Consider the following 187,686-nt stretch of genomic DNA (forward strand, 5'->3'; position numbering starts at 1 on the left):
CGATTAGCAGGTTTGATTATTTTATGCTCGGCTAAAAGCAGTACGGTCGAGAGTGTTAATCCCACTAGGTAAACCAAGCCCAAATTTTGATAGAAAAATAGGAATAACAGCAATAGAATCATGATGAAATGTAGACCTCGTGCGATCCACAGTGCTGTTTGCAGTCCAAAATAGCTTGGGATAGACCAGAGCCCTTCCTTGCGGTCAAATTCAATATCCTGCGTAGCGTAAATGATGTCAAAGCCAGCAATCCATAGCATCACGATAGTACCCAGTACAAACGGTACAAATGCAATCTCACCGGTTACTGCAAACCAAGCCCCAATGGGAGCAGACGCGATGGTAAAGCCTAGGTATAAGTGGCTCAGCCACGTAAAGCGCTTCGTGTAAGAATAAGAAGAGATCAATAAAATGGCTACGGGCGACAATAGCAGACACAACGGATTTAACATAAAAGAAGCAAAAATAAAGACTGCATAGTTTATGATAATAAAGGTGATCACCTCTTTTTCGTGTAACAAGCGTCGTGGCAGATGGCGATGGCTTGTGCGCGGGTTTTTGCCATCAAATTCCCGATCCACGAGACGGTTAAAGGCATTAGCTCCGTTTCGCGCCGCTACCAATGCCACCAATGACCAAATCAATACCTGAACGGGAGCAAGACCCTCGGCTGCCCAAACCATTGCAATAATGGCAAAGGGGAGCGAGAATAATGTGTGGGAGAACATTACGAGCTCTCCGAACATGCGGGTTTTATGAAGGATCGTTTTCAAAACCATACCCCCTCCATTTCGCATCGACCATGCTCTTTACTTCGTCAGACATCTCTATATCATCGGGCCATTCACGTGTATGACCTTCACTTGGCCATTTCTTAGTAGCGTCGATACCAAGGCGGTGGCCATAGTAAGCTGTTGGAGAAGAGTGATCGAGAGCATCCAGAGGGCCTTCCGTTATTACAAGGTCTCTTTTTGGATCGATATTGTTAAACACTTTCCACATTACTTTGGAAACATCGTGAGGGTCTATATTTTCATCTACTATAATAATCATTTTGGTGTACATCATCTGCCCCATGCCCCACAAGCCGTACATGACTTTTTGAGCGTGTTTCGGGAATGCCTTTTTGATGGACACAATAGCGCAGTTATGAAACACTCCCTCAAATGGTAAATGCATATCCACGATTTCTGGTAGCATCAATTTCATTAATGGCAAAAATACACGCTCTGTAGCCTTTCCTATATAGCAGTCCTCCATAGGCGGTTGACCCACAATTGTCGTGGGGTAGATCGGCGATGTGCGGCGTGTTACCTTCTCCACATGAAAGACTGGATACATGTCCGCTAATGAATAATAGCCCGTGTGATCACCAAAAGGGCCTTCCAAGCGCCTTTCATCTAATTCCACATAGCCCTCCAAAATAAATTCGGCTTCAGCAGGAACATATAACTCATTTGTTATGCATTTCACAACCTCGATCGGTTTCTTGCGCAGATAACCAGCAAATAGCATTTCATCAATCATCTTTGGCAAAGGAGCGGTAGCCGAGTAGATTAACGACGGGTCACCACCGAGCGCGACTGATACAGGCATACGTTTATACCCCAACCTGCGATATTTCTCGTAGATTTCCTTGCCGTCCTTATGTAAATGCCAATGCATGCCTGTCGTGTTTTTATCATAAACCTGAAGACGGTACATCCCCATGTTTTGTTGTCCTGTTTCAGGGTCCTTCGTAATTACCAATGGTAGAGTAACGAATCGACCTGCGTCCTTTGGCCAACAATGAAGAACGGGAAGCTGTGTCAGGTCAGGGTCCTCTATTACCTCCTGACAAGGAGCAGATGCTACTTTTTTAGGAAAAATTTTGGAGAGCTTATATAGATCAGGGGCCATTTTGAGCTGATTCCATAAACCCTTGTAATTAGCCAAATCCATGAAATTTTGCATTTCTTCTGCGACCTGATCATAATTCTGTACGCCTAAAGCCATGCTCATGCGTTTATCCGTCCCCATGCTGTTAATTAACACGGGGTAAGGAGAATTTTTGACGTTGGTGAACAATAAAGCCTTGCCATACTGTTTGGAAATACGGTCAGTAATCTCTGTAATTTCTAAATAACTATCCACTTCCGTATCAATCGTGTGAAGCTCACCCTGATCCTGTAGGTCTTTTATAAATGCTCGTAAATTATCGTATGCCACAGTATGCTCCTCCAGTAAGTTCAGATATTAGAGTAATTGCTTGAGGGTGTCTGCTAATGCCTCCAGCATGTTTGCTATATCTTGTTCAGTGATGACTAGGGGGGGCTGGAAGGCGATTACGTTGCGATTTACACCATTCTTTCCAATGATAAAGCCACGATCTTTCATTTCCTCTAAAATGGTATCAACAAGAGGAGCGGCTTTCTCAGGTTCATCTGCATATAGCTCCATACCGATCATCAGGCCAAGACCGCGGACATCCGTAATAGTTCGATAAGCGGCCTGAATGAAATGCAAACCTTCTTTTAACTGCTTACCTAGCTGTTCGGCACGAGCTGTCAGTTGTTCGTTCTCAATATAGGAGAGGACAGCGAGAGCCGTCATAGACGAAACGGGATTGCCTCCAAGCGTAGAAGCAGAAGGGCGGTTATAATGAGCCGCAATTTCGTCAGTTGTAGCAAAAGCGGCAATTGGCACGCCATTCCCCAACGCTTTTGCCATAGTTAAGATATCCGGAACAATGCCGTAATGATCAATGGCAAACATTTTGCCTGTACGGCCAAACCCAGTTTGTATTTCGTCTGCGATCAATAGGACATGATGATCCTCTAATAGCTTCTTTGCCGCTTTGAAGTAACTGAGCGGAGCAGGAACAATACCGCCATTTCCTTGCATAGGTTCTACAATCATGGCAGCGATGCGATCCCCTTTTTCCTCCAGCACCTTCCGCAGAGCCGATAAGGAGCGTTCAACTGCTTCTTGTTCATTCAGATTAGGATCATAAGGGCGAGGAATAAAACTGACTCCTTCCTCTAAATAGTTGTCAGAACGCCACATAGGAATGCCTGTTACGCTCATGGTTAAGAACGTCCGGCCATGTAAGCCATATTCAAATGCAATAAATTCCTTTTTGCCAGTAGCGAGCCGGGCTAGCGTTAAAGCAGCTTCATTTGCTTCCGAACCGCTGTTTACAAAGAAGGTTCGCTTGATATTTCCAGGCAGTACGCTAGCCATTTTTTCAGCCAACGCTACATTTGGTTCCGTTAAATAGATGGTGCATGTATGCTGTAAGGTTTCCAGCTGCTTGATCGTTTCCGCTGTAATTGCTGGATTGCAATGACCGCATGCGACTACGGACACGCCGGAGAAAAAGTCTGTATATGCTTTGCCGGTGCTGTCGTATAAATATTGCATGTCACCTCGTACCAGCTGTGGGGGTCTGTCATAGAAATGAGCAGTGCACGGATAGAAATACTCTTTGCGCTTATCTAAAATGCCAGTTGGGCCTAGGTAAGTAGTCATATCTTTTTGCTCCTTTTATAAATTGTTTAGTCAAAGGATAGGGTGCCAAGCGTATATCCTGCATGGACAGGAATTGCTCTCTCAAAGAGTTCCATAGATCGTTGCGGCTGCTGCAAAGCCTCCTGATACATGCGGATAATGGTTCGTAATTGCTCAAGCGTATAGCTAGCTCCCTCAATGCGGAAATGACTAACACCAACAGCCAGTAAGTCTTTTACTAATGGCAGGAGACAAAGCTCCTTTGCTGTGGTCAAATGATTTCGTCCAAATTGATCGCAATACACAGGATTTTCGCCTTTATCTGTTAATAAAACGAGATATTTGTTATCCACGTTTTTGTTGTCCTCTTTGGCGATTGGCTCCAGCACACGGGTGTTTTCATATAGATCGTGCTCGAGGTACATCACAACAGGAGTGCCATGCACTAATACTTCAACAGGCAAAGGTGAATGCAAAACGAGCTCGGCTAGATTTTTCTGCTTCAGCTCAATGGAAGCAAATGCACGCGTCAATCCGAATTGTTGATAAAGCTCAATTGCTTTATGGTTATACAGGTTAAGCGATAAGTCGCCAATCATTGGCAGATTATATGACTTAAATTTATACATAGCTCCAATATTCGTAGCTACCAGCCCGTCTATTTCTACGTCCAATGTAGATAAGAAATGATTGTATTGATCAAATTGCAGGCCAAACATCATGCGTGGCATACCCAAGTAAATCTTGCTGTCGCCTTTTATGGCTACAAGGTGTTTGATCTGCTCTTTCGTAAAGGGCAGATCAGGCAAGAAAACATCTCCAGCTAAATAGATGTGCTCCACTCCCTCAGCGATCGCCAGTTCCGCCTGCTCTTGATTGTTTACCCGAACACATAATTCTCCCTTTGCTTTTGCGGAGGAGGTCGCATGCTGATGTTCTTGGAATGCGTTTTGCAAGGCTTCTATGCGTTGATCCCGAATTTCGCGTTCTTCTGTTGGTGTACTGAAGACTTTTCCCGTGCTATAAAATTTACCCGTGCCCTCGTAGCGGCGATTAATGTAAGCAAGTCCAGGCGTACCAAAGGCATATCCTGTACTAAAGTCTCGCTTACGATTTTCAAATAAGCCTTGTTTATCTTTACAACGATCAAACCCGATTGGATCTTGGATGTAACGGTCAATGGCATCGCCGTAGCTGTTGATTAGCGTAACTAAAAATTCCTCGTCTCGCATCCGGCCTTCAATTTTAAATGAAGTAATGCCGGACTCAATTAACTCTGGTATATGCTCGTACATATACATATCCTTAGCCGCCAGGGGATATTCTGTCGGGAAAACATAGCCATCCTTCTTCACGCGGTAGTCCCACCGGCAAGGCTTCATACACCGTCCGCGGTTGCTGCTGTTACCAAATAGCATCGAGCTGTATAAGCAGTTCGCACCATGAACCGTGCACATGTCACCATGCACAAAGTATTCAAATTCCATTTTGGTCAAGGCTTGTAGCTGTTTTGCTGTTTGCAAATCCATTTCACGGGACGCCACGATACGTGTTACACCCAATGTTTGTAAGGCTTCGATCATTTCTGAATTGTGCACGTTCATCATGACAGAGGAGTGGAGAGGGACTGTTAGCTTTTGCTCCCGAATCAATGGGAAAATGGCCATGTCCTGAACAATGAGGGCATCTGGACGAATGCTGTCGAGAAAGCGCAGATATGTCTTCGCTTCTTCCAGATCAGCCTCGTCAAATAAATTATTTACCGTAATATATATGCGCTTGCCCTTTTCGTGAGCGATTTTGACAGCCTGCTCCAATTCCTCATGAGTCAGGTTATAGCCTTTACGCATCATTCGCATATTAAGAACGGGTCCACCGCAGTAGATCGCATCGCAATTGGCTTCTACAATTGTTGTAAAAATCTCAAATGTTCCAGCAGGTGCTAATAATTCAATTTCTTTACCATTAAAATAACGAGCCATAGGTAAGACCTCCACAATCATTTAAAATGAATCCGACAAGGATATTTATTGCCAGCAACAAACCTAAAAAGACAGAATCATTGCGCTTCCACTTCAACATTTCATACGGGATTCGGGGAGCGCCTAGCACATACCCGCGAGCTTCCATCGAATAGACCAGGTCTTCTGCCCGGCGAAATGAGCTTACGGTAACGGGCACCAACAGCGATAGGAGCATTTTGCCTTTTTCGCGCCAAGGCAAGTCAGTTACATCGGCACCGCGGGAAGCCTGAGCTTTCATGATTTTCTGTGTTTCTTCAAAAATGGTTGGGATGAAACGCAGAGAAATGCTGATCATGAAACCTAGTTTTTCAGGTGAGATGCCAGTAAAGCGAAATGGCTGTAAAATTCCTTCCACCCCTTTTGCTAACGAGAAAGGTTTGGTTGTAAAGGTTAATAAAGAGGTGAATGAGAGTAATAAGATCATGCGCCAAGCTGTCATGCAGGCAAGGCGTACTCCTTCTGCATACAAAGAAAATGGACCGATGGATAGCAAAAAGCGCCCTTCATTTATAAAGAAAAGCTGGAACAGAAACATGAATATAATTAGGAACCGTAAAGGTTTGACAGCTTTTGCGAAAAAGCCAAAAGGTATTCGACTACTTGCCATAATGCCTATAGCGAATAGAAAAACAGCTATGCATGCCAGTAAGGAATGTGTGATCATAATTAAAAGGACAAACAGAAACATCCCAAGTAACTTGGAACGCGGGTCCAAGCGATGCAGCCAGCTATTTGTGTCAATGTAGCGTCCAAACATCACTTTGTTTAACATGGTTGATCACCCGCTTGTTGTTTCTTATCTTCCCTAAGATGCATCTTACGTTCTCCGAGATACCTGGCCCAGCCCTGTACAGATTGGTCTGTAGGCAACGGGAGGTCAGGAAATCTTTGGCGAAAAGCATGCTGAAAACGAAGCTGAGCGGGAATCGTAATCCCGAGTGTAGTCAAAATATCTGTTTGTTCACTTAACTCATGTGTATCACCTTGAAAGGCGACCTTCCCCTCCTGCATAATGACCAACCGCTCGCAGTAAGGCATGACTTCCTCTAATCGATGAGTTACCATGATAACGGTCTTGTGCTCCTGTTTGCATAAATGATGTAAAAGCTGTAGAAGCTCATGCCGACTTTTACAATCCAAGGTAGCGGTTGGCTCATCTAATACAAGGATGTCCGGGTTCATAGCGAGTATAGAGGCGATTGCGACTTTGCGCATTTGGCCACCGCTTAATTGAAAAGGATTTTTATCTAAAAGCTCTGTACCTAAATTCACTAGATGTAGAGCCTGAATTGCTAATGCTCTTGCTTGTGAGGGGGAAGCCCCGTAGTTTTTGGGACCAAACACAATTTCCTTTTCTACCGAATCAGCAAACATTTGATGCTCTGGAAATTGAAAAATAAGTCCAACGCGTTGCCGAAGCCGGCGAATCCCTTTTTTGGAATGGTGCGGGGTAATTACGTGATCAAGAATCTGAACGTGCCCCTGCGTGGGTAATAAAATGCCATTCATATGCTGCAATAAAGTTGATTTTCCACAGCCGCTAGGCCCGATAATGGCTGTAAACGAGCCTTTAGGAAACCCTACATGGATATTGTCCAAAGCAGTTTCCCGGAACAAATTCCCAAGTTGATACGAGTAGGTTACTTCATGAAAGTGAATCGCCATAAGTCCTCCATCAAAGCTTGTTCGTCTGAATGAACAGGTATTTCTGGATGTAAATCATGAATCATCTGACTTACTGCCAAAGTAAAAGGCAAATCGAGATGGCAAGCAGCAATCCAGTCTGGTTGGGAAAATAATTCAAGGGGAGTAGTGTCAGCCAGTAATTTCCCCCCAGCTAGAGCTATTACTCGATCAGCCGCTAAGATTTCTTCTGCATCATGGGTGATGGACAAGCTTGTGTAAGCGCCTTCCGAATGTATTTCATCGATGAGTTTTCCTATCTGATTTTTCGCTGTTTCATCAAGCATTGAGGTAGCCTCGTCAAAAATGATGATGCTTGGCTGCATGGCAAGTATGGAAGCGATCGCCACTCGCTGTTTTTGTCCACCAGATAGCTCATCCGGATGTTTATGTAAAAAATGCGTAATATGTAATTTTTCAGCGTAGTGGGTTAATCTATCGTGCATAACAGAGCGTTCCAAACACATATTTTCCAGACCAAACAGAATATCATCAGCAACAGTTGTTCCAACAAATTGATTTTCAGGATTTTGAAAGACCATGCCAATCTGCCGGCGAATGCTCGGCAAGCTTTCATCCGATAAAACTTGCCCTCCCACTCTGATTTCTCCTTGCGTATGTCGAAACAGACCATTAAGCAATTTAACTAAAGTGGATTTTCCGCACCCGTTATGCCCTACGATGGCGACGCGTTCCCCTTGCTTGATTTGCAAAGAAATATCTGTGAGAAGAGGGGGCTGATTTGGAAAGTGAAACGAAACCGATTCAAGCTGAATCAATGGTTGCTGGGACAACGCCTTCACCTGCTTTCAGATATACTTGATTCTTAGTCAACTGGAACGTAAGGGTGAAATAAAGACATCTTGGATAAAGAACGAATTAAATAACGGACAGCAATGCCAATAAATACTCCGGTAAGAACTCCTGTTACCAGTAAGGCAGGCAGATAATAAAATATTTTGCTTGTCTGAAAAATAAGCACAGCCGCAGTTAACTGCCCGATATTATGCGCGACCCCGCCTAGAATACTAATCCCGATCAAGCTAAAGGATTTTCCGGTTAGCATCATTAATCCGAACATAACGATGAAGCTAAATACAGCACCAAAAAAACTAAATAAAAAACTGGAGAACGTACCTAAAATCATGGCTGTTAACAATGTTTTTAAGATGATCAGGGTAAAGGCGTCCTTACCAGAAAAAAAATACAGGCAGGCAAGCACCATGATGTTAGCTAGTCCGAGCTTGGCCCCGGGTAATTGTAAGTTAATAGGGAGAGTTGATTCGACCAATCCAAGCACGACAGATACTGCAGCGAAGATGGCGATAATCACTGCTTTTTTTAATACCTGAGATTGTGTATTAAACTGCGAAGAATTATTTGGCAAGGCCATCTATGTCAGCTCCTTCATCTGAAACGATTTCCACCAATACGCGATGAGGCAAGCAAACGATGGTTTGACTAGGATCAGTGATAAACCCAAAGGATAGGCAAACCTTATCATCACAATCAGCATCAACCATTTCTATGCCATAGTCATGTATCTTCAGGATATTTTGGCCGTGCTCGGTATCAACCATGATGGTTTGTTCTTCTTTGGTTAGTTCAATAGCTTTGTATAATTGGTTATTTACGGTAATTTTTGCTACTTTATGGACATTGTGCATTTTTTCACTTGAATCTGCGCGAAAGGAACGAGGCACAAGAAAAGCCAGAGCCACGACGAGCACAATGCCAATTAAAATAAAATCTGCTCGTTTCATGTTTTTTCTCCTGTTATCATTTTTTCTCATTTAGTAATCATGCAATGTCAATACGTATTATACAGGGATATAAAATATGGAGGTGTGACGCTCTTCCTTTCCAAAATATTATTCTAGTGGTATAATGCGCCACGTTCACTTTTGTCCGAAAGTCTACGTTTGCAAGAGTGATTCTTTGGATAAGAGCGGGTAAAACTCCCGTAGTGACCTTACTTTTGGCTCGAGACGGGAAAAGACAGCGGAGGACTGGCAACATGAAACACAAATTTGCGCTTCTGTTTTTTTTACTATTCAGTCTCATAGTAAATGGCTGTGTCTCTAAACCTGATGAAGAAATTGTGAAAAATGCAATCCAACCACGTTCTGAAAGCTTCTTTATTTATGACACGATTGTGACTGTACGTGTATATGATGACCAAGTGACAGACAAGCATTTTAAAGACCTGGAAGCCCGGATGAAAGAAATCGAATCCCATTTAAGCCGCACCTTGGAAGGCAGTGAGGTTTATCGAATCAATGAACAAGCGGGAAAACAAGCAGTCCCCGTATCCGAGGAGACGTATGGAGTCATCAAAAAAGCAGTAAAATTTGCAGAGGTATCAGAAGGGAAGTTTGATCCAGCGATCGGCCCATTAGTGAGTTTATGGAATATTGGGCAGGATAATGCTAAGGTGCCTTCCGAGGAGAAGCTTAAAGAGGCATTACAGGTGATTGATTACCATCAAATCCTCTTGGACGATGCTAAAAGAACGGTGTTTTTAAAGCAGCCGGGCATGGCGATTGATCTAGGTGGAATAGGCAAAGGATATGCTGCTGACCAAATTGCTGCCTATTTAACAGAAAAAGGCTTTAACAGTGCCATTATTGATTTAGGTGGAAATATAGTAGCATTAGGAAAGAAACCGGATGGAAAGGATTGGATAATTGGTATTCAAGATCCTGATCGCAACCGTGGCAATCAATTAGGAAAGTTAAAGGTTATAAATAAGACAGTGGTTACCTCGGGAATTTATGAACGTTATTTTGAAGAAAATGGTAAGCATTATCATCATATATTAAATCCAGCTACAGGATTTCCTGTGGACAATAATTTGTTTAGCGTTAGCATTATAACGAATGAATCTGCCGATGCAGACGCATTGTCAACAACCGGTTTTGCATTAGGGCTGGAAAAAGGCATGTCATTTATGGAAAGCTTGCCCCATGTAGAGGCGATTTTTATTACAAAAGACAAAACTGTCTACATTACCAGCGGATTAAAAGGTAATTGGGAATTAACAAATAAACAGTATAAAATGGCTAATTAAATAAAGCCTGAGATTTTCACGAGTCACAAAAATAGAAAATTTGCAGTTTGCTAGCACCCTTTTTACCCGATAAAACCGTCAGATGAACGTAGCGTTCGTTTGATGGTTTTTCCAATGGTTTAAAAGTATATCGCCAAGGCTTGGGCATATACTGATTGTATAAACGGGTGGGGGGTGAACCACGTGCAAACAGTATCCGTATTCCTACAAACAACAAATCAACACTATATTGAGAGGTTCTGCCATATTCTCCAGAGCATGCAGGAGAAAATAGATACATCCCCTGTTCGCATCGAATGTCGAGTGGAGGAGCATGGATGTCATACGCAGTTTCGCTTTGTGAGTTGGTCACGGGAAGAGTATACCTGTGAGACCTTAGAATATATGGCTTCCTTTGTTGCTTTACTGGTTACTGAATGGACTGTGCAGGTTATAGAAGTAGAATTGTTGCGCACCTTTTTAAAACGAAAAGCAAAAGGAGCGCTTATTCATAAGTTTGATGAAATTTATCCTTATATTCAATTTGTATTCCATGAGTTGGACGAAGTACGGGAAAATATGAACCGGTCTACACGCAAAGCAGCCATTTATGAACAGGTATTCCGCTATCTGGATGAAGAACAGTACCTATATTTGGAAGGTTTTGTGAAATTTCGCTTGAAAAATTATCGTATCCTGTTGGACAAGGCCTTTGAAATGGGATTGCAGCAATATCAGCAGGATAAGGAATATCAGGAGTTTGTTGAATTACTGCGCTTCTTTGTATCGAAACAGGAGCATCGTTATCCGCTCGTTCATGTCGTGCTGCGGGAAACGCAAGAATTCGTTATGTACGATCAAGACGATGCTAAAATAGACCTAAGCCAATTAGATACAATTTTAGGTTTTAGACCGGATCGGCAAGAGGATCATATCGTGAGTGCATTAATTGCGCTTGCACCGGAGAAGATCGTTATACACGGGGTGGAAGATAGCAACGTTTTGATGCAAACGATGCGGGCTGTATTTGGAGAACGTGTATTTGCGTGTGTGAGTTGTGCTCATTGTTTAACGACTCCTGGAAATCTTGACTTCCAATTCTCCAGTCACTATAATACATAAGTAATAAGAGTCAAATACAGTGAGAAGGACAAGAATCTTGTTTTAGCGTTATAGAGAGGAGAGCCCTGGCTGAAAGCTCACCACGCAGCGAACAATGATTTACCACCTTCGAGTAGCAACTGGGAACGGCATTTTGCCTAGTATCGGTTAGCCGGTGCGAAGCCGTTATCGTTTACGTAGAGGGATTTATCCATGCTTTAGAGGATAAGTCTGAACTAGGGTGGTACCACGAGAAATAGCGCTCGTCCCTTTTGGGATTGAGCGTTTTTTTATTTTTTCAAGCCCGAGATGACTCGGGTAAATGATACACATACGGAAGGGAAGTTATGAAAATGGCGCAAGTAAAAGTAACTCTGCCAGACGGCTCTATTCGTGAATACGAAGCGGGCGTAACAATTGAAGATATTGCAGGGTCCATTAGCACCAGCTTGAAGAAAAAAGCGGTAGCAGGAAAAGTAAATGGAAAAGTTGTAGATTTAACTACACCTATTCATGAAGATACAAACGTGGAAATTGTGACGCTGGATACTAAGGACGGCCTAGAGGTATACCGCCACAGTACAGCCCATTTGCTGGCTCAGGCAGTAAAGCGTGTATTTGGAAACGATGTGAAATTGGGAATTGGTCCTGTTATTGAAGATGGTTTTTACTACGATATGGATATTCCTGTTAGCTTAACCCCTGAGGATTTAATCAAATTGGAAGCTGAAATGAACAAGATCATCAAGGAAAACTTAAAAATCGAGCGTAAAGAAGTAAGTCGCGAAGAAGCATTACGCATCTTTGGTGAATTAAATGACCATTTGAAGCTAGAATTGATTCGTGATTTACCAGAGGGTTCCGTCATTACAATGTATCATCAGGGTGAATTTTTTGACCTATGCCGTGGACCGCATTTGCCTTCCACTGGGGTAATCAAAGCGTTCAAATTGATGAGCGTAGCAGGTGCTTACTGGCGCGGTAACTCTGATAACCAAGTATTACAACGCGTATACGGCACAGCGTTCCCGAAAAAGGCAGAACTAGATGAACACTTGCACTTCTTAGAAGAAGCGAAGAAACGTGATCATCGTAAATTGGGAAAAGAACTAAGCTTGTACATGTTCTCTGAAGAAGCACCAGGTATGCCTTTCTATTTGCCAAATGGTATGACGATCCGCAACGAGCTAGAGCAATTCTCGCGCCGTTTGCAGGACCTGGCTTTATACGAGGAAGTTCGTACGCCATTCATGATGAACCAACGCTTATGGGAGCAATCTGGTCACTGGGATCACTACCATGAGAATATGTATTTCTCTGAAGTAGACAACACAACTTTTGCCCTTAAACCGATGAACTGTCCAGGGCACATGCTGATTTATAAAAACGAGATGCATTCTTATCGCGATCTACCGATTCGTTATTCCGAATTCGGACAGGTGCACCGTCATGAGTTCTCTGGGGCACTAAATGGTATGTTGCGCGTTCGGACGTTCTGTCAGGATGATGCACACGTATTCGTGCGTCCTGATCAAATCGAAGCAGAAATCAAAGGCATGATCCAACTTATCGATAGAATCTACAGTGTATTTGGCTTTAAATACAGTGTAGAGCTATCTACTCGTCCAGAGGATTCCATGGGTTCTGATGAGCTATGGGAAATTGCAGAGAACTCTTTGAAAAACGTATTAGATGAGCTAGGAATGGAATACGAAATCAATGAAGGCGATGGAGCATTCTATGGTCCTAAAATTGACTTCCAAATTACAGATGCTCTGAAACGTAGTCACCAATGCGGAACAATTCAGCTAGACTTCCAATTACCTGAGAAATTCGACCTAAGCTATATTGGTCAGGATAACGAAAAGCATCGTCCAGTTGTCCTGCACCGTGCTATGTATGGTTCACTAGACCGCTTTATCGGTATCCTAGTGGAGCACTATGGCGGAGCGTTCCCAACTTGGCTTGCACCAATCCAAGCTCGTTTGATGACAATTAATGAAGTGCATGTTCCTTATGCAGAGGAAGTACGCAAGCAATTACTGCAAGCAGGTATTCGTGTTGAACTGGATTCTCGTAATGAAAAAATTGGTTACAAAATCCGCGAAGCTCAAATGCAAAAAATCCCGTACATGCTGGTTATCGGGGAAAAAGAGATGGAAGAGGGAGCTCTGTCCGTACGCAAACGTGGAGAAGGCGATCTAGGCAGCAAGCCAGTTGCTGAGGTGTTGGCTCATCTTCAAAACGAGATTTTAGAGAGAAAATAAGGTGCAAAGCTTGACAAACACCTAGGTATTATGTAAAATTACTGGGTGTGATAACTTCACATTTCGAGATTGAAGCAGAAGCGCCCAGCTTCTCACCTGAATCGACGTCTAGCTGGACAGTTGACGGGTCTAACGTATGCAAAGCCTCCGATTGATTCGTTGTTTTGCTAAAGGTGAGATTAAATGCGGGCGCTATAGCGTCCGCATTTTTATGTATGTGGCGGTTGATGATCATTGATCGCCACATGCTTATGAAAAGCTTTCAACTGTGCAAGACCAGCTTTTCTATTATCCGTTTTTGCTCTCGAAAGACTATGGAGGTGGCAAATCATTAGCAAGGATCAAATGTTGGTAAATGAGGCGATTCGTGCTCGAGAAGTACGCTTAATTGGTGCTAACGGTGACCAACTAGGTGTAGTACCACTAAGAGAAGCATTACGTATTGCACAAGAATCTGATTTAGATCTTGTAAACGTAGCTCCTACAGCAAAACCTCCCGTTTGCCGTATCATGGACTTTGGTAAGTTCAAGTATGAGCAATCGAAAAAGGAGAAAGAAGCTCGCAAGAATCAAAAAATTGTTGAGCTGAAGGAAGTTCGTTTTTCCTCTAACATTGAGGAGCACGATTTCCAAACGAAACTTCGCAATGTGCTAAAGTTTCTGGGTGAAGAACACAAAGTGAAATGTACAATTCGTTTCCGCGGTCGTGAAATTACCCACTCTGAAATCGGACAACAGGTGCTGGAACGTGTAGCAGCCGCTTGTGAGCAAGTAGCAACGGTTGAACGCAAACCTAAAATTGAAGGTCGTAGCATGATTATGATCTTAGCTCCAACTCCGAAATCGGAAAAATAGGATACGAGACAGGAGGATTTCCCAATGCCTAAAATGAAAACTCACAGTGGAGCAGCAAAACGCTTCAAAAAGACTGGTAGCGGTCGCTTGAAACGTGATTCTGCTTACACGAGCCATTTGTTTGCTAACAAGAGCACTAAAGCGAAGCGTCATCTTCGCAAAGGTGGAATGGTTTCTAAAGGAGACCAAAAACGCATTGAGCAAATGATCACTTACTTGTAAGATTCATTTCTGCTCATTTTCCGCAACGAAAAATTTTCTAGCATGAGCCCCATAAGCGTCTATATAGAGACCGCCATGCTACAGATCAGGAGGAATTGATTATGCCAAGAGTAAAAGGTGGCATTGTGACACGTCGTCGTCATAAGAAAATCTTGAAATTAGCCAAAGGTTACTTTGGTTCTAAACACCGTCTGTTTAAATCCGCTAATGCACAAGTAATGAAGTCCCTGATGTACGCTTATCGTGACCGTCGTCAGAAAAAACGCGACTTCCGCAAATTGTGGATCACTCGTATCAATGCACAAGCTCGCATGAATGGTCTTTCTTACAGCCGTTTAATGCACGGTTTGAAACTAGCTGGCGTTGAAGTAAACCGCAAAATGTTGGCTGATCTAGCTGTTAACGATAAAGCAGCTTTCAACGACATTGCAGCAGTTGCTAAAAGCAAATTGAACGCGTAATACCGTTCTTTTAGAAAAAAGGCTGTCGAATTTACTCGGCAGCCTTTTTTGATTGATGCGAAAGAAAATCACTTGACATCGTTTAAAGTGTCTGATAATTTTAGAATCAACACAAATTGAATAGCATGACTTCTTATCCAGAGAGGCGGAGGGACTGGCCCGTTGATGCCCGGCAACCACTTGTTTATTGCAAGATGGTGCTAATTCCTGCAGGACACTTTTGTTCTGAAAGATGAGAAGGTTTGCTTACGGATTTCTTTGCGTAGCCAAAGCCTTCTTTCATCGAAAGAGGGCTTTTTTGTTTGGAAATAAGGCGAGATAGAGGAGTGGAATCAGGATGCATATTGACACACGTTTGGCACAAATCGGGGTAGGGAAAGACAAAACAACAGGATCGCTCAGTTTTCCGATCTATCATGCAACAGCTTACCGACATCCAGCATTGGGGGAAAGCACAGGATTTGATTATACACGGACGGCTAACCCGACACGAGCGGTACTTGAGGAAGCAATCGCTAATTTGGAGGGAGGAGACGGCGGCTTTGCCTGCTCTTCCGGAATGGCAGCGATACAAACAATTTTAGGCTTATTCTCCTGCGGCGACCATTTAGTTGTTTCGCTTGATCTGTATGGCGGCACATATCGATTATTCGAGCAAATCATGAAACGATACGGCATAACCTGCACGTATGTTGATATGCGTCAGCCAGAGCTAGTGGAGGCTGCTATTACGAGTCAGACACGCGCTTTGTTCATAGAAACCCCTACCAATCCCCTGATGCAAATTACAGATTTGAGAGGCATGATTGATATTGCCAAACGCTATCAATTGCTATCCATTGTTGACAATACATTTATGACCCCCTACTATCAGCGGCCGCTGGAGTTAGGAGCAGATATCGTCTTTCACAGTGCTACGAAGTATTTAGCTGGACATAATGATGTGCTGTCTGGCTTGATCGTGACGAAGGGTGCTGATCTGACCGAAAAGATCGGTTTCTTGCATAATTCTATAGGAGCAGTGCTTGGCCCGCAGGATTGCTGGTTGGTGATACGTGGATTAAAAACATTGGCATTGCGCATGGAACGTCATCAATCAAATGCTTTTGCTGTGGCTGCCTTTTTGCAAACTCACCCAGCGGTGTCAGACGTCTTTTACCCTGGATTACCTACTCATCCGGGATATGATAGCCAGACTAAACAAGCAAGTGGCTACAGTGGAATGGTTTCCTTTCGCATTAAGGAACAATCTATGGTTGCTATCTTTTTAGAGCAATTACGAGTGATTTCATTTGCAGAAAGTCTAGGCGGTGTAGAATCCTTATGCACCTATCCCGCAACACAGACACATTCAGATATACCAGCAGAAGTACGGGAGCATGTAGGAGTCTGCAACCGATTGTTGCGTCTGTCAGTAGGAGTTGAACATCCAAAAGATTTGATTGCTGACCTAACATTTGCTTTGGAGAAATGTTTACAAATAGAGGAGTGTATCCGATGAACTTTGCAACCAAAATTCTTCATGGTGCGTGTGGCATGGATCGTGTAACGGGAGCATCAAGCATCCCAATCTACCAAGCCTCTACTTTTCATCAAAAAGATATTGATCAGCCTGGCACCTACGATTATGCAAGATCAGGGAACCCTACGCGGCAGGCGTTAGAAGAAACCATTGCAGCGTTAGAGGGGGGAGAGCGGGGATTTGCTTTTTCATCTGGAATGGCTGCTATTTCCAGCGTATTTCTTTTATTTTCGAGCGGCGATCATTTGATAGTAGCCGAGGATGTCTATGGCGGGACGTTCCGCTTTTTAACAACCGTGCTCGAACGGATGCAAATTGAAGTCACCTTTGTGGATACAACACAACTGTCTTTAGTGGAGGCAGCAATTCAATCCAACACGAGGGCCGTATTTTTAGAAACACCCTCCAATCCGACATTAAAGGTGACTGATTTACGAGGTGTCATCGCAATTGCGAAACAATACGGACTTTTGACAATCGTGGACAATACTTTCTTGACTCCCTACTACCAGCGACCGCTGGAGTTAGGAGCTGATATTGTGTTGCATAGTGCGACCAAGTTTATCGGTGGTCACAGTGATGTGGTTGCAGGTCTGGCAGTGACAAAAACAAAGGAGCTTGGACAAAAACTATATGCGATTCAAAATGGATTTGGCGCTATCCTTGGTGTTCAGGATAGCTGGCTAGTGATGCGGGGCTTAAAAACCTTAAAGGCACGTTTGGATATTTCAACCCGAAATGCTGCCATTGTAGCAGATCATTTAGCAGAGCATCCTTTGGTCAAAAATGTGTATTATACGGGTTTGCCCACTCATGCTGGGCACAAAATTCAAGCGAACCAAGCAAATGGGCACGGGGCAGTCCTTTCGTTTGACTTGGGGAGTCGAGCGCGGGTGAAGGTTTTATTTGAAAATGTGCAATATGCTCTCGTAGGAGTTAGCCTTGGCGGGGTGGAGAGTATTTTATCCTATCCAGCGCAGATGTCACATGCGGCGATGCCGAAAGCCGAGCGAGAAAAGCGTGGCATTACAGATGGATTAGTAAGGCTATCGCTTGGAGTTGAGGATGTAACGGACGTATTGGCAGACCTGGAGCGTGGCTTGAAGGCGGGGGAGAACATAGAGGAGCAGGTGAATGTGTAGGGACGATTAAACGTAGTAAAAAGTTTTGGCTTTATCGCAGTAATAACCATTCTGCTTACGAAAAAAGGTAAATCATAGATTAAAAAAGCAATGAGAGCAAAAAGAAATCCAGCCTCTTTCTGGCTTCCGATCAGATTTGGCTGGATTTCTTTTTGTGTTAGGAAATAGTGAAAACGTATCCTTTCCCTTTTTCTATATATTTTTTTTCAAGCAATGTACTAGTTTTTATAGTGGGAGTCGGGTGAATTTGGCGCTTGGTAAGAGCATGAGCGGTGTGAAAGGCTGCTTCCTCCGTTTCCGCTATAACGGCAGCTACCAGATTTTTTTCCTCAGTTGTTACAATCTCGACATGATATAGATACATGGTATTCCCCTCTTTTCATACTTGCTGGGTTCAAATGAGCGTTCTGACAATAGCCGCATTAGATGGCTCTAGCTAATCAATCAGTATTCTCTACACCTTCACACTTGCGATAATCTGTGTAAAATGCTCCTGAATGTTAGCGACCCCGAACCTACGAGCGAACTGGTGAAACTTTTCTCCCGATTCCCGGTTGTTTTTAAACAATTCTACTAGCTGAGCGATGACAGGAGCTACTCGATCAGCGACAACACGCCCTTTTAAACGGCTGTTAAATTGGGCATCTGGACCAAGACTGCCTCCGACGAAAAAATCATAGGCGTCCACTGTGCCTTCTGCCGTTTTAACTAAAGAACCCTGTAATCCAATATCGGCGATCTGTTGCTGACCGCACGAATTGGGGCATCCGATCATGTGAATTCTTATGGGGGTATCGATTTTTACATGTTCATCTAGCCAGTGAGCGATAGAAGCCATCCGCGCTTTTGTCTCAACGATTGCCAGATTGCAAAATTCATTGCCCGTACAGGAGACGGCGTGCCCAATAAATGTTCGTGGCGTCGGGGAATAACGTGTGAGTAAGGCTTCTGCAAGCAAGGAATCCAGATGTTCATCGGGAATGTTTGGCAGGATGATATTTTGGGAATTGGTAGTCCGTATTGAACCGTTTCCATAACGATCAGCTAAATCAGCCAGCTCGGCTAAATCCTCAGCAGTGAGTCGTCCCACAGGCAACAGTAATCCCACATAATGTAAACCGGGCTGTTTTTGTTTATGAACACCAGTAAAGTAGCCAGCATTCCAGCCAACTGTCCGATCGTCTCCACGCTCTTCTAGTGGCCCGGTCAGTTCGAGTAATTTCTCAGTAAATTTTTCAGGACCCCAATCTGCCATTAAAAATTTAAGACGAGCCTGATGTCTCTTTTCACGATAACCATAATCTCGAAAAATACGCGTCACAGCATCTGCTACCTTTACAACCTCTGTGGGCAAAACAAAGATAGGGAGCTGCTTTGCTAGATAAGGCTTGGCTGACAAACCGCCTCCTACCCAGACATGAAAGCCGATCTGTTCCTGACCGTGTATGATTTTAGAGGCCGGAGTGAAAGCGAGATCATTTATCTCTGCATGTCCGGTATTATAGATATTTGCTGAAATGGATAATTTATATTTGCGTGGGAGGTTTGAGAATTCAGGATTTAATAAAAAATGTTCTTCCAGTTGTTGTACTAGAGGTTCGGTATCCATGAGTTCGTGAGGGTCAATACCTGAGAGTGGATTTCCGACAATTGTACGCGGAACATCTCCGCAAGCCTCATAAGAGAATAAACCTACATGCTCTAAGCGATCAAATATATCAGGGAGATCAGGTGTTGTCAGCCAATGAAACTGCACCGCCTGTCGGGTTGTGATATCTACTAAATTTCGCCCGTATTCCCGACTGATATCTGCGAGAGCTCTTGCTTGATCTGCCCGTAAAATCCCTCCTGGAATTCGTACCCTCATCATAAAAAAACCGTTGCCTTTAGGTTTTTGCTCGTAGATTCCTGCCCATTTAAAAAAGGCGAGATCGTCAGCGGAAAACGCTTGATAGCCCTTTGAACCTAGTTGTCGAATCTTCTCGATAATATCCAAGCCATCCCGTTCTAATTTTGTTAGTTCAAATGCATTTAATTTACTCTTATCTGCTTCCCAAGGGCGAGATTGTTGATTGCTCATTTTCAATGATCCTCCCTTAATTCATATTAATTTTGTCGGAATACTTTGAACTGAGTATAACCGCTGGAAACAACGAGGTCAACGCAAAAAACGAAATAGTTTGAATTGACACAACAAAAATAAATGACTATTATGTAGGGCAAAAGCTTATAAATCCTACTTTTTAGCTTGGTTTTAAGTCTCAGGAGCTTATCTATTCTCTGATAAGTGTGTGAGCAATCCCGGTAGGCAAGTATCCCCGGGGGAACGTGCTACATAAGATGAGTAGGTGATAGCTGAGGAGGAGAGATAGAAGAATGAACAAATTAACGTTACCCGAGATTGAATTGCTAGCCAATCGGTTCGAGCATGCAAAAGCAGAGGAATTGTTGACTTGGGCAACAAAAACCTATGGTGCCGGCATTGTACTTGCATCTAGCTTCGGGGCCGAGGATGTGGTGCTAATTGATATGCTACAAAAAATTGCGCCAAAAACGCCTGTGTTTTATCTGGATACAAATAAACATTTTAAAGAGACGTATGAAACGCGTGACCGGCTTGAGAAGCATTATGCCACCTCTTTTATTAGGGTGTCACCGTTACTGACCCTAGAAGAACAGCGTATCCAGTATGGAGATGAGCTGTGGAAAAACGATCCTACAGCCTGTTGTAACATTCGCAAGGTAGAGCCGCTAAAACGTATATTGAACAACTATGAGGCTTGGATTACAGGAATTCGCCGCGATCAGGCGCCAACGCGTGCCAACAGCAAAAAGATAGAGTGGGACGAGAAATTTGGTCTGGTAAAATGCAATCCATTAGCAGCATGGACGAGTGAGGATGTATGGACGTATATCCGCAAGCATGATGTTATTTACAATCCGCTGCACGATCAAAATTATCCGAGCATCGGCTGTTCCGTCTGTACCCGTGTGGTGCTCCCCGGAGAAGATCCCCGTGCCGGACGTTGGTCAGGTTTTGAAAAAACGGAGTGTGGTTTACACAAATAAATTCCCTGCATAAAGACGACAGTGAGGAATGTTTAGAAAGGAATGAGAATAATCGTGGCAGAACACTATCTGGCTCATGGCGGGGATCTGGTAAATCGTTTGTTGTCCCCTGTATTTGTAGAAGAGAATAACCAACGCTTACTTCCCTATCGTTTCGTTACTGTGGATGAATGGACTTTGTCTGATATTGATTGCATAGGGATTGGAGCCTTTTCTCCGCTAAAGGGTTTTCTAACAGAAGAAGAGTATGATTCAGTGGTAGAGCACATGCGCTTACCTGATGGAACGGTTTGGTCGGTACCGATCACATTGGCAGTACCGGAAGAGTTTAGCGATTTAGCAGTTGGTGAGAAGCTGGTATTACGCGGAGGGGATGGTAAGAATTATGCTGTCCTTACGGTTCAGGATGTCTACCGGCCGGATAAAAAGAGAGAAGCCCTTCAAGTATATAAAACGCCTGATCTAGCTCACCCTGGAGTAGCTAAGCTATATCAACGCCCTGCTTTTTGCGTAGGCGGGAGTATACAGGTAATTCAACGTCCACAACCGGAGCTGTTTGCCAATTATTATTATACCCCAAGTGAAACGAGAGATTTTTTTAGAAAGCTTGGTTGGAAAAGTATCGTGGGCTTTCAAACAAGAAATCCAGTACATCGCGCACATGAATATATTCAGAAAGCGGCTTTAGAAATTGTAGATGGGCTATTTTTAAATCCGCTGGTAGGTCAAACAAAATCCGATGATATACCCGCCTCTGTAAGAATGAAGAGTTATTTTGTTTTGCTCGAAAAGTATTATCCGAAAAATCGTGTTTTTTTAGGAGCCTTTCCTGCGGCAATGCGTTATGCCGGGCCAAGAGAAGCTGTTTTTCATGCCCTGGTAAGAAAGAATTATGGATGCACGCACTTTATCGTGGGACGAGATCATGCAGGCGTCGGCGATTATTATGGCACATATGATGCGCAACATATTTTTTCAGAATTTACCCCAGAGGAGCTGGGAATTACGCTCTTGTTTTTTGAGCATAGCTTTTTCTGTCAAGCATGCCAAGGAATGGCTACGACGAAAACATGCCCACATGACAAATCGCATCACGTTGCATTATCAGGGACTAAAGTACGGGAATTGCTCCGAAACGGCATTACTCCTCCACCAGAATTTTCACGTCCAGAAGTGGCGCAGGTGTTAATTCAAGGTCTTCGAGAACGAGAAAACATGCAAGGGTAATCATCTGAACACACAGAAGTGAAAGAATACGAATTGAGAGGAAAAAGTGGATAAATACAGTGAAAAATAGACATGCGCAGAGAAATAACAGTTTCTCTGCGTTTTTTTATGCATTTCTATACATAGGGCCTATGGGGAGTAAAACAGCAGAGAGCTAGGTCGAATATGAATGAATAGGTAGTTAATAAATGACGAACGTTATATGCTTATATGGTGTTGAATATTAGTGATTTGTTCGGTTCTGTTTTTAAGGAAAATTCGTGTGGGACAAATCCTTCAAAGAGAATTCTTTTTTAAAAAAACAGGTATGTGAACAAAAAAACTTGTATGCGCTTTCAGTTGCGACTCATAAGAGCCTGATTAATTCTAGTGAGCAATCGTTCGGGAAAAAGTTTAATAAAAAGAATTTGATTTGATTGACACATATTTTGGGGCTGGCTATAATCAGTCATAACAATTATTTTCAGACAATTCACATGACACTTTGAACAGAAAATTATTTTGATTTGAGAGAATATTTCGATGGCTTTGATGAGGACATGATTGATTACCCATTCTTTCACAGAGAGTCCGGGATGCTGAGAACCGGATAGGAACGTAATGAATTGCTCGCCTCTGAGCTGTTAGCTGAACGATTTAGGTCTAGTAGGTGTAACCGCTTAGCGCCCGTTATCGCGCTGACAGTCAGAGTTATCACTGACCTGTCCAAGGCTGATCTTCCGCGAGGAATCAGCAAATTTGGGTGGTACCGCGAATCCCTTCGCCCCAATCAGACATCTTTCGTATGTCGGGGTGATGGGATTTTTTTACGCTAAAAAGATTTTTGCCTGCTAAAAGAGATAGGGAGGAGAGAAGATGATCGAGACCGCAGAACAGACGCGGATGTTACCTGAAATGAGATTTGGCGAAGAATTGACAGGGGCAGAAACCCTGTTACGTTGCCTATTGCTAGAAGGCGTTGAGCATATTTTTGGTTATCCTGGAGGAGCCGTTCTGCCAATTTACGACTCACTCTATGGCAGTCGTTTAAAGCATATTTTGGCAAGGCACGAGCAGGGGGCTGTTCACGCAGCTGATGGATATGCAAGAGCGAGTGGAAAAGCCGGGGTAGTAGTGGCTACATCAGGGCCAGGGGCTACCAATTTAGTCACAGGAATTGCCACGGCACAAATGGACTCCGTACCGCTCGTTTGCATTACCGGAAACGTTGCCCAAAACATGATTGGAACAGATGCCTTTCAGGAAGCAAACATTACGGGAATTACCATGCCGATTACGAAGCATAACTATTTTATTCGTGACATCCGCGATATTCCACGCATCATAAAAGAGGCCTTTTATATTGCAACGACAGGTCGTCCAGGTCCAGTGCTGATTGATATTCCCAAGGATGTTTGCAATAGCGTGGCGCCATTCCAACCGCTTGAGAGTATTAGCGTTCGCGGATATTCACCTACTTTGATACCCTCGGATGGTGAGATGGAGCAATTTATTACAGCGATCAATAAGTCTACACGCCCAGTCATTTTGGCTGGAGGGGGTATTTTAGCTGCTAACGCTAATCAGGAATTACTTGCTTTTGCAGAACTGACCCGCATCCCTGTTATCAGCACATTTATGGGACTAGGAAATTTTCCTGGCACACATGAATTATCACTTGGTATGCCGGGCATGCACGGGAATTATACCGCTAATCAAGCTTTAATTAATGCGGACTGTGTGATTGGGTTAGGAGCGCGTTTCGATGACCGCATTACGATGGGGCGCACGAAGGAATTCGCACCAAACGCCACCATTATCCATGTGGATATCGATCCCGCTGAATTGGGCAAAAATGTTAAAACTGCAGTCTGTGTAGCAGGAGACATAAAAAGTACGTTAGAAAAAGCATTATTGCTAGCTAAACCGCTCGAAACCAGCGCATGGCTGAAACAATTGCATGGATGGCAGAAGGCGCACCCGTACAGCTATAAAAAAGATGGTCAGCTTAAACCGCAGGAAGTAATCGAAATGCTTTATGAAACAACAAATGGTGAAGCAATTGTGACAACCGATGTTGGGCAGCATCAGATGTGGAGTGCCCAATATTACAAGGTCAAAAATCCGCGCTCATTTATTTCATCTGGTGGTCTTGGAACGATGGGCTTTGGTTTTCCAGCAGCGATTGGAGCACAGATTGCTTATCCTGACCGTACTGTAATCAGCATCGTAGGAGATGGAGGATTCCAGATGACCAATCAGGAGTTAGCGATTTTAGCCCAACACAAGCTTCCTGTCAAAGTGGTTATCATAAATAATCAATGTCTGGGCATGGTTCGGCAATGGCAAGAGATATTCTACGATCAGCGTTATAGTTCGATTGATTTAACATGTAGCCCTGATTTTGTGAAATTAGCAGAAGCTTACGGTATCAGAGGAATGCGAGCTACTGCCTCAGCAGAAGCTCGGTCTGTCTGGAAGGAAGCATTGGAATTTAATGGACCTGTGGTAATTGATTTTAGAGTAGCAGCTGGAGAAAACGTGTACCCAATGGTGGCAGCGGGATGCACGCTAGATCAAATGATGCTGGGGGATGAGTAACATGCAGCGACATACATTAGCCCTTTTGGTAAACGACCATCCCGGTGTTCTGACTCGAGTAGCCATACTGTTTGGCCAACGCAATTTTAATATCGACAGTATTACTGTAGGCTCAACAGAAGAAGCAGGTTTGTCCCGAATGATTATTACTACGAACGGAGATGAGCATCAGCTTGATCAATTGATGAAACAATTGTGTAAGCTTATTGATGTTATCTCTGTAACCCATCTGAGTAAGGACCCGATGGTAGCAAGAGAAATTGCTTTAATCCGAGTTCATGCCGAAGCTGGTCAGCGGACGGAGCTCACTGGGATTGTGGAACCGTTTCGAGCCTCTATTGTTGATATCGGACCCACATCTATTATTATTCAGGCAACCGGCGATAGTGAAAAAATCGATGCCCTGCTAGCTTTGCTATGTCCTTATGGAATCGAAGAATTAACACGAACAGGAAGCGTAGCAATGGCTCGCGGGCTAAGTCTTGAATTAATGCAAGTTTAATCAGTTAATTTAATAAAAATTGAATTTTTAAAATTTACCAATAAAAACAACCCAAAAACTAGGAGGAATTTATCTATGATGAAAATCTATTATGAACAAGATGCTAATCAAGCTGCTCTATACGGAAAAACTATCGCAATCGTTGGATACGGTAGTCAAGGTCATGCACAAGCCCAAAACCTTCGTGACAGCGGATATCGAGTTATCATTGGTCTCCGCCCGGGAAAATCGTGGAAACAAGCTGAAAACGATGGGTTTGAAGTGTACACAGTAGCAGAGGCTACCAGTCAGGCAGATGTTATTCAAATTTTGCTTCCGGATGAGCATCAGGGCCGTGTTTATAAAGAAGAGATTCAACCGAATTTAAAAGCAGGAGCAACCCTTTCTTTCTCACACGGATTCAATATTCATTTCGGTCAAATTGTAGCGCCTGACAATGTAGACGTCATTATGGTCGCGCCAAAGAGTCCGGGTCACCTTGTTCGCCGTGTATATGTAGAAGGCTTTGGTGTGCCTAGCCTGGTAGCTATTCATCAGGATCATAGCGGAAAAGCATTAGAAACAGCTCTGGCTTATGCAAGCGGAATTGGCAGCACCAAGGCAGGGGTTATTGAAACCACGTTCCGTGAAGAGACAGAAACAGATCTGTTTGGTGAGCAGGCTGTATTGTGCGGTGGCGTATCTGAGCTAGTAAAAGCAGGATTTGATACGTTAGTAGATGCAGGCTATCAGCCGGAAATCGCCTACTTCGAGTGTTTGCACGAGTTGAAGCTGATCGTTGATTTGATGTATGAAGGTGGCTTAGCCCGTATGCGCTACTCTATCAGTGATACAGCAGAGTACGGTGACTACAGTACAGGGCGTCGCATCGTAACAGATGAAACACGTCAAGAGATGAAAAAAGTGCTTGCTGAAATCCAAGATGGCACATTCGCGCGTAATTGGATTCTCGAAAATCAAGCGAACCGCCCGGGTTTCAATGCTCGCCGCCGCCTGGAAAGTGAGCATGGCATTGAGCAAGTGGGTGAAAAATTACGCAATATGATGGCTTGGATTCAAAAAGAAAAGAAAGAGGAGCAAGCCCCAGTAAAAGCCTAAGATTTCTGATTGCGTCAAAAAGCACTCGCTATATATTTAGTGAGTTATAAAAAAATGGAGAGCTGGGAGGAGGAAGTGTAATGCGTACTATCGAGATTTTTGATACCACATTGCGTGATGGAGAACAATCTCCGGGAGTGAATTTGAGCATGAATGAAAAGGTGGAGATTGCCCTCCAACTCGAACGTTTGGGTGTTTCTCGAATGGAGGCTGGTTTTGCCGCTGCCTCCCCCGGTGATCTTCGGTCGGTTGCTGAAGTCGCTAAACGAGTAAAAAATGCAACAGTTGTCAGTCTGGCCAGATCTGTATCAGGAGATATTGATAAGGCTTACGAGGCGCTACGTGATGCCCAAAATCCGTGCATTCATGTTTTTCTGGCTACCTCTCCGATTCATCGCGAGCATAAATTAAACATGTCAAAGGAGCAAGTGATTGAGCGAGCGGTAGCGGCGATCAAACATGCGAAAAAGTACGTATCTAACGTGCAGTTTTCCGCTGAAGATGCTGGTCGTACGGAGCTTCCATATTTGGCAGAGGTCGTGAGGGCTGCTATTGCGGCTGGAGCCAATGTTATTAATCTGCCTGACACAGTGGGCTATTTAACACCGCAGGAATACGGAAATATTTTTCGCGAAATGGTTATTCGTGTCCCTGAAACAGCGAATATTAAGCTGAGCTGTCATTGTCATGATGATTTAGGCATGGCGGTTGCTAATAGCTTGGCCGCGATTGAAGCAGGAGTAACGCAAGTGGAAGGCACGATCAATGGAATCGGTGAGCGAGCAGGTAATACGTCGCTAGAAGAAGTTGTGATGGCGCTGGAAACAAGAAAGAGCTTCTATCAGGTTGAAACGAAATGGCAGTTGAAAGAAATCGCCCGTACCAGCCAATTGGTCAGCCGTCTAACGGGGATGATTGTACCTGGTAACAAGGCCATTGTAGGTGCAAATGCGTACGCGCATGAATCGGGGATCCATCAAGACGGCGTATTAAAAAATTCGGAAACCTACGAAATTATCCGTCCAGAAACGGTAGGGTACAAGTCTAATCTATTGGTACTAGGCAAGCATTCAGGGCGACATGCCTTTAAGGATAAGCTTGCAGAGCTGGGCTATCATTTGGAGACAGAGCAGATTGATACGGCTTTCCAGGCATTTAAAGTGCTATGTGACAAAAAGAAAGAAATTAGTGACGACGATATTTTAGCATTAATTGATGCGAAAATGGCTGATAGTGAAGAAATGTATCGGCTTGATTCCATTCAGCTTTCCTATGGCAATCAAAGCACCCCCACAGCCAGTGTCCGCATCCTTCGCTCAGATGGTGAGATTTATGAAGAAGCTGCTTGTGGAAATGGTTCGGTCGATTCCATCTACAAAGCAATTGATAGGGCGATTGGTGAAGATGTCACATTAATTGATTATAAGATTATCTCGGTTACACATGGGAAAGATGCTCTTGGAGAAGTGTATGTTCGCCTTCAGCAAGAAGATGAGATTTCTCAAGGAAGAGGGCTAAGCACCGATGTTATGGAAGCGAGTGCGATTGCCTATGTACGAGCAATTAACAAGCTGATTCAAGCACGCGGAGAGGTACTTGACGCACAGCCAGTCTAATGACCAGTTTACAGCCATAAGTCCAACGATTCGGGATAGAGAGAAAATATAGAGAGAATTTCAAATGACCGGGAGTACCAGTTAGTTAAGAAGCGAAAGAGAGAGATCGTTATATGACAAAAACCTTTAATGTGGCCGTTCTTCCAGGGGATGGAATTGGGGCTGAAATTGTTGCCGAAGCGGTTAAAGTATTAGAAGTAGTTGCTGAGCAAACAGGTCATTCCTTTCAGTTTACTTATGGAAAAATCGGCGGTTGTGCGATTGATGAAGAGGGGACGCCGTTACCTGAGGAGACAATCCGCATATGTAAAGAGGCGGATGCTGTATTGCTTGGTGCAGTTGGTGGTCCAAAATGGGATCAGAATCCGGGACATTTACGCCCGGAAACAGGTCTTCTGGGGATTCGCAAAGCCTTAGGCCTGTTTGCTAATTTGCGGCCTGCAACCATGCATGAAAGTCTCATAGAAGCATCCTCTTTAAAACCAGAAGTAGTGGCAGGCGTTGATTTAATGGTTGTACGTGAATTGACTGGTGGCATCTACTTCGGTGACAAGAAGCGCTATATTGGAGAGGATGGTCAGGACACAGCAGAGGATTTGTTACTATACCGTGAGGAAGAAGTGGAGCGTATCATACGAACCGCTTTTGACATAGCTCGAAAACGGCAAAAGAAGCTCGTCTCCGTGGATAAGGCAAATGTGTTGGAAAGCTCACGTCTATGGCGAAAGGTTGCTGATCGGGTTGCTGCCGATTACCCTGATGTAGAACTTTCACATATGCTGGTTGACTCTTGCGCCATGCAGCTAGTGCGTGCACCGAAGCAATTTGATGTAATTGTAACGGAGAATATGTTTGGGGATATTTTAAGTGATGAAGCTGCCATGCTGACTGGCTCCATCGGCATGCTGGCTTCTGCTAGCCTTGCTTCAGGCAGCTTTGGCTTGTATGAGCCGGTACATGGTTCAGCTCCCGATATAGCCGGGAAGAGCATTGCTAATCCGTTAGCTACGATCTTGTCTGCAGCGATGCTATTGCGTTACTCACTGCATTTAGATGAAGCCGCAGACCGAGTCGAGCAAGCGGTATGGTCTGTATTGGAAGCGGGTCATCGTACAGGTGATTTGGCAGTTAATAAAGCAGAAGCGCTTAGTACGATAGAAATGGGGCAGTTGGTCGTTGCTGAATTAAGGAAGACAGTCATTGCTAAATAAAATTGGAGAAAAGACCACTACAGAAACAAGTTTTTCTGAGTGGTCTTTTTGTGTTTTTAGCATTACCCGATCATAATTTTTCCTTTTGGATAGCGGAAGTATTCCTTTCGGTTTCGCTGAGCTAATGCAAAGGCGATAGTTAATGGTCCTACACGTCCAGCAAACATAGTCAAGGAGATGACAATTTTTCCGATATCAGATAAATCAGGGGTCAGTCCCATTGATAAACCAACCGTTGCAAAGGCAGAGACACTCTCAAAGAGAATCATTAAAAAATCTTTGCCTGGCTCAGTAATTGTCAAAATCATACTTACTATAATGACGATAAATAAGGCAGTCATTGTTACGGTTAGGGATTTGTAAATCATATGCGGCAGAATACGTTGACGGTAGAAAATAACATCTTCTCTGCCTTTTATTTGCGCCCATACCGCTCCTAATAGAGTGGCAAAGGTGGTAGTCTTAATACCGCCGCCTGTAGATCCAGGTGAAGCTCCAATAAACATTAACACAATCATAAAGAACAAGCTCGACTGATGCATATCCCCAATGCTTATCGTATTAGAGCCAGCCGTTCTAGCCGTAACGGATTGATAGAGCGCTCCAAAAAATTTACCAACAGGAGATAATGGCTGCAGCGTTTTGGGATTCGTAAACTCTAGGATAAAAATGGCTAGCGTGCCTAGAACAATCAAAATGGCTGTGGTAGTTAGAACTACCTTTGTATGTAATGATAATCGTTTCGTATCTCGATACCCGTATACTTCTGCCATCACAATAAATCCAATCCCGCCTAAAATAATCAGCGAACAGACTGTTAGATTAACGATAGGATCACTCACATACTTGGTTAAGCTACTGAATTCGCCCATGAGATCGAATCCGGCATTGTTAAAGTTAGATATGGAATGAAAAATACCGTAATACAAAGCTTTCGCAAACGGCATATCAAAGGCAAAGCGTAGAGTAAGCAAAATTCCCCCAGTCAATTCGATCAAGCCTGTAAAGATGAGAAGCATCTTGGCAAGCCTGACTACTCCTTCAATAGAAATCTGATTGAGAGACTCTTGCAACAAGAGACGTTGTCGTAAGGAGATTTTTTTCCCCATGAGAAGAGCAAAAAAAGTAGCTAGGGTCATGAATCCTAAACCGCCTACTTGAATAAGTGCTAAAATCACTAGTTGCCCAAACAGTGTAAAAGTTGTCCCAGTATCCGTCACTACTAGTCCTGTTACGCAGGTAGCAGACGTAGAGGTAAATACGGCGTTGATCAAAGAAAGCCCTTGGCCGTCGTTCGTTGCAATAGGAAGAGTTAATAAGATGGCACCAATTGCAATGATAAGCGCAAAGCCTAAGACGAGCACCTTGGGTGGGCTTAAATGAAAATTTTTAATTAATTTTACTAACATCGCAACCTCTTCCTTTGCCAGACATTACCTTTTAAGGAAATACAACATTGTTGTTAGTATAACCAGTAAAAGTAAGGTCTTACTTTGGTTTGTAGTGGAAACTGCTCACAAGCGTAGCAGAAAATCGATTGTTCATCAATAAGAAAAAATACCGAAATTCCAATAAATGTAACACTCTAAAAAGAGCCGAGCACAACTAGTAGAAGATCAAATAAATAGGAAGAAGGAGCCCGGTAATTTGTTCTATAGACAGCTCAAAACAAAAAAAGGCCCAGTCAAGGCCTAAAGAGAGTTCCTTTTCGTGCAAGGTGGCCATTGAATTTGGGCTTGAGGATAATGCTCATGTAAACGGCTTTCCATTAGATCATAGTCTATAGGCAATAGTTCTTCCGTAGTAGGCTTGGTTAAGGTTAACACGATCCAGTTTACATGGGAAGGTTTACCTGGTTCCGAGTATTTTTCTCCTTCATATACCGCTTTTTTATACGTTAAAAGCAGATTTTGTCTGATATTAGTTGGCGTATCTAATAAATGAAACGTACCCTTTCGTCTAGCTTGCCTAAATGCACGTAAGGGATGAAATAATCGACTCATAAAATACCAACAAAGAAAGAAGCAACCAATGGGTAAAAGTATTTTTAGTAATAAAGCCATAAGGAAGGGGGTGCCTCCTTTTCTTGATATTTTCTTGATCTATATGAATAGGGAGCAGTGTTTTTGCATGAAAAAATAATCGACATAAAACTTCGATTTATTCTGTATACGGAAATAGCAGATATAAGTTTCAAAAAGGGACGCTATTCATTTTGTTTTTTAAAAATAATGGTTAGTTACTTTACAAAAGTTAGTTACTTTGGTATGATGGAAACAAGAATATATCGTTACGATACTTACAAACTAAAGCTATGAGGTGAGCTAATATGATAAAAATTTTTCCATCAGATTCCCGTTTCCAAGCTAATCATGGCTGGTTGAAATCACAATTTAGTTTTTCCTTTGCAGAATATTATGATCCAGAAAATATGAACTTTGGTCCTATGAGAGTGCTAAATGACGATACCATCCAAGCTGGATATGGTTTTGGAACCCATCCGCACAAGGAGATGGAGATTGTTACGATCATGCTAGAGGGTGTTCTGCGTCATAAAGACAGTACAGGAAATGAAGAGGAGCTTAAGCCAGGCGAGGTCCAACGAATGTCTGCTGGTACAGGTATTCTGCATTCTGAGTATAATGGCTCCACTACTGAGGAGGCGAAGCTGCTTCAATTATGGTTTGAACCGAAGCAGTATGGCTTAACGCCGTCATACGAACAGTTTGCTTATGATCAAAAGGCAATGGTAAACGCCTTATTGCCTGTCGTATCAGCTAATCAACATGAGCATCGCGTTGCACATATCCATCAAGATATGACCATTTATTTGTCTCGTTTAGAAGCAGGAAAGAGCATCTCGTTCCCTCAGCAGACGAATAGACGGACGTTCCTATTTATCATGGAGGGACAAGTAGAGGTCAACGGACAAGTATTGGAAAGACGTGATTCAGCGCGGATTACCGATTTGGATAAGCTGGAGCTAGTAGCAGGACAAGACTCCTATTTTATGCTGATTGATTTGCCATAAGTGCTTTTCATTTATGTATGAATACAAGGCAAGAGTTATGTAAGTAAGTTATCATCCCTTAGCCCGAACTTTGTGGTCTAGAGTGCCGCAGAAGTGTCGGGCTTTTGCGCTTGGTAAAAGAAGGGTATGATAGGAGTTACAATCTAGTTTTTTCGTTGCTTGTCTCTATAATCTGGCTTATGATCGAGTAAAACGGGACTGCAGTGTTTGAAAAAGAGGTATCTGAGGAGGAATAATGAATGAGCACAACTGAACATAAAGCAACTGCACCTAAAAATGTGGGGGTAATGGTTGTCACCGTATCTGATACAAGGAACGAAGAAACAGATAAAAGTGGAAAGCTAATGAAAAATCTTTTGGAAGAAGCGGGTCATAACACTCTTCTTTATTATATTGTAAAAGATGAACCAGCGCAGATACAGGCTGTAATTGAGCATGGTACAGAGCACGCAGAAGTAGATGTAATTTTGCTTAACGGAGGAACTGGTATTGCTCCTCGTGACCATACATATGAGTCGGTGAAAGGATTGCTTGATAAAGAGATGCCCGGGTTTGGCGAGATTTTCCGCATGCTTAGTTATACCGAGGATATTGGTTCCGCATCCATACTATCTAGAGCCATAGCGGGCATCTATAAGGGGAAAGCGATCTTTTCCACACCCGGTTCCACAGGAGCGGTTAAACTAGCAATGGTCAAATTAATACTGCCCGAATTAGGACATGTTGTCAGAGAATTGCGCAGAACAGTATAATGAAGGGCGTAGAAAAAGGAGTGACCATATATAATGAAAATCTTACTTGCAACCCTTAACGCCAAATATATTCATTCTTCTTTGGCTTTACGATATTTGCGTAGCTATGCCAAGCCCCATTATCCAAATATCGAACTGGTAGAATACACCATTAATGATGTTTTGATAAATATTGTTGGGGATATTCATAAACGTCAGCCTGATATTATTGCATTTTCCTGTTATATCTGGAATATTCGTGAGACGCTGGACGTAATTAATAATGTAAAAAAGATTTGTCCAAATGTGCCGATTATTCTAGGAGGTCCAGAAGTCTCGTACGATACAGACGAGTGGATGAAAAATTATCCTGCTATTGATGTAATCGTGATGGGGGAGGGTGAAGAGACATTTCTGGAATTATGTCAGGCTTATGACCGGGCAAAACAAACCGGTGACGCTCCGCTATTAAAAGAAGTACCAGGTATTGCCTATCGAGATGGAGAACGTGTCCGTTTTTCGATGCAACGTATGCAAACGAAGGATTTAAACCATTTACCATCCCCCTATGAAGAGGATTTAGATGAATTAAATAACCGTGTCGTTTATTTTGAAGCGTCCCGCGGTTGCCCTTTTCGCTGTCAGTACTGTTTGTCCTCCATTGAAAACGGAGTTCGCTATTTTGATCTAGATCGAGTGAAGCGCGATTTGAAGCGTTTAATAGATCATGGAGTGAAAACCATTAAATTTGTGGATCGGACATTTAATATTAATAAGCAGTATGCTATGGAGATCTTTCAATTTTTAATTGATAACCATAATGGAACCATTTTTCAATTTGAGATAACAGCCGACATCCTGAAGCCGGATGTAGTGGACTTTTTAGCTGAGAATGCGCCGCCAGGTATTTTCCGCTTTGAAATTGGAGTTCAATCAACCAATGACGAAACGAATCGTCTTGTACAACGCCGACAAAATTTTGAAAAATTAAGTTATACCGTGCTGAAAATCAAAGAATCTGGTAAAATTGATCAGCACTTAGACTTAATCGCGGGATTACCAGAGGAAGATTATGCATCTTTCCGCAAGACGTTTAACGATGTATTTGCATTGCGTCCGGAAGAGTTGCAATTAGGCTTTTTAAAAATGCTGCGAGGTACAGGTGTGAGGGCACGTGCTGCAGAACATGGGTATATATATATGGATCAATCACCTTATGAAATCCTTGGAAATAACGTGCTTTCCTTTAATGACATGCAGCGAATTAAGCGTACGGAAGATATTTTAGAGAAATATTGGAATGCTCATAGAATGGACAAGGCGTTTGAATGGATTTTGGCTCATCATTTTGAGACGCCATTTGATTTCTTCCAAGAGTTTGGGGATTATTGGGAAGAGCAAGGCTGGGGGCGCTTTGGGCACCAGCTGGAAGATTTGTTTATTCGTCTCCAACGTTTTCTTGAAAGGAAAGCTCCTAATAAAACAAGTCATTCATTAAGTATGTTAAAATTTGATTACTTATTAAATCAAAAATATCGGCCGCGTAAAATCTGGTGGGAAGATACGGTTAACAAATCAGAATTACAAGCGATTTATCAAAATGTAGCAAGTAAACGTAAAGATTTACGTGCAGATTTTGCTCTGCACGCTGAAACGGAAAAGGAGTATGCCAAGCATACTACAGTAGCGCATGTCTCATTTAATGTAGAACACTATATAAAAACGGGTGAAATGGTTGAAGGTAATTTTGCTTTGGTGATGTATTATCCGTTTGTGGAAGGGTCCTCCAATACATTCGTCTGTGTTCCCGTACCACAAACAGTTGCCTAGACGATACCCAGAAGGAAACGGACAGTAGTATAAAGTGACCTAGGTACGCGATCCGCACTGCTATTTTTACGCCATGCCCAAAGTAGTTCTTACACATGAGGAAAACCTTTATAGCCTAAACTTTTCTTTGCGAATTCAATGAGGAATGTAACGAAAATGATAAGTAAATCGTAATACCAACGACAAAGACGTTTGGATCTCAGATAAGACAAAAGGGGAGCTTCTTTGGACATGAGTGTGGATGTGTTACTTCAATTTATTGAACAATATGGATATCTGGCCATCTTTTTTCTCTTATGGCTGGGCATTGTGGGTCTGCCTGTTCCTGATGAGCTGGTAGTAGCAACAGGTGGACTAGTGGCTGCTCTTGGTTACTTGAATCCGTACTATGCTTTTCTGGCTGGCTACCTGGGAGTGGTTTCAGGTCTGTCTATCGGCTTTTTTTTAGGACGTTGGGTAGGTCCACCTATACTTACTCGGTTAGCTAAGAAAAAGAAATTCGGATCTTATATAGATCGATCGACCGGACTCATCCAAAAATATGGTACGTTTTCACTGTTTATCAGCTATTTGCTGCCAGTTGTACGTCATTTAGTGCCATATGTTGTAGCAGTCGGAGGTATGACTTTTCGTAAATATGCGCTATATTCCTACACCACTGGTCTGATTTGGGCGTTAGCCTTCTATTTTTTAGGTTATTTTTTTGGTAACCATGTCGATCATATTATCGCTGTGAGCCGTCATTATGGGTTTATCACATTGTGGGTGATACTAGCCCTAATAATAGGCTTGATTCTTTATCGCTATTGCTGCTTAAAAAAACGTTCGAATAAAACACCAGAGGGGGATCGAAAGTGATCCCGAAAAAATTACAGGCTCATAAGCGACAGAGAAATAGTATTTTTCTAGTAACATTGGTTATGCTGTTATTTGGAGTTGTATTACATCAGCTTCTGCTTATTTCAGTAGCAATTGTGTTCATCAATCTTTATGCGCTGTGTGCAATGGGATGGGATAAACGTCTTGCTCGCAAGCATAACTCTTGGAGAATACCCGAGGCTACGTTTTTTTTGCTGGCTGCGCTTGGAGGTGCTGCAGGCGTAGGTTTAGGGATGCTCTTATGGCGTCATAAAACCAAGCATCCGTCTTTTTGTGTTCTGATACCACTTTGTTTATTATGGAATGGTGGGGTTTTGTATGTCATGTGGTATTATGTGATACCATATTTCGTATGATACAACACGCAACGCAGAAAGGAATGAAAGATATGGATCAAAAGACTGAACAAATGCTACGTGATCTAACAGAGGCTCATGGTGTACCCGGTTTTGAACAGGAAGCTCGTCAGGTTATGAAATCATACATAGAACCGTACGCAGATGAAATTACTTATGATAATTTAGGGAGCTTGATTGCTAGAAAAACAGGCGATGATAACGGGCCTAAAGTGCTGATCGCAGGACATTTGGACGAAGTTGGCTTCATGGTAACGCGGATTACAGATGAAGGTTTTCTGAAATTTCAACCGCTGGGTGGATGGTGGCCGCAAGTTATGCTGGCACAGCGAGTACATATTCAAACCAAGGATGGCTTCCTAGATGGAGTAATAGGCTCTATTCCGCCTCATGTTATGCCAATGGAAAAGCGCCGTAAAGTGGTTGAGATCAAAGATATGTTTGTGGATATTGGAGCTTCCAGTAAAAAAGAAGCAGAGGAATTCGGGGTTCGTTTGGGTGATCCGATTATTCCGGTGTGTCCATTTACTGTATTAAAAAATCCAAAAATGTTAATGGCGAAAGCATGGGATAATCGCATGGGTTGTGCTGCTGCTATTGACTTAATGAAGGGCCTTCAGGGCGTGGAGCACCCTAACACCTTGTATGCAGCAGGAACTGTAATGGAGGAAGTTGGTACTCGCGGAGCTTTCACCGTAGCTAATGTGGTAAAACCGGATATTGGTATCGCCGTAGATGTGGGTATCGCTGGTGACACGCCAGGCGTCAGCAAAAATGATGCACCATCCAAAGCAGGTGCCGGGGTTGAAATCGGGCTGTATGACGCTCGCATGATTGCGCCGCAAAAATTACGTGATTTTGTTATTGAGACGGCTGAAATGGAAAATATACCGTATCAATTAACTTCCATTCCAGGTGGAGCTACAGACGCGGCGGCATTTACGCTTACGGGTAGTGGGGTACCATCCATTGCGCTTTCTGTAGCAACGCGCTACATCCATAGTCATGCTTCTGTGCTTCATTATGATGATTATGAGAATCTGGTAAAATTATTGATTGCTTTGGTGAGACGCTTAGATAAAGAAAAAGTAGCAGAATTGACTTCTTTTGAATAAGCAATAACAAGGTGGGCTTTGGTTGTAAACCAAGGCTCGCCTTTTTCTATGCAAAAAAGACAACGGTAACTTAACTTGCAAGTCCCCATTGTCTTTTGGTAAAAAAGAAGTAGCAAAGTAAAGAGATATCTTGCGTTATACAGGAGAGGCTGTATTCGCTGGAATATGCTCGGAAATGGTAGTGACCATTTGCTGTTGCAGATCGGAACTGCTGTTTTGCCATAGCACCTCAAATAATACGCCAAGTCCTGGTAAGGTTTTTTCCATACGGCTTTGAATCGCATCATTGATCGTTTCTTCCACGGAGGCAGGACTGGAACCCTGCATTTTATACATGATAGCTTGACGAAGATTTAACGCATTAATATTCACCTGTATAACACTCCTTTTTACATCAAAAATAAAGATGATCCTCGTTAGTATTCGTTGAACGCTACATTTACATTCCTTTTGTACTGTTTCAGCGCTATGTTATAATCTAGTAGGACAAATGGGAGGTTGAATCATGTCAAAACAATTTGCCGTTATCGGAATGGGACGCTTTGGTTCCAGTGTGGCTCATGCTTTATACGAAATGGGCTATGAAGTGATGGGAATCGATGAAGACGAAGAGCGTATTAATGAAAATATCCAAAATGTAACACATTCGGTTGCTGCCGATTCTACTGATGAAATGGCATTGCGAGAAATTGGAATTCGTAACTTTGACGTTGTAGTTGTATCCATTGGTGCTGATATTCAAGCCAGTATCTTGACTGTACTGATTCTAAAAGAAATGGGCGTTAAAAAAATTGTAGCAAAAGCACAAAACGAGCGTCATGGGCAGGTTCTTTATAAGGTCGGGGCTGATCGAGTGGTTTTCCCCGAGCGTGATATGGGAATACGTGTGGCTCATAATTTAATATCAGCTAATGTACTGGATTTTATCGAGCTTGCTGAAGATTATAGCGTGGCTGAGGTTGTCGTATCTCATTCGATGGTTGGACAGTCTCTACGCGACATTGACGTTCGTGCTAAGTATGGGGTAAACGTTATTGCTATTAAGAGTAACCAATCGTTTAACATTTCCCCGGGCCCGGACATTGTTTTGCAGCATGATGATGTATTGGTTGTTATTGGTCATAATATGGATTTGAAAGAATTCGAGGAGAAGGCATAAATACATGAAAGTAGAACATATACAATCCTTGCAAAATCCTTTAGTAAAGCGTTTGAAGGAATTGCAAACCAAAAAGGGCCGAGAAGCAGCAGGGCGTTTCCTCATAGAGGGAGAGCATTTAGTGGAGGAAGCTCTATTGTCTAATATGGAAGTAGTTACGCTCTTATTTGACGAGGGCAGAGGATTGCCTGCTACGGTAATGAGAGCGCTTGAAGCATTCTCTTATCCTGTCAAATGCATATCTACAACGGATGTCGTGTTAAGTAAATTATCTGAAACGAAGACACCGCAAGGAATCGTAGCAGAAGTGAAAATGCGGTCCAATGATTGGGATACGGAATGGAATAATTTGCGAAAATACGATTTTCTCATACTTATTCTTGATGAATTACAAGACCCTGGTAACGTAGGCACGATTATGCGAACAGCAGAAGCGGCTGGTGTAGATGCTGTTTTGATGGGACGAGGCAGTGTCGACCTTTACAATGGTAAGGTATTGCGTTCAACGATGGGCTCGTTCTTCCGGATGCCCGTATTCATTTGTGATGTTAAAACTGTATCGGAACAAATAAAAATGGCAGGCGGACGTATACTGGTGACAGCTCTTGGACAACAAAGTCGAGAGTATGATGAACCGGTATATGGCGGAAAAGTTGCCATAGTGATTGGGAATGAAGCACGAGGTGTGTCTGATTCCGTTCTGTCTCAAGCAGACGAGCTGATTCACATACCAATCTATGGACGGACAGAATCGTTAAACGCCGCTGTTGCCACAGGGGTAATGTTGTATGAGGCAGTACGTCAGCGCAAAGCTGATTGTGGTTGCGACTAAGATTTTTGGGATATTATCTGGTTTTCTTTTGCAAGTGACCCCATTGTGAGGTATAATTAATCGCAAATTCTAAAATAATTGTCATAAATGCTAGGATTGAGACTAGTACATAGAACAGATGACGTGTTCAGGGAAAAGGTGCCGCTTGCGAGCGACTGGAAGCACTTTTGCGTGATCTCTATGGAATTCACTCATGAGCAGACCTCTGAAGAACTCAAGATTGAAAAGCTGTGATCAAATGCTTGGAGTTTAACTGGCTAAGATCAAAGTAACAATCGGACTTTAAGTAGGAGGAACCGGTTCATCCACGTTACGGATGCGAAGGTGAGACATCATGAGATGTCTAACTAGGGTGGTACCGCGGAAATTAAACTTCGTCCCTGTTTTAGGGAGGAAGTTTTTTTGTTGTATTTTTATTTGTAAACAAAGGAGAGATTGTTGTGCAAACGCGTTTACAACAGTTAAAAGAAAATGCACTTGATCTATTGAAGCAAGTGGGCGAAGGACAGGAGCTTCAGGAGCTTCGTGTTAAATACTTAGGTAAAAAAGGCGAATTAACAGAAATTTTACGTGGTATGGGGGGATTGTCTGCTGAAGAGCGCCCAAAAATTGGCCAGCTAGTGAATGAAGTTCGTCAAGTGATTGAAGAAGCGATTCTTTCCAAACAGCAGGAATTTGAAGCACGTGTATTAGAAGCGAAGCTAAATAAGCAAACCATTGATGTGACACTGCCAGGCCGTCCTGTACCGACGGGAACAATGCATCCTTTGTCCCGTATTATTGAAGAATTGGAAGATATCTTTATTGGACTTGGCTATGAAGTAGCAGAGGGACCTGAAGTGGAGCTGGATCATTTCAACTTTGAAATGCTTAATTTGCCAAAAGGACATCCAGCACGTGATATGCAGGATTCCTTCTACATCACAGAAGAGCTGTTATTGCGTACGCATACTTCGCCTGTACAGGCTCGTACCATGTTAAAAAAAGAAGGAAAAACGCCAGTTAAAATTATTTGCCCTGGAAAAGTGTATCGCCGCGATGATGATGACGCGACACATTCCCACCAATTTACTCAAATTGAGGGTCTTGTGGTTGGAAAAGGCATCAGCATGAGTGATTTGAAAGGAACGTTGCTCACGTTTGCTAAGCAAATGTTTGGAGAAGACCAGCAAATTCGTCTTCGTCCTAGCTTTTTCCCATTCACGGAACCAAGCGTTGAGGTGGATATTCAGTGCGTAATCTGTCATGGAGAGGGTTGCCGTATTTGTAAACAAACGGGATGGATTGAGATTTTGGGTGCTGGAATGGTTCATCCTCGCGTTCTTGAAATGGCAGGCTATAATCCGCAGGAAGTTAGCGGTTTTGCATTTGGTATGGGAGTAGAGCGCATTGCAATGCTGAAGTATGGTATTGAGGATATTCGTAATTTCTATACAAATGATGTGCGTTTCCTACGTCAATTTAACCGCTCCTAGTCGGTTCGCCAAAGAAAGGGGATTATGTAAGCAATGAAAGTATCATATCAATGGTTAAAAGAATATGTTGATCTAACGGATATAACACCGCAGGAATTAGCGGAAAAAATGACTCGCAGTGGAATTGAGGTTGAGGGTATTGAATCCCTTAATAAAGGTGTAACAGGTGTTGTTATCGGTTATGTTCAGGAACGTGAAAAACATCCAGATGCAGACCGTCTAAGCGTTCTAAAGGTAGATGTAGGTCAAGGGGAGCTATTACAAATTGTCTGTGGGGCTCAAAATGTGGCACAAGGACAAAAAGTTCCAGTAGCGATGATCGGTGCAGTGTTACCTGAGAACTTTAAAATTAAAAAATCAAAGCTTCGCGGTGTGGAATCTCAAGGGATGATTTGCTCGGCAAAAGAACTAGGATTAAACGATAAATTGCTTCCGAAGGACCAACAGGAAGGTATTCTCGTTTTGCCAGAAGAGGCTGAGCTGGGTGCAGATGCCATTGAGTATTTAGGATTGAATGATTACGTGTTGGAATTGGGTTTGACCCCGAATCGTTCTGACTGTTTAAGCATGCTAGGAGTAGCTTATGAAGTAGCAGCGCTTTATGGACGTGAGGTTACATTGCCAGATACATCAGTAACAGAGGATGGAGAAGCAAATCCTGTTACGGTTGCAATTGAAGCTAGCGAGCATTGCTATGAATACGTGGGCAGACACTTCACTGACGCAGTGATTGCAAGTGCCCCGCAATGGATGAAGAATCGTCTAATGGCAGCAGGGACTCGTCCAATCAATAATGTAGTGGATATTACCAACTACGTATTACTGGAATACGGACAGCCATTGCATGCGTTCGATGCCAAAGAAGTATCCGATCAACAAATTATTGTTCGCTTGGCACAAGAAAATGAAAAGCTAACCACGCTAGATGATCAAGAACGTACTCTTGATTCAGAAGCATTAGTTATTGCTGACAAAGAAAAAGGCTTGGGTATCGCCGGCGTAATGGGAGGAGCAAACTCCGAGATCGTCGACAATACAAAGGAGATTATTTTAGAATCAGCCTACTTCACGCCAGCTTCTATCCGCCGTACGTCTAAAATGCTGAATCTGCGTACAGAAGGCTGTGTTCGTTGGGAGAAGGGCGTTGATCAATCGCGTGTTTCTGTTGCATCCGATCGCGCTGCACATTTAATTCAAAAGCTAGCCCATGCCAAGGTATCGAAAGGGGCAGCTAAACAAACCATCACGGTAAACCAACCTGTTGTGGTTTCTGTCTCCCTTGCAAAAATTAATCAGCATCTAGGCACAAGTATTACAAGGGAACAAGTGGCAGATATCTTTACTCGTTTACAGTTTACATTTGACCAGACAGAGCAAGAAGATGGAGCATTGTTCACTGTAACGGTTCCTACACGCCGTGGCGACATTACGCTGCCTGAGGACTTAATTGAAGAAGTTGCACGCCTTTATGGATATGATCAAATTCCAGTAACATTGCCAACTGGGGAATCAATTCAAGGCAGGTTAACCAAGGAACAACAATTGCGTCGCATTACACGTCATCACTTAATTGGTACTGGACTGTCTGAGACAATCTCTTATGCATTATTGCATCCTGATAAACTGGCACAATTTAGCGGATTGCAGGACGAACGTAATCTACATCCTGTGCCACTAGCCATGCCAATTAGCGAAGAGCATAGCGTATTACGTACCAATTTGCTGGCAAGCCTTGTAGAAACGGCAACGTATAACAAGAATAGACAAAATCAAGATTTAGCTTTCTTTGAATTAGGCCATGTCTTCTTATCCGAACAAGAACAATTAACAGAACAACCTGAGCAGCGGTTGTATCTGGGTGGCCTTGTAACAGGTCAGTGGGTGCCAGTAAATTGGATGGGGGTAAAAGCTCCTGTTGATTTTTACACGGTGAAAGGACTGGTTGAATCCTTGTTTAGCCGTTTAGGAGTTAATCCTCTTGCTGTAACATATTCCGCGAATAAAAATCGCAAAGGAATGCATCCCGGACGTACAGCCGATGTCATCTTTGAAGGCGAAGTGATCGGTTATATGGGACAGCTTCATCCTAAGACGGAGAAGGATCATGATTTGGATGAAACCTATGTATTCCAATTTGATTTACAAAAACTGTTCAGCTTTGCGACAGATCTTACTGATTACAAACCACTGCCGAAGTTCCCTGCTATTACTCGTGATTTAGCGTTAGTGGTAGAACGTAGCTTACCAGTGGCACAATTAGAAGCAATCATTCGTGAAGAGTCAGGTGAATTGCTTGAGTCAGTTACTTTGTTTGATATTTATACAGGAGAGCGCATCGCTTCAGACAAAAAGAGCGTAGCTTACTCTATTGTGTATCGTCATCCAGAGAGAACCTTGCAGGATGAAGAAGTGCAAGAGATCACCGGAAAAGTGATTGAAGCATTGACCAAGGTAGGAGCAGAATTACGTTCCTAGTAAATACCTCCATCAAATTCCTTGACGAATACAGTCATTTTCAGTAACCTAGTAGTAATGAGCGTATAGTCGGGCTATTCAAGGAGGAAGACTCCGTGCAGGAAGATGGGAAAAATCGTTTATCAGTCGAAATCTATGGTCAGCAGTATCGCCTGAGCGGGAAGGCTAGTAGCAGCCACATGCGGATGGTAGCCAGATATGTTGACGATAAAATGAAAGAAATCGCGCAGGGGAACTTTCGGCTAGATACGGCTAAAATTGCTGTATTAAGCTCAGTAAACATTGCTGATGAGTATTTCCGGTTGCGACAGGAGTATGAGGAGTTGCTCAGACTGCTGCAGGAAGATGCCAGTAAATTGCCTTCAAATGATAAACATACAACATAGACCGTATGAAGTTACAGGGCTGTTGAGATAATTTCTCAACAGCCCTTTCATATACAGCAGGCGGTGCGAGCATCAGCATGCAAAAAGACCGCCATGGGCAGTCTCTTTTGCTAATACATACGAGTGTATGTTGTTTTCCTAACAGGCATTGCTTTACATTAGGCTTCATTAGTCCCCGTTGCGCATATCCATCTTATTTTTAATTGGGATAAACAAGTCAATAATCCCGATGACCAAAGCAGCAAGCAAGGCGCCAAGCACAGTAACGCGGAAACCCGGTACCAAAAATTGTGTTAGGTAAATGACGATAGCACTTACGATGAAACCGACAATCCCACGATTATAGGGAGAGATTTTATCACCAAAAATGCTTTCGACACCCCAACCAATGAGGGCAATAACAACTGCTGCAAGCAAGGCAGTCCAAAAACCGTTTACGGCAAAGCCCGGTACCAGGAAGCCGACGAACATCAGAACAATTGCGGCAACGATAAAGCGAATAACGTGACGCATAAAACTCATAAACGAGTCCTCCTTGTAGTAGGGTTGGTGTACGTTTTCATTTTGGCTTACTAGGAAATAAAGTATGTACAACAAATAGCATGTAATTATTTCAATGGGCAACCTATCCAGATAGAAATTGGATTTTTCATGAAATGGTTTTTTGTAAATTTAATAGCACGGCATGGTATAATAAAATGATTAGATAAGAAGGGGGCAGCATACGTGGAGCGAAGGATTTTACGAACGCTGGAATTTAACAAAATCATCGCCATGCTGATGGAGAAAACCACATCAGAGCTCGGACGAGAACTGGCTGAGTCACTTGAGCCTTTTAATCATATAGATGTTGTTCGTCATGCACAAAGACAAACAGAGGAAGCAAGCACGGTGCTACGTGTTAAAGGAAGCGTGCCTTTGGGCGGTATTCGCAATATCCGTGGACCGATCCAGCGTGCTCGATTGAACTCGATCTTAGCACCTCTGGAACTTCTTGATATTGCTACTACTTTGCATGCAGGACGCCGTCTTAAACAGTTTATTAATGATATTTCCGAGGAGCATGAGCTTTCCATTTTGCAAGGCCTGGTAGAGAGAATTGAGGGCCTGCGCGACCTGGAAACAGAAATAAAACGCTGTATTGATGATAACGGTGAAGTAGTCGATAGCGCCAGTCTTGAATTGCGTCAGATTCGTCAGGAGATTAGAAGCTCTGAAGCGCGAATTCGCGAAAAGCTTGACCAAATGACTCGTTCCTCATCTACACAAAAAATGCTGATGGAAAACATTGTCACCATTCGTGGAGATCGCTTTGTTATTCCAGTCAAACAGGAGTATCGTTCGCATTTTGGCGGTATTGTACACGATCAATCTGCGTCAGGGGCTACATTATTCATTGAACCTGAAGTAATTGTGTCGATGAATAACAAGCTGCGCGAGGCTAGATTAAAAGAAGAGCATGAAGTGGAACGCATTCTTTATACGTTAACCGTACTAGTAGCAGATCATGTGGATATGTTATTGGAGAATCTTTCCGTGTTAGCTGAGCTTGATTTTATTTTTGCAAAGGCGCAGTTAGCATACAGCATGAAAGCCATCAGTCCAAAATTAAATGAAGAAGGCTATATTTTGCTTAAAAAGGGACGTCATCCGCTGATTGATCCAAAGGTGGTCGTTCCACTAGATGTAGAATTGGGTAAAGAGTATACAGGCATTGTAGTCACAGGCCCTAATACTGGCGGTAAGACTGTATCCATCAAAACATTGGGCTTGTTGTCCTTAATGACAATGGCGGGCCTTCATATACCAGCACAAGAAGAAACCGAGATGGCAGTATTCTCATCTATTTTTGCAGATATAGGAGATGAGCAGTCCATTGAGCAGAGTTTATCTACATTCTCTAGTCATTTAACTAACATCATCCGCATATTAGATCAAATGGATGAAAAAAGCCTTGTGCTGTTTGACGAATTAGGAGCAGGAACAGACCCTACAGAGGGCGCTGCGCTTGCAATGTCCATTTTGGATCATGTGTTAGCCAAAGGGGCTAGGCTAGTAGCTACAACGCATTATAGTGAGTTAAAAGCCTACGCATATGATACTCCAGAGGTAGTGAATGCCAGTGTAGAGTTCGATGTACAGACGCTGCGCCCAACCTACCGATTATTGGTCGGGGTTCCGGGGCGTTCGAATGCATTTGCGATTGCATCACGTCTTGGCCTAAACGAGCAGATCATTGATAAAGCTCGCCGCTCTGTGTCTAAAGAGGAAAATCAGGTTGAGAAAATGATTGCCTCTCTGGAATCTAATAAGAAAACGGCAGAAAAAGAACGTGAAGACGCTGAAAATATTCGCAAGCAAGCAGAAGAATTACGTCAGCAATTAGAAGAGGAGCGTCGTCAATTCGCTGAGACAAAAAATCGCTTGCTAGAAAAAGCGGAGGAAGAAGCGCGTATCGCCGTCCAACTAGCCCGTGAAGAAGCGGAAGAAATTATTCGTGAGTTGCGTCAAATGCGCAAAGAGGGCGTTGATTTTAAAGAACACCGTCTCATTGATGCTAAAAAGCGGCTAGGAAATGCAGTGCTGGAGCTGGAAAAAGAAAAGGTGAAAAAACCAGCCAAAGCAGTTCGCGCCACTCAAATCAAGATTGGTGACGAGGTGATGGTAGATAGCTTCGGACAAAAGGGAACCGTTTTGGATAAGGTATCCAGCAGTGAATATTTAGTTCAGCTTGGAATCATTAAAATGAAAGTCAAAAAAGATGATATGCATGTGGTGAAGGAATCAGTACAGCCGAAAAAGCCAATACAGTACACGACCATTAAGAGAGAAGCTAATAGCGTTAAATTAGATCTGGATCTACGCGGTTACAATGTAGAGGATAGCATTCAAGAAATAGATCGTTATCTGGATGATGCGGTATTGTCAGGTTTCCACAAGGTATCCATTATTCATGGGAATGGTACAGGAGTTTTGCGCAAAGGTGTTCATGAATTTTTGCGCCGTCACCGCAGTGTGAAATCGTTCCGCTTAGGTGGTCAAGGTGAAGGCGGCGTGGGCGCTACCATTGTAGAATTGAAATAGCGGGGAGGAGAGCCTTTTATGGCGATCTTATTTCAAAATACGTATCTGGCCACAGCTACCTATTTTGCTGTGACAGGTCTTGCAATGATCCTGTTTATCTCTATTTTTGAATTGGTTACAAAGTATCGGGTCTGGGTCGAATTAAAAAAGGGAAATCTTGCTGTAGCCATGGCAACAGGTGGGAAGATATTTGGGATTGCTAATATTTTCCGGTTTTCCATTCAGCAGCATGAGAAGCTAGGGGCATCCCTTCTACATGCTAGCTACGGATTTTTATTGATGTTACTTGCCTACTTTATCTTTGAATTCATGACGCCAAGTCTAAAAATCGATCATGAAATTGAGCAAGATAACCGCGCAATCGGGCTGATTTCCATGTTTCTATCCATCGGTTTTTCATACATCATCGGAGCTAGCTTGGTGGTGTAGGTGCAATTCTTGCTGATAAATCTGGACATGTAAGAATTCATGAAGATTATTCAAAGCGTGATCAGGACGGCAATTTTTGTGAATGGCTGTCCTTTTTACGTTAGGCAGGGTATAATATGGCTTTGAGAAGGGTAGAAAGAATCTCTCATAGTGAGGGGGCAGCAATTTGGATAAACTGTACAAAGCGTTGTTTATTTGCGGCCTTGTTTTTCTGGGGTTAGGAATTTACTATCTATCGTAGTTACTACATACGTAGCATATATACGTGGAGAAACAAAGGAAAGAGGAGATTATTATGACACATCCTATTCGTGTCGCGGTTGTAGGCCTTGGTTTTGTAGGTTTGCCACTTGCGCTAACCTACGCGATGAAAGGTGCAAAGGTAGTCGGAATCGATGTTTCCGAACAGCTTGTAAAGGAAACAAACGAAGGAAAATCTCACCATCTGGAAGCATATAAAGGCAAGACATTGCCAGAAATTTTACAAGAACAGGTGGAGGCAGGTCGTTTTCATGCCACCACTTCCTATGAGGAAGCTAAACAACAGGTTGACCACTATATCGTAACAGTAGGCATCCCGGTTAAAAATGGTGATCCTGAGTTGCAATATTTAAAAAGTGCTGCTCAATCATTAGGAAGCCAACTCAAAAAGGGCGATCATGTCATGATCCGCAGTACCGTGATTCCGGGAACAACGGAAGAAGTTGTGAAGCCATTACTTGAAGAGGCGAGCGGCATGAAGGCAGGCGAGGATTTCTATCTAAGCTATTGCTCCGAACGTATTGCAGAAGGACGGGCTTTTGAGGAGTTTATTCACATGCCTCTAGCATTAGGCGGTATTAATGAGGCGAGTGCTGCCAAAGGAAAAGAATTACTTTCCTTTATTAGTGAGACAGAGATTACTGTTACAGATATTCGCGTAGTAGAAGCCTCCAAGGTTATTGAGAACATTCAGCGAGACGTAAATATTGCGATGGTTCAAGAGTTTGCAAGATTTGCAGAAGCAGCAGATATTGATGTTTTTGAATTAATTAAGGTTGCTAATACCCATACTCGCGTCAATTTATTAACGCCAGGTCCCGGTGTAGGTGGTTACTGTTTGCCGAATGCCCTTTATTATTTGGCTCCAAAAGCAAAGGAACTGCATGTTGACCTACCGCTTTTGACTACTGCACGTAAAATTAACGATGGCATTCCTTCTGTGCTGGTAGACATGCTGGAGCAAACACTACAATCGGTGGGCAAACGTTTGGCTGACAGTAAGGTAGCTGTGTTTGGTTTAGCTATGAAGGATTTTTCCAATGATGACCGCATTAGTCCTGTGCACGATTTTATTGAGCTATTGCTGGCGAAAGGGGTAGAGGTTACGTCTTATGATCCTGCTGTTCATACGCCGTATGCTCATAAAAAAGACAGCCTAGAAGTTGCTGTATCTGGCGCTGATGCGTTGGTGCTAGCTGCGATGCAGCAAGAGTTCACCGAGCTTGATTGGGCTGAGGTAACTGGGAAAATGGCGTTAACCCCTGTGGTTTTAGATTTGAAAAATAGAATTCCGCGTACGCTTGATGAGCAAGTGAAAGTGAAGCGAATTTAGATGTAGATAAAGTTTTGCCGAGGAAAAGCATACAGAAAACGTCCTGTCCCAGTCAAAGCTGATGAAGGGGGCAGGACGTTTTTTATCTTGAGGAGCTAAGCGGGATGCTAACAGAACGGGACTGTACTAGCTAAGTTCATCATCGCACGCATGGTTTTATACATATCAGACTGATTTTTTGCGTAGTAGGTAACTTCCGTGGTGTTCGGAATGATTACTGTTTCTGGAACAATTGCGGCCATCTCAGCCTGGCCGTAATGAGAGAACTCTATTTTTAATTCAAGTGGCAGCTCAGTAGCAAGTGGTACTATTTCCTTACAACGCTGCAAAGCTAGGCTTGCTTGCTCTTGCAGAATTTCACGGCTTTCTTGTAGCGAAAGGCAGATTGCGGAAGTGCGGGATGTTGCATATTTAACGATAGCGGTCTGGATGTCAGGAATGAGCTCTAGGGCTTCCTCCGCGATGAGATTGTCGCCAGATACCAAACAGACTGGTACGCCGCATAAACCGGCATAGATGGCATTAAAACCAAATTCGCCAACAACTCGACCGTTTATATACATGTTTTTAATGACGCGTGACATCGTATGACTAAGAACTCCTGGAACGCCTTGACGGGTGTGATAGCCGATTAAAAAAACGGCATCATAGGTCTCATCTAGGCCATGCATCATAGAGTGATCGCGTGGGGTTCCGCGTAGCAGGCGGGCTTTTGGATGCAAATCCTCCAAATGAATGTTATTAAGATTTTCATGGCTATCTGCTACCAAAATTTCAGTAGCGCCAGCGGCTATGGCTCCTTCAATCACAGCATTCACATCGTGAGTCATATAGGCACGGCCTCTTTGATAATTGCTGCCTGTATCGGGATTAATATAAGTAGGATCGGTAATGCCCGAGATTCCTTCCATATCGCAGGATATAAATACTTTCACGATTACGCACAACCTTTCTATGTAGTTCCACTTCTATTGTACAAGGATTCAGACAATGAAACAAAGAAAAAACGACTTTGTTCCCTTAGCTGGAGGGGAAGAAGTCGTTTTTGCAAATGAATTATGGGTATAAGCATGAATGCTTAGGTTATTTTCATGTTATCATAGATTCTTTGTCGATTATGGCTTTCGTTTTTGCTCGTAAAGGTGAATGGTTTGTTCCGCCATTTGCTCAATTGTAAATTCACGGTCAATCATTTCAGTGCTGTTTTTAACTAAGCGTAGCTGAAGCTCATGATCCTGCCAAAGTCTGAGCATGGCCTGTGCTAAAACGCCCGCTTCAGCTGGAGGAACTAACAGTCCAGTTTCTTCTGAAATGACAAATTCACCCACACCTCCAACATCTGTAGCTATTACAGGTAAAGATGCAGCCATTCCTTCAGCGATCGTATAACCTAGTCCTTCGTACAACGCAGCGTGCACATACATATCCAATGCTTGAAGACAACGAGGGACATCGGTACGGAAGCCAACGAAGCGAACTCGCTCGGCAATTCCAAGCTGACGTGCTTGATCTTCAAGAGCTGGACGGTCTACACCATCCCCGATTATTGCTAAATAAAGTTTAGGATGGTTTTGCGTGCTAGCTAACACCTGAGCAAAAGCTTCAAGTAAATAAGGAAGTCCCTTGATCTGCACGATACGCCCGACGTTTCCAAACACAAAAGCATCGGCAGGGATTTCCCACTCTTTGCGTAGTGCGTCACGCACTTCTGCTTTATTTTCGATGCGGAACGGGGTAATATCCATTCCATTAAAGATTACACTTGTTTTTTCTTGAGGAATGCCATCTTCTATTAAAACTGTTTGGAGTGCCTTACTTACCGTTATAAAGTGATCCGTCCAGCGGCGTGTTTGTTTTTCCATAAGGGTTGCGCCAAAAGAAGCCAGTGGACTTACGTAATCATATTTTAAATTACTATGGACTGTGGTAAATGTTGTGCAGTCCATTGAACGAGTCGCCAACCTTCCCAAAAAGTTAGCTTTAACTCCGTGCGTATGCACAATGTCTGGATTCATAGCGATAATTTCCTGCTTTAATCCCTGCAAAATACGGAAATCGAAGCGTCCATATGTATGTAATGTTGTCACTTTGATACCAGCTTCACGCAATTTTCTCGCAAATAACGCATCGTAAAAGCATACGACGGCTGCCTCTACTTGCTTCTTAGAAAAAGAAGTAAGCAGATTGAGAATATGCTGTTCAGCTCCACCAAATTCTCCACCGCCGATTACGTGGAGGACACGTAGTTTGCTTGTCATGTAATCCACCCGAACCTTTCCAACAGACCATTTCAAATATACCAGATGAAGCAGTGATTCGCAATATGACCGTACTTATGGTATGGTTAACGTGACATTTTTTTATAGACTTGTTTTAGCTTTAACAAGTGAATAACTGGTAGAAACGTGAATAAGGATGAGGAAAATAGATATGGACAAGCGACATAATGTATTAATACTCTCGTATATATTTCCACCAATTGGAGGCGGTGGCGTTCCGCGTCCGCTTAAAATGGCTAAATATCTAGGGGAATTCGGCTGGGGTGTACATGTGCTTACTGCTGATCCGAGCTATCATGCTACCCTTGATCCTAGTTTGCTGGCAGATGTTCCTGCAGATGTGCACATCCATCGAGCAAAGGAGCTGACTGCGAAATTCCGTAAACCAGCAAAAAATACGCAAGCATCGTCTGGCAAGCAAGGTGATACTAAGCAGGCCTCCAGTAATCCTACGGCAAGAAATAATGGATCCGATTCGAATTCTGATCGTGTAAAAGAAAAAGGGGAAGCCGACAGCAAGGGAACAGTCACAAAAGCAGAACATGTAGCAACAGCTTCAAGACAACAGACTGAGGGAAGCGATCAGCCTTCCTTGATTGCACGGCTTAAGAGCACATTATTACAAACAGCCAAAAAAATAAAGCCGTACCTGCTTATCCCGGATGATCAAATATTATGGTATCCTGAGGCATTGAAGGTGGGGCGTGAGATCATGCGCAACCACCGCATTGATGTTATCTTCTCTACATCTGGTCCAGTAACAAACCACCTTGTTGCTCGTAAGCTAGCAGCAGAGTTCGGCTGTAAATGGATTGCAGACTTCCGAGATCCTTGGACTCAAAATATGCATCGGTCAGGTATAGCTTGGCGTGAGCGCCTGGAAGAGCGGATGGAAGCGAAGGTCATGAAGCAAGCTGATGTTATTACAACAGTGACTGCTACATTTGCTGAAAATTTCCAAACGAAATATCCAGCTACCGCAAACCGAATGGAGCTAATTTATAATGGATTTGACAAAGCCGATTTTGCAAAGCTGACTCCTGCACATACGGTGCCTGATCGGTTTCATGCCGCTTATGCAGGTATTTTATATCAGAAACGCAATCCGCGATTATTGCTGGGGGCGATCAAGGAATTGATTGATGAAGGCCTAGTTGATCAACAGGAGATATGCTTATCCTTTGCAGGTGTCTTTGACTATCCGGGCTATACAGACAATCGAGATTGCGTAGAGCAGCTTGGTTTGCAGAAAGTAGTGAGAGTGCTGGGCAATCTGCCTCATAAAGAAGCACTAGGCCTGATGAGTGGTGCAGATGCTCTATTGATGATTGGCGACGTGACTCCTGATGCAGGAGCCTATATCCCTGGTAAGCTTTATGAATACATGGGGGTTGGAAAGCCTATTTTAGCATTAAATATGCCAGGAGAGGCGACGGAGATCATTCAGCGCTTTGGTTTAGGGGAGGTAGCCAATCCTACTGATAAGGAAGCAATGAAGCAAGCGTATCTACATCTGTATCAGAAGTGGAAACAGCAAAAGGAGAACGGGGCTGGTCCACAACGCGATGAGAGCTTCTATGAACGTGTTAAGCGCTACGAACGACGTGAACAGGCTGGCCAACTGGCACAGGTTATGAATAAGCTAGTTGGCGATACTAGAGAAGCTCAGAAAGCAGACCCTGGGCAACAATAAACTAACAGCAGAAGCGTGTTTGAGTGTCACACACTCGCACGCTTTTTGTAATGGTTCAGAACAAATACAAAAAAACTCTCTATCGGTCAGTAACTGACAAGCAATAGAGAGTTTTTTATTTGTAAAGCTGATCCTATAAATTAATCAAGTAAATATTTTTTCACTTCTTCTGGATCTTTCATTTTAATGTTTTCCCCATATTTAAAGAAAGTGAACTTAACTTCCTGATCCATGTAGCCACCACCTGGGATCGGCAGGATAATCCAGGTTTGATAGCTATGAATCAATCCATCATCCTTCCCAATTCCTACGGTCATCTTAATGGTGGTGTTAGCCAGAATCTCGTTGATATCCGGACGATCCTGTAATTGCTCCTTAAAGGCTGCAAAAAGATCGCTATCAGCCTTCTCTACCCATTCCTTACCCGTAATTTTGATCTGATACGGAATAGTCTCTGTGCTAATCACCTTTTCATCAGGCATCTGCACTGCTTTGTCTAAGAAAGGTAACCAGGCTTCATAACCGCGAAATACATCGATAGGAATCGGTTCCTCGCGTGCTGTGATCCAGTTGCCGCCTTTGAAAATATAGCGTTCGTCACCCTTACGGTAGTAAACAAATTCCTGACGAGCGATACGACCAGTCACCTGATAAGCATCTGGTCCTTCCACGATACCATCAAACATACTTGTAGTCTCACGTGACATCATCCGATTTTTCACGTAGCCGCTGAACCAGTATTTACTAGGATCGACCTTAGTTTTGACACCATTTTTCATCATCTCAAAGGAAGACTTTCCCTTTTCCAAAGCAGCACGTAAAACGGCAGCAGGATTTTCAGCAGGGGTAATGCCGGCAGGAGCCGTATCCTCAAGCTTTACAAACTCCTTTGGAGCAGATTCATACGTACAACCGGAGAGGAGAGTGAGCGCAGTTATGCTCGCCAGCAACCATTTTCCCTTATTTCGAAGCATAATGAACCCTCCTCACGATACCAAAAGCAAACAGTGCTATGGTGATGCCGACAGCGATTGGGAAGACAGGGATCTGATGGCGTTTGAATACTAGAATACGATGATTATCGTACATCGTAGCAACCAGCTCGTTCTCTTGGTCTCCGTCAATGTCTCCAACTTGGATTTTAATTAATGGTAAATAAATCTTCCAATTTTGCTTCAGCCCATCCTGTGTATAGTCAAAGCCGGAGAGATAACGACGGTCAAAGCTACTCACCCAGCTTTTTGCTTGAGCAATCAGCTCTGGATGTTCGTTCTTACCAATGCTTGCATAATTGGATAAGCGGAAGCTTGTGTCTTTTTCACTACTTGCAAATAACATATCCCATTTACCGTCCGCGGTTGGGCGTAGGATATACGAAGGAACGCCGCCAATCAACAGCTCGTCCTGATTATCATGGTCGATGTCTGCTACCATAATATCGCTCATTGCAAGTCCACCCTTTAGGGATTTACGATTTAAGCGGTAGCTTTCTTCCACAGTAGCATCAGGTTTAACGGTAATGACAGCTAGGTCTTCGTCCAATACCAGAAGTCCTTCTTCTCCACCAGGAAGGCGCATCGTGTCTAAAATCTTAGTACCACGAGTCTTGTACTGGAAGGAGATTTGACCATAGGAGCCAGTTAAAAATCCATTTTTAATCTCCACATCATGGAATTTGGTTGGCTTATTAAATTGATTGGTTTTATACGTATAACCATCTTGGTCAGTCAATTTTTTATCTACCTGTGCCAAATCCAGCAATAAAGCGCGGAATGGCGCTGTACCGGACTGCATCATGGCTTCTGTGTAGCTTTGACGCTGTACGGTAGGCACTAATTGCTTCTCCGTCTGCGCGTAATATGGGAACCCAGGGTAGTCCGTTGGCATTTGTGCCAAAGCGTTTTTCCACTGCTGTGGCGTAAACTGATCTTGCTTTAACCGCACAAGCTTGCCGTCTTTCCATTTTAAAACATAAAGCGAAATAGGCTCATCTTTTAAATAGAGAAGTTTTTCAGCAGTTGCCTTTTTTTCTTCCGGTGTTTCTGGAATTTTATCTTCTTCTACATCTGCAACTTCATCTGCGTTGCCATACGTCAGAATTTCCATTGTTCCATCACCGTCAATGTCATACAGGGTGATTGGGAAGTAGTCGACCCATTCCCCTTTATACAGACGGTCTGTTTCTGCTTTTAAAACAAAATGATTAATCGCTGCCAGATTATCACGCGCATAGGTGAAATTAGTCAAGCAAGCTACTGCAACAAGTGCAAATACAGCGTTCCATTTCACTTTACCGTAAAACTTAACCAGTAAAGCAATTGCAATAATTGCTCCAAACGCGCCTATTACATATTTGACCAAGATACGATCATCTAATGTGGTCAATGCTTTATCTAACAGCAAAAAACCAATTGTAAAAATAATCACCTGACGCCGTTCCTTTTTATGAATGAGGAAGTACGTCCCAATAAGCAGTGGCACAAAGATCACGAGTGCAATCCATGACAGATCAATAAAAGCGACCTTGACCACCAAGTTATAAGCGATAAACAGGGCAAAGGCATAAACTGCCCAGTATAAGGTTTGCAGCCTAAACAGCTGTCGCATACAATTCACCTTTTTCTCGTTTAAGATCTGGAGCCAATTTTGCGGTTGGCGTACCGGAAGTCAAGAGTGGCTAGTGCCGCTACCATTCCGCCTAAGAGCCAGAAGAAGGTAGACATAAACGGCACTTCAAAGATGTTTTCCACAAAATTGTGAAAGAACACTGCCAGAAAACCGCAGAATAATCCTAAGCCTGTATAGAAATACGGCGTGTTTTTCCAGCGCAGGGTCGCCTGAGCCGCATACTTAACAATGGCAAGCATCATGGTAACCAATAGAGTCAAGCCAATGATCCCTGTTTCAGCCAACGTTTTAAAAATATAGCTGTCAGTATAGATGGTTCCAAAATAACGGGAACCCACGGCTCCGCCCCAATGACCAGGTCCAGCACCAAATAATGGTTCTAGTCGCATCCGGTGGTAAGCATTCGTCCAACGCGCGACTCGGCCGCTTTGGCTGCTCTTTTCCCAATAGTCCTCAGTAAACAGAGTAGTAATGCGGTTTTGTACCTTACCGATGACAGGAGTTGTCTCTGGTACAGCCAATAAAACAACACCGCCAATTATGGCTACGGCTACAATGGATAAGAAAACTTTCCGGTTCACAAATACAGAGCCAATGACTAATACAGCAAGCAGAGCGAACCAAGCTCCGCGCGAGCCTGTTGCAATAAGGCAAACTAGCATGATCAGGGATGTCAGCCCCCAGATAAGCTTTTGCTTTTTCGTTATCCCTTGCAAAAATAGGCCGGCTGCAATTGGAATGGTAAGGATCATGTAGCTACCCAAAACGTTCGGGCTTGTTACAATGGAGAATGCACGTCTCTTCATTGATTCGTTTTCTCCTGTCCAGGAGCTGTTTACTTCCACCCCAAGTACAACCTGCATTACGCCAATCAAGGCTACGAATAGACCAACTAAGGTGAAGGCTTTCAAGAAACTCTGCATTTGTTCTTTCGACTCAATGAGATAGAAGCCGATTAATAATGCAACCATATATTGGAATATAGCTCGAAAACCTTCCACGCTAGCATTAAAATTAGTCATATCCATAAACATAAGTCCCAGGCCAAATATCAAAAAGGCAAGGAACGCATGTTTAATGCCAGGCATGGTACGGTGGCCTTTTGCATACGCAATAAAGGTAAACAGAAGGAGGACAGTAAGTACGCCTTCATCCCACAAAGAAACAATAAATCCAATCGGGATAAATTTACGCATTGCGTAATCAATGATAGGATAGGTGAGTAATAAGTAAATCCAGTTGGTAGGATTCATAACCAACTTTTTTAGATTCGTTTTCAAGCGAAGTCCCCCTACACATATGTTCGACCCTACCATTATAATGAATCATAAGATAGGGTAGCAAGGAAAAGAAATCTAGCGTTGTTAACTGACAGATAAGTAGCGCGCAAGAATTAGGAGATTACGAGCTGTGAATTTACTAAAAACTGCATCCATGATAGTAGTAATAACATTAATAGGACGCTTGCTAGGCTTTGTTCGCACACTCTATGTTTCACATTTGTATGGAACAGGAATGGAGGCGGATGCCTACTTTCTTGCCTTAACGATTCCCATGACCTTGTTCATGATCATTCCGGGAGCGATCAATGCAGTGATGATCCCCACTATGCGAGGAATACTAGAAGATAATCAGACACAGAAGGCTTCTGTTCTCTACCATAAAATGCTGGCGCTCATAATCTTTAGCTTTTTTGCCCTGACTGTGGCCGGCTATTTCCTCTCTCCCCAGATTGCTCTGATGTATGGAGTGAGCGGTGAGAAAGCGGCACTTACCATCCGGCAATTACAGTTGATGTGGCCATCTGTTTTCTTTATTGGTCTAGCTGGATTATGGGCAAGCGTCTTAAATGCGCATCATCATTTCTTTACATCTACATTAGGCACGGTAGCGAACAGTGTTATTGTTATCCTTGCCATGGTTGCTCTGGTACCAATCGTTGGAGTAGATGGTTTATCAATAGCGACCACTCTTGGTTATGTAGCTGCTTTAGTCGTGATGTGGCCAGCCATGCGTAAATATGGCTATAGTCAACGGTTTAACCTGCAATATCGTCAGGACGCTGAATTGCGTAGCATGGGTGAACGGGTTGTGCCAATCCTCATTGGTTCCGTTATCTCGCAAACCACCACCTTTCTGGAACGTGGATTAACTACGGGGCTTGGGGATGGAAAGGTTGCGGCACTTTCTTATGCTAATCAGATTGCTCAGCTACCAATGGCTATTTTTGTTGGGGCATTTACATTACCCTTATTTCCACTGCTGGCCAATTACGTAAAGCGTAAAGAAATGCATTTAATGAAAGCTACGCTGGAAAAAGGGTTGTCTTATTTACTAATTTTGTTGTTTCCAGTGACGATTGGCTTCATTTTATACGGCGAAAATTTGATTAGTCTTCTGTTTGTTCGCCAATCGGGCGCTTTTAACGAAGAAGCATTAGCTTGGACTGCCTTTGGTCTTATTTTCTATGGCATGGGTCTTTATTTCTTAGCGGCCCGCGATTTGATTACACGTGCGTTTTATGCCTTAGAAAACACCCGTACACCCGTGATTGTGGGAGTGATAGGAATCGGAGTTTACCTGTTGACTGCTAAAATGTTTACCCCGCTTTTAGAGCATGGCGGTGTAGCATTAAGTGCTTCTGTATCCGCAATGGTGCAGTCTATTCTATTGTTTTTGTTACTCTGGCGATCCATTGGTCAGCTTCTTACTTGGGACTTCCTGTTGACAGTAGCAAAGGTTTTGATTGCCTGCGCAGTCATGTCCGTTGTCGCCTTCATTCTCCGAGTTCTGATGCTGGAATCGGGTAGGCTTCTCGATTTGCTGGTAGGCGGTACCGTGTCTACAGTCATTTACTTTACAGTGTTGTTTATTTTGCGCGAACCGCTTGTGAAGGATATTGTCGGCAAGATAGCGGGACGCTTTATAAAGAAGTAGGAGACATTCTCTATCAAATGACGATTAGCAAGAGAAAAGGTTTCTCCCTATATAGAAAAAGGCATTCGCTGTATTGTGTACGGTGATTGCCTTTTCTCATTTCTATAACGTTTTGCCTACTTTAATTTCTTCACCTGATTAGGATTAAGACCAAAGCGGGACACTGATGCAGCACGAGTGGATGCTAGCAGCCACTTATCTTTTATTTTGTGCAGCTCATATTCCCAGCATTGTTCATCTTGCCCGTGTTCCTCTATTTGATTGGTGCCAAGATTTTTCCATTTATCTTGATAAACCTCTCTTACCATTACTTTTAAATGGGAGTCATCTACTATTTCCAAAGAGCCAAAGTCAATTTCTAAATGAAGCAATTCACCCACAAAGACTTGTTTTAGAATGTTTGGTGCAGTTTCAAATTGCTCAACTTCACGCTCATAACTCTGTTTCTCATCGCCCTCTGGGGAGAGATAAGGTAAGAGAGGGTCAACGGTTGTTTTCGTCTTGGCATATTGAAGCCATGCTTTATTATAATTTGTAAAGAAAGCGGAGACATCGCCTTCAATATTACCTGCTTGGGAAATTTGGAGCGGTAAATCAATAAATGTATCTTGTTCGCCCAATGTACCCGTCTTAGTTACCTCACCGAGTGGTGTAGAGGCTTTGACCGTAAATTCAAGAGCTTTTTTGGGAGCGTTTTTGATTAAAGCGTCGTAGCCGGTAAAGCTTTTTTCAAAGGTAACGGGAATAGCTTGACCGTTATGGAATAAAGCGGCGTTTTTAACATTGGTGTACACCTTAATGTCACGAACGGGGAAATTCACTTTGAACCGTTTAGAACGACCATAATTAACATCAAATTTGATTTCGGTAGTCACTGTGCCGAGCAGGGTAGGTAAACTACCATTCATAAAATGCTCTCCCGGGAAGAAGGGGCCTACCTTGAAAGTAACTTGTTCATCTTCGCCATCCTGTTCAGATGTCTGTTGTTTCGCTTGTTTTTGATCAGAAGGTTCTGATTGGGTCTCAGGAACAATCTCTACACCTTGCTCTCCTGTTGCTAGTTTGGTTCCTTTTGGTCCAATTAATTTCATATGGATGGGACGTACCTGTACCTTGTATAAGCTACCTTCCTTTTTTAATACTAGTAAAGAATTTGCTTCTTCAGCATCGTCTAGGGCCTCTGGCTTATAGGAGGGATTCGTTTGATAGCTCACAGCTTGATCAGCAAGGGAGTCTATGTATGTTTTCCAGGTTTCGGTATGCTGCGATAAGTTTTCAATAATTCCAACTGCATTTTTATCAGTCAATACGGCTTTGACACCAGTTGGAACAGTAGTCACTTGTAAAAAGACATCTGCTTGCTTCTGCTCTACGGCCTGCTTAAACAGCTTTACGACTGTTTCTGGATTTTTGTACACAGCACTACGTTGTTGATTAAAAATAAAAAAGCCTACAGCAACTATAAGTAAAATGGCAATAGGAATTATGATTTTCCATTTCATAGGAATCCTCCTTCTAAAAGAACCTTCTTCTTTTATTCTAGGTGATTATTTTCACACGTCAATGCAGGAAGTGGTTCATTGTAAAGAATGTTACAATATGAGCAGGACGAAACGCCGATAGAGAGGAAAAAGGACTATAAATAAAAATGCTTAGGAGGAAAATTGACGATGAAAGAATGGGTGACCATAGAAGAAATGGAACAGGGGCTGCAAACATTTCCGCTCTGTCTTGTTCTCCTTACATCTAAGAATTGCGGTGTCTGCGAGGCTGTAGAACAAAAGTTACATACCTGGCTGTCGGATCAGCCCTCAAATCCTGAAGAACAGGAATCTCATGTACTTGAAGGTCTTCATGTAAGCAAAGCTTCTATTGATAAGCTTCCAGAGCTGTCTGGAAGGTTTTTGGCATTTTCCGGACCCACCATACTTGTATTTGCCTATGGAAAAGAAATATATCGACAAGCGAGATTTATTCACATGCAAGAGCTAAGTGAGGCGCTCCAGCAGGCGAAAGTTATGATAGAATAGAGAAGGTTAAACATGAAGAGAGAGGTAAGAAAAGTGAAATCAGGTACCGAAGAGAAGGGATTGCCCAAAAGAATACGCCTTTGCGGACGTTACCAGATTAAAAAAATGATTTCGCAAAGCGAGCTGTCGATTGTGTATACCGCACGTCAGCTTGGCAGTAAGCATACGCGTATTGTTAAAGAGTTTTTTCCTAGAGCACTTGCCTTACGCGATCTTGATCATAAGACCGTTTTTTGTCGGATGCCTTCTTTGCAGGAAAAATATAACGATCTATTACAGGCATTTATACGAGAAGCAGACATAATAAAAGGACTGAATCATCCTAATTTTGTATCATATGTGGATTTCTTTGAAGAGAATGGCACGGCTTACTTAGTAATGAATTATTGCCAAGGAGTGACACTGGATCGTTATATTCAGCAGGCGGAGCAGCTATATACGGCGGAAGTTATAGAAAGAACATGGCTGCCGTTGGTGGATGCTCTCGAATACTTACATAAGCAAGGAATTATTCATCGTGATATTAAACCTAGTAATCTTATCATTAGTCCATCAGGGGCTCCTATTCTGATTGATTTTGGCTCAGCTATTCAAATAAACCAACAGGGAAAAGGAAATAAGCAAACAATTGTAACCACAGCCGGCTACTCTCCTTTGGAATTTTATTCAGAGAAGTCAAAACAAGACGATCGCTCTGATTTATATAGCTTTGCTGCAACGTTTTTCTTCTATATTAATAGAAGCGCTCCTACGGATGTTACGCAGCGATTGTTTGAGCATCGCTTTGAGGGAATGAAACTGTCTTCTTCTATCGTGACTCCTATATTGGCACGTATCATTCGCTGGGGATTAGCGGTTCATGCTGACAAGAGATGCCCCACGTTAAAATGGTTCAAGCATGCTTTATATGCAGAAGCGTTGATTTGGAAAAGTAAAGAGAGGCTGTTTCCTGCATCTAAGCAAAAAACAACCGCTTCTACTTCATCTTCTCATAAACTGCATTAATGGTGGGCAGGTACGTCCGAATAAAGATGGGAGTTTACTTTAACGGCTTTGTACCTGATCTCGATTTCTGTGATTCCGTCCTCAAATGTAATGTACAATTTGTCATTATAGGTGAGGATTTCCTTTTTGTTGGTACGAAGCAATGTAGTGCCACGAACTAATGTGCAATTTGAATTGTTTTTAACCAATAGCGTTCCGTTTTTACTTGCTTCAAACACAATGAAAGCCGCTTCCGGCAATGGCTCATTTACATTGAGGCTTCTAAACAGCTCCTGAAGCGTTATCCTGCGTTGAGGAAAAGAGCTGAGAGGCCAGTAGGTAACAGGAATATCATTTCCACTAGCAGTTTGTAAAAAATAGCCTTCCAATTTTCCGGATAGCATAGGTTTTGGACGAACGATCAGATAAATAATGACACCAATAAGAGCAACAGCCAACAAAATGCCACCGATTAAAAGATATTTGTCCCAGACTGACGTAATGATCAAGGATAATTCTGATGTAGCCTGTTCGCCATCTGGATCAGTAGCCGTGATTGTCAAAGTGGTTGTTCCCGTTGTAAATGGAGTAATATGTAACGTTTGACCTTGAATACTTATGTTTGACAGAGCCTCGTCAGGAGCATTTATGATGTTATACGTGAGTGTATCCTGATTAGCGTCCGTAAAATATTTGGCTAGATCAATGCCTGATTCCCCTGATTCCTTTGAAATCGAGATCGTGTGCTCTGCTGTAGCTTGAGGGGCAAGATTTCCTACATGCAGCTTTTCTGCGGAGGTTTCTCGATAAAAGTCTGGCCCTTCGATTCTAATTTTCCACGTATAGTCCCCAGATTGCTTGAAGACATGCTCCAATTTCCACTCATCCCCAGCTACATTCATCGGAGTCCGCTGTTCTTGCTTCGTTGCTGTATGGACAGTAATGAATTCAGCCTTTAAGGTTTGAATGACATCCTGGTCAGTAAATTTTTTACCTAGAGAATCAATAAGGTGGGCAACCATGCTGATAGCCTGCCCTTTTTGCGTTTGATTGGATAACACAGGAGCCTGGATATCGAGATTATAGGTGCCTAATAGATTAATTTTTACCAGAGTGCCGGGTGTACCGCGGAATTTTAAAGATACGTTCCCTTTTGGCGGTTGCGCCACTTTTAAGAGGGAGTATTTATTTGATTCTGTAAATTGGATATTTTTTGCTTGAGAGAATAATTGCGCTTCTTTGACGGGGTGTTCAGATAACAGAATAATGTTGGCCTCGTTTATGCTCCTGTTCGGAATGGACAGGTTTACATCCTGAAGGGCCCCAGTCGCAGTAACGGCAGCAACAGAGATCAATGTGGACTGAATTTGTTTTGCAAAAATTTTATTAAAAATGTCAGGCAAATCCTCGGCGCTATCGGTAATGAATGAAGTACCGCCTGTTTCAGCCGCAATTCTCTTTAATTCTGCTTGATTAACTGATCCGTCCTGGTTTAGCCCAATTGTATAAATGGGGAAACCTTTTGCTTTTGCTAGTTGAATAGCTTTTTCAACATCTCGTTTTGAATCCGCTACACTTCTTCCTTTGGACATAGGTCCGAAATCTGTGCCCCCATCTGATAGCAAAAGTAAGAACGGGCGATTTCCGCTCTCCGTACGTTTGGCCAAGAGCTCTGTACCTGTTAAGAGACCAAGTCCGAGGTCTGTGTAACCTGAGCGTGGCAAAGAGGACAAGGCTTTTTTGATCTCATTCCTTTTATCTTTCACTGAGATTTCTGTTAAAGCCTTTGTTTTGACAATTTTGTGATTATAGGCAACAAAACCTACCCTTGTTCGATCCGCATTGCTCATATCCATAAATAGCTTGACTACTTCTGCTGCTATACCTTCTTTATCCGTATCCCTCATGGAATAACTGGCATCCAATACAAACATGGCATCATTACCCCGATTAGGATCAGCCTTGGCTAAGGCTTGGGGAGCTTCTAGCAGGCAAGAGAAGGCGATCCCTAAAAGCAAAGCGCATACGGCAAGATACATGGTGGAATTACGCATGGATTTCCTCATCTTGACTTTTTACACATCCTTTTACAAGATATGATCTTCAAAATAAGAATCGGTCACATTGTCCTAAAAGTGAATAGAAAAAATGAAAAACAGGAAAATAGAACCAAAAAAAGGTGGAAATAATTGATTTTCACAACGAAAAATAGGGGTTGGAGGCAATAAGTACCAATTTAATTTTTTTGAAAACGGAAAATAAAGGCATAAAGTCCTGATTTTTTTAAATGATTGACAGTGACGAAATTAGTTGATTAATATAAATTCCGAAAGGCGATAGGGGAATTATGGTAAAAAAATAGATTAATCTGGGAAATTAGGCAGATTAATCCGGAGGATATTGGATTAATATTACAATTTGGTTACATTAATCCTGTTTAGTTAGGGCCGATTATCCCTTATGAGTAAGACTTTTTATGCACGTACCATTATTCACATGTAGGTCTACTTTTTGTACATACCTCAGTGAAACATAGAAAGGGGCAAATTATGGACATTATTTATCAAACCAACCGAACAATGCTTTTTGAAGAAATAAATCCAGAGAAGCTGGATCTAGTCACCATTGTAGGCGATGTCAAAGGCATAGATAGTCTAAGTGACGAGAAGGTAAAAGAGATCAATCAGCATCTTCTTGTTAAGAATTTTGATGAATTTTTGGACAAGTTCGAACCAACTGTTTATTCGTTTTACAATGCAGCAAACCAAAAAGTGATGTACACACTCAAAAAACCAGAATCAATCTCAGAGGACTGCATCACGGAAATTAAGGTTAATCAGCACAATGATTTTCTGAAAATGCTATTTACCTTGATTGATACGAAGCGCAGTCAAGGAATTACCAATGTAGACTTTAAGTTCGAAAATTTGTTAGATATGATCTCTCCGAAAAAGGTCATGGACGATATTAGACAGGTTCGCAAAGAGATTCATTACATGTATAACGAGTACGAAAAATTGGATGATGGCGATCCGAAGAAGCTTGATATGGGTGATAAGCTCAATAGCATGTTTGAAGAAGCAAGTCAGAACTATAACAATGTCATGGCAATGCTTCCTCTAGCGATCGAGGATATTAAAACAAGGCTCTTACTAGGTGGTTCTGCTGAGGAAAATAAATCTGAGGCGATCCAAATCGGAATGCTGACCATTGGGGAGAGCGGTGAATTAAAGATCATCGAAGCACCTAAAAACGATACCAATGAGCTTATGTTATTGGATGATAATACCGGTACTGGCTTGGTAACGGTTTTTGAAGAGGATTATGAATCTATTACGGAAACGCCTTCTTCTTACGTAAGAGACTTAGTAGTTCGAACTTTCTGCCCGCTACCAGCTGTTCAGTCGGAAGTGGATATGGAGACAGAGATTCAAAACTATAATACATATCTTGAATTCTACAAAAACGCAAAGGACGATTTCGTCAAAACGGTAAAACCGCTTGTGGAGAAAATTCTTGGTGTGAAAATGTTCTTTGATCAATATGCTACCAAGAATAAAGGGATGATGCCTACTCTCCTTATTACAAACACAAAGCTAGATATGTTAGTTAAGAGCAGCAATATTCCACGTTTGGAAACCTACCTTAACACTGTGAACTCCAAAAATGATTTCACAGATACTATCTGGTTCGGTATTGTACCGTCCGTTGAATTAGAGACCGCTGGCCGAGTAAAAGTAAGCCGTGAGCGTTTCAAAGGAAACGAGAAGGTTGTTAAGCAGGACGGGAATACCTTGGAATCGCTCTCAATGCTTCTGAATGTAGTGAAAGAATACAAGCTACAGGTGTTCTTTAGCTTTGAAACAGGTGAGGAGACCACCTTTAATAGCATGGCTACAGCCGGTATTGATAGATATATCGACAAGTGTAATCCGCTTATTCGCAAGGATTATAGTGAATTTGCGATACCTTGTGTACCTAACTTCACAGTCATTCCAAAGGATAAGTCCGGCGTAGTAATTGACAGTCGAATGCTGCAAACCGATTCAGGCGCAGAGCTTTCGAAGGAAAAAGAAGACATCTTAAAGCTCTGGATTGAAGGAGTTTATATTGGCTCCTCTTATGTGGCAGCAGGTGTGGTAGCTGCTTATCAATGCCCTGATTATATGCGCGAGCTATTTAAAAATATTAACAAAGAGTATCCAGGCGTACGCTTTGATATTGAAGCTGGAGACAACAGCTTACGCGCAGTGACTACAATGGCGAAAGAAATTTCTGGTTTTACTAACAACATCAAAGATTCAATTAACCGTAAAAATTTCGGCTTTGTCTTCTCATCAGAGAATGCACAGCTTCAAGAAAAGGATATCAAACGCATTACGGTTTACAAAGCAAGAAGCCTTGCTTTGGCCGAGGATGGTTTCGATCCTATTTATAAAACTCTCGTGAGTACGTACATCGAGCGTATTCTTCGTTTCCAAACTGGAGACTTCAAACACGAAAATATCGTGAAATTCTTCAGTAACAATCCGAGCAGCCAAAAGAGCAAATGGATGAGTGGACGCGGGTACGTCAATTCCATCGTTCAGGATGGAGATGATATTAGCTACATCATCGATGATAAGAGCAATTTGTGCCATATTGATTTGGTCTTTAACGGAAACGTGAAGAACCTTGAAGTAATGATTACCAAGGGCACAACTCCTGTGAAATCGTGATGTCCTTTCTAAAGCGTATGGTAGAGGCTGTCTTACAAAAGATTGCCTCTATACATAAATCTCCTCGTCCTAAATTGGGCGTGAGAGCTATTTTTTCTAATCCTAAGGAGGTTTTATTTATGGGTTTTCGACTAAAAGTTGAAGGTGCAGAAACAATTGAACTAGGTATGGATAACATCCAAACAGTTAAGTATGAAACTGACACTCCAGATGATTCCAATGCTAGATCAACAGATGTAGGAACTACACTGCGTCTTACTGGTAAAATCATCACATCTACTGATGGTGACAGCGCTGACGATACGATGAAACTAGCTCTGTGGTCTTTAGTTCCTGCTGAAAAAGCGGATTGCTACAGAAAAGTAACATTAGAAGTAATCGCGGCTGATCAAGTAGTGCGCAAAATCCACATGCCAAATGCTTTCGTGGTAGATTACACAGAACGTTTTGGCGATACAGAAGGTGTTGGAGAATTCACTCTATACATCAAACAGAAAAAAGACAAAACCGAATTTACCAAAATTGAAGGCGGCTATGCCGTTTAATAGATAGTCTTGCAAGCTATCGGAGGAGGATAAAATTTTAAGAGGTTCAAAGCCTCTTAAAATTTTGTCATCCGTTAGGAGGAAAGAGATAATGAAAAATTACTATGACATACTTGGTGTTTCCAAACATGCCTCTGAAGCGGAATTGAAAAAAGCGTACCGGCAATTAGCCAAAAAATATCACCCGGATGTGAATCCCGGGAGCAGTGAGGCGGAACAACGCTTCAAGGAAGTACATGAGGCTTATACGGTGTTAAAAACCGAAGAGTCACGGAGAGCGTACGATGCAAAATTAGATCAGCGGACACAAAAGAGGGCTACATCCACCCAAGGGACAGGCCAGAAATCGACCCAACGCAGAACAACACAAGGATATCAGGGATTTGATCCCAGAGATATGGAGCGTAATTTCTCACAATTCTTTGGTTTTAATCCAAAAGATAAAAAAGGGAATCTTCATAAAAACGGATCAGCTTCTAAAAATCCTCTGGATGCCTCAGCGATCTTTCAGAGCTATTTTGGACCGCGAAAAAAATAAGGTGGAAGTGCTTGCTCCTCTCTTTGTAGGTGATTTGATGTCAGTGGACATACAACTTTCAAGGTATGGGGCCTTTTTTCTTTGAAAATAACGATCGGAATGGAAAGGAAAAACACCAGTCTATGGGGGATAGGAATATGCAGGATCAAACAAAAAAATACCGTTCCATTTGGGTCATAATCATTGATGTGCTGCTCTTTGTCATTGCAATTAATATTATATATTTTGCGTTTTTCATTCAATCAGACCCAGTAATGAAATGGATGGTTAGTCTGTTAGGAATTTCTTTTATCATTTTTGGTATTACTTCGCAAAAAAATCAGAAGCAACATCCTAAGCAATCAAACAAGCAGCAAGCAGGTATTACAAAATTAGTCCTACTGGATGAAGACGGCGAAAGAGTTAAAGAGTGGTTGATACAGGGGGAAACCTCTTTGGTGATCGGAAAGAACTCCCGCAATGGCGAGGTTGATATAGATCTGTCAGATACGGAATACGCATCGCTTATCAGTACCCACCATGCGGTGCTTAACCACGTTGGAGGGACTTGGTTTATTGAGGATAACGATTCTCATAATGGGGTCGGCATTAAAAAGGCGAACAGCAATCGAACGAATAAGGTAGAAATCGAAGCAAGACAACAGCTCGATATAAATGATCTTATTTACATAGCAAATACACGTATCTTAGTGAAATAAAGGGTTGCTACTAATCACTTGGGGGATGACCAAACATGAGTTTAACGAGATGTACGAATGGCCATATGTTTAGCACAAGAAAGCACGGTAATACATGCCCCTATTGCAACATTGTTGTAGAGCAAGCAGCACGGGGAGAAAACAAGAGTCAGGTGCGCCCAGTCGATGAAGAAAAGACTATGCCTTATTTGGGTGAGACAACGGGGATTGAGCCTGTAACAGGCTGGTTAGTCTGTATCGAAGGACCTCAGCAGGGACAGGATTATCGAATTATGGCAGAAAAGAATTTCATTGGACGCTCTGAGGAGATGCATATTCGCATTATTGGTGATAATGCCATCTCAAGACGCAATCATGCGGTAATTGTCTATGACCCGAAAAAACGCAACTTTTTTTTATTGCCCGGAGATGCATCTGGACTTGCTTATCACAATAATGAAGCTGTTTTTTCCCCGGTGGAGCTAACAGCGTATGATGTCATTCAGCTTGGTCAAAGCAAATTTATCTTTATCCCGTTGTGCGGCGTCCATTTTGAATGGGAAACCAAATGAGGGTAGGTTGATGAACATGCTGGAAGGACAGGAACTCGCGCCATATTGTTTTGTGCTAGCTGGGTTTACGTTTATGCTATTGCTTTTTCTGATACGCCAGAATCTGATGACGCCTGTTAAAGAACCGGGCATTCAGATTGGAAACGGTCAAACGATCGGCAATCGAGATGAACAAGACGACTATTTTTCGACAGCAACAACTCCTATTGGCACACTAGCTGTTTTGGCGGATGGGATTAGTGGGCTTTCGCATGGACGGATGTCTAGCACTCTGGCGGTTACGCTCTTTATGCGAGAATTTTTGAATCTGGATGATGTCCAACATATTACTTCTTTTTTTACAAAAGCTGCTCGTAAAAGCAATGCTGAAATCCTGCAACAAATCGGGGGATCAAATGGCGGTACCACGCTTGTAGCAGCCGTGGTAACGGAGGATAAGCTCTATTGGGGCGCTGTGGGTGATAGCAGCATCATGGTGTTTCGCAATGGGGAATTTATCAAAATGAACCATAAGCACATCTTGGAGTCTGTGCTGGAGGAACGCTATCTGTCAGGGGAAATTACCAGAGAACAAGCAACAAATAACCCGATGGGCAAGCGACTGATCAATTATTTAGGCTATGAGCAGTTTCAAAATATGGAGATTTGCAACGAGCCGTTTCTGTTAAAAAAGAAAGACAAGGTTATTTTGTTAAGTGACGGTGTGTACAACACGCTCTCCGAAGTGGAAATGGAGCAAATTTTAATGAATGCCGCCTCTCCAAATGATGCCGCGGAAGAGATGGTGGCAGAGATTGAACGCAAGCAATTACGCAACCAAGATAACGCTACGGTTATTATTTTAGAGCAAGGCTGGTAAACGAAGCGACTGGTTAGGCCTTTGGTAGCGAAGGAGAAGCGGAGGTACGGATGAGGAAGGAAAACAGCAATTTTCAGACCAGTTTCGTTTCCGAAGCAGGCACTTTTATAGAGAATCGCGATTATTTTGCTTTTGTAGAACTAGATGATGTTGCTTGTTGGGTCATTGCCGATGGGATTGACACGGATAAAGAAGTGAAAAGTGCGGAGATGGCGGTGCAAAGTATTTTACAAAGCTTTTTAGATAAGCCCACGATGTCTCGGCGCAGACTAAAAAAATACATACTCAATGCCCATCACTGGCTAAAAGAAGAAAGTACAAGAGTCCGATTAAAAGCTAGCATTATGATCATCGTTACCGATTATAACAAAATCATCTGGGCAGTGGCGGGTAATGCTAGAATGTATCATTTTCGACATGGGCGCTTGCAAACAAGGAGCCATGATCAGTCACTTGCTCAGCAGATGGCTGATGAGGAGCAAATCTCTTTAGCAGCAATAGACAGACACGAGGAACGTCATAATCTTCTTTCTTATTTAGGGAAGCCGGATTTTTTTGAACCATATGTATCCAAAAAGATAGTGCTCTCTGATGGAGATGTGATGATGCTTTGTACGCCCGGAGCTTGGGAAGAGCTTAGCTGCCAAGAAATGCTGGAAGTCCTGGAAGAAGCAAAAGGTCCGGAAGAGTTGGCCGATCAACTGGAGGAAGTGCTATTAAGCAAACAAAAGCCAGTGATTCAAAATTATACGATAGCGGCTATTTATGCGAATAAGGTGTTTAAGGAAGATCCCAAAAAACGTTGGAAAAGGATTAAAACAGCCTTATTTATCGGCATACCGGTTCTTCTGCTTGTAGGCGGATTAGTATATATGAAGGTCCGTGCAGCAGAACGCTTTGCAGAAAATGTTGCTAGCATTTATGAACATGAGAAAAATGCGGACGCCTATGTTTCAGAAAAGGACTACGATAAAGCGCTCCTAGAATATAGTGAGGCGCGAAATGCTGCCAAACGGATAGATGACAAGATATACAAACAATTGTTGAGTAAAAAACTAAAAATTACCGAGTTAATCGTAAATGGAGATAAGTTTGTAAAAGACGGGAAAGTAAAGCAAGCGCAGGAGAGCTATAAAAAAGCTTTGGAAGAAGCGAAGAATCATAAGGCATTTGATAAGAAAGAGATTCAGGAGAAGCTGGATCAAGCAGAGAAAATAGCTCAGATGCAGCTTTTGGTTAAGGAAGGCGATTTACGCGCTAGCAGTGAGGATTATTCAGGCGCTATGGAGATGTACCAACAGGCCAAGCTGGCGGCGATTAATGCTTCCTATGCTGAGGGTCAAAAAGAAATCAAGTCAAAAATAGATGAAACACAGCTAAAACGTATCGGGGTGGAAAAAGGTACACAACAACTAGAAGGCGAGAAAATGGAGAAGGATGGAGATCGTTTGCTGTCGGAGAAGGATTTGGAAGGTGCGCTAGGTGCGTACCTGCAGGCCCAGTCCATTTATCAGGAAGCGGGAATGATGGAAAAAGCTCTAGGCATTGAGCGCAAAATTACGAAGGTGGATGGTTTATTAAATCCATTGCCCGTTCCTGCAATAAATGGGGGAGAACAACCTGCTAACGGCAATATTCTTGCACCAGCCACAGGACAAGCATCAGGACAGACGCCGGTAGTACCTGTGAAGCAAGGCTCAGGGGCAGTTTCTACACCAGCTGCTGGGCAACAGTTCGGACAAGCAACAACACCTCCACCTGCAACGGCTGCACAGCAGTCCCAATCTGTACAGCCTCCGCAGCAGGCAGTACCAAAAACAGCCGAGTCATTGCCAGCGTCCGTACCACCTCAGATGGATCACCAAACAAAAGAACCACCTCAGCCTTCCCGGAAGGAAAGCTCTAAAACAGTTGAAGCAGAGCAAGGTAACAAGCAGGCTCAAGCCGCACACATCACCAAGCGATGAACAAAATCCAACGTCAGCTGTGACTAATCCGCACCAGTAATTTCTAACGGAAAGGAGGCTTCACATCAACATGAAAGATATTATTCTGGATCGTTTAAACAAGCTGGAGGACTTAGAGCAACGCCGCCTGCTAAAGCAACTCATGACCGGCGTATTCGTCAATCTCGTTGAATATCAGGAAGAGATGAACAAGAAATTGGAAAAACGTGTGTTTGGCGAGCTGGAGGATCAACAGGAGAAGCATGATGTGTACGTCACCATTTGCTCCAAGGATGACTGGGACCCTATCCATGATTTTTTGTACCCGATGCTCCCTGAAGATACATTGAATAAAACATGTGATATGAATGGTCTGCTTACCCAACTGAAAAACAAGGAAGAAGCAAGGCTGTTTACTCTTTTCCTACAATGTGATTACCCGACGATCAAACCACTGTTAGATACGAAACATGTTTTTTCAGGCAAGCTGACTACAGCTTCTAAGACCAGATCAATTCATGTACGGCTAGAGCAAAATCGCGCTTATATGCAACAGATCGAACAGCTCTACACGGTTTTTCAGAAGAATGGTGTACCGTGGAAGACTGTAAACAATCCTTATGCTTATAAATTTTTTGATGTTATCTTAACAGGCTGTGATGAGGAGTTGGATGAAACGGAGGAAATTCTCGAAATTACGGTCGATCTAGGGGAATGGGAGAGCTATAAACAGCTAGACAAAATTCCGTTGTGGAATATTCAGCGTCTTCAGCTTAAAAATAGTGGATTTCCGATCCCTGCTATGGACCGGGTTAATTTTGAGCATGTCTTGTCATTACGAAAAACAGGCACCGAACATGGATATTTGGTGGACGGAGAAGAGGAGAATATCCGCTACATCAAACGGACTCATGATGAGCTGACCATTGTTTCACCTCAGGAAAAGGCAGGAATATGGGATGTACTGAAAATCATGCAGCCGGTGGAATCTAAAATTGGCAAACTGGAATATCCGATTGTTTCGAATAAGCGCATCGATAGCTTCCTGGCTCGATATGCTCGTAAACAGGCGATGATTGTACGGGCAAAGGGAGAAATCATTCGAATTGTTCAGTCGTTTGAAGCGGCGGATATGCTGGAGCTGGTAGAGGTTGATATTTTAGAGGCTCAAAGGGCAAGAGGGCATACCTATGAGATGAATCCTTTTATCAGCGACAATGTTAGGGTGGAACAAGATAAAAAAATAATGCGTCTTCGCTTCCAGCACCGTTCTGCCCTAGGTCATACCTCCTTTATTTTACACGATCTCATGAGCTTTCTCGTTTCAGAAGTACAGATGAGCTTTCCTGAATACAAGTGTGAAGGAGAATGGGCTTGAATTACATTTGGGATTTGCTAATAAAGGCGGAGCGATCCGGTATAGAGAAAAAACGTGTCCAGTTTGCTTTAGCCAAGGTCTTTTCACCCTACATGGAGCTTAGTCTGGAAAATCTGAACGCAAAAGAGGTCGACCAAATTGTTGAAATCAATCCCTACTATCGTTTCTACGAAATTTTTAGGGATTTATTTGACCCTAATATTGAGTCGGATATAGAGCTTCGCAACAGCTTGTTTGATGTTTTGATTCATTTTTTAGCAGAAATCGATCTTATGCAGGGCATGAACAAACGGGAATATTACATCCGGTTTCTGCAACGGGATTTGGAAGCGGGTGTGTTTGGAAGCAGTGTGAAGGACAACATTCACTTGTTTACGAAAGACGAACGGGAAATGATTGCTAGCAATCTATTGCGTCTGTATGAGACGGGTGAGGCTGTGTATTTATTAAGGGACACAACCAAAAAGGTATTTACTCGTTCCACGATATACGCAAATTGCGAGGAAAAGGATGAACTGCTGTTTTATATCGGTCAAATAGAAACACCGATCTCCCGAGCCAAGATTGAATTGATCAAGGATTTGTTTTTGCCAGTTCGTTTTTCCACGGAACTATACTGGAGCTATCATTTTGGCATTATGGAAGTGGAAGAAACAATGCAAGTGGACTACATCGCTCTTTACTGACCGACAAGCAAGGAGGACAGAAAACAATGAACGGATATTCGTACAGATTGCATACGGACAAAGGGCGAGACAGAAGTCGCTTACTGATCAGATTTACGCGAGAAGAGCTGGAGGACATGACCACCTTCCAGTTGCGTAACATTTGCTATACGGAGCGATTAGTTGAAGGGATTGCCAGTAAACTCGATCGAGCGGCTTTAATTGATACCATCTTAAAATTCCGTGGAGCAGCCGATAGTCTATTGATTCGGGGCTTTCACAAGGGGGGCTTTCGTCGGATTGAGGAAGCGATCCATACTTATTTAAAAACCCCTTTTTCTGATCAGGTAAGCATCAAGGTTCCAGCCAAAATCTCTTTGTACCGTGGACTCAAGGTAGACAAGCTAGATCAATATTTAATAGAAGCGATCGGTTTGCAGGAGTCTAATGTGTTGCTGATTAATGACAGCATGGAATTGTGCGGAATTCTGCATCTGAAAAAGGATGAGTCGCAACCAGGGATTTTTTACTTAGCAATGGATCGCAATGCTGAACTGCGGAAAACGGCTAATCAAAATTACAGCCTGCTGTTTTTCAGAAAGCAGGATTCGGAATATCTGTATCGAGCCTACTATCAGGATGGTCCTTTGTTACCGGCCAATCTGCACTATTGCAAGGTTCCTGTGACCGACTTGGAAATTTGCGAGGTAGAGGAAACGAATGCTGTGCTGGCGATCGATTTCGGGACATCTAACACAACTGCTGGAGCCTATCTGGATAGGGGATATATTTCCACCCCGCCAAGCCATGATTTATTAAATGGACGAATACGTCTGAATGAAATTAATTATGTAAAATTTCCTGATGAGACAGAGCAAACGACCGATTGGGTCGCGGTTGTGCCGACCATCGTGAGCGTAGCAGACTGCCGAGATCAAGAGAATATCCAGTATCATTTCGGCTATGAAGCGCTTTCTCATCGCAAAAAGAATGGTTTTAGCAGTCAATCCTCTCAATTCCAAGGTCTAAAAAGATGGGTAAATGCTTACACAAAGACAGAAGAAATAGTGGATATGGAAGGCAACACTGCTTATGTCAAACGAAGCGACATCCTACGCGGCTTCCTGACCTATATTGTGGAGATGGCGGAGCATCAGTTCAAATGCCGATTCACTCACTTGCATATTTCAAGTCCAGTTAAATTAAAAACGCAATTTATTGAAATGTTTCACGAGATTTTACCCCAGTACCAGATTGAAGCAAAGGATGCATTGGATGAAGGCATGGCGGTACTCTACAATACGATAGCTGATCAGATTGAGAAAAATCGATTTCTGGATGGCGAGGAATATAAGGCATTGGTCATTGATTGTGGAGGGGGTACCACTGATCTGTCCTCCTGCAGGTTTTCCATTTTAGATGGACATATCTCCTACAAGATTGATATACATACGACCTATGAGAATGGTGATACCAACTTTGGCGGCAATAATATCACCTATCGCATTATGCAATTTATGAAGATTGCTTTTGCCAATTACTATACAAAAAGGCGAACAAACACTGATATTGATGAGCTGATTCCTATCCCCGCTACCGATTTATATCGCTATGTGGACGAATATGGTGTAGGAGCTGTCTACGAAACTTTTGAGGCCAGCTATCAAGAGGCAGATCGAATCATTCCGACGCAATTTAAGCTCTACGAAAATCGTTCACGGGAAGAATACCACCGCGTGCGCAACAACTTTTACTTCCTATGGGAACTCGCTGAAAACATGAAAAAAGAGTTCTTCCGCAGAACTGGTATCCTCCGAAATAGATTCCAGCCTATAACCAGCGAGGATTCAGACAATGATTTACAAATCACCAAAATGGATCGATGGTTTTTGTCCACACTTCATCAGGAAGCGTTTCGCGAGGAGTACGAATTCCCTAACGTGGTATTTACCATCAGGGAAATTAGTCAGCTCATCCGCGCAGACATTTACGAGATTGTGCGCAAGTTTTTGGATGAATACTACCAGGATGGCCGTTTACAGGATTTCTCCATTATTAAATTAACAGGTCAATCCTGCCGTATCGATGTGTTCCGTGAAGCACTAAAAGAATTTGTGCCCGGGCGCAGCATTGAATTTAAACAAAAAATAGAGGAAACGGGCAAGGTATCTGATCTTAAGCTGGCATGCTTGCGCGGCTCTCTTCGTTATTTGAGTGCTAAAAAATCAGGCTTCATTGAGGCGAGCATAACAAACCATGCACCTATCATTCCTTATTCGGTAAGTGCATTTACCCATAATCAGCATGAAAAAACATTAATCAACAGTTTAGAGCGAGCCAATCAGGTACAAGGCTTCATTTCACGTCCGATTGCTGTCAGAGAGATTCAGTTCTATTTAAAGGATGCAAAAGGCAATCCGCGGCATCATTACGTGTTTATCAATCAGCCTGAGAGCTATAAACAGATGATCTACGAGCAGATCGCCAGCATCTATCCAGGGAAAATCCCGCAGGACGATACAGATTCGATCGTGAATGGGGAAGTTAAATTCTTTGTTTTTACAGACGAAAAGAGCTGGGGCTTTTACGTAGTCCCTGTTGCAAGGCAAAATGAGCAGCTTTATCTCGGTAAGAAACAGTTCTTTGCGTTTGAAAACGACCTGTCTGAGCTGGATTTCTTTGATGGCCTAAAGTAAGCGGAGGAAAAGGGACAAGATGAATTCTCTTGTCCCAATCAGACAGCTTGAAACAACAACAACGGCATGCATATAGGAGGTCGTCGCTTGTTTACCCATCTGTATCCTAATTTTAATAAAGGACGCATTTTAAAAACAGACATGCTTGCCAATCTTCGGGATTATCCTCGTGATTTTCTCGATATTCAATACAAAGATTATTCAGACGGGATCATTACTGGATCAGACATACGTATTGGAGAGCAAAGTATCACGATTAGCCCGGGAATCGTGAAGCATTCTGGGCGTTTGTATGTATTAAAGGAAGAGCATGAGCTTATGTATCGCGCCACCAATCGAGAAACTGTGGTCAAAATCAGGTTTCATGAACAGGTGACAGACAGTGACTTTACGATCAGCAATTCTGAAATTGTACTGGATGAACGGGTGAAGCTTGGTCAGAACGAACTGGAATTAGGGCGTTTTAAGCTAAAGGAAGGGGCCAAACTACGCTCGCAATATCAGAGCTTTATTGATTTGGCTACGGAATACAACACGTTTATCACCATTCATGTCCCTTATGCAAGTGAGTCGCAAAGCACGCTTGCTCCAAGCATTATGCGCTATTTTGCTAGAGAGCTAGTTCAAGGAACGAATCTGACAGCGTTTGATATTAGTTTTGCTCTGCTATGCCTTAACGAAGGAACAGTCAATCGCGAGGTCATTCTTACCTATCTCGCTAACAGGCTGGGAACGGGATATAGGGAGTACAGCAATGAACAGATTCATAAATATTTGGGGCGCATTTTAGATGAAGGAAGAGGGGGAGGCAAAGCAAGAGCCGATTTGCGTCAGGGCGGTTTTCAGCGAATGATTGTGGACTGAAAAAAGAGCGGCTAACAGGTAGAAAGGCACATCGAAGCATGCATGGACAAAGAAAGGAAGGTGACTGTTATGGAGCATATGGACGAGAAGATTATTGCGATGTTACAGGAGCAGGATGAGAAAAAGGACGAATCAGGACCAGAAGAGCAGTCAAAAAATGCGCAGGAACTCGATCCCAAATGGGCGTACGATCTGCGAAAATCGTTAGTCAAGATTGACGGTGAGCTGATTTCATTTGCAGAGCGTAGTTTATTAAAGGATAAACTACGCATCCCTATGCCGAAAGCATTTACCCCAATGGCGCCTGAGACGGCGGCATTAAAATACCCTTCAGAACGCAGACCTACCCTGATTTTTACCAATAGCACCGGTTCCATTAATGTAGCGATTAACCACACCCAAACCAGATTGATTGATGCTGAAATAAAAGAGTTTACAGCAGCGATGGTGAATTTGCTGCGTAAGACGCAGAAGCTTCTTCAATGGTACGGAGATGGTGTAGCGGAAGTGAATGGAAAACCGATCGGCTACTGTGAATTCTTGACCCCGGCTTACAATGTTAACCTTTATAATTTTATGTTTTTTACTGAGCTAGATGGCAAGGCTTTGCTATGTACGTTCAACTGTACAGAAGATGAGATGGACGACTGGCGGCTTGTAGCGCGAGGCATGATGGAAGCGGCAGTCATCCATAGTGACCAAAGAGGAGGAGAGGAAGAGTGAGTTCCACGGTAATCGCATATCACAATCTCCAGGTTTCCCCTTATCAATTAGTCAATCTGCAAGAGCTTGTCATGATCAAAACCATCAATGAGCATGCCAAAGTTACCTTTACAGGTATTGTGCCAGAGGAGCTAAAGGATAGCTACGTGGAAATAACGCAGGCTGAGACACCGATAACGATCAGCCAGATTGACGAAAAGGGCGGAAGTACGCCTATTTTTAACGGACTTGTACTGCATATTGAAATCAAAGCAGTGCGAGGCATCTATTATATGCAGGTCGAAGCGGTCTCGCATTCCTACAAGCTGGACATAAAACGTAAAAAACGTTCCTTCCAAAATAAAAATATGACTTACTCTGCTCTGATCAAGCAGATTGCTGCCGACTACCCTGGACTGGACGTGATGGACAGTGTATCTAAAGGCGGTAAGCTCGGAGAATTTACCATGCAATATGACGAGACGGATTGGCAATTCCTCAAGCGAATGGCTTCTCGATTTAACGCAGGTCTTGCTCCAGCTTCGATTTTTGATAAGCCTAAGTTTTATTTCGGAATGCCAGAGGGTGGCTCGAAGGGAAAATTGGAGGATTTTCACTATAGCGTAAAAAAACGCATGTCTGCTTTCCGCCATTCGTCAGAGAATCATATCCCAGGGATTGAAGAGAACGATTTTATCTATTATCAAGTGGAATCGGACAGAGTGCTGGAGGTAGGACATGGGGTGCAGTTCCTAGGCAAAACGCTGTTTGTGGCCCAAGCCTACACCGAAATGAAAAAGGGATTATTAAAGCATGTTTACACGCTCTGCACCAAAAAAGGAATGAGCCAAAACAAGCTGTTTAACTCGAAAATCGTCGGAGCCTCTGTGCAAGGAAAGGTCATTGAGGTGGCCAAAGACACGGTGAAGGTGCACCTCTCGATCGACGAAAGCCAGAACAAAGGCGAAGCGCATTGGTTCCCTTATTCATCCGTTTATACCGCAGAAGGAAACAGTGGCTGGTATTGTATGCCAGAGCTCAATGACCATGTACGCGTCTATTTTCCCAGCAATAAAGAAAGCGATGGGGTCGCTAGCAGTTCTGTTCGTCAGGATGTGGGAGAGGCGCAGCATAATAAGCTAGGCAATCCGGATATTAAATATTTCCGTACACCTAATGGCAAGGAGCTCATGATGAGCCCTAGTGAGGTCGTGATCACTGCTAAGGACGGTGAGATTTTTATCAGGTTAAATGATCAGGACGGCATTCAGATCATGAGTAAGAAAAAAATCAAGATCATCTCTCAGGAAGACATCATGATGGACTCCGAGAAAAAGGTGATTATCTCGGCTAAGGAAGAGATCAACATAACCTGCAAGGAAAGCAATATCAAGATGGACGGCAACACCATGATCATGGGGAATGAGACCAAGACAAACTAGTGGCGCAAGCTTTTATGAAAAAAGGAGGGGGAGAATGGACAGGACAGAAGCGATGCCGCATTTTATGGCCAATGTAGTGGAGCCTGCACGAGTGCAAGCATTGATGCGTCTGGAGAAGGATTTTCAGACACATAAAAATACATTATCCACAGACTGGACAAGCGATTTTCAACGGATTTGCAACCAGCTAGGAATCGAGCAGATTCGAAAAAACAAACCCTTACTTGGTCATCTTACCTTTTCATTGTTGCGAACCGAATTGGCGGTAGGGCGGGCGATTTATTTAGTGGAGGCGACAGATAGCTCCTGGTTTTTCGATCGGAACCCTTGCCAAACAGAATATGATGCAAGCTGGGCATTACAGTATTTAGACCAATTAAAGGACGATATCAACAGCGGTAGAAAGGCATATATGGGGGCTATTACGCTACCTGACGTGGAACAAATCGTCTTGAGAGAAGCCGTGCATTTTCATCAGTACGTCATTCAATTGGCTAGATATGCCTTGCCTACAGCGATTCAATCTCCGGAATTTGCAGCGTTATCCACAGAGGATGTCGTTGAAATACGCGTTGGGGAATATATGGATGTGAGCGAGGTCGTGTATAAAATAGATCGGCGAGTACGGGATACCCAATCGGTCAGGGAGTGGATCGAGGAAGGCAGTGAACAAGAATATGCCTATGAGGTTTTCGACCAATTGAATTTGTCTGGGGGGGAGTATTCCGAGCTGGATTTTCGCTATTCACGTTTTGAGCAGAGTGATCTATCCGACGCTCGGTTAAATAGTTGTGTACTCCTCGGCACAAGGTGGAATCATTCGCGACTAGTCCGGACAGATTTCTCTTACAGCCTGCTATTTGGAGCTAATTTTGATCATAGTGAGCTGTCAGAGGCAGACTTTGGGGGAATCCAAGCTTCTAAAGGATTGCTGGAGCCAGATAGTTGGGAAATGCCAGGCTTTTGGAAAATTTCCTTTACTGAAGCCAACTTGTCAAAGGCTAGCTTCGTCAATGCCCAATTAGCATCAGCTCAATTTAGTAAAGCTAATCTTGCGGGCGTGAATTTTGCTGGAGCCGATTTGACGAACGCTAACTTCACAGATGCTAATTTACGTGAAGCTGTGTTTGCTGGAGCTAGCGTAGCATCTGCTGATTTTACTGGAGCAGATGTAGATGGTGCCTTCTTTTCGATAAAAGATCGAGTCAAGCTCAACTTAGATGAGCGACAGAAAGCCGCTGTTTTATGGATAGAGGCAGAGAACGAGGAGGCATATCTACATGAGCTATTTTATCCTGTCTCAAGATAATCGCATACTTGACGCTGTGGAGCCTACGGGACTTACCGATCTGCTAACCAAAGAGATGCTAACCGAAGAGAAGGTGCATCTTTTGGATGAATTGGTCTTGCAGGTTCCCATTCAGCGAAGAGAGCATGTCACTTACGTAGACTTTATTCAACGTCCTATTCCGTTGCTATCTGATCGCCTAAAACAGCTAGTAGTCAAATATGTGCCCAAAATGCTGTGCAAGGCTGTTGTACTCGCAGATCGGGAGCAGATGAGGCAGGATTTGTATTGGGTGTTTGTGCCCCCGCGTATCGACTGCTTATCAGCTAAGGCTGAGTTTTATCAGGACAATACAATAAAACGCCTCATATTAGATCAGAACAAGATTGGCAGACGAACACTTTTTCAGATAGACAGGATTCGTGAAGAGCATCTGGTAGTGAATTTAGGGCTGGCGGAAAGTATTCTGCGCCGGGATTTTACAGGCATCCGGCTTCAAAAAGTCGAGCTGGAGGCTCACAGAGAGGATGAGATGTAAATGGCCATAGAAGACGTGCAAATCGAAGGTGGAGAAGGAGCCAAGAAAAGCTATGTGGTAGCAGGAGCCATCCTCACCTGCACCTTTGGCACTCAAAAAAGTAGATTGAAAACGCCGCTAAGCCACGGGGTATTTATTAAAGACAAGGCGCAAATGAACATTAATGATTTTGTGCCGAATGTAAACATTATGCCCTTTGGCAGATGCGGTAATTTAGCCAATCCGGAGGTAGCAGCGGCGACGGAAGCAAATGGCGGCTATTTAAAACGTATGCCATGCATGCCGATCGTAACCATGCCGTGGATTGGGGGCAAGGAGGACAAGCTGATCGAAGGTGCGCCCGTCCTGCTCAACGATTGTACCAACATGTGTCTACATTGCGGCGGACAAATAAGCATCATCGATGACGGACAGGAATTGGACTAAATCTAGAAGAGACCATACCACCCATCGGGAGGGGGGATTGTGTGTGAAAACGACAGCTAAAGTAGCGGGATATGGAAATATTCAAGTAGTATCTCCCTACGATATACAAACGCTGCAGGATTTACAGCTAGTCAAAGAAGCAAACGACCACGCCAAGCTATATCTGAGCGGAATCATTCCGGAAGAGAAGAAGGATAGCTACATCGCAATGGCCACAAGTAGCGATATCATCGAGGTCAACGAGGTAGAGAATGGTCGAGTGGTCAGGAATCTATTTACAGGACTCGTAGAAAATATCGGAGTTCGAGCTGTTCGTGGCATCTACTATATCGAGCTAGAAGGCATCTCGCTGACGAGCCAGCTCGATATAAAAGAGAAGACCAGATCCTTTCAAGATAAAAACATGACGTACACAGCTCTGCTAGATTTGATTTTAAAGGATTATCCAGGATCAGACTATCTCGATTACGCTACAAACAATGCAACATTAAAAGGCTTTACGCTGCAATATAAAGAGACAGATTGGGCGTTCATTAAGCGAATGGCGTCTCGTTTTGGTGCAGTTTTATTACCGGAAACAAGCTCTAAAACACCGAAGTTTTCACTTGGAGTTCCTGATGGAAAATTAGGACAACTGCAAGACTATCACTACGGTGTAGCAAGATCACTAGACAGGTACACGGAAGCTACCACGGGATATGGCAGCGAGCTAGACGAGACGGCTTTCACTCACTATACGGCAGTAAGCGGACAGTATTTTGCATTAGGGGACAAGGTGCTATTTCAGGAGAAGGAGCTGACCGTAGCGGCATCTAAAGCGCGTTTTATCGAAGGCGGCTTGCTCTATACCTACACCCTTTGCCAAGAGGAAGGCATTTTGCAGAACCCGATTCGAAATGAACAGCTAACAGGTGTCTCGTTAGAAGGAAAGATTATTGAGATTCGCAGAGATACCGTCAAGGTGCATCTCGATATCGATCAAACCCAAGACAAGAGCAAGGCCTGGTGGTTTCCGTATTCTTCCGTCTATTCAACAGAAGGAGCTGACGGCTTTCATTGCATGCCGCAGGAGGGAGACGCTATCCAGATTTATTTTGCAACCAGCCAGGAGGATGGAGCGGTAGCGATGAGCTCTGTTCGCAAAACAGGGCAGGATTCTCCGAAGATGGGCGATCCAAGCGTGAAATATTGGGGGACTAACTTTGGCAAGGAAATGAAGCTAGGCGGCTCTGATTTTGTGCTCACTGCCAAGGACACGCAAGAAGGCAAGATGTTTATTAAGCTGGATGTAGAAGACGGCATTGAGATTCACAGCGATAAGGCGATTATGTTTTCCGCGGAAAAGGATTTGGAGATTGAGACAGATACCAAGTTCGAGATTAAAGCGCAGGAGGCCATCTATCTGCTGTGTAAGGAAAGCAGTATTGTGCTGGATGGGGAGACGGATATTCAGGGAACGGTGCTACAGGTAGATGGTTTAATTAAATCGCCTGTCTCAGTGGCTGATCTAGAACCGGAGCCAGAGCCTGAAGACCCGGCACCGCCGCCACCGCCTCCGGAGGAAGAAAAGGGCTTCTGGGGAAGCTTACTGGATGGTGTACAATTGGCGCTTGATGTGGTGGGGATGATTCCGGTAGTTGGAATCGTTGCCGATGTAGTTAATGCTGGTATCTCGGTAGCTCGCGGAGATTATGCAGGAGCGGCTCTTTCGTTGGCGGCGTGCGTTCCCTTTGCTGGAGCTGCCGCAACCGGTGCTAAGCTCGGAATGAAAGCCGCGAAGGCGTTAAAAATGGGAAAAACAGCAGCCAAGGTAGCTGATAAAGCGGCCGATGTAGCCAAAGCAACGACAAAGGTAGCGGATGCAGTGGTTGGAAAGGTATACACCGCCTCGCGTAAGCTAAAGAGCAGTGTCAACCAACTGGAAGCTGTTCAGAAAATGAAAAGCAGTATGAAGTTCAAGGCAATTGCAAACAGCCGGGTTGGCAAGGTTGGTAAGGCTGTTACAAAAGAAGTTGCAACAGAAGCAGGATATCAAGTGCTAGAAGAAGTGGCTGGCAGTGAGATTGCCACTGTTGCGGGCTTAATGGGGGGCAAAAGGAACCGACACAAAGGCAAGAAAAAGCTATCGAAAAAAGAGCGGAAAAAGGCCGCTCAAAAAGCAAGAAATGCAGAAAAGGCCAAACAAAAGAATCCGAAAAAAGCCAATGAAAAAAGCTGTGTAGACGATCCGATCCATGCTGGCTCTGGCTCGCAATTTATTATTCATCCTACTCTAAAGCTGTACGGGGCTGAGACATGGGTATTCGAGCTACACTATAATTCAATGCTTCTTCAGCAAGGCGTACTTGGCAAAGCTTGGACGCATAATTATGAAATGCATGCCGACATAGAGCGTATTGACCAAGGTGAGATTACCATCTGGTGGAACACAGGCAGAAGAAATGTGTTTAAGCAGACGAGTGCAGAGAATCTTTTATTCCGTTCAACGGATGTCGACATGATGTTTTATGAGCTTCGCCAGTTCGATAATGGTTTTGAGCTGTTCAACCGAAATACGCGAGAAACCTACTACTTTAAACGCAATGGACAAGTAAGCAAACAAACGAATGCCTTGGGACAAGCGTTAACCTTTGCTCATGATTCTTCAAATCGCCTTGTTAAAATGACAGACGCCATTACTGGTCGCTCTCTATCCTTAAAATATGGACAAGACGGACTATTATATAGTGTCTACGATGCTTATCGCAGTGTGCAATTTGATTACAATGAATCGCGGCGCCTCAGCCAATTCATCGATCCGAATGGAACCATCAGCGAGCTAACATATACCGAGCAAGGCCAGATCGAGTCGCTTACTGTGGATGGGATTTTGCAATATCGCAACACCTATGACCATGAGGGGCGAGTTATTGCGCAGACCAATGCCTTAGGACTAGCCTCTACGTTCACCTATGACACAGAAAGCATACCTGGGTCAACGATTACGACTTTCACAGACCGTCTGGGTGCAACGGAGGTCATGATTCATGACGAACGGATGCTACTTGTAGAGAAACAAGAAAGAGACGGCAGCCGCGTTACGTATGAATATAATGACCGAGGTCAAATGATTGCCGAAACAGTAGGAAAAGAGACGACCACTTATGAGTACGATCCACGCGGTAACCTGATTCAAGTAGTCGATCCGCTGGGAAATCCAACCAGATATGTATACAGTGAGGATGATTTACTGCTGTCCGAAATCAATGCGGAGGGTGGCATCACAAGCTACACGTATGATGAGCGCGGACGTCTGATAAGCATTGCTCGTCCTGACGAAAGTCATTCAGAGATTGGCTACAACGAGCACGGACAACGCGTAAGCTATACGGATTCGAATGGTGTGACGAGCCGTTATCAATACGATGACAAAGGCTTACTCACCGCAGTTTATGACGGAGAAGGCCGTGTTATACAGGTAGGCTACGACGAGGTTGGTCGTATTGCTTCGTTCCAAGATGGACGGGGTGGAAAAGTACGACGCACCTATGATGCTAACGATAACATCGTACAAGTAACTGACCCGCTCGGACGCAAGTATTCCTTTGCCTATGATGCTTTTGATCAACGCGTAGAAGAAACGATGCCTTCAGGAGCAACCACCCGCTATCGCTATCATGTGCTGGGACCAATGGAAAGCGTAACGGACCCGCTGGGACAGACAACCACCTATCGGTATGATGCTGAGGGCCAATTGATTACTGTCATCCAGCCAAATGAAGCAGAGATTCACTATGAGCGGGATCAAATGGGGCGCATTATTTCTATTACAGATCCATTAGGCCGAACGGAGAAAGCCGCCTATGATGAAAACGGACGCCTCATTCAGGTTTGGGATGCACTGGGGAATAAGGTACAGGACTTCAGCTATGATGCAGGAGGCAATCTCGTTTCTGCCACAGATGCCCTGGGTCATACAACGCTGTACGGCTTTAATAAATTATACCAATGCACCAAAAAGACAAATGCCCTCGGACAAACCACAACCTACGCCTATGATGCTGTTGCTCGTTTAACCGAGGCTATGGAAAACGATGCCGCGATCTATCGTCAGCAATATGACAAGGAAGGTCGTCTCATCAGCTATACCGATGCCAACGAAAACGAAACGACGCTTCAATACGATCAAAGTGGGCTAGTGGTAGTGGAACAAAACGCCACCGGGGAAGCTACTCATTTTGCCTACGATGAACGAGGCTGGATGCACAAGCGAACTAATGCTAAAGGCCAAGAAACCCACTATCGCTACGATGCCGCAGGTCAGCTTATCGAGCAAAAGGACGAGGTTAGCACCGTTCGAAGAGAATACGATACAGACGGCAATCTCGTTGCGGTACAGGAAGAAGGAGCAGGCACGAAGCATCGGGAGTATGACCTTTTAGGACGTGTCACTGCTTGCACAGACAGCTACGGTAATACCATCCGATATTGTTATGACGAAAATAGCCAGCTAACGCACCTTATCTATCCAGATGGAAAGGTTGTGCAGTATACCTACGATGTAGCCGGACAGCTCACGGAGGTAAAAGACTGGGCAGGACGCCGTACAACCTACACCTACGACGAAAATGGCCGATTAATCAAGACAGTCCGACCAAATGGAACCATCGAGCATCGCAGTTACGATGCCGCTGGACAAATGCTGCGTCTGTGGGATCAAAACCGCCAAGGCGTAATGCTTCAAAAATACCGCTACGTGTACAATGAGCTAGGGCAAATTGTACAGGAAGAGGAAAAGCAGTACACCTATGACGCTTTAAAACGACTGGTAAGCGGTGAATGGCCCGGCGGTCGTGTCTGGTACAGCTACGATAAAGGCGGAAACGTCACAGGAATCGGGACGGTAGAGACCGCACCGAAGAAGGCGATGGGGTATGGAAAGGACAACCGGCTTTCCCATGTTAATGAACAGCCAGTAGAGATGGATGCAGACGGCAATCTTCTCGTCTGGACAGAGAATGAGCAAACCCATACCTATGCATATGATGCCCGTAATCGCTTAGTTCGCACCGGTCAAGCACACTACACCTATGATGCCGAGTTCGTACGTACCTCGATGACTTGGAAGGGAAAGACGACACGCTATGTAGTCGACCAAGAGGCAGTATTTAGCCGTGTTCTCATGGAGCTGGGGGAAGATGGGAGTCCGAAAGCCTATTATGTGTATGGGCAGGGCCTGATCGGCCGAGAGGATGCGCAAGGAAATTACCTGTCCTATCATATGGATATGCGCGGCAGCACCACAATGCTGAGTGATTGGAGCGGGCGCGTCACCGACCGCTACAGCTACGGAGTGTATGGCGAATTAGAACAACACGATGGTACAACCTCCCAACCGTTTTGCTATAATGGTAGAGACGGTGTCATGACCGACCCGAATGGCTTGTATTACATGAGGGCGAGGTATTATCATCCCGGACTGAAGCGGTTCCTGAATCGAGATATTTTAGCAGGAGACGTGACAGAAGGGCAGACCTTCAACCGATTTGCCTATGTGAATGGCGACCCAGTAGGGTTTATTGATCCGCTGGGGTTGGCGGGGCTTGGGACTGGGCAGTGTCAGAAGGGGAAGGCTGTTAAAAAGACAGATGAACTAGGTGATTACTATGAAATAAATCTGAAGTATGAAACTAATGTCAAATATGGTGATAAATATTATGATATGAATTTAAGAGACTTTAATCGTAAAGTAAAGCATTTACAGAGATTGAGTGACTCTAATTTACTACGTAAAACACCTTCTGTAAGAGATCCAAAGATTACAAGAGAATACAAAAAAGAAGTAATACAAAGAATAATTAGAATGTACTATAGTAAGGACAAAGAGGGGGCGAAAAAACTAATTGCCAAAGTATCTAAGAAAATGGATCCAGATCATAGATGGGAATTACAACTGGACGGAATTGATCATAAAAGAAATCTTAAATTAATGGATTGGTTTACAAATAGAAGAATGGGAACAAATATTGCAAATCAAATGAAGAGCGTACCTGATAACGCTAGAATAAAAATTAAAGTGGAGAGGTGAAAATAATGCGTGAGAAAATTAGGGAGAAAATAGAATTAGTAAAAAATATTTTTGAAGAAGATCCGTTTAACTTAGTTATAGGAGATATAGAAAAAGAATTAGAAATTGACACTAATATTAAGAGTGGTCCCTTACACGATTATTATGTTTTTTTAAGTGAATATTCATCTTTTAGATGTGGAAGTGTTATTATTTTTGGGAAAAATGAATTGGATGAATTTCAATTTCCTGTCACAGATATGCCGGGTGATTTTGAAGAATGGATATGTATTGGTAAAATTGAACCATATCCATTATTTATAAATAAAAAAAATGGGCAATTAAGTTGTTTAATAGGCGAACCAGGAGTCAATCTAAAAATAGAATGTTATGGCGAATTTGATGACTTTTTGGAAAAATATGTTTTTGGAGAAGCCTATGTTGAAATTGCTGGTAAAGATGACTGGTATCAACTATTAAAAGACCATCAATTAATATAGTAAGTTATTATAGAAGTAACCTTAATCATCTTTATAGTGATTAAGGTTACTTTCCTTTTTTATGTCAAGAAAAATAATTGGTTGGAAGATAAGAACAGAATTCAAGTTCTATCAAAATAATCAATTTTTAAGTGTAATTATAGAAGTATTATGTATTTTTGGTTTATTTACTTGCAGGAGGATTATTCTTATGAGAGATAATTCGCCGAAGTTTAAGTATCACCCTAACGTTTACAAACATGGTATTTTAACGAAATTGTTCAGTTTGTAACAATGAAACGACGTATATTTATTCTGGTCCATTTTATTCCGTTGATGACGTGAATAATATTTGTCCATGGTGTATTTATGATGGAAGAGCTACTATGGAGTTTAAAGGGGTTTTACAAGGTACGGTAGAATATAAAGATAAGCTATTGTCTATTTCTTTTAATGATGAAACAAACGAGTATATGTATTTTATGGGATATGATGAAGTTGAGCCTATACATGATGACAACTTAGAAGAATTGCTCTTCCGCACGCCTAGTTATATCTCTTGGCAAGAACCGCAATGGCCAAGTCATTGTAATGAATTTTGTTCATTTGTTGGATATTTGGATAAAAGTGAACTAAATACGATGAGAAATGATTTACAAGAAGAGATAAGCCTTTTAGAGTAAAATTATGGCTTATCTGTTGACCAATTAGGTGAAGATATAGGATTATACTTGTTTTAATGTAAAAAGTATGGAAAATATAGATTACATTCTGATCATACCTAATAATGAGACCCGAATAATGGACATTAATAAAAGCCCTTATTCGGGTTTTCTTATGTGCAAATCATACGCATAAAGTGGTTTTATGGAAAAACAAAAAGGTATGCTTTTCATTGTAAAGCAATTACAAATAGCGATTGTCCCAAATTATAATGACTTTAATGAGTTAACCGAAAGACATCTCAAAAAATGATTGAAATGTCCCTATAAGATGAAGCACCGTTGGGTAAAATTCTTGAAATGAGGTCAATGCCTTTTGAAAAAGAAATTCGATATAAGAGGATTTTATACAAAATATTCGGAAAAAATTATTCGAAAAGGAACACGGTTCAAACGGAAAAAATGGGTAAAACTAGCTCTGCTTTCATTCAGATTAGGTTTGTCGATATAATCGGCAACCTTTTGTAATGTGCAAGACACTTTCATTCCAGGCTGAAACGTTTCTTATATCAAGATATCATCCCCGACAGAAATCTATACTATCTATAACCCCGATTCGACTTTGAACAACTCGGATTTATTATGAGACGCAAAACGAACTCATCTCCCCTCACCAATTCAATGATATACATATCATTTTCCTAATAAAAAAGATAAACTGTAACCATTTCCCGCTTGGTTCGACTAATAGAGGTTAAAAAAAGTAGACATTGAGGAGAGATAAGATGAATACCCCCAAAAACAAAACGATGTCAGTACAATACAGATTTCTATCAATTGCTTCAGTCATAACGCTATTTTTTGTACCGATCTCACCGGTTTTGGCTATAGATACGAAGACTACTGGGAAAAAATCCACCTCTACACAAGGAGAAATCACCCACCAAGCTGATATCAATCGTCAGGTAAAAAGTGTGATAGAAAAGCTGACGCTAGCCTTTCCTGAAATCAAGGAATATAAAAATCAGAAGATTGAGCTTACAAAAAGATGGAGTAAATTAATCAACGTAATATTAAGCAAGAATGGTGCGGGTAACACCCCAATCGTCCAAGTTCAATTAGACAGACAAACCGGGGAATTATTATATTTCGGCTTTTTCGAACGAACAGAATATCCAAAGGGGACAAGTGTGTACACTTCTTTAAAGGGCTCGGAAAAACAAATCACCGATGAAACAGCTAAACAACAAGCAGCCCTTTTACTAGAAAAATTGTATGGAGAAAAGGCAAAGAATTCCTTGCCGATTTCTATATGGAGAGAAATCAAAAAAGAAAAAGAAGGGGAAGGCAAGCTAATTCCAGTTAAAACCCTGCCGCCAGTCGTTAATTTCCGAATCAGCCTTCCAAATAAGAAAAATCTAGCAACTTACGTTTCGGTGCGTTTCGGTGAAAATGGTAGAATTGAAAGCTTGAATGCTGCAACAAAACCAATTTTATTCGATAAATGGTATGCGGCTGACCTCGAAAATCGGGACATGCCAAATGACGAGCTGACAAAGCCGGCACAGGCTATGTTTGATCGGATGCTTGTACTTTACCCGGAATTAAGAGAGTATCATGTAAAAGAAATTAGCCTATCTACATATAATACTTTTTATGATATTTATTTTAAAAGGTCAAAGACTGATAAAAAAGAAGAAGTCAGAATGCAAATAGACGAAGAAACAGGCAAGCTTGTCTATTTGCAGTTTGAAAAACGACCGTCAGGCAAAGGCGCATCCCCAGAGCTGGCCAAACAAAAGGCATTTGATTTCGTAAAGCGTGTCCAAGGAGGCAAAGAAACAAGCTACACAGTAGGAAATATCATCACGCCGGGAAGAAATGGGGTAACGCTAGTCATCCTAGATGGTTCAGCTCCTGAAAAAGAGCATTATGCCTTAGAGGTGGGGGCAGACGGTAAAATATACGGCTTCGATGGCTAATTGTAAAAATGATCAGGTAAATAAACAGCGGTAACCAAACGTTAGGAATAAAGCTAAGTACAGAGCTACTTAGGTAAGCTTTATGACAAAAGCATTAAACAAAATCAGAGTAGCAGGACACTCAGCAATTGTTGCTCTTGTAGCCTGAGAGACTTATCAACAAAGAGATTTTGAATGGAGGAACTGCATTGTATGGCGAAGATGTAAAACAGCAGGTGCTGTTCATTTATGAGCAGTATTATTTGGATGTCTATCATTTTCTGCTCTATTATACTGGCAATCAAAATGATACAGAGGATTTGACACAGGAGGTTTTTGTCCGTGTGATCCGTGCCTTGGAACGCTATGAGAGCAGGGCAAATATGAAAACGTGGCTATTTGCGATAGCAAAGCACATTGCTATTGACTATCATCGCAAGAAAAGATGGAAAAGTCTGTTTTCCATTGATGTGCTTAAAAAGCATGTGTCTTCAGATGGTTTGCCAGAAAAAGAAGTAGAAAGCTGGGAGGAGGAACAGGAGTTGATCCGAGCGATCCAGAAACTCCCACAGCATTACAGAATGGTTGTCATACTAAGAGGAATTCAAGGATACAGCGTCAGAGAAACGGCCTCTATCATGGATTATTCGGAATCACAGGTGAAAGTGACCTTGCATCGGGCCTTAAAAAAGCTTGAAAAGGAATTAGCAGGACGGATCGGAGGGGAGCTGTACGATGGATTGGCAAAAAGATAAGGAAATGCTTGTTCGCTTAAGAAGATTACATACAAAAAACAAACCAAGTAAAGACTTTGTGGAAACGTTACGTGCCCGGCTAGAGCATCGGGCGAATGTTGCGGTGCACAAGAGAAGCCGATTATTTCGGCCAGTTCAATACGGGCTGGGATTAGCAAGTGTATTCGCACTTCTATTGTACCTATTTGCACCTTCAATGAATAAAGAGGCTTTGCCACCTATGTCCAGCTACCCTACGAAACAGGAGTTTATTGCGAAGCCCCCTGTTGAGGTATCAGAAAAGCAAAAGCAACAGCAACAGCAGGAACAAAAACAGCAGCCCGTATCTAAGCAACCGATTTCTCTAAAGGACTCCCCTGTCCAAAAACAAGCGACTAAAGGAAAAGAACAAAACGATGTGATCATTCCAAGATCACAACCAAAAGAGAATAGGAAAGAAACGAATAGTCCTGCCCCGAAGGAAAAGGCATTGACCTATTTGCGAGAGCTCGGTGGCGAGGATGTAAAGGATTATCAAATAAATCCAGTACTGTCTGCTCCAGCGCGCGGATACATTTTTATGAACCGGATGGTAAATGGAATCCCCTTTTTGGCAGACAGTTATAAAGTGGAATTAGATGAATCAGGGCAACTAAAACAATCAACCATTACAAAAAACACAGATACGAATCTGAAATTTCCATTGCCACAGCAAGCCATATCTAAAGCGAAAGCAACACAATTATTTATGAAAAACATGAGACTAGTTTACCAAGGAGATGAACAACCGCGTCTTACCTATGAATTTAATTTTTCAGGCTATATAGATGCAGTCAGTGGACAAGTAAGAGAAGCGAAGGAAGAAGAGCAAGGTCAACAATCTAGTAAGCCTATTCCGATCGCAGCCCAGAGTAAAAAACTAACTGCTCATAGCCCAGAGGAGGTTGCGAGAATCCTTCAACAGGAATTTGGCATCGCTGTATTTGGACCTTATGCGACAGATGATGCTGTATCTACGGAGAACTACAAACAATATTCCTGGCAAATTGAGGAAGGAAAAATACTAAAGGTTGAGACCCTTGACGGACAAATAATGGGATTTAGGATTAGTTCACCGGATATAGAGGATCCGAATGTTTCTACCAATGCGATTCACAAGGAATTAGCTGGAACGGCAACGAGGATCATCGAAAGATATATGGATGCTAATACGAAGGAGCTTCAATTGATAGACGTTAAAAAGGCAGGTTTGACTCAAACCTATCGATTTATAAGGTCGCATCAAGGCATACCCGTGATTAACAAAAGCTATTCGGTAACGCTTGATACCATAACAGAGAAGGTAATTGGACTTGATCTAGGCTACAGCGTACAAGGCTCTGCTGCACTACCGGACAAATCGAAAGCAATGACACCAGAAGCTGCTGCTGCTATTTACTTGAAAGAACGGCCGCTATCTTTGGTCTATATCATGCTAGAGGATAAGAAGCAACAAAAAGTAACTCCTCACTTGGTGTATCAGATATATTATCATGACACACCTAGGCTATATGTGGACGCGGTGACTGGTGAAGTAATTTGATAATAAGGTGATGTTACCTTCTATACCCGTTTTCTTGTAAGTTCGCGTTCTTTCTCCTATAATTAAATATGATAGTTTCTTTTACGAGATAATTGCATTCTTTATGTCAGATGGAGGAAAGCAGTCCTCCCGTTCAAGAGGCGACACCATCCCTAATCCGTCTGTTTGAAGGATTAGGGATTTTTGTTACATATGATCGATAAAAATCAAGTGAAGAGAGGATATTTACATGAACAAAATGAAACATCGTCTAACAGCATTGCTAACAGTATGCTTAGCTGTTTCGCTAACTGCGTGTTCCGGTGAAACAACGCCAAAGGAAGGAGTAAAGCCTTCACCAAGTCAAAACCAAGCGACTGATTCTGCAACGGATCATCAGGCGTCGGATGCTTCCTTAAAAACCATCTATCCGCTTAAGGTAAAAGATGTGACGGGAGAAGAATTCACCTTCGAAAAAGCGCCGGAGCGTATTGTATCAGTATCGCCTGCCGAAACGGAAACCTTATTTGCACTCGGACTTGAACAACAAATCATGGGTGTTTCTGACTACGATGATTACCCAGCATCAACTAAGGATAAACCGAAAATGGGAAGCATTATGGCACCGAACGTTGAATCTATTTTGGCTGCCAAACCGGATATTGTTTTTACAGGAATTTCAATGAAAGAAGAAACAGTGAAGAAATTCCGAGAGCTTGGCGTAAAAATCTTTAAAGTCGAACCGAAGACGTATGATGACGTGATCGCCAATATTGAATTGTATGGTAAAATCACCGATCATCAGGCTGAAGCAAAGAAAGCCGTGGACGAGCTACAAAAGACTCGTGACGAGATTTTAGCTGTTGGTAAAACGATCAATCAGAAAAAGAAAGTGTATCTTGAATTTTCTCCTGGCTGGACGGTTGGTAGCGGAGAATTTTTGAACCAAATGATCGAGCTTGCTGGCGGCATAAACGTGGCTGGCGACACGAAAGGCTGGGTACAAATTAACGAAGAGACCATTATAAAACAAAATCCTGATGTAATTCTGTACACACAGGGCGTGGTAGACTCAAAAACCAACCAATCCTTAGAGGATATTATTCGCTCACGCAAAGGCTGGAGTGGGGTCGAGGCGATTAAAAACAACACAGTCGTAGGACTTGACCAAAATATCATTAGTCGTCCGGGACCTCGCCTTGCGCAAGGTCTGAAAGAAATGGCGAAAGCAATCTATCCTGATAAATTTAAGTAAGTGGGGCTGACCTCTAGGATGAGTACAAATAGTGCTTACGGACAGATGAACGGGAAAAAAAGAATGGCAGCAGGAGCAGTGGGAATCATACTGCTCCTGCTGTCTGTTGTGGCTAGCTTGGCCATTGGTTCGGTTATGCTGCCGATGGATGAAATTACCCGTATTTTACTACACCAAATTCCTGGAATGCATTCCGTTATTCCCGTTACATGGGATGAATCCTCTGCACAGATTATGCTAAACGTAAGATTGCCCAGGATAATTCTGGCTTTGTTAGTCGGAGCTTCGCTTGGGATAGCGGGAGCGGCGTTTCAAGGTGTGTTACGCAATCCTTTAGCAGACCCTTTTACTTTAGGAGTATCCTCTGGTGCTTCAGTTGGGGCGGCGATCCTCATCTATTTTGGCCTGCAATATGCTTGGTTAGGGCAATGGACAGTGCCATTGACTGCCTTTGTGACTGGAGTTTGTACATTAGTGATTGTGCTACAGATGGCAAGAGAAAACGGAAAGATTCCTATTGAAACCCTGATTTTATCCGGAGTAGTCATGCAAGCATTTCTAGGCTCGATCGTGTCTTTTCTTGTGGCAATGTCTAAGCAGACCATCAATGAGATTTTATTTTGGGTGATGGGAAGTTTAGCTATGCGAGGCTGGTCGTATGCGGGAATCCTCTTGCCATACCTATCTATGGGACTTCTTGTTTTATTTGCATATGCTCGTCCCTTAAATATGCTTGCCTTAGGAGAAAGACAAGCGGGACACCTAGGCTTGCATGTAGAAAGGACGAAGTGGATTGTGTTATTGACAGCCACTCTCGTCACGGCAGCCGCTGTATCCGTGTCAGGTGTGATCGGTTTTGTCGGATTGGTCGTTCCGCATTTACTGCGGATGATCATAGGGGCTGATTATCGCTTATTGATTCCCATGTCTGCTTTAGGTGGTGCTGTTTATGTACTGTGGGCAGATACCATCTCCCGCACGTTGCTTGCTCCGACAGAAATACCGCTTGGAGTAGTAACGGCCTTTATTGGTGCACCGTTCTTTGCCATGCTGCTGATCCGAAATAAACGGAAACGTAGGGGAGGTTGATTGCTGATGGCGAACAGAGGACAACAACAGATAACAGCAGATAAACAACAGCAAAGCCGTGGCTTTTCCCGACACTCCAATAGCCAGAAGACCATGCAAAAGGATCAGAATGCTCCGGTCATTTCAGTCTGTGATGTCTCACATCGATATGGAAATCAAGCGGTTTTACATCAGGTGAGCATTGAAATTGGGGCGGGTGAATGGCTAGGGATTATTGGACCGAACGGCAGTGGTAAATCTACCCTGCTATCTTTGATGTCACGTGCGGAGACACCATCAGCTGGACAAATTCTTGTATATGGAAAAGACATTAAGTCATATGGGAGAAAAAAATTGTCCCAGCATATGGCTGTCCTTCAGCAGGAAACGATTCCTCCGATTCATTATACGGTTCAAGAAGTCGTAGAAATGGGACGTTTCCCATATCAGTCCTGGTGGGGAACAGAAGCAGAGGATAGCGGACCATTTATTGATAGTATCATGGAACGATTGCAATTAAAGAGGTTGGCAAACAAAAGGCTAGATCAATTAAGCGGCGGACAACGGCAGAGAGCTGCGTTAGCTAAGCTTATGGCTCAGTCTCCTAGCATCGTGTTGTTAGATGAACCTACTACCTATTTAGATATTCATTATCAAGTGCAATTCATGGATGTAGTGCAGGAGTGGCAACAGGAGTGCGGGGTAACAGTCGTGTCTGTATTACACGATTTGAATTTAGCTGCTCTTTACTGTGATCGGATTATTGTACTACATGATGGAAGGATTTCGGCTGAGGGAACACCGGCGGAAATGATGACCACACAACGACTTTCTGATGTTTTCCAAGTAAACACAGCGATTATCCGGCATCCTCAAACAGAGCGGCCTCAAGTGCTTGTTTGCCCGAAACAGCAAGCAGAAAAGCTGATAAATGAATAGGCGCATCATAAGGAACCCCCCAGCAGAGTTGACGATCTGCTGGGGGGTTTTTGTCTTATTTCTTTTGATAAACGCAAACAACCATCTTCACAAAATATTCCCGGAACAAAGATGTTTTTGCTAATTTCGCTACCACATTTCGCAAAGGAATTTCCTTTTCATACACAGCAGGATAGTGAACGCCTTTTTGAATGTTGCGGAAACGTCTGATCGTCATGCGATTGATATACGAGAAGTACTCGGAACCATCTGGACGTTTGCTGATACGAAAGCCTAAACGATCTTTCCCGTCTGGCAAATCCTGCACGAGCTTACGATACGCATCAATCAGAGTTTGTTCAGAAAAGAAGGAGTGAACCCAAGGGAATCCGATTGCATCTGACAAGTGAGCGCCGTATGGATGATAATACGGTGGGAAGTTAATGTAGAGATGACCGCCCTTTTTTAACACACGGAAGCATTCTTCCAGCGTTTTCTCTGGGTTATCTACATGCTCCATCGCATCGTTCATAATGATTGTATCGAACGTCTCGTCTTCAAATAACATTTTGGATGCATCACCGGTCATGAAGGAAGCGATATGATCCAAGCCTTTTTCCCGGGCAAAGGCATTACCTTCTTCTGCATAATGAGGGACAATGTCAATTCCGATAATCTTTTCAGGACCAAAGGTAGCGTAGTAGCAGGTTTTACCGCCACCGCCACAGCCGATATCCAGCACGGTCTTATTTTTGAACATTTCTTCCTGAGAATGGAACGGCAGGAAGAATTGAATGGTCTGATCGCCTTTGCGAAATTGCCATTCGGTATAGCTCATTTTACCGTCATTCGCTAGATTGAACGGATGGACCGGCAAAGGAAACATTTTGTTTAATGTGATAAGTAATGACGAAGAGAGTGACAAGGTATTTTGCCTCCTTACAAACAAACGACAGTTATTTCTTGCTGGCTAACGCTTGTAATACGAGCTCACTACTTTTCATAGCTTCCGCTTTGAGCAAGCCAGCTTTTTCACGGATGATGGCTTGCTCCCGATCTAGATGTTGCATGCGATCGTCAAGTAGTGTAAGCAACTGCTCTGATGTTAAATCTTTGATATGGCCCGCACAGGTCATGCCTGCACGTTCCACAAAACGGTCAATTTTAGGATCATAGGAAATGCCGATAAACGGAATGTGAAGCATACAAGCAAGGATCAAAGAGTGAAGCCTCATCCCCACCACGTAATCTGCTTGCTTCAAGATGCACATAATGTCATGAAAAGAGACATGGTCCTTGAGCATTGCCGCACCCTTATGCTGCATCGCCTTCAGAATATCCTCGGAAGGGGCGATATCGCTTGGAAAATGCATGGGTAGAAACAATACGTTCCAACCGCGTTCCTGATAATAATCCGCGGCATCGGCAATCACCTGTTTGAAACGCTCTTCCGTTTTCCAATCGCGAACGGAAAAGATCACAAGCGGTCGGGATGAATCTTCGAACATAGGTGATACCAGTTCAGCCCCTCGTTCATCCGAAATGTCCTCAGGATGAATAGTGAGGGCAGGGTCCGCTGTAACATATAACGGAGCCTTGGTTACCCCACAAGCTTTAAAATCTTCACCTGATTCATGATCGCGTACAGTAATGACATCTACATGATTCACGACTGTTTTAATCATGGAACGGCTGAAGGATTTTAGGATAGGCCCGAAGCCTTGCGCATAAAATACGACGGGCTTGCCTAACAATTTGGCAATGGTAACGATCCCGAGATAATAGAGTACACTGCGGGGGCTGGTAACGTCCTGCATGAGTGTACCGCCACCCATTACCAACAGGTCGCTTTGCTTTAATTCTCGCACAATCGTGGAGAGCTTCCAACGATTATGGGCGGATATCCCAAATAGCGATGTTGTCCGCTCAGGCGTATTTGACAACACGGATAGGGAAATATTCGGTTGTTCTCGTCTGAGCGAGGTAATGATTCCATATAACACAACATCGTCCCCGGCATTATTAAAGCCGTAATATCCGGAGATGAGAATTCGCGACATGAGAGAACCTTCTTTCTATTCAAACGTACTGGTAACGTAACTGATAAGTAGTATACAATCATAAGTGCCGTTTTTCTAAATTGGGCACATCCTCAAGTATAATCGAGAGGCGATAGGTAAGTAAAGCGGAGGAGACACCAACTACATAATATAGTAGATTCCCGCGGCAACTAACAATACACTCAGTGCGATAAAGCTGATCATTACATACAGGATGCCTTTGTTTTTTCGTCTTCGATAGAAAAACTCATCAAACATCGTGTAGACCCCTCTCTTAAACACGCTCTAATACCGTTCATATTACCATGTCTACACTAGAATACGCTAGATTTTTGGCAGAAAGGAACTTGTTGCATGACAAAATATTGGATGAAATATACGCTTTCCCTACCAGGAGAATTAGAGGAGATATTTTCCTATACCATTATGGAAACTGATGAATACACATTAGGGTGGATTGAACCTGAAGTAGAGGTTATTACGACTAACAATGGATACGATTATGCAGAACTGACTGAGAAACCGATGACGGCCTATTTGTTTGAGCCGTTAACCGCTACAAAGCAGGAACAGACAGCCCGGCTACAGAGATATCTTGATCAATGGGAAGGCAGAATTAAAGTTACAGCCACTGAGCAGGTAGAGGAGGAGAATGAATCATGGAAAGATGAGTTTGCCTCTGTACAAGTGGGGGATTGGCTGATAGCTCCTTCTTGGGAAGATGCGAAGGTGCTAGAGCAAGCAGAGCATGTGCTCTGCATAGATCCCGGTGCTGCCTTTGGAACGGGATATCATGGAACAACACAGGATATTTTACGGTTTTTACAGGAGAGCGAATTAACTGGCAAAACCATTTTGGATGTAGGAGCAGGTTCAGGAATTCTCTCTATTTTCAGCTTGTTAAATGGAGCGGCAAATCCTGTCTATGCCGCAGATATTAACCCGGAGACTGATTATCAGCTAAAGCAAAATCTGGCTCTCAATCAATTATCTAATCAATCTGTGAAGGTGCTGATCGGTGATGCATCCGTCGATGATCATCTATTATCCTTGGAAAAATATTTTGATTTTATCTTCATTAATATTGGCGGTGAAGAAGTGATACAAATGCTGCCGCTAGTAAGACGCACCTTTAAGCCTACAGGCCGCTTAATTCTCTCAGGAATAGTAGAATGGATTTTGCCAAAAGTAGTAGAAGCCTATGAACAAGCAGGATTTTATGTAATGGAACAAAAACAGAGCGAAGAATGGGTGACACTCTTATTGGAATTGTGCGACAATAAAGGAAAATAGTTGCATCCCAAAGGAGGAGTAGCATGGCAGAGCCTATCGTAATTGTCGCAGCAAAACGGACGCCAATTGGAACATTTGGCGGTATGTTTCAGGATGTGTCAGCCCGTAAATTAGCTGAACTAACGATTCGTGACATCATGGATACAACAAGGATCGACCCCAAAGAAATTGATGAGGTTATTCTAGGAAATTGTATTCAACGTACAGATGAGCCGAATATTGCGAGAACAGCTCTTCTAGACGCTGGTCTGCCCCAGCAAGTGACAGGATTGACTGTTCAGCGACAATGTTCCTCCGGTATGCAGGCAATTGTTTCAGGTCTGCAACAGATAGCTTTGGGAGATAGCGAGGTTGTAATCGCGGGCGGCGTGGAGAGCATGAGTCGTGCTCCTTATGTCTTGAAGCAGGCCCGTTTTGGCAAAAGGCTCATGCATGGTGAAATGACAGACGCTTTATGGGAGCTGCTTACAGACCCGCATCACGATATTTTAATGGGTGAAACAGCAGAACGCTTGGCGGATCGCTATAAGATCAGCCGGGAGGAGCAGGATGAGATAGCTTATTTGAGTCATCAGAAAGCGGCGCATGCCACGAAAGAGGGGCTTTTTAAGGACGAAATCATCCCGATTGTATTGAGCAAAAAACATAAAACAATCACGCTCACCGCAGATGAGCATATTCGCTCAGACATTACGCTCGATGCCTTAGCTAAATTAAAGCCAACCTTCCGTGATGAGGGAACGGTTACAGCGGGGAATGCTTCAGGATTGAATGATGGTGCTTCTGCCGTGCTAGTAATGAAAGAGAGTAAAGCCAAAAATCTTGGACTTACCGTACTAGGACGAATTGTATCTTATGCCTGGGCCGGAGTCGAGCCTGACTTAATGGGATATGGACCAGTGCCAGCCACACAAAAAGCATTGAAGAAAGCAGGGCTTCGTTTACAAGACATACAACTGATTGAGGTTAATGAAGCATTTGCTTCTCAGTATCTGGCGGTAGAAAAGCTATTGGAATTGGATCGAACCATTACGAACGTAAATGGCAGTGGGATATCGCTTGGTCATCCAGTCGGTTCAACAGGCTGCCGCTTAATCGTTACCCTCCTCCATGAAATGAAACGCCGCCAGCTGCATAGAGGGTTAGCTACTTTATGTGTAGGTGGCGGACTTGGTATGAGCATGATTGTTGAACGATAAAATAAAGCGAAGAATGATAAGAGATAATCTTGAGAGCAGATTGGACATGGTAGCTATTGCATAAATCGCACATTTTTTGACCATAGTATAAAGGACCCTGTATAGGGTTCTTTTTTGTATACACTGTGATGAGGTAAGGGGAAGATCAGATGCAAGTCAAGCAAAAGGAAACCGTCAAAAAAGTGATCGTCATTGTCCTTTGCGTCTTATTTTTAGCGTTATTAGCCTATCTAGGCACTGCTTTTCAACAATACAAGCAGATGACGCAAGATTGGTATGAGCCGCTTCCTCAGGTGAGCGGCTCTTCATTTCCGCACAACACCTCCATTTTGCAGACGCCAGGGGTTCCCTTGGATCAGTCCCCCAATCTTACAGCCGAAGCGCTCTATCACAAAGAACAACCCCAATCCCTTCATCCCTTTAACATGATGCTAATCGGCACGGATAGTCGAAAAGGGGAGCGGGCACGCTCTGATACCCTGTTAATAGCCACCATTAATCCGATAACGCAACAAGCACAATTGATCTCAATTCCTCGTGATACCTATATAAAAATTCCCGGCAAAGGCTTTGATAAAGTAAATCACGCAACTGCCTATGGAGGGCCGGCTCTGTTAAAAAAAACCTTGGAAGACTACTTATCAATTAAGATTGACCGTTATGCCACGATTGATTTTGACGGCTTTCGAAAGCTTATTGATGAATTGGGCGGTGTAGAAGTAACTGTCAAAAAACGTATGAAATATACCGACCCTAGTGATGGAACCAATATTGATCTATATCCGGGCAAGCAGGTTTTGAACGGAAAGCAAGCGCTAGATTATGCACGCTATCGCAAAAGTGATTTAGGCCATGAAGATAGCGACTATGAACGAATTGCTCGTCAGCAGGAAATGATTCGGGCCTTAGCTAATAAAGGAGGCTCCATGGATGCTTTTTTAAAGGCATTTAAATTAATGGAGATCTTAGGCAAACATATTAAGACAGACCTGACGCAAAATGAAATTTCCGCGTTGCTTGTCACCTACTATGATCCTAAACAAAATCACATCACGACAGAGACCATTAGAGGACGTGATGAACGCATTTGGAATCATTCAACACTTGGCTGGTACTATTTGGTTTCATCCGGCGAGAGAGAACGAATCCAAGAAAAAATAAAAAAAGTATTGAATGCGAAAGCAGAAGAATAACCAGAGATGATGCTCACTTATTTTTATACTGCTAAAAATGCGAATACGAAAGATGTGGGGGAGGAAAGGCATAACTGTGAGTTGGAGTAGTCCATTCTGTTTCGGTTTGCCTTTCCTGACTGGAAAGATTAGTAAAAAAATCTGGAAAAGTCTATCTATTTAGAATAAAATAGTCAAATAAGGAGAGATTGTGAATGTGAAGATGGGAAAGATGAGGTATCAAAGGTTGGAGGGAAAGCGATGTTAATTGCCAAGCCTTGGTTATCTTGTTACCCAGCAGAAGTCCCCGCTACAGTGGAATACCCCCGTGTTCCATTGACGTACTTTTTAGAAAAATCAGCACAAGATTATCCACAAAATTATGCTCTTTCTTTTATGGGAAAGCGCATGACCTATCAAGAATTGCTCACCCAATCCTATCGTTTTGCTCATGTATTACGAGCGCGAGGCATAAAAAAGGGAGATCGCATTGCCATAATGCTGCCAAATATTCCGCAAACCATAATTGCTTTTTATGGAGCGATGTTTGCGGGAGCGGTGGTAGTTATGACCAATCCTTTGTATACAGAACGCGAATTAACGCACCAGCTTAACGATTCTGGTGCAGCTGCCATTGTCACCCTCGATCTCTTATACAACCGAGTGCAAAATGTTAAGTCAAATACCAAATTACTTCATGTATTTCTAACCAGCATACGAGATTTTTTACCCCCCATGAAGAAAGCGCTTTACCCGATTGCCCAAAAATTTGATAAAAAAGCGGTGCCCGTGCCAGCCATTCTCTATCAGGATGGGGTGGAGAATTTTGTGCGTGCTCTAAAACAGGCGCCAACTGATCCTATCCATATTGAAGCAAATTGGGAGGAAGAATTAGCCCTGTTGCAATATACAGGTGGAACAACAGGTCTTGCCAAGGGAGTGATGCTTACCCATCGGAATCTTGTGGCAAACGCTGTTCAATGTAAGGCTGTTCTTTACAAAATGAAGCCAGGACAAGAGAAAATTCTGGGAGTCCTCCCCTTATTCCATGTTTATGGGCTGACTACCGTGATGAATTGCGGCCTGCAGATGGGCGCAGAAATCTTACTTGTTCCCCGTTTCGATGTTAAGCAAATTCTACAATTAATACAGAAGGAGCGGCCTACAATCTTTCCAGGGGCTCCTACGATGTATATCGGTCTTATTAATCATCCAGACATTAAGAAATACGATTTGTCCTCTATTGAGGCCTGTGTTAGCGGTTCGGCTCCCTTGCCTTTAGAGGTACAGGAGAGATTTGAAGAAATTACAGGCGGAAAGTTGGTAGAGGGCTACGGTTTAACCGAGACCTCTCCTGTTACCCATTCAAATAACCTGTGGGAAAGACGGGTTAATAGCAGTATTGGGCTGCCATGGCCAGACACGGAAGCTTGTATTATCGACCCAGCAACAGACGAAGCAATGCCTCCAAATCAAATTGGTGAACTGGCTGTTCGTGGTCCGCAGGTGATGAAGGGATACTGGAATCGTCCTGAAGACACGGCTATGGTTCTTAAGGATGGCTGGCTGTTGACGGGAGATATAGCATATATGGATGAAGAAGGCTTTTTCTACATCGTTGATCGAAAAAAAGACATGATTATTGCTGGTGGATTTAATATCTATCCGCGTGAGGTAGAGGAAGTTTTGTTTGAACATTCTGCCATTCAGGAGGTTGCGGTAGTCGGTATACCAGATCCATATCGGGGAGAGACAGTGAAAGCCTTTGTTGTACTAAAAGATTCCTATCAGGTGACGGAGGAGGAATTGAATGCTTTCTGTCGTCAGCGATTAGCTAGTTATAAAGTACCGCGTTCCTATGAGTTCAGGGAAGAATTGCCTAAAACGATGGTAGGTAAGGTGCTTCGCCGTCATTTGCAAGAAGAAGAAAAGAAGCGTATTGAATTAGAAAGTACAAGTAAATTGGGGTAAATCAAGAAAATGTGTCTAAAATGCGACAAAATTAGACATATGAAACGATTTCAGCACTTTTCCATCTAGGAAGAATTGCCTATCTATTCAAATAGAGTTACAATTACAACAACGGTTTACCCTGACATGGGGTAAGCCGTTTTTTATTTTCCAATGCTTGACAGAGCCGGTTCTGTATTATAAACTTTTCTTGAATGAACATTCATTCATTTCTGACAAAAAATAAGGACATCTAAGAAAGTAAAATGGAGGGTAACATGGCCAAAAAAACGGGGGAAAAGTATCAAGCCATTATAAATGCAGCCGTCACGGTGATTGCCAAGCACGGTTATCATAACGCGCAGGTATCGCGGATCGCGAAAGAAGCCAAGGTAGCGGACGGCACCATTTATCTCTATTTTAAAAACAAGGATGATGTTCTTATCTCGTTGTTTAACGAGAAGATGGGACAGTTTGTAGAGAATTGCCGCGAATTGACTTCTCAGGCTCAAGATGTTTCTGAGAAGGTGCGTATCCTCATTCGGAGTCATCTCAGCCAATTGGCGCAGGATCATAACTTAGCGATTGTGACACAAATTGAGCTGCGTCAGATTAATCCGGAAGTAAGTCAGGGTATTGGAGAAGTATTAAAATCATACTTTAACCTGATTGATGCAGTCGTTCAGGAAGGAATGGACTGCGGTATCTTCCGTTCAGATATTGATGTACGGATGGCACGCACAATGATTTTTGGTACGTTGGATCAGACGGTAACTTCTTGGATTATGAAAGAATGTAAGTACGATCTCGTCTCTCTTGTGGATCCCATTCACAATCTCTTCCTAAAGGGACTCTGTAAAAACTAGACCCCATTCAACCTAGGAAATCTCCATACAGCGTTTTGAAAAAGGTCTTGATTATTTCACATCAATAAAACTTGTAAAAACACTTTTGTATAGGGATTTCCTCTGATACAATGTTGCCTAGGTTCTATTTTGTACAAAGCTGATCGGGCGCTCATTCACTCGTTCGGTGTAAAAGGGGGACAAAGCATGTCGTATCCAAATCTTACGCTTGTAACAGAAGGAACTATCGCTATACTGACGATTAACCATCCGCCAGCGAATGCGTTAAATCATGCCACACTCACCAGTTTGGCTCAGGCTTTGGAGGATTTGGAGCAGAATGACCAGGTAAAAGCGATTGTTATTACTGGCGAAGGGCGCTTTTTTATCGCAGGTGCTGACATTAAAGAATTTACTGCACTGGCTGAACAGAGTCCACAGCAGGTGGCGGAGCGAGGACAACAATTGTTTCTGCGAATGGAGACATTTTCTAAGCCGATCATTGCTGCAATAAACGGAGCCTGCCTAGGTGGAGGATTGGAGCTTGCCATGGCATGCCACATCCGTTATGTAGCAAAGGAAGCAAAATTAGGCTTGCCTGAGCTTAATTTGGGACTAATCCCTGGATACGGTGGTACGCAACGTTTGCCGCGTCTGATAGGACGAGGAAAAGCTACACAACTTATACTGACTTCCGATATGATTGATGGAGAAGAAGCTCTTGCAATTGGTTTGGCAGAAGCTGTTTATCCAGTGGAACAGTTATTGGAAGAAAGTAAAAAGCTAGCTCATAAAATTTCAGAAAAGGGTGCGATTTCTGTCAAATACGCGCTGGATGCCATTCACAGCGGTGTTGAGCTGGGATTATCTGCTGGAATGAAACGTGAAGCTGAATTGTTTGGGCAGGTATTTACTACTGAAGATATGAAAGAAGGCGTAACTGCTTTTCTTGAAAAACGTAAACCGCAATTTTCCAATCGATAGGAGGTTTCAACCATGAAAATCTTAGTTGCGATGAAGCAGACCTTTGACACCGAAGAAAAGATCATTATTCAGGACGGACTCATTAGTGATGATGGTGTGGAAACGATTATTAATCCTTATGATGAATATGCCATTGAAGAGGCAATCAAGCTGCGGGATGAACTTGGCGGCGAGGTTATTGTAATGACAGTAGGCAAAGATGGTGCGGAAAAAGAGTTGCGCACCGCTCTAGCCATGGGAGCCGATCGAGCAGTGCTAGTAGATGATGAATCGTTATTTGGTGATGAATATACAACAGCAAAGGTACTAGCGGCCGTTGCCAAAAAAGAAGGATTCGATCTTATTCTAGGTGGACAAATGGCTGTGGATTCGGGCGCAGGTCAAGGTGGTCCTCGTTTAGCTGAAGAGCTATCTATCAACCATGTTTCAACAGCGGTGAAAATTGACATTGAGGGTACGACAGTCCGTGTAGAGCGCGATGTGGAAGGAGACATGGAGGTAGTCGAAACCTCCCTACCGGTCCTAATCACAGCACAGCAAGGGCTAAATGAACCTCGTTACCCATCATTACCGGGCATTATGAAAGCGAAAAAGAAACCATTGGATCGTCTGTCCGCAGATGATTTGGGGCTTACAGCAGAAGAGGTAGCAAGTAAAACCGAGATCGTGTATCAATATGTACCGGAAAAGAAAGAAGCAGGTCGTATCTTGTCAGGTGATATTCCAAGCCAAGTGGCTGAATTAGTGCAACTGCTGCGTAACGAAGCAAAAGTGATCTAAGGGAGGACTTCCAAATGAAAAAAGTACTCGTACTAACTGAAGCACGTGATCATCAATTGCGTAACGTTTCCTTGGAGGCATTGGCTGCCGCTCAGATCATAGCAGAGGGTGGCGAAGTAGTAGCTGCTGCATTTGGCAGCGATGCAGATACATATGCCGGTGCGCTGGGTGAATACGGAGCGACTAGCCTTTATGCAGTAAAAAATGCAACATTAGACCAATATGCTCCGGATGCTTATGCACAGGCTTTGGTAAAGGTCATTCAAGAGGTGAATCCAGACGCTATCATAGCAGGGCATACAGCGATTGGACGTGATATCGCACCACGGGTTGCTGCTCGGTTAGGATTAGGTCTGATTTCAGATGTGACTAATGTGGAAGCAGGTCCAGTTTTTACACGTCCTATTTATGCAGGGAAAGCCTTTCAAAAGCGTATCTTCTCTGATGACAAAATATTCGTAACGCTCCGTCCGAACAATATTGCGCTGGGCGAAGCAAAGCCAGGACAATCTGCTACAGTGGTCACGGTAGACGTAGAACTAAAGGATCTACGCAGTGTTATTAAAGAAGTCGTTCGCAAAACATCTGGCAAAGTAGATTTATCTGAAGCAAAAGTGATTATCTCTGGTGGTCGTGGCGTGAAGAGCAAGGAAGGCTTCCAGCCGCTAGAAGAATTAGCTGAGGTTCTAGGAGCAGCAGTTGGTGCTTCCCGTGGAGCTTGCGATGCAGATTATTGCGACTATGCACTGCAAATCGGTCAAACAGGTAAAGTGGTAACACCTGATTTATATATCGCTTGCGGAATTTCCGGGGCTATTCAGCACTTGGCCGGAATGTCAAACTCGAAAGTGATTGTGGCTATCAATAAAGACCCAGAAGCCCCTATTTTCCAAGTAGCTGATTATGGGATCGTGGGTGACTTGTTTGAAGTAGTGCCGTTGCTAACCGAGGAATTTAAAAAGGTAGTAGTAGGATAAAATATAACAAATTTGATTGCTTAGACTACGGTTGCTTAAGATGGGACCGTAGTTTTTTGCTTTTGTTGGAAAATGATTTTAGAGTAAGAAAAGATGAAAAAATCATATTTTAATGAAGAAAGCAGAGAAACAATATGCAGCGAAATAATCGCAAACCAAGTGAGTCAGGAGGGGAAGAAATTGCAGCAACTGATACAAATGTCAAAACGTATTGTATATCTTACCCCCTATCAGGAGACGGATCGTCCCATATTAGCAGCAATAGTGGGAGATAAAAAAACACTTTTGATTGATGCCGGCAATTCTTCCAGCCATGCGAAGTTATTTCTAGAACAGTTGGGTGAATTACACATCAAAGGTGATTGGTTAGTCCTCACACACTGGCATTGGGATCATGTATTTGGTTTAAAAGAAATGGATATGCCGATCATTTCACATAGTCAAACGCTACAACATATTAAGGAGCTAATGAATGTAACTTGGACAGATTGTGCTTTGGATAAACGTGTTGAACTCGGAATCGAAATACCGTTTTGTGCAGAGGCAATCAAAAAGGAACTGGGAATGAATCGGGATATCACACTGTGTTTACCTGAGCTTACATTTGATAGTCGAATGACGATTGATTTAGGCGGGGTAAGCTGTGTGATTGAACATGTGGGTGGGGATCATTCATCTGATTCCAGTCTAATCTATATCCCTGAAGAAAAAATCTTATTTGTAGGCGATTGCTTGTATCCAAATATCTATGCGAGCAAGTGGAATTACACGATTGAGAAATCACGAAGATTAGTAGAACAGCTTGAAAGATATGATGCAAATATTATTTTTCTATCTCATCAAGAGGCCCCTTTAATGAAAGCCGAGTTTGAAGAAGAGCTTCTGCTGCTAAAAAATACAGCTTTTCTCGCCGAAAAGTTCCAGGGTGATCAGGAAAAAATCAGGAAAGAGATGGAGGCACACCTCCAAAGAGAGTTAACTGAGGATGAGGAAGAAACAATTTGCTTTTTTGTTCATGGATTTGAGCAATTGTAACGAATGGATTCAACCATTTTGTAGCAGGATAAGATAGAAATAGGAATTATTTTTTCAAAGTATAATGAAAGTATTTTGAGTCATGGTCAATTTTGGCTGTAGATGATATACTTTCAGAAGGATTTAAGTTATTTTTTAAGAGTAAAGGAGGATTTTATCCTATGGCTATTACAAATGCAACGGATCAATCTTTTGCACAAGATATTGAACAAGGTACAGTATTGGTAGACTTTTGGGCTCCATGGTGTGGACCTTGCAAAATGATCGCTCCTGTGCTTGAGGATATGGATAAAGAAGTAGGCGAAAAGCTTAAAATCGTGAAAGTGAATGTTGACGACAATCCAGAATCTGCTGGTAAATTTGGCGTTATGTCCATCCCGACTTTGATTCTTTTCAAAGACGGTCAACCTGTGGACAAAATGGTTGGATTTAAACCAAAAGATGCTTTGATGGAAACAATCAACAAACATCTGTAAGATTGTTGAAAAGAACAAGTGCGTCTGAGTCGTACAGCATGCGTTCAAAAAGCCCGGCTCCTGAAAAGGGGTGCGGGTTTTTTTGTTTCCCATCCCAATCTTTATAAGTAGGAAAAAGAGAACAAGTGTGCTAGGATAAAGGATAGACGAAAAAAATTTGGATTCGGAAGAAATGGATTGAGTACATACTACTAGGAAGGAGAACGCGACGTGAGTCAAATCAAAGATAAGCTTGCGATATTGCCGGATAAGCCAGGCTGTTATTTAATGAAAAATGCGAATGGCGACATTATCTATGTGGGAAAAGCTAAAGTATTAAAAAATCGCGTTCGTTCCTATTTTACTGGCAGTCATGATGGCAAAACTCAGTTACTGGTAAATGAAATTGCTGATTTTGAATATATTGTCGTCTCAAGCCCGATTGAGGCGCTTATTTTAGAATGTAATCTGATCAAAAAATATGATCCTAGGTATAACATCTTATTAAAAGATGATAAGACATATCCTTATATTAAAATCACCAATGAGGCGCACCCCCGTTTGGAGATCACGCGTCGCCTTTTAAAGGATAAGGCGAAGTATTTTGGACCGTATCCCAATGCGACCGCTGCCCAAGAAGTGAAGAAGCTGCTGGATCGTTTATACCCGCTGCGCAAATGTAAAAATATGCCAAAACAGGTATGCTTGTATTATCACATGCATCAATGCATGGCACCCTGTGTGTTCGAGGTGGATAATGCGGAGAATCTCCGCATTGTTGATGAGATTGCTAGATTCCTAGATGGAGGCCATAAGGCGACGAAGGAAATCCTGACACAGAAAATGATGATGGCTGCCGAAAATTTGGAGTTTGAGCGAGCAAAAGAATTTCGTGACCAAATTCATAATATTGAAGCAGTCATGGAGAAGCAAAAGATTACATTGACTGATACAGTTGACCGCGATATTTTTGGTTATCATACCGATAAAGGCTGGATGTGCGTACAAGTCTTCTATATGCGGGGAGGTAAACTAATCGAGCGTGATACAAGCTCGTTTCCCTTTTACGGAGAGGCTATAGAGGATTTCATGTCGTTTGTAGCACAGTATTATTTTGACAAACAGCAAGCCCTGCCAAAAGAGATTTTACTTCCTGAAGAAAGTGAGCCTGAGCTGATCTCGGAATGGCTAGGAGTAAAAGTGCTGACTCCAAAACGAGGGAAAAAGCATGAATTAATTGATATGGCAAACGAGAATGCTCGCATTGCCCTAGCTGAGAAATTTGCCCTGTTAGCAAAGGATGATGCCCGTACTGTGCAGGCTGTCCATAATTTAGGCAACCTTATGGGAATAGGAACCCCTCATCGTATTGAGGCCTTTGACAACTCCAACATACAGGGAACAGAACCTGTCTCGGCCATGGTTGTCTTTACCGATGGGAAACCAGACAAGAAGGAGTACCGAAAATATAAAATAAAAACAGTAGAAGGCCCTGATGACTACGGTTCCATGCGAGAGGTTATTTTACGTAGATATTCTCGCTTGTTAAAAGAAAATCAACCATTGCCAAATCTAATTGTGATTGATGGAGGCAAGGGTCAAATCAGTGCGGCGATGGATGTGTTAGAAAATGAATTAGGGCTGTTCATCCCCGTCTGTGGACTCGCTAAAGACGAGAAGCATAAAACAGCGATGTTACTCTATGGTGACCCACCTATGCCTGTAGAGCTCAAGCGGGATAGCCATGAGTTTTATTTGCTGCAACGCGTCCAGGATGAGGTGCACCGCTTTGCTATCACGTTTCATCGTCAGGCGCGTTCGAAAACAATGCTTTCTTCCCGATTAGATGAGATACCAGGTATAGGAGAGAAGCGGCGGAAGAAGCTGTTCCAGCATTTTGGCTCATTGAAAAAGATGCGGGAAGCAACAGTGGAAGATTTCCGCCAGCTTGGCATTGGTGATAAATTAGCAAGAGATATTATTTCGCATTTAAGAGGATTGAAGGATGAGAAGTAAGCTTATTTCTTCATAATCTTGTGCAATTGCTTTTTTACAAGTAGCTCTATGAATCTCCAGGGTAATATTTTTTTACTAAAGAGTAAGCTTTTGATGCTTTTTCCAACTGGATAACGAAAGGACGGATTCGGAGCCTTTACAATACGTAATACAGTGTGGACTACTTCTTCTGGATCTCCAGAGTGCATGGCGTTGTGCCTAGCTTGCTGTTGCAAATACGTTAAAAGGGTATGATAGGGAGACTCGGGTGAGAAAGCTGCTGCTTCTAGGCTTTTTTCCCATATATGGGTTCGGTATGGTCCGGGTTCTATTAGAACAACCTTGATGCCAAATGGGAGCATTTCTAAGCGTAGAGATTCACTGAACCCTTCTAGTGCATGTTTGGAGGCGGTGTAGGGACCGAGCATAGGGAAACCAAATTGTCCGCAAATGCTGCTCATATTGATAATGAGACCGCTCCTTTGCTCACGCATGGATTTTAAAACCGCTTGAGTAGTGGCTACCGCTCCAAAAAAATTGGTTTCAAACTGATTGCGCCAGTCTTCTAGGGGGATTTCTTCAGTAAAACCTCCAGTCGCATAGCCAGCATTGTTAATTAAGATGTCTATCTTGCCGAATAGCTGTAGCGTTTGGTCGATGGCCTGCGCAATACTATCTTGTTTCGCAACATCTAAGGGGATAACGTGTAAATGATCCTCAATGCCACGGGCTGAAGCCTCTTGAAGAAGAGGCTTTTTTTTTGTTACGTCACGCATTGTGGCGATTACTTGATAGCCAGCTTCTGCAAGAGCTATACTAATTTGTTTTCCAAAGCCGCTTGAGCAACCAGTGATAAGAACCACAGACGAGGCAGATTTCGACTTTAAATGTACGGAGGAAGGAGTTTTATTGTCCGTGTTAGCCTCGGTTTGGTTCTGCAAGGTTGTATTATCTTTCATTAGAAAGCCTCCTTTCATGTCCTTTTAAAAAGATACGAAAACTATGCTCATTGTATCACGCGAATATCTTCCTACATCCCTTAACAAAAAGAATTGTAACTGGCAAAGTAACGTGATATAATTCTGAATAATCTCATAAGCAACAACCTCACTTCCCTATACAGGAGTGAGGTAGAGGCGCAAAAACCAAGAGTACCCTCCGGAGATATGGGAATCTATGATGGAGCTGGGAAAGGGGAATTTGCCGAAGTGTGCACGCGACACCCAAGCGGTGCATGCTGGGCTTACGTTGAATAAGCGTAAGACTGTCATTTGCATGTCCTACCCGTCATGCAAATGGAGAGCTATCTCACCGGGCTGCTAGAGCTATTATTACTTGCTTTGGCATTTCCGTGAATCAGGGGAAGGAGGGACCGTGTATGTCCAGTTAGGGCAACGACTAGGAATTTCCTTTGTCGTTGCCTTTTTTGTACTTCAATTAGTCAAAAGCTTTCATTATAAATAAACTAAAGGAAGGCATATGATCCAGACTAGCAGAATATACCAGAGGAGAGATTCGGAATGGAAATTGTGGTGCAAAAATACGGGGGAACATCCGTAGGCTCTGCGGAGCGGATTCAAGAGGTGGCACAGAGAGTTATCCGTTATAAGGATGCCGGGTATGCCATGGTGGTTGTGGTATCTGCTATGGGAAAAACAACAGATGTGCTGGTCGATTTAGCAAAGGAATTACATGAGAACCCATCTGCTCGTGAAATGGATATGCTGCTTGCAACAGGCGAACAGGTTTCTATTGCGTTGCTTAGTATGGCTCTACAGAGCAGAGGGTACGAGGCTGTGTCCATGACAGGCTGGCAAGCGGGCATTTTAACTGAAGAGAAGCATGGAAAGGCACGCATTAGTACGATTAACAGTCAACGGATTGAGCAAGAATTACAGCAGGGGAAAATTGTCATCGTAGCAGGTTTTCAAGGAGCTAGCGAAAACGGAGAAATTACAACATTGGGACGGGGCGGGTCTGATACTACAGCTGTAACAATAGCGGCTAGTCTACAGGCTACATGCTGTGAAATCTACACAGATGTATCAGGGGTATTTACAGCCGATCCGCGCATTGTTGCCCGTGCACAAAAGTTAAGCTCCGTTTCATATGATGAGATGCTAGAATTAGCAACTCTAGGAGCTGGCGTATTGCATCCGCGTTCTGTGGAAAGTGCAAAAAAACATCGAGTTCGTCTTGTGGTTCGTTCCAGTTTTACAGAAGAAGAGGGAACATTGGTTGAGGAGGAGACAAACATGGAGTTAGGCAAAGTAATTAGCGGAATAGCTCATGATAAAGATGTGGCTTCTATAACGGTTATCGGAATGCCTGTAAAAGTAGGCATGTTATCCTTGTTATTTAAAGCATTGGCGGACGCTTCTATTAATGTAGATATCATTATTCAAAGCACCTATCATGACAAAGCAAATAATGTTTCCTTTACGATCTCCGCTGATGATTTACATAGAACGCTGGAGACCTTGGCGGTTCATCAGGAGGAGTTAGGCTTTGAGCATGTGGAATATGAATCTGGTCTTGCAAAAGTTTCAATTGTAGGAGCCGGAATGATAACCAATCCGGGGGTTGCAGCCGATATGTTTAGTCATTTATCCAGCCAGGATATTCTCATTCGGATGGTATCTACCTCTGATATTAAGGTATCTTGTGTTATCCCGGCAGAAAAAGTGGCGCAAGCTGTAGCTACACTGCATACGGCGTTTGGATTGGATGTTTCTGCGGATGCTGTCGTGCACGCTTAATTTGCTTTAGATAAAACAGAATGTAGATTTGCTTCAAATGGACAGGGATAGGATTGGATTAATCAAGGAGCCTGGTGGGGAGACTTCCACCGGGCTTTATGTGTTTTTACTGAATTTTATTGACAAATAGTACAAACTTTCAAATAATGGAGGGAAAAACTTTTTGAAAGGGAATTGCCAAATGATCCGAAAACTAACAGAATCAGATTATGAAGCATTTATGGAATTGGTATCAAAAGAGAGAAGCTTGAACTTATTTCTTATTGGTGATGTAGAAAATTTTGGCTTCTCTACCCCTTTTCAAGAATTATGGGGGGAATGGTCAGCGAGTGACCAGACCAAACTCTCTGCTGTACTTTTGCGGTATTATCACTCGTATGTATTTTATGCTTCGGATAAGTTTGATATCGAAGGATTCAGTGAAATTTTACTTGCTGACAAGAAGCTGGAGGTTTTATCAGGGAAACAAGATTGTTTACAAGCCTTTGCAAGTCATCTGCCGAAGCATGAGGTCAAAACTACCTATTTTGCAGAATTAGAAGATGACTCTCGATTGCCTCAGGATGAAATCAAAGGATTTGAGATAAAAAAAGCCACAGTCCATGATGTAAAAAGAATCGTCAGCCTGCGCGATCAGATTAAAGAGTTTGGCAGATCTGCTGATGCAGAAGAAGCGTTGAAACACACACTGGAAAGCGGTACAGGGAGAACCTACTATGTAGAGGTGAACACAGAAACGGTAGCCTGTGCTTCGACAACAGCCGAGTGTTCGATGGCTGCCATGATTGTTGGTGTTTGTACTCATCCCATTTATCGCAAGCGGGGGTATGCTAGTGCTTGCATGGCAGCGCTGTGCAGGGATGCTTTAGCGGAAGGGCGAAGCTTGTGCTTGTTTTATGATAATCCAGAGGCTGGAGCTATTTATAAACGTTTGGGCTTTCAGGACATTGGAATCTGGTCAATGTATCAAATAAAAAGAGAAGAATCCTTTTCGTTGAAATAGATTGACAATTCTTACTCGAAAGAAGTATGATAAACAAAATTATATAGAAATCTCTTATCAAGAGTGGTGGAGGGACTGGCCCGAAGAAACCCGGCAACCCCGCAAGAAGCGGAGAGGTGCTAAATCCAGCAGGCACACATGAAGTAGTCTGGCAGATAAGAGCGGGTCTAGTCGATACGATCAAACCCCTCTTCTCCGGAAGAGGGGTTTTTTAGCATATAAATACCTGCACTTTAGGGCATCAAGTGGAAATGGGAGGAATTGCATTGAGAAAAGCAACGATTCACAATCTGGAGTTGGAATGTGGCGAGGTGCTCCGTCAAGTGGAAATCGGTTATACAACAAGCGGTACGTACAACTCTGAGCAATCAAATGCAATTTTGGTTTGCCACGCGTTAACTGGAGACAGTCAAGTGGTAGGTGATGGTGAAAAGCCAGGCTGGTGGGATGGGCTGATTGGGCCAGGAAAAGCAATTGATACCAATTATTATTACGTGATTTGCACAAACGTATTAGGTGGCTGCTACGGAACAACAGGTCCTGCAAGTATGAATCCAGAGACAAAAGAGCCATATGCCACTCATTTTCCTGTTGTGACGATCCGAGACATGGTGCGCGCCCAATACAAGCTCATCGAACAACTGGGAATTTCTCATCTTTATGCGGTTATTGGCGGTTCGATGGGTGGTATGCAGGTGTATGAGTGGGCGGTTGAATATCCCCAGATGATGGATGTAGTGATCCCGGTGGCTACCTGCGCTCAGCTATCAGCTATGGCCATTGCTTATAATGATGTGGCAAGGCAAGCGATCTGTAATGATCCGGATTGGAATAATGGACATTATTATCCACAGTTAGGTCCTATTCGCGGGTTGGCAACAGCACGTATGGTTGGCATGATTACATACCGGACAGCCGAATTATTTGAAGAACGATTTGGCAGGGCTCATCAAGGCACCGTGCATGCCGACTTAGTGGATACCACATTTGAAGTGGAAAGCTATTTACGTTATCAAGGCGATAAGCTCGTGCAGCGCTTTGATGCAAATAGCTATCTCTATCTCCTAAAAGCAATGGATACCCACGATATTGGCAGGGGAAGGAATGGGATTGAAAACGCATTGTCACGCATCAAAGCCAAGGTAGTCTGTATAGCTATTTCCAACGATTTATTGTATCCAATTCCTCATCAGCTTTGGCTATCCTCTACATTAAAACAACAGGGGAAGAATGTTGACTTTTTTGCAATTGACTCCGTATTTGGGCACGATGGTTTTTTAGTTGAAATGGATAAAATGGCTCAGCTAGTGGGGCCTTATTTTCCTGTAAGGGTAGTAGAGCAACAAACATCCCAATTGATTGGATAACCAGCTTATCAGACGATAAAGCGGAAGCAGACAGGCAGGAAACCATGACAATGACACCTAGTAATTATGTAAACGTATATAAGAACTCTGCACGTAAAAACAGGTTGTTACCCTGAGATAACAACCTGAATGTGTGCAGTTGGTTCTTTTTTTTTGTCCTTTCCCAGAAGAGTGAGCGTGGCATTTGACTCACGCTCTAACCACTTGCCAATAGATCCGGCAATAAAGCCTGTCTCAAACTGTAGGGTGCGTTCTAGTCGATTTGTACTCTGCATGGTAAGATGAGGATGTGTCAGGAGATATTCAATTTGTGTAGCTGTACACAAGGTTAATTCCAGCTTTCCTAAGCCGAGCTGGATGAAGGCTAATATCAGATCTTCTGCCGCATGTATATGATAGGTTTCACCTATCTCTTTCCCCATCCAATAAAGAATAGGAGCTTCACAATCTCCCAGTAATTCCTGAGTGACTACATTTCGAAAAAAGAGATGACCGGCAAAAGGCATGTTCATTTGCTGCATACGCTGACGATCATAAGCTGAAAACTCGGGTAAAAGCTGTTGTAGGATATCAGTAGCTTGTCTCACGTTAGCTCGTCCTCCTTTTGTGCATGATTTCTATTCTATGAAAGAAAAAAACAATTATGCTAAGACCAGGAAAATGACAGGAGTAAATGGGGATGAGAGAGAGTATAGCTGATAGATGCGTGGTCATAATAAGAATAAATAACAAGAAAAGCTAGAAATGATATAGATTACAATTAATCTAAGAATGTATTAAGTCTATTCAATTGCTTGACGCTACTAAGAGGTAGGAGTACAATTGGTTTTGGTCACATAATTTCCAATCTTTATTCTTTATTTAGACACAACTCGTTTGCGCCCGCGGTTTTTTTATGCTTTGGATTGACAGACTTTTGAAACCATTTCGCAAACTGGAAACATTTTGTGTTTCTATATTGAGGGACTGGTTTTTCGTGAATAGAGGATGTTCTTCCAAAGTGGAAGCGGAGCGGAACATGTGTCTTGCTTGAGCCTATACGGTGAAAGCATAGGTATTGTAAGATAACATTTTCCACACATCAATGAAGGGGGGACCCAAGGCATGGCAAGTAAGAAAAACTTCGCTTTGCACAAGCTTCACACTCTGCTCGGGTTGTTTCCGATCGGGTTGTTTTTACTGTTCCATTTAACGGCGAACTTTCAAGCAACCAAAGGGCCGGAAGCATTTAACGAAGCGGTTGGCCTAATTGAAAAGGCACCGTTCTTATTGTTTTTGGAATTTGCATTCATTTATCTCCCGCTGTTGTTCCACGCCATTTACGGTCTATATCTTGCATTTCAAGCAAAACCGAACAATGGCAACTACTCGTTTTTCCGCAATCAAATGTATCTCTGGCAGCGCGTTACAGGTGTTTTCACGCTGATTTTCGTAGCGTGGCATGTATGGCAAACACGTATTGCCAAAGCACTTGGTACTGTCGAAATTAACTATGACCTGATGCATGATATTTTCACTAATCCCGTAATGATAGCGTTTTACGCTGTAGGTGTTCTATCCGCTGTGTTCCACCTTTGCAATGGCGTATGGTCGTTCTTAGTGCATTGGGGCATTACAGTAGGGCCGCGTTCACAACGTATGGCAACTTATTTCACCATGATCCTGTTCGTAGCATTATCCTACGTAGGCTTGCGTGCCGTATTCGCATTCGTGTAAGAGAAGGGGGAATAAAACATGGCGAAGGGTAAATTAATTATTGTCGGCGGTGGCCTAGCTGGACTAATGGCGACAATTAAAGCAGCAGAAAAAGGGGTAGCCGTAGAACTTTTTTCCCTAGTTCCGGTTAAGCGCTCTCACTCAGTCTGTGCGCAGGGCGGTATTAATGGAGCTGTTAATACCAAAGGGGAAGGCGACTCTACTTGGGAACACTTTGATGACACGATTTATGGCGGTGACTTCCTGGCGAACCAACCACCAGTAAAAGCAATGTGTGATGCTGCACCTGGTATCATTTATATGCTAGACCGTATGGGAGTTATGTTCAACCGTACTCCGGAAGGATTGCTAGACTTCCGCCGCTTTGGGGGAACGAAGCATCACCGTACTGCATTTGCTGGAGCAACGACAGGACAGCAATTACTGTATGCACTAGATGAGCAAGTGCGCCGTTATGAGACGGAAGGACTTGTGAAAAAATATGAGTACTGGGATTTCCTCGGTGCTGTTCTTGATGATGCTGGTGTCTGTCGTGGGATAACTGCACAGAGCATGCGTTCAGGTGAAATTAAAGCCTTCCATGCGGATGCAGTTATCATGGCGACTGGTGGCCCCGGTATTATCTTTGGTAAATCTACTAACTCTATTATTAACACAGGTACAGCGGCATCTGCGTTGTATCAGCAGGGTGTTATTTATGCAAACGGAGAATTTATCCAAATTCATCCAACTGCTATCCCAGGCGATGACAAACTGCGCCTCATGTCTGAATCAGCGCGTGGAGAAGGCGGCCGCATTTGGACGTATAAAGATGGGAAACCATGGTACTTCTTAGAGGAAAAATATCCTGCATACGGAAACCTCGTGCCACGCGACATTGCGACTCGCGAAATTTTCCATGTCTGTGTAGATATGAAGTTGGGTATCAACGGCGAAAACATGGTGTATTTGGATCTGTCTCATAAAGATCCAAAGGAATTGGATGTAAAACTAGGCGGTATCATTGAAATTTATGAAAAATTTGTTGGGGAAGATCCACGAAAAGTACCAATGCGCATATTCCCGGCAGTTCACTATTCCATGGGCGGTATGTGGGTAGATTACAACCAAATGACAAATATCCCGGGTCTATTTGCTGCAGGTGAGTGCGATTATTCTCAACATGGCGGTAATCGTCTGGGTGCGAACTCGCTGTTGTCAGCTATTTACGGCGGTATGGTTGCTGGTCCAAATGCAATCAATTACATCAACTCGTTGGATAAGCTCTCAGATGATCTTCCAAGTAGCTTATTTGACAGCTATTCCAAGCAAGAACAAGAGAAATACGACAACATCTTAAAAATGGACGGTACGGAAAATGCGTACGTAATCCATAAAGAATTGGGCGAGTGGATGACTGATAACGTAACAGTGGTTCGCTACAATGATCGATTGCAAAAAACAGATGATAAGATTTTGGAGCTCATGGAGCGCTACAAAAACATCAACATTCAAGATACGCAGCAATGGAGCAACTCCGGAGCACAGTTTACACGTCATTTGTGGAACATGCTTGTTCTAGCTCGTGCTATTACAATCAGTGCCCTAAAACGTGATGAAAGTCGCGGCGCACACTACAAGCCTGAATTCCCTGAGCGTGATGATGAACGCTTCATGAAAACGACAATGGCGAAGTATAATTCAGAAACAACAGCGCCAGAAATCTATTATGAGGATGTAGACGTTTCCTTAATCAAACCACGTAAGCGTGACTATACCAGTGATAAAAAAGGAGGGAAATGATCATGGCTGATCGTTTAATCCATCTGATCGTTACCCGACAAGACACACCTGATTCCACGCCTTATAAAGAAGAGTTTAAAATTCCGTATCGTCCAAATATGAACGTAATTTCAGCGTTAATGGAAATTCAACGCAACCCGGTTAACTCTCAAGGACAAAAGACTAAACCTGTCATTTGGGAATCTAACTGTTTAGAAGAGGTGTGCGGTGCTTGCTCGATGGTCATTAACGGAAAACCACGCCAAGCCTGTTCCGCTCTTATTGATAAGTTAGAACAACCAGTGCGTATCGAGCCGATGAAAACGTTCTCTGTACAACGCGACTTAACTGTAGATCGCAGCCGTATGTTCGATGCTTTAAAACGGGTGAAAGCATGGATTCCGATCGATGGTACCCATGATTTAGGACCAGGACCACGAATGGCAGAAGTAGATCGTCAATGGGCATACGAACTATCTAAATGTATGACCTGCGGTGTGTGTTTAGAAGCATGTCCGAACGTAAATGATAAATCACCGTTTATTGGTGCATTTGCCATTTCTCAGGTGCGTCTGTTTAATGAGCATCCGACAGGAAAAATGAACAAGCATGAGCGTTTAGAGTCCTTGATGGAGGAGGGTGGAATTAGCTACTGCGGTAACTCGCAAAACTGCGTACAGTCTTGCCCGAAAGGCATCCCGCTTACTACTTCCATTGCTCATATGAACAAAGAAACAACGAAGCATGCTATTAAATCCTTCTTCTTCTCGTAAGAAGATACCTACTTTCCTTTTTATACGACATGAATTAAGAAAAAGCCTTCTCGATAGTGAGAAGGCTTTTTTGTTTTTGAAAAAATTGGTAGTATGCTTTCCTTCCCTTGTAATGGTACGGGTGTATACCCATAAGCTTCCTTTGGCAAACTGATGAAGATACTACATGAAGAATTTTCACCAGGAGGGGGCTGCGTATATGAAGAAACAAATGATCAAGGTGCTTTGTGCCGGTGCAGTTGTACCGTTGCTATATTATCCGGTCAGTTACGTTGGAGCCGATAGCGTTTTACATAATTACAAGACGATTGATATCACGCAGCAAAACATTTCTCGTGAGCAAATTCAAAAGGATATTCGAGAGGCGACTAGTGCATCTTTTCCCAAAAAAGCAGGCGGTCATTCCCCGGGCAATCTTTTTAACTTGCTTCATAATCAAGCAAACGAATGGAATGCCTTGAAGCATGTGATAAAAGGAGAGTCCGTGGCTAAGGCTGGAAAATCTACTCTGTCGATGATCGAGGCAGATAGAGCTTGGCAGGAGTTGGGGGTAAAAGGGGAAGGGATGCTGATTTCCATTGTGGATACAGGCATTAATCATAAACACCCTGATTTTCCAGCACCTCACGATAAACAAGCAGCACAAAAAAAGTCTGGAACATCGCAAAAGGTTATTACAGGATATAATTGGGCTGATCGCAATCAAATAACTCAAGATGTAGGGGAATCTCAGCATGGTGTGCATGTGGCGGGAATAGTAGCAGGAAATGGTAAAGTAAAAGGAGTTGCACCCGAAGCTCAATTGCTTAGCGAAAAGGTTTTTAGCAATTATCAAGGTAGCATTTCCGGGCTTAGTGAATCCATTTTATTTGCAATGACCGATTCTATTGCTAAAAAAGCAGATGTGATTAATCTTAGTCTGGGGTCTTCCGCTGGATATGTAGATGAGACGAATACCGAACAGTATGCGGTCAAAAATGCTGTCGACAGTGGTGTTATCGTTGTCGCAGCAGCTGGCAATGATTCTTATTTTGGTAGTGATAAAGTAAAACAAGTCAATCCCGATTACGCCATGATCGGGTCACCTGGACTCGCTCCAGATGCTTTTAGCATTGCATCGGTTAATGCCACTACGTTTGCTGGCAATAGTTTTGCACTTGAGGGTGTCGATCAGTTGCCGCGTGTGGTTTATTTGACGGGAGTTCCAATCAGTGGAAGCCCGTTGCAACCTGAGCAGTATTTATCACAGACACATGAGATGGCGTATGTTGGGAAAGGGAAGAAAGAGGATTACAATGTTAGTGTTAAAAATAAAGTCGTTTTAATTGAACGCGGGGATATAACCTTTGATGAAAAGCTGCGTCTAGCTAAGGAAGCGGGTGCGGCTGGAGCTCTTATTTATAACAATCAAGCAGGCCCTTTTTTGATGAGTGGAAATGAAAGTAAAAATATACCAAGTGCATCTATTTTAAAATCAATGGGCGAAGCAATAGCAGAGAAATTGAAAAAGGGAAAAAAGGTAAAAATCACCTTTGATGGCCAGTTTGCGCAAAATGAATTGCCATATCCAGAAGGTGGAACAATGTCCTCCTTTTCCTCATGGGGACCTACGCCGGACTTACAATTTAAACCGGAGATATCTGCACCTGGTGGCGGGATTTTGTCCACTGTTTCGCAAGACGGATATGGGGTGAAAAGTGGTACATCAATGGCAACTCCGCACGTTGCAGGAGCAATGGCCTTACTCAAGCAGTATTATCAAAAACAAGGATATTCCTTAGAAGGACGAGAGCTGGTTGAAACTCTAAAAGCAGTAGCCATGAACACGGCTCAGCCCGTACTTGATCCGCGTACATCTAAGACAAAAAATGAAAAGCTACCGCCCCTTCCTTATTCGCCTCGTGTGCAAGGGGCAGGCATCATGCAGGTGGTAAAAGCCGCAAAAACTCCCGTTGTTATTACAAATAAAGGGGGAAAAGCAGGTGTATCCTTAGGGCAAATCGGTGAGAAACGAACGTTTAGCCTCATCATTTCTAACAAATTCGGCAAAGAGCCACTCACGTACACACTAAGTGATGAATTCGGTGTGTTAACTGATCAGATAGAGAATGGATACTTTAGCATGAAGGAGACGCGGTTGCCTGGGGCCAAGGTTCAATTCCAAACCCCAAGCGTTACAGTAGCTCCCGGCCAAAAACAAGAAGTTCAGGTAACCGTAACAGTGCCAAAGAATGCTCCTAAACAAAGGTTTGTGGAAGGATACTTGCTATTTACCCCCAAACAAGCTCAGGTACCTGCTTTGCGGGTTCCATATTATGGTTTTTATGGAGAATGGAATGAACCAAGAATCATGGACGCTCCTATGTGGAGCGTTGAGAGTCAGGAAAAGCTCACCAGTGTCAAAACAACTTGGTATCACGATAAAGAAAGTGACAAATGGCGTTTCCGGGATGCACTGGGTGTGAATGGTGTAGATGAGAATGGTCATGTATTAATCAACCCAGACCATATTGCGTTTTCACCCAATGGAGATGGTCATTATGATAAGGCAGCACCATCTATTACGTTCTTACGTAATGCGCGAGAGCTCTCTATTAATGTTACAGATTCAACAGGTCAAGTTGTTCGATCTCTCGTCAAAGATGGTAAGGTAAATAAATTTGACCAGTCAAGAAAAGGCGATTCCTTTTTCTTCACGGAGAAAGAAGAGTGGGCTTGGGACGGAATGATTTATTCCTCAGATAAAGGGGCCTATGTACCAGCGCCTGACGGGGCGTATCGATTTGTCATCCGTGCGAAAAATGATGGGAGCAACGCCAAGTGGCAGACGCTTACCCTGCCTGTGCGCGTGGATCGTCAAGCACCGCAAATCACAGCGCAGTTAAATAAAAATAAACTTCAGTGGCAGACAAAAGATAAAGATATTCAAGGCTATCTGCTGTATGTGGATGGAAAAAAAACAGGTGGACCTTATGCCCCGACGATTACACAAGCAGTAGTGAGTCAGCCACACAAAAAAATGACGCTGGTTGCCTATGATTACGCGGGTAACTTTTCCTATACGCATATCAATGGACAAAGTGATTTAACCCCGCCGGGAATTGAGTTTCCTGATCAGATTTTTCACCAAATCATGGTAAGCAATCAAAATCATGTGGCTATTCGCGGCAAGGTGACAGGCGAAGACATGATGGATCGGGTTAAGCTTACGATCAAAGAGCAATCGGTAAAAGTGGAACCGGACGGTCGATTCCAGATTGTCCTAGACCTCCCAGAGGGGATACAATATGTCCCCTATAAAGTGACAGATGCATTTGGAAACACCCGTGAATTTACACAGCGGATTATCGTGGATAAAACGCCGCCTATTTTGCAATTTGTAAACGATGGTAACGAGGATATTGTGTTTGACGCGACCAGTAAAAAGATCGTGGTCCCTCTGCGCTGGATGTATCGTGATATGAATTATAAAGGAAGATTGAAGGTTAATGGTGAAATAATTGCAAGCTGGGAAGAGGATCAGATTGAGAAGCCTGTTCAGAAATACTTTTCCCATCAAATTGGTCTTAAGCATGGTGAAAATAAGGTTTTAGTTGAGGCGATAGACGAAGCGAAGAACCTGACAACACAGTCTGTTATATGCTATGCCGATGCAACGACAGGTTCGGTGGTTGTCATGCAGGATCAAAAACGGATTACGTACAAGGGGCTTCCTGCCAAGCCGCTTTCTGTGGGTTTTGCAAAGCCGAGCTATGATGATACAGCAGGCTCTACTCTTCAGGTGAGAGGACGGGTCATTAAACAATCTAATACAGAGCTGTCCTTTTACTATGGAGATCAGCGCTTGTACGGTGATGTAAGCGATCAGGGAGATTTTCTGCTAGAAATTCCACGGGTAAAAGAGGGCAGAGAAACGATCACCGTAGTGGCGCACGATCTATTAGGGCGAGAGACAAAGGCTCAGGCTATAGTGACAGGAATTAAATTACAATCAAAACGGCTAAAGCCTAATCTGCAAGAATAAGTGAATGTTTTTATACCAATAAAAAAGAGTGGCCATCAAAGAAATGGCCGCTCTTTCTTTCATAATGAAGAGGTGAGGCTTTTGTTTTATCATGGCATTCATGACAAATATGTTATTGAGCATTACCCAATCCTATCGCCGCGACGGACGGCTCCCTATAAGCATGGCAAGGATTTAGCCGACAGAATGCATTTGATTGAGCAGTTTGGTCTTGAACCAATTCATTTATTAGAAGAGAGCAAGGAGTATTCTCAAGACATTTGCTTACAAGAGTGTCGCCGCTTCGGAAATATGGTGTTCTCCTTCCAATCTTTACCCACCCCCGCATGGCAATTAAGTAAGCATGAAATAGGGGTTCCCATTCTTGATTTACGAAAAACAGTAGCTATTTATGCTACACAAGAGCATGAGTCAATCAAAAATTTATTTCCCTCTATCCCTTATTTGATCATGTAATTCATAGTAAAAGCTTGTTATTACTAGGAATTACCGTTTGTCAAGAGCCTTTGAAAATGAGAGCAAAAAAGTTATTGATAATGATTATCATTCGTATTATAATGTGGTTCGAACTTATTTCTATTTCTAACAATTAAGGGGAGTACTTCATGAAAAAGTCTATTTTTACACTATCAACAATATTTTTAGTGGGGGCATCACTTCTGGGATGCACACAGCAATCTCAACCAACACAAGCAGATAAGCAGGTTGCCCAAACAGATGCTGCACCAAAGGCAGAAAAGAAAAAAGATGCTTTAAAAGGTGTAGCTGAAGCATATCGAACATATTCTATTGACCAGATCGATCAATTTGTGGTTTCTACTGAAAAATTCGTAACTGCAGTAAAAACAGGGGATATGGAAACAGCGAAGAAATTATATGCTCCATCCCGCATGTACTACGAGCGCATTGAGCCAATTGCAGAATCCCTAGGAGATTTGGACCCTAAAATTGACGCTCGTGACGGCGATGTGCCAAAAGAAGAATGGGGCGGCTTCCATAAGATCGAGCAAGGCCTGTGGGTAGACAAAACAACAAAAGGATCTGAAAAAGTGGCTGATCAGTTGCTAAATGATGTAAAGCTATTGCGTGCTAAGGTAGAAACAGTAGAAGTTACACCGGAGCTTCTGGTAACAGGTGCGGTGGATTTGTTAAACGAGGTATCATCCTCTAAGGTAACAGGAGAAGAAGAGCGTTATTCTCACACTGACTTGTATGACTTCGCTGCCAACGTAGAAGGAGCCCAAAAAATATATGAGCTATTACAACCAGCTTTGCTAGCAAAGGATCAGAAGTTATCAGATGAAATCAAAAAACGTTTTGATGATGTATTTGGATTATTGGCCCCTTTCAAAAAAGGGAAGGAGTATGCTTCTTATACGGAATTAAAACCAGATCAGGTCAAAAAACTTAGCCAAGCCATTGATGCACTTGCCGAGCCACTGTCTAAAATTGGTGTTGTGCTGGAGGGATAGGCATCTATGAAAGAAGAACGTGAGAAAAAACAACACGAGCAACAACAGAACACAACTCCTGATCAAAATGAAACAAAGCTTTCGCGCCGAGATATGCTTAAAATGGTTGGGGTTGGAGGACTTGGACTTTTAGTCGGAGCTAGTGGAATGGGCGGTGTCATTGCTGCAGCTAACCACTTACAAGGTAAATCAGACAAGACAAAAGATAAATCAGGCCGTATGAAAGCTGATACTGTCCCTTTTTACGGAGAATATCAAGCAGGTATTACTACAGAAACTCAAAACTTTGTCTATGTAGCAGCTTTTGATTTAACGACCACTAAACGTTCTGATGTAATAGCACTTTTTAAAGATTGGACCAAAGCTACAGAAAATATGACACAGGGTCTGCCAGTGGAGGATACGAAAACAAGTCAGTATCTCCCGCCAGTGGATACGGGGGAAGCAGAAGGTCTTTCTGCTTCCCAGCTTACCATTACATTTGGTGTTAGCGCTCAGTTTTTTGTCAAGGACGGTATTGATCGTTTTGGGATTAAAGCGAAACGTCCCCAAGCTTTAATCGAGCTGCCACACTTTGCACAGGATGCTCTTCAGCCCGAATGGACGGGAGGAGATATTGTTGTACAGGTATGTGCAGATGACCAGCAGGTAGCATTTCATGCATTGCGCAATCTGATTAGACGAGCGAGAGGAGTCGCGACGATGCGTTGGAATCAAGCCGGCTTCCAGCGTACCAAGCAGGCTGATCTAAAGGGTGAAACGGTGCGTAACCTGTTTGGTTTTAAGGATGGCACAGGTAATCCTAATGTGAAAGACCCGGCACAGCTTAATCAACATGTTTGGGTACAGCCTAGTGATGGACCAGATTGGATGGTAGGCGGTTCCTATATGGTTTATCGCCGTATTCAGATGCGTCTTGAAGTTTGGGATCGTACTAATTTGAGTGATCAAGAACTGACATTTGGCCGACATCGAGATAGTGGTGCTCCCCTAGGAGGAACAGACGAGTTCGAACCGCTACAGCCTGAGAAATTACCGGATGTTTCCCATGCTCGAATTGCGCATGGAGATGGTTCCGTCAAAATTTTACGCAGATCCTATTCCTATGCAGATGGTATGGATTCGAAAACGGGAACTCTCAACGCCGGTCTCTTGTTTATATGCTACCAGCGAGACCCGATTAAGCAATTTATTCCGATGCAGCACCGTTTGGCGAAGAATGATAAGTTAAACGAGTATATTGTTCATCGCGGAAGCGGGTTGTTTGCTTGCTTCCCGGGGGTAAAAAAAGGAAGCTATATAGGTGAGGGCTTGTTCCGGTAGCAACATAGATCTATAAGGAGTAGGAGTTGTGAGCCCTATGTGGTTTTTAAAGAGTAAACAGCGTATGATAGCCATGTTAATGGTGGTTGCTTTTTTGACGGCTGTAAGTATGCCAGCTTGGGCTACAGAAGCGACAGACCGGCTTTTTGTGACGATGTCTGATGCTTTCTTGAAGACAAAGGAGCAGGATTGGCCTCATGTACAAGCGACGATCACCACTTTTGCGGGGGAATGGACGAAAGAGAGAACCGATATTCCTCAAGCCAAAGAGGTTGACAATGCAATAGGGCACGTGCAGGCACAGTTGCAGAAAGAAACAAAGGATGATAAGGCCATTTATGCTGGTCTGCAACAACTGTCCAAAGCCCTGAGAACGTACGAAGAAACGATTGCTCCTCCCAAACAGGAGAATCAACAGAAGCTAAAGGATGTCCTTGCCCAACTGGAAAAATGGCAAAAGGAGGTTAACCAGCAAAGCCAACCAGAGATGCTTAAGGCCTATCAAGCCTTGGATAGAAATTGGACGAGAGCGGAATTAATTGTCCGTAATAAAAGCATCGTGGCATACGGTGATATTGAGAAACAAATGGCTTTTGTACGCATTGCGTTAAATGCCGAAACGCTAGATTTGAAAAAGGTAGCTGAAAAAATGGACGGACTTCACCAATCTATCCAGGCATTTTTAGATGGAAAAACAAGTGGAGACGCCCCGGCAGAAGGGACTTATTCCGTTCAAAGCTTGTTAGATTTGCTTTCGACCACAATCTCTGCTATAGGGGCCAATGATAATGCTGCTGCCATTGATACCCTTAATCAATTTTTAACGATTTGGCCACTGGTCGAAGGTGAAATTATGACGAGAGCACCTAGCTTATATGCAAAAGTGGAGAATGAAATTCCATTAGCCATTAGTGAACTTAGCTCTAAGGTTCCCAAGACTTCACAGGCTACTGATCGCTTGACTCAGCTACAGACTGATCTTGCTCCCTATGTATCGAGCGGCTCTTATCATATGTGGGATGCAGCGGTGATTTTATTGCGCGAAGGATTTGAGGCTTTAGTGATTGTAGCAGCCTTGCTTTCCTTTTTGAAAAAAACCAACCACGCCCATCAACAAAAATGGATTTGGGCAGGTGTGGTTGTCGGAATGATATGTAGTGGTTTGTTGGCTGTTGGTATCCAGCTGTTCTTTTCTCAAGCGACAGCCGGTGCTAGCCGTGAATACCTAGAAGGTGTATTCGGAATTGCGGCTGTTATCATGATGGTGCTGGTAGGGAATTGGTTACACAATAAGTCCAACATTCAAAATTGGAATGTTTATCTTAAAGGTCAGGTAGAATCGGCAGTTGCTAAAGGCGGGCTATGGGCTATGGCAACCGTTAGCTTTCTAGCAATCTTCCGTGAAGGTGCGGAAACCGTTATTTTCTATATCGGTTTAGCTCCATCCATTACGACGCAGGAATTGTTAGCAGGGATTGCCCTTGCGTTAGCGATCTTGTTGGTTGTCGGATTTGTGCTGATTCGTTACAGTGTAAAACTGCCGATTCGCTTGTTCTTTACGACGGCCACAGTTGTTATTTATGCGCTAGCCTTCAAAATTGTCGGAGTCAGTGTGCATGCATTGCAAATCACGAAATCCTTGCCTGTTCATCCGATAAGCCAACTGCCATTGTGGGAAGGAATTGGATTATTCCCAACCATGGAAACTGTGCTGTCACAGGCTGTTTTATTGATCGTTGTATTTGGAGTGTTTGCTTGGACTCACAAACGAGCGAAAAAAACCGTGATTCCTGCATAAGATCAATATCGCAAAAAAGAGTCCGATCAAATTGATGATCGGGCTTTTTTCTCTCTTTTCATTTTCCATTGACCTCTGCTGAAAAGAAAGGTACGATCAAAAAAAGATCAGGACGATTGTAAGCAAGCATTTGGTTAACCCTAAGGGAGGATCGTCAGCATGAAAATAGCCAAGGTTATTAACAACAATGTGATCAGTGTATACAACGATCAAAATAAAGAACTGGTGATAATGGGCAGAGGAATTGCTTTTCAGAAGCGACCAGGCGATAAGGTTGAAGAAGACAAGATCGAAAAAATCTTCAAATTAGAAAATAAGGATATCTCCGAGAAGTTTAAAACACTGCTTTATGAAATTCCGATGGAGTATATGGAGATCTCTGAGAATATCATTAACTATGCCAAAATGAGCTTGGGAAAAAAGCTAAATGAAAGCATTTACGTTTCCCTAACAGATCATATTTATTTTGCCATTCAGCGTAACAAGGACGGATTAGATATTAAAAATGCCTTGCTTTGGGAGATCAAAAGGTTGTATCAAGATGAATTTTCTGTTGGTCAAAAGGCAATCAAACAGATCAATCAGAAATTAGGAATTACATTACCAGAAGATGAGGCTGGTTTTATCGCTTTACACATTGTAAATGCGGAATTAAACGAGGAAATGCCAACGATTGTTACTATTACGAAGGTAATGCAAGAGATTTTAAACATCGTTAAATATCATTTCAATATTGAAGTGGACGAGGAATCCTTGCATTATTACCGGTTTATTACCCATTTAAAATTTTTCGCTCAACGCTTGTGCAAGGAAACCCATATGGAGAGCGGAGACGATTTCTTATACGAGATGGTTAAAAGCAAGTATAAGGAAGCTTATGAGTGTACCAAGAAAATCAAACGATACATTCAAAAGGAATATAAGCATGAGCTAACAAATGAAGAAGTGCTTTATCTAACGATCCACATTCATAGAGTGGTAAATAAAAAGTGAAAATGAAAGCGTTGACATTATCAAAAGGACATGATATTTTATAAGTAACTTAATAAGACAAGTTCTTATTGATTAGGATTGTTACTGGTTAAGCAGGCAAAACCTAAATGGTTGTCTATTTATATGGACAGCGATTTAGGTTTTTTTTAATTTCATACTACTAGGATTGTTACTGGTAAGCAGGCAAAACCTAAATGTTTATTCATGTACAGACATGGTTGTCGATACGTGGGTAGATATTTGGGTTTTTTTTATGAGATGATGCAAAACTTTTGATCAATTGGGCCCATTTGAACAAGTGCGTTGCTTTTATCTCAGTCATGTTAGGTAAAGGATGTGTTTTTCTATGGATCAAGAAAAAGTAGCAAAAGAAATAGTAGCGCTTGTTGGAGGAAAAGAAAATATTGCACACGTTACCCACTGTATGACCAGATTACGCTTTAACCTGCATGACGATCAGCTTGCTGATAAAGAGAGGCTTGAGAAGACTAAGGGTGTCATGGGGACCATGAAAAGTGGAGGTCAGTTTCAGGTCATCATTGGAAACGATGTGGCGCAGGTTTATAAAGAGATAATGAAGAGCACCGATATAGCTGCAAAGATACAAGGAAAAGAGAAGGGGATGCAAAAGAAGCAAAATCCGATAAGTGCTATTTTTGATATCATTGCAGGGGTATTTACGCCGATTTTACCAGCGATAGCTGGAGCAGGGATGATTAAAGGTCTCTTGTCCTTAGCAGCAACGTTTGGCTGGATGTTGCCAGAGGATAGTACCTATCAGATACTAAATGCGATCGGAGACGGTGCTTTCTACTTCCTGCCGCTCATCTTGGCTTTTAGTGCAGCAAATAAATTTGGAAATAATCCTTTTGTTGCTGTAGCTGTCGCAGCCGCCGTTCTCCATCCGCAATTGACAGTCCTGTTAGGTACAGGGCAAAGCACGAGTTTTATGGGGATACCGGTAACAGCCGTTACCTATGCTTCGTCGGTTATTCCTATCGTCATTACGATCTGGCTGGCATCTTATGTGGAAAAATTCGTAGATAACCTCATTCATAAATCAATGAAATTGATTTTGGTACCCATGATTACCTTACTCATTGTAGTACCGCTTATGCTTATTGCCATTGGACCAATTGGAACTATTATCGGAAATGGACTTGCCACAGGAATTATAGGGTTGTTCGATCATGCAGGTTTGTTTGCGGGAGTGCTGCTTGGAGGAACAATGTCTCTTATCATCATTACCGGCATGCACTATGCGCTGATACCTATTATGATTGGTTCCGTAGCTCAGCTTGGCTACGATTACATTCTTCCGATTATGTTCGTAGCTAACTTAGCTCAAGCAGGCGCAGCCTTTGGAGTATTCTTAAAGTCACGGAACAAGGAATTTAAATCAATTGCCATTTCTACAAGTATAACGGCAACGATGGGTATTACCGAGCCGGCGATGTATGGGGTCAATATGAGATTGAAGAAACCGTTCATCGCGGCGTTAATCGGTGGTGCAGTCAGTGGTGCCTTTATCAGCTTATTTAAAACGAAGGCTTATATTGTAGGCGGAAATGCGGGATTGCCTGGTTTGCCGATCCTCGTTGGGGAAACGTTCTGGTATGCGATTATTGGTCTTATCATTGCTTTTATCGTTGGAGCAGTCATGACATATATTCTAGGCTTCATTGATATTCCAACTAATGAAGCTCAGGAAGAGTCGAAAGAAACAGAAGAAATCATAGCAGTAGAAAAAGAAGCAGCAACAGAAAATACGCATGTTCAAAATGAACAGATTTTCAGTCCGATAGCTGGAGCTGTTCATCCTCTCCAAGCAGTCAGCGATCCTACCTTTTCTCGAGAGATTATGGGAAAAGGACTAGCGATTGAACCCACAGAGGGACGTGTTGTTTCGCCAGTGAATGGAACTGTCGTCTCGATTTTTAATACGAAGCATGCTATAGGGTTAATCAGTGATGCGGGAGCAGAGGTACTGATTCATATTGGAATCGATACCGTTAAATTGGGAGGCAAACACTTTACCGCCCATGTAGAGACAGGTCAGCAGGTCAAGGTAGGGGAGCTGCTTATTGAATTCGATTTACAGGAAATTAGACAGGCAGGCTTTGAAACGATTACACCTGTAATCATCACGAATACAGATCAATATCCAGAGATCGAACTTTCGAGTTTAGCTGAAGTAAAAGAAAAAGAGCTTTTGCTTACCTTGCGTGTCTAAGGAATATGAGTTGTTGATCCATCACCTATGTTTATATCGAAATTTTGCATAGATGCAATTCTACTTATAAGGAGGAAACAAGTTATGACGCAAATCGTGAAGAAATTTCCAGAAGGCTTTCTATGGGGAGGAGCGGTCGCAGCTAATCAGCTAGAGGGCGCTTATCAAGAGGGTGGCAAAGGTCTTTCAACAGCAGATGTGTCACCGAGAGGCATTATGTACCCGCATGATGAATCAATGGAAGGCTATTATCCTTATCATGAAGCGATTGATTTTTATCATCGCTATAAAGAAGATATTGCCTTGTTTGCAGAAATGGGCTTTAAATGCTTCCGGACCTCGATTGCTTGGACAAGAATTTTTCCGAATGGTGACGAGCTTGAACCAAACGAAGAAGGCTTGAAATTCTATGATCAGTTGTTTGATGAAATTAGAAAATACGGTATTGAGCCGGTAGTAACGATCTCACATTATGAGATGCCGCTTTATCTGGTGAAGCAGTATGGAGGTTGGAGAAATCGGAAGTTAGTTGAATTCTATGAGCGTTTTGCCAAAACTGTCTTTAAACGCTACAAGGATAAAGTGAAATACTGGATGACGTTTAATGAGATTAACGTTGTGCTGCATGCACCATTTACGGGCGGTGGACTTGTATTTACTGAAGGCGAGAACGAGAAGAACGCGATGTATCAAGCGGCTCATCATCAGTTCGTGGCAAGCGCTTTGGCCGTAAAAGCATGCCATGAAATCATTCCAGATGCTAAGATTGGTTGCATGCTTGCGTATTTGCCAACCTACCCGCTAACAAGTCATCCAGAAGATGTATGGAAAGCATTTACTACAGATCGCGAGACCTTATTCTTTACCGATATTCAAGTGAGAGGCTATTATCCATCCTATACGAAGCGATATTTTGCTGAAAATGATATTCAAATCGTCATAGAGGAAGGCGACGAAGAGCTATTGCGCACGTACAAAGTAGACTATCTGGGCTTTAGCTACTATGTAAGCAGAACAGCAACAGTAACCCCTGAAAAAGCTGGAGAGACAAATGGAAATCTCATCATGGGTGGCGTAAAAAACCCGTATTTGAAAGCAACGGATTGGGGATGGGAAATCGACCCGAAAGGTCTGCGCATTGCCCTTAATATCTTGTACGATCGTTATCAGGTACCACTCTTTATTGTGGAAAATGGATTAGGGGCAGTTGATGTTGTAGAAGAGGGCGACGTCATTGCGGATGATTACCGCATTGCATACTTAAAGGATCACATTGCGGAAATGAAAGAAGCGGTTGCAGATGGTGTTGACCTGATTGGTTACACAACATGGGGGCCGATTGATTTAGTTAGTGCTTCCACTGCAGAGATGAAGAAGCGTTACGGATTCATTTATGTAGATAAGGATAATGAAGGAAAGGGAACTCTGCGAAGATTGAAAAAGAAAAGCTTCTACTGGTATAAAAATGTCATTGCGAGTAATGGAAAAGTATTAGATTAAAATGATAGAGGCGCTAGGTTTTTTATAACCTTTGCGCCTTTTTTATTTTGATAGAAAAGTCATAAATAAAAATAAAATATAAAGAGTGGTCTGGAAGTTTCGAGCATGATATAGTACGCTCTTTACATAACGGAGGTGTTCGAATTGTTCAAATTTTTAAAACAAATAATAACCATGCTTATTCTGGTAGTTATATTGGCAGGATTACCACAGATGCTTGCCATTAATGAGGACGGATTGTTGTTCATAACCCCAGAAAACGTCATCTTACAAACAGGGGCCCTTATCCACGATGTTTCACAAGGCACCTTAGGACAATATATATCAGGTTTCAATACGCGCAGTATTTCAGAGGATATTCTTCCATTTGCCAAACAATCATTTATTCTTCTACTATCCAGTTTACTTGTCGCCATCATTGTTAGCATCCTGTTCGGGTTGTTTCTTCACAGATGGCGTGTCATTACGTGGATAAAGAAAATGCTGGATTTTATCTCCATTATTCCCGATTTTATTTTAATTTTGTTCTGTTTATTTTTAACAGTAACGATCTATAAAACAACAGGTGTACGTCTACTTACCATCTCCCCGTTAAGTAATGATCTTTCAAGAATCTGGTTTCCGATCCTGATCTTATCGATTGGCCCCATGCTGTATTTAGTGAAGCTAGTCGATTTGACATACAAGCAGGTGGGAGGAGAAGATTACATACGAACTGCTGTTGCTAAGGGATTCGGCGGATTCCATGTTCAATTGCATCACATGTATAAAAATATAAAGCCGTTTTTTATTGCTGATCTTAAGAAGGCAATTTCGATTTCCGTAACTAATTTGTTTATTGTGGAATACCTACTAAATGTATCTGGAATCACAAGATTTATTTTCGGTGCTTACCAATTTAATATAGTTGTGATTGGATTGTGTACGTTATTGCTGATTACCGGTCTGGTCTATGCGATGATTCGTTTACTCCTATATCTGTTCGAGCGAGGGTTTATCTATGAATAAGCAAAAAGGAAGAATTTCATTATGGTTAGGTTTCATTCTTGTATCTGCTTTATTCATCGTTGCCATTTTTGGACCGATGATTGCTCCTTATGATAAAGACTTTCAGGTAAAAGCTGAATATGTGGAAATAAACGGTTCGCAAGTCATCGTCTCACCGCCACTGCCGCCCTCAGAAAAATATCTAATAGGGACAGATAAATGGGGCCATGATATGCTGACAATTCTGCTGTATGGCGCGAGATATACGCTGTTTGTTACAATTGCGTGTGCGCTGTTACGAGTTGTGTTGGGGGTGATTATAGGGCTTAAAATAGGGATGGCGGATCGTCCGCAGAGATGGTGGACCAGCCTAGAAAGTGCCTGGGGGCATGTGCCGGTGTTTTTACCAGTATATTTTTTACTGTATCGGATCAATATAAATTCTCCATTATCTTCATTTGATTTAGCGATGATATTTATCATTGTTGTATCGGTGCTGGGTACTCCAAGTGTAGTATCCTCTATACGTCAAAAAACAGAGGAGGTTAGAAAAGCGCATTTTGTGACCGCAGCCATTTCTATTGGGGCTAGCAAAAATCATATTTTGCTTAGGCATATCCTTCCGCAAATAAAAGAGCAGGTCATGATGCTTTTTGTAATCGAAATTACCGCGGTCATGGCTTTGATGGGACAATTGGGAATTTTTAACCTGTTTATCGGTGGAACGATTGAGCAGTTTGATCAGTTTGATTCCAGTATTTTTTTGACAAAAACCTATGAATGGGCTGGATTAATCGGACAATCACGCTCTTTCCTGCAAACAAAGCAGTGGATTTTCTTTGCGCCACTAACCGCCTTTATGCTTGCGGTTTTAGGTTTTACTCTAATTGCAAACGCTATGAAGAAGCGATATGAAGAGGTTTATAATCGGGCACCTTATGTCTAAAGAGATGAAAAAATCCCCCCTTCTCTTCAAGTATTTGAAGAAAAGGGAGGCAGTTCACCTGAGCGGTCAAATTTTTAATTCGCCAAGCCTTACCAATTCTACTACGGCTTGTGACCGCCCTTTCACGCCCAATTTCTGCATGACGTTACTAATGTGATTTCTGACTGTTTTTTCGCTAATGAAGAGCTGTCCTGCTATCTCTTTTGTGGTCTTGTCTTGGACCAGGAGTTCAAACACTTCTCTTTCGCGATTAGTTAATAACGGTTTACTTTGGTCGCTACTCTTCAAAACGTGCCACCCCTCCTTGTGGGCTCTACAGGAACAAGGTTGAGGGATACAGTCACCTTATCCTATGTCAGGGGGAGTGTGTTGGTGCCGAAGTAGCAGGCTTTTTAGGCTTTTGCCTTACATACTATTCAAAGGATAAGAGGGGGGTACCTCGACCCACTCAATTTCTGCTTTTCCCCTACATCTTGTAAAAGCTGTAGCTTGTTTCAACTGATTTTTCGCTTTTGTTTAGATGCAAGGTCATAGAACTTACCATTGAAAAAATAATTATAATGAAACAAATAACGCTTCAAAGAAGTACTTTGCAAAATAGTTGTAATATGTTATGGTATTATTTGAAATTTGTAACATTGAAAAACGAAATAAGCATGTACTAAACGGGGGCCGGGCAAATGCGGCTGAGATTGTAACAGAATGCGTTACTAACCGTAGAACCTGAACTGGGTAATGCCAGCGGAGGGAGAGGTAGCTGACTTCAAGTGCGAAAGCTGTAGCTCTATCATTGAGATAGGGTTGTACCGCCGAGTTGACAACCATCCGTCTAGGGTGGTTTTTTTGTGTGTGAAACATGAAAAACACGCTTCAAATCGACTGGGTGATACAATTTGCTCTAATTTGTATTTATAATCTATATCAGCTTGAGTTGGACCCTTTCTGTTCTGCTGCTTACATACATACTGCATCAGAATGAGGAGGAATAGAAATGTCACGAACACGACTGGTTATCATGATGGAAATAGCTATCATGGCAGCAATTGCTGTGATTTTAAGTAAGGTAAAGCTGTTTGCCATGCCTCAAGGGGGGAGCGTATCTCTGGTAATGGTACCGATAGCTCTCTTGGCGTTTCGCCGCGGTTGGGTAGCAGGCTTGATCACAGGTGCGCTAGTAGGCATGGTTAAATTCTTTTTTGGTGGCGAGATGGTTCATCCGATTCAAATGGTGTTAGATTATCCTCTATCCTATGCCGTGCTAGGCTTTGGTGCGTTCCTGTACGCTAGTAAGACGCAAAGCAAAGCAACAAAAATTGCCTCTATCTGGGGAGGATTGCTAGTTGGAATTGCGCTATGCTTGGCTATTCGCACGACTTCAGGAGCTGTTTGGTTTGGGAGCTATGCTCCGGAAGGAATACCTGCAACACTTTATTCCTTCGGCTATAATGCAACTTATTTGATACCTGAATATGTGATTACGGCTTTGGTAGTTACATTACTGGCAAATGGAGCACCTCAACTGTTTCAGCAGAATGCGGGCGCTTATCGACGTGCATAATAAAGTGAGTTAAAAAAAGCTAAGAGAAGGGGTTTCTTCCTCTCTTGGCTCTTTTTGTATTAATGAGAATAAAAGTGATTGGTTGCAAAAATATATTCATAAAAACGTAAAAAGGCACAATTTTTTTGTTATGGAGAAAGTTACATAATTGTGAAATTAAGAAAAAACTATCGAAATTTTGCTCTTTCATTCCCAGTTGCTTACTAGAAGTAAAAATATTACGTTATACTGAGGATTGAAGGCTAGGAGGGATCGTGGATGAAAGAGGAGTTCTGGAAGGCGATAGTAGAATGCGATCCAAGTTATGATCAACTATTCTTTTATGGCCTTAGCACGACGGGTATCTTTTGCAAGCCGTCATGCAAATCAAGGACACCCAAAAGAGAGCATGTGAAGATTTATTATGCGGCGTCCGATGCCATTGCTGCAGGTTTTCGTCCTTGCAAGCGCTGTAGACCATCAGAACCGACCTGGAAATCAGCGGAAGAAGATGCGGCGACTCGTTTGCTAGAGATGATTCACGATTGCTACAACCAACCCGTAACTCTGCGTGAAATGGCGTCACGTCTCTATGTGAGTCCTTTTTATTTGCAGCGTTGTTTTTCTCGTTGTATGAAGATAACGCCAGGAAAATATTTAACGCGCATCCGAATAGATGAAGCGAAGAAGCAACTACTAGAAACAGATCGAAATGTTTCAATGATTGCAAGCAGAGTAGGTTTTCGTAATAGTGCCTATTTTGCCGCTGTTTTTCAAAAAGAAACAGGTTGTACACCTACTCAATACCGCTTACAGCAGAAGAAACAGGGAAAAACAGGGACGACGCGCTAAGTGTATCTGCTGTAAAACGTGAGAACATACATATAAAAAAGAACAAAAGTACAGTTGAAGCGTTTCTGTATGCTGGCAGAAACGCCTTTTTGTACGAGGAAAAGACAAATAAAAAGCACCTCCTGTCATGTTGCGAAATTCGCAAACAAAGTGGTGCTTTTTGCCGTGTCTACGTTTTTACCTTCTCTCACCCATGATGCGTTCTAAAAAATAATCGACTGTTACAGCTAATAGGCCGATAAATAAGGGAGTTAATGGTGTTAACAAGACACCAGGAATCCATGTGGTATGCACGAGATAAAAAATGAAGGTCGTTGCTAAAATTTCAGGTATCAATTTCCAATTTCTTGAGATATGTAGTCTTTGCATTATGTATAAAAGGACTGGTTCAAGAATTAGTTCGTACAGCATTAACATGAAAAAGGAGACGACTGCAAAGGAAACGAGTGTCCAGAAATCAGATTTGTCGACAAACATAGGAAATAGAGTGCCGACTGTCCAGAGAATCGCAACCAATAGAAACACGACGATGGCGCTTGAGAATAAAACCAGCAAAGTTGCAATAGCGATAGCTAGACCATTAATCCAGAATCCACCTTGCTGTCGATCCTCACTCGTCACAGCCCGTCGAAATAAAAAAAGTCCCGCTGTCGCACACAAGCCCACCAATATGGCAAAAGTCATGTGATTTGTCATATGTATCATCACCTACTATAAAAATAATACGTAGCAGGTGAGGAAAATGTTACAACAAAACGGGGAAAAATGTAACCTTTTTGTAACCTTTCGAAATATGCCAAAGCTTTACTCGACCCAGGTTGTTTTTTGAGTGAAAGGCTTTCGAGCAGTTCGAGGTGTGGCTTCATCAGTTGGATAGCCAATAAATAGGGAACCAATCACTTTTTCTTGGTCAGACAGGGACAAGAAGGCTTTGAGACGTTCATCTCTAGCTAAACCTACACCGCGCGTACGCCACACAAAACCTAACCCTAGCTCAGAAGCCATCAGCCACATCGAATGAATAGCGCAGCTTACAGCATAATCATTATCAAGCGAAGAAGCCTCGTCACCTTCTATGATTTGTGATGTAGCGACTATAATGAGAGGGGTAGCCAGAACATTCTTCATGGACTCTTCTACTAAATGAGGTTTGGTAGGAAAGCGTTCAAGCAAGAAATCCTGAGCTAGCTGGTTAAACCGTTCCTTGGCAGCACCTTGAATGACATAGAAGTGCCAAGGCTCTCGCAAGCGATCATTGGGTGCTAATATAGCTGCTTCTAGTAATTGCTCAATTTTTTCTTTTTCTACAGGGCGGCCATCGTAGGCGCGTATCGCTTGACGCTGTTGTAATGTGTGTAAGAGGGACATGTTTTAACAACCTTTCTATAATATGTTAATTATGATACTGTATATTCAAATATATTTTCCTCTATGCATAAAAATAGAAGATTTCTAATAGTATGTCAGTATACGATCTTCTTTCACCTCTTGTCCAGTCTCGTGTGGGCTAGATAGAAAAGTATGGACAATAAAATGCAAATTGGATTATGATAGAAGTAATCACATAAGCTTGGGAATAAAGGAATTGTTACATGAGAAACGATTCACAAGGGGAAGTTGGTGAAAATCCAACACGGTCCCGCCACTGTAATTGGAGAGCCCGTTTTTGTCACTGGATATTACAAATTTTCAGAAGGACGAAAAGGAGCAGATATTCCAAGAGTCAGGCTACCCTCTTTATTCTAACAACACCGTCAGACCTACGGTAGATGGGGAGGTGTTATGAGAGCAGTTTTGCTGCAGAAGGGGATTCCCTTTTCAAAAAATAACAAGCTCATCATAACAGCACTTCTCACGTAAGTCAGACGGGGAAGCGCTGTTTTTTTTATTGTATAAAAATGTAAGGTCGATTGCAAATAAGGATAGGGGGCTTGGAGTAGATGGAGAAAGGAAAAATTCTACTAATTGGCTTTGGACCAGGACATCATGATCACATTACGCATCGGGCAAAAGAGGCTATCCTAGAATGCGAAGTGATAATTGGCTACAACACTTATGTAGATTTGATTAGAGAGCTAATTTCAGACAAAAGTGTCGTTCGTACTGGAATGACAGAAGAGGTTAGCCGTGCTCAAGAAGCGGTAAGATTGGCTGAGTTAGGTAAAGTTGTTGGCGTTATTTCTAGTGGGGATGCCGGGGTATACGGCATGGCCGGACTAGTTTATGAAGTCCTAGTAGAAAAAGGCTGGACGGAATCTGCTGGGGTGAAGGTAGAGGTTGTACCTGGTATTTCATCCATTCAGTCTTGCGCGTCTTTATTGGGTGCTCCAATCATGCATGACGCTTGCACAATCAGCTTGAGTGACCATCTTACACCGTGGGAAACGATCGCTAAGCGTGTAGAAGCAGCCGCTTCTGCTGATTTTGTCATTGCGCTTTATAACCCGCGCAGTGGTCGCCGTACACGACAAATTGTAGAAACACAGCAAATATTATTAAAATATCGTTCTCCAAAAACGCCTGTAGGAATCGTAAAAAGCGCCTATAGAGATCGAGAGCATGTTGTAATTACAACACTCGAAGACATGCTGCAGCATGAAATTGGAATGCTGACAACAGTAATCATCGGGAACTCGACTACTTTTGTTTACGACCAAAAAATTATTACACCGCGCGGATATCAACGTAAATATACGTTAAATCGCATGGAACAACCGTTAAAACCTCATGAACGCTTACAGGAGAAGGCAGAGCCTTGGGCGCTTCACAGTCAGCCGCAGAGTGGGAATCCGGTATCTGAGTCATCTTCTGTGCAAGAAGCGGCTGTAGCGACGTCACCGCAGGCTACAATACAAGAAGCCCAGGTTTCTGATTCCGCACCATCAGCGGCAATGGAAGCCCTTTCAAATCCCAGGCAATTCTCAGGAGAAGTAGAACAGAATTCTTTTCAGGCAGAGAGCTTTCAAGCTCCTAAACAAGCAGTGAAGGCCTTTCAATTAGCGATGGAAGCGCTTGCGTGCGTTGATGAAAAGACAGCCTTAGAACTAAATCAAGGTATCACTCCACCACCTCGCCCTTTTAGTGGAGTTGTTGATATTTTAGAGCTAGGCGTTTCGCCTGGTGTAGCTCGTAAGAATTTTACCTCTGAGCAAATGCGTCTACTGGCTGATTTGACCAAGGATGGCGGAGAAATGATGTACAGCATTGAGCATCAAATTATTCTTCGCTTACCACAGGTAGACCCAGAGCAGGTCACGCAACAATTAAGAGCAGTCGGCTTTCAATTGTTTCCGATCGGGGCTAGTGTGCAGGTGAAAGCTTGTGATTTTTGTGATTTAGAAAAGGATGAATCGATCCCTGTAGCTGAGGAATTAGGCAGAAGATTAGATGGTCTGGCTGTGCCAAAGGATTTAAAAATTGGCTTTAACGGCTGCGGAATGGCTTGCTACGGTGCAGTTATGGAAGACATTGGTCTTGTATACCGGCGTGGCGCATATGATGTGTTTTTAGGTGGGAAGCGTATCGGACGTAACGCCCATCCTGGACAACGTATAGCTGAGGGAGTTCCAGAAGATCAAATTATTGGACTTGTAGAACGGATCGTGGATGAGTATAAGGCAAAAGGTCATATCGAGGAACGATTCCATAAATTCTTTAAACGCACAGGGCAGGTGCTTGAATACCGCTATCAGGAATTCGTAGCTCCATTGCAGATCGAAGAACCGTGTGGAGATTAAGGGGGGGAATTTTTTGAACGGAATACTTTTTATCGGTCATGGTAGCAGAGATGCCGAGGGAAACGAGCATCTTCTACAGTTTACACAGCGAGTTACTGAATTGTTACAGGAACAAACAGACGTGAAGCTGTATGAGACTTGTTTCTTGGAGTTGACCAGACCAACCATTATGCAGGGTGTTCAAAAAATAGTAGAACGTGGAGCTACCACTGTAGCAATGGTACCTTTAATGCTGTTTCAAGCAGCCCATGCTAAATTGCACATCCCGCATGAAATAGACGAAGCTAAAGCGAAATATCCTCATGTAGAATTTCGTTATGGGCGCCCCATAGGTGTTCACGAGGATATGGTGCAAATTTTGCGGGATCGTCTGCAAAATACAACTACCTATACACCGCTAGAACCGGCTAACAAGGATAGTGCCATTCTTTTAGTAGGTCGTGGTAGCAGTGATTCAGATGCAAACAGTGATCTTTGTAAAATAGCCCGCTTGCTGTGGGAGAGCACGGGGGTAGGTAACGTTGAAGTGGCGTACATGGGCGTTACCTATCCAACAGTGGAAGAAGGATTAGTCCGTTGTGTAAGACAGGGAGCTAAGCAGATTTATGTCCTTCCTTATTTGCTATTTACGGGTATCCTGTTAAAACGTCTAGAAGAGAACTTACAACAGTTTCATCAGGACTTTCCGGATATACCTGCCTCAATGAGCGAGGCATTAGGCTTCCATGAACTGCTAGAACAAATTGTAGTAGATCGTTCTAAAGAAGCACTGCAGGGACGGGCATTAGCCAACTGTGATCTTTGTCAATTTAGAAAACTTGCTGTATTCGATCATCACCACCACCATGACCATGATCACCACCATGACCATGATCACCATCATGACCATGATCATCACCATGCAAACGGACATAGCCATACCTCTGTATCCCAAAAGGAGCAGGCAACCTGTAGCAAGGAGTCTCAGGCTACAGAAGCTGACGTTAAACGGGGGGTACGTGTATGATCCTGTTTTTAGCAGGGACAAGTGATGCACGCGAATTGGCTGTCCTTTTGAAATCGACTGGTGCTGATCTGCTGGCAACGGTTGTTACCGATTCTGCCGCTAAAAGCTTAGAGGACGAGGGAATTACGACGCGAGTAGGAAGACTGCCATTAGCGGATATGATTGCCTTAGCCAAAGAACAGAAGGCGACAACCATTGTGGATGCAAGTCATCCTTTTGCAGAAGAAGCATCTAAAAATGCTATGGCCTGCGCAGAAGAATTACAGCTTCCTTACATTCGGTATGAGAGGGAGACCCGTAGTTATGTTGACCATCCTAATGTGCTCATAGTGGAAAATTATGAACAAGCCGCATTGGAAGCAAAACAAAGAAAAGGCGTAGTGATGCTAACCACAGGAAGCAAAACGCTTGGCACGTTTACAAAGCATTTGCTAGGTGATCCTGAAATTCGTTTGATTGCACGAATGCTGCCACGTAAAGACAATATGGAAAAATGTGAAGAGTTAGGCGTAGAGCAAAAAAATATTATTGCCATGCAAGGTCCTTTCTCTAAAGAATTGAATGCCGCTTTGTATACACAATATGGTGTTACTACAATGATTACAAAAGAAAGCGGTAAGGTAGGCGCTGTAGACGAGAAGTTGGCGGCAGCCCTAGAGCTTGGCATCTATACTATTATGATCGACAGACCGAAACTCGTGTATGGAGAGACGCATCACACATTTGATAGCGTTTTGAAAGCGTTAAGAACACAGGCTACGGTCTAAAAAATAACGGAACCAAAGAGGAGAGAAATCATATGTCATCGCAATTTCATACGGAGTTTAAACCAATCACGATTCAACCACAAGAAATTGAATCAAAAAGTTTTGAAATGATTACAGAGGAGCTAGGTCCGCATCCTTTTACGGATGATCAGTATCGCGTAGTCCAACGCGTTATTCACGCAACAGCCGACTTTGATTTAGGGCGTAGCATGAAGTTTCATCCTGATGCAGTAGAAGCGGGCATTCGCGCTATTCAAGCCGGTGAACCAATTATTGCAGATGTTCAAATGGTTCAAGTAGGGATCAGTAAGCCGCGTCTAAAGGCGTTTGGTGGAGACGTGCATGTTTATATTTCTGATGCGGATGTCATGGAAAAAGCGAAAGCCGAGAATACAACTCGTGCCATTATCTCTATTCGCAAAGCTACGAGCCAAATTAAAGGTGGTATTTACGCGATTGGGAATGCTCCTACTGCTTTGCTTGAATTGATTCGTCTTGTAAAAGAGGGGAAGGCCAACCCTTCATTGGTTATTGGCGTACCAGTTGGATTTGTATCTGCAGCCGAATCCAAAGAGGAATTAGCAAAGCTAGATATTCCATTTATCACGAACTTGGATCGCAAAGGCGGTAGCCCAGTTGCCGTGGCCGCGGTTAATGCGTTGTCCATTCTAGCAACAGAACGGAGCGAGCGTGCATGACTAATGCTAAGGTAGCGGAGGCAGAAAACGAGAAGCCACTTCGTCACGGATATACAACAGGTTCCAACGCTACCGCCGCCACGAAAGCTTCCCTGCTAGCCTTACTTAGCGGGGAAGAAGTTTCGGAGGTGGAAATTCTTTTGCCTAATAAGGATCGGGTTACGTTTCAAATGGTATCTCAGGAACGAGGAGACAATTGGGTGGAGACTGGTATCATCAAGGATGGTGGAGATGATCCAGATGCCACTCATAAGGCCCTAATTTTGTCACGTGTTTCTTGGCATGCAGATAGCGGTATTCATTTGGATGGCGGAATAGGTGTCGGTAGAGTTACAAAGCCCGGATTGCCGATTCCGGTAGGTGAAGCAGCGATTAATCCTGTTCCGCGGAAAATGATTAAGGGCGTTGTCCAAGAGCTTTTAGATCAATATGAAATAGAGGATCGTGGAGTCAGCGTTGTCATTTCAGTGCCGAATGGAGAAGAGATTGCTAAGAAAACGCTGAATGGACGGTTAGGAATCGTTGGAGGTATCTCCATTTTGGGGACTCGAGGAACGGTCGTACCATTTTCAACGGCTGCTTACAAAGCATCGGTAGCTCAAGCTATTCAAGTAGCGAAGGCAAGCAACTGCCAAGCTATTGCCATTACAACAGGTGGACGCAGCGAAAAAACAGCGATGGAACTGTATCCGGATTGGCCAGAAGAATCATTTATTCAAATGGGAGATTTCGTGGGCTTTAGTGCGCTTATTGGCAAAAAACAAGGATTTACCCACATTTCCATGGTTGGAATGATGGGAAAACTCTCTAAGGTTGCACAAGGAGCAATGATGGTGCATTCCAAGGGATCTTCTGTTGATTTTGAATTTTTGGCGGAGGTAGCCAGAGAAGTCGGTGCAAGTGAAGAACATATTGCAGAAATACAGAGAGCCAACACGGCCATGCAGGTGGGCGAAATCATGAGCCAAGCGGGACACTCTGCTTTTTTTAACTTATTGGCATACAAATGCTCCGAACAAATCAATAAGCACGTCGGCGGAGGCATGGTTATAGAAACGGTGCTCACCACATTGAAAGGCGAACTGTTGGGAAAGGCGGTAGTAAATGACACAGGTAACGATAATCGGGATCGGGGATGACGGTGCTCAAGGTTTATTTCCCCAAGCTATTGAACTGGTCAAACAAGCGCAATTGCTGGTAGGGGGAGAGCGACATTTAGCCTTTTTCCCAGACCTTGACTGTGAACGCTTTGCTTTGAAAAGTGGTGTGCTAGCGGCAATTGGCGAAATAAAACAAGCGGTAGCAGCAGGTAAAGAGGTGGTAGTGCTTGCTTCTGGAGATCCGTTGTTTTATGGGATAGGAGGTTTACTCACCCGCAAACTCGGTCGTGATGTCGTGCAAGTAATACCGCATTTGAGCAGCTTACAGCTTGCTTTTAGCAAAATGAAGGAAGCGTGGCAAGACGCTCATATTGACAGTGTACACGGTCGTCCAATGCTTGGATTAGCACAACGTCTGAATGGCAAGTCTAAGGTGGCTCTATTAACGGACAAGGAAAATACTCCGGCAAAAGTAGCTCAGTATTTACTGCGTTTTGGTATGGATGAATATGAAGCGTTTGTAGCGGAGCGGTTGGGAAATAAAGAAGAACGTTGTCGGTGGTTTACGCTTGTGGAATTGGCAGAGACAGAGTGCGACCCTTTAAATGTCATGATTCTAAAAAGAAAAGAGAATGCCTCACCTGTGAATTGGACCTTGGGCATTCCTGATGAAGAGTTTGCTCAACGTAAACCGGATAAGGGACTGATTACGAAAAAAGAAGTGCGGGTAGCCAGCCTTGCTGAGCTGCAAATAAAACCTGATAGCATCGTTTGGGATATCGGAACAGCGACTGGTTCGGTAGCGATCGAAGCAGCGAAACTAGCCCCTTTAGGAGCTGTGTATGCTGTTGAAAAGAATGAGCCAGATTTAGAAAATGCTCGCGCGAATATGTACAAGTTTCGCACGGATATCACTTTTGTCCATGCGAAGGCCCCTGTTGGATTGGATGAATTCCCTGATCCGGATGCGATCTTTGTTGGAGGAAGCGGAGGCGAGCTGACAGAGCTAGTTCAGTTATTTGCTAAGCGCCTGCGTCCAGGTGGGCGTGTCGTAATCAATGCTGTTACCATCGAAAATTTAGCAGATGCCATGCAGGCTTGCAAAGCAGCGGGTTTTGACGTGTCAGTCACAATGCTGCAGGTGTCGCGCAGTAAACCAATTTTGCATTTGACTCGACTTGAAGGGTTAAATCCTGTCTATATCATAACTGCTAAACACAAAGCCAAGGAGGAGAATAAAGATGAGCAACATGACTAATACAACTCTTGAAAATCATGAAAATACACTGACAAATAATCCGGTGAATGCCTCTGTTGGGACTTTATATGGAATTGGAATTGGACCTGGGGACCCTGAGCTTATCACAGTCAAAGCGTTTCGTCTGATGAAGGAAGCGGATGTCATCGCGTATCCTAAAAAGCGCAAAGGCGGCAAAAGCTATGCACTAACAATCGTGGAGCAGTATACGGATGGTCTTGCAAAAGAGCTGTTAGGATTAGTGTTCCCGATGACGAAAGAGGAAAGCGTTCTGAAGAAACAATGGGCTCAGACAGTAGCTCAGGTGTGGGAGAAGCTTTCTCAGGGGAAAAATGTTGTATTTGTCACAGAGGGCGATCCAAATTTATACAGTACGTTTATTCATATGGCTCGCTTAATGAATCAATTGCATCCAGAAGTGCCAGTGGTATCGGTTCCAGGTATTTCCTCAGTGCTGGGAGCGGCTGCCCAATTAGGCATTCCATTGGCTGATGGAGATGAGCAGGTTGGTATCATACCGGCAACTGAAGATCGGGAATCGATGCGTAGAGTCTTGGAGCATCATGATACTGTCATTTTCTTGAAAGTAGCTAAGGTGTTAGATATGATGATTGGCTTGCTAGAGGAGCTAGGTATGGCAGACTGTGCGTCTGTAATTACCAAGGTGACATCCGGTGAAGAGACGATCTGGAAGGACGTTCGCCAGTTAAAAGGAAAAGAGCTTGAATATCTAACACTAATGGTAGTACGGAAGGGATGAATGACATGAACAAAGCTAGCGAACATCTGACAAATACAGGGCTTGAGCCTATAGTTTATATTGTAGGAGCAGGACCAGGCGATCCAGATCTAATCACTGTAAAAGGATTAAATATTCTTCAAAAAGCAGATGTAGTAATTTATACCGACTCTTTAGTAAACGATGAATTAATTGCTCGTGCCAAACCGGAAGCGGAAGTAATCAAAAGCGCGGGACTTGCGCTTGATGAAATGGTAGAGATAATGGTAGAGCGAGTTCGGGCAGGAAAAAGCGTTGCTCGCGTTCATACAGGTGATCCTGCAGTGTACGGAGCAATTTTGGAACAGATGGTGCTAATGAAAAAGGCGGAGGTTTCCTTTACCATCGTTCCGGGAGTAAGTTCTGTATTTGCTGCGGCGGCAGCGCTGCAAGCAGAGTTAACGGTTCCTGAATTAACGCAAACACTGATTTTAACACGAGCAGAAGGACGCACACCTGTACCGGATCGAGAGCAGCTAAAGGATTTGGCTAGTCACCACTGTACAATTGCACTGTATTTAAGTGCTACGCTGACCAAAAAGGTTGTACGTGAGCTGGTTGAAGCTGGCTGGAGTGAACAAACTCCTGTAGCTGTTGTACAAAGAGCATCATGGCCGGATCAAAAAATTGTCCGTACAACGCTTGAGCATTTAGACAAAGATATGGCGGCAAATGGAATTCGTAGTCATGCCATGATCTTAGCTGGCTGGGCACTTGATCCGATGCTTCATGACTCCTCTGAGCATCGTTCCAAGCTATATGATAAGACCTTTACGCATCGATTCCGTAAAGGAGTGACTAACGGATGAGTGAGGGTACAGGAGTAGGAAGGCAGACAGGAGTTGAGGTAAACACCACCGTACCTGCTGGACGTACCCCGAGCGAGATCGTGCAAAATCCGGAGCAACTACCATACGCTATAGTTGCGATTACCAAGCATGGGGTGGAGAAAGCTCGTCACTTGCATCAGGTATTACCTGGTTCACATTTATACTACATGGAAAAATTCATGGTAGGAGATGAGCAAGAGCGAAATATTCGTACGTTTACAGGGTCTGTGCGTCTATTGTTTGCTGATTTTTTTAAGAAATATAACGGTCTCATCTTTTTCATCTCGCTCGGCGCTGTTGTCCGAATGATGGCTCCGGTATTGCAGGATAAAAAAGTAGATCCAGGTGTTGTAGTCGTAGATGACCGAGGAGAGAGCGTCATCAGCGTATTATCAGGACACCTGGGCGGAGCAAATGAGCTAACTCGTGAGATTGCGAGATTGCTAGATGCTAATCCAGTGATTACTACGGCATCAGATGTGCAAAAAACGATTCCTGTAGACTTATTTGGTCGTGGCTTTGGCTGGGAGTTAGACAGCTTTGAAAAGGTAACCCCCGTAAGTGCCAGTGTCGTCAATGAAGAAAGGGTAGCCATTATTCAAGAAGCAGGAGAAAGCGGTTGGTGGCCTTATCCAGATAAACCACTGCCGGGGCATTTTCAAGTGTATCATTCCATGACCGAGGCTTGGAATGGTACCTTTCAGGCAGCTTTGGTCATTACGCCACGCGTATTAACACCAGAAGAGCAGACCCGCTTTTTAAACAATGGAGTTGTCTACCGTCCAAAAACCATTGTACTTGGCGTTGGTTGCAATCGTGGGACATCTGCGGAGGAAATCGAACAGGTCATTTTACAAACTTTAGAGCAACAGAATCTTTCGGTCAAAAGCGTGCGCAATATCGCAACCATTACATTAAAACAGGACGAAGAAGGACTTTTGGCTGTTTGTCAAAAATATGGCTGGGAGTTAATCGCCTACACACCGGAGCAATTAAACGAGATGCCAATGACAGAACGTTCGGAAACAGTGTATAAATTTACTGGTGCCTATGGTGTCAGTGAGCCTGCCGCATTACGTTCCGCTAAGGCAGAGGCTCCCCTCTTAGCGAAACAAAAAAGCGGAAATGTAACCTTGTCCATCGCTTTGGTTAACGGAGGAGGTATTTTACATGGAGAGTAAAGAACAGACTCATCAACGTCCGCGAATCGTATTGGGAGGAACCAGTAGCGGCGCAGGGAAAACAACATTGTCGATCGGATTAATGGCGGCCTTGCGCAAGCGCGGGCTCCAGGTTCAAGGATTTAAGGTTGGTCCTGACTACATTGACCCTACGTACCATACGGCTGCAACTGGCAGAATATCTCGTAATCTCGATACATGGATGATGCCGCCGCAAGTTATGCATGAGGTGTTTCTGCGTGGCAGCCAGTCAGCAGATATCAGCTTGATTGAAGGGGTCATGGGTTTTTACGACGGCAAAGATCCACTTAGCAATCAAGGCAGTACAGCCGAAATAAGTCTATTATTACAGGCGCCGGTCATCCTTGTTCTTGATGTAAAAGCTATGGCTCGCAGTGCGGCGGCGATTGTCAAAGGCTTTCAAGAGTTAGAACCATCTGTAAAAATCGCCGGTGTCATTGCGAACCGATGTGGAAGCGCGAATCATTTTAAGCTAGTAAAAGCGGCTGTTGAGCAGATGTGCAATGTACCCGTTATTGGATATTTACCTAATGATCCGTCCTTGAAAGTGCCTGAACGACATCTTGGGCTAATTCCTGCGATTGAGCGTGGGGAGATGGAACCTTGGTTTGATCTGTTAGCCCAGAAAATTGAAGCGACAGTTGATTTAGAGTTATTACTAGCACTGGCAAATGGCGCACCAGCCCTCGCAGAGCCTGCAGAAAAATTGTTAGCAGCTCCATCTGCTACGTCATCCGATCTATCCCCAGTGAAATTAGCTGTGGCAAAGGATGAAGCGTTTAACTTTTATTATCAGGAAAATTTAGAGCTACTAGAAGCGTATGGAGCCGAGCTCTGTTATTTCAGCCCGTTACATGGAGAGCTTCCCCCTATGGATGCTGATGGACTGTATATCGGTGGCGGTTTTCCTGAAGAATTTGCTGAACGCTTGTCACAATGGACGAACGAACGGCAAACCTTGCATGGCATGATAGAAGCTGGATTGCCTACTTTTGCAGAATGTGGCGGCTTCATGTATCTATGCCAGTCGATTACAGATCGTGCAGGACAACAACATGAGATGGTAGGCGTCATCCCTTATAAAGTAGAGATGCAACAGAAGTTGGCTGCGCTAGGTTATCGAGAAGCGCTGGCTGAACGGGATTCTCTGTTACTTGTAGCAGGTGAAACTGCTCGTGGGCATGAGTTCCACTACTCCAAAATAACAGAGGAGACTACTGAGAATCATGCTTATCAGGTAAAGGGAATGCGAGGAGTGAAAAAGGAAGGCTACACCAAAGGCAACTTATTGGCCGGCTATACACACTTGCATTTTGCTTCTCAACCAGGAATGATTAAGCGTTGGCTGGATTCATGCAGGGAGTACGCAGCGCATAGATCAGCAGTGAACAAAGCTTTTCATTAAGTCAGTCTTCTTACATTGTAAAGGACTTGCTACTGTGTAAAGGTTGGAAGCGAATCATCAGGAGGGAAGCAAAGCATGTCACATCGAAATGACGTGAATCAAGGGCAGGCACACAGTCAAGAGCAAAAAGAAAATGGGTCAACTGCAGCGGTTCCAGTGGAATCTCTTGATGAATTGCAGCAAAAGGACAGTCCAAAAGAAAGAGCGGAGCGACGTGGTTTGTTTTTAATGTATACCGGTGACGGTAAAGGGAAAACAACAGCGGCTTTGGGTGTTAGTCTGCGCGCCTTGGGACGGGGGATGAAAGTGACATTTTTACAATTTATCAAGTCCCCGCAGCGATCCTATGGTGAGTCATTGTCTATGCGTAAATTAGGAATGGAGATGCAACAGCTAGGAATAGGATTTACTTGGACCAAAACCCCAGAAGAGCATCGAGAAGCCTTAAAAAAAGCATGGTCATTGACGAAAGAGAAACTAAGCGACCCAACTATTGATTTATTAGTATTGGATGAATTAAATAATGCCTTGGCGATCTCTACATTTCCGATTGAAGATGTTCTACCTTTAGCAGAGGTAGTAGAAGCGATCAAAAATCGCCCAACCAATATGCATTTGGTAATCACAGGTCGCAGTGCGAAAACGGAACTGATCGAACTAGCAGATTTGGTCTCTACCATTGAGCCGTCTAAGCACTATTATAATGAAGGAATTCCGGCAGTAAAAGGTTTGGAATTTTAGAGAGGAAGTGCTTACATGCAAGGAAAAGCCATCATGGTAGTCGGCACAGCCTCAGATGTAGGGAAAAGTTTAATTTGTACAGCTTTGTGCCGTATCTTTGCCAATCGAGGATATCGGGTAGCACCGTTTAAATCACAGAATATGGCGCTTAATTCTTATGTAACAAAGGATGGGAAGGAAATAGGGCGTGCTCAGGGCGTACAGGCAGAAGCAGCACGAACAATAGCCACTACAGACATGAATCCTATCCTGTTAAAACCAAAGCAGGATATGGTTGCCGAAATCATTGTTCATGGTAAGCGTTACGCTGATATGGATGCAAGAGAGTATCGAGAAAATTATGTAGAACAAGCTATCCCAATTGTAAAGGAAGCCTTAGAACGTCTACAAAGTGAGTACGATGTTCTTATTTTAGAGGGCGCGGGAAGTCCGGCAGAGATAAATCTGAAAGATCGAGATATTGCCAACATGCGCATGGCTCATTTAGCAGATGCCGATGTCATTTTAGTGGCAGATATTGAACGCGGTGGAGTATTTGCCTCTATTATCGGGACACTGGAGCTGCTCGATGATGAAGAGCGGGCAAGAATTAAGGGATTTATCATTAATAAATTCAGAGGAAGACGCGATTTGTTAGACGATGGAGTGGAATGGCTGGAAAAAAGAACGGGAATACCTGTTTTGGCTGTTTTGCCCTATATGGCTGTTGAAATTGAGGCGGAAGATTCACTAGCACTGTCATCGCTTCGCTTTAAACAACCCCAATTAGCTGAATTCCCTATTGATATTGCAATTCTTCGTTTGCCGCGTATTTCGAACTTTACTGATTTTGATCCATTGTTTGATGAACCAGAAACAGGCGTTCGATATGTACGTAACCGACATGAGCTAGGAAACCCTGATCTGGTTATTATTCCTGGTACAAAAAATACCTTAGACGACCTGGCATGGCTTGAACAGGAAGGGCTTGTAGATGTCCTGCGCCAGTTGCATCGCTTTGGTACAAGATTGTTTGGCATTTGTGGAGGCTTTCAAATGCTGGGCGAGAAGTTGCTCGACCCTGACGGCGTAGAAGGAGACGGAACAGTACAAGAACGTGCTGGGCTGGGCTTCCTGCCTGTTGAAACCACATTTTGTCAGGAGAAACGAACTGTACAGGTCACCGGAGAGCTGCATCCAAAGGCACAGGAAATGCTGGGATTGTCGAGTGATAAAGCAGACCAGCAGCAAGAACACACTATGGAACCGACAAAGGACAATCAGAATTCGCAGACTGAGGTAACAGGATATGAAATCCATCTAGGAGAGACCTGTATGACTGATCACTCTGGTTCTCCGTTCATTGTCTTACAGGATGGAAAACAGGATGGTGCCATTTCAAAAGATGGAAGAGCTAGTGGAACGTACCTGCATGGGATTTTCCATAATCGACATTTTACCAGACAGCTTATTAATCTGTTGCGCCAGGAAAAAGGGTTACCGATCTTTACAGAAGAGGTAGTCACTGAACAGATGAGACGAGAAAAAGCTTATGATCAATTAGCACATCACGTGGAAAGTCACTTAAATATTAGTCATCTTGAAGCATGGTTTCAAAAGAAGGATACTAATTAATTTCCAAAGGATGATGAAAATGAATCGGAAATGGATTGCAAGCAGTCGTTTGTTATGGTTACTTCCTGTGTTTGCTCTGTATTTTCTAGTGAACACGCCCGAAAGTGCCTACGCCATGCATATTGCAGAAGGTTTTTTACCTTTCGGATGGGCGATCTTTTGGTGGGTAGTGTTTGTGCCATTCTTTGTCTGGGGACTTCGTTCTTTAATACGTTTGACGAATGATAAACCGCAAGTGAAGCTGTTGCTAGCGTTAGCTGGTGCGTTTAGCTTTGTATTGTCGGCGCTTAAAATACCGTCTGTTACAGGCAGTAGCTCGCATCCTACAGGTACAGGACTTGGAGCAGTGCTATTCGGACCACAAATTATGAGCGTTTTAGGTAGTATCGTTTTGTTATTTCAAGCGATTTTACTTGCCCATGGAGGATTAACCACACTAGGAGCCAATGCTTTTTCTATGGCAGTTGTAGGGCCGTTTGTAGGCTATGGGATTTATCGTCTATTAAGCGGTATGCAGGTAAAGCAAGGAGTCAGCATTTTCTTCGCGGCTGCTTTGGCTGATTTAGCTACTTATATCACTACATCTGTTCAATTAGCCTTAGCTTTTCCAGCGGCATCTGGTGGTTTTGCTGCTGCGTTCATGAAGTTTGGAACCATTTTTGCAGTCACCCAGATTCCGCTAGCTATTTGCGAGGGATTACTGACTGTAGTTGTTTGGAACTGGATTAGCGCGTATAACCGTCAAGAATTGCAAATGTTGCTTAGCTTGCGGGGAGGTGCCAAATAATGAAAAGAGCAGCGAAATGGAAAAACTTGTTGTTACTTGCTCTTGTGGTAGTGATTGCGGTCATCCCGCTGATGTTGATCAAGGACTCTGAATTTGGTGGAGCAGATGGCCAAGCCGAAGAAGCGATTCAGGAGCTGGCTCCGGAATATGAACCATGGTTTCAGCCGTTAATGGAAGTGCCAGGCTCTGAAACAGAGAGCTTGTTGTTCGCAGTTCAGGCAGCTATTGGAGCAGGTGTGATTGGTTACGCAATTGGATTTTTTAAAGGTCGCAAAAAAAATGAAGCGACACACGAAGTACAAGAATGAATCTCTGGATAGACCGAATAGCGTATCAAAATCGATTGCGTGATGTATCTGCTCGTTTCAAGGCTGGTTTTGCAGCAGGAATGCTCACTCTTGCTTTATGTGCAGATATGGAAATCCAAATTGGCATTTTTCTTTGGATGAGTATCTGGATTGTAGGGTATGCCAGTGTTCCCTTGCGTAGCTATCTTATGTTTATCGGGGTAGCCTGCTTGTTTTTCATTAGCAGCACACCTGCCCTGCTAATCGACGTACACCGTTTGTCAGGTTCAGTCAGCAACGGGCTGGAATCGAGCTGGAAATTACTTACGATAGGTGATTGGTATGTCTATATTGATCAACGTAATTTGTTTGTGATCGGTAAGCTGTTTTGCCGCACATTGGGTGCCAGTGCTTGTTTTGCTTTTTTGCTGCTAACGACCCCTTTAGTTCAATTGCTTGACGTATTACGCGCATTACGAGTGCCTCCCATCATTGTTGAACTTATTATGTTGATGTATCGATTTTTATTTGTATTTTTCCAAACGGCACATGATTTATGGATTGCGCAAAAAGCACGCGGTGGGCATGGGAGTTTTTCTGCCCAATTGAAGGACATGGGTCAACTGGTCAGCTTGTTGTTTGCAAAAAGTATGCAACGGTATCAGCAATTAAACCATGGTCTACTAGCGCGTGGATTCGACGGAGATCTGCAAGTGGTTACTATGGAAAAAGAGAGATATATAAAGCGTTATCTCATCGAAGCTACGATGGGGGGAGCTTGCTGTATAGCACTAATCTTTTGGCACTCCCTTTTATAAGAAATCAGAACCGATAACCTGAGAGACTTGGCAATCGCCAAGTTTCTTTATTACTAGGAAGGGGGCGTGGCTCTTGTGGAAACCTTGATCAGCCTGGAAAAAGTAAGTTATGCCTACGAACACAAGACAAATAGCCTCGCTCTAAAGGAAATAAATTTACGTATCCCAAAAGGTAAAAAGATCGTACTTCTCGGACATAATGGTTCGGGGAAATCTACGTTGTTTTTGCAGGCAAATGGTATTTATCGTCCAACAGAAGGAAAGTTGTACTACAAGGGAGAACCATACCGCTATGATCGCCGATTTTTACAAGAGCTACGCAGCAAAGTAGGATTGGTGATGCAAGACCCAGAGCATCAATTATTGGCGGCTACGGTGGCTGAGGATCTCTCCTATGGTTTATGTAATCAAGGACTATCTGCAGATAAGGTTCGTGAATGCGTATTGGCCACAGCAGAAGCTTTTCAAATAAAAGAGTGGTTACACCTACCATTACACCAGTTAAGCTTAGGACAAAAAAAGCTAGTGACTTTAGCTGGAGTTGTTGTATTGCAACCGGAATTACTCCTGCTTGATGAGCCAACAGCTTATCTGGATAGCTACCATACAAAGCTATTTCTGACACAATTGGAACAAATTTATCAGCAGGGTACGACCGTTGTTATGTCTACACATGATTTGGAGCTTGCTTACGCTTGGGCAGATTGGGTTTTTATTATGCATAATGGCTCGCTTCTTTTAGAAGGAACTCCTCAAGAGGTTTTTTGTCAGAAGGAGCTTTTAAACCGAGTGCAGCTTGGGGTTCCTCTGCTCTACAGCGTCTGGGAAAGTATTCAGCCACTTTTAAATGAGGAGCAGCGTGCAACGTGGACAGCACCTAGAACTGTGCAAGAATGGTATGGTTATGCAGAACGAATGGGTGTCAAGGAAAAGGAACTGATGCTCGTAACGAAAAATTAACGGGCATAGAACATAGAGGATGGCGTGTAGATAGGGATTTCTTCAGCAGGGAGCAATTTGATTGTTATTTCATTAGAAAAAGGCTAGCAAACAACCTTGGGTCATTTGCTAGCCTTATTTGTCTCTTCTTATGTAGGAAGAATGATTACTTAACAGCTTCTTTTAGTTCTTTACCTGCTTTGAAAGCTGGTAGCTTGCTTGCTGGGATTTCGATTTCTTCGCCAGATTGAGGATTGCGTCCTTTGCGAGCAGCGCGTTCGCGTACTTCAAAAGTACCAAAGCCCATCAATTGAACTTTTTCTCCGCCTTTTAGTGCGCCAGTGATTGCTTCGAATACGGCGTCAACCACTTGTCCAGCATCTTTTTTTGTTAATTCAGCTGTTTCAGCTACTTTTGCAATCAATTCTGTCTTGTTCATTTTCTTACCTCTTTTCTTTAAAAAACTACTACTCATCATACCAAAAAATCCTTTATTAGAACAGTAAAAAAGAAGAGAAACCCTTAAAAAATCCCCTTTTTTTTCGAAAAGGGACAAAACAAAGGATAAAATTTTTTGTTTGCTCCTATATTTGCCAAATTTTACTTTTTCCAAACCTAAAAATCAACGAAAAGAAAACCAAATCAAGAAAGAAGAACGGTAGAAAACAATTGGGAAGAGCTTACTTTCGCTACAAGAATCATTTTAGGTTCCAGATATCTATCCCTACTTGAAGCAAACAAAATTAAAGATGGTAAAGAGCAAGCGGGTCATCCGCACTCGCATGCTCTTTTTGCATACTTGATAGAATCATCCCCATATTTGAATATGTCATATATTTCTCATGCATTTGATATGTTTTTCTCAAGGACTGGGGAGTATCATCATAGACAGTAGAGTGCAGCCCCACAGGTTAATATGGTTTCCAGCGAAGACGGCTTGCTTGGCGGAAGCGATTTTCTACCTCTTCCCAGTTGACGACGTTCCACCATGCTTTGATATAATCAGCTCTTTGGCTGTGGTAGGAAAGAAAGTAGGCATGCTCCCATACATCTAAGACTAGTAATGGAACTACATCCCACTGCGATAAATTTTGGTGTTTTTCTGCTTGTAAAATTTCCAAGCGGTGGGAGCGCGGAGACCAAACAAGAATAGCCCAGCCACCGCCTTCAACTTTTTCAGCAGCTTGTGAGAAATGTTGCTTGAATTTATCAAAGGAACCGAAAGAGCTATTAATATGGGAAGCTAGTTCTCCAGTTGGCATACCGCCACCATCTGGACGCATAACAAACCAAAAAATGGTATGCAGGTAGTGCCCAGCACCATTAAAGGCTGCCTCCCCTTCCCAGAACTTAATCAGCTCAAAATTTCCTGTTTCACGAGCTTGAGCCATCATTTTTTCAGCCTTGTTTAAGTTGTTCACATAATTGCGATGTAGGATATCATGGTGAATACGCATTGTTTCTTCATCAATGTATGGTTCTAATGCATCATAAGAATAGGGAAGGGGTGGAAGGGTATGACCACCAATCGGAACGGCTTTATTAGAATAATTTGCTTCTGACATTACAGGAATGATAGCTGGTGTCGAGGGTTGCTCTACTTTAGGATGCCGTTGAAAGCGACCTCTTGTCTTCGAGTTAGCTTGCTTTTCTTCCTCTTTGTTCTCTTCCTCTGTTTTTCGATTTTGGACGAGACGGAGTAGGGCATGGAAGTGCCGCTGAATATCTTCAGCTTGGGAGGCTAATTTCGAAATTTGTTCCTCGCGATCCTCTTTATCCTGGTAATAGTTGGCTTTGCGCCCTACTTCGCTAAAGGCCACATGGAATTTGTGCAAATCCCGCTTCATTTCAGCACAATGAGGATTTTGACGCAGGTAATCGACCCATTGCCGGCCCCATTCGCTCCAATCTAGGAGATGCTGTATTCGGTGGTTCAAGGTAATTCCTCCTTCAACTTTCCTGCTGTATACTTTATGATGATAAATGCCTACAGGTTCAAAATTTTTTAGCTGGTTCATCCTCTTTGTCTTTACATAGGGTCTGGGAACAGCATATGGTAAACAAGGGACTCTGACTTCAAAGGAGCTAACATCAATGAATGGAAAAGAAACCATCGGGATTATAGATTCAGGAGTAGGTGGATTGACCGTAGTAAAAGAAGTAATGCGGCAATTACCGCGTGAAAAAATTGTCTATTTTGGCGACAATGCCCGTTGTCCATATGGTTCACGCGATTCCGAAGAAATTCGCACATATACGAATCAAATGATTCAATTTGTTTCTCAATTTCAACTAAAGGCGCTGGTAATTGCTTGTAATACGGCTGCATCAGTGGTGTTGCATGAAGCGAAGGAACGGATGAATTCGCCCGTTATCGGTGTAATTGAACCAGGAGCACGTGCCGCCATTTCGGCATCTCGCACGGGGCGCATTGGTGTTATTGGTACAGAAATGACGATTCGTACAGGGGCTTATCTACAAGCGATGCATCGTATTAATCCAGAACTGTACACAGTGGCCATGGCATGTCCGGCGTTTGTTCCATTAGTTGAACAACAGCGCCTACATACAGAAGAGGCCCGGCGAATCGTAAGCAAGACCTTAGAGCCTTTCCGTCATGAAGAACTGGATACATTGATTTTGGGCTGCACCCATTATCCTTTGCTTGCCCCACTCATTCAGGAGGCAATGGGAGATAGCATCACCTTGATTAATTCAGCAGAAGAAACGGCGCGTGAACTCAGTGCTATGCTGTCTATGCAGGGGCTATTAAATGAATTGCAAGAAATCGAGCCCAAGCATCATTTGTTTTATACAAGTGGCAGTAAACAGGTATTCCAGCAAATTGGCGAAGAGTGGCTGGAGTGCCCATTGAATGTACAGCAGCAGGTGCTTGAGCATGCGACCCCATTATTTTAGAAATTGTGGATAAGTTATGATCGTGCATGTAACGAGTCAGTTCCTTGAATTACAGGGAACTGACTTTTTAATGATAGGTATTTTTTAAAAAAGTTCTCTCTCCCTTGACAAAAAGCTTACGTTAACGTAAATTGTTACTTGTTAAATATAGTTGTATATCAAACTATTTGAAAGGAGGAGATGCCATGACGTTCTTTAAAATCGATGAGGTAACCAAGCAGATTGGAGTAACGAAACGAACATTGCGTTATTACGAGGAAATCGGGTTGATTAAACCCCCAATTCGTACGGAAGGTAAAATTCGGCTGTATTCCTCAGACGATATACGTGATATCAAAAAAATTTTGGAGGCACGCGAGGTACTCGGCTTTTCCCTAACAGAGCTTCAACATTTTATTAGTTTAAAGGAAGAGATGGAACAGGCGTATGAAAATGAAGATGTGCAAGCATCAATCCATGCTGATCGACTCCATACACTACTAGAGGAGCAGGTGGATATGTTAACAAAGAAAATGAAACGTATGCAGTCTTTTCGTCAAGACCTACAGGATATGCTTCTCGAAATAGAAAAGCTCCGGCAGAAAGACAAATGGACAACATAAATTCCATAAAAGGTGTATATGCAACTTAATGGCAGGAACAAGATTAAAAATAGGGGTGTATGGTAAAATGCAGCTTAATTCGAATAATCGAAAACGTGCACGGATCATTACGGTGCTAGCCACTTTTTTTGCGTTTATGGGAATAGGAGTAGTTGATCCTATTCTTCCGGTCATTGCCGAACAAATCCATGCGACTCATTGGCAAGTAGAGATGTTATTTACTGCTTATATATTTACCATGGCGATTATGATGCTGCCATCTGGAATTTTAGCCGTGCGTTTAGGGGATAAAAAATTAATGACGATCGGGCTAGCGATTGTTACTGTTTTTTCATTGTTATGTGCTATGTCCTCATCTATTGTAGGATTATCTTGGTTTCGCGCAGGATGGGGATTGGGAAACTCCATGTTTTTTGCCACAGCGATGACGTTGTTGATCGCCCTATCTGATGAGGTTAGCGGCGCTGTTGGGATGTATGAAGCGGCCATTGGGTTAGGCATGGCAGGAGGTCCCTTAGTAGGTGGACTTTTAGGTGGATTTGCATGGAATTATCCATTTTTCGCTACTTCTTTCTTTATTTTTTGTGCATTGCTTCTTGTTATTTTCTTTGTCCATGAACCATCAAAAAAACAAGAACGCCAAACAGCAGGTCTAAAAGAACTTTTCAGTCTCTTAACCTACAGACCATTTATGCAAGGCGCTTTGTCTGGCATGCTGTATTATTATTGTTTCTTTGTTATTTTGGCATACTCGCCACTCATCTTACACTTAACTGCTATCCAATTAGGTTTTGTGTTTTTTGGGTGGGGATTAATGCTGGCGTATGGGTCAGCGGTTCTTTCCCATAAGCTAGAAGCGCGACTTCCTTATAAAGTGTTGATACGCTATGGATTACTTGCTTTAGTGGTTATTTTACTCGGCTTATTTGCTATCCCTAGCAGTACGGCAAAAATAATACTGATTATCGTCTCAGGCCTGGTACTTGGTTTAAATAATGCTGTATATTCAAGCTATGTCATGGAAATCTCTCCATATGAACGAGCAATTACTTCTGGCGTGTATAACTTTGTACGCTGGCTAGGAGCAGCGCTAGCTCCCTTATTATCAGGAGTAATTGGTCACGCAATTGCTCCACAAGCTCCATTTGCAGTGGCTGTTCTTCTGTCGCTTGCTGCGATTATCATCATTAGTATAAATATTCCCTCTAAAGAGAGAGCAGTCTAAGACAGCTTGCTGGATTTCAGATTTCTTTTACTCTGGAGGAATAAACCCAAGCCCTGCTCGTATACATGGTAGTACAAAGTGTCAACGAGGAGGAGATGGGATGAAAAAAAGACCTATCGGTAAAATGACAGCGGTTGTTGGGCTGAGTGCGATACTCATGGCAGGATGCGGGCTGTTTGGTCCATCCAAAGAAACGAGTGCCCCTATGCAGACTCCATCCATTACAGGTGCAGATCCTAATCCATTACAGATAACGGGAGAACAGACGGAAGAAGAGACACAAGGGGCGGTTACCCAAACGACAAAGCGTACTGTTTATCTGCAAGATACCAATGGTTTTGTCGTTCCAGTCTCCTTGATTGTACCCAAAGCAGAAGGACCCGCTAAACAAGTGCTAAGCTATATGGTTAAGGGCGGTCCTGTGGAGACGCTGAAGCCGCAGGGATTTGAGGCTCTGTTGCCCGAGGGCACGAAAATTCTGGGGATGTCTATTAAAGAAGGAAAAGCAACAATAGAATTCTCATCTGAATTTAAAAATTATAAAGCGGCCGATGAACAAAAAATTCTTGATGCAATTACTCGTTCTATGACAGAGTTTGATACGGTGAAGGATATTGCGATTTGGGTAAACGGGCAACCGTTAAGCGAGATGCCGGCAAACGGTACACCTGTCTCATTGTTAAACCGTGAACAGGGCATTAATACGGAACTGGTTGAAGGGGCGCATCCTGGCAGAACTTCTGCAGTAACGATTTATTTTCAAAGTCAGCTAGATGATAAACGAACCTATTTTGTACCGGTGACACGGTTGATTCCAGAGACGCAGGATATGTCGAAAGCTGTTGTTGAAGAGCTGATAAAAGGGCCGAAAGAAGGCTCACCATTATTTAGCTCCTTACTGCGCACTACAAAGGTACTTGGCGTTGAGCAACAAAAAGATACGGTGGTTGTTAATTTAAGCAACGATATTTTACAGTATGATAAGGGAAAAGAAGCAAACCCTGAAGCCATGGAATCACTTGTGCTGTCTTTAACGGAGAATACAGGTATAAAGAAGGTGCAGGTTCAGGTAGAGGGTAAACCGTTAACTCAAGCAGGTTCAATGAAATTTGACCAGCCTGTATCAAGACCGCTTCAAATTAATGCCTTTGAATTGTAAGCTAACATCCACGTCTAGGGGCGTGGATGTTTATTTATAGTGCATGTCTATATGGTCTACAGCCTTCAGAGGTGGTTATTTGGTATGATTCGCGGTGCTTTTTGGTAAAATGAACACGTCCTTGTAAGAAACAGGTTGAAAAACTAGCAGTTCATGGTGTGCCTTGGTATACTAGTTGAAGGCTTTGTGATTAAACGTTACCATTGCGGAGACAACAGCAAACAAGCACAGCGACATAATAACGAATTTGAAAATATGTAGGAGGTCTTTTATGAGATTGGATGGACGTTCGAGCGATCAATTGCGTCCCGTTAAAATTACCCGCAATTACATTAAGCATGCAGAGGGTTCTTGCTTGATTGAAGTAGGAGATACCAAGGTAATTTGTACAGCGACGTTAGAAGAAAAAGTACCTCCGTTTATGCGGAACGGTGGAAAAGGCTGGGTTACAGCTGAATACTCTATGCTACCGCGTGCCACAGAAACACGAAATGCCCGGGAATCCTCCAGAGGCAAGGTCGGAGGACGTACGATGGAGATTCAACGTCTGATTGGCCGCGCCCTTCGTTCGGTTGTAAAACTAGAGGCGATGGGAGAACGCACAATTTGGTTGGATTGTGACGTTATTCAAGCAGATGGAGGTACGCGTACCGCGTCTATTACGGGTGCATTCGTAGCGATGGTGGATGCTATGAATACATTAGTAACGGCTGGGACATGGAAGGAATTGCCGATCACGGATTTCTTAGCCGCTACTTCCGTAGGAGTAGTAGAGGGAGTACCAGTATTGGACCTGAATTATAAAGAGGATTCTACCGCAATTGTTGATATGAATGTAATTATGACAGGCGCCGGCAAATATGTAGAGCTGCAAGGGACAGGGGAAGAATCTCCATTCAGCACAGATGAGCTAATGCAATTACTGGCGTTGGGGCAAAAAGGGATTCAAGACCTTATTGGCCTACAAAAAGAAGTGCTAGGAGAAGTGAAGCTTTATAGCAAGGCGTAACTTATTAGCTCCCAACAGGCCTACATAGGTGGTAAAACCCGAAAGCGGACATCTTCATATGTCTGTTGTTCGGGTTTTATCATGATTCGTACTTAAAAATCGGCATGGATGAAACATCAATAAGGTTAACTGCGTCTAAGATTTACCAGAGGTACATAGGAAAGGTGAATTTTTACAATGCTTGCGTTATAATGTGGGATAATGCATAAGCCTATACATAAATTTGTTTGTAAAGTAGCTTTTATCACGAAAGCGAGGGACGAGCATGAGTGAACAAACAGCAAAGAAAAAAGTGGTATTAGCCACTAGAAATCAAGGGAAAGTTCGCGAATTTAATAAATTGTTTGAGGCATTGAATCTGGAGGCAGTCAGTGTTTCTGAATTTCCAGATGCACCCGAGGTGGAAGAAGACGGCGAAACCTTTGAAGCCAATGCACTCAAAAAAGCGAAAACAATCTCAGAGGTGTTGGGACTGCCAGCAATCGGCGATGATTCTGGTTTAGAGGTAGATGCTTTACATGGTGCTCCAGGAGTTTATTCTGCACGGTTTGCAGGAGAAAAGGCTACAGATGAAGAAAACTATCAAAAACTATTAACCAAACTGGCAGATGTTCCGATGAAGGAGCGAACAGCCCGATTCCGTTGTACACTCGCTTATGTTGAACCAGGACAAGAGCCCGTGATTGCGACAGGGGCTTGCGAAGGTGCTATCGCACATGCTCCATCTGGTTCCAACGGCTTTGGTTATGATCCAGTCTTTTTTGTACCAAGTCAATTATGCTCCATGGCAGAGTTATCACCAGAACAGAAGAACACGATTAGTCACCGCGCCATGGCGATGAAGGATTTGCTAGAAAAACTGAAGGGGAGATAGGCGTGAGCATTCTCATCATCAGCGATACACATGGGCAAATCAAAGAGGTACAAGAAGTAGTGGATCGTCACCCAGCAGATTTCATCTTGCATTGTGGAGACTTCTGCGTCGACCAGAAGCAAGCACCATTTTCAAACATGCAACTCGTACAAGGAAACTGTGATTTTGAGCCAGTTGCTAAAGATCGGGTTACACGCTGGAAAGATTTAATCATTTACCAAACACATGGACATCTGTACGATGTTAAAAGCTCACTTATGAAGTTGCACTATCGTGCTGAAGAAGTTGGAGCGAACGTTGTGTTGTTTGGACATTCTCATTTTCCGGTATGTGAAGTCGAGAGAGATATTTTGTTCATTAACCCAGGCAGTTTGATGATGCCGCGCGGTTTTAGAACTCCTACATACGCTGTTTTGGATCAAATAGGTACTGATGATTTCCATATTAAGGTACAGGTGCGCTTCTACGATCGACAAGGACAAGAAATTTCTGAACGTGGTGGTCAATTTTTGGTACGACGGTGATTTCTTGAAATTTATTTGTTATGTGATATACTGAAATGGTTATAATGGCAGGTAAATTGCTTCTTAATGACATAGATTGTTTCTGTGTGGGTGAGGCAATGTTTTCTGGATTTAATCTAGGAGGGGAAGTTTAAGTGGTAGCAAAATGGGAAAAGTTAGAGAATAACCAGGGGGTTTTGACGGTAGAGGTTGATGCCGATCAAGTAAACCTTGCTCTGGATGAAGCATTTAAAAAGGTAGTAAAAAAAGTAAACGTACCTGGATTCCGTAAAGGTAAAGTGCCTCGTAAAATGTTCGAAAATCGCTTCGGCGTTGAGTCTTTGTACCAAGATGCATTGGATATTATTCTTCCAAAGGCATACGGACAAGCTGTTCGTGAAACAGGTATCGAGCCTGTTGATCGTCCAGAAGTTGACGTAGAACAAATGGAAGCTGGTCAAAAATTAGTGTTCAAAGCAACTGTTACTGTAAAGCCTGAAGTAAAACTAGGCGACTACAAAGGTCTTTCTGTAGAAGAGAAGGATTTCACTGTAGGCGAAGAACAAGTTGCAGAAGAACTAAAACGTATGCAAACTCGCCACGCTGAATTGGTAACAGTTGAAGAAGGCCCAGCTGAAAACGGCGACTCTGCAAACATCGATTTCGAAGGATTCCAAGATGGAGTTGCTTTCGAAGGCGGTAAAGCAGAAGACTACTCTTTGGAGCTTGGAACTGGCACATTCATCGCTGGTTTTGAAGAGCAAGTAGTAGGTATGAAAATCGGGGAAGAAAAAGAAATCACTGTTACTTTCCCTGAAGAATACCACTCTCCGAACCTTGCAGGTAAAGAAGCTATGTTCAAAGTGAAATTGAACGGCTTAAAACGTAAAAACCTACCTGAGTTGGATGATGAGTTCGCAAAAGATGTAAGCGAATTTGACACTTTGGAAGAATACAAAGCTGATCTGAAAGCTAAATTAGAAGAAAAAGCTGAAGCGGAAAAGAAAAACTACATCCGCGAGCAATTGGTTCTAAAAGCTACGGAGAATGCTGAGATCGATATTCCAGATGTTATGGTAGAGTCAGAGCTTGATCAAATGGTTAAAGAATTTGAGCAACGCCTGCAAATGCAAGGTATGAACCTAGAGTTGTACTACCAATTCTCTGGTACAGACGAATCTGCTCTTCGCGATCAAATGCGTAAGGATGCAGTGTTGCGTGTTCGCACAGCATTGGTTCTTGAAGCGATTGCAAAAACGGAAAACCTTGAAGTAAAAGAAGAAGATGTAGATCAAGAGCTTGAGCAATATGCGAAGATGTATGGCCGTCCTGCTGACGAGCTTAAGAAAATCTTTGCTGCACAAGACGGGCTTGCTGGTTTGTACCGTGAAATCTTGACTCGTAAAGTTGTAGATTTGTTGGTTGCAGAAAGCAAATAAACTGCATAACCTTAGATATGGGCGCAAGGCACGAACGTTTTTTCGTGCCTTGTTTTCTCAGATAAAGAAAGCAGAAATTAGTGAAGGAGGCCATCCATTATGCTGATCCCTATGGTCGTAGAGCAAACTAACCGCGGAGAACGTGCGTACGATATTTATTCCCGTCTGTTAAAAGACCGTATCATATTTCTGGGAAGCGAGATTGATGATGAAATAGCAAATGCTGTAGTAGCGCAATTGTTATTCCTTGAATCCGAAGAGCCAGGAAAAGACATTAGCCTATACATAAATTCTCCAGGCGGTTCTGTAACCGCTGGCATGGCGATTTATGACACCATGCAATATATCAAATCGGACGTTTCCACGATTTGCATCGGCATGGCGGCCAGCATGGGTGCGGTACTTTTGGCTGCAGGCGCGAAAGGTAAGCGTTTTGCATTGCCAAACAGTGAAGTGATGATTCATCAACCGCTGGGTGGTGTTCGTGGTCAGGCAGAGGATATTCGTATTCACGCTGACTGGATTATTAAAACAAAGCGTCAATTAAATGAGATTTTGGCAGAAAGAACAGGTCAACCTTATGAAGTGATTGACCGCGATACAGATCGCGATAACTTCATGTCTGCTGAGGAAGCGAAAAACTACGGGTTAATTGACAGTGTGATCGAACGCCGTTAAGGGGCCATCCTGTGCTTGGCTGAAAAAATCATCGACGTGAGGTGAAAAACATGTTCAAGTTTAATGACGATAAAGGTCAATTAAAGTGCTCTTTCTGCGGAAAATCTCAAGAGCAGGTTCGCAAGCTTGTAGCTGGTCCAGGTGTTTACATTTGTGATGAGTGCATTGAGCTTTGCAATGAGATCGTACAAGAAGAGCTAGGGACCGATGAAGAAATCGATATGAAGGAAATTCCAAAACCATTGGAAATCCGTAATATCCTAGATGATTATGTTATTGGACAAAATCAAGCTAAGAAATCCTTGGCTGTTGCTGTATATAATCACTACAAACGAATCAATTCAGGTGCGAAGATTGAGGATGTGGAATTATCCAAATCCAATATCGTACTAATTGGACCAACAGGTAGCGGTAAAACGTTGTTAGCCCAAACGCTAGCCCGTATCCTAAATGTACCGTTTGCGATTGCTGATGCTACATCGCTGACTGAAGCTGGATATGTTGGGGAAGATGTTGAAAATATCTTGCTGAAGCTTATCCAAGCTGCTGATTATGATGTAGAAAAAGCGGAGAAGGGGATTATCTATATTGACGAGATTGATAAAGTTGCTCGTAAATCTGAGAACCCTTCTATCACGCGCGATGTATCAGGTGAGGGTGTACAACAAGCATTGTTGAAAATTCTAGAGGGCACAGTAGCGAGTGTGCCACCTCAAGGTGGACGCAAGCATCCGCATCAGGAATTTATCCAAATCGATACCTCCAATATCTTGTTCATTTGCGGTGGTGCATTTGACGGCATCGAGCAAATTATCAAGCGCCGCATTGGTAAAAAGGTAATCGGTTTCGGTTCTGAAATGGTGGAAGGCGTTAAGTCCGACTTAAAACAAGGCGAATACCTAAAATACGTATTGCCTGAAGACCTGCTCAAATTCGGTTTGATTCCGGAATTTGTAGGTCGATTGCCGGTGCATGCAACACTTGAACCATTAGATGAAGAGACGCTGGTACGAATTTTGACAGAGCCAAAAAATGCTTTGATCAAACAATACCAAAAGCTACTTAGTCTAGATGGAGTAGAACTTGAGTTTACAGAAGGCGCTTTGACTCAAATTGCAAAAGAAGCAATTAAGCGTAACACTGGTGCTCGTGGTCTGCGTGCAATTATTGAACAAATCATGCTGGATATGATGTATGAGCTTCCTTCCCGTGAGGACGTGGAGAAGTGCCTAATTACTGAGGAAGTGGTTACCGAAAAGGTGAAGCCACAACTAAAGAATAAAGAAGGCGACATCATCCAATCAGCGTAAAAAACTCTTGATCAAGCAGGCTCTAACACCTGTTTGGTGAAAAGGATAAGAAAAAGGTGCTTCGTTCTTTGGAACAAGCGCCTTTTTTTGTGTCAAATAATAAGTTTACTCTATAACAAGGATTGAGGGTGATCCAGATTTCGATGAATATAGGGATGTAGATAAAAAACGAGGTGCTCGATCCATAAGTGCTTACAGATACCCAAAGGTTGTGCAATGATCCTTGTTTACTCTCCCATGCACTAGGTAATACTACTTTTATATCGTTTTGGAGGTATTACCAGCATTACTTGGGAGGGTATAGAATTGGAATATACAACAGTCATAATAGGGGCTATTGAGCTTGTCGTTGGGATCATTATAGGCATCTACTTTTTTAATCTGTTAAAGATGCAAAGAACAACAAAGGTTTCAACGGAAAAGGAATCCCGTAAAGAGGTAGATCATTTACGTAAAATGAAAATGGTCGCATTGACTGAGCCATTATCTGAGAAAACACGACCTAGTAAGCTAGAAGATATTGTTGGACAGCAGGACGGTTTAAAAGCATTACGAGCAGCGTTATGCGGACCTAACCCGCAGCATGTTATTATTTATGGCCCCCCAGGGGTAGGGAAGACAGCTGCTGCCCGTGTAGTGTTGGAAGCTGCCAAAAAAAGCTCACTTTCCCCCTTTAAACTGGACGCTAAATTTGTGGAGATTGATGCAACTATTGCCAGATTTGATGAACGCGGCATTGCTGATCCGCTGATTGGCTCCGTTCATGATCCAATTTATCAAGGAGCGGGTTCTATGGGGCAAGCTGGTATTCCACAACCCAAGCCGGGTGCCGTTACCAAGGCGCATGGAGGGATTTTATTTCTAGATGAAATAGGCGAGCTACATACGGTACAGATGAATAAACTGCTAAAAGTCTTAGAAGACCGAAAAGTAATGCTGGAGAGCGCTTATTACAGCGAAGAGAACACTCAGATACCTGCCCATATCCATGAGATTTTTCAATATGGACTGCCGGCTGATTTTCGTTTAGTCGGAGCTACAACACGCACACCGGAAGAAATTCCCCCCGCCTTGCGTTCGCGGTGTTTAGAGATATTTTTCCGTCCTCTTCAGCCTAATGAGATTGGAAGTATTGTTTCTAAGGCCATGAAAAAAATGCAAATTAAGGTGGAGAATGACGCGATTGCAGTGATAGAGCGTTATGCTACCAATGGACGTGAAGCAATTAATACATTACAGATAGCCGCAGGAATATGTATGACAGAAGGACGTGAGATCGTAACCACTCAGGACGTGGAATGGGTGGTACATAGCAGTCAAAAATCGCCTCGTCAAGAAAAACAAGTACACGAGCAAGCTCAAATTGGCGTCATCAACGGGCTAGCTGTCTATGGTCCTAACATGGGCACCGTGATGGAAGTGGAGGTAACCGCCTCATTAGCCCCTATTAAAGGTGCAGGTAAACTTACGCTGACTGGTTTAGTGGAGGAAGAGGAGTTAGGGGGTCCGAGCCGAACCATTCGCCGTAAATCTATGGCGAAAGGCTCTATTGATAATGTGTTAACTGTTCTTCACCGCTTAGGCATTCAGCCATATGACTATGATTTACACATTAATTTTCCCGGTGGTGTGCCCGTGGATGGCCCTTCCGCAGGCTTAACAATCGCAATCGCTATCTATTCGGCTATCAAAGAAAGACTAATTGACAATTTATTGGCAGTTACAGGCGAGGTCAGTATCCATGGAAAGGTAAAGCCGGTGGGCGGAGTGGTTGCTAAAGTAGAAGCAGCTCGTCAAGCAGGGGCTAAACGTGTTTTCATTCCAGCGGAGAACTGGCAGACGATCTTTGCGGATATAGAAGGAATTGAAGTAATCGCAATCCATCATGTAGAGGAAGCGATCCGAATGGCGTTTGTAGACCAAGGCGTTGTAACTCAAGTTGACGAGACTGAACAGGCCGAAGACACTTACTTGCCGCCGTTTAGTGTACCTGTACAAGTGGAAGGCATTCAGCCAGGCACTTTACCGCTGTAGCATTAGATGATAGATGCATTTGTTTTACACATAGGCTCCGTTCCTATATGGCTAGGCGGAGCCTATCTCTATCCCATATTTTTTAATCAAAGTGTACAAAGAAGCAGAAGCTTCTATGAAAGATTAGGAATTTTTGGGTATAATAAAAACGGCTTCATCATCGTATGTGTTACAAATGTCTCAATTTAAACGGCATGCAATGTGAGTAAATGCATGTGGTCATTAGACATTGGGTATCATTTTGCGATACAATGAGACGATACCGTCTTTCAGACATTATAAAAGAGAGATATCGTGGCCTTAGAAATGGGAGGTGCTTGGTCATGAGTGAACATACAGGATCCCGTGAAATACCGCTGCTGCCGCTTCGTGGTTTATTGGTTTATCCAAGCATGGTGTTGCATTTGGATGTAGGACGTGAGAAATCCGTAAGGGCTCTTGAAAGAGCGATGGTAGATGATAATTATATTCTGCTATCAACGCAAGAGGATGTGCAGGTGGAGGAACCGGATGCAGAACAAATTTATTCGGTGGGTACAGTTGCACGAGTGAAGCAGATGTTAAAGTTGCCTAATGGAACAATTCGTGTACTAGTGGAAGGCTTAGAGCGTGCCTCTATTAACGAATATCTGCAAAAAGATGATTATTACTACGTTTCGATTACATATTTACCTGAAACCAGGAAAAATGAAAATGAAATCGAAGCTATGGTGCGAACTGTTTTACAGCAGTTCGAGCAATATATCAAAATTTCTAAGAAAGTATCCCCTGAGACGCTAAGCTCAGTTAGTGATATTGAAGAAGCGGGGCGTATGGCGGATGTCATTGCATCCCATCTACCGCTTAAAATAAAGGATAAGCAAGATGTATTAGAAGCAGTAGATGTTCATCGTCGTCTAGAAATCTTGCTCAATATCTTAAACAACGAACGAGAAGTACTGGAGCTAGAACGACGTATTGGTCAGCGAGTTAAAAAGCAAATGGAAAAAACGCAAAAGGAATATTACCTTCGCGAACAGATGAAGGCCATACAAAAGGAGTTAGGTGAGCGTGACGGGCGCAATGGGGAAATGGATGATTTACGTGAGCAATTGCTCCAATCCGACGCCCCAGAGCGTATCAAGGTTAAGCTGGAGAAAGAACTCGATCGCCTAGATAAGATGCCAGCTACTTCTGCAGAAAGCAGCGTGGTTCGCACTTATATTGATACATTACTCTCCTTGCCATGGACGAAAAAGACAGAGGATAATCTAGATATTGCCCATGCTGAAACGATTTTAAATGAAGACCACTACGGCCTTGAAAAACCAAAAGAGCGTATTCTGGAGTATCTTGCTGTACAAAAATTAGTAAGTGATTTAAAAGGCCCGATTCTATGCCTTGTAGGTCCTCCAGGTGTCGGTAAGACCTCCTTGGGCAGATCTATTGCAAGAGCGATGGGCCGGAAGTTTATCCGTATCTCGCTTGGTGGTGTGCGTGATGAAGCAGAAATTCGTGGACACCGTCGCACCTATGTAGGAGCGATGCCAGGCCGAATTATCCAATCCATGCGTCAAGCAGGTACTGTTAATCCTGTTATTTTGCTTGATGAGATCGATAAGCTCGCGAGTGATTTCCGCGGAGATCCAGCGTCGGCATTATTGGAAGTGCTTGATCCAAATCAGAACGAAAAATTTAGTGATCATTATGTAGAAGAAGTTTATGATTTGTCCAATGTTATCTTCTTAACAACGGCAAATACGCTTCATACCATACCAAGACCATTGCTTGATCGAATGGAGACAATCGAAATTTCCGGCTATACCGAGCTGGAGAAATTCCATATTATGCAGGATTATCTCCTTCCTAAAAATATAAAGTCCCACGGTATCACAAAAGAGAAACTCCAAGTGGCTGATGAAGCCATGATGAAGGTGATTCGCCAGTATACAAGAGAAGCAGGGGTGCGCAACCTGAACCGTGAAGCAGCGAATTTGTGCCGTAAAGCTGCTAAAATCATTGTCAGTGGAGAAAAGAAACGCGTGGTTGTAACACCTAAGACCTTGGAAAATCTGCTAGGTAAACCACGATTCCGCTATGGTCTAGCAGAGAAGGAAGACCAGGTTGGTTCTGTTACAGGATTAGCATGGACCCAAGTGGGAGGAGATACCTTAAATGTTGAAGTAAGTGTTTATCCTGGTAAAGGTACTCTCACATTAACTGGTCAATTAGGCGACGTTATGAAGGAGTCAGCGCAAGCTGCCCTCAGCTATATTCGTTCCCGTGCTGGTCAATGGGATATTACTCAGGATTTACTGGAGAAAAATGATATTCATATTCACGTGCCGGAAGGAGCAATTCCAAAGGATGGTCCTTCCGCAGGGATTACGATGGCAACAGCCTTGTTATCTGCTTTGACAAATATTCCTGTGCGTAAAGAAGTGGGTATGACGGGTGAGATTACATTACGTGGCCGTGTATTGCCGATTGGCGGTTTGAAAGAAAAGGTGCTGTCTGCCCATCGTGCCGGCCTAACAACCATTATCTTGCCAATTGAAAACGAGAAGGACTTAGAAGATATTCCAGACAGTGTGAAAAATGATATGGCGTTCCATCCTGTAGAGCACATGGATGACGTGATTAAATATGCTTTTGTGCAAGAGAAAATGGTGAAAAAGAAATGAAGATTACTTCAGCAGAATTTATTATCAGTGCCGTAGGGCCTCAACAATACCCGAAGGATCGCCTGCCAGAGATTGCTCTGGTGGGTCGTTCCAATGTTGGAAAATCATCTTTAATCAATAAAATGTTAAGTCGCAAAGCAATTGCTCGGACAAGCTCGCGTCCCGGAAAAACTCAGACACTTAACTATTTTAAAGTAAATAATCAAATGTACTTTGTGGATTTTCCCGGCTACGGATATGCGAAGGTTTCCAAGTCCATTAAGTCGACTTGGGGCAGTATGATTGATGCTTATCTGAGCCAGCGAGAGGAGCTTAAATTTGTTGTTCAGCTAGTGGATATTCGCCATGCTCCCTCTAAAGATGACGTCAGCATGTATGAATATTGCAAGGAGCTTGGAATCCCTACTATCGTGGTAGCAACGAAAGGCGATAAGATTTCTCGCGGAAGATGGCTACAGCATTTAAAAGTTATTCGTCAAACTTTGAATTTCCAGTCAACAGATGCTCTCATTGTTTTCTCTACAGAAATGGGACAAGGCAGGGATGAACTATGGGGAGAGATTTTACGCAGGCTAAAAGGCAAGCAAGAATCGCCCGAAGAATCCGCTCATATACTGGAAGGTAATGAGTAAAGAAATCAGGCTACGTTAGTAAGACACCAACAGCTTAGACAGAGAAACAGCTTCCCGAGGAGGAGAAAGGATGTCTTCACAAGGATTTGCATTACGGGGACTTATTGAAGGATTTTACGGTAAGCCGTGGTCGCATGAGGATCGGATTGATATGCTGCACTTTATCAGTCAGCATGGCTTTAATGCCTATTTTTATGCGCCCAAAGATGATGCGATCCTGCGGGATGATTGGCAGATGCATCATTCTCCCGCCCAAATGCGTCTCATTTCGGAGCTGATTTCAGAGGCACATTCGGTGGGATGTGCCTTTTACTATTGTCTTAGTCCGGGGATGAGTATGCAGTATGCCAGCTCGAAGCATGTAGATAGATTGATAGAAAAGTACGAGAAACTCCTTGCTTGCGGTGTGACGAAATTTGCTTTGTTGTTTGATGATATTCCACAGGAATTAATGCATAAAAGTGATCAAGAGACATTCATTCATTTAGCAGAGGCGCATGTACAGGTTACTCTTTTGGTCTGGAACAAGCTAAAAGAGACTAGTAAGGATGTTCATCTCGTGGTATGCCCTACGGTTTATCATGGCAGAGGTGATGAAGCGTATATTACCTATCTGGGACAACATTTGCCAACGGAAATAGATCTGTTTTGGACGGGGAGGTTTGTCTGTTCCCCTTATCTAACGGAAGCAGACTCCCGATACTTTTTTGAACAAACACGACACTACCCGCTCTATTGGGATAATTATCCAGTGAATGATTTGGCGATGTCGAGCGAGCTGCACATTGGTCCTTTGCAAAATAGAGATGCTGATCTGTTCCGTTTTGCTACTGGGTATGTAGCTAATGCAATGGAATATCCTGAAAGCTCCAAGATTTCTATCATGACAATCGGTGAATATTTAACCCATCCTGATTCCTATGATCCTGAGGAGGCCTTTCAACGCGCAGTGAAAGAGATAGTGGGACCTGAAGATTTTCATGCCTTTCTTTTGTTTGCCGATCATGTGCGCGCATCGTTTTTGTGTGACGAAGAAGCCCCGCAGCTACTGGAAAAATTGCATCAGTTTCGCTACCACTTTTTTCACGGCGATCAACAGAAGGCTGTGGAAATTCTGGAGCACACCTTTTCCGAAATGGAGAGTTCTGCAAGGCATCTATTGAACGGCATGCAAAATGAAAGGTTATATAAAGAAATAAAAGGCTGGCTGAAAAAATATGCATACTGGGCTAAATTAGGCAAAACGGCAACGCGTTTAATTGACGCTGGCCGGAAGGGGCAAACGATTCGGGCAATCTTTTATTTTTTACGAATGAGACGAAGGTTACGGCAAGCGGAAAAGCTTCCTGAGAAGGTAAGTAGCAATGTCATGCGGTTAATGGTAGAGGCGCTTAGCTTGGAAGTGCGAAATTACCGGACTTGGAAACGTCGTGTATAAGGGTGGAAGCAAAATCAAACAGGCACCTTTCTATTCGCAAGGAAGATGTCTGTTTGATTTTTTATGTATAAAAGCTGACTCTATAGACATAAGACTGTGGAAGGCTAAGCAGAGATTTTTGCTTTTAGATTGCGTAGCCAGAATAGAACAGGCAGTTCTGAAAACAGCATGCCACTTAGGATAAAAGCACAGCCGATCAATTGCTTCACCGTCAACAGCTCGTGAATCCATAGGTAGGAGGTGAATGCTGCAAAGACTGGTTCTAAGGCAAAGATCAGTGCCACATGCGTTGGAGAGGTGTCCTTTTGAAAAGAGGTTTGCACCAAGAATGCGAGGGCAGTAGCCGGAATTGCCGTGATAAATAGCGCCCATTGAACCTCAGAGTGACCTATGATGAAAGGATCATATATCGTTTGCCAATCCTCTAGGAGAAGGGCGTAGCACATACTGAAAAATGAGACAGTGAACAATTGAATGATTACTAAGGGCATCGTAGGAAACCGAGGAGAATACCGACCGGTCAACACAATCTGCATGGCAAAGCAAATTGCACAGCAAAGCACTAAAAAATCGCCAAATGTAAGAGAAAGAGTACCATTCATCGTTAATAAGTAAAGCCCAATTACGGCCATACAGACGCCGATAAAGGCAGAGGCTTTCACTTTATGCTTCAGTACAACAATCGACAGTAAGGGTACAAGCACAACGGACAGACCTGTAATAAAGCCTGCCTTTGATGGCGAAGTATACAAGAGTCCCACTGTTTGGGTTGCATAGCTGACAAACAGCCAAAAGCCTAGAAATATACCGCTGCGTACCAAAGAAAAGTTACAGGTTTGCCAAGCCCTTGGATTTCGAATAAAGTAGATAAGGGACAAGAATAACGAAGCGCTAAAAAAACGGATCGCATTAAACGTATTGGGAGGAAGCATGTGAACCGCATTCTGAACGACCACAAAGGTTGCTCCCCAGATAAAAACGATACATAACAATAAACAGTCAACCATCAATGCTTTTTTCACCCTACTACCTCGTTTCTAAAAAAATGTGTTGGCCGATTTCGAGCTATAGTACTCATTATAAGAGTAGATAAACAGGGAAGAAAGGAGTTTTTTGATAGTTCCGAAAGAAGCATGAACAAGTGAAAACGAGACAAACTAAGATAGTGAACATCTGGATAAAATTAACACGGCTAATAAATGTTAATTCATGGAAAATGATGTGAAATCTTGAAAGTAATTTGTCGAACCAGTGAATAGCACATTTGACAAGGTTTTTTGGATAACTTTAATGAAATTTTCACATTTTAAACTACTTGCTTACGGACATAATGTTATAATAAAGAAGCTAAAATCCGTATTTGAATGACACGGGAGGAAGGCTATGGAAATCTTACTGCTCGGCCTAAATTATAAGACAGCGCCTGTCGAAATTCGTGAAAAATTCACGTTTAATGACGACAGCACGCCGAGAGCACTTCATATTCTATCTCATACCAAAAGCATTCTAGAATGTATCATCGTGGGAACCTGTAACCGGACTGAAATCTATGTGGTTTGCGATCAGTTGCATACCGGTAGATTTTATACACGGAATTTTCTTGCAGAATGGTTTGGCGTAGAGAAAGAGTCGCTTCTCGATTATATGTACGTAAAGGAAAATGACGAAGCGATTGAGCACTTGTACCGTGTAACCTGTGGACTCGATTCCATGGTAATGGGAGAGACACAAATCATTGGTCAAATTCGCAACGCTTTTCTCCTAGCACAACAACATGAGACTACTGGAACTATTTTTAATACACTGTTTAAACAGGCTGTAACCCTTGCAAAACGGGCTCATACGGAGACTTCTGTAGGCCAAAATGCTGTATCGATCAGCTATGCTGCGATTGAGCTTGGCAAAAAGATTTTTGGAAGCTTTGCTGATAAGCATGTACTGATCTTAGGTGCAGGTAAGATGAGTTTATTAACAGCTAAGCATTTGCACGCAAACGGAGTGGCTCATGTGACAGTAGCAAACCGTACGCTGGAACGTGCACAGACCTTAGCTGAACAGTTCCGCGGTGAAGCCTGTACCATGGAGGATCTGCCCCAGAAGCTGGCTAAAGCAGACATCGTCATCAGTTCGACGGGAGCAACCGGTTTTGTCTTAACAAAAGCACAATTAAAGCCGATTATGAAGCAGCGTCCTCATAAGCCATTGTTTATGATTGATATCGCCGTGCCGCGAGATCTTGATCCTGATATTCATGGATTGGAAAATGTATTCTTGTATGACATAGATGATCTGGAGGGCATTGTTCAGAGCAATCTGGCTGAACGCTCCAAAGAAGCAGAGCGCATTGAACTTATGATTGAGGAAGAGAAGCAGGAGTTCATTAACTGGAAACAGACGCTGGGCGTTGTGCCTTTGATTGCGGCTTTGCGCGAAAAAGCATTTTCCATTCATGGAGAAGCAATCCGCAAAATTGAAAACAAATTGCCGCATTTAAATGAGAAGGAAATGCATATTATTCGTAAGCATACACGAGGAATTATTTCCCAATTACTGCATGATCCAATCGTTCAACTGAAGGAGTTGACCGTCCAAAAGAAAGGAGAAGAGGTACTCGATATCTTTTCTACAATTTTTGCTTTGGATGAAATATTGGAAGGTAAAAAACAGGAAGCATTATGGGAGCAACAAAAGCGTGAAAGCTTAAGACGGGAAAAAGCTGTTTCATTACAATCACGTGAACAGCGTTTCTAGCAAGAGGCGAGAAAGAAACGGATTTCTTCTTGCTCCGCCTGTTTTCACAGGCAATTGAGAAAATGGGCGTGATCTAGATAGTAGGGAAAGGTGAGCGTGTATGGCAAATGCAAGATGGCTCTATGACTTGACCATCTTTCTCTATGCAGCGGGTGTACTTTGTTACTTCAATGATTTTTTGCAGAGTAACCGGCGAATGAAGCAAATTGCGCTAGGACTACTCTCGATTGTCTGGTTGTTACAAACCATCTTTTTTGTTTACCAAATGATCGTAAAGTCATATTTGCCCGTTGTTACCTTTTTTGAAACCTTAGTTTTTTATTCTTGGGTACTGGTAACCCTTTCTCTGATCATACATGCTGTAGCTCGCATTGATTTCTTACTATTTTTTACTAATGTGATCGGGTTTGGAGTTCTCACCTTATCCATGTTCTTTTCAGAGCCAGCAACTCCGCAGCACAGCGGAGTTATCTCTGATTTTATTTTTATTCATGTGACTATTGCTATCATTAGCTACGCATTACTGGCTGTGTCCATGATATTCTCAGGTATGTATCTTGTGAATCTACATATGCTGAAGCAAAAAAAATGGACACCGCTGTGGCAACGGCTCCCGAGTTTGGAGAAATTGGATGCGTTTTCTTTTAAACTAAACATTTTTGGTGTGCCGCTGCTTTTGTTGTCCGTTATTTTAGGCAGTATTTGGGCACAATTGATTTTTTCACATGGATTTTGGATGGACGCGAAAGTATGTATGTCGATCGTCGTTCTGATTTTATATAGTATGCTGTTGTATCAAAGGGTTCGGAATCAATGGTTGGGAAAAGTGGCAGCATGGATAAACATCATTGCATTTGTATGTTTATTGCTTAATTTTTTGCTGATTGATCCCTACTCACAATTTCATCAATGGTCGTAGAGAGGTGGGGCAGATGAATCCGCATTATCCAATTCATGTTAAAATGGAGGGAATGCTCTGTGCAGTTATTGGTGGTGGAGAAGTAGCTCAGCGCAAGGTAGGTTCTCTACTCGAATGTGGGGCCAAAATCACCATTATTTCTCCTGAGATAACGCCATTGTTAGCTGAATGGACCGAGCAGGGGAAGATCAATTGGAAACGTGAGCTGTATCAGGGACAGGATTTAAGTCCGTATTTTTTTATCGTAGCTGCGACCAATCATCGGCATGTCAACTATTCGGTATATGAACAAGCGAAAAGAATCAAGGCTTTTATAAATATTGCAGACCGGCCAGACTTATGCAATTATATCGTTCCCTCTACGGTTAAGCGAGGTAGGCTGGTGATTTCTGTATCTACTTCGGGTGCAAGCCCCAGTTTGGCAAGTAAACTGCGTAGAAGGATAGAACAAGAGTTTGGTCAGGAATATGAGGGCTATGTTGACTTTTTAGCTCAGATGCGATTAAAGGTTTTACAGGAGATTAAAGATGCCACCGTGCGCAAACAAATCTTTCAAGAGTTGCTTGATGATAGATATGTAGAGGCGCCTTCCCTGCAAAGAGAGCAGATGGCAGATGCTTTACTACAACAGGTGAAACAAAGAGAGCAATTATAGGGAGGCAGACATGAAAGAGTGGAAAGTTGGATCGCGTAAAAGCATGCTGGCACTTACCCAAACAAAATGGGTGCTGGCTCGTTTGCGTGAAATAGACCCTGCATCAAGCTTCAGCATCACAGAGATTGTTACAAAGGGAGATCGCATTCTGGATGTTACACTTTCCAAAGTGGGCGGTAAAGGTCTGTTTGTAAAAGAAATCGAACAATCCCTGTTGGAAGAGCAAACTGATATGGCTGTCCATAGTTTAAAAGATATGCCTGCTGTCTTACCAGAAGGTTTGACGATCGGTGCCATTCCAAAAAGGGAAGACCCAAGGGATGTGCTGATTTCCAAGGACGGTAAGACGCTAGATGAGCTAAAACAAGGTGCTGTGGTGGGAACGAGCAGTTTGCGCCGTTCCTCCCAATTGCTGCATTACCGACCTGATCTAATTATTAAACCGATTCGAGGAAATATTGATACACGAATCCGCAAGCTAGAGGAAGAGGATTTTGATGCAATTATTCTGGCTGCCGCTGGTCTTAAACGTGTAGAGTGGAAAGGCACGATCACGCAGTATCTTGATCCGCAAATCAGTCTTCCTGCGGTGGGGCAGGGGGCGCTTGCTATTGAGTGTCGTACACATGATGCTGAAATGATGTCACTTTTACAACGGTTTGATCATCTGGAGACGCGTTATGCGGTCGAGGCGGAGCGAGCTTTTCTTCACAAGATGGAGGGAAGCTGTCAAGTGCCGATTGGTGCTTACGCAGAAGTACAGCTTGATGCAAATCAAAAGCCTTCCATTAGCATTACAGGGATGGTAGGGTCTCCTGATGGAAACCAATTGTTTAAAGCAACATTGACTGGAGACAATCCTCAAGCATTAGGTGAAAATTTGGCAGAAGAGCTGCTCCGTCAGGGGGCGCAAGAAGTGCTTGCTAAAGTATTGGAGGAGAACCGTCAATGAATAAAGGAAAAGTTTTCTTAGTAGGTGCTGGGCCTGGTGACCCTAAGCTAATTACGGTGCGTGGTTTGGAAACGATTCAAATGGCTGATTGCATCGTGTATGATCGGTTGGCAAGTCCACGATTGCTAGCTCATGCAAAATCGGACGTAGAGTTAATCTATTGTGGAAAACTGCCTGATCGTCATACCCTCACTCAGGAAGAGATCAATCAGGTATTAGTCGATAAAGCATTAGAAGGGAAAGTGGTTACTCGTCTAAAAGGTGGGGACCCGTCTATCTTTGGTCGTGTTGGAGAAGAAGCTGAAGAATTGGCTAAGCACGATATTTTATTTGAGATTGTACCAGGGATCACTTCAGGGATTGCTGCTCCGGCGTATGCAGGCATCCCAGTGACCCATCGCGATTTTAATTCCTCGTTAGCGATAGTGACGGGACATGAGCGTCCAGAGAAAACAGAATCAAGCATTAACTGGGAAAAATTAGCCACGGCTGTTGGCACGATTATCTTTTACATGGGAGTAGGCAATCTCCCTTATATTACGGAACAATTAATGAAGAATGGCCGCTCTCCACAAACACCGGTAGCTTTGGTGCGCTGGGGGACTTTGGTCGAACAGGAAACCTTGGTCGGTACCTTAGAGGACATCGTAGAGAAGCGTGAGCGGGCAGGCTTAACGAATCCTTCTATCATTGTAGTTGGTGAAGTGGTTACGCTTCGTGAAAAATTACAATGGTTTGAGAAAAAGCCGTTGTTTGGGAAGCGTGTACTCGTTACGCGTGCTAGAAGTCAAGCCAGTGAACTATCGAATCAAATCAATGAATTAGGCGGGGAGGCCTATGAATTCCCGCTGATAAAGATGGTTGAGCCACAGGCTCTGCCGCAATTGGATGTCGCACTGCAACAGCTATCAGCTTATGACTGGGTCATGTTTACCAGTCCAAATGGGGTTCAATTCTTCTTTAAACGCTTGCGTGAGTTAAAAATTGACATTCGCACCTTAACTGGTAAGATCGCGGCCGTTGGTCCGAAAACCGCCTCCATGCTAGAAGAAAGAGGCTTGACGGTAAATGTCTTACCTGGCGAGTTTCTTGCAGAGGGCTTGGTGGAATCACTTAAGGATGAGTTGCAGCCAGGCTCTAAAGTCTTGCTTCCACGTGCGGATATAGCGCGCGAAACATTGCCACGAGAGCTGAGAACTCTCGGCATGGAAGTGACGGAAGTAGATACCTATGATACAGTTATAGATGCACAGAACATTGGGGAAACGGTTTCCCTGTTGGAAGAAAAGGCGATACAGATCATTACATTTACCAGCTCCTCTACGGTCAAAAACTTTGTGGAAGCGCTGAAAGAATACGATCTTACCCAATTACTTCAAGGTGTTCAGATTGCTTGCATTGGACCGATTACAGCGGATACGGCAAGACAAGCAGGCTTGCAAGTGGATATCATGGCAAGTGAATATACAATTGAAGGACTAGTCAATGCACTAATTACCACGTAAAAGGGGAAGTAGACTATGATTAAATTTGACCGTCATCGTCGTTTGCGCCGAAGCCAAGCGATGCGTAACCTTGTACGAGAAAACCATGTGCGTGTAGAAGATTTGATCTATCCGCTGTTCATAGTAGAAGGCGAGAACATCAAAAAAGAAATTTCCTCTATGCCTGGCGTTTACCATTTTTCCTTGGATCGTCTTAATGAAGAAGTTGAAGAAATCGTTAGCCTAGGCATTCAGGCTGTTCTTTTGTTTGGGGTTCCAGAGCATAAGGATGCGCTTGGAACAGAAGCTTATGCAGACAATGGGATTGTACAGCAAGCGATTCGTCACATAAAAGCCTCTTTCCCTGATCTGCTTGTGATTGCGGATACATGCCTATGTGAATATACGGACCATGGCCACTGCGGTGTTTTGCATGAATGCGGAGAGCTGCTAAATGATGAGTCTCTTGTTTTATTAAGCCAAGCTGCTGTATCACAGGCTAAAGCTGGCGCCGACATCATCGCGCCATCTAATATGATGGACGGATTTGTTACCGCCATTCGTGAAGCTTTAGATGAAGCTGGATTTACACATATTCCGATTATGTCTTATGCGGTTAAATATGCTTCTGCATACTACGGCCCGTTCCGTGAAGCAGCTCAATCCGCTCCGAAGTTCGGTAACCGTAAGTCCTACCAAATGGACTATGCTAATGCGCGTGAAGGTTTGCGCGAAGCAGAATCTGATGTGATGGAAGGTGCGGATTTCTTAATGGTAAAACCGGGTCTTGCTTACATGGACATGGTTTTACGTTTGCGTCAAAGCTTTGATTTGCCGTTAGTTGTTTACAATATCAGCGGAGAGTACTCTATGGTAAAAGCGGCTAGTGCAAATGGCTGGATTGACGAGCAAGGCGTTGTTATGGAAACGATGATGGGATTCAAACGCGCAGGTGCTGATTTAATCATTACGTACCATGCTAAAGATGTTGCCAAGTGGCTACAAGGAGGTTCATAACATGTCGGTTGACTTATTAGATGCGTTAGATAAAGAGATTTTGGATGCCATTCAAAAAGAGATTCCATTGGTTCCTGAACCCTTTAAAGTTATGGCAGAAAATTTAGGGACAACAGAAGAGGAATTAATGGCTCGCCTGGAAAAAATGAAGGGTGATTCTATCCGTCAAATCTCAGCTATTTGTGATACAAAAGCATTAGGATATAAATCAAGTCTGGTAGCCGCTCGGATTGCTCCTGATAAATTAGATGAAATGGCTGTCAAGATTTTTAACTCCCACCCTGGTATTACACATAACTATAAACGCAACCATGACTTTAACCTGTGGTTTACGATTGCTCTACCTCCGAACAGTCGTTTTGGATTGGAAAAAACGGTTGAAATCTTAGGAGAATTGTCTAATGTGGAATCGATTCGCATTCTACCTACTCTTAAACTATTTAAAATCGGGGTACAACTAGATGTGAAAAAGGAGGCAGAAGCGAATACAAAATCTGCTCCTACTTACACAGAAGAAATGCGCCAGGCAGCAATTGATCTTGGCATCACTGATGAAGATATCAAGGTGATTATCGAACTGCAAAAGGATTTGCCAATTGTTTCGCGTCCATTTGATGAATGGGCAAAAAATGCTGGCATGACAACAGAGGAATTATTGAACCACGCAAAAGTATTGGTAGACCGTGGCCAAATGCGTCGTTTCTCTGCGGTACTAAACCACCGCAAAGCTGGATTCCGTGCAAATGGTATGGGTGTATGGAATGTACCAGCAGAACAAGCAGAGGAAATTGGAATGAAAATGGGCTCCTTCCGAGCGGTTAGCCATTGCTATTTACGTCCTACCTACCCAGATTGGAAGTACAGCATCTTTACGATGGTGCATGGCCGTGATAAAGAAGAGTGTGAATCAATCCTACAAGCTATTGAGGATGAAACGGGTATCACTGACCGTATTACATTGTACTCTACGAAGGAATACAAGAAAACACGCGTATCCTATTTTACACCTGAGATTTATGAATGGGAAAATGAGATGGCGGCAAAACTGGGATTGGATAAGTAATCGCTCACAATATCCGATAGCTTGGAATACATGCGCTGTTTCCTGATAAGGAGCATATTGTCATAACAGGAAAACGCTTGTTTGATCACTTTCAAACAAGCGTTTTTTCTACCAGTTTCACGATAACAGATACTAATGGGGTGAGTGGAATGACTCGACAATTCACGAAATCAATCGAATTACATAAAGAAGCGGTACAATACATTCCCGGCGGGGTTAATAGTCCTGTGCGTGCATTTAAAAGCGTAGGGGGCAATCCTATTTATATTGAAAAAGGGGAAGGGTCCCGTATTACAGATGTTGATGGACATACTTATATTGATTATATTGGCTCCTGGGGACCTTTGATTTTGGGGCATGCTCATCCAAAAGTATTGCAGGCGATTAGTGAAACTGCTTTACTGGGTACTAGCTTTGGAGCACCTACAGAACGTGAAACCACAATGGCAAAGCTGGTGTGTGACATTGTTCCTTCAGTAGAAGTTGTGAGAATGGTGAATTCAGGGACTGAAGCGACAATGAGTGCGCTTCGGTTGGCGCGTGGGTACACAAAGCGCGATAAAATTATGAAGTTTGAAGGCTGTTATCATGGCCACGCGGACAGTTTACTGATTAAGGCTGGTTCGGGTGTTGCTACCTTAGGCTTGCCGGATAGCCCTGGTGTGCCTGAAACAACTGCAGTAAATACAATTACGGTACCATATAATGACGTTGATAGTGTACGTCTTGCCTTTGAAAAATTCGGCTCAGAGCTAGCTGCTGTTATTGTAGAACCAGTTGGCGGAAACATGGGTGTAGTACCACCTCAGCCGGGCTTTCTCGAGGAACTGCGTAGCATTACGGAGAAACATGGTACAGTGCTGATTTTTGATGAAGTAATGACAGGCTTCCGTGTAGCTCGAGGCGGTGCGCAAGACTTGTATCGTATCACACCTGATTTAACCACGATGGGTAAGGTCATTGGTGGCGGCTTGCCAGTCGGTGCATACGGTGGGAAACGCGAAATTATGCAGCACGTAGCTCCAGCAGGCAATGTATATCAAGCAGGAACCTTATCGGGTAATCCTTTAGCAATGGCAGCGGGTATTGCTACATTATTGGAGCTTGGTAAACCAGGAGTCTACGAACAGCTTGATGCTCGTTCTGCCCGACTAGCAGAAGGCTTAGCCGCTAATGCGACTAAATTAGGAATTCCTCATACCGTAAACCGTGTTGGTTCCATGGTATGTTTATTCTTTACAGATACACCAGTAATCAACTATGAGACAGCTAAAACAGCAGATGTAGATAAATTTTCACGTTACTTCCAACAGTTGTTGCAAGAAGGGATTATGATTCCGCCTTCCCAATTCGAAGGAATGTTCGTCTCCGTTATGCATACTGATGAAGATATTGAAAAGACGATTCAAGCAAGCTATAAGGCAATGGCTACTTTAGTCTAGATGTGAAGTGCTCAAAGAAGAATATAGATAGTGAAGCAGGCAGATAAACTTATCTGTCTGTTTTTTTGTATTCATAAAACTTGCTGAAAAAAGTAAAGTTCACCTACTTTTCCTGGCAAGATGATATAATAAATGAGGGGGTTATAACAGAAAAAAAAGACACCAAGGGAGGAATGACATGGGAGGAGAGCGATTTACCGCACCAGTCACCGTACATATTTTTTTGCGAAAAGGTAATAACATTCTGCTGTTAAGACGATATCAGACCGGATACGAAGATGGTAATTACAGTGTTGTAGCCGGTCACCTTGATGGTGGTGAGCAGGTGATAGAAGCTGCGATTCGTGAAGCGCGTGAAGAAGCAGGCATTATCTTAAAGCCTGATCAAGTAACGATAACGGGCATTATGCATCGCTTGTCAAATGATGAGCGTATCGATTTTTTTGTAACGGCAACAGAATGGTCCGGAGAGATTTATAATGCAGAGCCTCATAAATGTGATGAACTAGCATGGTTCTCTATTCATGATCTTCCTCAGAATACCATTTCGTACATAAAAAAAGCGATTGAGCTTTCGGTCAGTCAATCTGAGATTTGGTTTAATAGCTATGGATTTGATAATAAGGAGGGATAATGTGCAAACAGCGCTTGTTTTAGGGGGAACTCGTTTTTTTGGAAAAAGGTTGGTTCAGGAGCTTTTGGATAAAGGTATAAAAGTCACCCTTGCAAACCGAGGGATTACCGAAGATCCATTTGGTAATCAGGTGGAGAGAATTATTGTCGACCGTTATGATGAGGAATCCATGCTGTCTGCATTTGAGGATTATGAATTCGATATGATTTTTGATAATATTTGCTATTCATCAGAGGATGCTCGGATTGCTATAAAGGTTTTTACCGATAAAGTGTCCCGTTATATTTTTACATCTACATTATCTGTCTATGACGAGGCAGACAGATTTGTAACGGAAGAGGATTTTGATCCCTATCATTACCCTATTGAATACGTGACGAGACAAGAAACATCCTATAAGGAAGGCAAACGTTTGGCTGAAGCGGTATTCTTTCAAGAAGCTCCTTTTCCTGTAGCAGCCATTCGATTTCCGATCGTTCTGGGGGATGATGATTATACGCGTCGCTTGCATTTTCACGTAGAACATGTAATGAAACAATGGCCGATCGGGATTCCGAACCTAGATGCGACCATTGGGTTTATTCCAGCTAACCAAGCTGCACGCTTTTTGCTGTGGGCTGCTGAAGAGGAGCTGGAAGGGACTTTTAACGCTTGCTCCCATGGGGGTATTACATTAAAAGGACTTATCAGTCTGATTGAAGAGAGTACAGGCAAACAAGCTATTATTATGTCAGAAGCAGCAGATGAACATATGTCCCCGTTCGGGGTAACCCAATCAGTATGGTGCATGAGTAATGAAAAGGCAAAAGAGACAGGCTTTTTATTTGTTCCTTTACAAGAATGGCTGCCATCACTTATTCAGAGAATCACGAAAACATTTGAAAAAGAAGAGATTTATGTAAGTAATCACGAATAAATACGTACAATCATCTAAATGAGGCTGATTGTACGTTTTGATAAGAAATCCCGGTTTACCTATCAAGGTAGAGCGGGATTTTTTTCAACACGACCAGGTAAGACGCATCCTTATGCCAAATCCTTCTCATATGTTCTATTTCCGTTGCTCTGTCCATATAGATATAGGGAAAGCTTGTGGAGCTGAAAGGAGGAGCAGGTGTGTCTGTACAAGATGGACTGTTATCGTTTCAAATGAAAGAGACTATATTTCTCTCATCAGATAAACCAGAAATTGAAGAGCTACGGGAACTGGAGTTATTACCCGATTTAGAGATAAGGGAAAATGATTATGAGATTACCATATGTGGGTCCTTACAACTGCGAGGCAAGTATGTGCCGACCAAGAACGCCAATGAAAATGGCGGAACGGACACCTTGGTTTCGGCAATGAGATTTACTCCGTTGCAGTTGGAACAAGGAGATGCTAGCGTTTTTTTCTCTGACGAAGAGGCTGAGATCTTGCATCGTATCCCATTAAGTATCTCTGTTCCTATTTCCAGAACCAAAGAGGTTTCTGATATTCACGGGATTATTGATAGTTTTGATTATGAGTTAAAAGGCCCTAAACAATTACTCATTACCGCTGACCTGATAATAGATGGAATCCAGCTAAAGAATGATCAGGAGATTCGTGCTGAGCAGCAATCGCAAAAATCAACTGACACTTGGGAATATATACAAGTAGCCGACGATGAGAGTGAAGAACAGGGATATCAGCATGTCACTATTGATGATCTAGAACGAAAGCTGGCGGCTTTAGAGAAAGAAGTAGAGGCTCAATTGGAACATCAAAACGAAGACGGACAAGAATTGATAGATGAGGTTGCCCATGCAGAGTACCAGCAAAATGAACAATATGAGCAATACGAGCAATATGGGCAAAATGATCAATATGGGCAATACGAGCAATATGGGCAAAATGAACAATATCATCAATATGAGCAATACGAGCAATACGAGCAATACGAGCAAAATGATCAACACCATCAATACGAGCAATATGGGCAGAATAATCAAAATGATCAATTTGAGAAAACCGAGCAATACCAGTCATATCAACCATTTCCGGGTTTTCAAATGCAGTCAGAAGATGTAGCTCAAAATAGCTGGGATCAAGATTCGGCAACACGGTTTCGTTATCAGCATCCACAATATGCAGCATATGAAGCAGAAGCTGATGAAGCAGAACGGGAAGAGATCGAGGAAATCCAGCAATCAAGCAATGTACCTTATCAAGCTTACTCAGATCTACAAGCAGATTCCATAGAACAGCAATCACCTTATGAGCATGGATTTCATCCAATTTCTGGGCCAGAACCCCCGCAGTATGCACCGCCGTTTGGTACACAACCATTTTATCAAACAAATTCTTACCAGCAGGGATCAGGTCACCAGGGACCGGGGCACGGACACGGAATGGTTGTAGACCCGAACCCTATTCCTTTTGCCCCACCACCTCCAAACCCATTTCAACCGATGGCAGGGCAGTTTTATCAACAGCAGCCACCACCACAATATCCGTTTGCCCAGATGCCGCCATATGCACCACAACAAATGTTTTATCAACCACCTCCGTATCCACCTAGTCCAGTCCCTCAACCTTTTGCTGGGATGCAGTACCAACCGGAGCGTATCGCTGAATCTCCATATCAAGCTACGTATCAGCCGCTCAATCCTAATGAATATGTGGAAGAGCCAGTGGAAGATCAGGAGGTACGGACTAATGGTGTATTTGCAGAACCTGTCTCCTATCATGAGCAGATTGAACCAGAAGTAGATATAGAGGAGAAGGAGAGGGAATCTTTTTGCGAAGAAGTTCCTTTTAAGGAGGAGTCATCTCACATTGAGCAATCTGAGCCATTTGAATTGATTGCAGAGCATCAGGAAGCATCTAGAGAACCAAAAGAGGCAGTAGCGAGACCGCAAGAGACAGTTGCCGAACCCAAAGAAGCCGTAGCAAGGCAGCAAGAGACAGTTTCTGAAGCGAA

At 43.0% G+C, this 187,686-nt stretch carries 161 protein-coding genes, 5 riboswitches and 1 other annotated feature (1 of these 167 cut by a window edge); of the genes, 128 read left to right on the forward strand and 33 right to left on the reverse strand.

The features are described 5' to 3' along the window. The 9 genes in view from QZ995_RS01065 to QZ995_RS01105 are tightly spaced (at most 27 nt apart) and all read right to left on the reverse strand, a layout consistent with a single transcriptional unit that may run on beyond the window. Positions 1-779, reverse strand: the 5' portion of a protein-coding gene (locus tag QZ995_RS01065; protein ID WP_301801927.1) for a UbiA-like polyprenyltransferase. The gene continues 94 nt to the left of window position 1, outside the view; only the first 779 of its 873 coding nucleotides appear in the window; it begins with the start codon at positions 777-779; its stop codon lies off the left edge, out of view. Beyond that, on the reverse strand, positions 754-2,208 hold the full coding sequence (locus QZ995_RS01070) for a menaquinone biosynthesis decarboxylase (RefSeq protein ID WP_301801928.1): 1,455 nt from the start codon (positions 2,206-2,208) through the stop codon (positions 754-756). Before QZ995_RS01070 ends, QZ995_RS01065 begins: the two co-directional genes overlap by 26 nt. Before the next feature lie 27 nt (positions 2,209-2,235). Continuing rightward, a complete protein-coding gene (locus QZ995_RS01075) occupies positions 2,236-3,510 on the reverse strand; it encodes an aspartate aminotransferase family protein (protein WP_301801930.1) in 1,275 nt (424 codons plus the stop codon). A 26-nt stretch (positions 3,511-3,536) separates the two neighbouring features. Next, on the reverse strand, positions 3,537-5,471 hold the full coding sequence (locus QZ995_RS01080; protein WP_301801931.1) for a peptidase U32 family protein: 1,935 nt from the start codon (positions 5,469-5,471) through the stop codon (positions 3,537-3,539). Beyond that, positions 5,455-6,285 carry an energy-coupling factor transporter transmembrane component T family protein gene (locus QZ995_RS01085; protein ID WP_301801933.1) on the reverse strand — a complete coding sequence of 277 codons (831 nt, stop codon included), beginning with the start codon at positions 6,283-6,285 and terminating at the stop codon, positions 5,455-5,457. The genes QZ995_RS01080 and QZ995_RS01085 overlap by 17 nt, the downstream gene beginning before the upstream one ends. Further along, the gene (locus QZ995_RS01090; RefSeq protein ID WP_301801934.1) at positions 6,279-7,178 is read right to left on the reverse strand and encodes an ATP-binding cassette domain-containing protein; all 900 of its coding nucleotides are present in this window, start codon (positions 7,176-7,178) and stop codon (positions 6,279-6,281) included. The genes QZ995_RS01085 and QZ995_RS01090 overlap by 7 nt, the downstream gene beginning before the upstream one ends. Continuing rightward, the gene (locus QZ995_RS01095; RefSeq protein WP_301801936.1) at positions 7,154-7,999 is read right to left on the reverse strand and encodes an ATP-binding cassette domain-containing protein; all 846 of its coding nucleotides are present in this window, start codon (positions 7,997-7,999) and stop codon (positions 7,154-7,156) included. Before QZ995_RS01095 ends, QZ995_RS01090 begins: the two co-directional genes overlap by 25 nt. A 23-nt stretch (positions 8,000-8,022) precedes the next feature. After that, positions 8,023-8,589, reverse strand: a complete 567-nt coding sequence (locus QZ995_RS01100) for a Gx transporter family protein (RefSeq protein ID WP_301801938.1) — start codon at positions 8,587-8,589, stop codon at positions 8,023-8,025. Then, complete coding sequence (locus QZ995_RS01105) at positions 8,573-8,959, reverse strand: NusG domain II-containing protein (RefSeq protein WP_301801939.1); 387 nt, start codon at positions 8,957-8,959, stop codon at positions 8,573-8,575. Before QZ995_RS01105 ends, QZ995_RS01100 begins: the two co-directional genes overlap by 17 nt. 254 nt (positions 8,960-9,213) lie before the next feature. Between QZ995_RS01105 and QZ995_RS01110 the strand changes: the two genes are divergently transcribed. The 3 genes from QZ995_RS01110 (at position 9,214) to thrS (ending at position 13,613) form a co-directional block, all read left to right on the forward strand. After that, positions 9,214-10,266 (forward strand): FAD:protein FMN transferase, encoded by a 1,053-nt coding sequence (locus tag QZ995_RS01110; protein WP_301801940.1) that lies wholly within the window; start codon positions 9,214-9,216, stop codon positions 10,264-10,266. A gap of 183 nt (positions 10,267-10,449) precedes the next feature. Next, the gene (gene ytxC, locus QZ995_RS01115; protein WP_301801942.1) at positions 10,450-11,367 is read left to right on the forward strand and encodes a putative sporulation protein YtxC; all 918 of its coding nucleotides are present in this window, start codon (positions 10,450-10,452) and stop codon (positions 11,365-11,367) included. 10 nt (positions 11,368-11,377) lie between these two features. Continuing rightward, positions 11,378-11,620 (forward strand) — a binding site (T-box leader). Between the two features lie 79 nt (positions 11,621-11,699). After that, a complete protein-coding gene (gene thrS / locus QZ995_RS01120; protein ID WP_301801944.1) occupies positions 11,700-13,613 on the forward strand; it encodes a threonine--tRNA ligase in 1,914 nt (637 codons plus the stop codon). 28 nt (positions 13,614-13,641) lie between these two features. Here thrS and QZ995_RS01125 read toward each other — a convergent pair whose 3' ends face one another. Further along, entirely contained in the window at positions 13,642-13,848 is a 207-nt protein-coding gene (locus QZ995_RS01125; RefSeq protein WP_157452759.1) for a hypothetical protein, read from the reverse strand. A gap of 110 nt (positions 13,849-13,958) precedes the next feature. On the opposite strand from QZ995_RS01125, the gene infC reads away from it, so the two are divergent. From infC to QZ995_RS01150, 5 genes are all read left to right on the forward strand, one after another. Continuing rightward, positions 13,959-14,468 (forward strand): translation initiation factor IF-3, encoded by a 510-nt coding sequence (gene infC / locus QZ995_RS01130; protein WP_003335043.1) that lies wholly within the window; start codon positions 13,959-13,961, stop codon positions 14,466-14,468. 24 nt (positions 14,469-14,492) lie between these two features. Then, the gene (gene rpmI, locus QZ995_RS01135; RefSeq protein WP_003335042.1) at positions 14,493-14,690 is read left to right on the forward strand and encodes a 50S ribosomal protein L35; all 198 of its coding nucleotides are present in this window, start codon (positions 14,493-14,495) and stop codon (positions 14,688-14,690) included. A 101-nt stretch (positions 14,691-14,791) separates the two neighbouring features. After that, on the forward strand, positions 14,792-15,151 hold the full coding sequence (rplT, locus tag QZ995_RS01140; protein ID WP_003335040.1) for a 50S ribosomal protein L20: 360 nt from the start codon (positions 14,792-14,794) through the stop codon (positions 15,149-15,151). Between the two features lie 130 nt (positions 15,152-15,281). Continuing rightward, positions 15,282-15,390: riboswitch (SAM riboswitch) on the forward strand. Positions 15,391-15,488: 98 nt separating this feature from the next. Continuing rightward, positions 15,489-16,652 carry an aminotransferase class I/II-fold pyridoxal phosphate-dependent enzyme gene (locus QZ995_RS01145; protein ID WP_301801959.1) on the forward strand — a complete coding sequence of 388 codons (1,164 nt, stop codon included), beginning with the start codon at positions 15,489-15,491 and terminating at the stop codon, positions 16,650-16,652. After that, positions 16,649-17,815 carry an aminotransferase class I/II-fold pyridoxal phosphate-dependent enzyme gene (locus QZ995_RS01150; protein ID WP_301801961.1) on the forward strand — a complete coding sequence of 389 codons (1,167 nt, stop codon included), beginning with the start codon at positions 16,649-16,651 and terminating at the stop codon, positions 17,813-17,815. Before QZ995_RS01145 ends, QZ995_RS01150 begins: the two co-directional genes overlap by 4 nt. A 157-nt stretch (positions 17,816-17,972) precedes the next feature. Here QZ995_RS01150 and QZ995_RS01155 read toward each other — a convergent pair whose 3' ends face one another. Next, positions 17,973-18,179 carry a DUF3906 family protein gene (locus QZ995_RS01155; RefSeq protein WP_301801963.1) on the reverse strand — a complete coding sequence of 69 codons (207 nt, stop codon included), beginning with the start codon at positions 18,177-18,179 and terminating at the stop codon, positions 17,973-17,975. A 90-nt stretch (positions 18,180-18,269) separates the two neighbouring features. After that, positions 18,270-19,895, reverse strand: coding sequence for a nitrite/sulfite reductase (locus tag QZ995_RS01160; RefSeq protein WP_301801965.1), 1,626 nt, complete (start codon positions 19,893-19,895; stop codon positions 18,270-18,272). A gap of 296 nt (positions 19,896-20,191) precedes the next feature. Between QZ995_RS01160 and QZ995_RS01165 the strand changes: the two genes are divergently transcribed. From QZ995_RS01165 to leuB, 7 genes are all read left to right on the forward strand, one after another. Next, on the forward strand, positions 20,192-20,884 hold the full coding sequence (locus QZ995_RS01165) for a phosphoadenylyl-sulfate reductase (protein WP_301801966.1): 693 nt from the start codon (positions 20,192-20,194) through the stop codon (positions 20,882-20,884). A 54-nt stretch (positions 20,885-20,938) separates the two neighbouring features. Further along, positions 20,939-22,111, forward strand: coding sequence for a sulfate adenylyltransferase (gene sat, locus QZ995_RS01170; protein WP_301801968.1), 1,173 nt, complete (start codon positions 20,939-20,941; stop codon positions 22,109-22,111). Between the two features lie 855 nt (positions 22,112-22,966). Then, on the forward strand, positions 22,967-24,691 hold the full coding sequence (ilvB, locus tag QZ995_RS01175; RefSeq protein WP_301801970.1) for a biosynthetic-type acetolactate synthase large subunit: 1,725 nt from the start codon (positions 22,967-22,969) through the stop codon (positions 24,689-24,691). A gap of 1 nt (position 24,692) precedes the next feature. Beyond that, positions 24,693-25,193: an acetolactate synthase small subunit gene (ilvN, locus tag QZ995_RS01180; RefSeq protein ID WP_301801972.1), complete on the forward strand. Its 501-nt coding sequence runs from the start codon at positions 24,693-24,695 to the stop codon at positions 25,191-25,193. A gap of 75 nt (positions 25,194-25,268) precedes the next feature. Beyond that, complete coding sequence (ilvC, locus tag QZ995_RS01185) at positions 25,269-26,291, forward strand: ketol-acid reductoisomerase (protein WP_003335031.1); 1,023 nt, start codon at positions 25,269-25,271, stop codon at positions 26,289-26,291. An 80-nt stretch (positions 26,292-26,371) separates the two neighbouring features. Further along, positions 26,372-27,907: a 2-isopropylmalate synthase gene (locus tag QZ995_RS01190; protein ID WP_301801976.1), complete on the forward strand. Its 1,536-nt coding sequence runs from the start codon at positions 26,372-26,374 to the stop codon at positions 27,905-27,907. A 113-nt stretch (positions 27,908-28,020) separates the two neighbouring features. Next, positions 28,021-29,118, forward strand: a complete 1,098-nt coding sequence (gene leuB, locus QZ995_RS01195; RefSeq protein WP_301801977.1) for a 3-isopropylmalate dehydrogenase — start codon at positions 28,021-28,023, stop codon at positions 29,116-29,118. A 62-nt stretch (positions 29,119-29,180) separates the two neighbouring features. On the opposite strand, the gene QZ995_RS01200 is transcribed toward leuB, so the two are convergent. Further along, positions 29,181-30,527, reverse strand: coding sequence for a TrkH family potassium uptake protein (locus QZ995_RS01200; RefSeq protein ID WP_301801979.1), 1,347 nt, complete (start codon positions 30,525-30,527; stop codon positions 29,181-29,183). A gap of 282 nt (positions 30,528-30,809) precedes the next feature. Next, positions 30,810-31,181, reverse strand: a complete 372-nt coding sequence (locus tag QZ995_RS01205; RefSeq protein WP_301801980.1) for a hypothetical protein — start codon at positions 31,179-31,181, stop codon at positions 30,810-30,812. 266 nt (positions 31,182-31,447) lie between these two features. Here QZ995_RS01205 and QZ995_RS01210 point away from each other — a divergent pair, with 266 nt between their 5' ends. The 6 genes from QZ995_RS01210 to QZ995_RS01235 all read left to right on the forward strand — a co-directional run bounded on the left by QZ995_RS01210 (position 31,448) and on the right by QZ995_RS01235 (position 37,060). Further along, a complete protein-coding gene (locus QZ995_RS01210; protein ID WP_301801982.1) occupies positions 31,448-32,149 on the forward strand; it encodes a pirin family protein in 702 nt (233 codons plus the stop codon). Between the two features lie 239 nt (positions 32,150-32,388). Further along, positions 32,389-32,901: a MogA/MoaB family molybdenum cofactor biosynthesis protein gene (locus QZ995_RS01215; protein ID WP_301801984.1), complete on the forward strand. Its 513-nt coding sequence runs from the start codon at positions 32,389-32,391 to the stop codon at positions 32,899-32,901. Between the two features lie 33 nt (positions 32,902-32,934). Further along, positions 32,935-34,710 (forward strand): B12-binding domain-containing radical SAM protein, encoded by a 1,776-nt coding sequence (locus tag QZ995_RS01220; RefSeq protein ID WP_301801986.1) that lies wholly within the window; start codon positions 32,935-32,937, stop codon positions 34,708-34,710. A 231-nt stretch (positions 34,711-34,941) separates the two neighbouring features. Continuing rightward, positions 34,942-35,568 (forward strand): DedA family protein, encoded by a 627-nt coding sequence (locus tag QZ995_RS01225; RefSeq protein WP_301801987.1) that lies wholly within the window; start codon positions 34,942-34,944, stop codon positions 35,566-35,568. Further along, entirely contained in the window at positions 35,565-35,945 is a 381-nt protein-coding gene (locus QZ995_RS01230; RefSeq protein WP_301801989.1) for a DUF1294 domain-containing protein, read from the forward strand. The genes QZ995_RS01225 and QZ995_RS01230 overlap by 4 nt, the downstream gene beginning before the upstream one ends. Positions 35,946-35,977: 32 nt before the next feature. Then, positions 35,978-37,060: a M42 family metallopeptidase gene (locus QZ995_RS01235; RefSeq protein ID WP_437124703.1), complete on the forward strand. Its 1,083-nt coding sequence runs from the start codon at positions 35,978-35,980 to the stop codon at positions 37,058-37,060. Positions 37,061-37,195: 135 nt separating this feature from the next. On the opposite strand, the gene sspI is transcribed toward QZ995_RS01235, so the two are convergent. Continuing rightward, complete coding sequence (sspI, locus tag QZ995_RS01240; RefSeq protein ID WP_301801991.1) at positions 37,196-37,432, reverse strand: small acid-soluble spore protein SspI; 237 nt, start codon at positions 37,430-37,432, stop codon at positions 37,196-37,198. A 133-nt stretch (positions 37,433-37,565) separates the two neighbouring features. On the opposite strand from sspI, the gene QZ995_RS01245 reads away from it, so the two are divergent. The 5 genes from QZ995_RS01245 (at position 37,566) to zapA (ending at position 43,387) form a co-directional block, all read left to right on the forward strand. Further along, positions 37,566-38,219, forward strand: coding sequence for a potassium channel family protein (locus tag QZ995_RS01245; RefSeq protein ID WP_003335016.1), 654 nt, complete (start codon positions 37,566-37,568; stop codon positions 38,217-38,219). Positions 38,220-38,223: 4 nt separating this feature from the next. Continuing rightward, positions 38,224-39,051 (forward strand): TrmH family RNA methyltransferase, encoded by an 828-nt coding sequence (locus QZ995_RS01250; protein ID WP_301801993.1) that lies wholly within the window; start codon positions 38,224-38,226, stop codon positions 39,049-39,051. Between the two features lie 440 nt (positions 39,052-39,491). Continuing rightward, positions 39,492-40,526, forward strand: coding sequence for a phenylalanine--tRNA ligase subunit alpha (pheS, locus tag QZ995_RS01255; RefSeq protein ID WP_301801994.1), 1,035 nt, complete (start codon positions 39,492-39,494; stop codon positions 40,524-40,526). Between the two features lie 33 nt (positions 40,527-40,559). Continuing rightward, positions 40,560-43,001 carry a phenylalanine--tRNA ligase subunit beta gene (gene pheT, locus QZ995_RS01260; RefSeq protein WP_301801997.1) on the forward strand — a complete coding sequence of 814 codons (2,442 nt, stop codon included), beginning with the start codon at positions 40,560-40,562 and terminating at the stop codon, positions 42,999-43,001. Between the two features lie 95 nt (positions 43,002-43,096). After that, on the forward strand, positions 43,097-43,387 hold the full coding sequence (gene zapA, locus QZ995_RS01265) for a cell division protein ZapA (protein WP_301801999.1): 291 nt from the start codon (positions 43,097-43,099) through the stop codon (positions 43,385-43,387). A 168-nt stretch (positions 43,388-43,555) separates the two neighbouring features. Here the strand turns inward: zapA and QZ995_RS01270 are convergent, their stop codons facing one another. Further along, positions 43,556-43,909 carry a phage holin family protein gene (locus QZ995_RS01270; RefSeq protein WP_003335011.1) on the reverse strand — a complete coding sequence of 118 codons (354 nt, stop codon included), beginning with the start codon at positions 43,907-43,909 and terminating at the stop codon, positions 43,556-43,558. A gap of 204 nt (positions 43,910-44,113) precedes the next feature. Here QZ995_RS01270 and QZ995_RS01275 point away from each other — a divergent pair, with 204 nt between their 5' ends. From QZ995_RS01275 to QZ995_RS01285, 3 genes are all read left to right on the forward strand, one after another. Continuing rightward, positions 44,114-46,471, forward strand: a complete 2,358-nt coding sequence (locus tag QZ995_RS01275; RefSeq protein WP_301802002.1) for an endonuclease MutS2 — start codon at positions 44,114-44,116, stop codon at positions 46,469-46,471. A gap of 18 nt (positions 46,472-46,489) precedes the next feature. Then, positions 46,490-46,900 (forward strand): DUF350 domain-containing protein, encoded by a 411-nt coding sequence (locus QZ995_RS01280; RefSeq protein WP_018671300.1) that lies wholly within the window; start codon positions 46,490-46,492, stop codon positions 46,898-46,900. 295 nt (positions 46,901-47,195) lie between these two features. After that, positions 47,196-48,494, forward strand: a complete 1,299-nt coding sequence (locus QZ995_RS01285; RefSeq protein ID WP_301802007.1) for a nucleotide sugar dehydrogenase — start codon at positions 47,196-47,198, stop codon at positions 48,492-48,494. 107 nt (positions 48,495-48,601) lie between these two features. Here the strand turns inward: QZ995_RS01285 and QZ995_RS01290 are convergent, their stop codons facing one another. Both QZ995_RS01290 and QZ995_RS01295 read right to left on the reverse strand, forming a co-directional pair. Continuing rightward, on the reverse strand, positions 48,602-49,429 hold the full coding sequence (locus QZ995_RS01290; RefSeq protein ID WP_301802008.1) for a M55 family metallopeptidase: 828 nt from the start codon (positions 49,427-49,429) through the stop codon (positions 48,602-48,604). Between the two features lie 180 nt (positions 49,430-49,609). Then, positions 49,610-50,752 carry a glycosyltransferase gene (locus QZ995_RS01295; RefSeq protein WP_301802009.1) on the reverse strand — a complete coding sequence of 381 codons (1,143 nt, stop codon included), beginning with the start codon at positions 50,750-50,752 and terminating at the stop codon, positions 49,610-49,612. Positions 50,753-50,924: 172 nt separating this feature from the next. Between QZ995_RS01295 and QZ995_RS01300 the strand changes: the two genes are divergently transcribed. Beyond that, positions 50,925-52,466: a glycosyltransferase family 4 protein gene (locus QZ995_RS01300; RefSeq protein WP_301802010.1), complete on the forward strand. Its 1,542-nt coding sequence runs from the start codon at positions 50,925-50,927 to the stop codon at positions 52,464-52,466. 140 nt (positions 52,467-52,606) lie between these two features. Here QZ995_RS01300 and QZ995_RS01305 read toward each other — a convergent pair whose 3' ends face one another. From QZ995_RS01305 to QZ995_RS01315, 3 genes are read right to left on the reverse strand one after another with little or no spacing between them, the layout of a single operon-like run. Then, positions 52,607-53,440 carry a hypothetical protein gene (locus QZ995_RS01305; RefSeq protein ID WP_301802011.1) on the reverse strand — a complete coding sequence of 278 codons (834 nt, stop codon included), beginning with the start codon at positions 53,438-53,440 and terminating at the stop codon, positions 52,607-52,609. Further along, positions 53,427-55,073: a hypothetical protein gene (locus QZ995_RS01310; RefSeq protein WP_301802013.1), complete on the reverse strand. Its 1,647-nt coding sequence runs from the start codon at positions 55,071-55,073 to the stop codon at positions 53,427-53,429. The genes QZ995_RS01305 and QZ995_RS01310 overlap by 14 nt, the downstream gene beginning before the upstream one ends. Positions 55,074-55,093: 20 nt before the next feature. Further along, a complete protein-coding gene (locus tag QZ995_RS01315; protein ID WP_301802014.1) occupies positions 55,094-56,374 on the reverse strand; it encodes an O-antigen ligase family protein in 1,281 nt (426 codons plus the stop codon). Between the two features lie 130 nt (positions 56,375-56,504). Between QZ995_RS01315 and murJ the strand changes: the two genes are divergently transcribed. Continuing rightward, positions 56,505-58,031, forward strand: coding sequence for a murein biosynthesis integral membrane protein MurJ (gene murJ / locus QZ995_RS01320; RefSeq protein ID WP_301802015.1), 1,527 nt, complete (start codon positions 56,505-56,507; stop codon positions 58,029-58,031). 116 nt (positions 58,032-58,147) lie between these two features. Here murJ and QZ995_RS01325 read toward each other — a convergent pair whose 3' ends face one another. Beyond that, positions 58,148-59,533 carry a hypothetical protein gene (locus tag QZ995_RS01325; RefSeq protein WP_301802016.1) on the reverse strand — a complete coding sequence of 462 codons (1,386 nt, stop codon included), beginning with the start codon at positions 59,531-59,533 and terminating at the stop codon, positions 58,148-58,150. Between the two features lie 168 nt (positions 59,534-59,701). Between QZ995_RS01325 and QZ995_RS01330 the strand changes: the two genes are divergently transcribed. Both QZ995_RS01330 and QZ995_RS01335 read left to right on the forward strand, forming a co-directional pair. After that, positions 59,702-60,061, forward strand: coding sequence for a thioredoxin family protein (locus tag QZ995_RS01330; protein WP_301802017.1), 360 nt, complete (start codon positions 59,702-59,704; stop codon positions 60,059-60,061). Positions 60,062-60,073: 12 nt separating this feature from the next. Then, positions 60,074-61,066: a serine/threonine protein kinase gene (locus tag QZ995_RS01335; RefSeq protein ID WP_301802018.1), complete on the forward strand. Its 993-nt coding sequence runs from the start codon at positions 60,074-60,076 to the stop codon at positions 61,064-61,066. Here the strand turns inward: QZ995_RS01335 and QZ995_RS01340 are convergent. Next, positions 61,063-63,099 (reverse strand): vWA domain-containing protein, encoded by a 2,037-nt coding sequence (locus QZ995_RS01340; RefSeq protein WP_301802020.1) that lies wholly within the window; start codon positions 63,097-63,099, stop codon positions 61,063-61,065. The two genes, QZ995_RS01335 and QZ995_RS01340, sit on opposite strands and share 4 nt — an antisense overlap. A 495-nt stretch (positions 63,100-63,594) precedes the next feature. Between QZ995_RS01340 and QZ995_RS01345 the strand changes: the two genes are divergently transcribed. The 25 genes from QZ995_RS01345 to QZ995_RS01465 all read left to right on the forward strand — a co-directional run bounded on the left by QZ995_RS01345 (position 63,595) and on the right by QZ995_RS01465 (position 95,604). Further along, positions 63,595-65,763 (forward strand): transcriptional regulator, encoded by a 2,169-nt coding sequence (locus QZ995_RS01345; RefSeq protein ID WP_301802022.1) that lies wholly within the window; start codon positions 63,595-63,597, stop codon positions 65,761-65,763. A 119-nt stretch (positions 65,764-65,882) separates the two neighbouring features. Continuing rightward, complete coding sequence (locus QZ995_RS01350) at positions 65,883-66,308, forward strand: membrane-associated protease 1 (protein ID WP_301802023.1); 426 nt, start codon at positions 65,883-65,885, stop codon at positions 66,306-66,308. 91 nt (positions 66,309-66,399) lie between these two features. Continuing rightward, positions 66,400-66,846, forward strand: a complete 447-nt coding sequence (locus QZ995_RS01355) for a DnaJ domain-containing protein (protein ID WP_064017749.1) — start codon at positions 66,400-66,402, stop codon at positions 66,844-66,846. Between the two features lie 137 nt (positions 66,847-66,983). After that, on the forward strand, positions 66,984-67,544 hold the full coding sequence (locus tag QZ995_RS01360; RefSeq protein ID WP_301802031.1) for an FHA domain-containing protein: 561 nt from the start codon (positions 66,984-66,986) through the stop codon (positions 67,542-67,544). A 35-nt stretch (positions 67,545-67,579) separates the two neighbouring features. Beyond that, positions 67,580-68,095 carry an FHA domain-containing protein gene (locus tag QZ995_RS01365; protein ID WP_096888329.1) on the forward strand — a complete coding sequence of 172 codons (516 nt, stop codon included), beginning with the start codon at positions 67,580-67,582 and terminating at the stop codon, positions 68,093-68,095. 10 nt (positions 68,096-68,105) lie between these two features. Further along, complete coding sequence (locus QZ995_RS01370; RefSeq protein WP_301802035.1) at positions 68,106-68,954, forward strand: PP2C family protein-serine/threonine phosphatase; 849 nt, start codon at positions 68,106-68,108, stop codon at positions 68,952-68,954. Between the two features lie 50 nt (positions 68,955-69,004). Further along, positions 69,005-70,921, forward strand: a complete 1,917-nt coding sequence (locus QZ995_RS01375; protein ID WP_301802037.1) for a PP2C family protein-serine/threonine phosphatase — start codon at positions 69,005-69,007, stop codon at positions 70,919-70,921. 70 nt (positions 70,922-70,991) lie between these two features. After that, a complete protein-coding gene (locus QZ995_RS01380; protein WP_301802038.1) occupies positions 70,992-72,278 on the forward strand; it encodes a normocyte-binding protein in 1,287 nt (428 codons plus the stop codon). After that, on the forward strand, positions 72,269-72,964 hold the full coding sequence (locus QZ995_RS01385; protein ID WP_301802039.1) for an iron-dependent peroxidase: 696 nt from the start codon (positions 72,269-72,271) through the stop codon (positions 72,962-72,964). Before QZ995_RS01380 ends, QZ995_RS01385 begins: the two co-directional genes overlap by 10 nt. A 26-nt stretch (positions 72,965-72,990) precedes the next feature. Continuing rightward, positions 72,991-75,639 carry a molecular chaperone gene (locus QZ995_RS01390; RefSeq protein WP_301802040.1) on the forward strand — a complete coding sequence of 883 codons (2,649 nt, stop codon included), beginning with the start codon at positions 72,991-72,993 and terminating at the stop codon, positions 75,637-75,639. Between the two features lie 87 nt (positions 75,640-75,726). Further along, entirely contained in the window at positions 75,727-76,503 is a 777-nt protein-coding gene (locus QZ995_RS01395; RefSeq protein ID WP_301802042.1) for a DNA and RNA helicase, read from the forward strand. A 69-nt stretch (positions 76,504-76,572) separates the two neighbouring features. Then, positions 76,573-77,226 carry a hypothetical protein gene (locus tag QZ995_RS01400; protein WP_301802044.1) on the forward strand — a complete coding sequence of 218 codons (654 nt, stop codon included), beginning with the start codon at positions 76,573-76,575 and terminating at the stop codon, positions 77,224-77,226. Next, a complete protein-coding gene (locus QZ995_RS01405; RefSeq protein ID WP_301802045.1) occupies positions 77,223-78,647 on the forward strand; it encodes a contractile injection system protein, VgrG/Pvc8 family in 1,425 nt (474 codons plus the stop codon). Before QZ995_RS01400 ends, QZ995_RS01405 begins: the two co-directional genes overlap by 4 nt. Before the next feature lie 34 nt (positions 78,648-78,681). Further along, positions 78,682-79,956, forward strand: coding sequence for a pentapeptide repeat-containing protein (locus QZ995_RS01410; RefSeq protein WP_301802046.1), 1,275 nt, complete (start codon positions 78,682-78,684; stop codon positions 79,954-79,956). Further along, a complete protein-coding gene (locus QZ995_RS01415; protein ID WP_301802047.1) occupies positions 79,928-80,473 on the forward strand; it encodes a serine protease in 546 nt (181 codons plus the stop codon). The genes QZ995_RS01410 and QZ995_RS01415 overlap by 29 nt, the downstream gene beginning before the upstream one ends. Continuing rightward, positions 80,474-80,899: a DUF4280 domain-containing protein gene (locus QZ995_RS01420; RefSeq protein WP_301802049.1), complete on the forward strand. Its 426-nt coding sequence runs from the start codon at positions 80,474-80,476 to the stop codon at positions 80,897-80,899. 43 nt (positions 80,900-80,942) lie between these two features. Continuing rightward, entirely contained in the window at positions 80,943-86,966 is a 6,024-nt protein-coding gene (locus QZ995_RS01425) for an RHS repeat-associated core domain-containing protein (RefSeq protein ID WP_301802051.1), read from the forward strand. A 5-nt stretch (positions 86,967-86,971) separates the two neighbouring features. Further along, on the forward strand, positions 86,972-87,445 hold the full coding sequence (locus tag QZ995_RS01430) for a hypothetical protein (protein WP_301802052.1): 474 nt from the start codon (positions 86,972-86,974) through the stop codon (positions 87,443-87,445). A 287-nt stretch (positions 87,446-87,732) separates the two neighbouring features. Next, positions 87,733-88,107 carry a CbrC family protein gene (locus QZ995_RS01435; RefSeq protein WP_301802252.1) on the forward strand — a complete coding sequence of 125 codons (375 nt, stop codon included), beginning with the start codon at positions 87,733-87,735 and terminating at the stop codon, positions 88,105-88,107. A 764-nt stretch (positions 88,108-88,871) separates the two neighbouring features. Next, entirely contained in the window at positions 88,872-90,068 is a 1,197-nt protein-coding gene (locus tag QZ995_RS01440; protein ID WP_301802054.1) for a hypothetical protein, read from the forward strand. Positions 90,069-90,256: 188 nt separating this feature from the next. Continuing rightward, complete coding sequence (locus QZ995_RS01445; RefSeq protein WP_064017765.1) at positions 90,257-90,802, forward strand: RNA polymerase sigma factor; 546 nt, start codon at positions 90,257-90,259, stop codon at positions 90,800-90,802. Then, positions 90,783-92,363 (forward strand): PepSY domain-containing protein, encoded by a 1,581-nt coding sequence (locus QZ995_RS01450; RefSeq protein ID WP_301802059.1) that lies wholly within the window; start codon positions 90,783-90,785, stop codon positions 92,361-92,363. Before QZ995_RS01445 ends, QZ995_RS01450 begins: the two co-directional genes overlap by 20 nt. Positions 92,364-92,592: 229 nt before the next feature. Beyond that, complete coding sequence (locus QZ995_RS01455) at positions 92,593-93,597, forward strand: ABC transporter substrate-binding protein (protein WP_301802060.1); 1,005 nt, start codon at positions 92,593-92,595, stop codon at positions 93,595-93,597. A gap of 18 nt (positions 93,598-93,615) precedes the next feature. After that, on the forward strand, positions 93,616-94,686 hold the full coding sequence (locus QZ995_RS01460) for a FecCD family ABC transporter permease (protein WP_301802061.1): 1,071 nt from the start codon (positions 93,616-93,618) through the stop codon (positions 94,684-94,686). A gap of 6 nt (positions 94,687-94,692) precedes the next feature. Continuing rightward, entirely contained in the window at positions 94,693-95,604 is a 912-nt protein-coding gene (locus QZ995_RS01465; RefSeq protein ID WP_301802063.1) for an ABC transporter ATP-binding protein, read from the forward strand. Between the two features lie 55 nt (positions 95,605-95,659). Here QZ995_RS01465 and QZ995_RS01470 read toward each other — a convergent pair whose 3' ends face one another. Beyond that, positions 95,660-96,508, reverse strand: a complete 849-nt coding sequence (locus tag QZ995_RS01470) for a class I SAM-dependent methyltransferase (protein ID WP_301802065.1) — start codon at positions 96,506-96,508, stop codon at positions 95,660-95,662. A gap of 31 nt (positions 96,509-96,539) precedes the next feature. Beyond that, on the reverse strand, positions 96,540-97,643 hold the full coding sequence (gene csaB, locus QZ995_RS01475) for a polysaccharide pyruvyl transferase CsaB (protein WP_301802067.1): 1,104 nt from the start codon (positions 97,641-97,643) through the stop codon (positions 96,540-96,542). Positions 97,644-97,997: 354 nt separating this feature from the next. On the opposite strand from csaB, the gene QZ995_RS01480 reads away from it, so the two are divergent. The 11 genes from QZ995_RS01480 (at position 97,998) to uvrC (ending at position 110,349) form a co-directional block, all read left to right on the forward strand. Further along, the gene (locus tag QZ995_RS01480; protein WP_301802068.1) at positions 97,998-98,936 is read left to right on the forward strand and encodes a 50S ribosomal protein L11 methyltransferase; all 939 of its coding nucleotides are present in this window, start codon (positions 97,998-98,000) and stop codon (positions 98,934-98,936) included. Positions 98,937-98,959: 23 nt separating this feature from the next. Beyond that, a complete protein-coding gene (locus QZ995_RS01485) occupies positions 98,960-100,135 on the forward strand; it encodes a thiolase family protein (RefSeq protein ID WP_301802070.1) in 1,176 nt (391 codons plus the stop codon). Positions 100,136-100,284: 149 nt separating this feature from the next. Beyond that, positions 100,285-101,328, forward strand: a complete 1,044-nt coding sequence (locus QZ995_RS01490) for an LCP family protein (RefSeq protein ID WP_301802072.1) — start codon at positions 100,285-100,287, stop codon at positions 101,326-101,328. A gap of 240 nt (positions 101,329-101,568) precedes the next feature. After that, positions 101,569-103,278, forward strand: coding sequence for a long-chain-fatty-acid--CoA ligase (locus QZ995_RS01495; protein ID WP_301802074.1), 1,710 nt, complete (start codon positions 101,569-101,571; stop codon positions 103,276-103,278). A gap of 257 nt (positions 103,279-103,535) precedes the next feature. Next, positions 103,536-104,123, forward strand: coding sequence for a TetR/AcrR family transcriptional regulator (locus tag QZ995_RS01500; protein WP_022584134.1), 588 nt, complete (start codon positions 103,536-103,538; stop codon positions 104,121-104,123). A gap of 186 nt (positions 104,124-104,309) precedes the next feature. Further along, positions 104,310-105,086, forward strand: a complete 777-nt coding sequence (locus QZ995_RS01505) for an enoyl-CoA hydratase (protein ID WP_301802081.1) — start codon at positions 104,310-104,312, stop codon at positions 105,084-105,086. A 12-nt stretch (positions 105,087-105,098) separates the two neighbouring features. Then, positions 105,099-105,866, forward strand: a complete 768-nt coding sequence (locus QZ995_RS01510; RefSeq protein WP_301802082.1) for an electron transfer flavoprotein subunit beta/FixA family protein — start codon at positions 105,099-105,101, stop codon at positions 105,864-105,866. Between the two features lie 14 nt (positions 105,867-105,880). After that, on the forward strand, positions 105,881-106,843 hold the full coding sequence (locus tag QZ995_RS01515) for an electron transfer flavoprotein subunit alpha/FixB family protein (protein WP_301802083.1): 963 nt from the start codon (positions 105,881-105,883) through the stop codon (positions 106,841-106,843). A 180-nt stretch (positions 106,844-107,023) separates the two neighbouring features. Continuing rightward, entirely contained in the window at positions 107,024-107,878 is an 855-nt protein-coding gene (locus tag QZ995_RS01520) for an MBL fold metallo-hydrolase (protein WP_301802084.1), read from the forward strand. Between the two features lie 161 nt (positions 107,879-108,039). Next, positions 108,040-108,354, forward strand: coding sequence for a thioredoxin (trxA, locus tag QZ995_RS01525; RefSeq protein ID WP_003334951.1), 315 nt, complete (start codon positions 108,040-108,042; stop codon positions 108,352-108,354). A gap of 267 nt (positions 108,355-108,621) precedes the next feature. Next, entirely contained in the window at positions 108,622-110,349 is a 1,728-nt protein-coding gene (gene uvrC / locus QZ995_RS01530) for an excinuclease ABC subunit UvrC (RefSeq protein WP_437124705.1), read from the forward strand. Positions 110,350-110,351: 2 nt separating this feature from the next. On the opposite strand, the gene QZ995_RS01535 is transcribed toward uvrC, so the two are convergent. Continuing rightward, entirely contained in the window at positions 110,352-111,287 is a 936-nt protein-coding gene (locus tag QZ995_RS01535) for an SDR family oxidoreductase (protein WP_301802091.1), read from the reverse strand. A gap of 164 nt (positions 111,288-111,451) precedes the next feature. Further along, positions 111,452-111,642, forward strand: a riboswitch (Lysine riboswitch). Between the two features lie 206 nt (positions 111,643-111,848). On the opposite strand from QZ995_RS01535, the gene QZ995_RS01540 reads away from it, so the two are divergent. From QZ995_RS01540 to metX, 3 genes are all read left to right on the forward strand, one after another. Beyond that, positions 111,849-113,087, forward strand: coding sequence for an aspartate kinase (locus QZ995_RS01540; protein ID WP_301802093.1), 1,239 nt, complete (start codon positions 111,849-111,851; stop codon positions 113,085-113,087). A gap of 181 nt (positions 113,088-113,268) precedes the next feature. After that, positions 113,269-114,090 (forward strand): GNAT family N-acetyltransferase, encoded by an 822-nt coding sequence (locus tag QZ995_RS01545; RefSeq protein WP_301802095.1) that lies wholly within the window; start codon positions 113,269-113,271, stop codon positions 114,088-114,090. Between the two features lie 51 nt (positions 114,091-114,141). Further along, positions 114,142-114,252: riboswitch (SAM riboswitch) on the forward strand. Positions 114,253-114,356: 104 nt separating this feature from the next. Then, positions 114,357-115,457 carry a homoserine O-acetyltransferase MetX gene (gene metX / locus QZ995_RS01550; RefSeq protein ID WP_301802096.1) on the forward strand — a complete coding sequence of 367 codons (1,101 nt, stop codon included), beginning with the start codon at positions 114,357-114,359 and terminating at the stop codon, positions 115,455-115,457. Positions 115,458-115,564: 107 nt separating this feature from the next. Here the strand turns inward: metX and QZ995_RS01555 are convergent, their stop codons facing one another. After that, positions 115,565-116,044 (reverse strand): DUF2507 domain-containing protein, encoded by a 480-nt coding sequence (locus QZ995_RS01555; protein WP_301802098.1) that lies wholly within the window; start codon positions 116,042-116,044, stop codon positions 115,565-115,567. A gap of 517 nt (positions 116,045-116,561) precedes the next feature. Between QZ995_RS01555 and QZ995_RS01560 the strand changes: the two genes are divergently transcribed. The 13 genes from QZ995_RS01560 (at position 116,562) to QZ995_RS01620 (ending at position 134,983) form a co-directional block, all read left to right on the forward strand. Then, positions 116,562-117,173, forward strand: a complete 612-nt coding sequence (locus QZ995_RS01560) for a succinate dehydrogenase cytochrome b558 subunit (protein WP_301802099.1) — start codon at positions 116,562-116,564, stop codon at positions 117,171-117,173. Between the two features lie 18 nt (positions 117,174-117,191). After that, entirely contained in the window at positions 117,192-118,955 is a 1,764-nt protein-coding gene (sdhA, locus tag QZ995_RS01565) for a succinate dehydrogenase flavoprotein subunit (RefSeq protein ID WP_301802101.1), read from the forward strand. A 2-nt stretch (positions 118,956-118,957) separates the two neighbouring features. Continuing rightward, the gene (sdhB, locus tag QZ995_RS01570; protein WP_301802103.1) at positions 118,958-119,707 is read left to right on the forward strand and encodes a succinate dehydrogenase iron-sulfur subunit; all 750 of its coding nucleotides are present in this window, start codon (positions 118,958-118,960) and stop codon (positions 119,705-119,707) included. Between the two features lie 199 nt (positions 119,708-119,906). Continuing rightward, positions 119,907-123,731 (forward strand): S8 family serine peptidase, encoded by a 3,825-nt coding sequence (locus tag QZ995_RS01575; protein ID WP_301802105.1) that lies wholly within the window; start codon positions 119,907-119,909, stop codon positions 123,729-123,731. Positions 123,732-123,812: 81 nt separating this feature from the next. Further along, a complete protein-coding gene (locus QZ995_RS01580; protein ID WP_301802108.1) occupies positions 123,813-124,187 on the forward strand; it encodes a hypothetical protein in 375 nt (124 codons plus the stop codon). Between the two features lie 149 nt (positions 124,188-124,336). Next, complete coding sequence (gene efeO, locus QZ995_RS01585) at positions 124,337-125,203, forward strand: iron uptake system protein EfeO (protein WP_301802111.1); 867 nt, start codon at positions 124,337-124,339, stop codon at positions 125,201-125,203. 6 nt (positions 125,204-125,209) lie between these two features. Beyond that, complete coding sequence (gene efeB / locus QZ995_RS01590) at positions 125,210-126,526, forward strand: iron uptake transporter deferrochelatase/peroxidase subunit (protein ID WP_301802114.1); 1,317 nt, start codon at positions 125,210-125,212, stop codon at positions 126,524-126,526. Positions 126,527-126,563: 37 nt separating this feature from the next. Beyond that, the gene (locus QZ995_RS01595; protein WP_301802117.1) at positions 126,564-128,324 is read left to right on the forward strand and encodes an FTR1 family iron permease; all 1,761 of its coding nucleotides are present in this window, start codon (positions 126,564-126,566) and stop codon (positions 128,322-128,324) included. A 159-nt stretch (positions 128,325-128,483) separates the two neighbouring features. Continuing rightward, positions 128,484-129,317: a BglG family transcription antiterminator LicT gene (licT, locus tag QZ995_RS01600; RefSeq protein ID WP_301802120.1), complete on the forward strand. Its 834-nt coding sequence runs from the start codon at positions 128,484-128,486 to the stop codon at positions 129,315-129,317. A 346-nt stretch (positions 129,318-129,663) separates the two neighbouring features. Next, a complete protein-coding gene (locus tag QZ995_RS01605) occupies positions 129,664-131,550 on the forward strand; it encodes a beta-glucoside-specific PTS transporter subunit IIABC (RefSeq protein WP_301802124.1) in 1,887 nt (628 codons plus the stop codon). Between the two features lie 84 nt (positions 131,551-131,634). Next, entirely contained in the window at positions 131,635-133,050 is a 1,416-nt protein-coding gene (locus tag QZ995_RS01610) for a glycoside hydrolase family 1 protein (RefSeq protein ID WP_301802125.1), read from the forward strand. A 135-nt stretch (positions 133,051-133,185) separates the two neighbouring features. After that, positions 133,186-134,058 carry an ABC transporter permease subunit gene (locus QZ995_RS01615; RefSeq protein WP_301802127.1) on the forward strand — a complete coding sequence of 291 codons (873 nt, stop codon included), beginning with the start codon at positions 133,186-133,188 and terminating at the stop codon, positions 134,056-134,058. Further along, positions 134,051-134,983: an ABC transporter permease gene (locus tag QZ995_RS01620; protein WP_301802129.1), complete on the forward strand. Its 933-nt coding sequence runs from the start codon at positions 134,051-134,053 to the stop codon at positions 134,981-134,983. Before QZ995_RS01615 ends, QZ995_RS01620 begins: the two co-directional genes overlap by 8 nt. Before the next feature lie 66 nt (positions 134,984-135,049). On the opposite strand, the gene QZ995_RS01625 is transcribed toward QZ995_RS01620, so the two are convergent. After that, positions 135,050-135,271: a helix-turn-helix domain-containing protein gene (locus QZ995_RS01625; RefSeq protein WP_003334928.1), complete on the reverse strand. Its 222-nt coding sequence runs from the start codon at positions 135,269-135,271 to the stop codon at positions 135,050-135,052. 367 nt (positions 135,272-135,638) lie between these two features. Next, positions 135,639-135,750, forward strand: a riboswitch (TPP riboswitch). A 224-nt stretch (positions 135,751-135,974) separates the two neighbouring features. On the opposite strand from QZ995_RS01625, the gene thiT reads away from it, so the two are divergent. Then, positions 135,975-136,541: an energy-coupled thiamine transporter ThiT gene (gene thiT, locus QZ995_RS01630; RefSeq protein ID WP_301802137.1), complete on the forward strand. Its 567-nt coding sequence runs from the start codon at positions 135,975-135,977 to the stop codon at positions 136,539-136,541. 258 nt (positions 136,542-136,799) lie between these two features. Continuing rightward, positions 136,800-137,372: a bifunctional transcriptional activator/DNA repair enzyme AdaA gene (locus QZ995_RS01635; protein ID WP_301802138.1), complete on the forward strand. Its 573-nt coding sequence runs from the start codon at positions 136,800-136,802 to the stop codon at positions 137,370-137,372. A gap of 177 nt (positions 137,373-137,549) precedes the next feature. Here the strand turns inward: QZ995_RS01635 and QZ995_RS01640 are convergent, their stop codons facing one another. Both QZ995_RS01640 and QZ995_RS01645 read right to left on the reverse strand, forming a co-directional pair. Then, the gene (locus tag QZ995_RS01640) at positions 137,550-138,068 is read right to left on the reverse strand and encodes a hypothetical protein (protein ID WP_301802141.1); all 519 of its coding nucleotides are present in this window, start codon (positions 138,066-138,068) and stop codon (positions 137,550-137,552) included. A 108-nt stretch (positions 138,069-138,176) separates the two neighbouring features. After that, positions 138,177-138,740 carry a nitroreductase family protein gene (locus QZ995_RS01645; RefSeq protein WP_301802143.1) on the reverse strand — a complete coding sequence of 188 codons (564 nt, stop codon included), beginning with the start codon at positions 138,738-138,740 and terminating at the stop codon, positions 138,177-138,179. Between the two features lie 194 nt (positions 138,741-138,934). Next, positions 138,935-139,126: riboswitch (cobalamin riboswitch) on the forward strand. 186 nt (positions 139,127-139,312) lie between these two features. Between QZ995_RS01645 and cobJ the strand changes: the two genes are divergently transcribed. The 16 genes from cobJ (at position 139,313) to QZ995_RS01725 (ending at position 155,360) form a co-directional block, all read left to right on the forward strand. After that, positions 139,313-141,109, forward strand: a complete 1,797-nt coding sequence (gene cobJ, locus QZ995_RS01650; RefSeq protein ID WP_301802144.1) for a precorrin-3B C(17)-methyltransferase — start codon at positions 139,313-139,315, stop codon at positions 141,107-141,109. 13 nt (positions 141,110-141,122) lie between these two features. Beyond that, positions 141,123-142,115, forward strand: coding sequence for a sirohydrochlorin chelatase (locus QZ995_RS01655; RefSeq protein ID WP_301802145.1), 993 nt, complete (start codon positions 141,123-141,125; stop codon positions 142,113-142,115). Further along, on the forward strand, positions 142,112-142,882 hold the full coding sequence (cobK, locus tag QZ995_RS01660) for a precorrin-6A reductase (protein ID WP_301802147.1): 771 nt from the start codon (positions 142,112-142,114) through the stop codon (positions 142,880-142,882). Before QZ995_RS01655 ends, cobK begins: the two co-directional genes overlap by 4 nt. 32 nt (positions 142,883-142,914) lie before the next feature. Continuing rightward, the gene (locus QZ995_RS01665) at positions 142,915-143,580 is read left to right on the forward strand and encodes a precorrin-8X methylmutase (RefSeq protein ID WP_301802149.1); all 666 of its coding nucleotides are present in this window, start codon (positions 142,915-142,917) and stop codon (positions 143,578-143,580) included. Next, positions 143,577-144,719 carry a cobalt-precorrin-5B (C(1))-methyltransferase gene (locus tag QZ995_RS01670; RefSeq protein ID WP_301802151.1) on the forward strand — a complete coding sequence of 381 codons (1,143 nt, stop codon included), beginning with the start codon at positions 143,577-143,579 and terminating at the stop codon, positions 144,717-144,719. Before QZ995_RS01665 ends, QZ995_RS01670 begins: the two co-directional genes overlap by 4 nt. After that, the gene (cbiE, locus tag QZ995_RS01675; RefSeq protein ID WP_301802153.1) at positions 144,685-145,938 is read left to right on the forward strand and encodes a precorrin-6y C5,15-methyltransferase (decarboxylating) subunit CbiE; all 1,254 of its coding nucleotides are present in this window, start codon (positions 144,685-144,687) and stop codon (positions 145,936-145,938) included. Before QZ995_RS01670 ends, cbiE begins: the two co-directional genes overlap by 35 nt. Continuing rightward, on the forward strand, positions 145,931-146,698 hold the full coding sequence (cobI, locus tag QZ995_RS01680; RefSeq protein ID WP_396126021.1) for a precorrin-2 C(20)-methyltransferase: 768 nt from the start codon (positions 145,931-145,933) through the stop codon (positions 146,696-146,698). Before cbiE ends, cobI begins: the two co-directional genes overlap by 8 nt. Before the next feature lie 5 nt (positions 146,699-146,703). Beyond that, positions 146,704-147,525: a precorrin-4 C(11)-methyltransferase gene (gene cobM / locus QZ995_RS01685; RefSeq protein ID WP_301802156.1), complete on the forward strand. Its 822-nt coding sequence runs from the start codon at positions 146,704-146,706 to the stop codon at positions 147,523-147,525. Next, positions 147,522-148,727, forward strand: coding sequence for a cobalt-precorrin 5A hydrolase (locus QZ995_RS01690; RefSeq protein ID WP_301802159.1), 1,206 nt, complete (start codon positions 147,522-147,524; stop codon positions 148,725-148,727). The genes cobM and QZ995_RS01690 overlap by 4 nt, the downstream gene beginning before the upstream one ends. Continuing rightward, the gene (locus QZ995_RS01695) at positions 148,717-150,153 is read left to right on the forward strand and encodes a cobyrinate a,c-diamide synthase (protein ID WP_301802162.1); all 1,437 of its coding nucleotides are present in this window, start codon (positions 148,717-148,719) and stop codon (positions 150,151-150,153) included. The genes QZ995_RS01690 and QZ995_RS01695 overlap by 11 nt, the downstream gene beginning before the upstream one ends. A gap of 75 nt (positions 150,154-150,228) precedes the next feature. Next, positions 150,229-150,894 (forward strand): cob(I)yrinic acid a,c-diamide adenosyltransferase, encoded by a 666-nt coding sequence (locus QZ995_RS01700; protein ID WP_301802165.1) that lies wholly within the window; start codon positions 150,229-150,231, stop codon positions 150,892-150,894. 15 nt (positions 150,895-150,909) lie between these two features. Continuing rightward, positions 150,910-152,508 carry a cobyric acid synthase gene (locus QZ995_RS01705; RefSeq protein WP_301802167.1) on the forward strand — a complete coding sequence of 533 codons (1,599 nt, stop codon included), beginning with the start codon at positions 150,910-150,912 and terminating at the stop codon, positions 152,506-152,508. A gap of 19 nt (positions 152,509-152,527) precedes the next feature. Next, positions 152,528-153,295 carry an energy-coupling factor ABC transporter permease gene (locus tag QZ995_RS01710; RefSeq protein ID WP_301802169.1) on the forward strand — a complete coding sequence of 256 codons (768 nt, stop codon included), beginning with the start codon at positions 152,528-152,530 and terminating at the stop codon, positions 153,293-153,295. After that, on the forward strand, positions 153,295-153,603 hold the full coding sequence (locus tag QZ995_RS01715; protein WP_301802170.1) for an energy-coupling factor ABC transporter substrate-binding protein: 309 nt from the start codon (positions 153,295-153,297) through the stop codon (positions 153,601-153,603). Before QZ995_RS01710 ends, QZ995_RS01715 begins: the two co-directional genes overlap by 1 nt. Then, positions 153,600-154,400 carry a cobalt ECF transporter T component CbiQ gene (gene cbiQ, locus QZ995_RS01720; protein ID WP_301802171.1) on the forward strand — a complete coding sequence of 267 codons (801 nt, stop codon included), beginning with the start codon at positions 153,600-153,602 and terminating at the stop codon, positions 154,398-154,400. Before QZ995_RS01715 ends, cbiQ begins: the two co-directional genes overlap by 4 nt. 75 nt (positions 154,401-154,475) lie before the next feature. Beyond that, positions 154,476-155,360, forward strand: coding sequence for an energy-coupling factor ABC transporter ATP-binding protein (locus QZ995_RS01725; RefSeq protein WP_301802173.1), 885 nt, complete (start codon positions 154,476-154,478; stop codon positions 155,358-155,360). 145 nt (positions 155,361-155,505) lie between these two features. Here QZ995_RS01725 and QZ995_RS01730 read toward each other — a convergent pair whose 3' ends face one another. Together QZ995_RS01730 and QZ995_RS01735 are read right to left on the reverse strand one after the other, a co-directional pair. After that, positions 155,506-155,778: an HU family DNA-binding protein gene (locus QZ995_RS01730; protein ID WP_003338869.1), complete on the reverse strand. Its 273-nt coding sequence runs from the start codon at positions 155,776-155,778 to the stop codon at positions 155,506-155,508. 472 nt (positions 155,779-156,250) lie between these two features. After that, the gene (locus QZ995_RS01735; protein WP_301802176.1) at positions 156,251-157,276 is read right to left on the reverse strand and encodes a superoxide dismutase; all 1,026 of its coding nucleotides are present in this window, start codon (positions 157,274-157,276) and stop codon (positions 156,251-156,253) included. 157 nt (positions 157,277-157,433) lie between these two features. Between QZ995_RS01735 and racE the strand changes: the two genes are divergently transcribed. The 14 genes from racE to QZ995_RS01805 all read left to right on the forward strand — a co-directional run bounded on the left by racE (position 157,434) and on the right by QZ995_RS01805 (position 173,824). Then, the gene (gene racE, locus QZ995_RS01740) at positions 157,434-158,258 is read left to right on the forward strand and encodes a glutamate racemase (RefSeq protein ID WP_301802179.1); all 825 of its coding nucleotides are present in this window, start codon (positions 157,434-157,436) and stop codon (positions 158,256-158,258) included. Positions 158,259-158,443: 185 nt separating this feature from the next. Next, positions 158,444-158,860: a MerR family transcriptional regulator gene (locus QZ995_RS01745; protein WP_301802182.1), complete on the forward strand. Its 417-nt coding sequence runs from the start codon at positions 158,444-158,446 to the stop codon at positions 158,858-158,860. A gap of 67 nt (positions 158,861-158,927) precedes the next feature. Further along, positions 158,928-160,085, forward strand: a complete 1,158-nt coding sequence (locus tag QZ995_RS01750) for an MFS transporter (protein WP_301802261.1) — start codon at positions 158,928-158,930, stop codon at positions 160,083-160,085. Positions 160,086-160,185: 100 nt separating this feature from the next. Beyond that, positions 160,186-161,244, forward strand: a complete 1,059-nt coding sequence (locus tag QZ995_RS01755) for a GerMN domain-containing protein (protein WP_301802187.1) — start codon at positions 160,186-160,188, stop codon at positions 161,242-161,244. A gap of 271 nt (positions 161,245-161,515) precedes the next feature. After that, a complete protein-coding gene (gene rph / locus QZ995_RS01760; RefSeq protein WP_301802189.1) occupies positions 161,516-162,253 on the forward strand; it encodes a ribonuclease PH in 738 nt (245 codons plus the stop codon). Positions 162,254-162,518: 265 nt separating this feature from the next. After that, the gene (locus QZ995_RS01765) at positions 162,519-163,127 is read left to right on the forward strand and encodes an XTP/dITP diphosphatase (protein WP_301802193.1); all 609 of its coding nucleotides are present in this window, start codon (positions 162,519-162,521) and stop codon (positions 163,125-163,127) included. A gap of 2 nt (positions 163,128-163,129) precedes the next feature. Then, positions 163,130-163,651 carry a metallophosphoesterase family protein gene (locus tag QZ995_RS01770; protein WP_301802195.1) on the forward strand — a complete coding sequence of 174 codons (522 nt, stop codon included), beginning with the start codon at positions 163,130-163,132 and terminating at the stop codon, positions 163,649-163,651. A 134-nt stretch (positions 163,652-163,785) separates the two neighbouring features. Next, a complete protein-coding gene (gene tig, locus QZ995_RS01775; RefSeq protein ID WP_301802198.1) occupies positions 163,786-165,069 on the forward strand; it encodes a trigger factor in 1,284 nt (427 codons plus the stop codon). Between the two features lie 99 nt (positions 165,070-165,168). Then, positions 165,169-165,747, forward strand: a complete 579-nt coding sequence (gene clpP, locus QZ995_RS01780; RefSeq protein ID WP_031410725.1) for an ATP-dependent Clp endopeptidase proteolytic subunit ClpP — start codon at positions 165,169-165,171, stop codon at positions 165,745-165,747. A gap of 50 nt (positions 165,748-165,797) precedes the next feature. Next, on the forward strand, positions 165,798-167,057 hold the full coding sequence (gene clpX / locus QZ995_RS01785) for an ATP-dependent protease ATP-binding subunit ClpX (protein WP_064017814.1): 1,260 nt from the start codon (positions 165,798-165,800) through the stop codon (positions 167,055-167,057). Between the two features lie 306 nt (positions 167,058-167,363). After that, positions 167,364-169,091: an ATP-dependent protease LonB gene (gene lonB, locus QZ995_RS01790; protein ID WP_301802204.1), complete on the forward strand. Its 1,728-nt coding sequence runs from the start codon at positions 167,364-167,366 to the stop codon at positions 169,089-169,091. Positions 169,092-169,414: 323 nt separating this feature from the next. Then, positions 169,415-171,754 carry an endopeptidase La gene (lon, locus tag QZ995_RS01795; RefSeq protein WP_301802206.1) on the forward strand — a complete coding sequence of 780 codons (2,340 nt, stop codon included), beginning with the start codon at positions 169,415-169,417 and terminating at the stop codon, positions 171,752-171,754. Next, on the forward strand, positions 171,751-172,386 hold the full coding sequence (gene yihA / locus QZ995_RS01800; protein WP_301802208.1) for a ribosome biogenesis GTP-binding protein YihA/YsxC: 636 nt from the start codon (positions 171,751-171,753) through the stop codon (positions 172,384-172,386). The genes lon and yihA overlap by 4 nt, the downstream gene beginning before the upstream one ends. A 70-nt stretch (positions 172,387-172,456) precedes the next feature. After that, the gene (locus QZ995_RS01805) at positions 172,457-173,824 is read left to right on the forward strand and encodes a protein O-GlcNAcase (RefSeq protein WP_301802210.1); all 1,368 of its coding nucleotides are present in this window, start codon (positions 172,457-172,459) and stop codon (positions 173,822-173,824) included. A gap of 104 nt (positions 173,825-173,928) precedes the next feature. Here QZ995_RS01805 and QZ995_RS01810 read toward each other — a convergent pair whose 3' ends face one another. Further along, positions 173,929-174,846: a DMT family transporter gene (locus QZ995_RS01810; RefSeq protein WP_366919671.1), complete on the reverse strand. Its 918-nt coding sequence runs from the start codon at positions 174,844-174,846 to the stop codon at positions 173,929-173,931. Between the two features lie 361 nt (positions 174,847-175,207). Between QZ995_RS01810 and hemA the strand changes: the two genes are divergently transcribed. From hemA to QZ995_RS01865, 11 genes are all read left to right on the forward strand, one after another. After that, the gene (gene hemA, locus QZ995_RS01815) at positions 175,208-176,575 is read left to right on the forward strand and encodes a glutamyl-tRNA reductase (RefSeq protein WP_064017819.1); all 1,368 of its coding nucleotides are present in this window, start codon (positions 175,208-175,210) and stop codon (positions 176,573-176,575) included. 100 nt (positions 176,576-176,675) lie between these two features. Beyond that, positions 176,676-177,494 carry a cytochrome C assembly family protein gene (locus tag QZ995_RS01820; RefSeq protein ID WP_003334885.1) on the forward strand — a complete coding sequence of 273 codons (819 nt, stop codon included), beginning with the start codon at positions 176,676-176,678 and terminating at the stop codon, positions 177,492-177,494. Between the two features lie 13 nt (positions 177,495-177,507). Continuing rightward, positions 177,508-178,149, forward strand: coding sequence for a precorrin-2 dehydrogenase/sirohydrochlorin ferrochelatase family protein (locus QZ995_RS01825; RefSeq protein WP_301802221.1), 642 nt, complete (start codon positions 177,508-177,510; stop codon positions 178,147-178,149). A gap of 10 nt (positions 178,150-178,159) precedes the next feature. Then, positions 178,160-179,101, forward strand: a complete 942-nt coding sequence (hemC, locus tag QZ995_RS01830) for a hydroxymethylbilane synthase (protein ID WP_301802223.1) — start codon at positions 178,160-178,162, stop codon at positions 179,099-179,101. After that, a complete protein-coding gene (gene cobA / locus QZ995_RS01835) occupies positions 179,098-180,606 on the forward strand; it encodes a uroporphyrinogen-III C-methyltransferase (RefSeq protein WP_301802225.1) in 1,509 nt (502 codons plus the stop codon). Before hemC ends, cobA begins: the two co-directional genes overlap by 4 nt. A gap of 15 nt (positions 180,607-180,621) precedes the next feature. Further along, complete coding sequence (gene hemB, locus QZ995_RS01840) at positions 180,622-181,602, forward strand: porphobilinogen synthase (RefSeq protein ID WP_301802227.1); 981 nt, start codon at positions 180,622-180,624, stop codon at positions 181,600-181,602. A gap of 1 nt (position 181,603) precedes the next feature. Continuing rightward, positions 181,604-182,665, forward strand: a complete 1,062-nt coding sequence (gene ahbA, locus QZ995_RS01845) for a siroheme decarboxylase subunit alpha (RefSeq protein ID WP_301802229.1) — start codon at positions 181,604-181,606, stop codon at positions 182,663-182,665. A gap of 149 nt (positions 182,666-182,814) precedes the next feature. Beyond that, complete coding sequence (hemL, locus tag QZ995_RS01850) at positions 182,815-184,107, forward strand: glutamate-1-semialdehyde 2,1-aminomutase (protein ID WP_301802232.1); 1,293 nt, start codon at positions 182,815-182,817, stop codon at positions 184,105-184,107. A gap of 178 nt (positions 184,108-184,285) precedes the next feature. After that, positions 184,286-184,741: an NUDIX hydrolase gene (locus QZ995_RS01855; RefSeq protein ID WP_301802234.1), complete on the forward strand. Its 456-nt coding sequence runs from the start codon at positions 184,286-184,288 to the stop codon at positions 184,739-184,741. A gap of 1 nt (position 184,742) precedes the next feature. Then, positions 184,743-185,657, forward strand: coding sequence for an NAD-dependent epimerase/dehydratase family protein (locus tag QZ995_RS01860; protein ID WP_301802235.1), 915 nt, complete (start codon positions 184,743-184,745; stop codon positions 185,655-185,657). Positions 185,658-185,857: 200 nt separating this feature from the next. Further along, positions 185,858-187,686: hypothetical protein (locus tag QZ995_RS01865; RefSeq protein ID WP_301802239.1), on the forward strand; the 1,829-nt coding region annotated here is incomplete at its 3' end.

It is taken from the genome of Brevibacillus laterosporus (assembly GCF_030489605.1).
In the GTDB taxonomy this organism is placed as follows: Bacteria; Bacillota; Bacilli; order Brevibacillales; family Brevibacillaceae; genus Brevibacillus_B; species Brevibacillus_B laterosporus_E.

Bases quoted from the DNA above. Each gene is read 5' to 3' on its own strand.
- QZ995_RS01075 (WP_301801930.1), bottom strand. From the start codon at position 3,510: ATGACTACTTACCTAGGCCCAACTGGCATTTTAGATAAGCGCAAAGAG.
- QZ995_RS01080 (WP_301801931.1), bottom strand. From the start codon at position 5,471: ATGGCTCGTTATTTTAATGGTAAAGAAATTGAATTATTAGCACCTGCT.
- QZ995_RS01085 (WP_301801933.1), bottom strand. From the start codon at position 6,285: ATGTTAAACAAAGTGATGTTTGGACGCTACATTGACACAAATAGCTGG.
- QZ995_RS01090 (WP_301801934.1), bottom strand. From the start codon at position 7,178: ATGGCGATTCACTTTCATGAAGTAACCTACTCGTATCAACTTGGGAAT.
- QZ995_RS01100 (WP_301801938.1), bottom strand. From the start codon at position 8,589: ATGGCCTTGCCAAATAATTCTTCGCAGTTTAATACACAATCTCAGGTA.
- QZ995_RS01105 (WP_301801939.1), bottom strand. From the start codon at position 8,959: ATGAAACGAGCAGATTTTATTTTAATTGGCATTGTGCTCGTCGTGGCT.
- QZ995_RS01110 (WP_301801940.1), top strand. From the start codon at position 9,214: ATGAAACACAAATTTGCGCTTCTGTTTTTTTTACTATTCAGTCTCATA.
- thrS (WP_301801944.1), top strand. From the start codon at position 11,700: ATGGCGCAAGTAAAAGTAACTCTGCCAGACGGCTCTATTCGTGAATAC.
- QZ995_RS01125 (WP_157452759.1), bottom strand. From the start codon at position 13,848: ATGATCATCAACCGCCACATACATAAAAATGCGGACGCTATAGCGCCC.
- infC (WP_003335043.1), top strand. From the start codon at position 13,959: ATGTTGGTAAATGAGGCGATTCGTGCTCGAGAAGTACGCTTAATTGGT.
- rpmI (WP_003335042.1), top strand. From the start codon at position 14,493: ATGCCTAAAATGAAAACTCACAGTGGAGCAGCAAAACGCTTCAAAAAG.
- rplT (WP_003335040.1), top strand. From the start codon at position 14,792: ATGCCAAGAGTAAAAGGTGGCATTGTGACACGTCGTCGTCATAAGAAA.
- QZ995_RS01145 (WP_301801959.1), top strand. From the start codon at position 15,489: ATGCATATTGACACACGTTTGGCACAAATCGGGGTAGGGAAAGACAAA.
- QZ995_RS01150 (WP_301801961.1), top strand. From the start codon at position 16,649: ATGAACTTTGCAACCAAAATTCTTCATGGTGCGTGTGGCATGGATCGT.
- QZ995_RS01155 (WP_301801963.1), bottom strand. From the start codon at position 18,179: ATGTATCTATATCATGTCGAGATTGTAACAACTGAGGAAAAAAATCTG.
- QZ995_RS01160 (WP_301801965.1), bottom strand. From the start codon at position 19,895: ATGAGCAATCAACAATCTCGCCCTTGGGAAGCAGATAAGAGTAAATTA.
- QZ995_RS01165 (WP_301801966.1), top strand. From the start codon at position 20,192: ATGAACAAATTAACGTTACCCGAGATTGAATTGCTAGCCAATCGGTTC.
- ilvB (WP_301801970.1), top strand. From the start codon at position 22,967: ATGATCGAGACCGCAGAACAGACGCGGATGTTACCTGAAATGAGATTT.
- ilvN (WP_301801972.1), top strand. From the start codon at position 24,693: ATGCAGCGACATACATTAGCCCTTTTGGTAAACGACCATCCCGGTGTT.
- ilvC (WP_003335031.1), top strand. From the start codon at position 25,269: ATGATGAAAATCTATTATGAACAAGATGCTAATCAAGCTGCTCTATAC.
- QZ995_RS01190 (WP_301801976.1), top strand. From the start codon at position 26,372: ATGCGTACTATCGAGATTTTTGATACCACATTGCGTGATGGAGAACAA.
- leuB (WP_301801977.1), top strand. From the start codon at position 28,021: ATGACAAAAACCTTTAATGTGGCCGTTCTTCCAGGGGATGGAATTGGG.
- QZ995_RS01200 (WP_301801979.1), bottom strand. From the start codon at position 30,527: ATGTTAGTAAAATTAATTAAAAATTTTCATTTAAGCCCACCCAAGGTG.
- QZ995_RS01205 (WP_301801980.1), bottom strand. From the start codon at position 31,181: ATGGCTTTATTACTAAAAATACTTTTACCCATTGGTTGCTTCTTTCTT.
- QZ995_RS01210 (WP_301801982.1), top strand. From the start codon at position 31,448: ATGATAAAAATTTTTCCATCAGATTCCCGTTTCCAAGCTAATCATGGC.
- QZ995_RS01215 (WP_301801984.1), top strand. From the start codon at position 32,389: ATGAGCACAACTGAACATAAAGCAACTGCACCTAAAAATGTGGGGGTA.
- QZ995_RS01220 (WP_301801986.1), top strand. From the start codon at position 32,935: ATGAAAATCTTACTTGCAACCCTTAACGCCAAATATATTCATTCTTCT.
- QZ995_RS01225 (WP_301801987.1), top strand. From the start codon at position 34,942: ATGAGTGTGGATGTGTTACTTCAATTTATTGAACAATATGGATATCTG.
- QZ995_RS01235 (WP_437124703.1), top strand. From the start codon at position 35,978: ATGGATCAAAAGACTGAACAAATGCTACGTGATCTAACAGAGGCTCAT.
- QZ995_RS01245 (WP_003335016.1), top strand. From the start codon at position 37,566: ATGTCAAAACAATTTGCCGTTATCGGAATGGGACGCTTTGGTTCCAGT.
- QZ995_RS01250 (WP_301801993.1), top strand. From the start codon at position 38,224: ATGAAAGTAGAACATATACAATCCTTGCAAAATCCTTTAGTAAAGCGT.
- pheT (WP_301801997.1), top strand. From the start codon at position 40,560: ATGAAAGTATCATATCAATGGTTAAAAGAATATGTTGATCTAACGGAT.
- QZ995_RS01270 (WP_003335011.1), bottom strand. From the start codon at position 43,909: ATGAGTTTTATGCGTCACGTTATTCGCTTTATCGTTGCCGCAATTGTT.
- QZ995_RS01280 (WP_018671300.1), top strand. From the start codon at position 46,490: ATGGCGATCTTATTTCAAAATACGTATCTGGCCACAGCTACCTATTTT.
- QZ995_RS01285 (WP_301802007.1), top strand. From the start codon at position 47,196: ATGACACATCCTATTCGTGTCGCGGTTGTAGGCCTTGGTTTTGTAGGT.
- QZ995_RS01295 (WP_301802009.1), bottom strand. From the start codon at position 50,752: ATGACAAGCAAACTACGTGTCCTCCACGTAATCGGCGGTGGAGAATTT.
- QZ995_RS01300 (WP_301802010.1), top strand. From the start codon at position 50,925: ATGGACAAGCGACATAATGTATTAATACTCTCGTATATATTTCCACCA.
- QZ995_RS01305 (WP_301802011.1), bottom strand. From the start codon at position 53,440: ATGCTTCGAAATAAGGGAAAATGGTTGCTGGCGAGCATAACTGCGCTC.
- QZ995_RS01310 (WP_301802013.1), bottom strand. From the start codon at position 55,073: ATGCGACAGCTGTTTAGGCTGCAAACCTTATACTGGGCAGTTTATGCC.
- QZ995_RS01325 (WP_301802016.1), bottom strand. From the start codon at position 59,533: ATGAAATGGAAAATCATAATTCCTATTGCCATTTTACTTATAGTTGCT.
- QZ995_RS01330 (WP_301802017.1), top strand. From the start codon at position 59,702: ATGAAAGAATGGGTGACCATAGAAGAAATGGAACAGGGGCTGCAAACA.
- QZ995_RS01335 (WP_301802018.1), top strand. From the start codon at position 60,074: ATGAAGAGAGAGGTAAGAAAAGTGAAATCAGGTACCGAAGAGAAGGGA.
- QZ995_RS01340 (WP_301802020.1), bottom strand. From the start codon at position 63,099: ATGCGTAATTCCACCATGTATCTTGCCGTATGCGCTTTGCTTTTAGGG.
- QZ995_RS01345 (WP_301802022.1), top strand. From the start codon at position 63,595: ATGGACATTATTTATCAAACCAACCGAACAATGCTTTTTGAAGAAATA.
- QZ995_RS01350 (WP_301802023.1), top strand. From the start codon at position 65,883: ATGGGTTTTCGACTAAAAGTTGAAGGTGCAGAAACAATTGAACTAGGT.
- QZ995_RS01355 (WP_064017749.1), top strand. From the start codon at position 66,400: ATGAAAAATTACTATGACATACTTGGTGTTTCCAAACATGCCTCTGAA.
- QZ995_RS01360 (WP_301802031.1), top strand. From the start codon at position 66,984: ATGCAGGATCAAACAAAAAAATACCGTTCCATTTGGGTCATAATCATT.
- QZ995_RS01365 (WP_096888329.1), top strand. From the start codon at position 67,580: ATGAGTTTAACGAGATGTACGAATGGCCATATGTTTAGCACAAGAAAG.
- QZ995_RS01370 (WP_301802035.1), top strand. From the start codon at position 68,106: ATGAACATGCTGGAAGGACAGGAACTCGCGCCATATTGTTTTGTGCTA.
- QZ995_RS01375 (WP_301802037.1), top strand. From the start codon at position 69,005: ATGAGGAAGGAAAACAGCAATTTTCAGACCAGTTTCGTTTCCGAAGCA.
- QZ995_RS01380 (WP_301802038.1), top strand. From the start codon at position 70,992: ATGAAAGATATTATTCTGGATCGTTTAAACAAGCTGGAGGACTTAGAG.
- QZ995_RS01385 (WP_301802039.1), top strand. From the start codon at position 72,269: ATGGGCTTGAATTACATTTGGGATTTGCTAATAAAGGCGGAGCGATCC.
- QZ995_RS01390 (WP_301802040.1), top strand. From the start codon at position 72,991: ATGAACGGATATTCGTACAGATTGCATACGGACAAAGGGCGAGACAGA.
- QZ995_RS01400 (WP_301802044.1), top strand. From the start codon at position 76,573: ATGGAGCATATGGACGAGAAGATTATTGCGATGTTACAGGAGCAGGAT.
- QZ995_RS01410 (WP_301802046.1), top strand. From the start codon at position 78,682: ATGGACAGGACAGAAGCGATGCCGCATTTTATGGCCAATGTAGTGGAG.
- QZ995_RS01415 (WP_301802047.1), top strand. From the start codon at position 79,928: ATGAGCTATTTTATCCTGTCTCAAGATAATCGCATACTTGACGCTGTG.
- QZ995_RS01420 (WP_301802049.1), top strand. From the start codon at position 80,474: ATGGCCATAGAAGACGTGCAAATCGAAGGTGGAGAAGGAGCCAAGAAA.
- QZ995_RS01430 (WP_301802052.1), top strand. From the start codon at position 86,972: ATGCGTGAGAAAATTAGGGAGAAAATAGAATTAGTAAAAAATATTTTT.
- QZ995_RS01440 (WP_301802054.1), top strand. From the start codon at position 88,872: ATGAATACCCCCAAAAACAAAACGATGTCAGTACAATACAGATTTCTA.
- QZ995_RS01450 (WP_301802059.1), top strand. From the start codon at position 90,783: ATGGATTGGCAAAAAGATAAGGAAATGCTTGTTCGCTTAAGAAGATTA.
- QZ995_RS01455 (WP_301802060.1), top strand. From the start codon at position 92,593: ATGAACAAAATGAAACATCGTCTAACAGCATTGCTAACAGTATGCTTA.
- QZ995_RS01460 (WP_301802061.1), top strand. From the start codon at position 93,616: ATGAGTACAAATAGTGCTTACGGACAGATGAACGGGAAAAAAAGAATG.
- QZ995_RS01465 (WP_301802063.1), top strand. From the start codon at position 94,693: ATGGCGAACAGAGGACAACAACAGATAACAGCAGATAAACAACAGCAA.
- csaB (WP_301802067.1), bottom strand. From the start codon at position 97,643: ATGTCGCGAATTCTCATCTCCGGATATTACGGCTTTAATAATGCCGGG.
- QZ995_RS01480 (WP_301802068.1), top strand. From the start codon at position 97,998: ATGACAAAATATTGGATGAAATATACGCTTTCCCTACCAGGAGAATTA.
- QZ995_RS01485 (WP_301802070.1), top strand. From the start codon at position 98,960: ATGGCAGAGCCTATCGTAATTGTCGCAGCAAAACGGACGCCAATTGGA.
- QZ995_RS01490 (WP_301802072.1), top strand. From the start codon at position 100,285: ATGCAAGTCAAGCAAAAGGAAACCGTCAAAAAAGTGATCGTCATTGTC.
- QZ995_RS01495 (WP_301802074.1), top strand. From the start codon at position 101,569: ATGTTAATTGCCAAGCCTTGGTTATCTTGTTACCCAGCAGAAGTCCCC.
- QZ995_RS01500 (WP_022584134.1), top strand. From the start codon at position 103,536: ATGGCCAAAAAAACGGGGGAAAAGTATCAAGCCATTATAAATGCAGCC.
- QZ995_RS01505 (WP_301802081.1), top strand. From the start codon at position 104,310: ATGTCGTATCCAAATCTTACGCTTGTAACAGAAGGAACTATCGCTATA.
- QZ995_RS01510 (WP_301802082.1), top strand. From the start codon at position 105,099: ATGAAAATCTTAGTTGCGATGAAGCAGACCTTTGACACCGAAGAAAAG.
- QZ995_RS01515 (WP_301802083.1), top strand. From the start codon at position 105,881: ATGAAAAAAGTACTCGTACTAACTGAAGCACGTGATCATCAATTGCGT.
- trxA (WP_003334951.1), top strand. From the start codon at position 108,040: ATGGCTATTACAAATGCAACGGATCAATCTTTTGCACAAGATATTGAA.
- uvrC (WP_437124705.1), top strand. From the start codon at position 108,622: ATGAAAAATGCGAATGGCGACATTATCTATGTGGGAAAAGCTAAAGTA.
- QZ995_RS01535 (WP_301802091.1), bottom strand. From the start codon at position 111,287: ATGAAAGATAATACAACCTTGCAGAACCAAACCGAGGCTAACACGGAC.
- QZ995_RS01540 (WP_301802093.1), top strand. From the start codon at position 111,849: ATGGAAATTGTGGTGCAAAAATACGGGGGAACATCCGTAGGCTCTGCG.
- QZ995_RS01545 (WP_301802095.1), top strand. From the start codon at position 113,269: ATGATCCGAAAACTAACAGAATCAGATTATGAAGCATTTATGGAATTG.
- QZ995_RS01560 (WP_301802099.1), top strand. From the start codon at position 116,562: ATGGCAAGTAAGAAAAACTTCGCTTTGCACAAGCTTCACACTCTGCTC.
- sdhA (WP_301802101.1), top strand. From the start codon at position 117,192: ATGGCGAAGGGTAAATTAATTATTGTCGGCGGTGGCCTAGCTGGACTA.
- sdhB (WP_301802103.1), top strand. From the start codon at position 118,958: ATGGCTGATCGTTTAATCCATCTGATCGTTACCCGACAAGACACACCT.
- QZ995_RS01575 (WP_301802105.1), top strand. From the start codon at position 119,907: ATGAAGAAACAAATGATCAAGGTGCTTTGTGCCGGTGCAGTTGTACCG.
- efeO (WP_301802111.1), top strand. From the start codon at position 124,337: ATGAAAAAGTCTATTTTTACACTATCAACAATATTTTTAGTGGGGGCA.
- efeB (WP_301802114.1), top strand. From the start codon at position 125,210: ATGAAAGAAGAACGTGAGAAAAAACAACACGAGCAACAACAGAACACA.
- QZ995_RS01595 (WP_301802117.1), top strand. From the start codon at position 126,564: ATGTGGTTTTTAAAGAGTAAACAGCGTATGATAGCCATGTTAATGGTG.
- licT (WP_301802120.1), top strand. From the start codon at position 128,484: ATGAAAATAGCCAAGGTTATTAACAACAATGTGATCAGTGTATACAAC.
- QZ995_RS01605 (WP_301802124.1), top strand. From the start codon at position 129,664: ATGGATCAAGAAAAAGTAGCAAAAGAAATAGTAGCGCTTGTTGGAGGA.
- QZ995_RS01610 (WP_301802125.1), top strand. From the start codon at position 131,635: ATGACGCAAATCGTGAAGAAATTTCCAGAAGGCTTTCTATGGGGAGGA.
- QZ995_RS01620 (WP_301802129.1), top strand. From the start codon at position 134,051: ATGAATAAGCAAAAAGGAAGAATTTCATTATGGTTAGGTTTCATTCTT.
- thiT (WP_301802137.1), top strand. From the start codon at position 135,975: ATGTCACGAACACGACTGGTTATCATGATGGAAATAGCTATCATGGCA.
- QZ995_RS01635 (WP_301802138.1), top strand. From the start codon at position 136,800: ATGAAAGAGGAGTTCTGGAAGGCGATAGTAGAATGCGATCCAAGTTAT.
- QZ995_RS01640 (WP_301802141.1), bottom strand. From the start codon at position 138,068: ATGACAAATCACATGACTTTTGCCATATTGGTGGGCTTGTGTGCGACA.
- QZ995_RS01645 (WP_301802143.1), bottom strand. From the start codon at position 138,740: ATGTCCCTCTTACACACATTACAACAGCGTCAAGCGATACGCGCCTAC.
- cobJ (WP_301802144.1), top strand. From the start codon at position 139,313: ATGGAGAAAGGAAAAATTCTACTAATTGGCTTTGGACCAGGACATCAT.
- cobK (WP_301802147.1), top strand. From the start codon at position 142,112: ATGATCCTGTTTTTAGCAGGGACAAGTGATGCACGCGAATTGGCTGTC.
- QZ995_RS01665 (WP_301802149.1), top strand. From the start codon at position 142,915: ATGTCATCGCAATTTCATACGGAGTTTAAACCAATCACGATTCAACCA.
- QZ995_RS01670 (WP_301802151.1), top strand. From the start codon at position 143,577: ATGACTAATGCTAAGGTAGCGGAGGCAGAAAACGAGAAGCCACTTCGT.
- cbiE (WP_301802153.1), top strand. From the start codon at position 144,685: ATGACACAGGTAACGATAATCGGGATCGGGGATGACGGTGCTCAAGGT.
- cobI (WP_396126021.1), top strand. From the start codon at position 145,931: ATGACTAATACAACTCTTGAAAATCATGAAAATACACTGACAAATAAT.
- cobM (WP_301802156.1), top strand. From the start codon at position 146,704: ATGAACAAAGCTAGCGAACATCTGACAAATACAGGGCTTGAGCCTATA.
- QZ995_RS01690 (WP_301802159.1), top strand. From the start codon at position 147,522: ATGAGTGAGGGTACAGGAGTAGGAAGGCAGACAGGAGTTGAGGTAAAC.
- QZ995_RS01695 (WP_301802162.1), top strand. From the start codon at position 148,717: ATGGAGAGTAAAGAACAGACTCATCAACGTCCGCGAATCGTATTGGGA.
- QZ995_RS01700 (WP_301802165.1), top strand. From the start codon at position 150,229: ATGTCACATCGAAATGACGTGAATCAAGGGCAGGCACACAGTCAAGAG.
- QZ995_RS01705 (WP_301802167.1), top strand. From the start codon at position 150,910: ATGCAAGGAAAAGCCATCATGGTAGTCGGCACAGCCTCAGATGTAGGG.
- QZ995_RS01710 (WP_301802169.1), top strand. From the start codon at position 152,528: ATGAATCGGAAATGGATTGCAAGCAGTCGTTTGTTATGGTTACTTCCT.
- QZ995_RS01715 (WP_301802170.1), top strand. From the start codon at position 153,295: ATGAAAAGAGCAGCGAAATGGAAAAACTTGTTGTTACTTGCTCTTGTG.
- cbiQ (WP_301802171.1), top strand. From the start codon at position 153,600: ATGAATCTCTGGATAGACCGAATAGCGTATCAAAATCGATTGCGTGAT.
- QZ995_RS01730 (WP_003338869.1), bottom strand. From the start codon at position 155,778: ATGAACAAGACAGAATTGATTGCAAAAGTAGCTGAAACAGCTGAATTA.
- racE (WP_301802179.1), top strand. From the start codon at position 157,434: ATGAATGGAAAAGAAACCATCGGGATTATAGATTCAGGAGTAGGTGGA.
- QZ995_RS01745 (WP_301802182.1), top strand. From the start codon at position 158,444: ATGACGTTCTTTAAAATCGATGAGGTAACCAAGCAGATTGGAGTAACG.
- QZ995_RS01750 (WP_301802261.1), top strand. From the start codon at position 158,928: ATGCAGCTTAATTCGAATAATCGAAAACGTGCACGGATCATTACGGTG.
- QZ995_RS01755 (WP_301802187.1), top strand. From the start codon at position 160,186: ATGAAAAAAAGACCTATCGGTAAAATGACAGCGGTTGTTGGGCTGAGT.
- rph (WP_301802189.1), top strand. From the start codon at position 161,516: ATGAGATTGGATGGACGTTCGAGCGATCAATTGCGTCCCGTTAAAATT.
- QZ995_RS01765 (WP_301802193.1), top strand. From the start codon at position 162,519: ATGAGTGAACAAACAGCAAAGAAAAAAGTGGTATTAGCCACTAGAAAT.
- clpP (WP_031410725.1), top strand. From the start codon at position 165,169: ATGCTGATCCCTATGGTCGTAGAGCAAACTAACCGCGGAGAACGTGCG.
- clpX (WP_064017814.1), top strand. From the start codon at position 165,798: ATGTTCAAGTTTAATGACGATAAAGGTCAATTAAAGTGCTCTTTCTGC.
- lon (WP_301802206.1), top strand. From the start codon at position 169,415: ATGAGTGAACATACAGGATCCCGTGAAATACCGCTGCTGCCGCTTCGT.
- yihA (WP_301802208.1), top strand. From the start codon at position 171,751: ATGAAGATTACTTCAGCAGAATTTATTATCAGTGCCGTAGGGCCTCAA.
- QZ995_RS01805 (WP_301802210.1), top strand. From the start codon at position 172,457: ATGTCTTCACAAGGATTTGCATTACGGGGACTTATTGAAGGATTTTAC.
- hemA (WP_064017819.1), top strand. From the start codon at position 175,208: ATGGAAATCTTACTGCTCGGCCTAAATTATAAGACAGCGCCTGTCGAA.
- QZ995_RS01820 (WP_003334885.1), top strand. From the start codon at position 176,676: ATGGCAAATGCAAGATGGCTCTATGACTTGACCATCTTTCTCTATGCA.
- QZ995_RS01825 (WP_301802221.1), top strand. From the start codon at position 177,508: ATGAATCCGCATTATCCAATTCATGTTAAAATGGAGGGAATGCTCTGT.
- hemC (WP_301802223.1), top strand. From the start codon at position 178,160: ATGAAAGAGTGGAAAGTTGGATCGCGTAAAAGCATGCTGGCACTTACC.
- cobA (WP_301802225.1), top strand. From the start codon at position 179,098: ATGAATAAAGGAAAAGTTTTCTTAGTAGGTGCTGGGCCTGGTGACCCT.
- hemB (WP_301802227.1), top strand. From the start codon at position 180,622: ATGATTAAATTTGACCGTCATCGTCGTTTGCGCCGAAGCCAAGCGATG.
- ahbA (WP_301802229.1), top strand. From the start codon at position 181,604: ATGTCGGTTGACTTATTAGATGCGTTAGATAAAGAGATTTTGGATGCC.
- hemL (WP_301802232.1), top strand. From the start codon at position 182,815: ATGACTCGACAATTCACGAAATCAATCGAATTACATAAAGAAGCGGTA.
- QZ995_RS01855 (WP_301802234.1), top strand. From the start codon at position 184,286: ATGGGAGGAGAGCGATTTACCGCACCAGTCACCGTACATATTTTTTTG.